Genomic DNA, 230,686 nt, shown 5'->3' on the forward strand with positions numbered 1-230,686 from the left:
TCTGCTGCCCTGGCTATTTCCGGTATTCCTTTCCAGGGGCCTATTGGTGGTGCGCGTGTCGGCTTTAACGAAGAGAAGGGCTACCTGCTGAACCCAAGCTATGCCGAGCTGGAAACGTCCGAGCTGGACATGGTGGTAGCAGGTACCAAAGACGCCGTATTGATGGTTGAGTCTGAAGCGCAAGAGCTGACTGAAGACGAAATGCTGGGCGCGGTGCTGTTTGCACACCAGGAATACCAGTCTGTTATCTCTGCCGTTGAAGCGTTTGCGGCTGAAGTCGGCAAGCCTGTCTGGGACTGGGCTGCTGCTGCTGAAAACGTAGAACTGAAAGAGAAGATGTCTGCGTTCGAAGGCAAGATGCGTGAAGCTTACCAGATCACCATCAAGCAGGATCGTTATGCTGCGGTGGGTGTACTGAAGCAGGAAGTGCTGGAATCTCTGGCCGGTGAAGAAGAAGGTCAGTTCGACGCGTCTGATGTTGAGAAGGCATTCTCCAGTCTGGAAAAATCCGTAGTACGCGGCAATATTATCAATGGTATGCCTCGTATCGACGGTCGTGACACCAAAACCGTTCGTCCGATCAACGTAGAAATCGGTGTTCTGCCAAAGACTCACGGTTCTGCGCTGTTTACCCGTGGTGAAACCCAGGCTCTGGTCACTACGACTCTGGGTACTGCCCGTGACGCACAGATTATCGATAGTCTGGAAGGTGAAACCAAAGATCCGTTCATGCTGCACTACAACTTCCCTGCTTACTCTGTCGGTGAGTGTGGTCGTATGGGTGCGCCGGGTCGTCGTGAAATTGGTCACGGTCGTCTGGCTCGTCGCGGTGTTCAGGCCATGCTGCCGACTCAGGACGAGTTCCCATACACCGTTCGTGTGGTCTCTGAAATCACTGAATCCAACGGTTCAAGCTCCATGGCTTCCGTGTGTGGTTCTTCCCTGGCGCTGATGGATGCGGGTGTGCCTCTGAAAGCACCAGTGGCCGGTATTGCTATGGGTCTGGTGAAAGAAGGTGACCAGTTTGCAGTCCTGACCGACATTCTGGGTGATGAAGACCACCTGGGTGATATGGACTTTAAAGTAGCCGGTACTTCCGAAGGTATTACTGCTTTGCAGATGGATATCAAGATTGCCGGTATCACCGAAGAGATCATGGAAATCGCCCTGGATCAGGCGATGGACGCGCGTCTGCACATTCTGGACGAAATGAATAAGGTGATCAGCGAGAGCCGTTCCGAGCTGAACGAAAACGCGCCGATGACCATGTCCCTGAAGATCGACACCGACAAGATTCGTGATGTTATCGGTAAAGGTGGTGCGACCATCCGTTCTATCTGTGAAGACACTGGTGCTTCTGTTGATATCGACGACAGTGGTATGGTGAAAATCTTTGCTGATGATAAGGAAAAGGCTCAGGCTGCTTACGACCGTGTTTACGGTATTACTGCTGACGCTGAGGTTGGTCAGATCTACACCGGTGAAGTTACCCGTATCGTAGACTTTGGTGCGTTTGTGAGTGTTCTGCCGGGTCGTGACGGCTTGGTGCACATTTCTCAAATCGCTGATGAGCGCGTAGAGAAAGTGTCTGACTACCTGCAAATGGGTCAGCAGGTTGAAGTGGTTGTACTGGACATTGACTCCCGTGGCCGTATCAAGCTGAGCATCAAAGAAGTTGCCCGCGCTAAGGAACAGGCGTCTTAAGGGAGCTTAAATAGATCGCTGTCCGCTGATGGTTTTATGAACAGACAAAAAACCCTGAATTTCTTCAGGGTTTTTTTTGTTTCTATTGATCAACTCAGTCGCTGGTTGATCTCGCCGGCAATAATCTCGGCCTGTGGTCCGAGAATAACTTGCAGGCTACTGCTGCTCAGGCGAACAACACCTTTCGCGCCCAGTGCTTTCAGACCGGCTTCGTCAACATTGTTGGAGTCTTTCAGCGTCAGTCGCAGACGGGTAATGCAGGCACCGACTTCTTTCAGGTTTTCCTGTCCACCCAGCAGGGCGATGTAGCGTTCAGCTCGTCCGGACTGTTCCATTTCAACGGTTTCTACTACTACTTCTTCATCCTCACGACCTGGTGTTTTCAGATTGAAAGCTTTGATGCCAAAGTAGAAGGCGCAGAAGTAGATAGCGGCAAAGGCCAGGCCGATCATGATCAGGGTGACAGGGTTAGTGGCCAGTCCCCAGTTCAGCAGCAAGTCAAACGCACCCGCCGAGAAGCCAAAGCCGTGCAGTACGCCCAGGCTGTTAGTGACGACCAGAGACAGGCCGGTCAGTACGGCGTGTACCGCGTAAAGGGCTGGAGCCAGGAACACGAACATAAATTCGAGTGGCTCGGTGACGCCGGTCAGAAACGCTGTCAGGGCAACAGAGAACAGAACGCCACCGACTTTTGCACGGTTTTCTTTATGTGCGGTCAGGTACATGGCAAATGCAGCGGCTGGCAAGCCAAACATCATGACCGGGTAGAAACCTGCCATGAACACGCCCGCAGTCGGGTCGCCAGCAAAGAAGCGGGGCAGGTCGCCATTGACAATTTCGCCGGCGGCGTTGGTGAATTCACCCAGACCAAACCAGAACACAGAGTTCACAACATGGTGCAGGCCAACAGGGATCAGGCCACGGTTAAGAACACCGTAAAAGAACTGACCAACAGGGCCGGATTCTGATACGGCCAGTGCAAACGAGTTAATTCCGCTCTGAATGGAAGGCCAGATGTAACCCGCAAGAACGGAAACAGCCAGTGCGATCAGACCTGTCATGATCGGCACCAGTCGTTTACCTCCGAAGAATGCCAGGTAGGAAGGCATTTCGGTGGCGTGGAATTTATTGTAGCTGTGTCCGGCAATAATGCCGGCAATAATGCCGCCGAAGAAAGACATGTCGATACTTTCATCGATAGTTTTGGCAGCGGCCGTCAGAACAAAGTAGCCAACAGCACCCGCCAGAACGGCGGAGCCAGCGTCGTCTTTAGCAAGCCCACAGGCGATACCCATGGCAAACAGAAGTGGCAGGTGGCTGAAAATAGCGTTACCGGCTTCTGCCATAAAGGCGATGTTGAGCAGGTCAGGCTGTCCGAGGCGTAGCAGCATGGCAGCAACAGGCAGGGTGGCAATGGGCAGCATGAGCGCCTTGCCTAACCGCTGCATGTAGTTGAGGATATTCATGTGGATGTCTCTGTGTTGGTTTTTTTCAGCGTGAGGATTAAGGTTGATCATAAGGATATATTTTACAATGTAAATTAATCCTTACCTTTTTCTTTTGGGGGTTTTGATTTATATCAACTTGGGGTCGCTTTTCGCTTTTCGCTGTCCGCTGCCCGTATCCCGAATCCCGAATCCTGTGTCTCATATGGTTGCTTTGCGGTAGGTGAAGGTTTGTTTTTTAAATTATTTTTCATTGAAAAATAATTATTCTTGCTGCATCCTTTGTCTGGCTCTTTTTTTAACTAAGGGTGGCAGCAAACAGAAATATACCCTGCTTTTAGCTACGGGCTACGGGCTACGGGCTACGGGCTACGGAGTTCGGAAAGCGGAAAGCGGAAAGCGGTATATTCCAGCCCCCCCTCAACCTTCACGGCAAGAGAAACGCTTATGCGCCTTATTCCTTTGCAGACATCCGAAGAAACGGCCCACTGGACAGCAAGATATATTGTCAACCGTATCAATAAGTTCAACCCAACCAGAGAGAGGCCTTTCGTACTGGGCTTGCCAACGGGTGGGACTCCGGTTGCAACCTATAAGGAGCTTATTCGACTTTACAGTAAGGGTGAGGTCAGCTTTAAACATGTTGTCACTTTCAACATGGATGAGTACGTTGGACTGCCTGCCGGCCATCCGGAAAGCTACCGTCAGTTTATGGAAGAACAGTTGTTCAGCCATATTGACCTGCCCGCTGAAAATGTTCATTTTCTTAACGGCAACGCCGAGAATCTGGAACTTGAGTGTCAGTCTTATGAAGAAGCCATTCTGTCCTATGGTGGCATTGAACTGTTCCTTGGTGGTGTAGGCCGGGATGGACATATTGCATTCAATGAGCCGGGCTCATCACTGTCATCCCGCTCTCGTATCAAAACACTGACGGAAGACACCCGTCGTGCTAATGCCCGCTTCTTTGATGGTGATATCAGTCAGGTGCCAAAGCTGGCTTTGACCATGGGGGTTGCTACCTTGCTGGATGCCAGAGAGGTGATCATTCTGGCCACTGGCGCGGATAAGAGTCGTGCTGTTGAGGCGGCCGTTGAGGGTTCTGTTAACCATCTCTGGACAGTCTCTGCCATGCAGCTTCACCCGAAATCCATAATGGTCTGTGACGACGCTGCCACCATGGAGCTGAAGGTTAAAACGCTTCGTTATTTCCAGGATATTGAAGCGGTAAACATCAAGGAAGTCAGTCGTCATGTTCATACCCGGTAAGTCTTCCCGATACGCCCTGACCCATTTTACTCTGCCAGCCCATATTACTGACTCCGGGTTGGCAAATATCAGGAGTATTGTGGTCAACGAGGGGTTGATAGAGCAGGTCAGCACGGAGTCGTTTGCTGATGAGAATATCGAAACGGTAGACCTTAACGGGTATACGCTGGCTCCCGGTTTTATTGATCTGCAACTAAACGGCTGCGGTGGTGTTCTTTTTAATGCGGATATCTCAGAAACGACTCTGGATGTTATGCATGCCACGAATTTACGGTTTGGCTGCACCAGCTTTCTGCCGACGTTGATCACATGCAGTGACAGCGATATGAACAAGGCCATCGAGGTGGTCAGGTCTTACAGGGAGAAGCACCCGGAACGAGTTCCCGGGCTTCATCTTGAGGGGCCTTATATCAATAGGCTGAAAAAGGGTATTCATGATGAAAATCATATACGCCCGCTTTCATCGGACAGGGTGGATTATCTCTGCGAAAACGCAGATGTTATCGCCATGCTGACTCTGGCTCCTGAAGTCTGCGAGCCTGCGCATATCACCCGGCTAAGTCAGGCGGGTATTGTTGTTTCCATTGGGCATAGCAATGCAACGTTCCATGAGGTTCGTGCAGCCGAACAGGCAGGGGCCAGTTTTGTCACGCACCTGTTTAATGCCATGAGCCAATTGCAAAGTCGGGAGCCTGGTGTTGTCGGAGCCGCATTCTCGGATAGCAAGCTGGGGGCTGGAATCATTGCGGATGGTTATCACCTGGACTGGCATAACCTGCGCATGAGTCAGCAGTTATTAAACGACAGACTGGTTCTGGTAACGGATGCAACGACGCCAGCCGGGACGGATATTGAATCGTTTATGTTTGCCGGGCAGAAGGTTTACCACTCGAACGGCAAGTGTACCAGCAAAAATGGTACGCTGGGCGGTTCAGCCCTGACCATGATTGAAGCGGTAAAGAACTGTGTTACTCAGGGTATTTCTGAACGTGATGCTCTGGTGATGGCGACAGCAAATCCTGCCAGGGTGATTGGTATGGATAAAATGATGGGGACGATCCGATCTGGCAGCTATGCGAACTTTGTTCTGTTAGACGGGGAGTATAACGTAAAAGGCACAGTGAGCGGTGGCGACCTGAAACCCGTCGGGTCGGTCTGACGCTACTCCTAAGTCCCGAGTTCCGGGTATTATGACGAATATGATTGCAAATATGGATTTTGTTAAACAGCGCAATATTACGGCTGTTTACAAAACCATTGTCAATTCCAGCGGAATTTCCAGAGTTCAAATCGCCCGCGAGTGTAATCTTGCGGGTGGTAGTGTTACTCGTATCACCCGGTTTCTTCTTGAAGAAGGGTTGGTTCACGAGGTTGAGCAGCAGGCGTCAGAGCGTGGAAGAAAAGCCACCTCCCTTTCTTCCAGAATGGAAGTGCTGCAAATTCTTGCGGCAAGGGCGGGGCGCAAGCATATTCATATCGGTCTGTGTGACATTGCCGGCAACTTGCTGGCAAAGCACTCGGTACTGACTCTGGGGCAGGATCAGAAAAGTCTTGGCGAACAGATTATTCGTGAATTGCAGAGCTTTCAGAAGCAGCATGCTGGTTTGATTAACCGTATTGCCGGTATTGGCATCACCTTGCCGGGTGTTATTGATTCGGCAGAAGGGGTGGTTCGGTTTATGCCCCACGTTGATGTTGATGAATGGCACTTGGTTAAACAGGTGACGGACTCGATGGGAATCCCCTGTTATCTTGGAAACTCTATTGCTGCCATGGCACTGGCTGAACATCGGTTTGGTGCCGCCAGGGGCTACGACAATGTTTTATACGTCCGTGTCCATAATGGCGCAGGTCTTGGAATGATTCTTGACGGGCGACTCTACGAAGGAAAAAATCAGCCGGTTGGGGAAATAGGTCATATCCAGATTAACCCTCTGGGGAATCGCTGCTATTGCGGAAACTTTGGTTGCCTGGAAACCGAAGTGTCCAATAAGGCGATAGAGTACCAATACTCTGATGCCATCACCAAAGGCCTTGCCGGTCGTCTGGAGGCGGGGGCTGGTATCACGGAGATTTGTCAGGCAGCAGAGAGTGGGGATGAGCTGGCGCAAAACCTGCTTCGTCAGGCGGCCAGTCGGTTGGGCCAGGTACTTTCCGGAAGTGTCAACCTGCTAAGGCCAGAATGTATTGTTCTTGATGGTGAAATTTTTAAGGCGTCGCAAGTCGTATTGCCGGTGATTGAGCGCTGCCTTGATACTCAGACAGTTTCCGTGGGCGGAAGTAGCAAGATTATTTTACGCACTTCGCAACTGGGCAATAATCAGTGGTTTGGTGGTTTTTCTTTAGTTCGCAGGGCTTTGCTGGAGCGTGGCCTGCTTATGCAGGTGGTCTCTGGGTGATCACAGCTTAATGGATGTTATGACCGCATTGCAGTGCTGTCATAACATCCGGTGTGGGTATATCAGTATCAGGTTACAGATCCGGGATACTGATAGATTTTCAAGGTCTCAGTTTATCGTTCGATACGCGGCTCCGGTTTTTTTGTCAGATCAACAGTAAAGGTTTCAATGCCAATGTTTTTTAGTTCGTTGGTTACTGCTTCCAGTGTGGAGTAATGCTTAGGCATACGACGGTCACGCTGAGAGCGAACGGTGTAAGGGGTATGAGTATTTGCTGAATCCAGCAGACGCAGGCAAAAGCCCTTTTGGGTTGGGTAGTATTCTACCTTTGCTCCGCCCCTGATCTCGCCCAGGCTAAATCTGAGCTTGGCTTCTTTCAGTTCAATTAATTTCATACCAACAAACACTCCCTAAGTAACCCGTATCGAAACTAAACGACGCTGACATGGGTTTAATATGCCAGTATTGACGCATCAAAAAGCCGACTTCGATCAATAAAATGAGTAGTAATGATAGTTTTTTGTGAAAAATGTACGAGTTTTTTCGTTATAGGTGTGGGGTAGGTGAATGGCAGGGAAGAAGCCCCGCACCTGAAGGGTGCGGGACAGAGTCACATATAAGCGACGCTATTAGTCGATGATGTGGACGGAAGAGGTGTTGGTGGTGCCGGAAGGAACCAGAGCGCCGGATACCATAACAACGGTATCGCCAGCTTTTGCCAGACCCATTTCAACAGCCATGTCCTTGCCCAGTTTGTAGAACTGGTCGGAACTGTCGAGCCCTTCAACAATAGTGGTGGTTACGCCTTTAGTCAGGCATAACTGTTGAGCGGTCTTCTGGGAGCTGGTAACCGCAAGAATCGGAGCGTCTGGGAAGAACTTGCGAACAGAACGGGCAGATTTGCCTTTCCTGGTCGCAACGATGATCAGCTTGGCTTCCAGAGTTTCGGAAGTTTTCACTGCGCCACGGCAAACAGCCTGAGTGATGCTGCGACGCTCTTCGATTTCCAGGTCGTAACCTTCAACCTTGGATTCGATGGTGCCATCAGTGCTTTCACAGATGGTGGACATCACGCTGACGGATTCAGCCGGGTATTTACCCTTGGCACTTTCACCGGACAGCATGACGGCGTCAGTGCCGTCCAGAATGGCATTAGCCACGTCCCCGGCTTCCGCACGGGTTGGACGAGGATTCTTGATCATAGAATCCAGCATCTGGGTAGCGGTAATAACCGGCTTACGCGCCTTGTTACACTTGGCGATCATCATCTTCTGGGCAAAGATCACCTGGTCAACAGGAATTTCTACACCCAGGTCACCACGGGCTACCATGATGCCATCGGAAACCGACAGGATGTCGTTGAAGTTGTCTACGCCTTCCTGGTTTTCGATCTTGGAGATGATGTGGATGTTTTCGCCGCCGTTAGAATCCAGCAGTTCGCGGATTTCCTGAACGTCGGAAGCCTTGCGGATGAAGGAGGCAGCTACAAAGTCTACGCCCTGCTCACAACCAAACACCAGGTCAGCCTTGTCTTTTTCAGACAGGGCTGGCAGCTGAACGCTGACGCCCGGCAGGTTAACGCCTTTGTTCTCACCCAGTTCGCCGCTGTTCTTCACGTCGCACAGGATTTCGTTTCCTTTTACTTCTTTAACGGTCATTTCGATCAGACCGTCGTCCAGCAGTACGGTGTTGCCTGGCTTCAGGTCTTCGCACAGGCCTTTGTAGGTTACGGCTACTTTCGTGTTGTCGCCGATCACCGTGTCGTCAGTTGTCAGGGTAAATTCCTGACCGGCAGTCAGCATGACGTCGTTGCCGCCCTGCAGTTTAACAGTGCGGATTTCAGGACCTTTGGTGTCCAGCAGGATGGCAACTTTCTTGCCTGTTTCCGCGCTCACCTTGCGAATGGTGCTGATGCGGTCACCGTGCTCGTCAAAGTCGCCGTGAGAGAAGTTAAGTCTCATCACATTCATGCCACAGTTTACCAGCCTGGTCAGCATTTCCCTGGATTCAGACTTTGGTCCGATAGTACAAACTATCTTGGTCTTTCTCACTGCATTTATCTCCGTTTGAGGGAAATTGGGTCGCTACATTGTCTTGTGTCACTTTGAGTAGTGCATGCAAGTAGCTTAAACCCGAAAAAAAAGACTCGAGAATGGTTTTGGAAGTTTCACGTGCTTGTCGAAATCAAAACCTTTGGGCGACCTGCGCATAAATCTTCGGAAACGTACTCAGGTTAATTCTTTGGAGCGCGAATATTACAGCAAATAAGATAAAATTCCTTTGAATTTTAACCTATGCGCTATTGATGTGGGTCAATATTTCGGGTGCTATTTAACCAGGTAGTTATTAATAGTAAGTTATTGTAAAAAAGATGATATTGATTGATTTTTATTAGAAATAGTCGTTATTAAAATTACGCTTTATAAGCTGCTTTTCGGGTAATTTACTTAGCGAGTTAACTTTATATAAGTCTATAGTCGTTTAATTAAAGGGTATTATCTGTCGAAACGAGTGACAGCATGATAGCCAGATAGACGAAAAATGTCGTAATGATCAGCGGGGTGTCACTTATCATGGTGAACCTCTGTCTGTAGTCCGTTACAGAGACTTTTTGTTATTTGTAATTCCTGCGATTGGTGTAATGCCAGAGCTTAGCGGTTAAATGAATGGGGAGGCTGTTTGTTAAGCGCGTATAAAAAAAGCTGCAACACCTTTTCAGGTCTTGCAGCTTTTTTTATACGCTTTTATCTTTCCGGGCTTATTCGTCCAGGAAGCTCCGCAGGTGATCGGAGCGGGTCGGATGGCGCAGTTTGCGCAATGCCTTGGCTTCGATCTGACGGATGCGTTCACGGGTAACGTCGAACTGCTTGCCCACTTCTTCCAGGGTGTGGTCAGTGTTCATGTCGATACCGAAACGCATGCGCAGGACTTTCGCCTCACGGGCAGTCAGTCCGGACAATACCTGACGGGTAGACTCTTTCAGGCCAGAACCGGTAGCTCGGTCAATCGGAGACTGAATGGTCGCGTCTTCAATAAAGTCACCCAGGTGGGAGTCTTCATCGTCGCCAATCGGTGTTTCCATTGAGATAGGCTCTTTGGAAATCTTGAGTACCTTGCGAATCTTGTCTTCTGGCATTTCCATGCGCACTGCCAGTTCTTCCGGTGTTGGTTCACGACCCATTTCCTGAAGCATCTGACGGGAGATGCGGTTCAGTTTGTTAATGGTCTCGATCATGTGTACCGGAATACGGATGGTGCGAGCCTGGTCGGCGATAGAGCGGGTGATCGCCTGACGAATCCACCAGGTGGCGTAAGTCGAGAACTTGTAACCACGACGGTATTCAAACTTGTCCACCGCTTTCATCAGACCAATGTTGCCTTCCTGAATCAGGTCCAGGAACTGCAGACCACGGTTGGTGTATTTCTTGGCAATAGAAATAACCAGACGCAGGTTGGCCTCAACCATTTCCTTCTTGGCGCGACGGGCGCGGGCTTCACCCAGAGACATCTTGCGGTTGATGTCCTTGATCTGGTTCAGGGTGATGCCGTAATCCTTCTCAATCGCAGCCAGTTTTTTCTGGGCGCGAATGATTTCGTCGCGATACGCCTTGATGTTTTCAGAGTAAGCCGCACTGCCAGAGGTAATCTGGTCAACCCACTCCAGGTCGGTTTCGTTGCCGGGGAAGGTCTTCAGGAAGATCTTGCGTGGCATTTTGGAGCGGCGTACACACAGCTGCATGATGGCGCGTTCGTTGCTGCGAATGTTTTCCAGGGTGTTGCGGATGCGGAACACCAGCATATCAAACATGCGCGGAATCAGCTTGAGAGGCATGAACGGTTCTGCCATGTCTGCCAGAGCCTGTTTGGCGGCCTGTGTACCGCGCTCATGCTCAGCCAGAACATTGATCATCTGTTCATGCTTTTCCTGCAAGGCTCCGAAGCGCTCGCGGGCTTCTTCAGGGTCCAGGCCGCCTGGCTCTTCGTCCTCGTCCTCATCCTCGTCGTCTTTGTTGTCGTCGAAGTCGTCCTGCATCTCCTGGACGCTTGGAATAGGCGCCTCTACAGCTGGTGCTTCTTCAGAATCAGGATCAATATAACCGCTGATCAGGTCAGTCAGGCGACCTTCCTCTTCAATAATGCGGTCGTATTCATCGAGGACAATTTGTACAGAACCCGGGAACTGAGACAGAGCTGACATGACTTCACGCAGGCCTTCCTCAATCCGCTTGGCAATCAGGATCTCGCCTTCGCGGGTCAGGAGTTCTACGGTACCCATTTCACGCATGTACATACGTACTGGGTCGGTGGTACGACCGGCTTCCTGTTCCACAGCAGCAAGTGCTGCTGCAGCTTCTTCTACCGCCGCTTCGTCGGTTTCGGCTTCTGCCATCAACAGGGTATCGGCGTCCGGCGCTGTTTCGTAGACCGTAATACCCATGTCGTTAATCATGCGGATAATGTCTTCGACCTGATCCGGATCAGAAATGTCTTCCGGCAGATGGTCGTTTACCTCTGCATAAGTCAGGTAGCCCTGTTCCTTACCGCGAGAGATAAGCTCTTTCAGTCGGGATTGTTGTTGCGAATTAGCTGACATATCAACCCTTTAACAGCGAAATAACAGCGAAAAATGAAGTGCCGGACGAAAAAACGTAAGCAGGCAATTATAGCTCAAAAATCGAGACAAGTTCTACCTGAAGCTTGTAGGTGCTCCATAAACGAGTGCTCAATTTTCGCTGGGCGAGGTACCGGAGTGCTTTCCATTGCAAAGCAAGCCATGCTCAAGCATGGTACGGTTTCCCCATCCCTGGTGTTGTTAGACCGGATTTATCAGATAATGGTCTATAACTCTATAACGTTGTATCCACTGCACACAGTGAACTTCAAGTATACCCAATAATGGTGTGTGTGCAGTTATTTTTTTGATACTTTCGTTTTATCCTGAGTTGCGTCAGTGGTGCTGATACCAAGACGTGCTTTATGTTTTTTCAGGAACTCTTCGTATTCGCTGCGTTGTTGTTCGTCCAATTGGTTTGGTTTTCTATTCGCCAGCGTGCTTGAAATCTTGTTTGAAGCCTGCTGGTGTTCCAGATCCGCCACTTTATCTGAAATGCGTTTGATGGCTTCCCAGAATTCTCTGTCATCAGGTTCGTGCCCAAGTTCCAGAGTGGCGACCTGCTGTAGTCTTTTACCCTTGTCTGTACCGTACCATTGGGCAATTAATGCACTGGTGGCCAGATTAGGTTGTTGTTTCAGTGTTTTTAACAGCTCGACCAGTAATACAGTGTCCGCGTCGTTATCCTGTGCCAGTGTATCGACGCATTTTACGTCAGAGGCGAGCTGTGGATTACACAGTAAATGTCGTATGGCATATAGTGGGCGACCGACTTTTATCTGTGTCTTCTCTAAAACAGGATCAAAGTTTTTTGTCCTTTTGTCAAAAAAACCTTTTGATTGTTGGTAACTATATGCACCCTGTAATGCAGAGTGTGAATAGTTAAAAGGTTCTTCTGCATAGCTATTTGCATAGCTATTTGAATGGCTATTTGAATGGCTTTCCGGATGGTAATCCGCAAAGTCATTCCCCGGCTGGTAATAATGCTCATGATGATCCTGATAGTGGTCATGAGTCGTTTGATCAGCGGGTGCCGCTACTGGCGCTGTTTTCTGCTCAGTGTCAGTGCTTAAGTGCGCTTCGAGCCTTGATGAGTCCAGCCCGGTCAGCTCTGACAGTTTTTGCAGCAATAATTGCCTGAATATGCCATCAGGCAGTTTGCTCAAATAAGGCTGTGCCAGCTTGGTCAGGCGAGCCCTGCCATCCATGGTGTGAAGATCCAGACCGTCTTCCAGTTCTTTGAACAGGAAAGTGTCCAGGCTGAGAGCCTGATCCCGAATGCGCTGGAGAAACTGTTCTGAACCTTCCTGTCGTACCATGCTGTCGGGATCTTCTCCCTGGGGCAGGAACAGAAATCGTGCCTGTCGTCCGTCCTGCATATTGGGCAGGGTAGACTCCAGGGCGCGCCATGCTGCTCGCCGGCCTGCGTCATCGCCATCGAAACAGAACACGACTTCAGGTACTGTTTTGAACAGGCGTTGCATGTGTTCCAGTGTCGTGGCAGTTCCCAGTGTTGCCACCGCATTGCTGATGCCCAGCTGTGACAGTGCCACCACGTCCATGTAACCTTCCACAACCAGAATGCGATCCAGTGAGCGGTTGTTCTTTTTGGCTTCATAAAGGCCATAAAGTTCCCGCCCCTTGTGGAAAATAGGAGATTCCGGGGAGTTCAGGTATTTTGGTTTGGCGTCGCCCAGTACTCGCCCGCCAAAGGCAATGATGCGACCCCGGCTGTCACGAATAGGGAACATAACCCGGTCACGAAAACGATCGTACCGTTTTTTGCTCTCTTCGTTTTCAACCAGCATGCCGGTTTTGATCAGCTGTTCTTCTTTCTCGTCGCTGGTGGCCAGCAGGTTTTGCAGGTTATCCCAGCCTCTGGGGGCAAAACCGATGCCGAACTGTTTGCAGGTCTGTCCGTCGAGCCCGCGCTGTTTCAGATAGTTGATGACTTGGGGCGCATCAGGGGCTGCTTTCAGTTGTTCCTGATAGTAATCTGAGGCGCGGGTCATAAGCTCGTAGAGTTCAGAGTAATCCGGGCGTCGGCTCTGGCGGCTGCCTTGTTCTCTGGGTACTTCCATGCCTTGTGTGCCGGCCAGGTTGTCAACGGCGGCAGGAAAATCCAGATGGTCAAAATCCATCACGAAACCAATGGCGTTACCACTGGCGCCACAGCCAAAGCAGTAGTAGAACTGTTTGTCAGGGCTGACGGAGAAAGAAGGTGTTTTTTCTTTGTGGAACGGGCAGCAGGCCGAATAATTGCGACCGGTTTTCTTCAGTTTGACCCGGCTGTCAACCACGTCGACGATATCGACTCTGGCCAGCAGGTCGTCAATAAATGTCTGTGGAATGCGTCCAGCCATGTAAAGTATTATCGCAGGGTTGCGGGAATCAGCCCAGCAGTTTTTTAACCGACTGGCTGATCAGAGCCATATCGGCACGACCCTGAACCTGAGGTTTTACCAGACCCATTACCTTGCCCATATCTTTCATGCCTTCTGCGCCGCTCTGGGCAATGGCATCGTGGACAATCTGGTCGATGTCTTCAGGGGAGAGTGGTTCAGGCAGAAATTCCTGAATGACGGTCAGTTCAAACTGTTCCTGTTCAGCGAGATCCGTGCGCCCTGCAGACTCGAACTGGGTAATGGCATCGCGGCGTTGCTTGGCCATTTTGTCCAGGGCTGCAAGGGCACGGGTGTCGTCCAGCGACTTTTCGTCTACTTCAATACGTTTCAATTCTGCCAGAGCCAGGCGGATAGTGGACAGGCGAGCCTTTTCGCGGTTGCGCATGGCTTCCTTCATTGCTGAAGTCAGTTGGTCCTTTACTGTGCATTCGCTCATAATGTTCTCCTGTATAAATATCCACAAGCAGGCATAAGCCTGTCAGGTACTGAGGTTTAACCTTCAAATGCTATCACTGACGTGACCCTGAAGGTTAATGCTGAATCGTCTTGTAACTGAAGCAGTATTCAGATCGTTACGATCTTAATACAGACGCTCGCGACGACGCTGTTCGCGCTGCAGTTTTTTCAGATGACGCTTAACGGCAGCAGCAGCTTTGCGCTTGCGAACAGAAGTCGGCTTCTCGTAGTGTTCACGACGACGTACTTCAGCCAGGACACCGGCTTTTTCACAAGAGCGCTTGAAGCGGCGCAGGGCTACGTCAAACGGTTCATTTTCTTTAACTTTAACAGCAGGCATGCAGAGCTCACCTTCCTAAATATTCGTTGATTCAATAGAAGTTTGCAGCCCGGCATGATACAGCAGCAATGGTGCTTCTGAATACAGTTTTTGCTAACTGTATGAAGCGAAATCCGGTCCGCAAAAATTCAGTGTCTGATAATCATACCAGTCACTGGATTAGCCGCGTATTTTAAAAGGGTGCGAATTTTATAGCCAATCGCCGAAAAATGCAAAAAACCGGCTTTTTGAGTATTGACTGCCAGCTCGTGGCTGATGCTGGAAAATGACCATCAGGAGTGCAGAAAGTGTTCTTCCGATTGGTGGAAGTGCCATTCTGGCATTGTTGGAGATTCGAATTAATCGGCTGCTGTGGGTATAAATCCTAAAACAACCATTGTGCTTTCATGCTGAAACCATGGTTAAGAAAGTCTTTCTGGTGGTCAACGTCGTAGTGTACTGTGACTTCAGTTTCGTCATTTGGTTCCGTGATAAACATTAGGCCGTGAACTAACCGCACGGATTGGTGGTAAACTCCCGACAATTTTGTTGAATTCAGATTTTCAGGAGTTGGCTATGGTTGTTCTCGGCATCGAGACCTCCTGCGATGAAACCGGTATTGCCCTTTACGACAGTGAGAAAGGCCTGCTGGCTGATGCACTGTACAGTCAGATTGAGATGCACACCGAATACGGTGGAGTAGTTCCGGAACTGGCCTCCCGCGACCATATTCAGCGTGTACTGCCTTTAATAAAGGAAGTACTGGATCAGGCGGGGTTGCAGCGTGAAGACATTGAAGCCCTGGCTTACACAAAAGGCCCTGGCCTGATTGGAGCTTTGATGGTCGGTGCCTGTATCGGCCGTTCTCTGGCATGGGCGTGGGGTGTTCCCTGTGTCGGTGTGCACCATATGGAAGGGCATCTTCTGGCTCCGATGCTGGAAGAGAATCCACCACAATTTCCGTTTCTGGCCCTGCTGGTGTCCGGCGGTCATACCCAGCTGGTGCATGTGGGGGGCATTGGTCAGTACCGCTTGCTGGGCGAGTCGGTAGACGATGCGGCTGGAGAGGCTTTCGATAAAGTGGCTGCAATGCTGGATCTGGGATACCCCGGTGGTCCTAAAGTATCAAGGCTGGCTGAACAGGGTACGCCGGGACGCTTTCGTTTCCCGCGCCCTATGTGCGACCGCCCCGGACTGGATTTCAGTTTCAGTGGTTTAAAAACCTTTACGTTGAACACGGTCGCAAAATGCCGTGAAGAACGTGGCGATTTTACGGATCAGGACCGGGCCGATGTGGCCAGGGCGTTTGAGGAGGCCGTAGTCGATACTCTGGCTTTTAAATGTCGACGGGCGTTGCGTGAAACCGGTTTGAAACAGCTGGTGATTGCGGGTGGTGTGAGTGCTAACAGGCGTCTTCGTGAAGGACTGGAGTCCATGGTGGCAAAAGAAAAAGCAACCCTGCGTTATGCCCGTCCGGAATTCTGTACGGATAACGGTGCTATGATTGCTTATGCCGGTTGTCAGCGACTGCTGGCAGGTCAGCTTGAGCCGCTTGAAGTGGCTCCCCAGCCACGCTGGCCGATGGAAGAGCTTGACGCCGTGTAATGCGGTATAATCCTGCTTTTTTCTTGAGGGTTCAGGCAATGGATAAAGTTCGTATCGAACGACTGGAAACCGAGGCGATTATTGGTGTTTATGAATTTGAGCATGAAGCACCGCAGCCGCTGGTCATAGACCTCGAACTGGAAACGGATTTTACCAATGCCTTTCGCAGTGATGACCTGAACGATGCCCTTGATTATGAAGCCATCAGTAACAGCGTTCGTGAGTTTACCGAAGCTTCCCGTTTTGCCCTGCTGGAAGCGTTGGCGGGTGGTATTATTCAACGGGTGCTGGATAACTTCCCTGTGGACAAAGTGGGTGTTTTCATTCGCAAACCTCATGCACTGAAAGGCGCTCTGGCAACGGTCTCCTGCGAACGTAGCAGAGAACAGATGGATATGCAGAAACTGATGGATCAGTTATGACCCGATATTTTGTTGGTATTGGTTCTAACGAAAATGCCGTGCATAACTGCACGGCAATGATCAGTGCCATTCGCTCTGCTTTCCGACAGGTCTGTGTCAGCAGTATTGTGCAAACCCCTGCTTATGGTGTGGATGCTCCACACTACCTGAATGCTGTCGTCAGCTTTGAAGCCTTATTGTCGATCCCGGAGTTATACGACTGGTGTAAAAAACTGGAAACTCAGCTGGGCAGAACCCGGACCCGGAACGGAATCTGTCAGGCTGACCTGGATATTCTTCAGCCGGGTCATGTCAGCGAGGTGTATTATCAGCCGCTGGTTTTGCAGTTGCAGGCTTTTCTTAAGGGCGAAGCTATTTGTGTGAGCCATGACAAAGTCTGTTTGCAACTCGATGAACGGATGAGTGTTGGCGATGCTCCCTGTTATCTCTTTCAGACTGAGTCTGTCTGAATTTCCCCGCTGCATTAGGGTTCTATACTTTTTGAGTTATTACTCTGGTCGAGGATCAACTAATGGAAAACTCCGGAGCCACCATAAAGGCAGTCATCATTACTGAACAATGCGACCAAAGAACCATGGCGGCTATAGCTAGTGTTTTTAATATACAAGGGATTCGAGAAATGATTCTTAGCTACCTGAGTCCGCGCGATCTTTGTGCGCTTGCGTCAGTTCTCTCCTCAGCAGCTATCCCCAAGGGGCCTCATCCTTCTATAGATCGCTTCATAATGAACCAGGGCCTCATGACACTTGATCGCCACAGTGATTTAACCAGTGCAAGCGCAGATACTATTGCGGCTATTATTCGAAAATACAGCAAACACACAGCTATTACTTATTCAGCGAACAAGTCTTTGAAGCCTGATATCGAGGATAGAGGAAAGGTGGTTAACTTTCATGTTGCGGAGGTAGTTGTGTCCAATCACGAGACTGCTGGAAGTCGTTGGGAAAGGTTTCTTGCTCGTACGAAACTCAGTTCATTCGATGTTGGCACTGTAGGGGAAGGCCTTACGGCAGTTGGAACGACGGGAAGTAAGGTTTTTTTTATTAGAGCCGGTTGGAATTTTGGTAGAAGCATGGATGATTATTTGCTGATCGTATACGCCCCTTCTTATGAGAAGATTTTAGATCATATAATAGGGGATTATTGTTTCAGTCGCGAGTTTATTACTCCGGTGGTTCATCGCGTACGGTGGGAGCATGATGCGCATAAAGAGCCAGACTTTGAGACATCTGGCGGTTGGTTTCATCTTCGCTAGCCGGCCTGTTCGCTGGCCAATGCCTGCCCCAAAGCTTCAATTCGTAGCAGGCGGAGCTTTTCTCCCACGGCTTTGCCTTTCACCCCCTGTGCAACAATCTCTCTGGCATTAATGGCGTGACACTGCCTTAACAGGTCAAAGAGTTTGTTTTGGCTGGATGTCGGGAAACTCAGTCCTTTCGCGTGTGCAATAAAGCCTGCTGTTGCCATAAAATCTTCAAACCGGTCAGGTCGACGCAGGGCATCCGTTGCTTCAAACAGATTCATGATCCTTTCTGCGGTTGGTTTGTCAAGAACACCTGGCACTTCGTGAGCTTGCTGGTACACCAGCAAGGCCAGTTCACAGTAAGAGGATGGAAAACGCATACGCTGAAAAAATGGCTTAAGGCTGGCGGCTTCGGTTTGCTCATTGGCGGCAAACAGGCAGGCAAAACGCACTGGCTCAGACGCGTTTTGTTCTGCAGCCCGCTGTAAAGCTCCAAGGCAGTGGGGTGATCCCAGTAAAAAGGGTTGCCACTCTTTCAGTACCGCGCTCAGGGCATTGCAACTCATCAGGGTCAGAAAATAGATTTCAGGGCGTTGCTCCATCAGGGCTCTGGCTGTTTCCTGCCATACCCGCTCTGGCACCAGATAGCTGGCTTCACCCATACTCACCATGTGTGCCATCAGAGCCATCGTATCTTCCGCGATAGTGAATCCCAGGCTGGCAAAACGGGCGGCAAAACGCGCTACCCGAAGAATTCTTAAAGGATCTTCCTGAAAGGCGTGAGAGACGTGCCTCAGCAGTCGTTGCTGTAAGTCCCGTTGCCCCTGATAAGGGTCGATAATGTCACCTTCCGCCGACTCTGCCATCGCGTTGATGGTCAGGTCCCTGCGGATCAGGTCCTGTTCCAGAGTCACACCCGGGTCAGCATGGAACGTAAAACCGGCATAGCCATGCCCGGACTTTCGTTCTGTTCTGGCTAAGGCATATTCTTCTTTGGTCTTTGGGTGCAGAAAAACCGGAAAATCCTGCCCAACCGGCACAAAGCCCTGTTGCAGCATTTCTTCAGGCGTGCTGTTTACCACCACCCAGTCATGGTCTTTTACAGGCAGTCCGAGCAGTTTGTCCCTGACAGCACCGCCCACCAGATAAATGTTCATAGAGTTCAAAAGTCCTGCTTTCAGGTGTGTGATTGGAGCAACACACCTCAATACGTTATTGATTAATGGTAACGGATGAAGTGTTGAGGCAATAGATATTCTCTTGATTGGAATGCGACAGAGGGCGACTGGCAGTTTTTTTATTTATATTCGTTTTGTTTCTTAACTGATTCAGCTGCTATTTTGTAGAGTTATTACTTTAGTCATGCGAACCAGTTATAAGAATGAAGAGTCAAACCTTAGGTAGTGCTTTGCTGATTGCTGGCACATGTATTGGTGCCGGTATGCTGGCGCTGCCTATCATCTCTGTTCTTACAGGGCTGTGGGAGGGGCTGGCCCTGATGTTCATAACCTGGTTGCTGGCTGCCTACGGAGGGTTACTGATTGCAGAAGCCTGCCGAGCCTGCCCGGAGACTGAAAACCTGCATGGTATGGTTGGTCTGTTGTTAGGACGAAACGGTCAGACCGTTGCTGTCATTGCCATGTTGTTTCTCTATTACGCGCTCTGCGCAGCCTATATTGCCGGGGGCGCTTCACAGCTTAACAGCATATTAGTGAGTGCAGGCTTAAAAATACCTTACTGGGGTGCGGTTGCTCTGGTGACATGTATTGTCGCTATTGTTGTACTGGTGGGAACTGCTCTGGTGGATGTCTGCAACCGGGTAATGTTTGTTTCCATGCTACTGCTGATGATGGTGATACTGGTCTCTTTGTTTCCTTACACCCGGCTTGAAAACCTGGCCATGGAGACAGGCACTTTTCCTGTGTTGCTGGCTGCTCTGCCTGTGCTGTATACCTCGTTTGGTTATCATGTTGTGGTACCCACGGTGGTTGGCTATGTGCAGGGATGTCCGGAAAAGTTCAGCAAGGCGCTGCTGATTGGCAGTGTTTTGCCTTTTGTTCTCTATGTCTTCTGGAGTGTTTCGACGGTTGGGGCTTTGTCATCCACCACAATACACTCAGTGGCATCAATGCCGGATTCCGTCACCAATCTCATGTCTGCAGTTGGCCAGGTGTCATCTGTCAGTCACTTTAGTCTGATAATCAGTGTCTTTGCGGCGTTTGCGCTGGCAACGTCGTTTCTGGGGGTTGCCTTAGGATTGTTTGATTACTTGTCAGAACTCTCCCATAACAGTCACAGCGGATTAACTGGCAGGGTTCGGACCATTTTGCTGACGCTGCTGGTTCCGATGCTGGTGGCTATTTACTACCCCGATGGTTTTATTCTTGCCCTGGGCTATGCAGCGATAGCATTGATCGTACTGGCTGTCTTCCTGCCTGTACTGATGGTTTGGAAGGTTCGCCGCCTGCACATGGAAGAGCCTTATCAGGCCCCCGGAGGGAATGCTGGCCTGGCTATTGCGCTCATGGTCGGCGTGCTGATTGTTGCTGCCCAGATTGGTGTTTCTCTGGGGGTTTTACCTCTGCTGGGCTGACGACAGTTGTTTTATACCCTGACGACGTCGGGCTGGTCTGTTAAATTGACAGCATCCGCTAATTGTTGGGTACTTATGAACTGGTCTGTTTACATCATTATTGCCAGCGATCATTCGCTTTATACGGGAATCACAACCGATATCTGCAGACGCTGGAAACAACACAGCAGTGGCGCAGGTGGTGCGCGCTATTTTCGAGGGCGCAAGCCTGCGTTGCTGGCTTACTTTGAGCCAGGACATAATCGTTCTACGGCTTCAAAACGGGAAGCAGAAATTAAAAAGTGGCCAAAGACAAAAAAACAGGCGCTGTTGCGCTCTGGCAGCAATCAGGTTTCATTATGGGACAGCATGTTACCAACGGGGTTTTTGGAAGCTGAAGAAAGGTTGGTTGAGAGGGACTGATGCAGAATGGATGATGTTATACGGCTATAAATCGTTATTCGACTGTCGTATGCTTAAACGAGCATTAACAGCTGTTTGCCAGATGATCATTGCAACAGCTCAATAATACCAGTTAAGTGCAGGCTATGTACCTGAGCAGACAGGCTCCTTAGAGTCTGAGCCTTTAACAATAATGATAATAATGAGAGGTGCTTCATGGAGGCCAGTTTCTGGGAAGGTAAACGAGCTCCCGGTATTGAAGACGCAATTGATCTGGGAAAGTATCGCAACCTGGCAGACCTGATTAATGCATCGGTCAGGCGGTTTGCTGACCGGCCTGCCTATACCTGCATGAATCAGACCCTGAGTTATGCAGAAATCAATGAACTCAGCAATGGTTTTGCGGCTTACCTGCAAAAGCATACGTCTTTGGAGCCTGGTGACCGAATTGCTATTCAGTTGCCTAATATCCTTCAGTATCCAATCGTCGTTTACGGTGCCATTAAAGCGGGACTGGTTATTGTTAATACCAACCCTCTTTATACCGCCAGAGAAATGCTCCATCAGTTTAATGATTCGGGCGTAAAGCTTCTGGTTTGTCTGAATACGGTGGCGCATATTGTTGAAGAAATTCTGCCCCAAACCGGTCTTGAGCAGGTTGTTGTCACCGAAATGGGGGATTCTCTTCCCTGGATGAAGCGGTTACTGGTGAACTTTGCTGTCAGGCATGTCAAAAAGATGGTGCCAAAATACAGTCTTCCTGAAGCCGTGGCATTTAACGATGTCATGGCGAAAGGCATGATAGCGGACTATTGCCCTGCCTCAGAGGGTCAGCAGGATGATCTTGCTGTGCTGCAGTATACCGGCGGTACGACAGGGGTCGCGAAAGGGGTCATGCTGACGCAGAAGAACATTATTGCGAATGTCTTGCAGGCATCGGCCCTGCGCCACCAGGTGGACCAGAAAGGCAGGCTGATCTCAGACCTGCGTGGTGATATCGTGGTTGCGCCATTGCCGCTCTACCATGTCTACGCGTTTACAGTGCATCTGTTTTCATTTTTCGAGCTGGGGGCTCACAGTATTCTCATCCCTAATCCCAGGGATCTGGATAGTCTGATCTCTGCTCTGCAACCCTGGCAAATCAATACATTTATTGGGCTGAATACATTGTTTGCCGGACTGTTGAATCACCCCGAATTTCACCGTCTGGACTTTTCCGGGCTGACGGTCACCAATTCAGGGGGAACAGCGCTGCAGGAATCGGTTGCCAGACAGTGGCATGAAGTGACGGGCTGCCGGATTTCCGAAGGTTATGGTCTGACTGAGGCAGCTCCCATTGTGGCTGCCAATCCGGCAGGTAAGCTGACGCAGCTGGGAACCGTTGGTCCTGCATTATCGTCAACCTCTATCAAGATTGTCACTGATGATGGCGAAGAAGCGGACACAGGAGAAGCAGGCGAGCTGTGTGTAAAAGGCCCGCAGATCATGAAGGGCTACTGGAACCGGCCTGAAGCCACGGCGGAAGTTCTGGATACCGAAGGCTGGCTGCATACTGGTGATATTGCGGTGATTCAGGAAGATGGGTACATCCGTATTGTGGATCGCATTAAGGATCTGGTGATTGTGTCAGGCTTTAACGTCTATCCCAATGAGATTGAGAACGTTGTCGGTCTGCACGAAAAGGTCGACCAGTGTGCTGTCATTGGTGTACCTGATGAAAAAGCAGGTGAGGCGGTTAAGCTCTTTGTGGTGACGTCTGATAAGTCCCTGACGGAGCAGAGTATTCGAGACTGGTGCAGCCAGCAGCTCACCAGTTATAAAGTACCTAAATACATAGAGTTCCGTCAGGAACTGCCCATGTCTGCGGTAGGCAAGGTATTGCGCAAACAACTTCGGACAGAAGAGGTTTCCTCAGACTAATGCAATGAAAATCAGGCTGAAATTATTAATTTCGGCTTGATCGAAACACTGGCGCAAACCCGCTTCTTTAGAGGCGGGTCTAGCCAGCGTAAGGCGCTAGCCTTGCTGTGACGATCGTTTAGAAGTCTTAACGAGTTTTCTGAAAGAGGCACTCCATTTGTGGGCAGGTTTCTGAAAAGATCTCACGAAGTTGATCGGTCATTTCCCACGTGAATACGTTCCGGCGATACTTTGCTGAAAATACCAGTGCTGCCTGCATGGTTTTTAGCGCTTAGCTGCACTAGCATAAAAGGCATTCAACATAACAGGCACTGCAATGCTTCAGGGCATCCGATTAAAAGCCAATCCAACAGACCAGCAAAAGCTGATCCTGTCTCAGTGGATGGGTTGCGCCCGGTTTATCTGGAATGCCAAGTGTGACGAACATCGCTACTACAGCACCTATGCAAGAAAATATTGCCCTGTCGGGACATTTGCGCCGGTTGACACTAAGGCCGCTCAATTTAAAAGCAGAGAGCTTTCTCCCTGGCTCTATAGCTGTCCCAGTCAGATAATCAGAAATTCAGCTACTCACTGGTATCAGACCTTCCAGAAGCACATGAAAGGGTTGTGTGGTAAACCAAAAAAGAAGCCAAAAACTGACAAAGGCAGCATTTACCTCACAAAAGAATTATTCCGGTTCGATGTATGTGATGACGGTGTAACCCGTCTTTTTATAGGCACAAAGACCAACAATATCGGTTATCTGTCGTTCAAGTCCCACGGTGCATTCAACGAGCCAAAGTCCCTTTACATCAGGAAAGAGACAGGCCGGTACTTCGTTTCTTTCTGCTATGACGATGGATCGGAAGAACCCGTAACAGAAAAGGAACACCTGGAGTACCTGAAAGGCGCTTCTAAGGAATGGCTGGAAGAATATGTCATTGGCGTGGACCGTGGTGTTGCCATACCAGTGCATACCAGTGTGAAGGCTTACGACTTCACGGAGAATCAGAAAAAGAGCATGGATAAACGCAAGCGGTACGTTGAAAAACTGCAACGTCGTCTGTCTCGCCAAACCAAAGGCTCTAACCGCAGGCAAAAGACAAAAAACCGGATAGCCTGTCAACATAAGAAAGTTGCCAATATCCGGCAGGACTTCTGCCACAAAACCAGTCGGAAGATGGTCGATAGCAAGGCGAAGGTCATCATTTTCGAGAACCTGAAAACCTCAAAGATGACTCGCAAGCCAAAGGCTAAGAAAGACAGAAGCGGCAAATTCATATCCAACAAAGCAAAACAGAAAGCCGGTCTGAACAAAGCCATTCTCAACGTAGGCTGGCACTATCTGGAAACCTACACACGCTACAAAGCGGCAAAAGCAGGCAAGGTGGTATTCAAAGTACCTGCACATCATACGAGTCAAGAGTGTGCGGAATGCGACTACACTCACCCCGACAACCGTAAGACACAGGAATTATTTTCTTGCGGTAGCTGCGGACACGTTGACAACGCTGACCGAAACGCCAGCATCGTAACTAAGAAACGAGCAATTAATTTACTTTTAGACTCCGGAACAGAGTTGGTTGGCAAGGGTATTCCTGTGCTGACTAAAGGACGTGGAGCCATTCGTAAGACGGGAAAGTGCAAGCACTCTCCCGCATCTGGCAGCGAAACGTCAAAAAAGAAAAGAACAGTTGCTACTGCGGTAGCTGCTTAGTATTGGAAGCTCGCTCCTTCAGGGGCGAGTAGTTCACCGGTTATTAAAACGGATAGTTTGTTGTTATCAGTATTAGTACTTAGGTTTGCTGGTAGGGCTGGTGGCTGGGACTGTTGCTGTACTATTACCATTACAGTCATATAGAAGTAGTCGCAGTCATCCGGCAGTCAGTCCCCAGAGTAGCGGCGAGTCACTGCCGGTAATGTCTCAGAATAAAGTGATGATAATGATGAATCGAAAAGTCAGCAGGGGGCTATGGGGGTGAGTGACTGGCGCAGATTAAGGTTAATGCCCTGAGAAAAATGTTGTCCAAAAATATCCGCCGGTTATCTGGAAAATTCAAAAGTGATTTGACCAAATCCTGTATATATAAAAGGAGTCTCAGATATAAAAGCAGGTATATATACGGGCAGGCTTTTAGCCGCACACACTTCAATTCCACATGTCTTAACATGCGTCGCTGTTTGTGCATATTGTTTAGGACGCCCTGTTTTGCTATAGCAACCTTTTGCAGCCTGTTCAATTCCAGCCACTACAACCGGAAGGAGCTTTTTATTAGGTGATTCCCATAATAAGTATCAGCCTTATTACCTGATAACTGGTTCCGTTCCGTTCGTTTATTAAGCAATGCTACGCCCCGGTTGTGCATAGCCAATTCAAGCTCATACTGGGTCTGTATCAAATCAGTCATTTATTTCCCCCACAAAAAAGTACAGCCATAATGATTTCCTACATATTAATAGTTAGTTAATCTGAGTTTGAAGTAAATCCACGGTTAGACATTGGTTATCCAATGCCTAACGATTGACTTACTAGCGCAACTCGGCTTCCAGACCTAAATCGACTCGCATGATGTGCCTGATCAAAACACCCATAGGTACAGCACGGAACGACGGGTCATTTCTTTGCCCTTCCTTTTCCATGTAGTCCATCAGGAATTTTGTTTTAGCAACTATGGTCAGGAAAAATCCTTCATTCTCTCTGGTACTGAAATTCGATATGGCTGCATCAACCTCGGCGTCCGAAAAAGAAACCACAGCGATTATTTGCGTTAGGGCGTCGCTTCGTTCTGCCTCACTTGCTTGATACCAGTCCCCCGCTGTTTGAGGGATGGCAGCCTGCGCGGAGAAAGATACAGTCAAAGCGATAGCGGCGATAAAAGCTCTAATAAATTTCATAATAATTTCCTCAATTGAATTAGTTGATTTGAGTCTGAAAATAAACCCACTGTTAACCACTGTTAACCACTGTTTCCAATGGTTAACGATTGGCTTACTTATAAAGTGTTTAGAATCAGATCAACGATACGGCTAGACCACTTCAAGATACGCTGCGTATTCATATCCAGATGCACATAGCCTAAGTTTTGCGCTTTGGTTTTCTCTGTCGCATAACGGTAATAACAGTCATCTTTTATGACAGTAGTCTGGTATTCGTGATCGTCTAACCAGTGATTAACCCATGATGGATGATATGGCGCTTTAATAGCCTCCCGTATTAGTTTGGCTACTTCAGATACTTGAAGCATGTTTTATAATCAGGGCTTTGTGCCTGGTCTATGCGTCCTTCTAGCTCTGCAAACTTGCCGTGTATATGAGCCTCTAACTTTTCCAGTCCTGACTGAGTTGCAACCAGTGCGTTTAAAACGTCGCTCGCAGTAATGCCAGTCGGAACAGTTTCCATCCCACGACTGTCACGGCATACAATACCAGCTTTACTCCAGCACTGACTTAAAGTTCTGGTATCTGATCAATCACGGCTTTCATTCTCTTAACCTGCTTGTTCCATCCCTCGCCATACACTGCATGAGTAACGTCATCTTGAGCATGTCCCATCAGTGCCTTGATCAAACTATCTGGGGAGCCTTCAACAGCCCGTAGCTTGTCCGCATATCCCTGTCGAAAGCTATTGAGGCAATAAGCCTTGTCCTCTCCTTTAATCACCACTGAACCCAGAGCGGCCTTTATGTCGGCATTGAACTTGTTTGTTTTGTTGTACTCAACTGTGAATGGCTCAATGTCGTAACCGTACAGGTGGCTGATTGAATGGTGCAGCGGTATATGCCTGCGTCCTGCTTCAGTCTTTGTATCGCCTACCTGTAAGCACTTGATACCATCAACAGTTTCCCACGTGGTTTTCTCCAATAGTTCGTTACTCCTTACTCCTGTGAAGTAGTAAAGACGGTACACATCTCTGAAGGTAGAACTGCAAGTATCCAAAAGCTTAACCATAAGTTCCCTGGTCATTGGCGGTGCGCTGGTATTTGTAGCTCCTTTAATCCCGCCTATCTGCTCCAGTGGGTTTATTTCAATGTGGTCAGTATTAGCAATTACCCAGTCAATCACAGCTGAAACCTTCCGATAGATGCTGTCAGCTGTAGACCGCTTATAGTCACTGGATAGCAAACCTTCTTTGAACTGTCGGGCATTCTGCTTGTCCAGCTGAGTAACACAGGTAACACCAGTCAGGTCTTTCAGTAGTCGGAAGGCTCGCTTATGGTAGCTTGTGTTATGGGTTACTCGATGTGGTTTCCAGTCCCCTGTTGCTGCCTTTGAGTTGCAGAAGTCAGTCAGTAGAGTCTCAAGTGGCGGTATGTTGGCTTTAGGCTTTACTGCTTTGGTATCGCTGGTACTGGTTTTGGTATCAATAGTCTCAATCTCAGTATCCAATCGGCAAACCTTCCGGACACCTTCAGCATACTGTCTGACTCTCTCAGCTGCCTGTCTGTCATCTACGGGACTAAACCACTCTTCAGCTTCCGGTAATTCACTCAGGCAACCGTCAATAACTATCTGGGTATAGTGGTCTGCTGTGTCTCTGGCATCTTCCAGTTCTGTCTTCAGGTTGGCGAATATGTCCAGCTTCCTACTTCTCATTTCCAAAATACAATCCATCAATGCAGAAATAACCTTTGCCTGATTAGGGCTGGTAGTCCTTAAACTGATGGAGTGTATCTTGTTCTTGAACCTTCTTTGATACGTAAAGTTGCCATTACGTCGGCGCAAGTGTAGGCACGGACTTTCCTGTAAGTGCTTGAATCTCCTACAGTCCCCGTCGTTTTTGGGAAACTTGTAGGCAAGAAGAGTCTCTTCTAGACTCTTTTCAGATAAACCGCAGGTCTATATTGCATACACCACGCAATATAACTGCCAGTTGCTTATTACTAATAGCTGCACCAGCCAGATTTTTACCAATCGGTTTAGCGGTTTTCAGGCACAGGCAGCCGTGGCAACTATTTGGGAAGTGGACATTCTTTCCCAAAATAAGCTCTGGTCAGAACAGGCTAATGGGAGGTAATTTGTGAAAAAAACAGTTTGGGCGACAGGCCTGTTTGCGGCATTGGTAGCAACGAGTGCCTGGTCTTTGCCGCTAGAGGAACATCGCGTTCGGCCCGAAGCTTCTGAAAACATTCAGACAACCGGGGCAAGTCAGAGGCTGACTGGGCTTAAACCAGACAGGGGACTGGTTGAGCGTGGAATATTTGAATGCATATATCACGACAACGAGTCGACTTCGACAAATAAAGTCCTTGTTCGTGGTACTGGCAGTTGTGGCTTTCTGGATGCCAGTGAGGATTATGAACCAAAAAGAAAACGTGTAGCCAGCTATGTGAACTCCCATTTACCAGGAGTATTTCAGCCTGAGAACACCAATTGTTTTGCAGTTCAGTCAAGAGAAGAAGACAAAGGGCGCAACAACAAGATCTCGGAATATATAGAGCAAATGGATCAGCTGCCTTTTAGTCAGGATGAAAGATTTCAGCTTCAGGATGAACGTCTGCAAAGTGTCATTAAAGTTGAAGAATTCATTCAGAAAGAACTGCTTGGTGACACACACTATCGAAAGGCTCTGCATAACGAACAACTCTGCGACGTGCTTCTGGTCACTGAAAATGAAGCTGGCCAGTCAAATGCAGGTGTCCGAAGCTGTGCCAAATCCTGCCTGGATGGTTTAGGCATGTTTGCCAAATGGGCCGGAGGCTGGGCATGGACAGGAATGAAAAAAACAGGTATTCCTGCGGTGGGTGCCTATGTTACGAGCTGGGTTACAACTTCACCGTTATGGGATGCAATCACTGGCAGTATCACAGGTGTATTGTATGGTGCCTGGAATAAGGAAGTTCACCAGACTCCTATTGGTACATCCTTCACGGTGGGTGATTTCGTTATGGCCACAGGTGTGTTCGTTTATCTGTACAAAAATCGAAGATAATAGAAGCGATTGGCAGTGTAGGGTTACGCATGATGTCGGGCAATAGCTTCCCGGGCTTTCAAAACAGAATGAGGTAAAACAGCTTTATAATTGAATGGATAAGTTGAAAAAAAGTTAGTTGGGAACATAGAATATTTTGTGTTCCCAATTCAGGTTATAGTTCTGACCAGTAAAAAATTAAAAACGTTATTCACTGGATTGATATTTAAGCAATAATAGCTTTTCATTTATCGATATCCTCATAAATACAATCAAACTTGTTTGCATCTATGAGGGGCTGTGATAGATTTCGCCACTAGTAATTTTTTGTCCCTGGTTGTTGGTCACTTCACAATGAATATTTTTGAAGAATCCCTGAGTGTTCTGAAATCCAAAGTACAGCTGCGTAAACTGTTTCAGGATATGCACGTAGAAGACATTCAGCGTGTAATTAGCCGTATTGAGAGCATTTACGAAGAAAAACTGGACGCTCAAAAGGAAGTAGAGCAGGAGCAACAGCGCAAGCGTGAAGCGATTGAGGCTGTTCTGAAAGAAATGCAGGATAAAGGTCTGGATATCGGTGACCTGGCTGTTGTGGGCAAAGGTACTGAGTCTAACCGTAAAGGTAAAACCCGTCAGCGTTACCAGTTTGAATACCAGACTGAAGACGGTACAACTGTGACCTGGGAAGGTGCAACCACTGGTCGCATTCCTGCCGAGTTCACTGCTTACCTGAAGCGTACAGGTAAAGAACGTAAAGACTGCATCGTTACTGAGCTGTAAGTTACTGAGCTTTAATAGCCCCCCAGTTTCTAACGCTGAATGTGTGCATGAAAAGTCATGCACATCACACAGGTTAGAAAATGGGGGCAGTCTTTAGAAAGGAAGGCATTGAGCCTTCCTTTCTTGATTGTGCTGCCTGAAAAAGTGCTGCCTGAAAAATGAATCCTTATATAATTAAACAGCATTGCTGGTTTTAGCGGTTGAGATACAATCGAGCTAATAGCCCTGGTTTTGTTGTAACCCCTGTTAAAACGGACTTTATTTCACCATCCCTGACTATGAAAAACGACGGCGTGACGCTGATTGCCCAGTTTCTGCTGATAATTCCATCATCATCGTTAATGACTGACATCTTTAAATCGTTAGCCTTCAGATAGGCAGCAACGCGTTCGTCAGTACCTGAGGATAAGGCAATGGTCATGACATGAATGTTTTCACTGTCGGACAGGTCACTGACTGTTGGACTGGTCCACTGGCAGACTCTGCACCAGCTGGCCCAGAAGTAGACCAGCACCGGCGCTGATTTTGACAGCTCATGCAGATCGACGACTTTGTTGTTCAGGGTTTGGGCTCTGATCTGCGGTGCCAGCCCTGTCGGCATATCTTTCTGCAGGTACAGGTTGTAACCGGTAATGACAACCCCGGCAAAAAAAACGGTAAGAAAGAGTTCAATGATCCATTTACGCAATCTTGGTCTCATAGTGTTTTCGCCGGGGTAGATGCCTTTTACTGAACAGTTATATCAGTCGCATAGTCTGTCAGTTCAGTCGAGACTTTATTTTTTCAGACAGCTGGTCGGCGTTGGTAAAACCACCCAATACTTCGTCAGCAAAGACCATGGCAGGTGTACCTCTGATGCCCAGTTCAGAGGCGAGCCTGAGGTTGTTGTCGACCTTTGTCCTGATGTTGTTATCTACTTTCTTTTTCAGGGCTTTAGCATCCAGTCCTTCGGCTTTGAAGGCGGCAGCTATGGAGGCGCTGTCATGTCCGCCTGGTTTGGACATCAGGCGGTGATGCAATTTCTGGTACATATCCGGGTGGCTCGCATGGGCGGCCAATATCAGCTCTGCGGCTTCTCTGGACGTTTCCCCTAAAACCGGGAGTTCTTTGTAGATAATCTTCAGGTCAGGATACTGTTTGACCATCTGTTCCAGAATCGTGTCCTGACGCTTGCAGAAACCACAGTTGTAATCTGCAAAGTACACCATGGCTACCTTGCCCTTCGGGTTGCCGGTAAACGGGTCATCCGTGGTGTTAAACAACTGATCTTTTCTTGACTCAAGGCTGGATTTTCGGGCATCTTCCTGTGCCTGAAGCTCTCGTTTACGAAGCTCATTGATGGCTTCGACCAGAATGTCTGGATTTTCGACCAGTGTCGAACGAACCAACTCCCGAACCTGTTGTTGCTGGTCAGCGTCCAGGGGGGCTGCCTGCAGGTAAGATGGGGTGATTGCGGAGGCAGCCGTCACCAGTGTTATTGCACAAAGCAGTTTTTTCATTGAATTATCCAATATAAATCATTCTTCACCCTGACTGTTTGTCAGAGCATCCATTACGGTGTTGTGATCAAGCAAAACGGGTAAGGCAATGCCTTGTGATGTTTCTGGTCCGTAGACCTTGTTAAACGGCACACCAAATTGGTTGTTCTGCTGCAGGTAGCGGTTTACCTTGTCAGAAGGTGTTGTCCAGTCACCGCGCATCAGGACGATCTGCTCACTCTTTAAAGCCGATAAAACCGGGTCGCGATCCAGAACCCGCACCTTGTTTGCTTTGCAGGTGACGCACCAGTCCGCAGTGATATCGACAAATACGGTTTTGCCATCGCGGACGTGTTGCCGGATTGCTGCACTATCCAGTGTTTGCCAGTCCAGGCTTTCTGAAGGAGAAAAGAGTGCCGCAGATAAGGGCGTTGTCACTCTGTCTGCCCAATGCCAGGCAAACGTGATCAGCACAGCTGCCAGCAGACTGGTGCCTGCCCTCAGTCGCTGCTTTGCCTTGAAAAAAGGTTTCAGAAGCAGGTAAGTAAAAGTGATGATCGCAAAAAACATCACCGCAAACTGCCCGACAGAAGGCAGATGAGCGTTTAACAGATGAACCAGCCACAGGGTTGTTGCTATCAGAAAGACGGCCATTGTCCGGCGAAGTTTGATCATCCAGGGACCAGGTCTGGGCAGCCATGACAGCATTGCAGGAAAAACGGCCACCAGAATATACGGTACTGCCAGCCCAATGCCCATGGCAGAGAAAATAGCAAGCAGGTGAATTGCGTCCGTTGTCAATGCAAAGGCTACCGCTGTCCCCAGGAAAGGGGCTGAACAGGGGGTTGCCAGCAGAGTGGCAAACATACCCTGCACAAAATGCCCTTTCAGGTCATTGCTGCCAGTGCTAGCGAGCCTGGTATTCAGGGAGGAGGAAAGCTGGATTTCAAAAGCTCCCAGCAAATTGGCTGCAAACAGTCCGGTGACAACCGCCATAAAGCCAATAAACCATGGATTCTGGAACTGAATCCCCCAGCCCAGGTTGTTGCCCGTCCATTTCAGCGTCAGTAGAAACAGGGCCAGCAACCAGAAAGACACCAGAATGCCTGATGCCGAACTCAGAAACTGCCAGCGAACCACTTTCCTGTCCTGTCCAGTTGCCTGAACAACTGACGACAGTTTTAGTCCAAGCACAGGCAGAACACAGGGCATAAGGTTGAGAATGAAGCCGCCCAGCAGGGCAAACAGAACCATCACCATAAAGGATGACTGTTGCGAGGAAAGCTCTGTAACGGGCTGGTCACTGATGATAACGGCGGTTTCAGTCGCCTGCTCACCATTAATCAGTGTGACATTGACAGACTGCTGGTTAAGGTCAATATCACCAAGCCAGCTGCTGGCTGTCACGATGGCTTGTAATTGTGTCCCTTCTATTCGAAGTTCTGGTTCGGAAAAACTGATGTCCTGCAGGCCGTCAAGAATAATATCCGGTTTCTGCCACCCATCCGGTGAAGAGGCGCTGACGACGACGGTGCTGTCTGGTGTTCTCCAGTTAACAGATTCTATGATCTGGCCTTTTGCAGCCGGGTTTTCTATAGAATGTGTTTCAGGTACTTTCGACAGAGCCTTATCAATTAAAAAAGCGGCTTCGGAGTCAGGTACAAGTTGGTCAGGGATAAAGGATGCCTGCACAGCAAAGTCACTGAGTACACAAATGGTAGTACAGGATGGTAGCCTGAGAATGCCGTCCAGCGTGACAGGCGTGTTCAGGTCATTGACGGTAATCAGTAACGGAAAAACGACACTGCCCTGATACCCAAGTGTCTGTATCCCTAGCAGGTCAAAACGTTCAGGAACGGGCCAGAGCCATTGCGTATCGACAACGTTGTGGTTTGTCTGCCAGTGAAAGGCGGGAGGAATACCGGCTTCGCCCGGTGAGCGCCAGTAGGTTTTCCAGGGCGAGTCGAGCGCTACCTGTAATCCGGCAATAACTTGATTTTCAGCCTTATCAAGCTCCCCTGAAAGCAGCAGCCGGATTTTGGCACTGGGCTGTTCCGAACTGAAAATCCAGTCGGTTGTATTCGCCTTCAGGTTGGCAGAGGTTAACATCAGGCAAACAGACAGCAGCCGGAATATCGTTAAAAATGTATTTCGGTAAAGCATGAAACAGATCGCAGGTTTTATATTGACCTTATCAGAAAGCAGTAATGCTTCGTATCAGTTTTGTGTAAAAAGGTCAGATAGCTGGATCAATAGCTTAAATGTTGATGTCTGTTTTCAATGGTCGTTGTCGTGTTGTTAAATTTCCGGTTTCAGAAGGTTGTTTTTCTTTTGTATTGCGATGATGCTGTCAGTCGTTTCCAGCCATTGACAATAGATTCTGACAATGGCTGGAAACCGTCTATCTTAGCCCCCATTGACCACATCGGCGTGGGATGTCGACACGCCTGTAAGCAGGTCAAAGCCAACCTCGCAACCCGGTTCCAGGTTTCCTCCTACATCTTCGTTCCAATGCTGGAATATGATTTTATTGTAGATGGCTGCCAGATTCTCAATGGGTTTATCTCCCTCAGTCAGATTAAGACAGTAATCGACTAATCGAGCGCCTTGTAACTGAATTTGCAGGTAGACCACGGCACCTTTTCCTTCACGATCTGGTTTGGTCACCAAAATATTAACCAGATCACCTTTATGGCCTGGAACATACATTCGTGAAATGAGGTATTCTGAAGCACGATCCATTTCTCTGGAGAACGTTAGCTTTTTCATTGACGACATACCCTTGTCACGGTTCCTGCCGTCTCCAACATCCATGGTTACTTCGCGGGTAGCTCCCCAGTTAAGGGAGAATATGGGAAACTGACGGGGGTCTACTCCCTGGGTGATCCTGTCACCTCCGGTGATAGAGACGGTTCCCGCTTTGTGCTGAAACTTTCCCCATACTATAAACATATTGGCCATAACGATTGTCCTCAGATATCAGTTTACCGGATTCCCAGTCAGGTGAGTTTGCCGGTGTTACGACTGGAAGCTTTTCTGGTTAGACTTACAATGCAATTGCGACCTTATATTGATTCGACCATTATAAATCATCAGTCTAATCCTACTTGGCTGCTTCAGCGTTATTCTGTTGGCATAAAATTATTTAATAGGGGGCTTGTGGTGAGGTAGGGCTTACACAGGGTTTGCGGTTTTTACGTACGTCACAGTTGTCGGTTAGTGGTTTTTGTCTGTCTGTGTATAAGTCAGTTAATCAGTATTTGTTAACAGAAACACTGACCAATGCTCTGAATTACCTGTGGATAAGTGATTAATCGATTATAAATACTGGGTTAATAACGAGTGGTCAAAAAATAACCAACTAAAGGAAGGGTTAAAGATTTAACTGGATTGAATAGTCGTAGTTGTACGATATAAGCCTCTATTTTTGAACGGCATTTATCGTATAAAAAAGCAATAAAATTCATTAAAGTGATCTCCTGACATTCACCCCATGTATCGAATGCCAGAAGACCTCTCAGGACTGACGAAGCTAAGTATTATTGAATTCGGATGACAGTTTGATGTCATAGATCAACTTTTTGTGACATTTTTCCGATCAACCGCAAACCCTGCCCACGCCTGTTGCGTAGGCATTATTTCCAGGTTGTTGATATTGACATGAGCAGGACGGTTTGCAATCCAGAACACCGTGTCAGCTATATCGTTTGCAGTCAAAGGCTGCATGCCTTCATAAACCGCGTTGGCTTTGGACTGGTCCCCTTTAAAGCGGACGACAGAAAATTCAGTTTCAGCCAGCCCCGGCTCAATATTGGTTACACGTACACCACTGCCCAGCAGGTCACAGCGAAGGCTGAGTGAAAACTGTTTAACAAACGCCTTGGTGCCGCCATAAACATTACCGCCAGGATAGGGCCAGGTTCCTGCCACTGAGCCGATATTAACAATACTGCCACTGTTGTTTTTCTTCAGAGCCGGAAGCAGGGCATGTGTCATCATAACGAGCCCTTTGATGTTCGTGTCGATCATGGTCATCCACTGTTCAGTGTCGCACTGATCAGCCGGTTCGGTACCCAGAGCCAGACCGGCGTTGTTAATGAGCGTGTGGATATCGCTGAAGGGTTCTGGCAGTTCTTTAACTGCTGTCTGAATGGCTTTCTGGTCTCTGACATCCAGGGCAATGGCGTGTACTTTGCAGTGCTGTTGTAATTCTTCGGTTAGCATGTCCAGCCTTTCCTGACGGCGACCGGTAATGATCAGGTTCCAGCCATCTCTGGCAAAACGCCTTGCGCAGGCTTCACCAAAGCCTGAAGTCGCACCGGTAATAAAGACTGTATTTGGCATACGTGTTTTGCTCCTTTTTCCGCTCATGGCTGTTTGGAAGCCTGACTATTAAGCTGCCAGACTTTTGTCTGTCGTATGATAAACGATTAGTCCACCGATTTAATTCACATTAATCTCGATATAGAGAGTGTCGTCTTTGATGAACTGTCTGCTGTCCATACAGTAGCAGGAACACAATGGCAGAAAAGTCGGAATGCCCATAGGGATGTTCATGCTACTTTCAGGTTTTTGAAAAGAGGTGCTGAACGGGTCGGAAAAAAAGGCGTCAGTCGCATTACCGATATTCGCCTGGTCGATGAGTGTCATAGTGATTTTTTTCTGGAAAGGCCACGGCAGAAAATCGTCGTACTCGCCTTTCATAAGAACAAAAAACAGAGATAAATGGGTTTCTTCACCAAGGCCGTTACCATTCAGGTAAAGCTTTGCACGAAACTGGTATCCGAAAGGGGAAGTGTACATGGGAGGGCTATAGATTGACGTTTGTTTGCCTGTTATCGCATCCTGCATTTTCTGTCTATACCCCTCAATTTTCCATAACAGCCTGCCATTATGGTGCTTGTGGATAGAGGCTTTGGCATGGGTCAATAATTTGAGAGAGGTAATCCTTTTCTCCGTTTCTGAAAAGGCAAAACCATTTGAGCTCAGAAGTAAGTTGGCAAAAAAAGCAAAGCAGCAGTTCATCAGTATTTTGAACAGCCTGATTTTCATATCGAATACCATGTGACGAGTTAATGAGGGCGACACTCGTTGTCTCAGCGGCAGAGTCTCAGCAGCAGAAACTGAGCTTCAACCAGAAATAAAGTAGCAAAGATCAGGAGGAGCGGTATTTAAGGCGGAAGGTTTTACAGCAGAAGGCGGGAAGTAGTGAGGGAAGTACGCGCTTCCCTCACTGGCAGTGTTAAAGAAATAAATTAACTGACACTGTCAGCCGGACGGCTGGAAATACCTTCCTCAACTGGTGCGCCTGCACCGCTGGGAATGCGAATATCTTCAACCATATCCTGAACCTCTTTGGGCGGTGCTTCGGTCAGGTGACATACGACCATGGCAATGCTGAAGTTAATCAGCATGCCCAGGGTACCAATGCCCTCCGGAGAAATACCGAACAACCAGTGATCAGCCGTATTGGCAGCCGGATTGATGAACTTGAAGTACACGATATAGGAGAAGGTAAACACCAGACCAGCGATCATACCGCTGACAGCGCCTTCTTTATTCATGCGCTTGTAGAAGATACCCAACAGGATCGCCGGGAAGAACGACGAGGCGGCCAGCCCAAATGCGAAGGCGACCACCTGAGCAACAAAGCCCGGAGGATAGACGCCAAACAGACCAGCCACTACAACCGCCACGGCAGCAGCCAGACGGGCAGCAAGCAGTTCCTGTTTGTCGGAAATATTGGGCATCAGGTTCTTTTTCAACAGGTCGTGGGAAATGGATGTGGATATAACCAGCAGCAGACCTGCGGCTGTGGATAACGCCGCAGCCAGTCCACCGGCGGCAATCAGGGCAATAACCCAGGCCGGGAGCTGGGCGATTTCAGGATTGGCCAGTACCATGATGTCGCGGTCAACATACAGTTCGTTGGCGTTATCCGTGGCGGTGTTATTGATCAGGCGCTGACCATGCTCACCGCGTCCGTCAGTAAAGCTTGGCTTGCCAGCCATGGCAGCACCGGCGGTGTACTGAATCTTGCCATCTTCGTTCTTGTCCACCCAGGCGATCAGACCTGAATTTTCCCAGTTTGAGAACCACTCTGGCAGCGTTTTATACGAGCTGTCGCTGACGGTGTTCAGCAGGTTGATACGCGCAAAGGCAGCAACGGCAGGAGCGGTGGTGTAAAGAATCGCAATAAACAGCAGGGCGTAGCCAGCGGATTTGCGGGCATCGCGAACCGTTGGGGTTGTGAAGAAGCGGACAATAACATGAGGCAGGCCAGCAGTACCGACCATCAGGGCCATTGTGATAAAGAAGACGTCAATGGTCGATTTACTGCCGCTGGTATACTGGTCAAAGCCCAGTTCGGCAGAAAGGCCGTCGAGTTTTTCCAACACCGACATGCCTGTGCCTGAGACTTCACTGCCAAAGCCCAGTTGTGGAATGGGGTTTCCGGTAATCATCATGGAGATGAAAATAGCTGGCACCATAAAGGCGAAGATCATGACGCAATACTGAGCCACCTGCGTATAAGTGATGCCTTTCATGCCGCCAAGAACCGCGTAAAAGAAGACAATTCCCATCCCGATAATAACGCCCAGGGTAATGTCTACTTCAAGATAACGGGAGAAGACAATGCCTACACCGCGCATCTGACCGGCCACATAGGTGAAGGAGATAAAGATAACGCAGATCACGGCCACCATGCGGGCGGTCTGACAGTAGTAGCGCTCACCAATAAAGTCCGGCACTGTGAATTTGCCAAACTTGCGCAGGTAAGGGGCAAGGCACATCGCCAGCAGTACATAACCGCCGGTCCAGCCCATCAGGTAAACCGCACCGTCACGCCCGATAAAAGAGATGATACCGGCCATGGAAATAAACGATGCAGCCGACATCCAGTCGGCTCCGGTCGCCATTCCGTTCGCAACGGGGTTAACGCCTTTTCCGGCCACGTAATATTCTTTAGTGGACCCGGCTTTGGACCAGATGGCAATGCCTATATACAGGGCGAACGTTGCCCCAATGAAGAGGTAGGTCAGCATAGCTGTACTCATGATTCTTTTTCCTCTTCATAAACATTGTATTTGTGATCAAGCACATTCATGCGCCAGATGTAAAAAAAGATAATAGCAACGAATGAGAATATGGAACCCTGCTGGGCGAACCAGAATCCGAGTGGGAAGCCGGAGAAGGTGATTTTGTCGAGTTGATCGACAAACAGGATGCCGCAACCGAATGAGACGACAAACCAGATCACCAGCAGGCTGAGTAACAGCCTTATGTTTTCTTTCCAGTAGGCGTGAGCCGCTTGTTTATCTTGCATAGGGCGCTCTCTTTATTTCTTTCTTTCTTATTATTATGGAGACGGTGTTCACACTAACAGGATGTAAGCATTCCGGCTTTAAGACTTTAGGCTAATTTGTTTTGCTGTCCTACTGTATTGAGAGTGTATTGAGAGCGCCTGTTTTCGGTCAGACTAGGCAACTCTCAGGATTTTGTGCATTATCTGCCACGAGTCTTGGCGTTCAGGGTAATTAGAAAAAGGATTTTCCCCGGCTTATAAGTGAGAGATAACAATATGCTAAAAGCTTGCGATGCGTTTATTCCCGATATTCTTGAATCAGGCTCCGCCCGGTTGCGGCGCCAGATTTCTCCCCACTACTGTATTGATGAGTCGGCCTGGCTGGCGGAGTTGCTGGCAGAGGTCAGGCCAGCCCCGCAGGAACTCAGGGTTGTCTCGCAGCGAGCCACGGGGCTGGTTGAGAAAGTCCGTGAGCGCAATGACGCTATTCACATGATTGATGCTCTGCTGTTGCAGTACAGCCTTGACACCAGAGAAGGCATTTTGCTGATGTGTCTGGCTGAGGCATTAATGCGAATACCTGATGCTGAAACGGCTGATGCGCTGATCAAAGATAAATTAAGCGTTGCTGACTGGAACAGCCACCTTAGCCAGAGTGAATCGTTACTGGTAAATGCCTCCACCTGGGGGCTGATGCTGACCGGCAAGGTGGTCACCCTTGATCGCAACGAAGATGGTTCCTCATCCGGTGTGATCAATCGTCTGGTGAATAAAATGGGTGAGCCCGTGATTCGGCAGGCCGTTCACCAAGCTATGAAGATTATGGGCAAACATTTTGTTCTGGGACGCACCATTACAGAAGCCCTGAAAAATGGTCACAAAGCCATGGAGCAGGGCTATGCCTATTCGTTCGATATGCTCGGTGAAGCGGCGCTCACCGAAGAGGATGCCGCACGATATCATGGGGAATACCTGTCTGCGATCAGGACTGTGGGAAAGCTTTCTCAAAAGGCAACGTCCCCACGCCCCTCCATTTCCATCAAACTGTCTGCATTGCACCCTCGCTACGAAGTGTCCCAGAAAAACAGGGTCATGACCGAGTTGTTTAACAGTGTACTGGTTTTGATTCAGGAGGCCCGACAACTGAATGTAGGCATCACGATTGATGCGGAGGAGCAGGACCGGCTGGAGCTTTCCCTTGAGCTGTTTGAAAAGCTGTATACCCACCCGGACTGTGTCGGCTGGGGAGGCTTTGGGCTGGTGGTTCAGGCTTATGGCAAACGGGCATTGCCGGTGCTGGTCTGGCTGGCGGGGCTGGCCAGAGAGCAGGGAGATAGAATTCCGCTCAGGCTGGTAAAAGGGGCTTACTGGGACAGCGAAATCAAGCTGTCCCAGCAACAGGGGCTGGATGGTTATCCGGTTTATACCCGTAAAGAAGCGACTGATGTTGCTTACCTGGCCTGCGCCCGCTTTCTATTGCAGGATTTCGTACAGCCTCTGTTATTTCCACAGTTTGCGAGTCATAACGCTCACACCGTTGCTGCCATTCTCTGTATGGCAGGAAGCCAGAAGACTTATGAATTTCAACGGCTTCATGGGATGGGGGACGCTCTTTACAACACGGTTATGCAACAGGAGCAGTCAGAGGTCCGAATCTACGCACCCGTTGGCAGTCACAAAGACCTTCTGCCCTATCTGGTCAGACGTTTGCTGGAAAACGGGGCGAACTCATCCTTTGTTCATCGTCTGGTGGATGCGAAAACACCAGTGGCAGACCTTGTTCAACATCCAGCCGAACGGTTGCAGCAGTATTCAGTACTGGCCAATGACCGCATCCCCCTGCCAGAAGCGATTTTTGGCAGTGAGCGGGTAAACTCCAGCGGCATTAATATTGATATTGAAAATGAGTGGACATCTTTCCGTGACGGTGTGCAGAAACATATGACCCGGCAGTGGAAAAAAGGCCCCATCATTGGTGGTCAGCCACAGGAAACAGCGGCAGTCACGAAAGTATTGAGCCCATACCAACGGCAGGAAACCGTTGGCACCATTCACTGGGCAGGTAATGCCGACGTTGAAATGGCTATGGATAAAGCAACCCATGCCTTTAACCGCTGGAACCAGACTGGTGTTAATGAGCGTTCTGCCTGTCTGGAACGACTCGCAGACTTGCTGGAAATACACCGGAACGAGCTGGTGGCGCTTTGTCATCGGGAAGCCGGTAAAACCCTTCATGATGCGATTGATGAAATTCGTGAGGCGGTTGACTTCTGTCGTTATTATGCGGTTCAGGCTCGGGAAAAATTCGGTGCGCCCATGGTGATGACCGGACCAACCGGAGAGTCTAATGAGCTGTACCTGTCGGGTCGCGGCGTTTTCGTCTGTATCAGCCCGTGGAACTTTCCCCTGGCTATTTTTCTGGGTCAGGTAACGGCTGCGCTGGCAGCGGGTAATACGGTGATCGCCAAGCCTGCTGAACAGACCGGGTTGATTGCGGCGAGGGCGACAGAGTTGATACTGGAAGCCGGGGTGCCAGGTGATGTTATTCATCTGCTGCCGGGTGACGGGGCAACGGTGGGTAGCCATTTAGTTGCTGATCCACGAGTCGCCGGGGTTGCCTTTACAGGGTCTACTGAAACAGCCCGGCTGATCAATCAGACTCTGGCAAACCGGCAGGGAGCCATTGTGCCATTGATTGCGGAAACCGGCGGCATGAATACCATGCTAGTGGATTCTACGGCATTGCCTGAGCAGGTGGTGCAGGATGTTATTCATTCTGCCTTTGGCAGTGCCGGGCAGCGCTGTTCTGCTTTACGGGTTTTGTATCTTCAGGATGACGTTGCAGAACGGATTATTCAACTTCTGAAAGGTGCTATGAAGGAGTTGCTGGTGGGTGACCCGGCACTCCATGAAACCGATATTGGCCCTGTTATTGATGCAGAAGCCCTGACAGGCCTTGAACGTCATGTTGCGAAAATGAAACAGGAAGCCAGACTGATTGCTGAAACGCCGCTGCCAGACGATTGTGATGATGGTTACTTTATTGCGCCTGTCGCTTTTGAAATTAATAGTATTTCACAGCTGGAACGGGAGCAGTTTGGCCCGATACTGCATGTGATTCGCTACAAGGCTTCAGAACTGGATCATATTCTGGATGATATTAACGACACTGGTTATGGATTAACCCTCGGTGTACATACCCGCAATGAGGCTTCTGCCTGTTATATTGAGGAGCGTCTGAAGGTGGGGAATGCTTACATTAACCGTAACCAGATAGGTGCCATGGTCGGGGTTCAGCCTTTTGGTGGGCAGGGACTGTCAGGTACAGGGCCTAAAGCCGGTGGGCCGCATTATCTTTACCGGTTTGCAACAGAGCGAACCCGCACTGTTAATACGACGGCTGTCGGTGGTAACGCAACGTTATTGTCGCTGGGTGACAGCCATTAACAGCAGTATCCAGTCAGGCTTCACAGTCGTGTCGAAGCCTGGCTGAATGATGAAAAACAGAGAGAGAAGTGGTGCCGACGAGAGGACTTGAACCCCCAACCTTCGTATTACGAATACGCTGCACTACCAGTTGTGCTACGCCGGCTTTAATCGCAAACTTCAACTTATATCACACGCAGTGATTAATCCAGCGTTACCCGGTTAACTTCTTCCAGGCTGGTGACTCCCTGGAGTGCTTTGAGCAAACCGGACTGCCGGAGATTGTTAAAACCTTCTTTTTTGGCCACTTCTGCAATTTCCAGCGAGTTGCCTTCTTCCATAATAACCTGTTGCATGGATGGCGTAATCTTCACTACTTCATAAATACCCACCCGGCCTTTATAGCCTTTACTGCACTGATCGCAGCCCTTGGGGCCATAAATAACAGCCTCAGCGGCCTGCTCTTCGGTAAAACCTTCTTCCAGCAGTGTCTCTTTGGGAATGTCGACTTCCACTTTGCAGTTGGTGCAGAGGCGCCTTGCCAGGCGCTGTGCGATGATAAGGCTGACCGAGGTTGCGATGTTGAACGACGGCACTCCCATATTCTGCAAGCGGGTCAGGGTTTCCGGCGCACTGTTGGTGTGCAGCGTTGACATCACCATGTGGCCTGTCTGGGCTGCCTTGATAGCGATGTTTGCGGTTTCCAGATCCCGGATCTCACCCACCATGATAATGTCAGGGTCCTGTCGTAGGAATGCCCTTAACGCCTGAGAAAAATCCATGCCCTGCTTGGGGTTTACGTTGACCTGGTTGATGCCTTCCAGGTTGATTTCCACAGGATCTTCAGATGTAGATATATTGCGTTCCGGGGTATTCAAAATATTCAGGCCGGTATAAAGCGATACAGTTTTTCCTGATCCGGTAGGGCCTGTGACCAGAATCATGCCCTGTGGTTGCTCCAGGGCTTCAAGGTACATGGCTTTCTGTTCTTCTTCGTAACCAAGAGCGTCTATCCCCATCTTGGCACTGGATGGATCCAGAATACGCAGTACGATCTTCTCTCCCCAGAGGGTTGGCAGAGTGTTGACCCGGAAATCAATAGACTTGCTTTTCGACAGTTTCATTTTTATCCGACCATCCTGAGGCTTGCGGCGCTCAGAAATGTCCATGGCCGACATGATTTTCAGTCGGGAGGCAATTCTTGGAGACAGAGTGGCTGGCGGCTTGGCGACTTCGTGCAGAACACCGTCTGTCCTGAAACGCACCCGGTAACTTTTTTCGTAAGGCTCGAAGTGCAGGTCGGAAGCGCCTCCCTTAATAGCGCTGAGCAGCATTTTGTTAACAAATTTTACTACCGGCGCATCGTCTTCTGCAGGGCCTCCATAATCTTCGCCTGCTTCTTCTACGGCACTGACTTCCAGATCATCAAGGTTCTCAAACTCTTCATCATCAAAATCACTGAGCGAGTTATCGCCACCTTCTAAAACCCGGTCAATAAAAGCTTCTATTTTGTTTTCTTCAACCAGAACAGGTTCGGTAGCAAGGCCTGTGTTGAAGCGAATTTCGTCAATGGCCTGATGATCAGCAGGATTGACGACGGCAACAAACAGACGGGTTCCGCGTTTGATTAAAGGCATCACCTTGTGCTTGCGAACAAGCTTTTCATTGACGAGTTCTTTCGGGACATTTTCAGGATCGAAAGCGGTAAGGTCCAGAACCGGGATGCCAAACTCTTCAGCGGTCACCAGTGCCAGCTGTTGATAGGTAATCTGCTTATCTTCAATCAGTTGCCAGGACAAGGTTTTGCCGGACTGTTCAGCTTTTGCCTGAGCAGACCGAACGGCATCTTCATCAACCAGCTGATTGACCACCAGACGTACGGCCAGGCCGTTCAGGGGAGTGTCTGCCATTGTGGTTCCATTGTTATTCTGTTTTAAGAGCTGATATCGCAGAACTGTTAATTACTATATCAGCAGAGTTCTGATGGGGTTAAGTAGTTTATTGGGTTTTAAGGGTGGGGGGGCTAAAGATAACAGGGCTACCAGAGAGTAGCCCGTAGCGTTGATTATTGGTTAACGGTCAGAAAAATGAGTTTGGTGATGTCACCTTTTCCGGCGTCATTGTCGTTAACAAGAACAATGGTTTTTTTCCCATCTATTTCAGGGCCTTTAGTAATGCCTTCAATATTCATGTTATCGAATACACCCTTTTCAGTGGCTCGCAATGTACTGAATAGCAGGGTTTTGTTTACTACTCGTTTTGTACCCATCATTTCAGGTGTCAGCCTGGCCTGCCCTGTCACATGATATTGTTTTTCCAGATCCAGATCGACCTTGAAAATTTCCATAACCGAGACAGGCTTTTCAGGTTCAAACCTTTTTCGGGCAGCCTGATCCTGTGGAGAAAAAGTAATCCGGGTTCTTTCAATAACCAGCAATTCTGAAGCACTTAAAGCGAGAAGATCCGAAACCCCTGTTTTTATGGTGGCGGTTGTATTCTGAGTGTATTTCGCTGGCATTCGTTCAACGCCATACAGAAGTTCCTTTTTTACAATCGGATAGAACTGGGAATCATCGCGGAATTCATCCAGTGACAGATGAATGATTCGGCAGGGGGGAGGTGTCGGGGGAGTGTTTTTGCCTGCGGGGAATGCGGCTTTCCAGGGAGCTATGTCCTGACGCAAAGGCATTTCCGTGATAGCGATGACTTCGTTGGTGCCGGGGATAAAATCGATACTTTCTATTCCCCGGTTCCTCTGCAAGCCGATATTCTCGCTTGTTACCCAGTCATAAGCTTTCATGGCAAATTGAGGGAATATATAACTCAGGGTTGATCTGAGTAAGGGGGCGTTGTAGTGAGAAGGAAAATAGTACCGCTGCACCAGTGTTCCGAAGTCCCGGTCAACCCTGAGTAGTGAAGCTGCTACGTCGACGTCTGGAACCCGGAGTGAGTTGTGGACGTCCCAGAACTGTTTCATTCTGAAGGTTTTGACCGGGTATGTAGCGCCCTGTTCAGAAGCGATCAGAAGGTCTGTGCTGTCCTTAAACAAAGCCAGCCCCTCGGTATCAATATGCCCGTCCTGAATCCAGTTTTTACGACTGCTCCATTGAGACTCATCAGGGTCAACCGTTAAATGAATTTCATCTATAAAGCTTGAATCCAGTGCAGGTGCTGCCTGTTCCTGAGTCGATGCTTTAAGGGCATTGAGGACCGCCTGACCTGAGAGTGTATAGAAACGAGGCTTACCAGGTTCTTCATACAGGTTAGGAACAACTCCGGTGTCATCAGACACGATGATGAACTGGTCTGACTTCTGGTCATAACGAATGGAAGATATGCCGAGAACGGGCTGATCTTTCGAATGACCCAGTAAGACGGTTCCTCTGTATGTGTACTTGTTTTGCAGGGGGTTTTGCAGAGGGTTGTTCTGAGAGGCAGCGCTGACGATATGAGTCTGCAACAGAAGGAGTAGAGGCAAAAGCCAGATTATTTTTCTCATAGTTTATCTTTGTACGCTTTTACTATGAAAATGCAGCTTTTCAAACTCTGTACCCATTCTCATACTTCGGGGAGAGCTGCATTTCCTGCTCATGGCTGTTTGGTATGATGATAAGCGTAGTTGAAATTATGCTGGTTAATGATTATTTCCTGATAATATTTGACGTGCTGTTCTCTGGATAAGCCAGACCAGCCCGCTAACTGACAGAATGGTCATAACTATCAAAAAGATAGCACTGAAAGGATTGTCGTCAGGGGATTGCAGCTGGTTTATCAAAAAACCGCGTAATACCCCCGGCTTGGGGAGGGTTTTGCGACACCCTCCTCAGGTGGGGGAGGATGTCAAATTTGAAAACGCACCGAAGCTTCAGGGCTATCTGAGCTGGTAATGGACAGTCAGATGAACAATGACAGGGGCGTCTTTGTGAGTCCGTGATGCAGGAAAAGCATTTCGAATGGCTCTGAGCGTGCTGTTGTGAAACACTTTTCTGCCACGGATAATCTCAGCTTTCATCAGCGAACCATCCGGATTAACTTCCAGCATGACCTCAACGCTTCCTGACAGGTTTCGACGTTGAGCCTGGTAGGGGTAGGTTTTGTTCTGGTTAATAACGGACTGCAGCGTTGCCAGCCACTGTTCAAAGTCACTGGTCTGGCTGGCCTGACTGGATAGCGGTGACGAGTAAGCGTCTGCCCCGGAGATTTCGGGCGACTCTGTGGTGGGGGCAGCCTCTGTAGAAACTGTGCGTCGTTCTGTTTCAGGTTGGTCTGCTGCTTTTTGAACCCGGGGAGTATGAGCAGGCTGTTGAGTTGTTACGGGCTTCAGCGATGGTCGCTCTTCTCGTTGAGGAGGGGTAGAAGGTGTCTCTGGTTGCTCAGGTCGTTTGGAAGCAGGTTGTTTGGAAGCAGGATGCGTTGTTTGAAACGAAACGTCTTTCTGAGCAGAGCGATGGATCAGTCTCAGGCTGATGGTTTGGTGACTTGAAGCCAGACTGGCTGAGGCTGGTTTTTTCCACCATAGGTCATTGTACAGAAGCACAGCATGCACCGTAGTGGCAGCCAGCAAAAATGGTGCAAAAGGTTTTATAATACCGCCCCCGTGGCGAGATGAAACGTCAGAATTGTAGTCTTAATAATCACTGTCTGGAACACTTCCAATACAAAGGTTTTAAATTGATATGCCTGCTTTGTCTGATGCTGATCAGGCTGCAGTTAACGGGCAGGGATCAGATATACTGTGTTGACAGCCTTTCTTACCCGGAGTATTTCCATGAGTGTTGTGTCTCTGAGACGGTCAGGGGTTCTGGCAGCCTGCCTGATAATGACAGGTTGCGCTACGTCAACAGCCGTTAATAATCAACCCGGTCAGCGCCTGCCGGTGATCAGCAAGGAGGGGTCTGCTTTTTATTATCAGTGTGATAAAGGTTTTGGCTTTCCCGCTCATGGAACGGAAAATACGATCACCGTTGATTTAAAAGACGGTTCTCACACATTAAAGCAGAATCTGGTGGCGTCAGGTTTTCATTACAGCCTTGGAAAAATAAGCCTGCAGGGAAAAGGAGATATGGCGTATTTTAACGATGGTTCCCAACGCTACAAATGCCAGATTGACCGCCGCAAAAGCCTTTGGGAAGACGCGCGTTACCGGGGGGCTGATTTCATTGCCATGGGGAACGAGCCAGGCTGGAAACTGGAACTGAGCCGCAAGGGTGACATGTTGTACGTTGGTGACTACGGCACAGTATCGTTCCGAATTGCGACTCCGAAATCGAGCCACGCCGATAAAAGCCCCCTGATATTTGCCGCCAGTGATGCAGAACACAGTCTCTGGCTGTCGATAGAAGACCAGCCTTGTGTTGATACCATGAAAGGTGATCGCTTTGACGTGAGTGTCAGTCTGGTTGTGGACGGAAGACCTTTGACAGGGTGTGGAATGATCCTGAATCCTCTCTATCCATAAGCACTCAGTTGTTTTAAAGCTTGGCTACTTTATGGTTTGGCGGGCTTTTCGGGGTCACCAGGAGAGGCTTTCGCAGTGCCTGTAAGAATTATCCGCCGGGCTTCTGTTGTAGCCTTCGGGAAAACTCTGACTGATATTGGCTGAGGGTAATATCAAAGTTGTATAGAGTGTTCTTCGTGAATTATCTTGCTCGTCAGGAAAGTAAACTGCCGGACTTCCTGTGTATCCATACCACCTATTTGCTCTCAACATTAAATCGGAGCCTGTAAATTGATATAAAACGGTGAGAGGTAGACTGTTTCTATCCGGCCTGAATGCACTGTTAACAAAACTGTGTGGATGATTGCCTGCGTTATCGAGATAAAGCAACTGATAATAGGACGATTGAGGATCCTGACTATCAACAGACTGATAAGGATAGTGGGCAGGCAAATCAAAGGAAAAAATGTGGCTGTGTGAAAAAGTCCTTGTGTAGTATTCACCGGCAATTGACCCAAAAAAATGGTTACCAAAATATTCGGAGTCTTGGGTAAACTGTTCCCCTGCAACCTCTGTTGGCAGTTCGTTTATCCTGCGTAGCAAGACTCTATGGCCATCCTCGCCAGCCAGATAAAACGAATATCCATCCAGTGTATGCCCCATAAGGCCTGTCATATTTACAATAAGATAACCTCTGGTGGTGGAATTATCAGCCAAAATGGAAGCGGCTGAAAAACATAAAACAAATACAAATCTATTGGCCATTATGCATACCCTGTTTAATGAACAGGCAAGCATTATAGAAGCCCACTGGTTTCAGGAGAGTTTCAGTCAGATAGTTTATGATTCAGTAATGGTTTGTTGATACATATCAATAAACTATTAATGTCGTTTTGTTTATATTTTACAGGTAGCTTACCCAGCTGCGCCCGTCGCATTCCCGTTATGTCTGTCACCCAGCATGACCGGAAATACAGACAAATAAGCATAAAAAAACCGCTTTCTTTTTTCTGCGACACCGAAGTCAGTAAGGCATACCTGCCTGAATCGCTTCATTAACCATCACTTTTTCTCGTACTTGCCGTGCCAGATGACAGTCGGCATGGAAGAGTTTTGCAGTTTCGGAGTAATTATGAAACGAGAACAGTGGGCTTCGCGCACCGGGTTTATTCTTGCTGCAGTCGGCTCAGCAATCGGACTGGGAAACATCTGGCGTTTTCCCTACATGGCTTACGAAAACGGCGGGGGTGCGTTTCTTATCCCTTACTTTGTCGCCATGCTGACGGCGGGCATTCCCTTTATGATTATGGAGTTTGGCCTTGGACACAAAATGCGCGGTTCTGCGCCTAAGGTGTTTGCCAGACTGTCGCCACCGACGGAGGTACTTGGCTGGTTTCAGGTGTTTATCGCGGCAGTGATTGCCTGTTATTACGTGGTGATTATTGGCTGGGGCATGTCTTATTTCGGCCTGTCGGTTTCCCAGGGCTGGGGGGCTGATGCCAATGCATTTTTCTTTGGTGAATACCTGCGTTTAGGCGACCATAGCCCAACGTCTTTGGGATCATTGCAATGGCATATTGTGGTTCCCCTGCTGCTGGCATGGTGCGTGACTTTCTTTGCCGTATTTACCGGTGTTCGCGGTGGTATTGAACGGCTGGGTAAGGTAATGATCCCGGTTCTGTTCATTATGGTGGTGCTGTTCACCCTGCGCGTGCTGACTCTGCCGGGTGCGGTGGATGGTTTAAACTGGATGTTCCAGCCTGACTTCAGCAAACTGTCTGATCCCAAAGTATGGAGTGCGGCCTATGGTCAGATCTTCTTCACCCTGAGCGTTGGCTTTGCCATTATGCTGGCGTACTCCAGCTATCTGCCTGAAAAGTCCGACATCAACAACAACGCCTTTATGACCGTATTTATTAATTGCGGTTTCTCTCTGCTCGCGGGTGTAATGATTTTCTCGGTTCTCGGTTATATGGCGGCTCAACAGGGCGTGGGTATTACTGAAGTCGTGAGTGCCGGTGTTGGTCTTGCGTTTGTCACCATTCCTACGGCGATCAATATGTTGCCAATGCCCTGGCTGCTCGGTCCTGTATTCTTTGCTGCCCTGGTAGTGGCTGGCCTGAGTTCACACATTTCTATTGTCGAGGCGGTCACGTCTTCGGTCATGGATAAACTGGGCTGGAGTCGTAAGAAAGCCGCGTCGGTTATGTGTGGCATGGGGGCATTAATTTCTCTGGTCTTTGCGACCAATGGTGGTTTGCTGCTGCTCGATCTGGTTGATTACTTTATGAATAACGTTGCCCTGCTGGGTAGTTGTCTGATCGAACTGGTTCTGGTTTGCTGGGTGTTCCGGAAGCTGCCTGAGCTGCAGGGGCATATAAACGGAATTTCCGAGTTTACGGTGGGTAGCTGGTGGACCTTCTGCCTGCGCTTTATGAGTGTTGGTATTCTGCTGGTGATTGTGGCGACCAACCTGTTCACAGCCGTAACGGAAAATTACGGTGGTTATGCAACGTTCGACATCCTGTTACTGGGTTGGGGCTTGATGGCAGCGATGCTGGCTCTTTCCACACTGCTGACACAAAGTCGTCCAATATCTTCCAATTCTGCGGCGGAGGCCTGATCATGACAGTAGGCGCAATTTTAATGATGATGTTTGGGTTTGGTGTGACCGTCGGTGGTGCCAGCCTGTGTATCCGCAAGGCGATGAGTAATAAGTAGTTTTCAAAGTGAAAGCCAGCGACTAGCATTCGGTTTAAGTCGAATGCTGGTCGTTTTTCTCGCACTCCATGACCTATGGCCGGGTCAGCCAAAAGCAGCACGCAACTCTGAGGTCTTTTGAGTCGGATTAAACATTCCTGAAACCTGTCGATACAAGCTCTAGTACACGAATTCACTGTGTTTGACCAGTAGGTTGGGACGAGCAAAGTCCCCCCAACACGGGATACGAATAAAGGCTTAAGAGAGGAAGGTTGAAGCATGTTGGAATCCGTTGACCCCTTATTGATTTCCTATCTGCCTCAGGATATCAAGTCTACATTGTTTCCTTATGCCAGTATCAGCCTGGCATCATTGGCTCTGAACCTGCTCATTGGTTATGCCCTGGCTAACCTCATAGGTATCCATTTCAGGAAATACTCAAAGGCCTTTGGTAATCGAAAGGACTTTTCCAGACTGTTTCCGACGCTTGTGTTGTCGATCATTCTGATTATTACTGTTGTAAAAGCTTCTCTGGCACTTGCACTTGGTCTTGTTGGTGCCTTATCCATTGTACGATTCAGAACCCCAATTAAAGAACCCGAAGAGCTGGTGTACCTCTTTCTGAATATTGGTATAGCGATTGCGCTTGGTGCGGGGCAGACGTTTGCCGCTGTTGCTGCCTGCTTTATTATCCTTGTGCTATTGATATTTTCCAGAAAGAAGACCGCACAGTCTTTCCATGAAAACGCACTGTTTCTTTCGGTCAGTTACACAATGGAAGCTGGCACATCAAAAGATGCTATTCTTTCCGGCTTGAAGAATGTGCTAATTAATTATGTGACAAGAATGGAACTCAGCCGGCTTGATTTTTCTGAATCAAAAGTTGACGCACTGTTCTTTATTAATGTCGACAGTGCCGGAGAATTAGATTTAATCATGAGTGAGCTGGATAGTAAGTTCGATCATGTTGAAATATCGATACTTGAACAAAACGATATCTCAGGTCTTTAGCCATGAAGCTACGCCTTGATCGTCGAGCCAGTTTTATTTCCAAAAGAGAGAAGTGGTTTTTTTGGGGAGCGCTGTCTCTGAGTCTGATACTTTTGCTGCCTTCTGTGGATCTGGTAAGGGTGCTGTTGATTCATGGAGGGTATCGTGTGTTACACACAAACCCTCAAGATAAAGCGGTTCAGTTTGTCGGTGATGCAACAAAAGCGCCTCACAAGTTTTTTTCAGCAGATCGTGATCAGCCGGTTTTGAGGCTGGATATTAAATACAAAGAAATGCGAAAGCTGGCTGAGGATCGAAAGCTGGCAATGGCTTCGGGAAGAATTCCTGAAGACAGAAGCACCGCGAAAGGTACTTTGTATTATGAGCGCAAGGCTTATAAAGCCGACTTTCGGTTGCAGGGGGACATGCTTGACCATGTAAACGGGTCTGACCGGTGGTCGATACGTGTCAACTTAAAAAAGGGAAAGGCGATATTCTCGACTTCCCGTTTTGCTTTGATCAGTTCCAGCGTTCGCCAGCATCAGGGAGCAGAGCTGTTCAGGCAGACCATGGAACTTGCGGGTTTTGATATTATTTCGCCGAAGCATATACCAGTGAAGGTCATTGTTAACGGGGATGACTGGGGTGTTATGTTGCTGGAGCAGGCTTTTGGTCAGGACTTGCTGGCAGGAAGTCATAGAACGGAAGGGCTGGTTGTTCGTCTGGACCTGCTGTCTGAAACCACCGATGCCAGTGGTCAGGTGCATCGTGAACTCAAGCCCAGGGTTATTCAAAAAAAGACAGTGCTGAAAAAAGAGGCGTTGGCGAATCAGCGCAGAGTGGCTATGAGCCTGGTCAGCGACTTTCTTAATGGCAAGCGACCAGCAAGCGATGTGTTTGATGTTGAAAAGCTGGGGCAATATCTGGCGACGGTGGACATCTGGGGTGCATGGCATGCTCTGACCTGGAATAACTGGAGATGGTATTATAATCCACACACGGCAAAACTTGAGCCGATTCAGAGTGATGTGGATGTTTCTGTAGCGCGGCATATGCGGTTAATGAAGAAGCCCAGTAACGATTCCCTGATCAGTCGGGTAATGCTTTCTGATGAGGTGGTCAATAAAAGTTATCAGACAGCATTAACTCATTTACGAGAGCAGATTGATTCCGGGTCTCTGGTCAGTGAGCTTCAGGAAAAACAGAGAGAGTTTACACGTCAGCTTTATTTAAGTTCCCCGTTACTGGGTGATTATGACCTTGCTTTGATGAAAGAGCAGGCTGATTGTCTGAATACAGATTACAAGAACGAACCCTGTTCACAGTTTCGGGGGTTAGGTCCGGATCTGCATTTGCCAATGCAGTCAATGGAAGTTGTTCTGCCCTGGGAATTCAGGACATCCTTTGACTCTTTGAATGGTGAACCGGTTTTATCGATATTCAACCCTGATGCCCGTCCGTTAAAAGTGCGGGAGGTGAAGTATGTATACCCTGATGGTCGTGAATTAGCCATTGAACCCGACATTATCGGTTTGCCAAGGCAGGTCACTACTGGTGAGCGTCTGAAGATTTCCCTGCCTGAAGAAGCCAGACAATTGAGTGTGCTTGCTTCTTATCCAAAGGAGAAGAAACAAGCCCATTCATTTATTCTTAATAAAGGCGCTTTGTGGTTTATACCTCGTCCTTCCGACTCCCGGGCACTGAAAAACTACCCATTTATCAAGAGACTTCCCAATGGCTGGGAAATCCAGGCTGGAAAATGGCAGATAGATGATTATTTGACCACTCCGGCAAATTGGAAAGTCACGATTCAACCCGGTACTGAGCTTTCATTTTCGGAAGGTTCAGGGTTAATGGTATTTGGTGAACTCTATGTCAACGGGACTGAAAATAACCCTGTCGCATTCAATAAACAATCCCAAAGTGATGCCTGGTCCGGTTTAACGGTTTTTGGTAGTGGTGCGTTAAGAAACAGCAAGGTCAGCCATTTGCTGGTGACAGAAGCCAGAAATCCAAAACTAGGGTTCTGGCGACCAAGAGGCGCTGTTTATTTTATTAATCAGAACGTTGTGATTGATGGTCTGACCATTCAGGACAATCTTTCCGAAGATGCGCTTAATATCATTAACAGTCAGGTTGATATCAATCGGCTGACGATCCGAAATGCCCTCTCAGATGGCTTTGATTGTGATTTTTGTGAAGGGAAGGTCCGCGACAGTCAGTTCGTCAATGTCGGGCTGGTGTCGGGTGGTGATGGTCTTGATACCAGTGGTTCGGTTTTGGCAATCAGTGACAGTTATTTTGAGGGCATCAGCGATAAAGCGATTTCTGCTGGTGAATCGAGTCAGCTGACGGTTGACAACAGCACGATAAAAAACAGCAATGTTGCAATAGCGGTAAAAGACCGGTCCGAAGTTGTAGCCAGTAATATGACCCTTGAGCGAATAAAAGAATACTCGCTTATGAGCTATATCAAAAAACCTATTTTTGGTCCGGCTTCATTAATTGCAAACAATATTACCTGTGTCCGGTTTAACTGCGTCGATAAGGCACTGGTTGAAAAAGGCAGTGTCATGTCTATTGATGGTGATGCTTTGGGTTCTGAAGATGTGAATATAAAAGCATTGTACAAAGGCATCATGAAATCGGAAAAGCCAAAGTAATGGATGAATTCAGGTTTGAAGTCAAAATTCCAATACCGATGACTCAGGCCCAGAGGTTTCAGGTATGGCTCAAGACTCATCCTCTGTTGTTTTCAACGCATTATGCTCCGAGGGCTGTTAATAGCCTGTATCTGGACAGTTGCGATCTGGCTATGTATGAAACGAATCTGAACGGGATTAGTCAGCGGAAAAAAAATCGCATACGCTGGTATGGCAGCCTTGATGAAGCCAGTAGAGCAAAGCTGGAATTCAAGCTTAAAAAATCAGGTAAAGGACGCAAGATTATCTTTGATGCGCCTCTTGATTTACAGCAGGAAAACACCAGCTGGCGTTCGGCGTTAAGAGATTGTTACAACCAGTTACCCGAGGAAGCGCGGATTATTCTCGGAAATGGTGTGATGCCCGTTTTGATCTGCTCCTATAGCAGGGAGTACTATGTTTCAGCCTGTGAGAAAATCAGAGCGACCATAGACAGTAATATTGTCGTTTATGACCAGCGTTACAGTGATAGACCCAACCTGATCAAACCTCAGTCTTTAGGGCAATATTATTTGCTGGAACTAAAGGCGGCCGGGGACTTTGAAGAGGAATTGTCTGAATTGATGGGAACCTGCCCTATGATCGCCTCACGACATTCCAAGTATGTGACAGGCATACGTAAACTGATCTGGAAATAATTCTGAAGCCCACCTCAACAGCTGTTTTGCAGAAACAGAGTATTTGCGGTTAGATATAAACCCTATGTAGAGGTTTGGTAATGCATCGGTATAATCCAGCCAGATAACTTACCTCCTGAATGTGTATTCATGCGTCGTACCATATTTGATACCCCGGTGATCAACACCGCACTGCGCCTGCTGTCCAATGCCATCCTTAAACTGAGAGGCTGGAAGAAAGAAGGTCAGTTGCCCGATGTGGGCAAATGCGTTGTGATTGCCGCTCCCCATACCAGTAACTGGGACTTCGTGTTCATGATGCTGATGGCCTTTTCTTTCCGGCTGAAAGTATTCTGGATGGGGAAAAACTCGCTGTTCAAAGGGCCTCTTGGTCTCATCATGCGCTTTCTGGGAGGTATTCCGGTCGAGCGCAGCAAACATACAGGGCTGGTGCAACAGACTATCGACCAGTTTAACCAGAATGATGATCTGTTTATTGCCCTGTCTCCTGAAGGAACCCGTGGCAAGGTGACGAAGTGGAAAAGTGGTTTCTATCATGTCGCCAACGGTGCCAATGTGCCTGTTGCCATGGCATTTCTTGACTATAAAAGAAAAGTAGCAGGCTTTGGTCCTCTGTTTATGCCAACCGGTGACTATGAAAAAGACCTGACTGACATCCAGGCGTTTTATCGTGGCATTTCAGGTAAAAATCCGTCCCAGTTCTGATAGCGTGAATCTTCTCTTGTTTTTTCGACAGGAGAAGACCTGACCTTCCGGATATTTCGCACCCACAAGCCTCTATACTCATAAACCCCTGCGCACTCACGGCGGAAAACAGTACAAACATTGCGAAAAAGCATGTAAAATGCTCGCCCTTTCGAGGGATGGATATTGACATGAGTCAATGAAATTCCCGATGTGTTTGCCCTGTCTGCATCTGGCTATTTGTGCCAGCTATGCCCGGAGGCAGGCACCAGACGAGACGTCCGGGTACTCCGTAGCCTCTGGCGGCCATTGTTACATAAATCAAGTGTTTCATAAGCCGCGCCGATCAGCACGAACTCCTTTCTCAGGATCTTCAACGAAGTCATGGACACTCACATGACCCGCTTTAGCCGGGAGCCTGACAGGCTCCTAAAGCGGACTACCAGCGTTTATTAGCAGGATTCAAGCGTAAGACCGGAAGTCTGTTCGTTTGTAAGGGCCTGTCCGGCAGTTAGTCCGATACCCTGTTGCGCATGCTGGTTCTTATATAAGCCTTAATTACGGAGCACTCGATGTCCGATACTGAAACCGTTCCTTCCTTTGCGGAAATGCCTCTTGCCCCTGCAGTGATCAAAGCTGTAAAGGATGTCGGTTACGAAACCCCTTCTCCTATCCAGGCGCAAAGTATTCCTCATCTGCTGGAAGGTAAGGATTTGCTGGGCCTGGCGCAGACCGGTACCGGCAAAACCGCTGCGTTTGCTCTGCCGCTGCTGTCTCGTGTAGACACTAAAAAACGTCACCCACAGGTTCTGGTGCTGGCACCTACCCGTGAACTGGCGATCCAGGTTGCAGAAGCCTTCCAGCGTTATGCCCGTCACATGCCCGGTTTCCACGTACTGCCTGTTTACGGTGGTCAGGATATGCGTGGTCAGCTGCGCGGCTTGCAGCGCGGCGCTCAGGTTATTGTAGGTACTCCGGGGCGTGTTATGGATCACCTGCGTCGTGGCTCCATGAAACTGGACGACCTGAAGGCGGTGGTACTGGATGAAGCCGATGAAATGCTGCGCATGGGCTTTGTTGACGATATCGAATGGATCATGGAGCAGACGCCAAGTGAGCGTCAGGTGGCCCTGTTCTCTGCGACCATGCCACGGCAGATTCGTAAAATTGCCGATACTCACCTGACCGACCCGGTGACTGTTGAGATCAAGTCCAAGACCGCTACCGTAGACACCATCACCCAGAAAGTGTGCATGGTAAGCGGCTACCACAAGCTGGACGCCCTGACCCGAATTCTGGAAGTCGAGCCATTCGACGCCATGATCATCTTCGTACGCACCAAGACAGCAACCGTTGAGCTGGCTGAAAAGCTGGAGGCCCGTGGCTTCTCTGCGGCAGCCCTGAACGGCGACATGTCTCAGGCACTGCGTGAGAAAGTGATCGACCGTTTGAAGAAAGGCTCTCTGGATATTCTGATTGCGACTGATGTAGCGGCACGTGGTCTGGACGTTGAGCGTATGTCTCACGTGGTTAACTACGACATTCCTTACGACACTGAAGCTTATGTACACCGTATTGGTCGTACTGGCCGTGCGGGACGTCAGGGTACAGCCATTCTGTTTGCGACTCACCGTGAGCGTCGTATGCTGCGTGCTATCGAGAACGCTACCCGTCAGCGTATCGACGACATGCGTCTGCCATCCATGCGTGACGTTCGCGACATGCGTATCCGTCAGTTTAAGGAAGACGTTTCCAAGTCTCTGGAACTGGGTGACGAGAAACTGGCTGACTTCCGCAATATCGTCAATGAGCTGATGACAGAAGGCGATATGAGCCCGGAAGACCTGGCAGCGGCCCTGTGCTTTATGGCTCAGAAAGAGCGCCCATTCCCGGACGGAAAAGAACCTGAACGTCCACAGCGTCAGCGTCGTGAGCGTGATGACCGTCGTGGTGAGCGCGGAGATCGTGGTGACCGTCCACGTCGTGATCGTCGTGAAGACAACGAAGGCATGGTTCGTTACCGTGTTGAAGTGGGTCGTGAACAGGGTATTAACCCCGGCGACCTGGTCGGTGCAATTGCCAACGAAAGCAAGATTTCCGGTAAGAGCATCGGTCATATCCGCCTGTTCGAGCGTTTCTCTTCCATCTATCTGCCAGAAGGTATGGATAACTCAACACTGGCTTCCCTGAAGCAGGTGAAGGTACGCAACAAGCCGCTGGAAATGAGTGTGTGGGTAGACGACGGTAGTTTCCGTGAAGAGCGTCCTCGCCGTCGCCGTCGTGATGGTGAATTCCGTCGTGACCGTGACCGTCGCAGCAACGCTACCCGTGGTTCTTCACAGAACAACCCTTCCCGCAAGCCACGTCAGCGTGATCGTGAAGATCATTCATAAGCTCAACGTGTAGTGCTTTAAAAGCGGACGCCTGAGAGGTTGGGCGTCCGCTTTTTTATAACGCTTTCTAATTGAGAGGCAAAAGCGCAAAATAGGCAGACACTAATCTCCAATAACCCTCTGATAACCCACTAATAACAACGAGGAGACAATACCTATGATTAGTTTGTACGGCTCTGGTCAGGCACGTTCATTCCGTGCGCTCTGGGCGCTTGAAGAAGCCGGGCTCGATTTTGAATACCAGCATGTCAGAATTGGTCAGTCTGATGAAGGTGGTAGCCGTCACCCCTCATATCTGGCATTGAACTCCCAGGGGAAAATTCCAACGCTTGTTCACGATGACCTGGTATTAACCGAAAGCGCCGCAATCGTTAACTATATCGCCGCTCTGGTACCTGAAAAGCAGCTTATGCCGTTGGACGACAATGCGATGCGGGCAAAATACGACGAGTTTTGTTTCTTTGTTTTGTCAGACCTTGAACAGCCTTTATGGACGACAGGTAAACACCGTTTTGTATTGCCGGAAGACTACCGGGTAGAAGCGGTTTTCGAAACGGCACAGTGGGAATTCAAACGTTCCCTGAAGGCATTGGATCAGTATATGGACGGTCAGGAATATGTTGTTGGTAACCGCTTTACTTGCGCTGATATTCTGTTGGCACAAACCATTAACTGGGCTTTGCGGTTCGGGTTTGAGGTGCCTGAGCCATATCAGGAATACCGGGAGCGGCTTTACCAGAGACCTGCCTGCCAGAGAGCGGCAGAAGCGGCGACAGCAAAATAAAGAGGGAGCGGGCTGCTCCCTTTATCAGGCTTTTACCAGTAAGGCTTCTTCGCTTTCTTCACTACGGCTCAGTCGTTCCTCCTCATCCTCCTGAGTCTCATAATCTTCATCCTCAAGAACTGGTATCACTTCGTTAAGACTGAACAAAACCGTTGCTGGAGCAGAGTAGTTGGGAACATTGTCATAACTGAACACCGAGTAATATTTGGCAATGTTCGGGTTACCAAAGTCGTCCAGTGTGTATTCGTCTTTGCCGCCATAGAGCTTTACACCATCCAGTGGTGAACGGGGTGGATGGAAACGGTTCCGAACCACATAGCAACCAACAAAATCCGGGTCGTCTGGCTGTTTCCAGGTTAACCGGACCCGACCGGAATCCCTGTCCAGGGTGGCGGTCAGCTCTGTGGGTGCTGTCAGAGGTTTTTTGCGGCGCTCAATATACTTGATTACCAGTTTTGCCTGCCAGTTCTCGCCTTTTCCATGCCAGTCGATAATGGCGTTGCGCTCCTGACTGGGAGTCGTTGGTCGTACAATCAGGTAGACCGGCATGTTGCGGCTGTGCAGTTGCTCCAGAATTTGACGACAGTAGCTGTCGAACATAAAGCAGTGGGCGGGGTTTGCTTTCAGGTCGGTATTGCTGACTTCATAGCCTATGTACTCAATCTGCTGGCGGTTCAGAACATCGTCATAAGCCATTTCTTCCAGCTCGGCCATCTCAATGGTAAAGCGGATATCTTTGCGGGTTTGCAGCCGGTTTTTGGCTTTCAGCTCTACATAGGCTTCTGTAACAACGGTTTTTTCCGGGTCCGGCAGTTGATCAAGGTTGAAGCTGAGGTGTCCGTAAACTTTATCGCCATGGCTGTCGAAGCCCGACTTCAGCTCTCCTTCTACGACCTTCTCTCGGGCAATCGTGTGCAGATTTTCCGGCTCAAGGTTTAGCTGCTGACTGGCTCGGGTATAGATGATTTCAAGGCTGGGGCGATAGTGGATGCCTGCGCCAAAACGACCGTAACCTATATCAAACTGCATCATCTGGGAATCATGCCCCCTTGGCAGGGTAGACGGGCCTTCAATCCGCAGAATAATACGACCCGAGGCAATCTGCTGTTGCAGGATGCGCCGTTCAGTACCGGTGAAATCCCATTCAGTCCATATTCCCTGGGTCAGCTGGTCGGAGGGAATCGCATCACCCAGTGTCTGAATAACCGTGGCACTGGCAATTTGTTCGTAACTGGTGAGGTCGCTGATTTCGCTGGCATCAAGAATGGAGACTGACCACTCACCGTACTTTTCGATCTTGGCATTAACCCGGTTCATTGGATAAAGCGAGAAGCGGGCGGTTTTGATATGAGTATCTGCTGGCAGATTTTCCAGATTGTAAGCGATAACCCCCAGACAGTGACCTTTATTCCGGTTCACGCCAACGAATAATGAGTTATAGCCAAAATGTTTGCTGTTCAGTGAAGGCGTTTTTTCACCCACATAACCGACATCAGACCGAGCCGGGAACAGGGTGTGTGAAAATTCATCGTCAGCCAACAGTGTTTTCAGTTTCAGGGCAGGCGTAAAAGGTGACTTGATGCCGCTGGCCCGGTCGACGACTCTGACCGTGTAAAAATAACGCTGGCCGCTGTTAAGCTGAATATCCCGGTGGGAATGGGCGCGGGTGATGGCAACGCGATTAGCATTGGTGCAGGGGTGTTTGGGGGAAGGGGTTCGGTATATTTCAAAAAAACAGTCGGACTGGCTCTCATGTTCCCATTTCAGACAGACCTCGTTCATACCAATCTTCTCTGCGAGAAAACCGGAGACTCTTGCCGGAGCCTTTGGTGAGTAATTGATGGCAGACTCCAGAGCGTACAGAACCGCAGGTATGTTTTCATCCACGCTCTGCTTCATATTGATCAGGTAGTCGGGAATGTTTCGGGTGCCGACTTCTACGACGGTGGCAAGGATGCCCCTGTTGTAATAATACTCACGACCACTGCCGTTTATAAGATTAAGCGGTGGCTTGCCCCGGTGGATGCCATACTGACGGCCGGTCACCTTATTTATTTCACTGGCCATGTTGGCACAGAGCTGATTCAGGTCGGTGCCTTCTACCTCTTCTTCGTGGTTGAACTTGTGCGCCGGAAAAAAAACATTGCCCTGAGAATGGTAATCCAGAGCGACGGTGATGTTGGGGTGTTGGTCGACAAACTCTTTTATCGCCCTGGTTTCCGGTTCTGAGAACGGTTCCGGACCGCCGTAGATGTTGGAGCTGGTATCCTGACTTTTACGGAAACGAACGGAGAAGTTACGGTTGAGGTCTACGCCAAACGTGCCATCACCATTGTCCCTGCGGTTTTTCCGCCAGAAAGAGAAGTGACGGCGGGAATACTCAAACCCGTCAGGGTTCAGGCAGGGAACCATATAAAGCGTGTTGCGGGTCAGTGCGTTAAATAGTTTTGGGTTGGTTTTGTAGTGATCGATAACATACTGGACAAACTGTGTTGCCAGTTCAATGCCTATCCATTCTCTGGCGTGGATAGTACCTGTGTAGAGCAGAGCCGGTTTTTCATTGGCGTAGGCGACATCGTTAGAAATCGTCACCAGCATGATCGGGCGGCCTTCCCAGGTTTCGCCAATACTTTGCAGGCGGATCAGGTCGGGGTAGTCCCCCATGGCCTTATTGAGAAACTCGATGGTTTTCTGGTACGAAATATATTGCTGTTTCATAGGGTCACAGGCTCGTTATTCTTGGGATCAGAGGCATCTGTGATGCCTCTGCTCTATTGTCCTGAACCAAAAACGACAAATGACGTTAATAATTCTGAAGGTGATTTTCCCAAGACTTCATGATGTGAGCAAGTTTTCGTGCCTTGATGTTTTTCACTGCTGTCAGTTGACCTGGTTCCTTTTCCAGCGCATTGATAACGCCCTCTCTTCCCAGACTGGTGACTATTTTCAGTGCCAGCCCTTCGCTGACGCCCCGGGCAGAGCTCAGTACTTCAATCAGTTTTCCTTCGGAAAGATCAAAGGGAGACTTTGTTGCGGTAGTTGCCACGGTAGTTACCACGGTAGTTACCACGGTCGTTTTTAATGCTGGCTTTGGTTCTGAGGCTGGTGCAGTTTCCTGCACTTCAATGCTGATAATGGTTGGAGTGGGTACATCCTCAATGCCTGTATCAGCCTGCTGTTCCTCTGATACGTCTGCCGTGGTCAGTGGAGTGGGCTGGCGGGCAGAGACTTGACGGGAGGAAACATAGTTGTCCTGCCGATTCCACTGCTCGCTGGGCCACTCTTCTTTATAGCGATCATGGGTGTCGATAATTGGATAGTTATCGTCGTCCATTTCACTATAGGTTTCGCAGGTATCCGTCATGGCCTGCTGATCAGCACTGTGACCAAAGGTGATATAACGCATGGTGCGCAAAACCGAAGATGAGATTTTGCCCAGTTCTTCCCAGTTGTACAGGGGAATATGGGGTTGCGGCATTGCTCCGGAAGACAGCTTCCACATCAGGTACTGGCCGATCCAGTCACGAATATAAGGGAAGGCTGCAAAGGCGGTAGCGCATTCCAGAATCCGGTATTCGTCGTCAAAGCTGACAGCAATATCACAGGCCCAGTATTCAGCGTTGGCGGCTTTGGAAGCGCGAACTGCCAGCTCCAGTGCTTCTGCTGGCACATCCATGTAGTCCATGCTGCCGCCCTGGGAGGTGTTGGTCAGCCATTCGCCTTCAGGGGGGCGACGCCAGAAGGCACAGACCGGTTTGTGACCAATCAGCATCACCCGGATGTCCGCCTTCATGGGGATGAAGTCCTGCAGGTAGACCGGGTAATAGCGTTTCTCTGTCAGCAATTCCAGGGCTTCGGCTTCACTGTCTACTTTGTGAACATAGTAGCCACCGTAGTTCGACGGGCCGTAGGAGCGTTTGATAATTTTCGGGAAACAGGTCTGGCTCAGGAACGTTCTGGCTTCATCCTGCTCATAGAATACGCGGGTATCCGGCGCGGCAAGATCATATTTCTCACAGAAGTGTGTAACGTTTTCCTTGGACTTGTTGGAAAACTGGGTGTCCATATCCGGCAGGAACCGCACTTCAGGCAAAGCCCGGGCAATGTCCCTGAAGGTTTCATAGGCTGTTGCAGGAATATTGCCAATCAGTACATCAATTTTCTTGCGCTTTACCTCGTTGATAAAACGCTGTTTATCATTGCCCCAGTGGTAAACAACGGTTTCAATTTTGTCTGGCCAGCCTCTGAAGTTGGATCGGTCGAAGAAACGCAACACATGATCCAGATACAGTAAGCCGATTTTGGGGAGTTTTGCTTTAACTGATTGCATGTTTCGGCTCCTCAACCTCAATACCTGTACTGTCTTGCTGTAACGGGGTGTCCAGCAATTTGTTAACGGTCACTTTTCTTTCAATCATGTCCGTGATTTTTTCAATCTTGAGATCATTGAAATCCAGACCGAATTCTTCCTGATCCGGAGTGGCAAAGGCTGGAATACCGTTGACTTCCAGAACAACATATTCTTCACGTTCCTGGTCGTAAATCAGGTCGACCCCGGCAATTTCCAGACCAGTGACTTTCGCGGCTTTTAAAGCCAGATTGACGACTTCATCGTTGGGTTCACGCTTTATGATGCTGCCACCGCTGGTGATGTTGGTTTTCCAGTCGTCCTGGGGTGCCTTGCGACCATAGCAGCCAACAAACTCACCATCGACAATATCGATGCGGTAATCGGTGTGGTCGTTTTGTATAAATCGCTCGACAAAGAAGTGTTGCACATCAATCTGGTTGATAAACGGCTGGAGCATGTCCAGGGCGTCTATGTTCTCCAGTCGTACAATGCCTGTGCCGCCCCAGCCATCGGTGGGTTTGTACACAGCACGACCACCCCAGTCACTCATACTGGCTCGCAGGGCTTCCAGATTATTGTGACGGGACAGGCAGTAATCCGGCGTAGTAATGCCATGACGACGTAGCAGGTGGGATGTTTTAAATTTGTCTTCAGTCAGGGCGAATGCTTTGTAGTTATTAACGATGGGAATACAGCGATCCAGCATTTCATAGAGATACATCTGGTACTGGGTCTGCTGGCCTGCGTTATAGGTATAAAACAGGTCCAGATCTTCCATCACAACACCATTACAGATGATGGAACCTTCGTGAGCCATAGCTTGAGAAAGGTTCAGGCCGGAAATAACACCGATATCCCGCTCCCTTAACCGGTCTACCAGTTTTCGTTGGATGACGTCCCCTCCGCCATTCTGGTAAAGCCAGAGTCCAACGGTGTGCTTAGACATAATTGTGTCCTGCGGTGCTGAGTAGTTTGTGATTCAATTTCCCAGGTAATAGCTGCTTGCCAGTTGCATGGAATGCAGGGCAAAACCGATAACAAAAGTTATCATCAAGTGGCTGTTTTTTATTTTATGAATCGAGCAGATGCTAATCGGTCTGTAAGGCAGTCAGACTATCTCTTTTCTCATGAGAGTAGCCATACAATGTCGCCAGCCCTCGTCGAATAAAAGCGAAACAACCGTGTAATAGGCTTTTTGTGTCGTTTGACTATACCTGATGGGGCAGGAATATATCGCTTTTCAGGCATAAAGTTAACCTTTGAAGCAACTTTTTATTTAATTTAGTAAATTAACACAAATTTACACTCAAAACCCTATCTCACCGGTCAGATTTGAGAGTAGTATTTCCACCTGTGGCTGTTTGTGTGCAAACGGATTTAAGAAAATCATACGGTTGTAATAAAAGTGGATTTCAAAGAACCTGAATTCAAGTCATAAGTGCATAACCCATGACTTTTCTTGCATCTATTCCAGTTGACTCTTTAAATGCCTCATAAGGAGTCTTGTAGCCCAGGCACTTTCTTGGCCTGTTGTTCAGCTTATCCACTGCAATGATGACATCTTTTTCTGTCACGCCATTAAGCTCCATCGACTTGGGGAAATACTGCCTTAGCAAACCATTAGCATTCTCATTCTGGCCTCTTTCCCAAGAATGGTAGGGGGCAGCAAAGTAGCTGTCACATTTTAAAGCTTTGGCAATTGATTCATGCTGAACAAACTCCTTTCCATTGTCGTATGTTATTGTCTTTACAAACCTTTTCAGAGGCTTGAGTACGTCAATTATTCCCTGTTTAACCGCTTTTGCCTTCTTGCCTGGTAGAGGGACAGCAAGGCGAAGCTTGGTTTTTCGTTCATCTAATGTAGCGATGGCTCCTTTATGATTTTTACCTATTACAGTATCAGCTTCCCAGTCACCAACTCGCTCTCTGTTGTTGACCACTTCGGGGCGTTCTTCAATGCCAACCCGATTTGGTATACCGGTTCGGTTATGAGCTGAACCGTATCGCTTTCGATAAGTTTTTTTCTGGTGCCTCAAGTGCTTATAGAGCGAGCCTCCGCGCCGTTTATCATCCGCTACAAATTGATAAATCGTCTCATGATGCAGCTTGATTACACCGTCCTTTTCAAGCCTTCCAGCCACTTGTTCAGGACTCCAATCTGAACGGATATCGTTTGAAATACGTTGTTTAATGTCGTCTGTCAGCTTAATAGCTTTTGGCTTATCTTTGTGCCGCTGCCGAGCTGTGCGATTAGCCTGTTGGTGCCTGTACCCTCTTTGCCCTTTATTGCGGTTTACTTCTCGCGACACGGTAGGCTGTGAACGGCCAAGCTTTTTAGCAATTTTGTTTTGTGAAGTCCCATTTTTGAGTTCAGTTTCGATATAATATCTCTCTTCAGAGCTCAGGTGTGTATAGGCCATCCTTGGCTTCCTCTGTATGGTTTGGTTGCTTTACAGAATACCCCTGAGTTCTGATTCACTTCAAAGGTTCTGAAACAATCCTCTGGTTACAGAGGTTATGCACTTATGATACGAATTCAGGGAATTAGCTTCAATTGTTGCGTTGAATTCCTATACCCAAAATAAACCCGGAGTTGATGAGAACGGCCGGGTGTTTTCTCAATGGATGGAAGCTCTGGGGTATCGTACTGAACGTTACCAGCGGGCAGACATTGGTGACCATCTGCACTTTATTGCACCAGAGCGTGACGGACGAAAAGTGCTGTTGCTGGGGCATCTGGATACGGTGTTTCCGGCAGGCAGTTTTGAACAGTTTAAAGAAGATGAGCAATGGATTTATGGTCCCGGTGTCTGCGATATGAAAGGTGGAAACTGGGTAGCCCTGAATGCATTGCGGCAGCTGCATCAACAGTATGGTGGCCTGCACAATATTGATATGTTGCTGGTCAGTGATGAGGAGACCGGCAGTGATGACAGCAAGCACCTGACGGCTAAACTGGCTAAAAAGTACGACGCATGTCTTGTTTTTGAAGCGGCCGGTGCAAACAATGAAGTAGTGATAGCCCGGAAAGGTGTTGCAACTATCTATCTGGATTTTACCGGCAAGGCTGCTCATGCCGGTAATCATTACACGGAAGGCTGTGATGCTAACCTGGCCGCTGCCCACATGCTGATTGATTTAACGAATCTGACCAACCTTGAGCTGGGAACCACGGTTAATGTGGGGAAAATGTCCGGAGGCATAGGTGCCAATACGGTTTCTCCTGATGCCAGGCTGGTGATTGAGTTTCGCTTTACCCAAGGGACTGAAAGAGATCGGGTGCTGGCAGCGATTGATCAGTTGTTGAGTGAGTCTGCGGTTGAAGGTGTGTCGGTCAGTATGTCCGGGGGATTGCAGAGGGATGTAATGGAAAGTTCACCCCGGCAACAGCAGTTGCTCGATGAAATCAGTCAGATACTGGGTTATTCGCTACCGGTTGAAAAGCGCGGCGGGGTCAGCGATGCCAATGTTGCCTCTGCAGCCGGAGTACCGACACTGGATGGTTTTGGCCCCTTTGGTGACGGTGATCATACGGTTCATGAGCGTGCCAGCAAGGCCAGCTTTGAACAACGTATACGGGAAGTGACGGCTATTTTGTCGGGGATGGTTATGGATGGCTGTTAGCCAACGGCTAACAGCCAGTATCCCTGATCAGGATTTTTTCATATAGCAGCTAAGCAGAACAACACGGGTACCGTTAACACGACCTTCAATATGCTCAGGGTTGGAGGTCAGTGAAATATTGCGAACAGCGGTACCACGCTTGGCTGTAAAACCTGCGCCTTTAACCACCAGATCTTTAATCAGAGTAACGGTGTCGCCTGCTTCAAGGCGGGTGCCGTTGCAGTCCAGGGTTGGAGGCGTATCGTCGTCTTCTTCAGGCATGCCTTCTTTCGCCCACTCCAGTGTTTCTTCGTCCATATACATCTGATCCAGCAGATCCTGAGCCCAGGTTTCAGACGACAGGTGGTTCAGCATACGCCATGCCATCACCTGAACCGCAGGGTAAGGGCTCCACATGCTGTCATGCAGACAGCGCCAGTGGTTGGTGTCCAGGGCTTCGGGCTGACTGATCTGGGAACGACAGGTTTCACAGATCATCACTGAGCGATCTGCTGATGCTTCACTTTCAGGTGGTACTGCAAAAATATCCAGATGTTGACTGGCTGCGCACAGCTCGCATTTGGAGTCGCAACGTTGCAGCAGTGTACTTTCAATGCTCATGGTAGAGAACCTTGGGGATGTCACAAACTTGGGTATGTCACAAGAAAGTGGCAGGATTAGAAGTGGGCGGATTATAAATACCCTGACATTTGTTTAGCAACAGACAGGTTGGGGCTACTGATGAACATTGGACAGATGCAGTATAACAATAAAAGGAAGGCATCATGTTGTACGTAGCAACCAGGGACACAAAGGGCCGGGGTGTTTATTCAGCGAAGAAAATTCAGCGGGATCAGGTGATTGAACGATGTGAAGTGCTGGTGATACCAGAGGAAGAAACTTCCCTGCTCGATAATACCGTTTTGTTTAATTATTACTTTTGCTGGGGGGAAGACCAGAAAGAGGGGGCAATAGCCCTGGGGTTTGGTTCTATCTATAACCACTCCTATACGCCTAATGCCTTATATCGCATAGATCTGGATGATCAGGTTCTGGAGTTTGTGGCGCTTCGGAATATTCCTGCCAATGAAGAAATTACCATTAATTATAACGGTGCGCCTGAAGACAAATCGCCGTTGTGGAATGCTGATGAAATTAAATGGATAGAATGACAGAATCGATTCCAACGTGTTGTTTTTAAAGATGAAAAAAAACTTGCATCATAAAACGTAATCCTTATACTAAGCGGCGTCTGGTTGAGGCGGTCAACATTAACGGCTTCTTCGAAAGGTGTCTTACATCAGCAGACCACATAGTGGTGGGCATAGCTCAGTTGGTAGAGCTCTGGATTGTGATTCCAGCGGTCGTGGGTTCGAGCCCCATTGTCCACCCCAAATTTAAAAACCCGTTACCGTTCTGGCAACGGGTTTTTTCGTTTATACATTTCCCTGTGTTCAGTTCCCCTTCATTATCTTCCTGTATTTCATCTGGTCTTCGTACATCTCCAGAAAAACACAGTATTTTCTTTCGTAATAATCCGTCAGCTCCGGGTCGGGATTATTGATTTTTTCGTAACGGCTGACCGACTGGATGGCATGAGTCCAGTCATAGAACAGTTCCGCAGCCAGCCCTGCCGTCATTACTCCAGATAGAAGCATCGCATCGGATTGCTCCGCAATGGCAGCAGGCAACCCGGTTGCATTGCAGTGTTCTGCCAGAAACAGCGGATTCTTCGCCAGCCCACCTGCCGGAGTCAGAAGGTCAAACTCATAACCTGCTGAAACCAAGGTTTCAATATTGTGTCGGGCACCCAGTGCCAGAGCCTGAATGGTACAGAGATAGTGTAATGCCAGGTTGTCTTCACTGTTATCCAGCTTTAGCCCGCTGATCATTCCTGTCAGGGTCATGTCCATTCTGGGGGTTCGGTTGCCGGCAAAGTAGGGCAGCATGTGAATGTTTTGGGTCAGGCAGGCGATGGGTTGTTCTCCCGCCATCTTTTCAAGCTGGACATTCAAATAGGCGGTAATGCCCAGTCCCTTTTGTCTTGCCCTATTGCTGGCGAGTTCGTGTGCCGGGTGGTTGGCAAGGATGTAATCCAGCAGAATGCCGGCCGCACTCTGTCCAACGGTATTGTGGTAAAGGTCAGGCAGTACTGATGGAGAGGGGCCCCATATTCCGTAAATGGTTTTGGGCTGGCGACTGGTGGCGACATAAATGGTTGACGTTCCGACAATCATGCTCAGTCGTTTAAGGGCTGTTTCAGGAGAGTTAACGGGTTCGTTCTTACTGCGGGACAGGATCGTAGAGAGCGTGCCACCATATCCGTCGATGATGGCACTGGCCACTGGCATACCAGCAGGCAGCTTTAAAGAGGTTGCAGCCGTTTTGCACAGCCCTTCGCCAACCGCAGCGCCAATGGGTAAATGGATACCGTGAAAGCGCTCTTTAACATCGGCAAAGTCCACTGCTTCCAGTAACTGTTCATCAAAACGACGGGAGAGCGAGCCGTTGGTCCAGGTGAGTTCTTCAGTCAGTTTCCAGACCAGATAGTCACTCAGGTCAATAATGCAGTAGCATTGATTCCAGAGTTCCGGGTGACTTTGCTTCAGCCAGAGTGCCCGGGCGATGTGGGTTTCCGGAATCATTCTCTGATGGTTGTCGGTGCGGTGCATGACGGCTGAAAACTGTTCTGATTGTGGTAGTGCTCTGTGATCCATCCAGCCATACACGTCGCACTCCGAATTATCGGGCAGGGCAATGGGTTTCATGTCAGCCGTAAGAAACAGCAGGGAGGCAGTGGCATCAAGCCCGATGCCTCGTATGCAGTCTGGTTCATAGCTGGACAGTGAGATCAGGTTTTTAATGGTGTCGACCAGAGTGCTCCAGATATCATCCGATGAAAAGCCCATTTTGCCAGCAGGGTTCCAGCAACGAATAGCGTGTTTCTGCTGTGCCAGAATTTGTCCTTCAGTGGTGGTCAGGGCGCAGCGCAGACTGCCGCTTCCTACGTCGATACTGAGCAGTATGTCATCCATCGGGGTTACCTGTTGCCTGATCGGGATGATTTCCAGCATAGACAAAAAAGTGGCTCTGGATGATCTACTCTGTATCAGGCTTGCAATACCGTTCTTCAAATGCAGCAGTGGTGGTAACAAAGTGGCAAAGTCGTCGTATGCACTGGTTCAGGGCGTTCAGGGAGCTTCCCGGCTGGAGGTGATGACCCGCCTCAGCTGGCCTTCAAGCCATAATTTTCTTGTATCACAAGGGGTCATAGAAGGGATGAGTTGTCTCGAGGTGGCCTGCGGTGCAGGGGCCGTTACCCGCCAGTTAAAGAGTCTTCTGGGGGATAGCAGTCTTGTGACAGGCTTTGACATGGATGCAAAATCGATAGAACTGGCGCGAAAAAAATTCTCTGATGCCCGTGGCGTGAATTTTCAGGTGGTTGATCTTGAGGCGGATGAGTTAGCTTTTGATCAACCGTTCGATCTGGTTTATTGCCGCCATATTCTGGAGCATGTTTCTGATCCGGAAGCGTCGATTCATAAATTGACCCGGTATCTGAAACCGGGTGGGTTGTTTGTCGCACAGACCGTTGACTGCGAAGGACGGTATTGCTGGCCTGATAATGCGGCTTATCAGAAAAGTGCTGAACTGCTGGCGCGGATTATTGATGTCAGGGGCGGACATTCGGATTGTGGCCGGTGGTTGCCATCCATACTGCGCAAACAGAAGTTTTTGCATATTAATGTCGAAGTGGAAAATCTGGTCTACCTGGAAGGTGAAGGCAAACAGTTTTTACCTCTGACCATGGAGGCTGTGGAAAAAGGGCTTCTGGAAGAAGGATTGCTGGAAAAGGATGAGTTCCGCCAGTTGTTGAATGACTTAAGGCAGTTCTGCAACGAGCCGGACAGCATTGTATCGTTGCCAAGGTTTGTCCATTGCGCTGGAAGAAAACCCTGTTAATGTGGACGCTTAAGATTTTTTACACAGGGAAATGGCATGGGCCTGTTGATGAGTGAAATGATTGGTCATCGGGGGGTGGCAAGTCTGGCACCTGAAAATACGCTGGCAGGCATTCGCAAAGCGGCAGAACTGGGGCTGGAATGGGTTGAGCTGGATGTCACCTTGCTGGGCGATGGGGCAGCAGTGATGTTCCATGACTCCCGCCTGAATCGAACGACTAATGGTCGTGGTCATCTGAAAAAGCAGACTCTGACAGCCGTTAAATCACTGGATGCTGGCAGCTGGCACTCCGAACACTGGTCTGGAGAGAAGGTTCCTGAGCTGGATGAAACGTTGAGTCTGATTAAAGTGCTGGGTCTGGGGTTGAATCTGGAGTTAAAACCTAATCGCTGTGACCTGCACCGGCTGGTCGGTCAGGTGATTATTGCTTTGGAGCGGGCAGACTTTCCAACAGAGAAGTTACTGGTTTCCAGTTTTAACCATAAGGCACTGGTTTTGTTTAGTGGGCGTTCTGAGCACCGTATTGGTTGCCTGTTTGAAACCTTGCCCCGAAGCTGGAGCCATAAGGCACAAAAGGTGGGCGCTGTGAGTATTCATGTGAATGCTGGAAAGCTGACAGAAGCTGGCGCTAAAGCCGTGAAAGCAGGTGGGTATCAGCTTTACTGTTATACAGTAAACGACACACAGCTCCTTAGCAGGCTAAAGAGCTGGCAGGTAGACGGTGTTTTTTCAGACTGTCCGCAGAACTTGAAGTGACGTTTATAACTCGTCTACTGCGCGCAGGTATTTGAACAGTTTGCGGGCTGCGGCAGGCGCTTTGTTTTGGTCAGCTTCTTTTTTCGCATTGCGCACCAGCTGACGAATGTGCTGGTGGTCGGCTTCCGGATACTGCTCCAGATACTCCGTCAGAACCTTGTTGTCACCACTGACCAGGCGATCGCGCCAGCGTTCCAGCTGGTGAAAGCGGCGGTTAAACTCTTCACTGGTGGCATCAAGGCGGCTGAGCAGTTCCTTGATGGGCTCAAGGTCTTCGTCCTGCATCAGCTTGCCGATAAAGCCGAGATGGCGCTTTCGGGCGTTGTGGCTTTTGATGCGTTTGCTCTCATCAAGGGCGGCTCGCAGGCGCTCGCCCAGAGGCAGTTTATCCAGCAGCGATGGTTTCATTTCCATCAACCGCTCACCCATATCCTTCAGCTCCTGCATATCACGCTTGAGCTCGGCACGGCTGACGTAAATGATCTCCTCAATAGGGTCGCCAAATTCGTCAAATTTCTGTTCAGACATTACACATTCACTTTAACTGTCACTGTAGCGATCACTGTAGCGATGAAAAGACGCTTGCCGTCATCGGTCAGACTGCTGATGATGACAGAAACAATCGTTTTTCGCTGATAGCTGTTCGACGGGAAATCACACATTTTACTCTATTCGCCGATAAGACGACGTGTTTTTTTCACAAAGCCCGCTTTAGCAGGTAGGATTTAGGAGTCATTTTTACAAAACCGGAATGCAGGTGTTTCATGGGCGCAACAACCAAAGCAGATTTGGACCCAAAAGCAGAAGAAGGTCGTTTGAAAACGCTGGTGAGCGATATTCTGGATGAAGCCCGCCGTCAGGGAGCGGACGCCTGTGAGGTTGGGGTAAGCCTGGATGCAGGGTTGTCGGTTGGTGTCAGAATGGGCGATGTGGAAACCGTTGAGTTCAATCGTGACCAGGGATTTGGGATAACGGTCTATCGTGGCAAAAAGAAAGGCTCTGCCAGCACGTCTGACAGTTCGCTCGACGCTGTCCGGGAAACCGTAAAGGCGGCTTATGATATTGCTGGGTATGCCTCAGAAGACCCGGATTCAGGGTTGGCAGACGCTGAACTGATGGCTAAAGACCTGCCTGATCTTGATTTGTATCATCCCTGGGGTATTGAGCCTGATGCTGCGATTGAGCTGGCTCTGAAGAGCGAAGATGCAGGACGACGGTTTGATGGAAAGATTGCCAACTCTGACGGTGCCAATGTGTCAACCCATCAGGGCTGCCGTGTGTACGGCAATAGTCACGGGTTTATCGGCAGTTATATTTCTACCCGTCAGAGTCTGAGCTGTGTACTGATTGGCCAGAAAGGTGATGATATGCAGCGGGATTACTGGTATACCGTTGCGCGCGATGCAATGGATATGGAGTCAGCCGTTCAGGTAGGCGAAAAAGCTGCACAGAGAACAGTGGATCGTTTGGGCAGTCAGAAAGTATCCACTGGGCAGGTGCCGGTATTGTTTGCGGCGGAAGTGGCATCCGGTCTGATTTCACATTTTCTTTCAGCCATCAGTGGTGGCAGTCTTTACCGACAGGCGTCTTTTCTGCTGGATCATTTGAATAAACCGATTTTTCCGGAATGGGTCAGAATTCATGAGCAGCCTCATCTGAAAAAAGCTTTGGGGTCTGCCAGTTTTGATAATGATGGTCTTGCCACCCGAGCCAAGGATTTTATTACTGACGGTGTTCTGATGAACTACCTGCTGGGAACCTATTCTGCCCGCAAGCTGGGTATGGTCAGTACAGGGAATGCAGGTGGTGTGAATAACCTGTTTCTCGACAGCAATGCCGGAGACCAGAAAACCCTGTTGCAGCAAATGGGTACCGGCCTGCTGGTTACAGAACTGATGGGACAGGGCGTTAATACCGTAACCGGCGATTACTCCCGTGGTGCAGCAGGCTTCTGGGTGGAGAATGGTGTGATCCAATATCCGGTTTCTGAAGTAACCATTGCTGGTAACCTGAAGGATATGTTTATGAACATTGTGGCGGCGGGTAATGATTTGGATCGTCGGGGCAATATTCAGGTGGGTTCATTGTTGGTTGAAGGCATGATGGTTGCCGGAGACTAAAACGTTCGGGAGGCATTGTTCGGATACGATGAAAATCACAGTGTATTTTGATGGTGCCTGCCCTTTGTGTGTTCGGGAAATCGGTCGCTGGCGCAACGCCCCTTTCGGCTGTGAGGTGGAGTGGTTTGATATCACGGGGCAGGAGCAGGCATTGCGACAACGGGGCATTGATCCCCGGCAGGCGATGTTGCAGTTGCATACGCAAACCAGCGATGGCAAAACCTTCGTCAGTATTGACAGTTATGCCCTGCTGCTGAAACAACTGCCACGTTGGCGCTGGCTGGGGGTGTTAATGGCATTGCCGATTATCAAGTCGCTTCTGCGCTGGGTCTATGATGGTCTGACCATTCTGCGACTTAAGTCTGAAGGGCGTTATCCTGCTGAGTGCGCAGACTGTTCCGCTTCGAATAAAGACAATTAATAGCCAGATACAAATGCTCTCAGTCAACGAATATCAGGCATAAAACAGTGTTGCCAGCCCAAGAAATGAGAAAAAGCCCAGCACATCAGAAATGGTTGTCAGAATAATGGTTCCCGCCAGGGACGGATCAATATTCATAGACTTTAAAATCACAGGCAGGCTGGCACCTACAATAACGGCGGCACTCAGGTTAATGACCATGGCGCAGCCAATCACGAACGAAATAATCGGGTCGTTAAACCAGAGGTAAGCGATCAGGGCGACCAGGCTGGCCCAGAGCAGGCCGTTCATGAAGCCTACCGCCAGTTCACGACTCAGCAGCCAGCGCAGGTTGGTGCTGCTGATCTGTCCAAGCGCCATCCCGCGTATCACCAAAGTGAGAGCCTGGCCTCCGGCGTTACCACCCATTCCGGCGACAATCGGCATGAGTACCGCCAGTGCGACCACTTTGTCGATGGTGGTCTGGAACATGCCGATGACAGAGGCAGCGATAAAAGCCGTAATTAAGTTAATGCCCAGCCAGACAGCGCGGCGCCTTGCTGTTTTAAAGACGGGAGCAAAGGTGTCCTCGTCATCATCCAGACCCGCCATGCTCATCATGGAGTGTTCGGCTTCTTCCCGAATAACGTCAACCACATCATCAATGGTAATACGACCCAGCAGCTTGCCTTTGTCGCTGACGACCGGGGCGGAAACAAGGTCCTGTCGTTCGAATATCTGAGCGACCTGCGTGTCTTCGGTATCCGCCGGTATAGGAGTGGCATCGGATTGCATCACTTCGTAGACAGTGGCAGAAGGGTCTGTTGTCAGCAATATACCCAGAGGCAAAGAGCCTATGTATTCATCCCGCCGGTTTACGACCAGCAGACTGTCGGTCATTTCAGGGATTTTCTCGTGTCGGCGCAGATAGCGCAGCACCACATCGAGCGTATTGCTGGGGCGAATGGTGATCATGTCGGTGTTCATCAGACCGCCAGCAGTATCTTCCGGGTAGGACAGAACCGCTTCAACCCGCTGTCGATCCTGGCTGTCCATGGAGTCGAGAACCCTGCGGGTGATGGTGCCGGGCAGTTGTTGCAGCAGGTCTGCAATGTCGTCTACATCCTGACCGTCAGTGATGGCCTTAAGCTCAGTAATGTTCATCCGGTCCAGAAAGAACTGCCTGACTTCGTCGCTGAGTTCCTGAAGTACATCACCTTCCTGTTCCGGGTCGATTAAACGCCAGAGCAAACTGCGAAGTTTTGGAGGGGAGGATTCCAGCAGGTGTGCTGCATCAGCCGCCGGAAGGCTGTTGAGCATGCGCCTGAGTTCCGGTGAGACGCCGTGTTCCAGTGCCTCGTTAAGCTTTTTAAGCTCCTTGTCTCCGATACTCAGTTGCAGTTGCTGGACCATATTGCACGCCTGGTGTTGTCTATGACTGAGGGAGCTGTTTACTCACCTTCTTCAAAATAATCGTTGATCAGATTGCACAGTGCATCGGCTGCTTCCTGCTCATCTTCACCATCAAATGTCAGGTCGAGGGTGGTTCCCTGACCAGCAGCCAGCATCATGATCGCCATAATGCTTTTTCCATCCACTTCACGACCGTTCACACCGACTTTAATCTGACTGATAAAGTTGGAAGTGGTCGAGACAAACTTCGAAGCTGCACGAGCATGCAACCCAAGTTTGTTGATGATGGTCGCTTGCGTCTGGATCATTATTTGGATAGCTCCCTGTGCCGCACCTGAACCCGGTCAAATCGTTCGCTGAACCAGGTACCCAGCCGTTCACTAATATAGACCGAACGGTGTTGTCCGCCGGTGCAGCCTATGGCAATGGTCATGTAGCTGCGCTGGCCGGATTCAAACCTTGGTAACCATTTTTCCACGAACTGTTTAAGGTCTTCAAACATCTCCGTCACCATGGGTTCTGCTCCAAGGAACTCCTGAACCGGCTTGTCCCGCCCGGTGTATTGCCGGATGGATTCATCCCAGTATGGGTTAGGCAGGCAGCGAACATCAAATACATAGTCAGCATCCACCGGCATACCATGCTTAAAACCAAAGGACTGAATCAGCAGTGTCATGCTTTTGGTGCCATCACCAATGACCTTGTGACGAACCTGTTCATGTATTTCATGCACGGACAATGGTGATGTGTCGATGCGAACATCAGCCTGTGCCGCCACGGGACCCAGCAGGCTGGTTTCCAGGTCGATGGCTTCGATCAGCGATACCTTGTCATTCGTCAGAGGATGCTTGCGGCGGGTTGAGCTGTAACGCTTCATCAGGCAGCTGCTGTCAGCGTCCAGAAACAGAACCTTGCAATCGATTCCCTGTTGCCTGAGTTTTTTCAGCAGTCTTGGGAAATGCTCCAGGGCTCCGGGAACATTACGAACATCAATGCTGACTGCCATTTTGGGGGGCTCGTTGGCGCCTTCGCTAAGTTGTTCAGGTAGCTGGTTGAGCATAGTGGCTGGCAGGTTGTCGACACAATAGTATCCCTGATCCTCAAGTGCATGGAGTGCTGCACTTTTTCCTGAACCTGAGCGGCCGCTGATGATAACGAGTTTCATGGGGGGTCCCTTTATGCGGAGCTTTTTATAACAGATAACAGGTTTTAATGTTGAAGGATAGATGAACTCAACGAGATTAAAACCTGTTTCTTTATTTCAAGGATAGGTAATACTTTCAGCCTTTTCATTCTGAGGAGAATCGGACAGCCGTTGAACCGGGCAGGCCGTCAGGCCGGTGCTGTCAGTATCTGATACAGGCTTTCCGAAGAGTTAGCTGACCGGATCTGACCGAGAAGGTAATCATCGGTAAAGCGCTGGGCCAGGGCTTTCAGGATATCAAGGTGTTCCTGAGTGCTTTCTTCAGGGACGATCAACGCGAAAATCAGGTCAACAGGCTCCCGGTCCACCGCGTCAAAATCGACGGGTTCTGACAGACGAATGAACAGCCCGGTTGGCTCCGGGCAGGCTTTGGAGCGGCAGTGAGGCAGTGCAATGCCGTTGCCCAGTCCGGTGGTACCCAGTCGTTCTCTGTTGATGAGGTTGTTGAACAGATCCTTGGCGTTGATGGCGGGAACATGTTCACTGATCTGTTCCGCAATTGTTTCCAGGATTTTCTTTTTGCTGACCCCTTGCACACCATGGAGGGTGCGTTCGGGGGTTAAGATGTTTTTAATAATCATACAACGATTGGAAGACTCACAGGGTGCGAGTGCAAAATAAGAAGCCGATGACTGAATGGGAGTCGACTGAAAGCCAGGGGCCTTCAGTCGGTTGTGGATTCAGCCTCGGGCTCCCTGCATGCGATCGAGCGTCTTTTCCTTGTGTTTTACCAGCTGTCGGTCGATTTTATCTGACAAATCGTCAATAGCCGCGTACATGTCATCGGATTCAGCGGTCGCATTGATGTCAGCTCCACGTATGTGCAGAATCGCTTCTGCCTTGTGCAGTAGTTTCTCTACGCTCAAGGTGACTTGTACATTAGTGATGTTATCGAAGTGAGCTGCCAGTCGGTCGAGTTTTTTAGTGACATAGTCTTTCAGAGCTTGAGTCACCTCTACATGATGTCCACTGATGTTGACTTGCATGTAACGCTCTCCTGCTGATCCCGTTTGGAGACAGTAGCCAGTTCCCGGGATTTTCGAACTGGTCTGTTTAGATTTTATCACCGTTAATAACATTGGTGCTGTCCTGAAGCAAAAAAATACAGGATTTTTACCTTAAGGTTCTGTCCGAAAAATTCCTGCTAAAATTCCTGCTAATAAGTTTCATTGTTCGGGTACTTATCGTTAAGCACTCTACATGACTTACACCAGGCGCTTGCGTTCATTGGAAGGGGGTATATGCATCGACTCCCGATACTTGGCGATGGTTCGTCGGGCTACTTTTATACCCTGCTCTCCCAGTAAACCGGCAATTTTGTTGTCACTGAGCGGTTTTTTCGGATTTTCATCCTGAACCAGCTTTTTGATCAGTGCGCGAATAGCTGTGGACGAACACTCTCCACCGCTGTCTGTGCTGACATGGCTGGAAAAGAAATACTTCAGCTCATAGACACCCCTGGGCGTATGCATGTACTTCTGGGTTGTGACCCGGGAAATAGTTGATTCATGCATATCCACAGCTTCAGCGATATCCGCAAGCACCAGCGGTTTCATACCTTCGTCGCCCTGTTCCAGAAAGCCCTGCTGGAAGTTAACGATCTTGGTAGCGACTTTGAGTAATGTTTCATTACGGCTTTGCAGGTTTTTCAAAAACCAGCGGGCTTCCTGCAGCTGGTTTTTCATAAACTGGTTGTCCCGGCTGCTGTTGGCTCGCTGAACCATTGACGCATAGCTGTTGTTGATACGCAGACGAGGCAGTGACTCAGAATTCAGTTCGACCACCCAGCGCTCTTTGATTTTTCGAACGGAAATATCCGGTGTGATGTACTCCGGTTCGCTTTGATCCACTCCAGAGCCTGGCTTGGGGTTCAGGCTCTGTATCAGCCCCAGAGCTTCTTTGAGCTGATGCTCTTTCATCCGGGTGCGGCGCATAATCTGGCTGTAATCGCGGCTGCCCAGGGCTTCCAGATGGTGATCAATCAGCTTTTGGGCTTCGTGAATAAAGGGTGTTTGTGACGACAGCTGAGCCAGTTGTACGGACAGGCACTCTTTCAGGTTTTCACTGCCACAGCCAACCGGGTCAAACTGCTGAATACGGCATTGCATGACTTTCAGCTCATCAAGATCGAGTTCTTCAAACGCCGGATCCAGGGCAAGGCTCTGGTGGATATCGTCCAGTGGCGTTGTCAGATAACCATCAGGGTTAGTGGCTTCGATGATCGCTTCACCCAGCACCCTGTCGGTATCGGTGGTGGGGGTCAGGTTCAGTTGCCATTGCAGGTGTTCCTGCAGGGACTCCGTGGTTCGGGAGCGACTCAGGGGGTCAAACTCATCGTTACTGCCTGATGGCATGCTGGAGTAAATCTCCTCCCATCCGGAATCGACGGGCAGGTCCTTTGGAATGCTTTCTGACCATTCGGGTTCCTGAGACTCTGAGGAAGCCGGTGGCTCCTGGGCATTGAGATCAACCAGTTGCTCACCTTCAGCGGCGTTACTGGCTTCCCGGTCGCGGCTCTCCTGATCCTGAATGGCCTCTTCGCTTTCCAGCATCGGGTTGGATTCCAGCGCCTCCTGGATTTCCTGTTGCAGATCCAGTGTCGAAAGCTGTAACAGGCGAATGGCTTGTTGCAGTTGAGGTGTCATCGTCAACTGCTGACCCATTTTAAGCTGTAGAGAGGGCTTCATAGGGCAACCGTGTACCTTTTGCTGTGAAAATGCAGTATTCCAGGCGACGAAAGCTGCATTTCTGCTTATGGCTGTTTACTTTATACGCTGTGCGTTCCTTCGCACTGAGTGGAATGGCTGATCAGAGGATAAGTTCCACCGGTTCGTCTCTGCACATTTTCGTTTGCACATTTTCGTTTGCACATTTCCGTTTGCACATCGTCGTCTTGAGATGCATTCCGTGTCACCGGATTATAAGCACAGAATATTAATAGTGAAAAGCAAAACTGGCATGAAGCCGGTGCGGGAAGAGGGAAGCTCTTCCCGGAATGTGACTGGCTACAAACTGAACTGATGGCCCAGGTAAACGTCACGAACCTTCTGGTTGCTCAAAACGGTCTGGCTGTCACCTTCGGCAATGATGCCGCCTTCGCTGACAATATAAGCCTTTTCACAGATATCCAGTGTTTCACGAACATTATGATCGGTGATCAGTACGCCAATGCCACGGCTCTGCAGTTGCCTGACAATCGCCTTGATGTCCCCGACCGAGATCGGGTCAACACCGGCAAATGGCTCGTCGAGCAGGACAAAATCAGGGTCAGTGGCCAGCGCCCTGGCTATTTCCACCCGCCGGCGTTCACCGCCTGACAGGCTCATACCGGCGCTGTCGCGGATATGACCTATGTTGAACTCATCCAGCAGCGATTCCATCTTGTCGAGTTGTTGCTGTTTATTGAGGTCTTTGCGAGTTTGCAGGATGGCAAGAATATTGTCTGTTACCGACAGCTTGCGGAATATTGAGGCTTCCTGTGGCAGGTAGCCAACACCGGCTCTTGCCCGCCCATGCATGGGCAAATGGGTCAGGTCTTTGTCGTTAATGCTGACTTTACCACCATCGGCTTTTACCAGACCAACAATCATGTAAAAACAGGTGGTTTTACCTGCCCCGTTAGGTCCCAGCAGACCCACAATCTGGCCGCTGTTGACGACCAGAGAGACGTCTTTTACGACCTTTCTGCCTTTGTAGCTTTTACTGAGGTGTTCTGCCTTTAGCGTAACCATCAGGTTAATTCTTTTCCTGTTGCTCGGTTCTGGGCTGAATGACCATCTGTACTCGTCCTTCGCCTTTTCTGTTTTCCAGACCTTTGGCGTTGACTTTCTGTTGCTTCAGGTCGTAGTCGATGCGCTCACCCTTGAACGAGTCACCTTTCTGTATGAGCTGAGCCTGACGGATCAGATGGATTTTCTCATCCAGCACTTTGTAATCAATCGTATGTCCCCATGCCTGCAATATTCCCTGGGCATCGGGCTGTTCTTCTTCGTAGTAAGCGCGCTTGTTAACGCCTTCGGCAACAACCTTTTGCACTTCCTGGTCTTTGGTGTATACCGTGACCACATCGCCGGTAATTCGGGTGCTGCCCTGGGTCATTACGACATCGCCCCGGTAGACTGAAACACCTTTTTTGTTGTCAATGTCTGCCGAGTCGGACTCGATTTCGATGGGCATTTCCCGATCCGATGGCAGTGCCATGGTCAGGGTGGGCAGTAGCAGTAAGATGCCTAAAATTGAACGTATAGCTATTTTTGCATTACGCGCAGGCTTTTTTTTCCGCTCAAGCTTTTTTTTCGGCTCAAGCTTTTGTTTCGGCTCAAGCTTTTGTTTCGGCTCAAGGCTGTTTAGGTTCATGGAATCCTCGTACCCTTGATTTGAGTTTAATCAGACTGTCCTTGTAGAACGCTTCCATACCGATGGCTCTGGTACGACCAGTGTCGTTAGTAATCAGAACCGGACGATCTGTTACAGCAAGACTTTGCTCAGAGTATATGGTGATAAAATCGGTGTCCATACGTACCTGGCTGCCGTTGCTGGTGTCGGTCTGGATCATGACCACGTCGTCCCAGAGTTCAATATCCTGGTCTCCGGGCAACAGCTTGCCGTTCAGGGCATCGGTTACTATGGGTTTTTGTGGGTCACTGTAGTTGCGCAGATGGGGAGTCTTTAGCAGGGTGGTGTCATTATGCGGATAGTGAGTAATGGCGTTGGAAGTCAGCTCGTATTCCAGTGTTCCCGTTTCATTGAACTGGGTAATGGTGGCGTCTACCAGATAGTAGTCTGCGTTTTCCTGTATTTCTGGCTGACGATTCTGTTTTGTAACATGCAAAGTACCGTCGTATGACCAGTAGCCTATCCCAACCATGGTCATCAGCACACAGGCAACTAACAGATAGCTTTTGTAAGAGCTGGTTATGGGCATCAGGTGTGTGATTCCTGTTGATAAAGAAGCCAGTCACTCAGGGACTGGCCTCGAATTACAATAAATTAATGCTTAAAGGTATTCTGCCAGCATCGGCTCCAGCTTACCCTGGGCATCAAGGATAAAGTCACAGAACTCCCTTGCAGCACCCAGGCCTCCATGGTGATCGGTTACTGCCTGTGCATGCTGACGGACAAATGGATGCGCATTGATCACTGCGCAGCCAAAACCAACACGGCGGATAACGGGCAGGTCTGGCAGGTCATCGCCCAGATACGCGATTTCGTCCATGCTGAAGTGTTGGGCTTCCAACAGTTCGTTCAGGGCATTGATCTTATCCTCACGGCCCTGATACAGAAAATCGACACCCAGGTCACTTGCGCGCTTCTCGACAAACGTCGAACGTCGTCCGGTAATGATCGCTGTTTTGATACCAGCCTGTTGCAGCATTTTCAGGCCATGGCCGTCCAGTGTATGGAAGCATTTCAGTGCTTCACCCTGTTCGCCAAAAAACAGCTTGCCGTCGGTCAGTACGCCATCAACATCAAAGACTGCCAGACGCACTTTGGCAGCAGAAGGCTTCAGGGATGAGTCGATCATACAACACCTGCTTTCAGTAAATCGTGCATATTAATAGCGCCAACAGGCTGGTCGTCGGCATCGACACAGATCAGGGCGTTGATTTTACGGTCGTCCATAATCTTCAGGGCTTCAGCGGCGAGGATATCGGGTGAGATGGTTTTGCAGTGACTGGTCATGACATCATCGATGTCGGTCTGGCGCAGATTCACACCTTTATCCAGGGCACGGCGCAGGTCACCGTCGGTGAAGATGCCCACGACTTTACGGTCTTCGTCCACAATGGAAGTCATGCCCAGCCCTTTGTGAGTCATTTCCAGCAGGGCTTCACTGATCTTGGTACCCTGAGTTACTTCCGGAATGCGTCTGCCACTGTGCATAACGTCTTTGACCTTCAGCAGCAGACGTTTGCCCAGGGAGCCGCCCGGGTGCGAGAAAGCAAAGTCTTCAGCGGTAAAACCACGGGCTTCCAGCAGGGCTATCGCCAGGGCATCGCCCATCACCAGTGCGGTGGTGGTGCTGGAAGTGGGAGCCAGGTCCAGCGGGCAGGCTTCTTTGTCGACACCGGTATTAATGTGTGCGTCAGCGTCCCGGGCCAGAGAGGAATCGGGATTGCCGGTCATGCTGACCAGTGGTGTCCCCATCCGTTTCAGCACCGGCAGAAGCGTAACGACTTCGTTGGTTTCGCCGGAGTTGGACAGAGCCAGAACCACATCTTCAGAAGTAATCATACCCATGTCACCATGGCTGGCTTCACCGGGATGCACGAAGAAAGAAGGGGTTCCTGTGCTGGCCAGGGTGGCGGCGATTTTACGGGCAATGTGACCAGATTTGCCCATGCCTACCACAATGATACGGCCGCTACAGGCCAGCATAACCTCACAGGCCCGGGCAAAACTGCTGTTTACCCGGTTCAGAAGCTTCTGAACGGCCTCCAACTCCATGGATACGGTACGTCTTCCTATGGCAATGAACTGCTCGTCATTGTTGGTCATAATGAATAACTGTCTTAAACGTGGCTGCGAAACGCCCTATTGTAAAACGGTTATGCGTTAAGGGGTAGGTCGTTGTCCGCTCCATGCCTTAGAACCGATTTGGCGACAGTAGTTCCTTCAGTGATGAATAAACAGCCAGACGGTGTAGGCGGCATAACCGCTTAAAAGCAATAATCCAGTCATTCGCCCCAGATGTTTTGGCTGTTTGCCAAACAGACAGCTCATGGCGAGAAACAGGGTCAGGGCCATCAGAACGGGAACGTCCTGCCAGATAACCTGAGGGTTAACGGGGCCTGGCGCAAACAGTCCGGGCATGGGCAGAACCGCAAGAAGGTTGAAAATATTAGAGCCCACCACATTGCCAAGGGCGATGTCATGGTGCCCCTTAATGGCACTGGCAACAGAGGCTGCCAGTTCTGGCAGGCTGGTGCCGATAGCGACAATGGTGAGGCCGATAATCAGTTCGCTGACCCCAAACAGACGAGCCAGCTCGGTGGCTCCCCAGACCAGAATCTGCGAGCTACCCAGCAGAAACAGTAGTCCTGAGATCAGATAAAACCATGCTTTACCAGGTGACAACTCCGGAACTTCCTCTTCTTCGCCTTCGATAAGAGGTTCGTCGGGATGTTGCTTTTGCCAGCGAAACATCAGGTACAGTGCCAGAAACAGAGCGCCCAGCAGCACTATGCTGTCCAACTGAGTCAGGAAACCATTAACGATACAGAGGCCAGCCAGCGTTGAGACGACGACCAGCATTGGAATTTCCCGGCGCGCCAGGGATCTTTTGACTGGCAAGGGTGCAATCAGGGCGGTAACACCCAGTACCAGGCCAATATTGGCAATATTGGAGCCAATGGCGTTACCGATGGCAAGGCTGGCATGGTCCTGGGTAGAGGCCATGAGGGAAACCAGAATTTCCGGGGCAGATGTGCCAATCGAAACCACGGTCAGGCCAATCAGCATTGGGGATATATTAAAGTTTCTGGCGGTTGCAGCAGCCCCATTCACAAACTGGTCTGCACTCCAGGTGAGAATAATAAAGCCGGCAATAATGGCAATAATGGCAACAAACATGTTGGAGTTATCCGGTTTTTTCCTTGAGGGGTTGAATCAGATTTTATTTATTAATGGTAAGTCATCCGGCCATCTGTAAGCGATGCCCTGAGACGGTTTATTTTCAGTTTTTTTCAAGATGCTTTTAACAGGCGGCGCGAAAACCTTGCAGGCAAAAGACAGTTGATGTTCAAAATGTAAGTAAAACCCGCCATAATAATAAGACTGCATAAATAATGTGTGACAGGAATTGTTGCACACCTATGCTCAGGTGCCCTTTTTTTAGCGAGTTTTTAGCAAGTTTTTAGCGAGTTTTTATAGCGGTTTTTACAGAAAGAGTTTACAGAGGGTGTTTCAACCACGTTTTTAAGGCAGGGAAATATCGGCTGATGGCTGTGGCTACTGATAACTTTATTGAAATTCACGGGCTCACTTTCTTTCGCGGTGGCCGGTGTATTTTTAACAACATTGATATCACCATCCCCAGAGGAAAGGTCGTTGGGATCATGGGGCCGTCCGGAACCGGCAAGACAACACTGCTCCGGCTGATTGGTCGCCAGCTTCGCCCTGATTCCGGACGAATTATTGTCGACGGGCAGGACGTTAACCGACTGTCCCGTGATGAACTGTTCCGGCTTCGTCGTAAAATGGGCATGCTGTTCCAGAGTGGTGCCCTGTTTACCGATCTGTCTGTGTTTGAAAATGTGGCATTTCCTCTTCGCATTCATACCGAACTGACGGACTCCATGATCCGGGACATCGTATTTATGAAGTTGCAGGCGGTGGGTTTGCGGGGCGCCTGGTCGCTGATGCCGGCAGAATTGTCCGGTGGTATGAATCGCCGGGTGGCGCTTGCCCGGGCAATCGCCCTTGACCCGGAAATGGTGATGTACGACGAACCTTTTGTCGGGCAGGACCCGATTGCCATGGGGGTTCTGGTTGAATTGATCCGTAAACTCAACCAGGCGCTGAAAATCACCAGTGTGGTGGTCTCCCATGACCTGCATGAAACAGCCAGTATCGCTGACTACCTTTATGTGCTGGCTGATGGGGATGTGATCGGTCAGGGAGCACCGGATGAAATGATGCTTTCTAAAGACCCCCGTGTCTGTCAGTTTATGAATGGTCATGCTGATGGTCCGGTTCCCTTCCATTATCCTGCCATGAATTACAAAGAAGCTCTGCTCAGGGAGTGCAAATGAGTTCAGGTTTGTTCGACCGGCTGCAACAGCTGGGTCGATTTGGTTTGGATCATGTCCAGTCTGTGGGACGGTCTGGTGTTTTTTTGCTGCTGGCTATATTTTCCCGCTCCGGGTTTGGTCACCGCTTTTCATTACTGGTTCAGCAGCTCTACAGCGTTGGCTTTATGTCCCTGATTATTATCACGGTGTCCGGGCTGTTTATTGGCATGGTACTGGCTTTGCAGGGCTACAACATACTGATTACCTATGGTTCTGAGGACGCTGTCGGTCAGTTGGTCGCACTGAGCCTGCTCAGGGAGCTGGGACCTGTGGTGACCGCATTGCTGTTTGCCGGACGGGCTGGCTCAGCCCTTACCGCTGAGATTGGTTTGATGAAAACCACTGAGCAGTTGTCCAGTCTTGAGATGATTGGCGTTGATCCGCTGAAGCGTATTATTGCCCCCAGATTCTGGGCTGGCGTGATATCAATGCCTCTGCTGGCCTCGATTTTCAACCTGGTGGGCATTCTGGGAGCCGCCATGGTCGGGGTCGACTGGCTGGGTATTTATGAGGGTTCCTTCTGGTCCACTATGCAGCAGTCTGTGAGTTTTACCGCAGATATTGGTAACGGGCTGGTGAAAAGTCTGGTGTTTGGTCTGGTGGTGACCTGGATTGCAGTGTTCCAGGGCTATGATGCCATTCCCACATCAGAAGGCGTAAGCCGTGCTACAACAAGAACTGTCGTGTATTCGTCACTGGCTATTTTAGGGCTTGATTTTATTCTGACCGCCGTAATGTTTGGAGAACTGTAATGAGGATGAAAACAGTAGAAATCAGTGTCGGCGGTTTTATGATTGCCGGAGTTCTGGCTCTGATTGTGCTGGCATTAAAAGTCAGTGGTTTGTCATTAGGCACGGATCACCAAACTTACCAGGTTCATGCCATGTTTGATAACACTGGCGCCCTGAAACCCAGGGCTAAAGTGGCTCTGGCTGGTGTGATTATCGGGAAGGTCAAGCAGGTCAGCCTGGATAAGCACACCTATATGGCACGGGTTGATATGGAAATCGATGCCGATATCGACAATATTCCCATCGACAGTACGGCATCCATTGTGACAGCCGGCTTTCTGGGAGAAAAATATATTGGCATCAGTGTTGGTGGAGACGAAGAGTACCTCAAGGATGGCGGACGTTTTGAAGATACCCAGTCAGCCGTTATTCTGGAAGAACTGATTGGCAAGTTCCTGCTCGGGGCAGTGAATAAGGACGATAAATAAAACAGGCGGTCATTATGAGCAAAACAATAGTTGTTTCCATCCGGCAGTTTTTCTTCGGAGTATTCACCTTGCTGTTGGCATCAACAGCTCTGGCAGCACCGCAGATACAGCCTCCCGAAATTGAAGTGGAAAAAATTACCCGGAATTTACTTAACCTGTTTGATAAAAATAAAGAAGAATACAAAAAAGACCGTGATGGTTTTGTTAAAGAGGTGGATCGCCTGTTATCACCAGTGGTGGCTTTTGACCAGATTGCCCGTTATGTCATGGGAAAATACACCCGACGCAGCCCCGAACAGGTCGATAAGTTTGAAGCCACCTTCAAGGACAGTCTGCTGAGATTTTACAGCAATGCCTTACTGTCACTGGATGACACCCGTCTGACCATTGAATCTGTGGAGAAAACCTCTGAAAACCAGCTGAAAAAGTACATTGCCGGAGATATCAGCCGTATCCCGGTGAAGATGAGTGTCAGAACCAGTACCCGGAGTGTTGATATTTTCTACTCCATGGTACATACCGACGGTCGCTGGAAACTGCGTAATATTACCGTCGACGGTATCAATATTGCCAAACAGTTCCAGACACAGTTTGCCGACGCTGTGGATCGCTATGGCAAGGTTGAAACGGTGGTGGATAACTGGGCTGAGATTATGCGGGGCAAAGACATAAAAGCGGGTAAATAACCTATGCCACTGGAACGCCTTGAACCGGGTCACTATGCCCTCAAGGGTATAGTGACTTTTGATAACGCTGCCGTGGTGGAAGAAAACGGTCGCAAACTGCTGCAGAAGGAACTGCAAAGTGGTCAGTCTTCAGTCAGGATAAGTCTTAAAGAACTCCACAAGGGCGACAGCGCTACCCTGTCTGTTTGCCTGTCCTGGCTACGGCTGGCTGGAAATTACAACACGGCTTTCTGTTTTTCTGGTATCCCTGTGGAACTGCAGGCCCTTGCCAAGGTCTGTGGTATTGATGAGCTGCTTGACGCCTCTTCCTGCCCGCCCTGCTCAGCTGTTTAACCGACCGGTGCTTGTGGCTGGTCGGGAGGTCATATATCATTGTCCGATTTGCCCCGAGCCTGTATTTGTTCAAATGACAGGCTTGTTAACTGTTTTATGATCCATGGAATTCTGTCGACATGCTCTCGTGGACATACGTCTAACGCTTTGATGATTCTGTCGGTTTCCATGGCTGTTGCTACGAGGTGAGTGCATGCTAGCCACCCAGGTAAAGGCGCTGCTGGAAGAGAAAATTCAAGGTTCTGAGGTTCTGGTTGAAGGGGAGGGCTGTGACTTCCGCCTGACCATCATCAGTGATGAATTTCAGGGTGCCATGCCAGTAAAACGCCAGCAAATGGTGTATCAGCACCTGAACGGGATGATTGCCAGCGGTGAGATTCATGCGGTGACCATGGTGACTCTGACGCAGTCTGAATGGCAGCAGCGCAACAGTTAATTGAAGGGCTCTGGTGGAACCTGATGGATAAATTGATCATTACAGGCGGAAATCGTCTGGACGGCGAAATTCGGATTTCCGGCGCCAAAAACTCTGCTTTGCCTATTCTGGCTGCGACTTTGCTGGCTGACGATCCGGTAACGGTTTGCAACCTGCCTCACCTGCACGATATCACGACCATGTTTGAGCTGTTTGGCTGCATGGGCGTAGACCTGATGGTGGATGAACGCATGAACGTAGAAGTTCATGCCAGCACCATCAAACAGCTGCGAGCCCCTTACGAACTGGTTAAAACCATGCGAGCCTCCATCCTTGTACTGGGACCGCTACTGGCTCGTTTTGGCCGTGCTGAAGTATCCCTGCCGGGAGGCTGCGCGATTGGCAGCCGTCCGGTAGACCTGCACATCCGGGGCCTGCAGGCGATGGGAGCAGATATCGTTGTGGAAGACGGTTACATCAAGGCGAGCATCAAGGATCGTCTGAAAGGCGCTCGTATCTTTATGGATACCGTCACCGTAACCGGCACTGAAAACATTCTGATGGCGGCCTGTCTGGCTGACGGCGAAACCATTATTGAAAACGCTGCCCGCGAACCGGAAGTGGTGGATCTGGCCGACTGCCTGATGACCATGGGTGCAAAAATTGAAGGTGCCGGTACCGACACTATTCGTGTACAGGGCGTTGAGCGCCTGAACGGCTGCACCTACTCTGTACTGCCTGATCGTATTGAGACCGGTACTTATCTGATTGCTGCGGCAGCCACCGGTGGTCGCGTTCGTCTGAAAGATACCCAGCCCGATATTCTGGACGCTATTTTGCTGAAACTGCGTGAAGCCGGTGCCTGCGTTGAGTGGGGTGAAGACTGGATTGAGCTGGATATGAAAGGTAAGCGACCACAGGCTGTTGACCTGAAAACCGCACCTTACCCGGCGATGCCTACCGATATTCAGGCGCAGTTTACCGCGCTGAATATCATTGCAGAAGGCACCGGGCATATCACGGAAACCGTGTTTGAAAACCGCTTTATGCACGTTCAGGAAATGAAACGCATGGGCGCTGATGTGGTGGTTGAAGGCAATACCGTGATTATCAAAGGGGTGGACAGCCTTAAAGCCGCTCCGGTCATGGCAACAGACCTGCGTGCTTCTGCCAGTCTGGTCATTGCCGGTCTGGTGGCGGAAGGTGATACCCAGGTTGAGCGTATTTACCACATTGACCGTGGTTACGAATGTATTGAAGAGAAGCTGCAACAGCTGGGCGCAAGCATTCGCCGCGTTGCAGGATAAAAAGCTTCAGGATAATCCCTCCGGATCGCTTCCAACTACGCCTTAAAGCCAGCCCTGCGCTGGCTTTTTTTGTTAATAAATACCTAAAAATTTGTGTAAACTACGGACTCTTCAGGGCGGAATAATTAATAAGGAAACCTGATCAAGATGTCCAGTCAGCTAACCATTGCTCTCTCCAAGGGGCGCATCCTCAAAGACACTTTGCCTTTGCTTAAGGCGGCCGGTATCGAACTGACAGAAGACCCTGGTCAGAGTCGTAAGCTGATTATTCCCACCACCCATCCAGACGTGAACCTGCTGATTGTGCGTGCCAGTGATGTACCCACCTATGTGGAATACGGTGCAGCTGATGTAGGGGTTGCGGGTAAGGATGTACTGCTGGAACACGGCTCCACAGAGCTCTATGAACCGCTGGATCTGAACATCGCCCACTGCAAGCTGATGACCGCAGGCAAAGTCGGTGTCTCTGAACCTGAGGGACGAATCCGGGTGGCGACCAAGTTCGTCAATGTCGCCAGGCAATACTATGCTTCCATTGGCCGGCAGGCAGACATCATCAAACTCTACGGTTCAATGGAGCTGGCACCGCTGGTGGGTCTGGCTGATATCATTATCGATGTGGTGGATACCGGCAACACGCTGCGGGCCAATGGCCTTGAACCCAGAGACCTGATAAGAACCATTTCGTCACGGCTGGTGGTGAACAAAGCCTCCATGAAAGTTAAACACGACGCTGTCAGCCAGTTAATTGATCAAATGTCCCGCGCCGTTAAGGAGACATGCTGACCATGACAAAAAAAATACTGAAACCTGCCCGTCTGGATTATCACGATCACAGCTTCAGACAACAGCTTGAGCATCTTCTGACATGGGAAAACGTGTCGGATGATAAGGTTCACAGCACCGTTAAGGACATCATAACCACAGTGCGCAAACGGGGCGACGGGGCGCTATTGGACTACAGTCGTCGTTTTGATCGTGTGTCTGCCAGTTCAATGAAAGAGCTGACCGTCAGTCAGCAACAGCTGCAGGATGCGTTAGATGCCATTCCTGACGAACAGCGCAAAGCACTGGAAATCGCTGCTGCCAGAATTCGCAGTTACCATAAACGACAGGTTCTGGAATCCTGGACCTGCAAAGAGCGCAGTGGCACAAAACTTGGGCAGAAGGTTCAGCCAATGGATCGTGTCGGGCTCTATGTTCCGGGAGGTCAGGCAACGTACCCCTCATCAGTGCTGATGAACGCTATTCCAGCGCATGTGGCGGGTGTGGAAGAAATTATTATGATGGTGCCAACGCCGGATGGTGTGATCAATGATATGGTTCTGGCCGCCGCTGCCCTGGCGGGTGTGCATAAAGTCTTTACCGTTGGTGGGGCTCAGGCGATTGCAGCTCTGGCTTATGGCACAGAGACAGTGCCACGGGTAGACAAGATTGTAGGCCCCGGAAATATTTATGTTGCGACCGCAAAGCGGGAAGTCTTTGGGCAGGTGGGCATCGATATGATTGCGGGACCTTCAGAGATTCTGGTGGTTTGCGACGGTTTAACCGACCCCGACTGGATCGCCATGGATCTGTTCTCTCAGGCTGAACATGATGAAGACGCCCAGGCCATTCTGGTTTCCGATGATCTTGAATTTTTGCATGAAGTAGATGACTGCATGAACCATCTGGTGCATGAGCTGGAACGCAGGGAGATTATTAAAGCCTCGATCAATAAGCGTGGAGCCCTGATTCATGTACCCAATATGAAAGCTGCCTGTGATGTCGTTAATCATATTGCGCCGGAGCATCTGGAGTTATCGGTGGCAAACCCGGAAGCCCTGTTGCCGGATATCCGGCATGCCGGTGCGATTTTTATGGGACGCCATACTGCTGAAGCCCTGGGTGATTACTGTGCAGGCCCTAACCATGTATTGCCTACCTCGGGAACCGCAAGGTTTTCTTCACCTCTGGGCGTTTATGATTTTCAGAAACGCTCATCCCTGATTCATTTTTCAGACAAGGGCGCTTCTGAAATGGGCAAAGTGGCTTCAGTGCTGGCCCGAGGGGAATCGTTAACGGCTCATGCCCGGTCGGCTGAATTCAGGATTAAGAAGTAGCTTAGCATTTCATACTAAACGTCTCATACTAAAACTGCCTCTATGCCTGAAGAACGAATAAACGAAATATCGCCTTCAGGCGCGTCATGGTCGGTGATCAACATTGAAATATCATTCATATCATCGACTATCGACGTAGAATGGATACTTCCAAACTTATTGGAATCGGTCAGTATAATATTTCGACGTTGCTTGCTGATAATATGCTTTGCTATATCGGCTCGCATCATATCCTGGCTGGTAAACCCGGAAGCAATGTCAAACCCATCAATACCAATAAACGCGGTACTGAAATGTGTGTGGTCAATGCAGAGCCTGGTCAGCGGCCCAACGGCGCTTTCTCCCTGATGCTGGTAGATGCCACCCAGCAGAATGATATTGGCTGACGTATGGCGAACCAGGTGCGCAATATAAGACGATGGCGTAATAATGGTGACATCGCCACGTTCGGCCAGCAGTCGTGCCACCAGTGCGTTGGCACTTCCTCCCTCTATCATTACTGCTTCATTAGGGGCAACCCGTTCAGCCGCTGCACGTGCCAGTTTCTGTTTGGTGTCAAAACGCACTTCAAGCCTGGAGTCAAGGTCATCATTGTTCAGCGAGACAGCGGCACCATGAGTTCGCTTAAGACGCCTTTCGCTTTCCAGAAAGTTGAGATCGTGCCTGATCGTAACGGCTGAAACACTGAGTAGCTTTGAAAGCTCTGAAACAGAAATACGTTTATTGTCGTTTACAATCTGCGTAATTTGCTGCTGTCTCGAATTCACAGACACAACTCCCTGAAAAATGGTCGATTATACTGGTTTTCGCTGTTCGCTGTTCGCTGTTCGAAGCCCGAAGCCCGAAGCCCGAAGTCCGAAGCCCGAAGCCTTAAAGCTGATGTTCTGTGCGCGAAATAATGTCATCCTGGGCATCGGGCGAAAGCGCGGTAAAGAACGCTGAATAACCGGCTACACGCACCACCAGATCCCGGTAATCCTGAGGATTTTCCTTAGCCGCCAGCAATGTTTCTCTGGACACGATATTGTACTGAACATGCCAGGCTTTATGGTGGTTAAAGAAAGTGCGAATCAGCATTGAGAGCTTTAACTTGTCGGCTTCTGTGGCGACTGCCGCAGGCGACAGTTTCTGGTTAAGCAGGACACCGCCAAGAATCTGGCCGGTAGGCAATTTGCCAAGGGAGTTGTAAACAGCGGTAGGGCCCAGCTGGTCAGAACCGGAAGCCGGGCTGGCGCCTTCTGCCAGTGGTGTTCTGGCCTTGCGTCCGTCCGGTGTTGCCATGGTAGACGCACCAAAGGGTACGTTCGCGGAAATGCTGGAAGTACCGGCGTAGTAGCCACCACCCACAGGTCCACGACCGTGGCGGGTATTCACAAACCCTTTCAGCTCCTCAATATAGACCTGATAAGCTTCACTCAGCAGGTTGTCCACAGCGTCATCATCATTGCCGTATTTAGGGGCGAAATTAATGAGTCGCTGACGTAGCTGCTCATTTTCAGAACCGCTGAAATCTTCCGCCAGAGCCTTAGCCAGTTCTGGCTGGCTGATCTGGGGCTGGTCAAACACAAGGTGTTTGATGGCTGACAGGCTGTTGCCAAGGTTGGCTATGCCGACTTGCAGACCGGAAACCCAGTCATAGGTTGCCCCGCCTTCTTTAACGGTTTTGCCTCGTTCCAGACAGTCGTCTACCAGTGCAGAACACAGAATGTCCTGAGCCTGTTGCTCAAGGACGCTATCAACCACGGTATCGATTTCAATGGATTTACGAGCGTAATAACGAACCTGGTCAGCCCAGGACGACATGACTTGCCCGAAGTTTTCAAAATTGCCTTTTGCCAGGGACTTGTCGTGTTTCAAAAAGGCTTTGCCAGAGGTCGCGTCGACACCTTCATTAAGCGCAGCCAGTAACATCCGGGCAAAGTTCATAAAACTCATGCCGGTGCAACGATAACCCCACTTACCCGGAACAGCGGTCTCAATGCAGCCAATGGAGGCATAGTTGTAAGCGTCGGCTCGCTCGACCCCCAGTTTGATAAACTCGGGAATAACAATTTCATCATTGTTAAAGGCTGGCATGCCAAAGCCGCACTTGATCACTTCTATGCAGCCCATTAAGAACGACTGGTCCAGGCCGCTGTGATAACGGACACTCAGGTTGGGTTGAGTCGACCTCAGTTGTCCACAGGACTCCAGAATTGCCCATGAGAGTGGATTTACCGCATCAACAGCCTCGCCGTCGTCGTTTAATTTCTGGCCACCGATACAGACATTCTGATACAGCGGCGAACCGGCCGACGCTTTTGAATGCGCTCCTGAACGGATTTTGTTGACTTCCAGTAGTTTCAGCCAGCAGCTTTGCAAAAGCTCCAGGGCAAACTCTTTCTGCAAAGTATGGTTTTCAATATCGCGACAGTAAAAGTCGTTCAGGTACTGGTCCATACGACCCAGTGATACGGAGTGGCCGTTGGATTCAATTTGCAGAAACAGTTGCACGAAGTAGCACAGCTGCAACGCCTGCCAGAAGGTTTCCGGTGGCTGATGAGCAATGCGCTGACAGTTGCGGGCAATGGTTTCCAGCTCTTGCTTGCGAGCTGGCCTCTGCTCTGTTTCAGCCATGGTCTGAGCCAGTTGGGCATAACGCTGTATATGCTCCTGAATGGCTAACAGTACAATGCTTGTGGACTTATAAAACTGTGCTTTCTTCAAGCCTTCAAAGGTAGCGATATCATTATTGGCCTGATGCTGGCGAATTTCTTCGATCAGCCCGTCCAGCCCCAGTTCAAGGAGCTTGTCATTATTGATCGCCAGGTGTGCGTCACCTGACGTCATATTACCTTCCGCCTTGATGATGGTGGTTTCCAGAATCGCCTGCTGCTCATCGGTAAACAACCCAAAGCAACGATCCTGTACGGTCTTGTTGCGCCAGTAGGGCGTTATGCCATGGATAGCTTCCTTGTCTTCTTCTGTAACGGCAAAGCCTGCGCCGGGGCGGTCTGCCAGGTCATCAATTTCTGCTTCAATCCATCGAACGGTGTATTCCGGAAAGATGGGGGCGGCACGAACTTTGCTGGCCTGGTTGCCTACAATCAGTTCGTCGTGTTTGATCCAGATAGAGCGTGTACGCAGATGCTCCTGCAGTGCCAGGGCGCGCCTTACGATAACCGGCTTGTCTTCATGGGCCTGATAGATGCGGGTGTAAGCTTCTGCACGCTCGGTACAAATCGGCGGAGTAACGATGTTCACAAGCGCCTGTTTGTGCGCTTTGATTCGATCGGCAAGATGGTTCAGGTTCATGCTCAACCTCCAAGTGTTACCTTGAGTTTTGTGTGTTTGTGGCCGTAAGCCTGTGCATTCTGCAACAGTTCAGGTTTGTTCAGGGGGGACTCTGAGCATTGATAAGGCAGACCCAGCAAATGGTATTTGCTCATGCCCAGAGTGTGGTAAGCCAGCAAGTGAAGCTCACGACAGTTTTCCAACGATTCGGCAAAGTCGATAATTGATTTTAGTTCATCATCCGTGTCGTTGAAGTCAGGGATAACGGGGACACGGATCACTATGCGCCGGGCAATTCGGGCCAGTTTTCGGAAGTTAGCCTCGATAAGCGACAGTGACCCCTTTGTCCACGCTTTAAACTTATGTTCATCCGTATGCTTCAGGTCAACCAGCCAGCAGTCAATAAAAGGCGCAATACGTTCAATATATTTCCAGGGGGCATGCAGACAGGATTCCATGGCGCAGGAGACGCCTTCAGCCTGTAACCGGCTTGCCAGATTTTCTACCAGATCCGGTTGCATCAGAGGCTCTCCCCCTGAAAACGTTACTCCGCCGTTGCTCTGGTCGTAAAAGGCTTTATCTCTCATCAACAGGTCAAAGAGTTCGTCTGCGTTCGCCTCTTTTCCGCAGACTGTCAGTGCTTTCGTGGGGCAAATGGACTCCAGTGCGATCAACTGATCCTGTTTAATGGCCGGACGGTCTATTTTCAGAGTGCCACCTTCCCGTTGAATAGCCGGACAGCCCTGTTCGCATAGATTGCAATCCGTAAGGCAGCTACGCTCATCAAACATCAGTGATCGTTTTCTGTACAGGCTTTCCGGATTCTGGCACCAGCTACAGTTCAGGCTGCACCCTTTCAGGAAAAGGATGGAACGAATCCCATCACCATCGTGGGTTGAAAATCGCTGGATATTAAAATACATGTCTAATCACCCTGTTGCAGGCAGCTACTACCTTAAGAACAACCGTTGCGAACGGTCACCTTATAAACTGGCTTAAAGACTTCTTTGGTGACTCTACGCTTTCGTCCGTAATTATCCAGCTTTCATACGAAGGCTGTATTGACTCAGGTCATTAGTTTTTTGCCCCACCAAAACTATAATTGCCTCAGGCTTTATTATTTGAGTAATGACGATGATTGAGATTTATCTGGATACTGCGGATGTTGGTCAGGTAGCCCGTTTTAATCAGTGCTTTCCCCTGAAAGGAGTGACCACCAATCCAACGATACTGGCTAAGGCTGGCGCAGGATTGAGGGGAACGCTTGAGGCATTGCAGAACACGATGGGAGGCTCGCCACGGTTCCATGCTCAGGTAGTGAGTACCGAAGTAAAGGGTATGGTAGCAGAAGCGCGCCAGATCGCTGAGCTTCCTTATGACATTGTGGTAAAAATACCAGCGACTGAGGCGGGTCTGGCAGCCATAAAAGAAGTCAAAAAAGAGAATATCCCGGTATTGGCGACGGCGATTTACAGCGCTCAGCAAGGGTTTATGGCGGCACTGTGCGGAGCTGACTATCTTGCTCCCTACGTTAATCGCATTGACGCCATAAACGGCGATGGCGTGAAAGTGGTCGCTGACTTACAGACGCTTATTGAGCGTCATCAGCTGGGGGCAAAGATACTGGCCGCCAGCTTTAAAAATGTACAGCAGGCGATGGACGTTATGAAGCTGGGTATCGGGGCGATTACTTTGCCGGTAGATGTAGCCGCACAGATGCTGGCGCACCCTTCAGTAGAGCCTGCGGTTGAGCAGTTTACGTGTGACTGGAAAAATCAGTTTGGTGAAAAGCTTTCATTTGAAAGTTAAGCTTTTTTGAGAGCCTTAACTTTCGGACAGCCCGGCATGATCAGTAGTGCGGGGCTGTCAGACTGATTTGCCTCAGTTCACCATTCTCGGCCGGGTGCTGACTCGTGCTTTCAGTTCCACAGGTTGGTTATCCCGCAGAATCTGCAATGTGACTTCGGTTCCCGGTGGCACCTGAGCCACCAGGTTCATGACTTTGTTGCCATCGCTGGTGCTGATGTTGTTGATGCCGGTCAGAATGTCGCCACGACGCAAACCTGCCTGATCCGCAGGGCCGTCCTGATAGACACCGGAAATCAGGATGCCGGAATTGGTTTTAACATCATAAGCCTGAGCAAGCTGCGCACTGAGAGGCTGGGATTCAATACCCAGCCAGCCACGAATCACCCGGCCGTACTTGATAATGGATTCCATAACAAACTCTGCCATTCTGGAAGGAATGGCAAAGCCTACCCCCTCGTTACCACCTCCCCGGGTAAACAACAGGGTATTGATGCCAATCAGCTCACCGTAGGCATTGACCAAAGCTCCGCCGGAGTTACCAACGTTAATGGCTGCGTCAGTCTGGATAAAATCCTCGTAGGTATTCAGTCGCAGGTCGTCCCGCCCGGTGGCACTGATGATGCCCATGGTCACGGTCTGTCCAAGACCAAACGGATTACCGATAGCCAGCACAACATCACCGACTTCGGCTTTACTGGAATCGGCCAGATGAATGCTGGGCAGGTCTTTCAGGTCGATTTTCAATACCGCCAGATCGGTATCCGGATCACGGCCAACCACCGAGGCGATTTCTTCCCGGCCGTCCTGCATGGAAACATAAATTCGCTCAGCGCCCTGTATGACATGGTTGTTGGTGAGCAGATAGCCATCAGGACTGACAATAACGCCTGAACCCCGGTTAGCGTCCTGGTCAGGGCTGTTGCGAAACGGCATAGGTGTTGCCGATGCGTCGGAACGATTCAGGGAAGCGGTGGCAATATTAACCACGGCCGGAGCCGCCTTTTTTACCGCATGGCTATAGGAAACCTGACCCGTTCCCAGCAGGTTGCTGCGGTTAAGGAGCGTACTGAAGAAGGCAGTCAGGTTGTCTTCCTTAAAACCGGCCACCTCAGGTTTGATGACAATCACCAGAAGTCCAATAACAAGGCCAAGAAAAACAGGAAGGCCAATTTGTAAAAGAATTTTTTTCATGGTGATCGCTGCAACTACCCGTCAAACAGTATAATGATTGAATACTTAAATATACCGTTATCCATGCTTGGAACGATAGAGTCACAGGAGACGAATCATGGGCATTTCCCTCAAAAGGCTGATGGAAAAACTGGATGATGAACTTCAGCCGGGGTTATTCAGGGATTACTGCCCCAATGGTTTGCAGGTTGAGGGTAAGCAGGACATTAATCGTATTGTCACCGGAGTCACCGCCTGTCAGGCACTGATTGACAAGGCTATCGAGTTGCAGGCGGATGCTGTTTTTGTGCATCACGGCTATTTCTGGAAAGGGGAAGACGCCACGATTACCGGTATGAAGCGTCGTCGGGTTGAAGCATTACTCCGACACAATATCAGCCTGATTGCTTATCACCTGCCACTGGATGGTCACCCGACCATGGGTAATAACGCTCAGCTGGCAACATTGATGCAATGGTCAACGGAAGGCGGTATGGATTCTGCCCCAAGGCCTATAGGTAACTGGGGAACCGTAAGGAAAACCCAGACGGTTAAGGCGTTATCAGAACAGTTACAGCAACAACTGGGACGGGAACCTCTGGTGATTGAAGGCGGTTCTCATGACATCAAAACCGTCGCCTGGTGTACCGGCGGGGCGCAGAAGATGATTGAACAGGCTCACGCCCTGGGGGTTGATGCTTATGTGAGTGGTGAAATCTCGGAATCCACGGTTCACTTTGCCCGGGAGAATGGTATTCATTACTTCAGTGCCGGTCATCATGCCACTGAGCGATACGGCGTTCAGGCGGTGGGCGCATGGCTGGAACAGGAATACGACATCGAACATCTATTTGTTGATATACCTTCTCCGGTCTAGGGTGGTCTATAAAGCCATCGCCAGCTGTTCCGTTTCGACAGGCTTCGGGGGCTCCGAAATGAGTGTGTCGATAACAGTCGATTGCTCATTGATCGCCTCAATGTCGTTCAGCAACCGGATTAATGATCGGCCTATGGCATGAGCCAGGTTCACAGGGACAGCATTACCGATCTGTTTATACTGTGCGGTCAGAGGGCCAGTGAACTCCCAGCTGTCGGGGAAGGTTTGAATTCTTGCGTACTCTCTAACCGTCAATGGTCGGGTTTCTTCGGGATGGCAACGTTCTGTCTGCTTTTGCGCCGGGGCACAAGTCAGTGTCAGGCTAGGTTCATCCCAGGCCAGGCGGCGTGCCATTCCCGTTTTACCACCTCCCAGAAAGTAACTTTTCTTCATGTACTCACGCTGAAGGTCGTCCGGCAGGTCTCTCCAGTAACCACCCTCAGGAACATTGGCGAGGATTTCAGCCTTTCTTGCCGGGTAATTCTGGCCAGCAGACTCGGGAACGTCTTCCGGGTACAAGTCACCTTTCTTGAGAGCGTCACGCATGGTCATAATGCGCTTGTAAGGTGAAGGCCACTTAAACTCAACATAATCAGCCAGGTCTTTACGGATACCGACCAGTATCAGTCGCTCCCGTTTTTGTGGAACCTGATAAAAAATAGCCTTCAAGACACGGGGTTCAACCAGTTCATAACCCAGCTCATCAATAACGTTCTTGATCGCTTCCAGCGTCTGCCCACTTTCATGGTTTAGAAGACCACGAACGTTTTCTGCAATAAAGATTTTGGGATTGGTCTCTTTCACAGCCCGGGCAAATTCAAAGAACATCGTTCCCCGGGTATCTTCAAAACCCAGCTTTTTCCCTGCATAGGAAAATGCCTGGCATGGAAAACCACCAGAGACAATGTCTACCTGCCCGTGGTAAGGGGTGAAATCCACATTCGTTATATCGCCTTCAACCACTTTCCAGTCAGGGCGGTTTTTTCTCAGGGTGTTACAAGCATGTTTATCGATTTCGTTATGGACAATGGACTTGAAGCCCGCTTTATCTAAACCGATGGCCAGCCCCCCTGCGCCTGCAAATAGTTCTACCAGACCATAATCTCTTTTCGGGGTAATATTTTTTTCTTCATCCCAGTTACTGTTGAAAAGTAGTTGAGCCTGCTCAAACCTGTCGAGCTGGGAACGGTGGTATTGACGATAGTTATTGTCTTCACCTCTCTTCTCGGGGACAAGTGTTCCGTTGTTGTCCCAACGCCTGAGCGTCTCCTTGGAGACGCCGAGAATATCAGCCACCTGGGCGATACTGTAGTAATTAGGTGTCATGTGGTTATCCAAACATTGGTCATGGTTACCACACTGTAGACATCAACAGCTACAAGATTAAACGCTGGTCATGGTTACTATGTTTGATGTTGAACAGCCCCGGTTCGGCCAAATTTTTTGTTTGTTGGGTAGTTATTAAATGGATACCCTTTTACCTGCTGTCAGAAGCCATGTGATGGCTGCCATCCACAGCAAAAACACCAAGCCAGAGCTAATCGTCCGCAAGGCTCTCCATGCCCTCGGCTTTCGCTACCGAATTCACTGCAAAAACCTCCCCGGCTCCCCTGACCTGGTATTGTCAAAATACAAGGCTGTAATCCAGGTTAATGGCTGTTTCTGGCATGGTCATGACTGCCATCTCTTCAAAATGCCCAAGACGCGCACAGAGTATTGGCAACAAAAGATCAGCAGCAATCAAGCACGGGACGAGAAAAACAGGGAGGCCTTGCTGGAGTCTGGCTGGCGTTTGATGGTCGTTTGGGAATGTGCTATTCAGGGAAAGCAGAGGCTGAATCGGGAGGTATTGGTTAGCCTGATGGAGAATTGGGTGTTGGTGGGAAATGGGTTTGTGGAGATAAGGGGCGATGCCAGTCTTTAACAACAAGTCTTAAAAACCTGAGTTCGGTAGCACTTTAAATATTTCAACGTATTGTGTTTCGCCTGTTTTGGACGATAAAACAAGCTACAGATAACAGTTAAAAAAATTGCAGCCATGCCAGTTTCCGGACCTAAACCGCCTTCAACAGGAAGTACCGGGTTTACCTCACCTTCTGAACCGCCAGAGGCAGAAGGTTTACCCGCGCCAGCCAGACGTATTCCCAAAAACGACAACCGAACATCTGGCAAGTCTCTCAGTGAACGCCGGGCCGCTGTTGCTGTAAAGGTTCCGCCCCATATGGGAGGGGCTGCTAAGGCAGAAGTCAGAAGTGTCACTCAGAGTCTTGAGCGTTCCAGAGACCGGCAGGCGATGTTAGAAGGCCAGAAGTTTCTTTGTAATCATCTGGAGAGTCTTTCACAGCAGCTTAATCGTTCTGGTGCAGCAGAGCCTGTTAATTACCGACTGGTGTTCATACCCAGGGGAAAACCTCCCGTCAGTGTGATTCCTCCTGAGCAAGGGGGGGCAGATGTTCAGGCAAGGGTTCAGGCATTGCGACAGCAGGCGAAACCGCTTGTCCGGCAGACCATGGCCTATTTCTCGCAAGGTCGGGTTCAGGAGCTGGAGCAACAGCTGGCTGAGGTAAAGCAGGAAATCAGGCAACAGATTAACAGACTGGGGCAACTTCAGGTAGAGGTTGCTATGGCACCTGTAGTGCCAGCCCCTACTGCGCTAAAGAGGCAGGAACCCTTACCGGGAGAGCCTCCGGAAAACGCTGACCCTGCGACAGATGACCCGGAGTTTGTGCTGATACCTCAGCCCGTCGCTAAACCGGCAGCGTCCAAACGACCTGCGCCAGATTCCCGACCGGTCCCTGTTCCCGATGCTGTGCCTGTTGTTGCTCCAGCTCCGGCTTCCCGCAAGACAACAACACAACAGTGGTTAGACTTTTACCGATCCGGGGGTCGAATTAACGGACAACGACTCACGCTGAATCAGATAAGACAGTTTACGGCCAGACAGATGGAAGATGAGCATCAGTACATTCAGCTGTTGTTTCCCAACCAGCATCAAAGTCCACACAACCCGGATGCTCCCGCGCTAACCCCTGAAATGATTCAGGAGATCCAGAGAGACCCGGCACTGCAGGGCGAACTGCAAAAATCCCTGGATCAAATGTTGAAATTCTGGGGGTTAAAACGTATCGGGGATGATATACAGGTTATTCCGGGACAGGCAGAAGGGCATGCAAAGTGGATCGGTGACTTTGACCATAACCACCAGCGCATAACCCGCGTATTGAGTTGTCTGAATGAGTGTGGCTATGTTAAGTGTGCTTCCAGCCTGGAAAAAGCACTGCAAGCTGAAAGACAGCGAAACCGGCAGGCTCCTGTCGCTTTCTGGACGAATGCAGTAGGAACCCTTTCGAACAGCCCTCTGTACTTTTCCAAAACCCCCAATTAAACACTATATATCAGCTCTACCCATCACCCCACCTATATGCTATAAGCAGAGCTGATTATTAAACAAAAATACAGAGGTTTCTAATGGCAAGATTAGATATAGGTACTTATCAAATCTTACGAAGTAATGAAAGTGAAGTACCAGACCATGAAAATGATAGAAAAAAAATTGAGGAAGCTAAGAAAGTTCTAGAGTCTTCCGGTCTTGAACTCATTTATTTGAATGGATCTGATAGCAAAAAAAACAACGATTTTAAATATGACTATTTCGTTTCCAAAGAGGCTGAAATGATATTTTATTTATCAGTTCTTACAGGCGAAGCCCAACAGGACATGTTAAATATTGTACCTTCATTTTATAAGGATAAAAAAAAGGCAAAGGCATGGAGAGATGAAATAATAAAGAAAATACATCCTGATAAATCGAATCATCCTGATGCAAAAAAAGCAACTGAAGTGCTGAACTTGCTTTATGAAAGGATGTTGAAAAATGCCAAACGATAAACAAAGAGGCAAAGGCTTAACGGTATTATTTGAAAACAGCAAACCAAATTATAATCTGGATGAAAATCTAAGTTCTGATTTAGACAGGTCATCTGCCCGGGCAACGCTAAACGCATGGATTAACGGCTCTGTAGTGGATGGTACTGGCAAAGTTTGGATCATGGAGGACTTTCTTTTCACTATATGGAGAACAGACAAGGCTACAGCCAGTTACTTTGTAGACGGTATAAGCGATATTGATAAATCTAATTTCAACGGTTCAAATTGCATTAATTATTCTGCTGTAATCTATCGGTTAAATGAAATAATAGATAGCCCAATCACTGACAAAAGAAGAGGTTACCTAAGGCTTTCTGAAGGTATCGGTCAGTCTGTAAGAGATTCTGATGCTGCTGAAGTGTATAGATTGAAATATAACGAGCATGTAAACGGTATCAAAAAAGAAATGAAAAATAGACGTATTGAACACTTTAGTATTGAAAATGATGAGCTAACGGGAAGTCGTTTAAATAAAGCAACAGCTGAGTTTCACCATATACGACGGCAGTCAACTTGCCCCGATCTGATTAGCATGATTTGGAATGGTGTAATAGTTAATAAAGATACCCACAATGTTATAACATCCAGAAATGCCAATGATGAGTATGATTTGCTTGATTTGTGTGAAGAGCAAGGCTGGAATACTGGCTGGTTTAATGATTATCAAACGTCACTAAAAAGCCTGAGTATGCAATAACATCGCACTCTAAGAGTAATCTCTAGTTCGCAGTGCATATTATTATTCGATAAAAATATAGATATTGAATTTATTATTACATTATCGCTGATAGACTTTGGTTCAAATAAAAACTCTAAATGTCAGGTCTTGCCGATTATGTCTGGTGAACAGTCGCGCTATCAGCTGAATCATCTTAAACAGCTGGAAGCGGAAAGCATTCATATTATTCGTGAAGTGACAGCCGGGTTTGATAACCCGGTGATGCTCTATTCCATTGGCAAGGACTCGGCTGTGATGCTGCATCTTGCCATGAAGGCATTCTATCCGGGAAAGCCCCCCTTTCCTTTAATGCATGTTGACACTCTTTGGAAATTCAAAGAGATGATTGAGTTCCGCGATCAGCATGTAAAACAACTTGGGCTGGAGCTGATTGTTCATACCAACCCGGAAGGTGTTGAGCAGGGTATTGGCCCCTTTACCCATGGCAGCGCTAAACATACCGATGTTATGAAAACCCAGGCTTTAAAACAGGCACTGGATCAGTATGGTTTTGATGCCGCTTTTGGGGGAGCCCGTCGTGATGAAGAAAAGTCCAGGGCGAAAGAGCGTGTCTACTCCTTCCGGGACGCTAACCACCGCTGGGACCCGAAAAATCAGCGGCCGGAGCTTTGGAACATTTACAACAGCCAGGTAGAGAAAGGCGAAAGCATACGGGTTTTTCCGTTGTCTAACTGGACTGAGCTGGATATCTGGCAGTATATCCATCAGGAAAATATCCCGATTGTCCCCCTGTACCTGTCAAAAGAGCGCCCGGTGGTTGAACGGGATGGCAACCTGATTATGGTGGACGATGAACGACTTCCGTTGTATGAAGATGAAGAGCCGCAAATGAAAAAAGTGCGTTTCCGTACTTTAGGCTGCTATCCACTGACCGGTGCCGTGGAGTCCAATGCGGACACCCTGACTGAAGTGATTCAGGAAATGCTTCTGACCAACACCTCGGAACGACAGGGCAGGGTGATTGATCACGACAGCGCAGGCTCCATGGAAAAGAAAAAACAAGAGGGGTACTTTTAATGTCCCGGGGACTAATGCCACACCAGTCTGATTTGATCGCCAGTGATATTGAGGAATACCTGCGTCGGCATGAGCAGAAAGAGATACTTCGGTTCCTCACCTGTGGCAGTGTAGACGACGGAAAAAGTACACTCATTGGCCGGTTGTTGCACGACACCAGCATGATTTATGAAGACCAGCTGGCTTCGGTGCAGACCGACAGCAAGCGGGTCGGCACTCAGGGAGAAAAGGTTGATCTGGCGTTGCTGGTGGATGGTTTGCAGGCAGAGCGTGAGCAGGGAATTACGATTGATGTTGCCTATCGTTATTTCTCAACAGAAAAGCGTAAGTACATCATTGCTGATACGCCGGGGCATGAACAATATACCCGAAATATGGCAACCGGCGCGTCAACCTGCGATCTGGCCATTATTCTGGTTGATGCCCGGCAGGGCGTGCTGACCCAGACCCGTCGGCATACCTATATCGCCAATCTTCTTGGTATTCGGCATCTGGTTGTGGCTGTCAACAAAATGGATCTGGTGGACTTCAGTGAGGAACGCTTTACCGATATTCGTAATGAATATCTGGGGTTTGCTGAATCCCTGAATCTGGGGGATGTGCGTTTTGTACCCATCTCGGCGCTGGAAGGTGACAATGTGGTGGAACGCAGTACTCAAATGCCCTGGTACAGCGACCAGACCCTGATGGAGATACTGGAAACCGTGGAGGTGGCTGACGACCGTAATCTTGATGATTTCCGCCTGCCTGTTCAGTACGTTAACCGTCCCAACCTTAATTTTCGAGGTTATGCCGGTACCATTGCATCGGGTGTTATCAAGACCGGAGACCGTATAAAGGTTCTGCCCTCGGGTCAGGAAAGCAAAGTATCCGACATTGTGACCTATGATGGTCATCTGTCCGAAGCCTTCGCCGGTCAGGCTGTCACACTGACCCTGGACGATGAGATTGATATCAGCCGTGGCGATATGATGGTTCACAGTGGTCATAGTGATAGAAACCCTTCTAAGGTTTCAAGCTACTTTAATGCCAGTGTTGTCTGGATGGGGGAACAGCCCATGCAGCCCGGGCGGCAGTACTGGATCAAGTTTGCCACCCGCCAGATAGTGGGCAGTTTTGCGGGTATTCATCACCGGGTTGATGTTAATACGCTGGAACAGCAGGCTGTTGATGAGTTGCAACTCAATGAAATCGCTTCCTGTTCGTTAAACCTGACACAACCGGTGGCTGTGGACGTCTATGCCGCTAATCGTCAGACAGGCGCATTTATAGTGATTGATCGCCTGACCAATGCGACGGTTGCTTCAGGGATGGTGGAGTCAGCAGGTTCAGCGCAAAGGCAAACGGAGCCGGTTTCGGTGCAGGAGCGAACTCATCGTTTAAATCAAAATCCGGCACTGGTTCAGGTGAGGAATGCTGACCAGTTGCAGTTGCTCGAAAGGCAGCTGTTTGACCGGGGCTTTCTACCAGCTATTGTGGATCAGCAGCCAGACTGGCAAATCAGGGCTGAAGCTTTGCTGGAGGCCGGGCTGGTGGTTCTGGTGAACACTCTGGATGACTGGACTCCTGCCACTCATCCGGTTGTAAAAGTCAGTGCGGAAACCTCGCTGGATCAACTTTGCGGTAGGTTGGGACGAGTGTAACGACTCCCAACACGAGAACTTAATGTTATTCACCGTGTTGGGGGGGCTGAATGTAAATTATTTCAGCAGGACAAACAGCATCAGTACCGGACAAACAAATTTCACATACCAGGGCCAGATCTTCCAGAACAGGCTCTGTTCCATGTCCGGACTGCCTTTTTTCAGCTCATTCAGCAACCGATCCCGCCGCAGAACCCAGGTCAGCATGAGCCCAAACAGCAGAGCTAAAAGAGGCTGTCCGTAAACCGTTGTCAGTGTAACCACCAGACCAAAAAGCGCCTCAAAGTTCAGGATGATAATGGCTGACACAACGGATACTGCTCCACCAATCACGATGGACATTCTTGAACGGCAGCTATTCAGCTGTTCGCAGACGGTGTTAACCGGAGCTTCCAGCATGGAAATAGAGGACGTCAGGGCAGCAATGCTCATCAGCGCGAAGAATGCGATGGCGACAAGAGAGCCGGCAGCTCCCATGCTGTTGAACAGGGCGGGGAGAACGGTGAACACCAGTGTATCGGATTCCAGCAGGGTGCCATCGGGTGCATAAATCGTGACGCCGTTTGCCTGTGCAACCGTCATAGCGGGTATGACCAGCAAACCGGCCAGCAGGGCGACACTGGTATCCAGAGCTGTCACCATGGCGGCGGTTTTCGGAAGACTCTCTTTTTCAGACAGGTAGCTGCCATACACCATGATGGCGCAGACCCCCAGTGACAGGGAGAAGAAAGCCTGCCCCATGGCATTAACCAGAAGAGAGGGCTCAAGGATATGGCTGAAATCGGGTTTCAGGTACATGAGCAGACCCTGTTCGGCTCCTTCCAGGGTCATGATATAGGCGGCCAGGCCAATCAACAGAATGAACATCATGGGCATCAGTTTCTTTGACCAGCGTTCAATACCGTTGCTGACACCTGCCCGTACCACATGGATCGTCACAGCCATAAAAGCGCCCATGGCAATCAGGTTTAGCGAGGTCGAGAAACTGGTCAGCCAGCTGGCAAGCCCGGTCATTCCTGCCAGTTTTGCCAGAGGTTCCAGCATGAACGCCAGAAGCCAGCCGGAAATAATGGCGTAGAAACTGATAATCAGGGATAACGTGACAATGCCGGCAATGCCCACAACCGCACCGGTTTTTTTCCAGAAAGGTTTATCGGACAGCGATCCCATGGCTGCTACAGGGTTTTTCTGTGCCATACGGCCTATTGTCATCTCAGCCACAAGCATTGGGTAGGCCAGCACGACCACCATCAGCAGGTAAACCAGTATAAAGGCAGCACCGCCATGGCCCGCTACCTGGGTTGGAAATCCCCAGATATTGCCAACCCCCACGGCAGAGCCTGCTGCAGCCATTACAAAACCGAGGCGTGATGAGAAGGCAGAACGGGGCTGTAAACCATCATTCGACGAGGCAATATCATTTTGAGCGGGTGCTGAGGGCATATTTTCTCTCTTTGTTCAGGTTTTTCTGAAATATAGACCTGTAAGAGAGCGGGAGTGTGAATAGGGGAAGAATAATATTCATCATTTTGTTTTAAGTCAGCTTCTTCTAATTTTGTATTTAGCTGCTATATTTTCGATGCTTTCAACGAATCTGTAAGAAAACAGCTTGTTGTGAATTTGTTGTGAATTGATTTTTGAGAATTAAAATCTGGACTTTAATTCCGCATTACAAGTTGTAGGGAGGGCAGGTATCAGAGAAACCTGCGTCAAAAAGACCTATGAGAATGCAATGACGTTAAGACGTGTTATTGAAACCTTTACATTATCCATGTTGTTGTGCTTCTTCTGCCGTTTAGCCATTGCTGATGACAACCAGTATGTGAAGCATTTTAAAGCCTCCTACCGGGAGGGAGCCTCTGCAAAACTCTTCGGCTATGAATTCCTCAACCACGGACAACTGGATATTTACAGCCGACATTCACCACCCAGCATGACATTTTCCTAATACCTGCTATCTATTATCAGATAAGCAAATATCAAGAAGCCTTGTTATGCCTCCTATTCAATACCGCTCTCAGGTCATGGATCATCTCGGTCTAGTGGCTGGAATGTGCAAAGAGCTGGGCATTGCCGACCATATCGACAGGCGCGCGCCCAAAGTATCTGACGAATGGAACATCTCCCACGGTGAGGCCGTTGTCGCGATGATTATCAATGGCCTCGGCTTTACGGGGCAGTCTCTCCACATGTTCCCTCAGTTCTTCTCCAATAAACCCCTCGATAAACTGATCAGAGAGGGGATTGAGCCCGAGCACATAAACGACAAAGTTCTTGGAAGAACACTGGATGAACTGTTTGAACTGGGTGTCAGTAAAGTCTATTTTGAGCTGGCTATCAAGGTGGCTACGCATCTCAAATTGCCATGTGATGCACTCAACCTTGATGGCACAGGATTTCACGTCGATGGCCGTTATAACAGCGAGGAGGAAGTCAGTGACGAAGACCTCAATTGCATCAGGCTTTGCAAGGGCTACAGCCGAGATCATCGTCCTGATCTGAACCAGGCCATATTGCTCCTGCTGACCGAAAACCGGGCAGGCATTCCGATGTTTATGAAAGCAGCCAGCGGTAATGTGACGGACAAGACCAGTTTCAAACAAGTGGTTTCTGAGCATATAAAGAGCTTCAAAGCGGCACTTAATGCCCGTTACTTCATCGGTGATGCCGCATTGTATGTGGCTGAAACCGTTCAGGAACTGAGTCAGCAGGATCAGTTGTTTATCTCCAGAGTTCCTCTCAACATTGGTGCAGCCAAAGAACTGGTTCAAAGTGCGCCATTGCGCTCAATGGTTGAGGTTGAAGGGTTTGAGCATTACGAATCTGTAGAAACTCTGTCTGACTATGCAGGTGTCGTACAACGTTGGGTACTGTTTCGAAATAATCAAAGCCAGAAAACAGAACAGAAGACACTGACAAGGCGTATGCAGAAAAAGTCCCTGAAGGAATTCAAGGAACTTGAGAAATTGGGCAAGAAGCCATTCTGTTGCGAATCGGATGCCATGGAAGCTTTCAAGCTATGGCAAAAACAGTCCGTATACTGCCAGGCTGAACCTGAGATCATCGAGAGTCCCTGCTATAAAACCAAAGGCCGTCCTGCTGATGGGACAGTTCCCGACCACTATGAATATTATGTGACAGGCTCCTGCGCGGTTGCTGTACAGACTCGTCGTGATGCAGAAGCATCGTTGGGTTGTTTTGTTCTGGCAACCAACGATACAGATACAGCCCGGCTTGACGCTGGCGAACTACTGAGGACGTATAAATCCCAGCAGCAGGTTGAGAGAGGTTTTCGCTTCCTGAAGAGCCCTGATTTTCTGGTGTCTTCACTGTATCTCAAAAAACCTGAGCGTATTGAGGCCCTGTTAATGGTGATGACACTCTGCCTTATGGTCTATGCTGCAATTCAGCATCGAATCCGCTATGAACTGAAAAGGCAGAGCCGAACGTTCCCGGACATGAAGAAGAAACCAGCCCAGAACCCAACGGGCAGATGGGTTTTCCTGTGCTTTGATGGGATTCATGTGCTGTCGGTTAACGGGACGGAGAAACACATGGTTGGAATATCGGAGAGGCAATCGACGATCATTTTTATTTTGGGCTCAACGTACCAAGAAATTTATTCCTGAATAGGGTGGTGAATGACGGTTACAAGTTGTTTCTGGCTTTATTGGAGCCAGATACAATCAATAAAGGATATTATCAACCTGACATCATGCTAACCACTAAGGCTTATCAGAGCCTGGGTGATGCGGCTTATGCTGATAAGGCAGCCAGAATCCTGCAAAAAAAGATTCCCTCGCTCATTGCAGGCATTGCCATCGATACATTCTCTTCTGAAAAAGCCAAACGAATAAATAAAATTTTTTCCAACAATGACTCACAGCATTACTGGTTAAAAGAAGGCGGTGACCCAAAAAACGCTGCTTTGGTGCTATCAACGGCTCAATTCATTCTGATGCTTGGAGCGGTTACCGATTATGCCGTTGAACCTTTGGAACACCAGAATGGTTTTTTTATCGGAGCTTCTGTCTCTGAATTGGAAAGTAATCATGGTTGTGAAGCCCTGGATCTTGAGTGTAGAAGCCATCAAATAGCATGGATTTACGGGAAAATTGATGACACGTCCAAAAAGTATGCTGAAAATGTTCTGGGCATGCCCTTTTACGACGTTGAGGGCTATGATCAGCGTGTTCGGGGGTTTGCTCAGCGATTGGAGGTTGAGGGGCCTTTCAGTGCTTACTCTCACCACATCCAGAATAAGCAATCAAATAAGAAATACAGAATAAAACCGAACTACTATTACCGGCGGGCTCGTTTATCCCATCCTATGGGCTATTGCACGCCTAAATACAAGTTCATTTCCTGTTATCTTGTACCTCGATTCGGTCTGGCTCCTCACAATGCCGGCATTCTGGTTGATCCTGAGCTGGATTCAACAGTCAGACAATTCGAGCAAGAGCCGGGTAATAGTGATTTTGTCCGGGCTCTTGAAGATTTGCCAAAGGTGATCAGAGAGACCCTTACAGGCAAAGAAAACGAGAAAGAGCAAATCGATACGTTGCTGGCTGGTGCGGATTATTACTTTACCTATTTTCACTATATGAGCGGCAAGTTAGAGTTTATAGCCTCTCTGGCCAAAGCCTATCCCGGCAAAAACCAAACGATTATTATGCCCTGCTCTGAGAAAGATATTGGTTCTACTTGTACTTATAATCTTGCATCAATTGCTTTGGGTCATGCCGGAGTTAGTACTGTTAAATTATGGACAAAAACCAGTAACGAGCCTCAAACCATTACCCTTCAGGAGTCACAAAACGGTATTACGCTCAACCTTGTAGATCCCGGCTTTCTGCCTCATAAGACGATGATGGCTCTGATGTACCTGTCAAATCCGGTGGTCGGTGTATCTGGGGATAATTCTCTGAGCGAAGCCCTGGTGATGGGTAAGCTTCCCTACCCTGAAGCCCTGCCCCATAACCTGTTTACACGAACACAGTTGGGATTGCTGTCGTCTAATAAAGAGCTGAATGCATTTTATAATAACCTTGACCCTGTAAGCGTGGGGGCAGCATGGAAAATACTGGAAGAAAATCCTGACATCATTAAAAGCTTTGCCAGAACGATTGTTGACACGCGTAATGCGTCCCATCTTCTTTCAGCAATTGCTTCATCTGTTCTGGAGCCTTCATTCGAACTGAGCGACTTTTTGTTTCAGGTCGATCAAAGCGTCAATGCAGCAATGGACACTCAGGCTCCCGGTTTCCCTGCTTTTGAGGATGACAACCGTCACCGGGCTGATATTGTCAGAATGAAATGGTTGCTGGCTCAGTTTAAAGTTGGGTACGCCAAACCAACAGAGCCTGACCAGAGACAGGAATACCTTAAGTCAATGAGAGAAGAAATAAACAAGATCAGTAGCCAGTATTTACGAAGGCTTATGGACGAGGCTCTTTACGATTACGTGAAGGAAAAAGGCTGATAGTCAGATAACGGGTTGTTGGACGTGAACCCTCAGGGCAAATAATTGTCGGAACACGTATAAATACCTGTTTAGTGAATGAAACTCCTCAGTCAATATTATGTCGTTCTTCTACAATGGATCACTGGTACTCCTTTTTACTGATATTGCGATCAGGGAATGCTTCTTTCGGATAGCCGATATCAGCACAAACGGGTTCTGTTTTCCTTGATAAATGATATCTGGAGTCGAAATGAAAGCCGATTTTTGCGCAGGGCTGCGTGAACAGTTGGAAGGCCTGAAACAAGAAGGTCTTTATAAGTACGAACGTGTTATTACCACTCAGCAGCAGGCTGATATCAAGGTAACAACAGGTGAAGAGGTCATTAACTTCTGTGCCAACAACTACCTGGGTCTGGCAAACTCGCCCGAGCTGATTCAGGCAGGCAAGGATGCCCTGGACAAGTATGGCTATGGCATGGCATCAGTGCGCTTTATCTGTGGCACTCAGCCGGTTCATCTGGAGCTGGAAAAGCGTATTTCTGAATTTTTGGGCATGGAAGAAACTATTCTGTACTCTTCATGCTTTGATGCAAATGGTGGACTGTTTGAGACACTGCTGGGACCTGAAGACGCTGTTATCAGTGATTCCCTGAATCATGCTTCTATTATTGACGGTATTCGTCTGTGTAAGGCTAAGCGTTTCCGCTATGCCAACAACGATATGGTCGCTCTGGAAGAGCAGCTCAAAGCAGCGACTGAAGCCGGTAGCCGCCAGAAATTGATTGTCACCGATGGCGTATTCTCAATGGATGGCGTGATTGCCAACCTGAAAGGCATTTGCGATTTGGCTGACAAGTACGATGCCATGGTTATGGTAGACGATTGTCATGCAACAGGCTTTATTGGCGAAAACGGTCGTGGCACCCATGAACACTGTGGCGTTATGGGTCGTGTTGACATTATCACCGGTACTCTGGGCAAAGCCCTCGGTGGTGCCTCCGGTGGTTACACATCTTCCCGCCATCCTGAAATCATTGAATGGCTGCGCAACCGCTCCCGTCCCTACCTGTTCTCAAACACCCTGAGCCCAACCATTGCCGGCGCTTCCATCAAGGTGCTGGATATGCTGGAAGATGGTGCAGAGTTGCGTGAACGTCTGCGCTTCAACACCCGTTATTTCCGTACAGAGATGGAAAAGCTGGGCTTTAACCTTGCCGGTAATGGCCATGCAATTATTCCGGTTATGCTGGGTGATGCGACGCTGGCGGCTAAATTTGCAGATCGTATGCTGGAAGAAGGCATTTATGTTGTTGGTTTCTCCTTCCCGGTTGTGCCTAAAGGTGCTGCCCGCATTCGTACCCAGATGTCTGCAGCCCACAGTCAGGAACACATGGATAAGGTTATTGCTGCTTTTGCCAAAGTAGGCCGCGAGCTTGGCGTCATTGCCTGAGGAAACAAATAATCATGAAAACACTGGCCAAACTGAAAGGCGAAAAAGGAATCTGGCAGGCAGAAAAGCCAAAGCCGGAACCCGGTTATAACGATGTACTGATTAAAATCCGCAAAACGGCCATCTGTGGCACTGACATGCACATCTACCACTGGGATGAATGGTCCCAGAACACTATCCCCATGGGGATGCATGTTGGTCACGAGTTTGTCGGCGAAATCGTGGAAATGGGTGAAGGTGTCCGAGGCTTTGAAATTGGCCAGCGTGTGTCCGGTGAAGGCCATATCACCTGTGGTCACTGCCGCAATTGCCGTGCCGGTCGTCGCCATCTGTGTAATTTCACGGTGGGGGTTGGGGTCAACCGTGACGGTGCTTTTGCTGAATACCTTTGTATTCCTGCTTCCAATGCTTTTCCGATTCCTGATGATATCAACGATGACCTGGCGTCTATTTTTGACCCGTTTGGCAACGCGGTTCACACCGCCCTGTCTTTTGATCTGGTCGGTGAAGACGTACTGATTACCGGTGCGGGGCCAATTGGCATCATGGCTGTGGCCATTTGTAAGCATGTCGGGGCTCGCAATGTTGTGATCACCGATGTGAACGACTACCGTCTGGATCTGGCACGCCAAATGGGCGCAACCCGTGCAGTCAATGTTGCTCAGGAAGACCTGAAGGCAGTGATGCAGGATCTGGGCATGGTAGAAGGCTTTGACGTAGGTCTGGAGATGTCAGGCAACGGTCGTGCATTCCAGCAAATGCTTGAATGCATGAACTACGGTGGCAAGGTTTCTCTGCTGGGTATTCCTTCCAGTGATACCACGATTGACTGGAATAAGGTGATCTTTAAGGGGTTGATCATCAAGGGTATCTACGGTCGTGAAATGTACGAGACCTGGTACAAAATGACCAGTATGTTGCAATCAGGTCTGGATATCTCTCCAGTCATCACCCATCGTTTGAGTGTGAATGAGTTTGAGAAAGGTTTTGAAATCATGGGTTCCGGACAGTCCGGCAAAGTGATTCTTGACTGGAACTGACACAGTTCCCTGTCCTGGTTTCTGTTATCGGGCTGTATGGCACAGAGCAACTGGTGAAAGGTGCATTCCTGAAGCTGGTTGCTAAAAAATCGTGGTTGAACCTATGGCGCCGTCATTTTCTGAAATTTCCAGACGCTTTGATCGTTGAGTTACCAGCATGAGCAGTAACTCAGCGTTGAAGACGCAATTATAAAAGGCCATCGGTTGCATAGAGTTGGCTATCTGATACCGATCCTTAAGCTTTTTTTCCATAGCGCTGCCCAGTACTTTTACACTTCTTTCTGTCCACCCCATGACGGTCGCTATTGGCGGTCGAACCTTTTCAAAAACGCTGTCTTCCTGAGTCATCAGAGAAATGGCATTGCCAAGCAGGATCGGGTATTCAGATAACGGGCAGACCAGGTTAAACGCTGCATCAACAGCCCAGGGTTGATCTATCTGGGCGGGCAGACGGTTGTGCAAAAACGTTCCTACCCTCCTGAGGGGGACTTTGATATCTTCGTCTTGCGCTGGCACTTCGCCAACCACGGCAAACTGGTGCAGCACCTTTGTCAGGTGCCGTTTGTAATGATGGTCGACAACCAGTGCGTGACTGACCTGGTCGAGAGTGCTACGACCTTTCCTCAGTGCTAAATATATGACCATAGCCGTACACTCAGCAGGGTTGGCATACAAACCCTTAAAGTTTTTCGTGTAACACTGGTTGAATAAATAGCGCCCTGTCTCATACTCATTATAATTCTGCTCTTTACAGAATTGGCGAAATGCAAACAGATGATCCGCAGCAGCTTTTGAGCCTACGTATGCTTCATGCGCCTTTAAAACCTGTGACGGCTCCTTACTTAAGAAATCAGCATCTGCGTAGACATTAAACGAACTTTGCATATTACCGAAGGCACGTAGCCTCAATTGAATTTCGGTATTAACTGTTTTTGCAATGTACTCATTATTCATGGCACCACCTGTTTCACTTACATCAAAAAGTCTTCTTTTTTGGAGGTTGTCCCCGATTTTTTAACGCAAAGAAGCTGATGATGAACTGTGGAACCTGCCATTCAGAAGGTTTGGATACAGTGTAGTTCAGTTGTGTGGAATGGTGACTCCGCTGTGATTAAAACCTCAGAGCCACATGCTGACCTGAAACAGAGCCCGTTAGCGAATAAACTGCAGGAATTCTTCCCGGCTGGATAGTCTGTCTCGCATCAGACCGAGCATCACAGAAGACGTCATGGAGGAATTCTGTTTTTCCACCCCGCGCATCATCATGCACATGTGCTTAGCTTCTATGACAACGCCAACACCTTTGGCTCCGGTCGCTTCTACAATCGCGTCGGCAATCTGCTTGGTCATATTTTCCTGAATCTGCAGGCGGCGGGCGAACATATCGACAATACGGGCAAACTTGGACAGACCCAGAACCTTGCCATTGGGAATATAACCAATATGGCACTTGCCAATGAAAGGCAACATGTGGTGTTCGCACAGGGAATACAGCTCGATATCCTTGATGACCACCATTTCACTGATGTCGGACTCGAAAATGGCACCATTTACAATCTCTTCCAGACTCTGCTGATAACCTCTGGTCAGATACTGCATAGCCTTTGCAGCCCGAGTAGGGGTGTCTGCAAGACCGTTCCTGTGGATATCTTCCCCCAAGGATTCAATGATCGCACGGTAATGTGCGCTAAGGGCTTCATGTTTGTTCAGATTATCAGTCATCTCTTGAGAGTCGCTCAGTGAATACACAAAGAGGCGAATTTTAACACAAACGATTAAAGCATGAATTCTTTTGGCTCAGGGGTTCTGGTGGTTTTGACTTGACCAGTGTTCGTGCCAGAGCTGAAGTGGTTGAAGACGGCTTCTGAGATCGTGGTCTATTTTCAGGTTTTCAAGCTTACCTCGATGAATTCTCAGCTGTTTTTCCTTTCCCAGTCTCCAGTTTGTAAGCCAGGAGACGGTTTGAAAATAGCCGAGCCATGGGTTGATGTCATGGCGATACATCTGAAAGCTCTTTTTCATGCCCTGGCGCTCCTTCTTATGCATCGCTGTCAGGTCGCCGGTTGCCAGAAGCGCCATAAAGCTGCCTTTCATTGTCTCAATTTCAGGCACGATCTTTTCCCAAAAATAATCACTTTCGTTGTCGGGCGAACCGGTCAGTACTTCATAAGCCCAGAAATAGTAATGAATCAGTGTCGACCTGACCCGATGTACCGCTAAAAGTGCATTTTTTCTGAAATCGTCTTTTGGTTTTAAAAAAAATGGCAGGTTGCAAGTGTATTCATCAAAATAAGTGGCGAGTTGTGGCATCACCGATAAAACGTGCATCACTCTATCGCTGTAGTCAGCCCGGCTTATGTCGACCGCCAGTATGTTCGTCAGCAAACGATCAGCGTCGCTGGAATCAGCATTTTCTGTATCCAGTGCCGCTGGATGTTTCAGCATAAAAGCCCTGATCAGGCGCAAATATTTTTTAATGCTGTCCGATTTTTCGCTGGCGTATATCTGCTGGCGCAACAGGCTGTCATAGTCTTCCAGTCTTTTCTCAATTGATGGTTCCTGCCTCAGTTCATCCAGAGGTTTCAGAAGGATTTCCTCAAAACTGTCGGTATGGCTGTTTCCTGAAAACAGAGCTTCTTCAACTTCAGCGCCTTTGTTACGGAAGGAAAAGTGAATGTTATGGGTTTCAGGGGCAATCAAGAGCCATTTGACAATCTCTGCAGGCCATCCAGCCTGGGGAGTATGCAAAAGGTTAAAGGATTCACTGGTAAAAATTCTGATTAAAATGTCAGCCGCTGAGCGAACATTCAGTAATGCGCTTTCCATCACTGCGGGCAGAATATCCACCAGAATATTGCCCGCCTGGATAAAGATTTGTTCGCCTTCTTTTCTGGTAGAGGCTTGTTCGATAATAAGTTCCGGTATAACTGTTCGACTTTTTTTGAACGATTGTTTGTTGCTGAACTGGTAGCGGTTATTCAGTCTCATTAATATCAGCGCATCCAGATAACCAGAGTAGGGGAAACCCGCCTCACGCGCTTTCACGAAATGGGCATGAGCTTGAGCCAGCAGTGCTTCTGTGCTCATGGTGAATACAACCGAGTGTTCTGATTGTATTTCTGGCTTCAGAAGGTTCAGCCCGGCCAGACAGTTAAGCCAGCCCGACATCAATAATGACTCAGGATCAAACTTGCCTTCGTACAGGCTCAATAAGGCGACTAATTGCTGATAACCAGTTTCTCCTGCATGCTGAATGGCATTAATCAGGTAAACGTCTTGTCCTTTTGCAAAACCTTTCAGGCTATCGATATTGAATGCAGCGGGCATATGGTCATAGGGTGCAGTGGTTCTAAGCCCGGCTTTACCAAGCAGGTCGGGGCGTTTATTCCACATTTTGTTCAAGATTCTTATGTGAAACAAATCCAGTTTGTCTCTGTGTCTTACAAATGTCTTCAAGAACTGCCTAATTTTTTTTGTATTTTCACCAGCTTGCAGCTGCAGATATAGCTGAGTCAGTACGGCCAGGTATTGTTGCGTTACATCATCGTTAATTTGTAACTCTGGTAACAGTTGTCTTGCTTTTTTCATAAGCGGCGGTTTATTGCCAAATAGCCCGGCAATTAAACGGTCCTTTCGAGACAAATCCAATGTATTGTAATAGGCGAGAGTTGGCACAGATGCAGAAACGCCGGTGATATAGAGGACCAGTTCGGTTATATCTGTCATCAGTCCGTGTTCATCTGGCGTAAGATCATTTACATTCTCTGCCCGTTTTCTCAACTCTTCTGCTTGAGCCTCCACTGCTCCGGGCTCTGACATCAAATATTGAAACACCTTTAGCTCTGGCGAAAGTCTCTGGTCCTCGGATCCCAGCACTTCTTTCCGACCTGTAGCAATGCAAAGCATTATTCGCATGGCGCCTTCCGCTCTAATCGCCCGGATAACAGTCTGTTCAGGGGGAGTATCTGTCAGGTGTGGCGAATCGGTAAGTCCTGTGCCAATGCGGTTGATAATAGAGTCAAGTGCGCCATCAGGGCCTTTATCTGGTAGCTGTTCGAAAAACTCCCTGAGCAGAAGAGAACCTGAGGTGTACTTATCCATATTCATATCTATATCCAGATCGGTAAGTTCGCGGTTGTCTGCATTTGAGCCGGGCTCGATATCAATAGAGATTTTCAGTTGAAAACGATCCGGAAGCCGCACCAGCCACTTCAAAGCCAGCCCGGCCAGGGTCGCACTACCTACACTGGGCTTCATTAAGAGCTCGACCCCCTGCGAAACTCCTGCCATCGCTGACTGGAAGCCAGTTAGGATTATTCCTCCGTGATTGCCTGTCATACGATAAGCAAAAAGAAACCTCAGTAGTAACGCATAAGGGAAGTTATGGATTTCGGCACTATTTAAGAGGCTCGCTATTTTCTGATTATTGGAATGAGCGGCCGGGTTGATGGTCAGTTTGATGACTTTGTCGTCATCGGACATTCTGGCGTCCAGCAAGCATAATGCAGCCATGAAATAGTAATAACCGGACTGGAAGATGTTTGTTATTCCTTCCGACTCCTGCTGTAGCTGCGAGTAGAGTTCTGCCAGACCTTCATACTGCTTGTACGACAGATGGGTATCCTGTATGGATTTAATAGCCTGCACAAGGCTGATATCCAGATGATTAATCAGATTTAAAAATTGCTGGTTTTTGTCTGTTGGTGGTGCCAAAGGTTTGATATCTGTTTTTTGTTTGGTTTTTGGGGGCGTTTTTTCTGTGACTTTTGCATTGTCCGGAATGTCTGTTTTATCAAATTTGTTTATTGCTTCTTCCAGTTCTATCGATTGCTCTATCATTTTCCTCGTTGCTTTGTCGAAGTGTTTCTTTAGCTCTGCCAGCTGTTCCACATTTTCTGATAATGCGCCCGAAACCAGAGAACTGGCTCGTGAGAGCAGGAAAGATCGTGCCAGAGTCCAGTCCCGGATCAGGTCGGGCCTGGCTTTTTCGACAGCGTTGGCGCCTATCTCGTTGAAAAGTGCCATGAAACTATCTTTAACAGCATCCTTGTCGTCGTTTTGTGACAATGCGTGATAGCGTTCCCACAATCCCGTGTGTTCAAACTGTATGGCATTACCCTGATGGCCTTTAAGCAGAACTCCGGTAGAAGCCGCTCCTTTCAGCGCTGTCAGGTCGCTCATTGCCAGAACTCCTGGCGCATCAAGCAAAAGATTGGAATAGCTGCTTTTTTTCTTTGAGGTACTTTTCTTTGAGGTACTACCCAGCTTCAGAGAGGTAAGACTGTGACGCCATAGCTCGGTATTGAGCTGTTTTGGTGCAGGTTCCTGATGTTTTCCCAGTAATAGTCTGAGTAAACTGATGGATTGCAACAGCTCCGGGAACGTTGGTCTGACTTCCTTCAGTTTTTTTGCTTTTTGAGTGTCAGGTTCTCTCAGGGCTTTGAGAATGGCGTATACCTCCCTGCCTCTACCGGAAAGGTCTGATTCTTTATCAATCCCCTGTTCAATCAGCATAAGGTTTGCCACGTCGTTGTCTTTTAGCAGCCGTTCCAGAAATCCACCATCCACTAATCCCTCAATGGTTATATGGGTAGAGCTTGATTCTCTTGCAGCCCAGCTGCGCAACAGTCGGTTAACCGATTCTATCTGCGGCCAGCCTGCCGGGTGGTGAAGGTCGAGTTGCAACCCCAGTAGCAGCTGATAGGCGAGAGGAATGCCGGCCAGTGCGGCAGGTAACAGCAGATTGAAGGCATTGTCATAAATCGCCAGCGTGCTTTTCAGGTCTTTCTCAGAATGCTTCTGGTTTAAGGTCAGCAATGCCTGAATCAGTTTCGCATAGGGGAAATGGTTTTCCAGTGCGGCTTCTTTTAATGCTCCGCGTTGTTTTTCATTCAGTTCTGTTGCCAGATTCATCGTGATCTCAGGGCGGCTACCGGTTATATCAACACGGGTTCCTGAACAGATCAGTATTTGAGCGGTTGTTATAAGCCCTGTTTGCAGGCGCATTCTTGATACGTCGGGTTCTGTCGAAAGAGAGGGTTTCTCAGGGAACTCACATGATGGCGTCTGTGCCGTCAGGGTCAGTGCATCCAGAAACTTTTTATCCATATCTTCCAGCCAGAAGGATAGCTCTTCAGACTGCAGTTCAGCGGCTTTTTGATCTATGGCTGGCGGAGTTGGCTGTTGGGCAGCGGTTTTTTTCTTGTTACTCTTTTTAACGCTTTTGTCGTTTTCAGTAGATGGAAGGTGGGCTGTGGCTTCAGCGTGGATAGTTTGAGGTTGGATAGTTTGAGGTTGGATAGTTTGAGGTTGGCTGGTCTGAGGCTGTTGTGGCATATCTTCCGGCGGCTGTTCGACGGTTTCGGCATCTGCGGTTGTCGGAGTTGATTGCCGGGCAGTGGTTTTTTTCTTTTTTTTCTTCTTTTTCTTTTTCGTGCTTTTGTCGGATTCAGTGGAGGGAAGGGCTTCAGCAGTTTCTGCCCGGATCGTTTGAGATTGGACAGCCGGAGACTGGACAGGAGATGGTAAACTTTCTTCACTCGTGGTCTGGACTTCTGCGTCTTTTGTTGATGGTTCGACCCTGACAGGCGTTGTGCTGTCGATGGTAGAGAAACTGGCAGAGTCCTGTTCACTGATGTCTATTTCGGCTCCGGAATCAGAGTCTTCCGGTTTGTTATCAGCCTTGTTCGTTTCGTGAACAGTCATTGCGACCACAGAGTTTTCGCTTTCCTCAGGCAAAACCACATCATTATCAGACAATGGTTTAGTAAATGGATGCAGAAATTCCGGTAACTCACTAAAAGCCAAAGTCTCTCTGGACAGGGTGTTATGAATAATGGTTTCGACCTGTTGGTCTGAGTCGTAGGCAAGCAGTATTTTTAATGCTTTATGGGTACTTTTTTCCCTGCGCTCTTTATCTCTCCCTGTATAGCTTTGGAGACTTTGTAAGTCCTGCAGCAATCTTTCCACAGTTGCTGTAAGGGTCGGTATAATAAGCCAGGAGTCTGGCTGGTAGGGCTCTACCCGGTTGAAATCGAAGTGACCCTCAGTGGCGGAAGAGATATCCATAGAAAAGATACGCCAGTCTTCTTTTGTGCTGAAGTCTCTGCCCTGATAAAGGTAGATAATGATTTTTTCGGTTGTTACCGCTTCTGTATGGTCGTTAATCACTTTAAGACCGAGGTTGGTAGATATGACCAGAGTGCCGGGCAAATCACTCTTTAGCTGTTGCTCCAGAGGGGCTGAGAACTCTTCAGGCAGTTCTGAGTCATCAATAGCCAGATCGATATCGTTTGTAACAGGCGTTTTAGTAAAATCACCGGGGGCTATTCTTGATGAAATATGTTTGTGCAGGGATTTCCCTCCATAAACGAGAGCCTTTTTAGTTTTCAGTATCCTGTTAACCGTTTCATGTGTTTTTTTAACAACAGGTGCAAGCGTGAGCAGTGCAGGGACGACATAGGCGAAAAGTCTTTCTTCTATTAACAAGGCACCCGTTGAGTAGTTGGTTAAATAACGGATTAATTCTTGTATTTGCGCACTGATGTCTGATGCCTGTAACTCAGGATAAAGTACTGGAGCATATCTTTGGGCAGAGTCTTTCCAGAAGAAGATAACAGCCCCAATAGTATTTTTGCTGATAAAGAATTCTGCTCCGTTTGCCCCTTCCGTCTCATCGAATGGATAGCAGACCAGCCCCAGCTCACTGTATAACTCAAACAGATTTCGCCAGTATTCTCCTTTCATTAACTCTTCAGGGGCTGTGAGTGCCTGTTGCAGGACGTCACTGGCTGAAGCTATGGAATGGCATCCAAGGCTTTCACGGCACAGCAAAACGTGTTGCCGCCATTCTGGAAAGAGTTGCCAGAATGCATTCTTTTGCCGGTTTGATGCTGGCCATATTGTTTCTTTCGGATCCAGCTGTGAGCTGTCCAGAAAACCTGATAGCCATGGAAAAACTCTGCTTCCAGAAGTGAAATAAGAGAGCTTCATGGCCTTGTCGTCATGCAGGAAAATAATATTCCGGGCTTCTATCCTGTCCATAGGCTGTGGATTCAGTGTTTTCTGCAGGTCACTCGCATAACACAGATACCTTTCTAAGCTAATCGGAATGATAACCTGTAAGGAGGAACCTAGCGCGGCGGCTGCTTGCTTCATATTCAAGGGGTTTTTCGGATTAAAGCTTTCTGTCGATTGGATACCCGGTACACTTCCAACAAAGTCTGGCAGTGGCTCAAAGGTTTCGGGTTCCAGATGATATTTCCTGTAGAGGTATACCAGGTGATCCAGAAGTGTTGGCGATAGAGGGTTGCTTTCTAATCTTGGCAAGCCGGTTGCTGTTGGTGGTCTCTTATCGTCCTCGTCTTTTTCCTTTTTTTTCCGAAGGTCGCTCTGTCTTTTTATGTTGTCACTGTTTTTTTTGTTCTGAACCGGGGCTACTGACGATTGTTCAGGCAGACTGGCCTGATTATTGGGGTGAGTATCTGATGCTGTGTGGATAGGAACAGGGAATAATGACGACGAAAGATGAGGGTTTGTCGGCTGAAGATTCGGGTTGTGGGACGATGGTTGTTTATTGGTTGTCAGGCTGACAGAAGAGGGCGGAGCCTGATTGGAAAAGAAGGCATTAAGAGGGTGTTCCGGAAGCTCTGTTTCCAGATAATTTTTTATAGTGCTATGGAGTTCAGGCCGCTGTCTGGCGAACTCGTAAAGTGACTGGGGGTTGCGCAGTATTTGTTCACGTACCCTGTCGCCCAGGCTTTTTGATAGTGGTACTGGCCTGAACCCCAGCATGGCTCCGTGCCATTGATAGAGATTAAATGGCGTGTTGGGTACCGTATTCAGAATCAGGTTGGCAAGGTTGAGGTACTGGCTTTCGATCAGAGTACCAATGTCTGGCTTGTCCAGGCCAAAATAACGATCCTGAACATTATAGGGCGTGTCGCTGAACTCCATGATAAGCACCGGGTCGCCTGCTCCCCAGAGGTGGTATTTACGATGCCTGTCGTTGCGGGCAATGAAGAGGGAAGATTTTGACCAGGTGGGATGGGCATCTTTTCCCGGAGAAACCGCTTCCAGTGACCAAAGGTTAAAGTAATGTCCGGTTATCAGTACCGGGCCGGGTTTTACCTGAGGCTCAGGGATGCCTGTTTGATAAAGCCACTCTTGATCCGACAGGCGATAAAGCCAGCGGTTATCTGAACAGGCGTGCGTTTTTTTCTCACCAGACAATGAGAGACATTGAATAGCCTGACTGACCAGTTTCAGATAGGTGCTGTCCAGAGCCGTTTGTCCGTGTGGGCTGACGGCCTCTTTTTTTGCCAGCTCAGGCAGCAACCAGGGCTGTTCGTGGTTCAATGGAAGGTCAATAAAAATGCTCTGGCATTTCATACCCGAATTATCCGAAAACGGGTTATTCTGGCAGAGAATCGCTTGCAGGCGATTGTGCTGCCGATCTCGCCAGGGACGCACATAAAGAGTACTGGTATTTGTGTTATTGAGCAGCTTCCACAATGAAAGCCAGGTAGACAGCGACTCCCCACCGACGGCTTCTGGCTCAGAGGCTGATGTTATTGGAGAGGCGGTAATCTGCCATACGGGTTGATGGTCGATGCAGCCGGTTTGTACAGAGAATCGGCCACTCAGTAAAGGGTGATCCATAATCACCGGGTGCGGACTGCAGTCAGGAGTATTTCCAAAAGCGCGGGACAACGAAGGTAACCCTCGGCTGAAAGAAGGGTAGGGGACGATTGAGGGAGGAAGTAGCCTTGATATCAGAAACCAGTGTAGATTACTCCACCATTGGCTCCTGAAAAAGCGGTATAGTTTTTCAGGTGTGCCAATATCGTGCAATACATGGTAATGGTTGCCCAGTTTTATATGGAAGTTGTTTGCTTTAAATCCGGCGTAGATATTTAAAAAGCGAATTTCTGATTCACTCTGCTCTGATCCATGTGGAGTGGCTGAGGCGTGGCTTATTGATACCACTGCTCCCCAAATGAGTAACAGGGTGATAAGAAAAAGGAGTAATGCCTTTCTACAACGAATTGGCATAAAGTTGTGAAATACCATGTTATTAAGTCAGGTTTAAACAGGCCAAAGCTTAAAGGTTTAAATGATCAATTTTTGTACTTATTAGGCCGGGTGACCTGACTGCTGTTTTTTATAGTCTGAGCAAAAGTAGCAGTGAGACCGGAATGTATCCAGTATGTTTTCTGACCGATTGTATGAGATGTTATTGTTTGCCGTTCTTACAGGTTGAAACTTGCGGATTAAAAGATCGTTTGCCAGTTATGGACTTTATCGATAAGGTGAGACTTTAAATGAGCAATCATAAAATAAGGGATATAGTTTATTATCCCGTTTAATAAAAAAAAGATCACAATAAAAACAACAAAAAAGGAACGTATAGAATGGCCAGCCGCTTCTATAAGGTGTCAATGGCTGTGACCTGCCTGCTGGGTGTACTGGCCGGGAACGCCACCTCTGCAAATGCAGCTTCAACCCTTGAAGCTGTGAAAGAAAAAGGTTTTCTTACCTGCGGTGTGAATACCGGGCTGCCCGGTTTTTCCAGTCCTGACGAAAAAGGCCACTGGACCGGCATGGATGTGGATGTCTGTCGCGCTGTTGCTGCCGCAACACTGGGGAATGCTGAAAAAGTCAGATTTATTCCCCTGACAGCAAAAGAGCGTTTTACCGCGTTGCAGTCCGGTGAGATTGACCTGCTGTCCCGTAATACCACCTGGACATTAACGCGTGATGCCACCCTGGGGCTGAACTTTGCAGGTGTGGCGTATTACGATGGCCAGGGCTTTATGGTGAAAAAATCCCTGGGTGTCAGCAGTGCTAAAGAGTTAAGCGGTGCTGCGGTGTGTATTCAGTCCGGCACGACCACCGAGCTGAACCTTGCTGATTATTTCCGTATGGGCGGCATGAAGTATGACCCTGTTGTTTTTGATACTTCCGACGCTGTGGCAAAAGGTTTCGATGCGGGTCGTTGTGATGTGATGACATCGGACCAGTCCCAGCTTTACGCCCTGCGACTGAGACTGTCCAGACCCGCTGAAGCGATTGTATTGCCTGAAATTATTTCCAAAGAACCCCTTGGTCCTCTTGTCCGCCAGGGTGATGATCAGTGGTTCAATATTGTGAAGTGGTCGTTGTCAGCCATGATCAATGCGGAAGAGCTTGGGTTGAGCAGCGCGAATATCGACAGTAAGAAAATGTCCAAAGACCCTGCCATTAAGCGTTTCCTGGGAATGGATGGCACCAAGGGGAGTGGCATGGACCTGTCAGATGACTGGGCATGGCAGATTGTCAGGCAGGTAGGTAACTATGGAGAAGTGTTTGACCGTAATGTGGGCATGGCGTCACCCCTGAAAATCGAGCGGGGGCTGAACTCGCTCTGGAGTAATGGTGGGATTATGTATGCACCACCGTTCCGGTAATCGGAGCGGCTCTCTTTATGCAGAAAGTGTTGTTCAAACGTTTATTCTCAAAACTATGGCGTGACCCGGTCTGGCGAGGTGTACTGTTTCAGACCGGGTTGATTCTGGCTATTGTTCTGGTTGGGTATCAGATCATCCAGAACACGCTGCATAATCTGGAAACTCGCGGCATAAGCACGGGTTTCGGATTTCTCTCCGAGTCTGCCGGGTTTGGCATTATCCAGTCCCTTATCGAATACGACGAGTCTTTTTCATTTGGGCGAACCTTTGTTGTTGGTTTGTTAAATACCTTGTTGGTGTCGTCTTTTGGAGTAGTGCTGGCAACGCTTCTGGGGTTTCTGATTGGCGTTGCCAGTCTGTCTTCAAACTGGTTGCTTACCCGTCTTGCAGACGCTTATGTGGAATGCTTTAGAAATATTCCGCTGCTGCTGCAGATATTCTTCTGGTACTTTGCGGTGCTGGGCGTATTGCCATCTCCCAGAGAGAGTCTGGCGTGGGGCGACTGGCTGTTTCTTAATGTCCGGGGGGTCTACATTCCAAAGCCTGAACTGGCCGGGGAAACCTCAGTGTTTTACGGATCATTCCTGTTCGCCTTTCTCGTTATTGCTTCACTGGTCTGGGCTGGACGACAATATCGACGACAGACAGGGCGAACCCTGCCCTGGATTAAATCGCTTTTTCTTCTTGGTATTGTGGCTATACCGTTGGTAGCGGGCTGGGTATCGGGTGTCCGGCTGGGATGGGAATTGCCAGTACAGGGGCGCTTTAACCTGTCGGGTGGACTCACCCTGATACCTGAGCTGGTCGCCCTGTTTCTGGCTTTATCCATTTATACCGCTGCGTTTATTGCTGAAGTGGTTCGGGCGGGTATTCAGTCGGTGAGTAAAGGTCAGAGAGAAGCGGCTGCGGCCCTGGGTTTAAGAGAGGGGCGGATTCTTAAGCTGGTCGTGGTGCCTCAGGCGATGCGGGTCATCATTCCGCCGATGACGAACCAATACCTCAACCTGATAAAAAACTCATCGCTGGCCACTGCGATTGGTTATCCCGATCTGGTCAGCGTGTTTGCCGGAACCACATTAAACCAGACCGGGCAGGCGATTGAGGTGATTGCCATGACGATGGCTGTGTATCTGTTGATCAGCCTGACGGTGTCTCTGTTTATGAATGCTTATAACCGCTATATGGCAATGGTGGAGCGTTAGGATGATTGAACCCCGTAAACCACCGGTGATGAATGATGGCGTAGCGGGTTGGCTGAAAAGCCGGTTGTTTTCAACGCCCCTGAACACTCTGACGACACTGGTCATTATCTACGGCTTGTATCTGGCTATTCCCGCTTTCTGGAACTGGGCGGTTGTTGAGGCGACCTGGCAGGCAGCAGGCAGTGAAGAATGTTCACCGACCGGAGCCTGCTGGGCATTTGTTAATGCCCGGCTGAACCAGTTTACCTATGGCTTTTATCCTGTTGAGCAGCAATGGCGCGTGGATCTGTTTTTTCTGCAGCTGGTGGTCGTGATCGGTTGGATAACCTTGCCGGGACTAAAGGGTAAACGCTGGAGCCTTGCCTATGGGTTGCTGGTTATGCCTTTTGCCTCGTGGGGGATTCTTTACGGCGGCTTTGCCGGACTGAAGACCGTGGAAACCCACTTATGGGGCGGTCTGATGCTGACCCTGCTGTTAGCCCTGTGTGGCATGATCGCGTCTTTTCCCTTTGGGATTTTTCTGGCGCTGGGCAGGCGATCAAAGCTGCCGATGGTGCGAGCGCTGTCGACGGCCTATATCGAAATATGGCGTGGTGTTCCGCTGATTACTGTGTTGTTTATGGCATCTGTGATGCTGCCATTGTTTGTGCCGGAAAATGTGGTTTTTGACAAACTGTTAAGAGCGTTGATTGGTATTGTTATGTTCCAGTCGGCGTATATGGCTGAAGTTGTTCGGGGCGGTTTGCAGGCTATTCCCAGGGGGCAGTATGAAGCGTTTGCCAGTCTTGGCCTGAGCTTCTGGCAGGGGATGGTCAAGGTTATTCTGCCTCAGGCGATCCGGCTGGTGATTCCGGGTATTGTTAATACGTTTATCACACTGTTTAAAGACACCAGTCTGGTGTTGGTCATCGGCTTATTTGACTTGCTGGCTATTGTTCAGTCTGGGCTAAGTGATCCGGTCTGGCTGGGCAATGCCGTTGAAGGGTATCTGTTTGCAGGTCTGGTCTTCTGGTTATTTTGTTTTGGCATGTCCCGGTACAGCAAGCGCCTGGAAAAACAAGTATAAAGAAAAGCAGAAAGAAAAATGAATACGATAAAAACAAACGATGCAAAAACAGATGATTCAGAAACAATTGATTCAGAAATAAGAAGCAAGTCGTCGTATATTGTTGAGCTCAATGGCGTTAACAAATGGTATGGAAGCTTCCACGTACTCAGGGATATTAATCTCAAAGTGCAGCGGGGCGAAAAAATTGTTATCTGCGGTCCTTCGGGTTCCGGTAAGTCTACATTAATTCGCTGTATTAACTGTCTTGAAGAGCATCAGGAAGGCGAGATTATTGTTGATAACACGGTTCTGACCCGAGACCTGAAAAATATTGAAAAAGTGCGCCGGGAAGTGGGCATGGTTTTTCAGCAGTTCAATCTGTTTCCCCATCTGACGGTGCTGGAGAACTGCACACTGGCTCCCATCTGGGTGCGTAAACAGCCCCGTAAAAAGGCTGAAAAGCTGGCGATGGAATACCTTGAAAGAGTACGCATTCCTGATCAGGCGAATAAATATCCGGGGCAGCTGTCGGGTGGGCAGCAGCAGCGAGTTGCCATTGCCCGCAGCCTGTGTATGAATCCGGAAGTGATGTTGTTTGATGAGCCGACGTCTGCCCTTGATCCGGAGATGATCAAGGAAGTGCTGGATGTGATGACCGAACTGGCTTACGAAGGCATGACCATGCTCTGTGTCACCCATGAAATGGGGTTTGCCAAAACCGTGGCGGACAGGATGATTTTTATGGATGAGGGTCAGATCATCGAAGAAGCGACACCCGGTGTGTTTTTTGATAATCCGCAGTCAGAGCGAACCCGGCAGTTTCTGGGGCAGATTCTTTGATGGGGTATTAAGGCTTTGAACCGGGCAATTTTGCCCGGTTCAAAGCCTTTGTCATCAGAACTTGTAACGCAGGGTTGCATGCACAGCAAAAGCCTCGGTGTCGTAACGACCGGAAGCTGCTGGTGAGTTGCCTGCCAGGTGGCCGCCACCTTTTACGTTCTTATTTTTTGCCCGGTTATATTCCGCCGCAAAATCAAACAACAGAGTGTCGTTCAGGAAGCTGGTTCCGGCACCAAGGATATAAGTGTGCGCAGCCGCCGGAGTAGAAAAGGTCGGAGCCGCGTATTTTTCAGGAACTACCGCTGTTGTGTATACGTAACCGCCGCGCAGGGTCCAGTCATCCAGACCATAGTATTCGGCAGCAAAACGGTAGTTCATCTGGTTTTTCCAGTTGGTGTTCAGCTGGGGCAGTACTTTTTTACCGATTGGCGTGCCAGAGATGTCGGTATCGAATTCAATCTTATCGACTTTCTTGTAATTGGTGTAAGTGGCCTCACCAAACAATCGCCAGTTGTCGCTTACCAGGTAATCGACACCGGTAGAAATCTGCATGGGCAATACCGTTTTTGCTGTCGCTTTTCCTTTTTCGGAAAGTGGACCTACATTAGCGGAGTAGTCACCCTTGGCCTTCATGTCGACTTTTGAACGGTAGTTTATACCCCAGCCAAAGCGGTTATCGTCGGAACGGTACATAGCGCCCAGACGCATACCGAAACTGTCAATGCCGCTCAGGTCGTTGTAGCCAACCTTGACACCAACGGGGAGTTTCACAAGTCCGGCATCAATTTCAGTTTTGGACATAATGTCGATATCAGCGTAAGCGTAGGTCAGACGATAAGTACCACCCACAGACCAGTTGTTGTTGATCTTGTAAGCCAGTGCCAGTCCGGCTTCAATCAATTTAATTTCAGTGCCGTAGTCTCCGGTTTGCTCCAGACCACCTTTGCCTGTCGTGACACCTTTATACTTCGCCGCCGCTCCACCTGCGGCATAAACACCATAGCCGAGAACGAAGTCGTCACTGAGTCGGTAAGCGCCGGTGAAACCGCCGTTTGGTACAAACAGGCGCTTGCCTTTGGTGTAGTCTGAGCCATTAGCCGGGCCGTTAGCCCGTACAACGGTTGGAGAAGCGTGGACAGCAATATCGTTGGATTCACTAAACGCCAGACCCGCCGGGTTATAGAAAATGGCGCTGGAGTTATTGACTGAAGAGGCCGCAGCGCCACCCAGAGCAGTGTACTTTGCATCCCACATGGTGGCTTTCTCAAAACCACCCGCCACAGCATTACCGGCACCAACAGCCAGTGCCAGAGAAGAGATTAAAAAGGCTTTACGACGCAGGACGGTAGGCATTAGAACTCCGGGACAACAACATCCGTTTACTGTGATTAAATGTCACGAAAAGGTCGTGAAAATCACAAAATTTGTATAATGCGGGCTAGCCTATATATAGCTAAATTAAATGTATGTAAGTTTTTTGTTAACAAAATATTATAAACTGTGACCGATGCAGGTCTTGCAGTTAAACAGAAAAGAACCTTGCTTGATCTGGGCATTTCGAATCTTTAATGTGCATTGCAAGCAAATTTTAAAATTGATGGCAAAAGCGTATGGAAAGACTGATTGAACGAGTGCTGTATTCGGCCCGTTGGCTTCTGGCTCCGATTTATCTGGGGATGACTCTGGTACTGGTGGTTCTGTTGATAGAGTTTTATCAGAGTCTGGGTTATTTGCTGCTTAACGTGATCGATATGAAAGACACCGATGTCACCCTCAAGGTACTCACCCTGATTGATGTGGTGCTGGTGGCGGGTCTGATCGTTATGGTGATGTATTCCGGCTATGAAAACTTTGTTTCCAAGCTGGATATTGGTGAAGATACTGAACGCCTCAGCTGGCTTGGCAAAATGGATACGGGCTCTTTGAAAGCCAAGGTAGCGGCTTCTATTGTTGCTATCTCCTCCATTCATTTGCTCAAGGTGTTTATGGATGCGGAAAATATCGCCAACGACAAGCTGCTCTGGTTTGTGGTGATGCACCTGACGTTTGTTGGTTCTGCATTTTTTATGGGGATGCTGGATTATTACACAGAAAAGAAAAAACGTATTTCCGACCCTATCAGCAGTACTAACCTTTAACAGCTAACAGCTAACAGCTAACAGCTAACAGCTTCCTCTCTTACAGGGTCAGAGGCTTCTGACCCTGCACAGATCCGTCAAACCGCATCCCGAATAAACACCCACTCACCATCAGATGACATGGACTCATTGTAGGCATAGCCTTCATAATCAAAGCTTTTCAGCTGCTCAGCTTTTGTGATCTTCTGGTCAATGGTATAGCGGCACATCAGACCGCGCGCTTTCTTGGCATAAAAGCTGATGATCTTGTACTGCCCGTTTTTCCAGTCTTTGAACACCGGGGTGATCACCGGTACATTCAGTTGCTTTGGTTTGACGGATTTGAAGTATTCATTGGAGGCCAGATTAATCAGCACTTTGTGTTTTTGTGCTGCGATGTCTTCGTTCAGCTTTTCGGTTATCTGGTCGCCCCAGAAGGCGTAAAGGTTTTTACCCCCGCTGTTAGCAAACTTCGTTCCCATTTCCAACCGGTAAGCCTGCATTAAATCCAATGGGCGCAGGATGCCATAAAGACCTGACAGGATTCTCAAATGCTTCTGGGCGAACTGGAATTGTTTCTCCGTCAGGGTTTCTGCGTCCAGACCCGTATAAACATCGCCTTTGAAAGCCAGTACCGCCTGTTTGGCATTATCCGGTGTGAAAGGTCGTTGCCAGGCTTCGAAACGTGCCACATTCAGTTGCGCCAGCTTGTCGCTGATTTTCATCAGGCTACCCAGGTCTGCCGGGGTCAGCGTGCGCAGCTGTCTGATCAGCACTTCCGCCTGTTGCAGAAAATCCGGCTGGCTGGATGCAGTGGTAACAGGGGGGGTATCGTAATCCAGTGTTTTGGCTGGGGAAACAACCATCAGCATAATGACTCCGGCCTCTTATTTATCTTGTACGATGGAACTCAATACTAGACGCTTGTTTAGTGCTTTTCTAGCAGGCCATAAAGCTGGTAACGTTCATAGCCAAAGTTTTTGTCGTGGTTGTTTGAAGCACAATGTTATGGAAGGCTATCTGCTGGCCTGAACAGGCTGAAAGCAGGCAGATAGCCCCTGCTCTTACACGACACCGTATGACAGCATGGCGTCGGCCACTTTTTTGAATCCGGCAATGTTAGCGCCCTGAACGTAATCAATCTGGCCGTTATCATCCCGTCCATAGGTCAGGCATTGCTGGTGGATCTTGCGCATAATCACGTGCAGGCGCCTTTCCAGTTCCTCGGTTGACCAGGACAGTCGCATGCTGTTCTGACTCATTTCCATGCCAGATACAGCAACGCCTCCTGCATTTGCCGCTTTGGCAGGCGCAAACAGAACATTTTTCTCTTGCATAAAATGAACAGCTTCCAGAGTAGTAGGCATATTCGCGCCTTCGGCTACCGCCATACAGCCATTGGCCAGCAGGGTTTTGGCATCGTGCAGATCCAGCTCATTCTGTGTGGCACAGGCAAACGCCAGTTGGCATGGGAACTGCCAGACCTTGGTGTCTTTATGGAATTCACAGCCAAACTGTTCGGCAAATTCGCTGATGCGACCCCGGCGCACTTCTTTCAGGTCGATAAGCCAGATTAACTGATCTTTGGTGATTCCGTCAGGGGCATGGAAACTGCCTGAAGAATCGGACATAGCCACTACTTTACCACCCAGTTCAATGATTTTCTCAGCTGTATACAGGGCGACATTACCAGAGCCAGACACCACGCAGGTCTTGCCTTCCAGTCTATGTCCGTGTTCTTTTAACATTTCCTCGGCAAAGAACACGGTGCCAAACCCAGTGGCTTCCTTGCGAACCAGGCTGCCACCGTATTCCAGCCCTTTGCCGGTTAACACACCCCGGAATTCGTTCTCCATACGCTTGTACTGACCAAACATGTAGCTGATCTCACGGGCTCCTACCCCAATGTCTCCGGCGGGAATATCGGTGTGCGCGCCAATGTGCTTGTGCAGTTCGGTCATAAAGGACTGACAGAAACGCATGACTTCCCGATCACTTTTGCCTTTAGGGTTAAAGTCCGAGCCGCCTTTTGCAGCGCCCAGAGGCAGGGTAGTCAGGCTGTTTTTAAAGGTCTGTTCGAAACCCAGGAACTTGAGCGTATCGAGTGTCAGGTTTGAAGCAAAGCGCAGGCCGCCTTTGTATGGGCCAATGGAATTATTAAACTGAACCCGATAGCCACGGTTCACACGTATATGACCTTCATCGTCTTCCCAGCAGACCCGAAAGCTGATGACTCTGTCAGGTTCCGTCATGCGTTCAAGGATGCGGGCCTTGATATATTGCGGATGGCGATTAATGTAAGGGATAACGCTCTGGGCGACTTCCTGTACAGCTTGGTGAAACTCAGGCTCGTAGGGGTTACGCTTGTGCAGCCCCAGCATGAATTCGTCGAGGTTCAGTTGATTGGAGAACATTCAGAACTCTCCTTTTATTGTGTATTGTGGAATTTTGCTTTCTCGATTCAGGAAGTCTACTACTAAAACAGAGTTTCATTATGTATCCAGGTCAATAGATTCAATATGAGACTTTCACCCTATTATTTTCATACTCAGAACTCGATTAATTACGCATAACGCCTGGTTCAGCCGCCGCCGAAGAACACGGATGGTGAGATTTTGAACCGCTGGGAAAGTGCTTGAATATGATCCTTGGTAAGGTTTCTTGAACCATTAAGAATCATAGATATAAGACTTTTGCTTCCTAACTCATTTTTCAAGTCATCAGCTTTTAGCTGATATTGATCCATTATCGTTCTAAGGATTGCTACACCATCATCAAGTGCTTCAATTCTTTTGTTAAATTCAGAGAATTGTTCAGACCCATCTTCCCACTTTTCGATTGAAGCAGAAAGCACCTCAATTAGTGGGAGGTATTGATCATAATCCTCAATCAGTTCATCCATTAACTCCAAGGCTTGTTCGTACTCAGCCTCATTATGAATATGTCCGACAAAGCTGGCTTCAGAGAAGAAGTCTACAGCTTTTTGCTTTAGATTTGAGAATCTCATGAGTCTGCCTCCTTTGCGTACTTCTTGCATAGTTTGTCGTATTCAGCGTGAGTAACAATATGTTTCACATACATGCGACTATCTCTGAACTCAATGAAAGCGATGAGTCGGAGGTTATTGCCACCGATATCAATTACCCACCATTTATCTTAGGATTTACGCATCGACAGCGGGCTTTAAAATTTGATAATAGCCACAAATGACTATCTTTCAGGGACGAAAGTGAGAAGTACTACTCGCCCAACAACTGCAAAATGCACACTTCCACAATACATGGGATTTTTGATCAGCGAGCCTAAATCATCAACATGCACACGGTTGGAAGAAGTGACTGGCATTTCTCACGATAGCGTTAACCGCTTTCTTCAGCGCGAAAATTACCAACAAAAAGACATGTTCGATGAAGCCGCCCAAAACTTATGCCTTGTTGGTGGCACGCTGATTTTCCAGTATTCTGAGCTTTGTTTATCTCCAGAAAATGCAGATAGCGCAAGAGTTTACGAATATTTATCAGCACCAGCGTAAGCTGTTTAAAGAAGTGGTTGGTGCCTTCATTAAGATTTTTGCAAAGGACAAAGATGACCTGTTACCAAAATTTGCAGGTGCCATCAATGCGTAAGTCCTATTATGGAAAAAAATGGCCGCAAACAGCGGCCACTTCATATCAACGATGTATATTAACGATGGTGATCACTCACGCAGGTGTACAAACCAGTTGCTCAGACCCACCATAACACCGCCACCAATGATATTGCCGATGGTAGCAGGAATCAGGTTCATGAAAACCATGTTGTGCAGGTTGATATTGCTGAAGTACTCAGCCGTGTAACCGGTGTTGGCCCAGAACTCGGGTGTTGCGACAGACTTAATGAGGTAGCCCATTGGCAACAGGAACATATTGGCAACGGAGTGTTCGAAACCAGCGGCCAGGAAGCAGGCTACTGGCAGCATGCAGGCAAACATTTTACCCATGGCATCCCGGGAACTCAGAGTCATCCAGTAAGTCAGACACACAACCAGGTTACACAGTACACCCAGCAGCAGCGCCTCCACGAAATTGTGCCCCATCTTGCCGTTGGCAATGTACATGTAGTTAATGCCTATTTCACCATGCGCACCTTTAAACTGCCCAACAGCCATCATCATGGCCACCATGAAGAAAGAACCAGCCATGTTGCCGAAATAGACCAGTGTCCAGTTTTTGGCAATCTGACCAACACTGATACGACGGGTTGCACGCCCCATCAGCAACAGCGTGTTACTGGTAAACAGCTCTGAACCACACAGCACGACCATCATCAGACCCATACTGAATGACAGACCGCCCACCAGTTTAACCATGCCGTAGGGCAGATCACCGGCACCTGTGGTGACAATGGTATAAAACATGCCAGCCAGAGCGATGAAAAGACCCGACAGAATAGCCAGTACAAAAGTCACTTGTGGGTGTTTTTTGGTTTTACCAACAGCTGCGTCTTCAGCCAGACGAGCCATTTCAGAAGGGGCTACAGCTCCAAACTGCGGCGCTTTACCAGTTTGCATAATATTGATTTTCCATGGGGATTGAAGTGTTGAGTCTGCGTGTGGATTATCGCGTCAGCACATCGACATAAAAGATGAAACTTTTCCATCAGGCGTTATCAGATGAAGTTCCACAGCAAAAACACGAAAGTTTATCAATAGCTGCATTGCAGAGTCAGAAAGTGAATATACGCCTTCTGCTATGACAAGTACGTACATGGTAGTTGATCTTGAGCAGGTTTCAGGAGAGGATTAGCAGAAGGCTTCCATTTTTCGTCAACACTGTCTTCAACCTGCAGAAAGCCTTCAGGAATAGCCGTTAAATTCCTGCCTATAAGGACCTGTTCGTGTCATAAAGCCCGGGGGGGAAGGGTGATGCACCGTAGTCCATTGATTATTTCTGCCATCTGTTTTCTGATCACTTCTGCTCATGCAGCCGATGACGTATTGCCTGCTCAGGATGAACCAGACCAAACGACACCCGCCAAGATCAGCACCTTCGAAGTCCGGGCCTATCCCGATCATTTCTCTGAACTTAAAGTGGTTGAAAAGTATTCCAAAACACACTCTACAGGGCTTGTGGTTGATTACTATCCATTTGAACAGAGTGGTTTCAGGGTATCAGCCGGTGCTTACGGCAGTGGCCAGGGGAATGTCACTGACTCCTATTCCGCAGTGGGCAATAAAACCTATCTGGGCGTTGGCTGGAAAAAGTTACTGGACGACGCCAACCGCCTGGATGTGAGTGTTGAGGTGGGTGCGTTTTTTGGTGAAGAGAATCAGGTTGAATCTTCCCTGTCCGGAGGAAGTGATACCGGCACTATTCCGGATAGCCTTGATGCTCTGGAGTCCTCGGTAAAAACCGTTAAACCAGTGGTGAGTCTGGGTATTCATTACCGCTTTTAGGGAAGCAGAAAACAAGAATTTCCCTGCTCCCCCTATCGCTTTTAACATCAGTGGCTTAAGACTATTTAGCATCGGCCATCTGGGGCTGTTTGCTGGCCTTCTTCGCTGTTTCCTTTTTCTTCCAGGCACCAATATGCATACCTTTGAGAACATTCAGGGCCTGACTTAACTGGTAATCTTCTTCAGCCAGGCTCTTCTCTGGCTTGGTTTCTTTTTTATCAGTGGCTTTGGCTTTTTTGCCGTTGCCATTGCTCAGGTGTCCCTGCAGGTTAGCTTCCTTGTACTGTTCAACGGATTCAACCGGGGTGACTTTAGCACGGGGCAGAACAATATCCGGCTTGATGCCTTCCGCCTGAATAGAGCGACCGCTTGGGGTGTAATACAATGCAGTGGTCAGCTTAAGGCCCCGCTCGGAATCAACACTCAGTGGCAGTACGGTTTGAACTGAACCTTTTCCGAATGTCTGTGTACCCAGCAATACCGCACGATGATGATCCTGTAGCGCGCCCGCCACAATCTCGGAGGCAGAGGCAGAACCGCCGTTAATCAGAACCACCAGTGGAACACCGTTGGATGGATCGGTACTGGACGCATTAAACTTCAGGTCTGAGTTAGGAATACGGCCTTTCGTGTAGACAATCAACCCTTCTTTAATAAAGCTGTCCACTACGCCAACAGCGGCCTGCAGAACCCCGCCAGGGTTGTTACGCAGATCCAGAACCAGGCCTTTCAGCTTTCCATCTTTCTGGGCTTTTTTCAGCTTGCCCAGATGAACCAGCAGTTCTTTGTCTGAGTCGGACTGGAACTGGCTCAGGCGAATATAGCCGTAACCGTCTTCCAGAGTTTTGGAGCGAACACTCTGTACCTTGATGATGTCGCGTTTAACCGTAATTTCCAGCGGTTTAGGCTCGCCTTCACGGACAATGGTCAGCTTGATCGGTTCTCCGGGTTTGCCGCGCATACGGTCGACCGAATCCATCAGGGTCATGCCCTTCACACTGGTGTCGTCCAGCTTGATGATCAGGTCGCCGGGCTGAATGCCTGCCTTCTGGGCGGGCGTGTCATCAATTGGGGAGATGACTTTAATGAAGCCATCTTCCATACCGACTTCAATGCCCAGACCGCCGAACTGACCTGAGGTATTGATTTCCAGCTCTTTGAAGTCGTCGGGCTTCAGGTAGTCGGAGTGAGGGTCAAGACCCGACAGCATGCCCTTGATCGCGTTTTCGAGCAGCGTTTTATCATCTACTTCCTCGACATAGGCGGTCTTGATGCGTTGCATGACTTCGGTGAATGTTCGCAGTTCTTCCAGTGGCAAACGGCCTTTCTCACTGGCTGCTTTGGCATTCTCTGTAGAGGAACTGTCTGTAGACTGGCTGGTTTCTTTAACAGGTTGTTCTTTTTCACCAACAGGTGCTGTCAGGCCAATGGGTGAGAAACCGGTTGATAAAGCCAGAATGCTGGCTAATAACAGCCGGTTAAAGCGAAAAGTCGTTGTCATGGATGCTCCTGCAAACCGTTATGAGAGTTCAAGTATAGGAGGCTGTCGTGAATACATGGCAAGGCTGTCGCTCTGTACTCTTGCATCCCGATCAGCAGGGTGTTCACTCTATAGTCTATCGGTTGTCCGTAGTGCATCTTCAACAGCCTTAACGGGTTTGCAGCCATCGTGAAGGGTTTTGCGGCTTACCCTTGTGGCGTATTTCAAAGTAGAGCCCCGGCTCTTCCAGTCCGCCACTCTGTCCTGCCAGCGCCAGCGGCTCTCCAGCCAGAACGGTTTCACCTTCGGCTTTCAGCAGCCATTGGTTGTGGGCGTACAGGGTCAGGTAGTCATCACCATGATCAAGAATGATCAGTTGACCAAAGCCTCTTAACCAGTTAGAGAAAATAACGGTGCCATCGTGTACCGCGTTAACCCGGGTGCCGGAGTCAACGGAAATTAATACCCCTTCCCAGCTCATACCGGTGTTCGGGCGTTTTTGTTGGTAACCATACAGGACTTCACCCTCTACCGGCCATTGCAGTTCACCCTGGTTGCTGGTGATCGGACGCTGTAAAGCGGCTTTGGCCGCCAGCTGTGACAGAATGGTTTCCAGCTGGTTTCGCTGTCGGTCAAGGTCCTGCAGGCGCCGGTTACTGTTGCCCTGACGCTGACGTATCTGGCTGATCAGGCGCTGACGCTGTTCCTGTACCTTGTTAAGGTCATCGCGTTGCTTTTGCAGGCTGTTTCTTTGCCGGGTAAGACTGGCGTTGACCTGTTGCTGCTCCTGGGTGTTGTCATCAATTTCCCGGAGCGTATTCTCGAAAGCAGTAATCGCATCCAGCTGCGCCTGCTGCAGATGTTTTAAATACGTCAAATGACGTGAAATATCTTCCGGATTTTCCTGATTAAGCAACAGCTTAAGCCGGTTATCCCGGCTGGCAAGGTAGGCTGAGTGTACACTGCTGGCGATGTGTTTTTTTTCTTTATTTTTTCTCGCCGTCAGTTCCTGCTGACGGCGCTGGAGCTTTTTTACCTGTTTACTCCCTTCCTCCAGCTGGCTTTCCAGACTACGAATCGACTGGCGCAACTCATTCATCTCCTGTTCTGATCGTTGCAACTGCCGTTCTGTTGAAGATCGCTCCCGGTTGAGTTTAGAGAGCAGACCCTTCAGGTGTTCAATGTCGCTGTTAATGGTTTCCAGCTGGACTTCGGTGGTCGCTTTGGTTGCTGCATCCTCTGCGGCACTGGCAAAGCTGCCAGGGCTGCTCATGGACAACAGTACAGCCAGCGACAGCGCAAGCACGGGCGGCGTTGCTGTTGGTTTCATCATCAAACGTCACAGGTAGTTTATCTAGTACCTCAGTATGCCTTTAATTAAACCTGTAAAACAATATTCAACGTTCGGGCGCTCAATATAATCGGTTTAAACAGTCAGTGAAGGTCTTAAAATTCAAAAAATTGTAACTGGTCAGGGCTGGCTTTTTTGCTTACCGGCAGATGACGTTTATATCACAGTCTATAATATTCGACCGAGCCAGAGTCAAAGGACTCCAGGTGGCGGAGAGAGGTAAGCAGGTGCCGGGTCTGGGGTTTCTGACTTATTTCATTCAAGCACTTTTGAATAGTTAAGGTTGATGATGAGACGGTCAACTTCCCCCTCGGTTATCACAAAAGAGATCGAAAACACCCTCAAGATATACACTGACAAACGACACCCACACAACACACCAAACCTGTTCCTTAGTTGTCGAGGCTGGTACGAACAGGGAACATATCGTTCCCCGGACGAAATACCATTATTCACTCAGCCTTCATTTGCGTCACTTTTTTTCTATGCTCCGCCCGGTTCAATACTGCATTGTTCAAACCTGAGACTCATGAAAGGAGAGTACATGCCTCTGGAAGTACGTACTCCGGGAGAAAGAGTGATTGATTACCGGCTGGAGCATTTTTCCGAGATAGAGTGGGCTACGGAAAAGGCCTACAAGGATCTGTTTGTAAAATGCCGGGAACAGCAACCTTCGAGACCAGACAGGCACCCATTCCGTTTATACGATATTCTCACCCTTGAGCCCAGCCGTCGTTATTTTCGAATTCTAACGCTGCATGAAGTGATAGATCTGCTGAATAATTCCGGATACCGCTGTTATTCAAAAATACACTGTATATTTGATCGTATTCTTGTGCGGTCGGGGGGAGGGCCAAAACGACCCTTTAAATTGCATCAGCCAGAGGAAAGTGGCTCTGCTTTTGATGACTGGGTAGTAGTTTAGGCTAAAACTCATGCAAACCAGCCGACTAAACACGGTTCAATGTGAATAGTGACGGGTTTACATGAGTCTTCAGGTTATGCCTGCCAGGCTTTCGCCAACGCTTTCTGAATGGGTACCGGCACGCAGTCATAATGCGAGAACTGCATACTGTACTCACCATCACCGCCGGTCATGGATTTCAGCGTATTGCTGTAACCGGAAACATTGGCTAGTGGTGCCTGGGCATGCACGGTGACTTTCATATCCCGACCTGCATCAGTGCCTGTTACCATGCCCCGCTCACTGGCAAGGTGTCCCGTTACATCGCCCATTGCCTGGTTTGGAACTGTAATGTCCATTTCAACAAAGGGTTCCAGTACCACCGGGTCGGCTTTCTGGATCGCATCCAGAAAGGCTTTCTTGCCTGCAGCCACAAAAGCAATCTCTTTGGAGTCGACACTGTGGTGTTTGCCATCATAGACCACAACACGAATATCCTGCATGGGGTAGCCGGCAATGGCTCCTGACAGCATGACTTCACGAACACCTTTTTCTACGGCGGGTATGTATTGGGATGGAATAACGCCGCCCACGACTTCGCTGGCAAACTCAAAACCACTGCCTCTGGGCAAGGGTTCTATGCGCAGAAAGACTTCACCAAACTGACCGGAGCCGCCATTCTGCTTCTTGTGCCGATGATGCCCTTCGGCCTTGTCAAGAATGGTTTCGCGGTACGGAATGCTGGGTGCTGAAGTTGCCACTTCCAGACCATACACCTTAGCCATCTTTTCGATGGACAGTTGCAGGTGGGTTTCTCCCAGCCCTAACAGAACGGTTTCATTTTCCCGTTCCCGATGTTCAATGGTCAGGCTGGGGTCTTCGGCGATCAGACGGTGCAGAACCTCTGAAAGCTTCTGCTCATCACCCCGGTGCGCCGGAGAGATGGCGAGACTGGCCATGGAGGGTGGGAATTGCAGGTCACGCAGATGGTGATGGTCTTCATCGTGGGAATCGTGTAGTACTCCGTTAAAATACAGGCTGTCGATCTTGGCGACTGCACAGATATCTCCGGGGCTGGCTTCACTGACTTCTGTCGTTTTACTGCCCTGAAGCTTTAACAAATGCGCGATGCGAACCGGTTTACGGGTGTCGCCCAGGAAAATCTGGTCACCACTGCGAATTGTCCCCTGATGCACACGGAACACCCCCATCCGTCCAATGTAAGGGTCCATGGACACCTTGAAAATATGGGCAATGGTATGTAGCTCCGGGTCTGGAACTACTGAGACAGGGGTTGCGTTTTCTCCTTCTCCTTTTAAGAAAAGAGGCGGGTTGCCTTCCGAAGGCGTTGGCATAAGCTCACACAGAGTATGCAACAGATGTTCAATACCTGCTCCGGTTTCCGCTGAAGTGAAGCATACGGGAATCAGGTGGTCTTCGCGCAATGCCTGCTCAAAAGGATCATGCAGCTGATCTGGCTGCAGGCTTTCTTCCTGTTCCAGATACAGTTCCATTAACGCTTCGTCTACTTCTACTACCTGATCAATCAGCTGATCGTGGGCTTCGGTGACAGAGCTGAAAGCCGTCGGAGTGTCGTATTCCGGTGCAAAATAACAGTCAAGCATCCGGCTGCCGTCTTCTGATGGCAGATTAATGGGCAGGCACTGGCTGCCCAGCTGATCCTGGATATCCATCAACAGGGATTCCAGCTCAATCTCAGGCAGGTCACACTGGTTGATGATAATCAGGCCACATTTTTTATGTTCATGCATCTGCTCAAATGCCCGGCGGGTCACCGGCTCTATACCGTTTCGGGCATTAATGACCAGTGCCACCGATTCAACTGCGGGCAGAATGCTCATGGCACGGCCAAAGAAGTCAGGATATCCGGGAGTGTCGAGAAGGTTTACGTGGGTGTTAAAGTGATCAAACTGAAGAATGCTGGTTTCGAGAGAGTGTCCGGCGGCTTTTTCCTGGTCAGTAAAGTCCGATACCGTGTTTCCCCTGCTGACATTGCCTTTCTTATTGATGGCGCCGGAGGCATGCAGCAGGGTTTCCGCAAGTGCCGTTTTCCCGCTGCCAGCGTGACCCAACAGAGCTATGTTACGAATATGGTCGTTGAATGCGGCCATCTTGTATCCTCCCGGTCTCGATTAAGAATTGTTGTTCTTGCTTTCGAGTATATGTGTGTGTGATGTCGTTTACTTTGTCCCTGATCAATACTGAGTATTTATACGTGTTATGCTTTGATCTGGTGTGTTGAATTTGTGTGAAGGGAGGGGCTGATCAATGAGACTAACCTTTTTAGGCACTTCTGCTGGCGTCCCCACCCTGGAGCGAAACGTGACGGCACTGGCGCTGGCACTGGATGAGCAGAGAGAATGGTATCTGGTGGACTGCGGCGAAGGGACGCAGCACCGTTTGATGCGCAGTCGTTATACCCTCTCCGGTTTAAAAACGATCTTTATTACCCATGTTCACGGCGATCACATGTTTGGCCTGCCCGGATTGATCACAACAGCGAGCATGCAGGGACGCAAAGATCCGCTGACCATCTGCGCACCAGCCGGGGTTGAGAGTTTTGTGCGGCATGCCCTGCAATGTGCCGCTGTCACAGAGCTGCCCTTTTTGCTGACATTCAGGGCAACCGATGTGGAAGGCTTTGAATACCGTGATAGCGACTTTTCAGTGACTTCCCACGAACTGTCCCACCGGGTACCCAGCTTTGCGTATCGTTTTGCGGAATGCTGTCCTCCGTGCGCATTGGATCAGGATCGGCTCAATACTCTGGGCGTTCCCAGAGGGCCGCTATGGGGTAAGTTACAGGGCGGTCAGCCGGTGACTCTCGAAGATGGCCGGGTTATTGAGCCTGAGCAGGTTCGCCAGCCACCTCCGCCTGCCAGAGTCGCCGTTATTGGTGGCGATAATGACCAACCCGCCTTGCTTCATAAGGCATTGCAGGGGGCTCAGTTAATGGTTCACGAAGCGACCTTTACGGAAGACGTTTTTTATAAAGTCGGGCCGCAGTATATGCACAGTACGGCAAAGAGGGTGGCAGAAGTAGCAGAGGAGGCGCAGGTTAACCATGTCATTCTTACGCATTTCAGCGGTCGCTACAGGCGCTCACCAAAGCCGGGAGAGTATGGAGTCGAACTGTTGCGGGAAGAAGCGAAGCATTACTTTCACGGAACAGTCAGTCTGGCTGAAGACTGGGGGTGCTGGCAGCTTTACCGGGATGGAAAGCTGGAGCAGCTAAAGGATCATTGAGTCTTTCAGGTGAGTGTAGATATGGATGGGTGTCAGAACACCCCGTTTAACTCATTAGGGTTTAGCCGGTCTTTCAATAAGGTGAACCAATGCATCAGCAGTGCGCTGTTTAAGGGTGTCTTCAGGCACTCTCTTGAGCTGGAAGTTGTATATTTTGCCTTCACTGGCCACAAAAGCGTTCAGAGCAGGAACGGACTCATAAATGTCTTCGTGAGAACCAATCACATGAATATCAATGATGTCTGAAGCCTTATCATCACTTTGGAATTCATGCAGCAGTTTTTTCAAAACAGGTAACTGGTGGGTTATAGCCCTGACGAGTTGTTTTGCGCCATCAATGATCAGGATATTATCCACAGCATGTAACCAGCTGGCTCCTTGCTTGTTTTTATACAAATTCAGAGTATTGTCCCCGAGTTCATTATTCCGTTTGAATCCCTGATAGCGACCGATAATTTCTTCATCGGTCATATTCGGGAATGAATCCTTCATATCTTTTCTGAATTCTGCAGCTTCTGCCCGTTCTCGCTCTTTACGACTGCATTCATTACCAAAGCAGGGAGCTGGCGTTTTCGAAACAGCTCTTTTGGAGTAGAAACGATCTCCCACTATAAAGCCAAGTCCAAAAGAGCTGCCTGATGGCAGGTTTTTGTTTTTTCTCTGGTATGAATCATTGGTGAACGGGTATTTATGGACTGACTCCCATTTGCTAACAGGTTCAAAAGAAAAAGGTTTAGTCAGCAAGAGAATATCGTAAGTGGCCTTGAACAGGGTCAGGTGTGGTTTGTGATCAATTTCGCTGGCAAGCTGCAGCACAAAGTCCCGGTCACCGTAGCCATAAATAGACTCTTTAGTAATGGTGAGCCCATTGTCCGCAAAGACGCTGATAATGTTGATTTTCGCTTTTTCTTCACGTTCACGGGTTTTCTGAGGAGGAAACCGGACTGGGTGAGTGCCGTGAATGGTTTCATAGCCTGCTACCGCCATCACCATTGAAAACTCTGAGTCTGGCGCCTTTAATGCCGCTTCTTGTTTTAACCCGGATTGTACGGCCATCATTCTCCCGGTCAGCTTTTCTGCCATTCCGGGAAACTCCAGCTCAGGGTGATCTTTTTTGGTGTCTGCAATGTTACCCGCATAGCCATTGAATGCTTTATCTTTAGAAAACTCAACGGCTACAGAGGCGAGTGTCTCGTGACGGTCATTTTCAATGACTTTTACCAGCACCATAGAAGCACTGGCGTTTTCGCTGTAAAGCAGATAGGCGTATTTCTGGCCAGCCACAGCCAGGGGGCTGACCAGCAGCACAAATATGTACGAAAGTATTATTTTTTTGAACGTCATAGGTTCAACCCAGCTTTAGAGCGACAATGGGAAAAAGTAGCCCATTCGTACATAACTGCCAGAAAAGTTTTGATAACCCGGTCAGTATTCATCACCAGACACTATCTACCAGACACTATCTGTAACAGTCGTGCTACAATCTCCGGCTTTTGTGACAATCTCACCTTGAAGTGGAAATTTAATGTCTGAATACACAAGCGTTGAAGCTCGCGTAAGTTACGGTATTGGTCGCCAGATGGGCGACCAGCTGTCCAGTAACCCAATTGAAGGCCTGTCCATTGATGCCGTTCTGGCTGGACTGGCTGATTCCCTGAATGGTGCGCCAAGCGTTGTTGAGCCTTCTGCCCTGCAGGAAGCGTTCAACGAAATGCACAAGCGCATTCAGGCTAAAGAAGCTGAACAAGCTAAAGAGCTGTCTGCTGAAGGTGAGAAGTTTCTGGCTGAAAACGCCAGGCGTGATGAGGTAACCGTAACCGACTCCGGCCTGCAGTACGAAGTACTGGTTGCTGGCGATGCGAATGCTGAAAAGCCTGGCCAGACGTCTACTGTTAAAACTCACTACCACGGCATGCTGCTGGACGGTACGGTGTTTGATAGCTCTGTTGATCGTGGAGAGCCAATCGAGTTTCCGGTTAATGGTGTGATTGCTGGCTGGACTGAAGCTCTGCAGCTGATGACCGTAGGTTCCAAGTGGAAGCTGTTTATTCCTTACAACCTGGCTTACGGCGCTCAGGGTGCTGGTGGTGTTATTGGCCCATACGCGACTCTGGTCTTTGAAGTAGAGCTGCTGGCTGTTTCCTGATCCGGAAGTGGCTAGAGTAAAAAAAGCCATTGTGTTGTGAAACGCAATGGCTTTTTTTATCACAGGTTTTGGAAAAAGGTCATCTGTCGTCTTAAGCCAGCAGTGACTTGCCCGTCATCTCTTCAGGCTGAGGGATTTCCATCAGCTCCAGCAGTGTGGGTGCCAGGTCAGACAGAATACCGTTGTTCAGCTTGATGTCTTTGGAACCGAAGTAGATCAGAGGCACTTCTTCACAGGTGTGAGCGGTGTGGATGCCGCCGGTTGCCGGGTCAATCATTTGCTCAGCGTTGCCGTGGTCAGCAGTGATCAGGCACTGACCATCGACTTCTTTCAGGGCTTCCATCACTTTACCAACCGACTCATCAACCGCTTCAACGGCTTTAACAGCTGCTTCATAAACGCCGGTATGACCGACCATGTCGCAGTTGGCAAAGTTGCAGATAATCAGGTCGTGCTTGCCGCTCTTGATTTCAGCCACCAGTTTTTCAGTGACTTCCGGCGCTGACATTTCTGGCTGCAGGTCGTAGGTAGCTACCTTTGGAGAGTCAACCAGAACACGGGTTTCGCCTTCGTATGGGTTTTCACGACCGCCAGAGAAGAAGAAGGTCACGTGAGCGTACTTTTCAGTTTCAGCGATACGCAGCTGGGTCTTGCCCAGTTTTTCCATGTACTCGCCCAGAGTGTTAGGCAGAGAAAACGGCGGGTATGCACAGATGGTGTCGATATCGGCAGCGTACTGGGTCAGCATCACGAAACCCGCCACTTCAGGCGCTTTCTCACGCTGGAAACCTTCGAAGCCGCTTTCAACAAACGCACGGGTGATTTCACGGGCGCGGTCTGCACGGAAATTCATGAACATCAAAGCATCGCCATCGTTCACAGTGGCAGCGGTTTCACCGATAACGGTGGCTTTAACAAATTCGTCGTTTTCATCACGTTCGTAAGCCGCTTTCAGTCCTTCAACGGCATCTTTAGCGGTGAATTCAGCTTTGCCCAGGGTCATCAGGTCATAAGCTTCCTGAACACGTTCCCAGCGATTGTCACGGTCCATGGCGTAGTAACGGCCGATCAGGGAGGCGACACGACCAATGCCTTTGTCTTTCAGCAGGGCATCGGTTTTTGCCAGGGAATTTTCAGCACTGCGCGGCGGTGTGTCACGGCCATCCAGGAAAGCGTGAACGTATACTTCTTTAGCACCACGTTTTTCAGCCAGTTCAATCATGGCATTGATGTGGTCTTCGTGGCTGTGTACGCCGCCCGGAGACATCAGGCCCATGATATGAACCGCCTTGCCAGCCGCTACTGCCTTGTCGATGGTGCTGACAAACGCTTCGTTTTCGAAGAAGTCACCGTCCATGATGGACTTGGTGATACGGGTGAAGTCCTGGTAAACCACCCGACCGGCCCCCAGGTTCATGTGACCGACTTCCGAGTTACCCATCTGGCCTTCTGGCAGACCAACATCCATACCGGAACCGGAGATCAGGCTGTTTGGGAATTCAGCCATCAGCTGATCCATAACCGGCGTTTTAGCGGCATGGATTGCATTGAATTCGGTTGTTTCACGATGGCCATAGCCATCGAGAATGATCAGAGCTGTGGTTTTACGCTTGTCTGTCATGGGGAAAACCTTGGCAGTTTTGAAAAATGGTCGAAGTTTACCTGCTTTTGTAGGGGGTTTCAGCATCGTTTATTTATAAACAGTATAGTGATGATATGACGTGAAATAGTCTTGTTATTCATGGGGTTCACTGATAACCCCTGTTTTGTTTTTCTGCGAATGAACTTTCCTGTTGACTCAGTGTCTCTATAAACAGTTAAAGGACATTTCAACAAAAGGAAGAAAAACGTGGAACCAACATCTTCAACGGCTTCAGCAACTGCCGTTCATAGCAATCCATGCGAAAATCTGCCAGAACCAGCTTCTGAAGCGGAAAAGTCACCCGTTGCTTTCGGGTTGAATGTCAGAAAAGAGGCTGCTGACGTGAGTGCTTCTGTGAGAAAGCACTTACCAGACTCACTGATTGACCATGATTACTGCGCTTCCCGGACGTCGGCTGAAACAGGGGAGCAGTCATATATTCTGATACCTGTGACCCTGGTAACACCAGAATCAGCTCAGACTGAGAGTGGGCGAAAACAAGAGTCTGACATGCCATCATCCGCTGCTGTAAAAGACAGGCCATTGTCTTCATCACTGGACAGTTTTCCGGAATCGGATGACAATCCGTTTGATGCTGCTTTCAAGGCTGCTCAGTCTGAAGCAGGCAAAGAGCTGGAAAATCATAATAGAAGCGACGTAGCCCGCCTCGAGAGCCGTTATGGCCCTATTCTTAAGTCCCCTGAGCAAAAGAAATTGGAGCAAACTCTTTTTACTTCAACAACCAGGATGTGATTCATGTTTGCCACTCAATAACTCCCCCTATTACAAAACCATGTGTTCTGACTGTATAATCCCGCCTTTTCCGATTCAGAAAGACTGGTTAATTCATGGCTCAGCTACTCGAATTTATAGGCAATCACCCACTGCTGGTGGGTTCTCTGGTGGCACTGATCACGGCGCTGGTGTTCACTGAAATGCGCAAGGGTGGTCAAAACATCAGCTCTCAGCAACTGACTCAGCTGGTCAACCAGCAGGGTGCAATTGTCGTGGATGTTCGTGAAAAGGCCGACTACAACAAAGGTCACATTGTCGATTCCATCAGCATGCCGTTCGCCAAGGTTAAAGAGCGTGTGGCAGAACTGAATAAGCACAAAGATAAACCGGTTGTTATTATTGATGCACAGGGACAGCACGCTGGCATGGTTGGCAAACAGTTCAAAGAAGCCGGCCTGCAACAGGTTCTGCGCCTGCGTGGTGGTCTGAGTACCTGGACTGCCGATGGTTTGCCGCTAGTCAAAAAATAACAGAGTTATTTGAGGTATAAAGACATGAAACCTGTCACCATTTATATGTCAGCAACCTGCCCGTTTTGCCAAAGAGCAATGAGCCTGCTGGACAGTAAGGGAGTTAACTATCAGGCTGTCAGCGTTGATGGTCGTCCTGACGTTCGTCAGAAAATGACTCAGAAAGCCGGGCAAAGCTCGGTTCCTCAAATCTGGATCGGCGACACCCATGTTGGTGGTTGCGACGATCTGTTTGCACTGGAATCCGCTGATAAATTAAATGATTTGCTTGCCTGAGGCTTGAATTATTTTATGTCGTCCCCACTGATGGTGGGTAAGCAATTTTTAACACCTGTTTGCCAGCACTTATAACCAGGCTGCGCAGGCATTCCAACTTATAGTAGTAAGGAATTTATAATGGCTGAGAACCAGCAAGAGCAGCAGCCTCAGTTTGCACTGCAGCGTATCTATGTTAAGGACCTGTCCTTTGAATCCCCGAAATCTCCTGAGATGTTTCAGGCTCAGTGGCAGCCTGAAGTTAAGCTGGACCTGAACACCAGCAACCGTCAGCTGCAGGAAGATATGTTCGAAGTGGTTCTGGCCCTGACCATCACTGTTGAAAACGGTCCTGAAGACAACCGTGAAACCGCGTTTCTGGCTGAAGTTCAGCAGGCGGGCGTATTCCTGGTGAAAGGTCTGGCTGCTGAAGAACTGCACCGTACTCTGGGTGCGTTCTGCCCGAACATCCTGTTCCCTTACGCTCGTGAAGCCATCGACAACATGGTTTTGCGTGGCAGCTTCCCTCCGCTGATGCTGGCACCTGTAAACTTCGACGCCCTGTACCTGCAGGCGCGTGAGCAGGCTGAACAGAAAGAAACCACTACGGTTAACTGATTCTGTTCAGCCCGGCAGGTTGACACAGACTTGCTGTGCAGATGTTGAATACGAAAAGAACGGCTGGCTTTCGGGGTAGCCGTTTTTTTTGTTTGCCCAGCGAAGCGGGCAAACCCGTCAGGCTGAAAGAAGCCTGAGCCGCCCCGACTGAGGGGAAGGCAATCTGAATGGCAAGGGCGTAACTGGCCAACGGTTGGGTCTGAAGGAAGCCATAGGAAGTCAGAGGTACACAGCGCAAGCGAACCTGATTCGGCAGGTTGGGAGCGGCAAGCGTGCGAAATAGCGCAAAGCCCGATACTCAGTCAGTCCCAACTCTGTGCTTGAGGGTGGCATTTCTGACGGGGAACCGTTTAGTAACTGGGGAAGCCTGGCATCAATCTCTGAATCTCAGGGGCTGTTATCGCAAGAGGAAACTCAAGGGTAACAGTGGTGTGAGGTGGCAGATGATCCTGTAGTAGTGATGAAATTCCGGCCTGTGAAGGCGGGTAACCGTTCGGAGGGCAAAACCGGAATGACTACAGCCAGAGTGACTGTAGGGCATGTGTCGTCAAAAGCGGCAGATGTTGCGAAGGGGTGAAGCATTCTTAAAGAACAGTCAGACCGCAGGAATGATACTGTGAGCGCACAAGCTGCCTGACGAGGCAGGACATCTTTGGCTGGTGAGGTTGGGAACAATCCTGCTAAAAGAAAGAGCCGCGCTCGGGAGTAAAGGACAGGTAGCAGGTAGATTGCCTTGAGCCAGAACGCCTGTGAATGTCCATGAAGAATCCGGCCACAGTAGAAGGATGGCGCAATCTGTCTGTCGTGAGACAGTAACTGATGAGAGTATATTATAGCCTGTATGGGCGCTTGCTGACGATGGAAGCGCTTTACAACGGATTCAAAAAGGTATGGAAAGCGAAAGGTGCGGCCGGAATAGATGGGCAGAGCCTGAGCGACTACGCCTCGAATCTGCGTGGGAATCTTGAACAGTTACTGCTTGAATTGCGGGAAAAGCGCTACAAACCGCTACCGGTAAAGCGTGTAGAAATCGACAAAGAAGACGGTGGAAAGCGTCTGCTGGGAATCCCCGCAGTAAAAGACCGAATCGTCCAACAAGCACTTCTAAATATCCTGACCCCGATCTTTGATCCGGACTTCCACCCGTCCAGCTATGGGTACAGACCGAATCGAAGCTGCCATCAAGCCATTACCAAGGCGACCCTGTTCATACGAAAGTACGACAGACGCTGGGTGGTGGACATGGACTTGTCCAAATGCTTTGACCGACTCGACCACGAGTTAATTCTCAAGGCGTTCAGGCACAAAGTGGCAGATGGAAGCATCCTGAACCTGATCAGAATGTTCCTGAAAAGCGGGGTGATGGTTGGCTATCAACTGGAAGCCACGGAAACAGGCAGTCCACAGGGCGGAGTGATCAGTCCCTTAATCTCAAACGTCTATCTTGATGCGTTTGATCAGGAAATGATGCGACGCAAGCACAGGATTGTCCGCTATGCGGACGATATCCTGATTCTGTGTGGCTCCAAAGCAGCGGCAGAAAACGCTCTGAAAGTGGCGACCAAAGTACTGGAGCAAGACCTGAAACTGACGGTCAACCAGAATAAAACACACATAGCCCATAGCGGCGAGGGTGTGAAATTTCTGGGAGTTGAAATCCTGAGCAGCTATACGCGCATACAGGAAAAGAAGCTCAACGCACTGAAAGCAAAGGTAAAGCGAATCACGAAAAGGAATCGGGGAACGAACCTTGAAGGAGTAATCCGAGAACTGAACCCTGTGATACGAGGATTTGCTAATTACTTCAGGATAGCGAACTGTAGTCGTGAATTAAAACGGCTGACAGGATGGATGAGGCGCAGGCTGAGATGTTTACAACTGAAACAGTGGAAGAAACCAGCGAAGCTGCATCGTCGGCTGAAGCAACTGGGTTACAAGCCACCATTTAAGTACATCAAAATGCGTTCATGGAGAAATGCGTGCAGTCCCCTGTCGCATTTAGCCATGCCGAACAACTGGTTCAATGAGATAAAGTTGTTCAATTTGGAAGGCGTTAAAACGGGCGTTCTTGCCCCTTATTGTTAAGGGATAGAGAGTGCAGGAGCCGTGTACGAGGTCCGTACGCACGGTTCTGTGGGAAGGACGGGGCAATAGCCCCGCCTTACCTAATGTTTGCCCAGCGAAGCGGGCAAACCCGTCAGGCTGAAAGAAGCCTGAGCCGCCCCGACTGAGGGGAAGGCAATCTGAATGGCAAGGGCGTAACTGGCCAACGGTTGGGTCTGAAGGAAGCCATAGGAAGTCAGAGGTACACAGCGCAAGCGAACCTGATTCGGCAGGTTGGGAGCGGCAAGCGTGCGAAATAGCGCAAAGCCCGATACTCAGTCAGTCCCAACTCTGTGCTTGAGGGTGGCATTTCTGACAGGGAACCGTTTAGTAACTGGGGAAGCCTGGCATCAATCTCTGAATCTCAGGGGCTGTTATCGCAAGAGGAAACTCAAGGGTAACAGTGGTGTGAGGTGGCAGATGATCCTGTAGTAGTGATGAAATTCCGGCCTGTGAAGGCGGGTAACCGTTCGGAGGGCAAAACCGGAATGACTACAGCCAGAGTGACTGTAGGGCATGTGTCGTCAAAAGCGGCAGATGTTGCGAAGGGGTGAAGCATTCTTAAAGAACAGTCAGACCGCAGGAATGATACTGTGAGCGCACAAGCTGCCTGACGAGGCAGGACATCTTTGGCTGGTGAGGTTGGGAACAATCCTGCTAAAAGAAAGAGCCGCGCTCGGGAGTAAAGGACAGGTAGCAGGTAGATTGCCTTGAGCCAGAACGCCTGTGAATGTCCATGAAGAATCCGGCCACAGTAGAAGGATGGCGCAATCTGTCTGTCGTGAGACAGTAACTGATGAGAGTATATTATAGCCTGTATGGGCGCTTGCTGACGATGGAAGCGCTTTACAACGGATTCAAAAAGGTATGGAAAGCGAAAGGTGCGGCCGGAATAGATGGGCAGAGCCTGAGCGACTACGCCTCGAATCTGCGTGGGAATCTTGAACAGTTACTGCTTGAATTGCGGGAAAAGCGCTACAAACCGCTACCGGTAAAGCGTGTAGAAATCGACAAAGAAGACGGTGGAAAGCGTCTGCTGGGAATCCCCGCAGTAAAAGACCGAATCGTCCAACAAGCACTTCTAAATATCCTGACCCCGATCTTTGATCCGGACTTCCACCCGTCCAGCTATGGGTACAGACCGAATCGAAGCTGCCATCAAGCCATTACCAAGGCGACCCTGTTCATACGAAAGTACGACAGACGCTGGGTGGTGGACATGGACTTGTCCAAATGCTTTGACCGACTCGACCACGAGTTAATTCTCAAGGCGTTCAGGCACAAAGTGGCAGATGGAAGCATCCTGAACCTGATCAGAATGTTCCTGAAAAGCGGGGTGATGGTTGGCTATCAACTGGAAGCCACGGAAACAGGCAGTCCACAGGGCGGAGTGATCAGTCCCTTAATCTCAAACGTCTATCTTGATGCGTTTGATCAGGAAATGATGCGACGCAAGCACAGGATTGTCCGCTATGCGGACGATATCCTGATTCTGTGTGGCTCCAAAGCAGCGGCAGAAAACGCTCTGAAAGTGGCGACCAAAGTACTGGAGCAAGACCTGAAACTGACGGTCAACCAGAATAAAACACACATAGCCCATAGCGGCGAGGGTGTGAAATTTCTGGGAGTTGAAATCCTGAGCAGCTATACGCGCATACAGGAAAAGAAGCTCAACGCACTGAAAGCAAAGGTAAAGCGAATCACGAAAAGGAATCGGGGAACGAACCTTGAAGGAGTAATCCGAGAACTGAACCCTGTGATACGAGGATTTGCTAATTACTTCAGGATAGCGAACTGTAGTCGTGAATTAAAACGGCTGACAGGATGGATGAGGCGCAGGCTGAGATGTTTACAACTGAAACAGTGGAAGAAACCAGCGAAGCTGCATCGTCGGCTGAAGCAACTGGGTTACAAGCCACCATTTAAGTACATCAAAATGCGTTCATGGAGAAATGCGTGCAGTCCCCTGTCGCATTTAGCCATGCCGAACAACTGGTTCAATGAGATAAAGTTGTTCAATTTGGAAGGCGTTAAAACGGGCGTTCTTGCCCCTTATTGTTAAGGGATAGAGAGTGCAGGAGCCGTGTACGAGGTCCGTACGCACGGTTCTGTGGGAAGGACGGGGCAATAGCCCCGCCTTACCTAATGTAAGTAAAAGAGTCATTGTTAGTATTGCCATGAAGGCAACGGCAGGCTGTTAACCTGCCTGTCTCTGTTATCTCTATCCCAGGTGGCTGGGTTTCCACAGTCTTCGTCCGGTCTGCACATACCAGTGAACCACTGGAAAGCAATCGCCAGCGAATGCGAGATAAGCATAATGGTATTGCCTGATGAATCCAGAGTTGTGGAAATGATTCCCATGGGCGACAGAAACAGAGAGCAGGCACCGGTGTGAGGTGTCGCAGCGAACTGCATAAGGGTGGTATTGTCAGCCTGATGAGTCACCGGGTGTAGTTTTCTCAGGTCGCCCGACGGGCCGTATCTGGAATACACCATATGGTTGAGTGGCTGCTGATCAGGCCTGTAAATGCTAAGGGCTCCAAGATGCTGGCTTGTAGTGATAGACGATGTGAAAAGGGATGATGACTGTAAGCTGGTCAGCAGCCCTCTGCGAAAGCTGGTATCGAGCAGTCCACTCAAAACACCTGTGAAACTGTGTGCACCATCCAACCACAAAGGAGCGTGTGATAGCCGGGTGCTATCAAGGCAGGATGCCAGCTGGATGAGGTCTGACTGGCTATCAAGTGCCATGTGTTGAGAGGGGTAATTTCCTTCATGGGCGAGGTAGCCTGCCCCTCTTTCGTAATCGTAAACCCGAACGGTGCTTTCAGGTTGCAGGCGCCAGCCCAGTCGGCTGACTTGCCTGATGTCGGCACCAACGGCTGTGCTTCCCCCGGGGAAATCAATGGCACGCACCATCAGGGTGTTGCTGCCAGTAGCCAGTACACTGGTTCTGATCAGGGATTCAAGCTGAATGCCTGTTTGCTGAGAGGGGATTCGTGCCAGCCAGATCCAGCCGTTCAGCAGGCGTTGCAAAGAAGCTATTTCTGACTGTGAAAGCACTGGTGAAGGCAGCAATGAGAGCGCAAGGAAAATAATGAGAACATGCTTTTTTAACATTTCTGGAACGTCTCTGTTCTGATTTAATCATTCTTTACAGGTTCTTCAGGCAAGCTTAGTGTTCATCCGGCATTCGTCCACTTTGATTTGCGTGCGTTGAGGTTTAGTGGTTTTCTCTGTCGCTTTGACTTCTACTGAGCAGGTTTTCAGGGTATGTTTTAAGAATGGTTGACTTGACAGTTTGTGACCATAGTCGCATTTGAAGGAATACCCATGCATACGCTCTACCCTGCCATCAAACCTTACACCACCCATTTTCTGAAAGTGGATAAGCTTCATGAACTGTATGTAGAAGAAAGTGGTAGCCCGAATGGCATTCCGGTTCTGTTTATTCATGGTGGTCCCGGGGCAGGGAGTACAGAAAAGTCCCGGCGCTTTTTTGATCCGGAAAAATACCGAATTATTGTTTTCGACCAGCGCGGCTGTGGCCATTCCAGACCGCACCTGGAACTGAAAGACAACACCACTCAGCATCTGGTTGAGGATATTGAAAAGATTCGCACCTTTCTCAAAGTAGACAGCTGGGTGCTGTTTGGGGGTTCCTGGGGATCGACTCTGGCACTGGTCTATGCCCAGGCTCATCCGGCAAAGGTCAGAGGGTTGATTCTGCGCGGTATCTTTCTTGCCCGGCAGCAGGATCAGGACTGGCTTTACAAGCCTGATGGTGCCGCCCGAATTTTTCCTGACCACTGGGCGCATTTCGTAGAGATTATTCCTGAAGAAGAACGCGGCGATATGCTGAAAGCGTATCATCGTCGTTTAATGGGGGACAACGAACTGGCCCGCATGAATGCCGCCAAACACTGGTCTCTCTGGGAAGGCAGAATCAGTTCACTGAGACCCAGCCAGGAGATGGAAGATGAAGCGGCTGACCCACACTTCGCTATGGCTATAGCACGCATTGAAGCCCACTACTTTGTTAATGACGCCTTTCTTAAACCGGAGCAGATCATCAGTAACATGGGGCTGATTGACCAGATTCCCGGCATTATCATTCATGGTCGTTACGATATGGTCTGCCCACTGGATAACGCAGCTGAACTCGCCAGATGCTGGACGCAGGCCGAGTTGCTGGTCATCCGGGATGCCGGTCATGCTGCCGGTGAAGCATCTATTACCGATGCCCTGGTGCGCGCTTCGGACAAGTTTGCCCGCCAGTTTGAGGAGCCAGCCTGAACGTTTAAAAACAGCAAGCGTACGGCCTTCGCTAAAACAGGGATATTGACCAGACTTGGCTAAACTCTTCTCTCGTTGCCACATTTCAGGTTCTCTGGAGTTACCTGATCAGAGTGGCAACATTGAGAACTGCGTTGAACTCGTAATAGACGTTCGACTAAAGAAAAGCTGAGAGTTAGGTTTAAGGTGGCTTGTTCATGAAATTGTCCCGAAAAAGCAAATGGCTGCTGCTTCTGCTTGCTATGCCTTGTACTACGGCATTAGCACAGTCAGATACAGGGTTGCACTACAATATGGTGTTTGAGACACCAGAAGTTACGATTGCAGCAGGTGTTTCGCATGATTTAACAGCGACATTTTTTATTGAGAATTCATACGGAGATAAGAATGCCAAGAAGCTGGGAACTATTTTTCCTGCTTCGGATAATTGCATTTACACAAAATATCAGAAATGGCCAAGCCTCATCACGAAGCGGGAGAGCTGCAGCTCTCTGGGGTCCTGGCTGGATGGAGGAAATAGTTTGCAGACGGGTCTGCAGCAGAATTATACGGAACTTCTTTCTCCGCCTTTACAGGGCTCCCTCAACATTTATTTCGGTGCGTTGGAGGTGAAATTGTCTCCAGTCAGGGCAGGGCATAAACTGTCTCACAAAAAGCACAAAAGTAAATCCGGGGCAGTTGCTACTACTTCTCCGCCTTATATTCCCGAGGGAGAAGTGACCAGTGATACCGGGGCTGGTGGGTATGAAATACTGGAGGTTATTTCATGCGATAAGAGGGAAGAGGTAAACCCCGGTAGTACTCCTTGTAAAACCGGGGCCTGGTTAGATATTGGAACCATTGCGTGGCACGGAAACTTACAAACAAGAAAGCTGAAGATAAATGTTGATAGCCTGGATGATGGAGGGATGATTCTGACTTTTTATGATTTCCGTAAAAAAATACACGGGCTCAATATTTATACTTACGACTTCAGGGAAAAATCCAGGGATCAGCAATACAAGGATTTGAGGATTGTCGTTAAAAATAATATACCGACTGTCAGCACGAGTAAGGGTGTTTCAGGAAATTACACTGGAAATCATACGGGGAATGTCACGGAAATTTACAATGCTACTTCAGCGGAGTATAACAACGCGGGTACCCATGGTAGCGCCAAAAGTCTTCAGGAACTGCTCGCCGGGATTTTTTTGTGGCTGGAGATTCCAGTCGGCTTTTGAATACAGTAATTAATGGAGTAAGTTCGATTATGCGCGGACTCATTCAGAGAGTTCAGTTTGCGAGTGTAAATGTTGATGGTGAAACGGTCGGCGAGATTGGTGAAGGTCTGTTATTGTTCCTGGGCATAGAGAAAGACGACGATCAGGCCAAAGCCGATAAATTGTTAGAAAAGGTGCTGAAGTATCGCGTGTTTTCGGATGAACAGGGCAGGATGAATCTGGGACTGAAAGACTCTGGTGGTGGTTTGCTGGTGGTGTCTCAGTTCACGCTGGTGGCAGACACCCGCAAGGGATTGCGACCGGGTTTCAGCTCAGGGGCCAGCCCGGAACATGGAGAGGCAATGTACGATTATTTTGTCAGCCGTGCAAAAGCTCTGCATGCCGATGTAGCAACGGGGCAATTTGCTGCCGATATGAAAGTTTCCCTTCTGAATGATGGTCCGGTGACGTTTAATCTGAGCGTGTGAACATCTTTGAACGAAAAAAATACCGGTCAGCTAACCGGTATTTTTTTCGATAGACGACTACTACTCGATAGACAACTACTACATTTGCTCGACAGTCTCAATACCCAGCAGGTCGAGACCCTGCTTAATGGTTCTGGCAGTCAGGGAACACAGTTGCAGGCGGGAGTTCTTCAGTTCTTCAGAAACGCCTTCCTTGTTCACCGGGCAGGCTTCGTAGAAGCTCATAAAGGCTCCGGACAACTCGTACAGGTAACCACAGACAATGTGTGGCATGCCTTCACGGGCTGCCTGCTCAACAGTTTCACTAAAGCGTGCCAGCTTCAGGGACAGTTCACGTTCGGTGGCTTCACCAATGACGATATCGCCCTGCAGGTCAGACTCGCTGAGACCCGCCTTACGGAAGATGCTCTGCACACGGGTGTAAGCGTACAGCATGTAAGGAGCAGTGTTGCCCTCGAAGGCCAGCATGTTGTCCCAGTCGAACACATAGTCGCTGGTACGGTTCTTGGACAGGTCAGCGTATTTCACAGAACCCATTGCCACCGCTTTGATCACGTTGACTTTCTGTTCTTCGCTCAGGTCGCTGTCCTTGCTGGCGATCAGGCGGGCGGCACGCTCTTCGGCTTCGTTCAGCAGGTCAACCAGTTTAATGGTGGTGCCTGCACGAGTTTTGAACGGCTTGCCGTCTTTGCCCAGCATCATGCCGAATGCGTGATGCTCCAGCTGTACGTCTTCTGTCGCAAAGCCTGCCTTGCGGGCAATGGTGTAAACCTGTTCGAAGTGCTGACCCTGACGGGCATCGACATAATAAAGCACACGGTCAGCGTTCAGGGTGTGAACTCGGTGACGGATAGCCGCAAGGTCGGTGGTGGAGTACAGGAAGCCACCACCGGACTTCTCGACGATCACGCCCATTGGGTCGCCATCTTTGTTTTTGAACTCATCCAGAAAGACCACTTTGGCACCCTGGTCTTCACTCAGCAGGCCTTTGCTGTCCAGTGCCTTGATGATCACTGGCAGGCTGTCATTGTATGCGCTTTCGCCCATCACATCACCCGGGGTCAGGGACACGTTAAGGCGCTCATAGACTTCCTGGTTGTGAGACAGGGTAACGTCGACCAGTCGTTTCCACAGTTTCTTGAAATGCGCTTCACCCGCCTGCAGGCGAACAACGTAGTCACGGGCTTTTGCAGCAAATGCCCCGTCTTCGTCAAAGCGCTTTTTGGCAGCCTTATAGAAGGTTTCCAGGTCAGACAGTTCCATATCCATGGCTTCTTCCTGGTTGCTCTGTTCGAGCTCTTCCAGGTGAGCAATCAGCATACCAAACTGGGTACCCCAGTCGCCCAGATGGTTCTGGCGAATGACCTTGTGACCCAGAAACTCCAGGGTACGGGCGGTAGAATCACCGATGATAGTAGAACGCAGGTGGCCTACATGCATCTCTTTGGCAACGTTAGGGGCAGAGTAGTCAACAATAACAGTGTGCGGATTTTCTACCTTCTCGACACCAATGCGCTCATCAGACACGGCTGCGCGCAAACCTTTAGCCAGAAACTCTGGTGCCAGGTAAATGTTGATAAAGCCCGGACCGGCAATTTCGGTTTTGTCTGCGATACCGTCCAGATCCAGATGATCAACAACGGTCTGAGCCAGGTCACGGGGTTTCTGACCCATTTTCCTGGCAGCTGCCATTACCGCATTGCACTGGTAGTCGCCAAAGTTAGCGCGGGCGCTTGGACGTACCATGGCAGGCGTGTCTTCTGGAGCACCGGCGGCGTTCAGCGCCTTGATGACTCTGTCTTCAAGCAGCTTGAGAATATTCATGGATGAGTCCTTGATGTGAAACTCGTGTCAATTTTACTTCGATAACCTTCCCGGCCATCGACAGTCGTTATGTGGGAGTTGCTCTCAGTTGGTTCCCTGAAAAGGTTCGCCCGGAAGAAGAAAGCAGGGCGGGATTACAGGGGGGAATGAGGGCGATCTTGGCTGTAAATGCTAGCGAAAATAGCGCGTTTAAACAACATACATTGACCTGTGAGGCTTGACCTGATGCTGGTTCCAGCGGTGATAATAGGGGCTGAGTGACTCCGTAAGATTGAAGATTGGAATGTCAGCCGAATGAGTGCCCAGAGAGCAACCAGCCGACGGGGAGCCAGTAAAGGCAGCCCCCGCAAATCCAGTAGCGGAAAACCCAAGGTGCCGGGATGGTTATTCCTGGTGACCGGTTTTGCACTGGGCTTTTTTGCCGCGTCACTGATCAAGCTGACGCCGTCTGCCATAGAAGTGCCTGTGCCGCAGCACCCAGATGACAACGCTTCAGCCAAAAGCAGTGAACCGAATCCGGTGTTTGATTTTTATACGCTGTTGCCGGAAACCGAGGTGGTTTTGCCTGAACCGGAAGCCACTCCGGTTACCCGGCCAGCAGCAAAACCAGCGGTTCAGAGTAAGCCTGCCAAAGCGCCCCAAAAACCAGCAAAGCATAACCGTTACCTGTTGCAGGCGGGCTCATTTCGCAGTGAAAAGGATGCAGACCGCCTGCGTGCCACGCTGATTCTTTCAGGGCTGACGCCCCGTATTTCGAAAGTGAATGTGGCGGGTGGGGAAACCTGGCACCGGGTGCAGATAGGACCGTTTGACGATCAGGGAAGTCTGGATAATGCCCGCCAGATTCTGGCTGAACAGAAGATCGACAGCCTGCTGTTGAAATTAAAATAATTGGTCTTTGCCCTTGATAATGCATGGATGTACCCAATATAGACTCCTGAACTACATCATTGAATGAAAGGAGTCCACCTTGGAACAGTATCGTGGCACAACTATTCTGTCTGTCCGTCGAGCTGACAGTGTGGTGGTAGGCGGTGATGGCCAGGTCTCCCTGGGCGATGCCGTTATTAAGGGCAATGCCCACAAAGTACGTCGCCTGTACAAAGGCAAGGTAATTGCCGGTTTTGCCGGTGGTACTGCTGACGCCTTTACCCTGTTTGAACGTTTTGAGGCACACCTGGAAAAGCATCAGGGGCGTCTGGAAAAGTCTGCAGTAGAGCTGGCCAAAGAGTGGCGCACTGATCGCACTCTGAACCGTCTGGAAGCCATGCTGATCGTGGCTGACGCGAAAGCCTCCCTGATTATTACCGGTAATGGTGACGTGATGGTCACCGAAGATGGCATTCTGGCTATTGGTTCCGGTGGTTTCTTTGCCCAGTCTGCCGCCAAGGCGCTGTATCAGAATACCGACATGGGCGCTCGGGAGATCGTTGAAAAGAGTCTGGAAATTGCCGCAGATGTGTGTGTTTACACCAACCACAACCGCGTGATCGAAGAAATTTCCACCCAAGAATAAATACAGCCCCGGACAGGAAGAGTCGTTAATGAATACCGGCGTTTCCTGAACGAACACTTCTGGAACAAATACAGCTAAAGAGTTTTAATCATGTCTAATATGACACCTCGTGAAATTGTTCACGAACTGGACAAACACATTATTGGTCAGGACGATGCCAAGCGTGCCGTGGCTATTGCCCTGCGCAACCGCTGGCGTCGTATGCAGCTGGATGAAGAGCTGCGTAATGAAATTTCCCCTAAAAACATTCTGATGATCGGCCCGACCGGTGTCGGCAAAACAGAAATCGCCCGTCGTCTGGCGAAGCTGGCGAATGCGCCGTTTATCAAGGTTGAAGCCACCAAATTCACGGAAGTGGGCTATGTGGGCCGGGATGTAGAGTCTATTGTCCGTGACTTGATGGACGCCGCCGTTAAAATGCTTCGTGAGCAGGAAATGGAGAAAGTGAAGCCTCGCGCCATGGATGCCGCTGAAGAGCGTATTCTGGACGCGCTGCTGCCACCTGCCCGAGATTTCAACGAAGAGTCTCAGCCTAAGGAGTCCGGCACCCGTCAGGTATTCCGCAAGAAACTGCGTGAAGGCGATCTGGATGACAAAGACATTGAGATCGATGTTAACGAAGCGGCCATGGGTGTTGAGATCATGGCACCTCCGGGCATGGAAGAGATGACCAACCAGCTGCAAGGCATGTTCTCTAACCTGAATCAGGGTAAGACAAAGACCCGCAAGCTGAAGGTGAAAGATGCCCTGAAGCTGGTTCAGGATGAAGAAGCCGCCAAACTGGTCAACGAAGACGAGCTGAAAGCCCGTGCGATTGAAGCGGTAGAGCAGAACGGCATTGTCTTTATTGATGAGATCGACAAGGTAGCCAAGCGTTCAGGCGGTGCTTCTGCTGATGTGTCCCGTGAAGGGGTTCAGCGTGACCTGCTGCCTCTGATTGAAGGCTGTACTGTTTCCACCAAGTACGGCATGATCAAAACCGATCATATCCTGTTTGTGGCGTCCGGTGCTTTCCACCTGGCCAAGCCTTCTGACCTGATTCCGGAACTGCAGGGTCGCCTGCCAATCCGTGTCGAACTGAAAGCCCTGAGTGCCCAGGACTTTAACCGTATCCTGACCGAGCCGGACGCATCCCTGACCGAGCAGTATCAGGCGTTGATGAAGACTGAAAACCTGAATATTGATTTTGACAAGACCGGTATCAACCGTATTGCCGAAGTCGCCTGGGCGGTCAACGAAAACACTGAAAACATCGGGGCTCGTCGTCTGCACACCGTTATGGAGCGCCTGCTGGAAGAAGTTTCCTACAGTGCTGCTGACCTGGCTCTGGAGCATTCTGACAAGCCGCTGATGATTGATCAGGCTTATGTGAATGATCATCTGGGTGAGCTGGTTCAGGACGAAGACCTGAGTCGTTATATTCTGTGATCTTTTTACCGGTGTTCGCTGGTTTCTGTTCTATTCGGAAGTCTGCGCACACCGGTTGATCTTGCATTCGAAGCCCTCTGCCAACCAAATTTTATTAATTTGTTAGGTAATCAATCTGACTTATCCACTGTTGAGCACTGGCCAGGTACTCTTTCTGAGTGACTTTTTCCAAAAGCGTTCTTGCTTTTTCCAACTGGTTGTTTTCATAGTAAGCCAGGCTCTGTAACAACAGCCAGTACTGATTTTCAGGCTCTTTTTTGATCTGTTGTTCCAGAAATTGTATGGCTTCAGGCCAGTGACCCAGACTATAAGCCAGCTGGCTTCGCAGGGCTAACGTGTTTTTTTGGCTACTGTCATTTGATTCATTCAGTAATTTCAATGCTTTTCTCTGTTGACGCGACAATAGATAAGCTTGGGCCAACATGGAGCGATAGCCTGTTTTCTCACCCAGGCGATCCAGATTCTGTTCCAGAACAACAGCAGCTCTTGCCGGAGCGTTGGCATTCAGTAATAACCGGGCCAGCAGTGTAACGCTTCTAAGTGGCAGGCGATGGGCTTTAAAGGCGCTGCTGAGTACATTCAGAGCGGCATCTGACTTATCTTGCTGATAAAGGTTGTAACCCAACCGCTCCCAGTAAAGCGGGTTATCCGGATAAAGGTGGACGAGAGTTCTCAGCAGCGATTCCGCTTCTGGCTTCATCTGTCGCTGCTCATACAGTGTCAGTAAAAACAGTTGCCGCTGCTCGGTTTGCTCTAAGGCGATGGCGGCCACCATAAAGTCAATCGCATTGACCAACTGGCCAGTATGGTATGCGCCGTAAGCCGCCAGAGTTGCTACCTGAGCCCGCTCCAGAGTTTCTCTTGTCTGATCTTCTTCGCTATTTGAGGTATTGGGGGTGAAATCGAGCCATTGCTTAGCGTAATCAAGGCTCTGTTGATATTGTTTTTGCTGAAAAAGAAGCTGTGCAGTCAATTTGTAAAGCGTTAGCTTTTGCTGGCTGGTTACAGGTAGCGTCAACAATGCCAACGATTCCTCTGTCGCACAGGCATATTTTTGCAGGGTGATACAGGCCTGAAGCAGAAGGTAATGTCCTGCCTTTTGGGCTTGCGGTGAACCATTGGCATGCTGTTTTTTAAATCGCTCAATCAAAGGCAATGCTGCTACCGGGTCTTTTTGAAGTAGCAGGCCTAGCTGTTGGTATCGCTGCTGCATGTTGGCGCTGACGGCTGATGTCGCACACAATATCAGGGTTAAGAGTAACCACTTATTTTTCCAGTTCATAACGAATCACTATACGCTGCCATTCTGTTGCCTCAGGTGAGACAAAACGCCATCGACGAACTGCTCTTGAGGCGGATCGATAAAAGATTCCTGGAGGTGATTCTTCAACCACCTTAAGACCTTCTACACGCCCATCAGGGTTAATAGCCAAATCAAGAGTGACATGCCCTTCAATGCCTTTTTGTTTCGCGGCCATTGGGTAGGTTGGTGGCATTTGAAATACGACTTGAGCCATGGATATCTTACTACTCATTGAGGAGCCGGGATTGTTGTCAAAGGCATTAAAAGCAAATACCGGGCTGTTAATGCTGGTATTGATATCAAGATCTGGGACAGTAAGATCCGGAATGGATACCGAAGCATCCAATGCTGTGCTCAGACTCAGTGTAAGAGGCGGCGGTGGAGGTGAGGAGGCCGTCGTCGGAGCGCTGCTTAAAAGGGTTTCCGGTAGCTTTTCTTCAGAAGGTTCCGGCCTGTCAGTTGAAAAATACACTTGTGCCAGGGTGGGGCGTTTCATTTGAGTGATATCACTACTCATCGTCAGGGTGTAAATCAGGCTCACCAGAAGCAGATTCACCAGTAAGGCTGCTAATAAGATCAGGCCTGAGAAGCTAGTGCGGGGTTTGTGTAGCAACGGCCACATTTTTTACTCCTGAGATCCTCAGTTGATCAACGACTTCAATTAAACGACCACTGTTGACATTTTGATCGACATCTACGATAGCTGATATCTGGCTGGTACCAGCGGCAATGTATTTAACTTCTCTGGCAAGTTGGGCAGGCTTTATGGCATTGCCTTCAAACCAGACCACATTGTGCTGGTCGATGCTGACCATCAGGGCAGTTTTATCCAGACTGTCTACGGTGCTTGCTGTTGGGCGTTCAATGTTGAGATTCTGTGTCTGCTGAAATGAAGCTGAAAGAATAAAGAAAATCAGCAGAATAAAGACCACGTCAATCAGTGGCGTCAGATCGACACTCGCTTCGGATTCGGTTTCTCTACTATGCTGAAACTGCATGATTGGCTCCATTGTTAAAGGAAGATGAAAGCGCTTGTCTGACCAGAGCCAGTAAACTACGGTTCTTTTGTTTTAACAGATAGGCGAGATAGATCCCGGACAGCGAAGTCACCAGCCCTGCCTGAGTAGTGAGCAGGGCGGCGCTGATACCAGACGACAAATGTTGTTGAATGTCAGCTTCTCCCAACTGAATGAAACTGGTCACCATACCATCAACGGTACCCAGTAACCCCAGCAATGGTAGGATTTTGATCAGGATGTTGATCCAATCCAGATTGCCATTAAGCTGACTGTCGGCACGCCCCAGAAACGCGCCTTTCAGTTTTGTTTTCTGCCAGTTGTTCATTTGATTAAACTGACTGGAGAGATGACTTGCCTGCCTGAGCCAGAGCAGCCGATGGCGACGAACCTTCAGAAATCCTTGCAGGAGTTGATACCACATCACGCACGAAAGCAGTAAGATCAGCCAGATAATCCCAACACCATGTTCGAAAAAAGACGCTATTTGCTGAATCACGCTCCAGCTCCTTTGAGAGCTTTCTGTGTGGAATCGTGGTGTAAAACTGCCCGGAGTGCTGCTTCCTGCTCCAGAAGCTGAGTCAGTTCGTGGCTGCGATTTTTTACAGCACAATGGAGTAAAAGTAATGGAATCGCGGTCATCAGGCCAAATTGAGTGGTCAGCAGCGCCTCAGCAATCCCTCCGGACAAGAGTTCTGTGTTGTTGCTGCCAAACTCGGTGATAACGGTAAAGGTTTTAATCATTCCGCCAACGGTTCCCAGAAGTCCCAGAAGAGGGGGAATTCCGGCGAGAACACCCAGAGTACCTGTTCCTTTTTGCAACATGGGCACTTCAATAAGTACGGCTGCACTTAGCCGGGCCTCAATGCTTTCTTCGCCTCCTTTTTCTATTGAGTGGATGATTCGTCCAAGACAGTTGTCGTCCGAAGGTGGGGAATGTTGCTGTCGTTCAATTCGCTGCTTTTCTTTTTTCAGATAAGCCAGACGATTGACTGCGATAGTGATGGAAACCAGTGCAACCAAAAGAATAAAGATACCAACAATGCCGGTGGCCTTCATTTTTGCCATGGCGCTGTTGTTGCGTTGACCATGTTTAAACAGTTGCCCCAGAGTTGGGTCAATCCAGACAGTGCCATCAGTTAGCGCGAGATCAGGCTGCTCTATCAGTACCTTGAGTTGCTTCTGAGCCGGCAGGAAAGTAAGCCAGCCAAGGTCGCTGCCGATTGAAAATGGGCCTTGCTCGGTTACTTGCTGGTCAGCAAACGATCCGTCAGATTTTACAACTTTAGAGGTTGATTGTTTTTCACTGGCGGTGAGAACAATTTGCTCCATAAGCGCATTCCAGAGACGCTCAATACGCTGAATTCCAATCTCGTTGTTATTTGTCAGAGAAAGTCCGGAGGAGTCGTGTCGCCAAAGGCTGTGAGGAGCCACGGTATTGAGTAAAACCTGCTCATGATTTGACACACCTTCAAACACACTATCAAGGCTGGTTTTTTCGGAATTGAACTGAGCCCGTCGGTCTCTTAGCTGCTGCTGCAGCTTAAGCACACTGTCTTCCAGAATACTATTTTCTTTTTTCAGCTTATCAAGCTGGCCAGATAGTTTGTCGTGATCTTGATTGAGCGCTTTCAGGCTGCTCTCAAGAGAATCAACCCGATGGTCTGCCATTTTCTGCTCTTTAAATGTTCCCTGGCGAACCTGGTCGAGAACCGTTTGCAGCGGGTTGATTGTTTCGGCAATAGCCAAGCATGAAACACAAGAAAGAATTAAGGCAAGTTTGCAATGCCTGAGGGTTTTGATAACTCGCATAGTTATTTCTCCCGGGCAACTGGGACATTCATCATGGCGGGAGCAAGCTGCCCATTGGCAACCTCGATAGCGGTTTTTATCAATGAGAGCTGTTTTTCAGGAAGAGAAACCCATTGGTCATTTATATGGATTGCTCCTTCCTTACCATCCAGGCTGAGATAGTAAAAATAAAGTCTGCCAATGCGTAAAAAGGTCACAAGACGATCATCGTTTAACATTCCCTGCCAGCTTTCAACACTGTATCCATAACTGAGTTCAACCTGATAGGCATCCAGAAGACGGGCAAGTTTGTCACCTTCGTTCAGGTCAGCACTGTTGAATAGTTTGTCAAGGTTGGCCAGGCGGGCTTTACGCTCATCCTGCAAAAACGGCTGATCAGCTTTGACCAACGTTTTCAAAGCGGTATTCATCCGTTCCATCAGAGGGGTCAGTTCCATGCGTGTTCTTCGTAAAATCTCTCTCTGCTGATCCAGCTCTGCAAGGGCGGTATTTAGTTGTTCCAGTTGACGGTTTAACTGATTCTGATAATGGCGGGTCAATTGCAGCTCATGAATTAATTGCCGGTTTTCCTGCGTTTGCATTTTTCTGGTGTCGTCCAGTTGCTCAATTTCAGGCTGCGCTTTTTGACTGGCAGAAATTCCGTATTGATCAACTTCTTCGATCTCTTTCAGGGTCGTGTTACTCGCCTGAACATTAAAGGCAAGAATAAGTAGCGACAGAATCGTTGATTTTTTAATAAACGACATATGTCTATAGATTGAAAGGCAGGTGATAGTCAATGGGTTACCAACATAGCGACAACGAAGATCAGGAAACAACATCATTTCATCGCAAGCAAAGATCAGGCGGTGAACAGATTACCAGCATAGTAATGTACACAAATTAAGTATTAAATGAAACACTAGTGATAATGATTCGTATTATTGATCAGTACTTTGGATACTGATAGAGTGTTCGCCCAGTCGGACTGGCGATAGATAATATTCATAGTTTTGGCAGGAAGGGGTGAGCTGGCAATAACACTTTTCTGGCGGTAATTACCTGTCAAAGCTGGAGCTGAATTGGACCAATCATGAAAAAAGCATTAAGTGGTGCGATTACGTTTGCACTGGTTTCGGGGGCGTATGCCGATTCTGTGGCATCGAATAATTCCAGCCAGGAGGTAATCGTCAGGGAGAAGGCTGACGCCGGCTTGACCAGTCAGCATACATTGACGGCACAGGATATTAAGAAACGGCCAACAGGTGATGGCAACTTGACAGATTTATTAAAGTCGAATCCTGCCGTGAAGTTCTCCAACAGCAGCCACAGTGGTCTGAACCAGGGCGAAATAAAACCCGCCGATATCTCGATTCATGGCAGCACTGCTTATCAGAACGCGTTTTTGCTGGATGGGTTGAGTATTAATAACGATTTGGATCCGGTTGATTCAGATGATGTCACCACTGCCCGTCATGCCAGTGATGAACAGGGTATGTATATTGATAGTCGCCTGATTGACAGCCTGACGGTATACGACTCAAATATCCCTGTTGAATTTGGTGGCTTTACCGGAGGTGTCGTGGATGCCACCAGCAGAAGCTGGCAGGGTGATACGCGGGGAAGCGTTTATATCCGGCAGACAAAATCCAGTTGGAATCAAACCCATGTGGACAGGAACCTTAAGTTTAATTCCGAAAACAATGATTTATCGAATCCCGCCCGATTTCAGCCTGAATATAGCAAGATGAATTATGGACTGAACTATGAAATGGGTATCACCGATGATTTGGGCGTTGTACTTTCTCTGTCACGCAGGGAGTCGAAAATACCTATGGTGAATGTTCCCGGGAAACATCTGAGCATTGATGGTCAGGGAGGCCTTATGATTGCAGATGTTGCTGGAGGTACAAAAAACCAGAAGCGGGTTTCCAATAATGCCTTCACCAAATTCACCTGGTATGCGACACCGCGTACGATCGTAAACTGGTCTCTGGCTTATTCCGGCTATGAGGCCGATATGTTTATGAATGGTGTGGCGAATTCAGATTACAGTGATCTGCACAATGCTTATTCCACTAACCTGGAAGTTGATCATAGTTTTGACCGTTCTACCCTGGTGCTGTCTTTGGGCTATAACCATATGGTCGATAAGCGCGATAGTGAAGTCGATTACTGGGTGCAACTGGATGATTACTCAGACTGGAGAAACCCCACAAGCTACGCTTCTGGTGGTATTGGTGATCTGAAGTCAGTCCAGAAAACCACCTCGGCGAAAGCTAAGTTAGTCTTCGATCCTGTCCAGTGGGGTGGTTTGACGCACAATGTCACTGTTGGCTCTGAATATAATTACACCGACGCAGCATTCATCCGAGATCAGAATTATTATCGAAATACCTATCGGGGTACTCAGGATTTTCAATCCCTTGGTCGTGTGACTGTTTTTCAGGAAGGTACCTATAAGACAACGCACAGCAGTTATGCTGTCTATGCACAGAACGAAATGCAATGGGGTAATGTTACTGTTCGCCCTGGTGTACGTGTTGATCATGACAACTTCGTCAATCGCACTAACGTAGCGCCCCGTTTAAGTAGTAGCTGGAATGTGTTTGGCGATGGCAACACCTTGCTAACAGCCGGTGCTAACCGCTACTACGGCCGTTCCATGCTCACTTATGCTCTCTATGAAGGTCAAAATGGAGGTCTGGGGCATTGTTATTTCGGCTGCAACGCGAACTCCCCTGACAATGACTGGAATTTTATCAAAGACTACGAGGGGATGGATCAGCTGAAAACCCCCTATAACGATGAGTTTACTGCTGGCATCCAGCAACTATGGGGTAACAGTATCTGGCAGCTGAACTATGTACACCGGAAGGGGCGCGATGAGGTTAAGAGCCACTACAAATATCCAGACTCTAAAGATCCGGGTAAAGCTCGTATCAGAAAGTTTGATAATAGCGGACAGAGCGAGAATGACAGCATCACGCTGAGCGTTTCTAATCGCAGCCCACTCAGACTTATGGGAGCTGAGCACTCAGCAAAGTTATCGTTGACATGGCAGGAAAGTAAAAGTAACACGCCAAAAGAACGGGGTTACAGCAGCTTTGAATCCGGGTCAAGTGTCGATGCCAGCAAGGTCTGGTATGACGGTAAGATTATTGCTGCAAAAGATCTTCCTTCTACGGATTTTAACTCACCCCTGGTCTTGAATCTGGAGTTAATCCATGAAATCAGGCCTTACAACCTGACTTGGTACAACTTGTTCCATTGGAATGCAAGTCGTAATCAGGCCACCCGGCATGGAAATGAACTTGCTGTTGATCCTGAAACAGGTAATAAGGTTGCCAAGTACGACAAAGTTCGCTTCGCGTCTACCTTCACCTGGGACACCAAGTGGCAGTGGAAGCCGGCATCAGGCAAAGGCATGCATGCCTCCTTTGAGGTCTATAACGTGTTGAACCGGAAGAATGCCGTAGATGCTTTCATTTACAAGAATACTGTTTATCGCAACTTTGCTCCGGGGCGTCAGTTCTGGGTTCAGCTTGGATATGACTTCTAATCTGCAATAAGCCGGAGGCTGTTCTGGCCTCCTTTTCTTTTCTGGAAATATTAGCTAATGAATCAACTGGCGCTATTCTGGCGACTCATAAAGCCGTACTGGTGGAGTCGTCAGCGATTGCCTTCTCTGGCTTTACTCTTTGTGGTGCTGGCTACCAGTCTTTCTTCAGTCTGGTTCAGTGTGGAGTTAAATCAGTGGAACGGAGATTTTTATAATGCTCTGCAAAAACTGGATGGCTCTCAAATATATCCACTACTGAAGTCGTACATCATTATCATCGGTGCCTTGATACTGGTATTGGTGTATTCGGATTATTTGCAGAAAAAACTGGTGATCCAGTGGCGTGAATGGATGACAAAAGACCTTTGTCGTCGGTGGTTGTCTAAAGACAGTCATCACTACCGCCTCCAGTTAAATCAGGAAGAACCGGATAACCCGGACCAGCGGATTGCTGAAGATGTAAAGCTGTTGGTTGAAACCTCTCTAACACTACTGCTCTCTTTTCTTCGCTCGGTTCTGACTTTGGGCTCTTTTATTGTCATCTTATGGAATTTATCCGGAAATATCACATTGCCTCTTGGGGGGGGTGATCTTGAGATTCCGGGATACATGGTTTGGGTCTGTGTGCTGTATACCCTGTTAGGCACCGGAATTACCCACGTCATTGGTAAACCTTTGCACCAGCTGAATTTTCAACAACAAAAGCGTGAGGCCGATTTTCGTGTTGCACTGGTTCAGCGTCGCCAGCATAGCGAAGCCATTGCCGGACAACAAGGGGAGGGCCGAGACAGGGATGACCTGAATGGTAGTTTTCGGGAGGTCGCTCTTAATTGGTACAGCTTGATGATCAGGGACCGGAACCTGTCATTTTTTACAACGGGTTACGCCCAGATCACGATGATGGCACCCATCTTTTTTGCACTGCCTCAGTTTCTTTCTGGCACGATTCTTCTGGGTGGTCTGATGCAGATCCGGATGGCGTTTTCTAAGGTTTCCGGAGCATTAAGCTGGTTTATTTATGCCTACCGGGATCTGGCAAAATGGAGTGCCACAATCGAGCGACTGAGTCGATTTGAGGACACCCTTGATCAGCAGGTCAGTCATCGTATTAAGCCTGTGAAATCGGCTTCCGGTGCTGGTGAGCTTATTTTGAGGGCACAACTCAATACACACCTGAATCATGGCAAGCCACTGTTAAACAACGTCAGTCTGTTATTGTCTCCGGGAACTCTGACGATACTGCATGGACGCTCAGGGCTTGGAAAAACCAGCCTTTTGCGAACGCTGAGCGGTTTCGATCCGAATTTTGACGGTAAAATTGCCCACAGTGAAAAAGCCTTCTGGATACCACAGCGGCTTTATCTTGGGGGAAGTACTCTGAAATCCATCATCACCTATCCACAATGTGGGTCATCTTTTTCACAGCATGACTGTGAATTTGCGTTGAAGAGAATTGGGCTTACACACCTTATAGACGAGCTTGATGAAAGCGGAAGCTGGCAGCAGCGGCTCTCTTCTGGCGAACAGCAAAGAGTTATGTTCGGGCGACTGCTTTTGAACCGACCCAAATTGATTTTGCTGGATGAGACAACATCGGCACTGGATACCAAAGCCGCTATCGAAATGCTGACTCTGCTTCGTGAAGAGTTATCTGAATCTGCGGTGGTTTTGGTCACCCATCAAACACAGTTGCACGAGTATGCGGATACCGTTGTAAACCTTGAATCTAATTATCCAAATAAAATCCGGGAAGCCCGAGAACTCCAGGAAAATTAATATGAAGTTACTGCAAATATTTATGCTGGCCGGAGGAGTGTTGCTGGCCGGGTGTCAAACCTCGCCTCCGGAACAGCCTGAATCAATGATCGTTTCTGAAGGGAGGCTGCCGCTTCGTAAGGACATGGTCAGCTATCAGCTGGATAACGGTCTGGAGATTAGGCTGCTTCCCCGGTCAGTATCGGAAAAAAACGTTGAGATGCGACTTTTGGTGAAAGCTGGTTCCCTTCAGGAGACAGAAAACGAGCGGGGGCTGGCGCACTTTGTAGAGCATATGGCCTTTAAGGGAACTGAGGATTTTCCGGGGCAGGAGAGCTTTGCCCAACTTGAGAAGGAAGGTATTTCACTGGGCGCCCATGTGAATGCCATTACCAGTTTTAATTCAACCACCTATCAGCTATCTCTTCCTGATGCGACAGACAAGCAGATTGATACAGGTCTGCATATTCTCTCGCAGTGGGCATTTGCCATGACATTTGATGAGCAGGCTGTTGAAAAGGAGCGGGAAGTAATCGTCGAGGAGTGGCGGATTCGTCAGGGTGTTGGTCAGCGTATTAATTCTGAGTTGGATGATTTGCGCTACCGCGGCACCAGAATGGCGGTTCGCAGCCCTATTGGTTTGATTGAAGTCGTGCGGAATGCTCCGCTTTCCCGGGCCAGAGCTTTTTATGAACGTTGGTATCAGCCTCAGAACATGGTTTTGCTGGTTGCCGGTGGCTTTGATGAAGACAAAATTGCAACGCAAATAAACGATTATTTTGGTTCAGCTGTAAAAGGAAAGCAGCTGGCCACAAAGGAATGGGGAAAGCTGCAGGAAAAAGGCGAGAAACTGAAAACTGCTTTGATATTTGATGCTGAGCAACCGGGGCGGTTTGTCCAGATTATGATTCAACGCACCTTGTCGGAACCTATGAATACGGTAAACAGTCAGTGGCGGGATTTTATCGAACAGTTATGGCTTGCGATATTGAACCAGCGCCTGACGTTGATGGTGGATCATCAGCAGTTTTCCCGAGCCAGTATTCGTGAACAGAGCGTTTTATTGTCGCCGTCTTTACAGCAGCACCTTGCCATTCTTTATCCCGTTGATGGTGATTATGAAGACAGTATAAGGCGATTTTCCCGTGAACTTCACAGGCTGGCAAAGGTACCTGTGTCTCAGGCCGAGTTAGACGCTGTTCGAAACGTATTGTTGCAGAAACTGGCGCGGAAGAGTGCTTCTTCCGCGCGTTACTCCAGCCGTTATTTGTTGAACAGAATTATGGATGCTGACTCCTTCCAGTTACCTGTGATGGATAAACATCAAGAACTGGAGATGGTGACAACGTTCCTGCAAGAGGTTACGCCAAGTCACCTCCAAGCGTCTGTGCAGTCAATGCTGCAGGAAGCAAGGGTCAATATTGCACTGATCGGGCCGGACAGTGACAGGAAAAAAATTCAGGAACAAACGGTTGCCAGCGCCTGGGAGCAGGGATTGGGGAGTAAAGTGGGTTCATTCACGCTCAGGCATCAGGCAGTGGATTTTGATTTAATACCATCAGGCTCAACAACGCCAGCCAGTAAACAGTTGCTCAATTTGAAGGGAGAAAGCAGCAGCGGAACCGGAGAAAAGTGGGTACTGCCTAATGGTTTGACCATCCTGCTGTACAGTGACCCGGATCTGAGTGATCAGGTGCAGCTGAATCTGAGAATTGCAGGCGGACGCTCTCTGGAAACTGAAACTGGTAGGAACTGGATATCGACTGCGCTGAACCTGCCGTTTTCCTGCGGGTTTGAGGAGTACTCCCGAAAAGACCTGATGGCGCTTAATAAGCAATATGACATGTCACTTTCACCATATAGTGAACTGCTTCATCATGGTTTTCGTGGAGAATCCTCTGTGGAAAGTCTGGAGCCATTGCTTAAAGTGCTGAACATGCGTTTGAGGCGACCTGTATTTTGTCAGGATCAGCTGAACCGTATTCTGATTTTGCAAAAACAGCAGATGAAGCATCTTCCAGCAGAGCGTCGCTTTATGGATGCGATTACTCTGGCGGCATTTGACCATGGTGATACGCTGGTACTGCAACCAAAATCTCTTGCTGAAGCGCCGTCTGCCAATGACCTGAAACAGGTGGATCAGCGACTACTGAGCGACCCATCCACCATGGTGGTCAGTATTAGTAGTCGGCTACCTGTGAAGAAAATGGGAGAGCTGGCCAGCAGTTGGCTGGGATCACTCCAGAAACTGGAAGCCTTACCCTATGATGGCTGGCGTGATCAGGGTGTTCGCCCTAAGCACAAAGCTATGGAGCAGCGCTTCCCGTGGGGCAGCAGTCCAAAATCAATGGTTCAGATTCAGTACAGCCATAATGCTCAGTGGAGTAAACGTAATCAGCTAGTCATGGCAATGATTGAATCTGCCGTCAATCAGCGTTTACGACAAGTGTTGCGTGTTGAGAACTCTGGTGTGTATGCCATTCACATGTCTCAACTGCTGGCAAGAGACCCACAGCCCTACTATCTCGGTCGACTAAACTTTACTACAGCGCCGACAAAGGCTGATGACCTGGCGACAAGAGCTGATGCCGTAGTTCAGGGGCTTGTCAGTAAAGGCATGACCATGGCTGAGTTTAAACAGGCTCACAGAATGGTTGCGATGAAGCGGAAACAGCAACAGGCCAGTGCCGTGTACTGGACGTCAGCCCTGGCTCAGTCGATGGGGGACGGGGCGAAAATTGAGGAGCTGTCAGATGCCGCAGCCCAGCTAGACTCTATCACACTGGACGAAGTGAATGGTTTGATGGGGCAGGTATTGGGTCGTAACCGGAAACTATTTGTTCTTGAGCCGATGGACAAACGTGCAAGTTGATGGGCTGCGTGGGCCGTGATGTAAGTCTATGGCCCGCAAGCTGAAGGTGAAAGATGCCCTGAAGCTGGTTCAGGCTTATGTGAATGATCATCTGGGTGAGCTGGTTCAGGACGAAGACCTGAGTCGTTATATTCTGTGATGACGGTTTAATTCCAGCGCGCTGGCTTTCGTCTTTTCCCGAAAGTCAGCGTTATCTGTTCAATGCTTACCCCCCTGTCTGCCCAGACCATTATTCCCACCTTCCTCTGATGCGGCACTTTTCTGCCGAATCCCTGTCTAACCCGATTAATTGTAACCATTCAGATGGCAATGTCCTGTCTGAAACCGGTTGATTTAACATAGAGGGAGGTAGACGAGGATGGAACCTGTTTCAGGTAGTACATTAGGTAGTACAATGCAGTTTTCTGTACTCAGGGATTTGAGCAAAGCAGAAGAAGCCAGAGACACAGGGCATATTCCTGACCATAGAGATCAGACACCATCTCTCGCACATCGGTGTGCCGGGATTCCTCAGAAACCTGTCCTGCCGACAGTTTCAGTCCCGTTCACCACCAATCCTGCTAAAGGTATTGAATATCTGGAAAGTATCCCCCGGTCTCAACTGGCCAGACTTCTGGTAGATGGTGAATTGCTGAGCAGAGAAAAGGGGGGTAAGGCTTTATGAAAGACGGGAACCCCATTGTCTCGAAACCCTGGCTGAAGGCTGGGGAGTAATACTGGGCTGGTTAAGAAGACTGAAACCGGGTGAATCGCCTGTTATAACCTCTGAAAACCTTTGTGAGCTTCACAAAGTGGTGGCAGCACACAAACCTGAATTTAACCCCGGTGAACTCTTGAATAGTGGTATACGCTTTTTCAATCTTCCAATCAGTCACTCAAAGCACAGTGATCTCAGCTACTTTGATCTTGAGGGACTTATCGAGGCGGAGGATATTTATGATAAGCAGATAGCGCAGTCCAGCCTCACAGGTGACCAGGTTCAGAAAAAAGCAGCTTTTATGTTTGTTTTTAAAGATAAGAATATAAAGTTAGCTCTTCATCTTGGAAAGCATGTAGCAGCGGAGCTGTATAGAAGTATCCACAACCCTGAAGCAGTAAGAAACATTTTTTTGAATCACAAAGAAAACAGGGATGAAGCCAGTTATGTTTTGACCTGGCAGTTTTATTCCGTAATGGCTGACTATCTGGACAGCCAGAGAAGCGGCTGTTTTGCCTGCTTTGGAAGAGAGGGTAGAGAAGGTCGTGTTCTGGATAAAATATCCGAGCTGGTGACACAAGATTTTTGTCGTTATCGAAACTAGCGGAAAACCCCGTACTTTTAGTGCGGGGATGGATAGCGAGCAGTCTGGAAGACTGCTTATAGAAGATACTTGAAGATTTTACATTTTTTGATATAAACTTGTAAGCATGAATAAACGAGCTTTCAAATACAGATTTTACCCAACGCCTGAGCAGGAAACCTTGCTTGCTCAGACGTTTGGCTGTATTCGGTTCGTTTACAACCATATCCTTCGCTGGCGTACTGATGAGTACTACAACAATGGTTGTAGTATTAATTACAATGCCGCCTCGAAGCAGCTTACAGAGCTGAAAAAGAACCCTGAGTACCAGTGGTTGAAAGATGTTTCTTCTGTACCTGTTCAGCAAGCACTACGACACCAGCAAACCGCCTTCAAAAACTTCTGGGAAGGTCGGGCGAAATACCCCACTTTCAAAAAGAGACACGCAAAGCAGAGTGCTACTTTTGCCGCTTCTGCTTTCAAGTACAAAGAAGGTCAGCTATTCATAGCTAAAAGCAAAGAGCCTTTGAATATCCGCTGGAGCAGAGAGCTATCGTCAGAGCCTTCCAGCATAACCATCAGCAAAGACAGAGCTGGACGCTACTTTGTATCCATGCTGTGCGAGTTTGAAGCTAAACCAATGCCTATTTCTAACAAGACAGTGGGCATTGATTTAGGCTTAAATGATCTGTTCGTCACTTCAGACGGCCAAAAATCCGGTAATCCAAGACACACCAAGCGTTACGAGCAAAAGCTCGCCTACCTTCAGCGTAAGCTGGTGAAAAAGCAGAAAAGCAGTAACAACCGAGCTAAAGCAAAGCTCAAGGTTGCCCGCCTTCATGCGAAAATAGCTGATTGCCGGATGGATGCTACTCATAAAGCATCCCGCAAACTAATTAACGAGAACCAAGTTGTTTGTGTAGAGTCCCTGAATGTGAAAGGCATGATCAAAAATCCAAAACTGGCAAAGCATATAGCTGATGCAAACTGGGGTGAATTTGTACGGCAGTTGCAGTACAAAGCCGAGTGGGCAGAAAGGATTGTTGTTCAGATAGACCGATTCTTTCCCAGCTCCAGGCGTTGCTCCAGTTGCGGATTCATCCATGAAAGTTTGCCGTTGTCTATCCGTGAATGGAAATGCCCGAAGTGCAATACCCTTCACGACAGGGATATTAATGCGGCAATCAATATCAAAACCGCCGGGCTGGCGGGGTTGGCCTGTGGAGCGACTGGAACGGGGGTTGCAGCCTAGCTGCAATCTAGAGAAGGCGTGTCGAAGCAGGAAGCCTGTTTGGTGACGAACAGGAATCCCCGTCCTTCAGGGCGGGGAGGATGTCAATCAGTATCGGATAAAACCATAACAGTCAATGTTCTCGCAATAGGTAAAAGAAACAGGAATGAGGTTTATCAGATTGCCTTATCGAGACTATTGCATTGAGTACACGCATAACAAATGACTCCTGACAATTAACTTCGGCAGTAGCTGAGTCAGGTGATATAGTGCCAGCTTACCGAATCCTCTTTGTTTTGCGGAAGAAAATCACGATGACACCCCCTGTCCCCTCAGCCATTAACCTGCACAAACGCTCCAGAGAACTGGAGCTGACCTACAGCGATGGACAGCGCTTTAAGCTTTCCTGCGAATTGCTCCGGGTTCTCAGTCCTTCGGCAGAAGTTCAGGGGCATGGCAAGCCGGTGCTGCAGACCGGTAAAAAGAATGTGGTGATCACAGGCATTGAAGCGGTGGGCAACTACGCCATCAAGCTGATTTTTGATGATGGCCATAACAGCGGCCTGTTCAGCTGGGACTATCTTTACGACCTGTGTGTGAATCAGGACAGTCACTGGGAAGATTATCTGCGCCAGCTTCATGCGGCCGGTGCCAGCCGTGATCCGGAAGTGTCTGTGGTAAAACTTATGTGATGTGATTGGATTTTCCCCCTACACTCTCGCTGTGATTCATATACAATGAACCCCGCATTTATACGCATGTTTGTCTCGTAAAGCTGCGTATCAGGCACAGGCTATTAATCAAGTGGATTGAATCGTGTCTTTATGAGTCGGGGGAGTAAATGACCAGCAGCCATGACAGCGGGAGACCATCGTCAGAACCCAATAATAATGACGGTGGCCGCCAGACAACTCATCAGGTTCGACAAAACGTTCGGGATCAGGAAAGAACCCACTTCGGTTTCAGAGAAGTGCCTCCTGACGAAAAAGAAAGCCTGGTAGCGGGTGTTTTTCACTCAGTTGCCACTCGTTACGATGTGATGAACGACCTGATGTCCATGGGGGTTCACCGGCTATGGAAGCGGTTTGCCATTGAGCTGTCTGCGGTCCGGCGTGGGCATCAGGTGCTTGATATTGCGGGTGGAACAGGTGATCTGGCGAAACAGTTTGCCCGTCGGGTGGGCGACAATGGCCGGGTGGTTCTGGCGGACATTAATGAGTCCATGCTCAGAGTCGGGCGCGACCGACTGGTGAATGATGGCCTGGCTGGCAATATTGAATACGTTCAGGCCAATGCTGAATGCCTGCCCTTTCCGGATAATACCTTTGATTGTATCACCATTGCCTTCGGTCTACGGAATGTGACCGACAAACCGGCTGCACTGGCGTCCATGTGTCGGGTTCTGAAACCGGGCGGGCGATTACTGGTACTGGAGTTTTCCAAAACCCGCAACCCGCTTCTGACCAAGGTTTACGACACGTATTCTTTTAATCTGCTGCCAGTAATGGGCAAGCTGATTGCCAATGATTCCGAGAGCTATAAATATCTGGCAGAAAGCATTCGCAAGCATCCGGATCAGGACACACTGGAAAGGATGATGAAAGACGCCGGTTTTGTGAATACCACGTATCACAACATGACCGGTGGCATTGTTGCCTTGCATAAGGGAGTCAAGCCCTGATGGCAGAACGGCTTTCTTCAAAACCAGAGTGTTCGCTTGATCCTTCCATTAAAACAGGCTTGCTGGCTTCCATCGAAGCAATGGTCAACAAGACGCTTACGCTTGATCCGGTAACCATAAAACGGTTAGGCAGGCACCAGGGATCAGTGCTTCGGGTGGAATGTCTGGAGCCGGACTTTGCTTGCTGGCTGTGGATTGAATCCTACGGCATACGTCTGGCTGGTTACCACGAAGGTGAGGTGGATGCCACAATTAAAGGCTCCCTGGTGTCGTTTATGGAGCTGGCAGGGCGACGTTTTGCCACCTTTGAAGACGTGGCCGGACTGGAGACAGAAGGGGATGAAACCCTGATTGCTGATCTTGGGGAAATACACAAAGGCATGGAGCTGGACTGGGAAGGTCTGGTGTGTCGCTATCTGGGTGATGTTGCCGGGCACGCGGTATCAGAAGGGGTTCGTCGTGTATCCGATGGGCTTCAGCAGCTGTTTCAACGGTCTGTCCGTCAGGTGCCGGACTATCTTCAGGAAGAGTTACAGGTGTTGCCTTCTCCGGCAGACAGGGAGTTTGCACAGTCTGAAGTGAACGCTTTACAAGACCGCACCGAAGAATTAGCCAAACGAGTCTCTGCTCTGGAAGAGCAGATAAAATCGAAACATAAATAAATCTGGGCGCATGGTCAGCCATGAACACAGTTAATAATAGGAACGGGAGTGAAGGGTGTTGCAGTTAACCCGTTTACTGAAAATCATTGGCGCTATTGCCCGCTATCGTCTGGATGAACTGGTGAATCCGGAGCGGTTGCCTTTTCTGGCAAGGTGGTTTGTTCGTTTATTGCCGTGGCGTCTGTTTATTCATAACCATGACGCCAGAGGCGTTCGCCTGAGAAAATCACTGGAAGCCCTGGGGCCTATCTTTATCAAGTTTGGTCAACTGCTCTCCACTCGTCGTGACCTGCTGCCAGAAGATGTGAGTGACGAACTGGCGCTATTGCAGGACCGGGTACCACCTTTTCCCGGCAGTGAGGCGGTAGACATCATTGAAAGAGACCTTGGCAGGCCGGTCGATGAACTCTTTGCCCGCTTCGATCATGAACCCATGGCATCCGCTTCGGTGGCCCAGGTGCATAGCGCGAAGCTGCATTCTGGCGAGGAAGTGGTGATCAAGGTTATCAGGCCTGATATTGAAAAGGTGATTCGCAAAGACATTGCCCTGATGTATCTGTTCAGCCGCATTCTGCTGACCCTGGTTCGTGAGACCAGACGGTTACGGCCCATGGATGTCGTCAGGGATTATGAACGAACCATTCTGGATGAGCTGGACCTGCTGCGGGAAGCGGCCAATGCTTCGCAGTTGCGTCGTAACTTTCTGGCATCACCCTTATTCTATGTACCGCAGGTTCACTGGGATTACTGTCGCTCAAGGGTGATGGTGATGGATCGTATCTATGGTGTCCCCATATCGGATATTAAAACCCTGAAAGCACGGGGTACGGATATGAAGAAGCTGGCGGAGCGCGGCACTGAAATCTTTTTTACCCAGGTGTTCAGGGATCGCTTTTTCCATGCGGATATGCACCCCGGCAATATTTTTGTGGATATCGACAACCCTGCGGAGCCTAAATACATTGGTATTGACTGCGGCATTATTGGGACACTGGAACCGGAAGATCAGTACTATCTGGCGGCGAACCTTCTGGCTTTCTTCAAGCGGGATTATCGCAAGGTGGCCCAGCTGCATGTGGATTCCGGCTGGATACCCCCAGATACAGCGGTTGGCGAGCTGGAAGCGGCTATTCGTACTGTGTGTGAACCCATCTTTGAGAAACCGTTAAAAGATATCTCCTTCGGGCATTTGCTGGTCAGGCTGTTTCAGGTTGCACGGCGGTTTAACATGGAGGTTCAGCCACAACTGGTATTGCTGGAGAAAACCCTGCTGAATGTGGAAGGGCTGGGGCGGCAGCTCTATCCTGATCTGGACTTATGGGCAACCGCCCAGCCGTTTCTGGAAAAATGGATGAAGGATCAGGTAGGGCCGCTGGGCATTGCCAAATCCATTAAAAAGAATGCGGCAGACTGGATGCTGAGCGTACCGAACATGGCTCAGAATGCCCTGGGCAGCCTGAGACAGTTGTCTGAGCATCAGCAGAACATGATGGACATGTATAAGCAGGCCGAACGTCGCAAGACGTGGCTAAAATGGTTGGGGGCTGGTCTGGTGCTGGCTGGTGGTGCATTGTTGTTTGAACCCGGCTGGGCCAGTGTCATCCCCTGGCAGGGGGTTATGATGGGAGGGGCGGGTGTATGGCTTCTGAGTCGTTGATTGAACAGAGTGATCATCACTGGCTGGACACGGTTCGCTGGAACAAAGATGGCCTGGTGGCCGCCATTGCCCAGGACTGGAAAACCGGCAAGGTGCTGATGCAGGCCTGGATGAATCGGGAAGCACTGGCATTAACGGTAAAAGAACAGCGTGGCATATACTGGTCCCGCTCCAGAGGGAAACTGTGGCGCAAGGGGGAGTCATCCGGTCATGTGCAGCGGCTAAAAGAGTTGCGGCTGGATTGCGACAGAGACTCTATTCTGATGCTGGTGGAGCAGGTGGGGGGAATGGCCTGTCATACGGGGCGTGAGTCCTGCTACTTCAGTCGTCTGGAACAGGGTCAGTGGGTGACAGTGGAACCTGTTTTGAAAGATCCGGAAGCGATTTATGGGAAGAACGGGGAGACAGGCAGTGAGTGATGTGCTGGATCAGCTGGCAAAGGTTCTGGAACAGCGACGTACCACAGAAGCGGATGCTTCCTATGTAGCCAGCCTGCACAAGGCCGGGCTGGATAAAATTCTTAAGAAGGTTGGGGAAGAGTCGGCGGAAACCATAATTGCTGCCAAAGCCTGTGAAGCCGGTGGAGCAAAGTCGGATCTGGTCTGTGAAACGGCTGACCTCTGGTTTCACTCGCTGGTCATGCTGTCTCATCTTGGTCTGTCACATAACGATGTATTGCGGGAGCTGGAACGCCGTTTTGGTTTGTCCGGACTGGAAGAAAAGGCTTCCAGGGGGCAGTAGCTCGATTAACTTGATTAAAAAGGAGGAAGTAATTATGGGCGTAGGTGGAATCAGCCTGTGGCAGTTGTTAATCATTCTGTTGATCGTGGTGATGCTGTTTGGCACCAAAAAGCTCAGAGGACTGGGTGGTGACCTTGGCAGTGCTGTCAAGGGGTTTAAGAAAGCGTTACACACCGATGAAGGCAGTAAGGAGCAGGATGTAAAAAGCGTGGAAGCGGAGCACAGGAAAGATCAGGCAGATGCCTCTTTTGCTGATGAAAAGGACAGGAAAAACACTTGATCTTTTTATCCAATGTGAACCTGACGAGGTAGCTGGTGTTGGATATTAGTTTCTCAGAACTTCTGTTGATTGCTGTAATCGCTCTGGTGGTACTTGGGCCAGAGCGACTTCCTGCTGTGATTCGTACCACCGCTTACTGGGTAGGCAAATTGCGACGCAGCTTTCAAAACGCGAAGGAGGAGCTGGAGCGTGAATTGAATGTCGAAGAGATGAAACGACAGATTCACAATGAAAATGTCATGCGGGAACTGAAGAAAGCCAAGGCCTCCCTGAATGAATCCCTGGGTGAATCTTCCAATGAGCACTCAAGGAATGCAGTGGACAGCGAACGTGCTGGCCCGAAAAAAACGCCAGCCAGCAACCCCCGTGAAGACCATCCAGACGACAAGAAACCTGCTTTATGAGCGAAGCTCCGGAACCCGAAAATGATAAAGAACAGCCTCTGGTGCAGCACCTGCTGGAGTTACGTCGTCGGATACTGCACAGCCTGCTGGTGATCGGGGTAGTCTTTATTGGTCTGTTCTGGTTTGCCAACGATATTTACCTGTACGTGTCCGAACCCCTGCGAACTCATTTGCCGGAAGGCAGCACAATGATTGCGACTGAGGTGGCTTCGCCGTTTCTGGCACCGTTCAAGCTGACGCTGGTGCTGTCTTTTTTTCTGTCTATTCCTTATGTTCTGCACCAGATCTGGGCGTTTATCGCGCCGGGTCTGTATAGCAGCGAAAAGCGTCTGGCGGTTCCCCTGCTGGTGGCCAGCGTGGTGCTGTTTTATCTGGGTATGGCGTTTGCCTATTACGTGGTGTTTCCGCTGATTTTTGCTTTCTTTACCAGTGTGGGGCCTGAGTCGGTCACGGTGATGACCGATATCAATAGCTATCTGGATTTTATTCTTAAACTGTTTTTTGCCTTTGGGCTGGCGTTTGAAATACCAGTAGCGACGGTTCTGATGGTCTGGTCAGGCATAACCACCATTGCAAGCCTGAAAGCCAAGCGACCCTATATCGTTGTGGGCTGTTTCGTTACAGGTATGCTGTTGACACCGCCGGACGTGATCTCCCAGTCGTTACTGGCGATTCCCATGTGGCTGCTGTTTGAAGCGGGCATTATTTTTTCAAAGCTGAAGCCTTCCGGTTCTGACTAACCCGTTCTGTCAGTGCTTTGACTGCTTTTCAAGACTGTTTTTTCATGGCAGGAGTCAGTCATGCAATTGGCAGCCTGCGCGGCTGATATTTGTCTATTGTGTTTATGTGATAGCTACATAAATGAGCTGCAGTACTCAGGGAGGAAGTATGTTATATCCCCAGCCTTCAGGCGGCAACCCATCGGGTCAGAATGCCGAACGAAAGATTACCCGGGAGTTTAATCCCTTTGAAGTGCCTTTCGAGGTGATTCTGCATGAGCTGAATACCATTGCCCGGGAATTCTGCCTGACCCCCCTGCAATCGCTTCTGTCAGAAGGGTTTGAAGACCTTGATGACCTGAAAGCGGCCATCGCCGAAATGGATGACAAACAGCTGGCGCGCAGGCTGCTGGCCGAAATTGATATCATCATTGATGAATACCGCAAAGGTGTAGCCCTTCTCTGAGATCAGAAGGGCGAAACCTTGTTTATGGCTGCTTACGCTTTATTTCTTTTGAGATACGCCTGATAAAGCTTGAAGGCTGCATTCAGTTGTTCTTTGGAATATCCCTTTTTTAACAGAGCCTGATGGATTTTTTCTTTCTCCATGCCTTTATTGATATTGGCTTTAAATGTATTGGCCAGCCGGTTAATGATTTTCTGGTCATCACCTGTCTGTGTATTTAAGTCATAGCCTTTTTCATCTTCCGGAACTTGTTTTTTGAAGAACGTGTAGTTCTCTGTTTTGCCTTCGTAATCAAGATAATGAGTTACCTTTGCCCTCAGGCCTTCCTGAATGCTATCGGGACGGGTGAGCGCTATGTAAAACGTTGTGAAATAGGAGGTTTTAACGATGTCGACAATGGATGTGAACAGCGAATACAGGACAAAGCTGATGAATAACAATATAAATATTGGCAGTGTATTAACAGCGACCTCATTGTTTTCTGTCAGAATCAGCCAGTTTTCCGGAAACAGGGAGTGACCAAAATAGCCAGCTCCTGCCCCCAAAGCCAGGGCAGGGAGAAACAACACCAGAGAAAGAGAGCCAATAAGGCTGCCAATCAGGTCAATACCCAGCACGCCCACCAGGGCTCCCGGAACGTTTTTCTTAACAAGTGACAGTTTCTCCGGTATCTGTCGAATGCTTGACTGATCAATCGCAATAGCGGGTATGGAGAAATTTTTTACCAGATCCCAGACTTCACTGAAAACACCCAATAACAGGCTGGTAAAAAAGTGACTGCCTGTATTTGAGTCTTCGTCAGAGCCTTCAGAGCTTTTTGATCTGACCATATAGTCAATAATTGAATAGAGAAATAAAGAGACTCCCATGCCCTTTATAGCCCTGGCACCACTGGGTATATCGGTGTCTTTTCCCTGTAGAATATCGTAAATCATCCATGACCCAACGGCTTTGTACCTCATTTGAATAAATGAAAATACCGGCCCGGCCATAAGGGTGAGCAGAATTAACAGCATTCCTGTTAAATAGTCCTGCGCAATCATGAAGTAGTAGACACAGGCAAGGCACATTGTCATGGCTATGGTTTTGAACAGGGTCATGCGAAAAGCCAGTTTAAAGATGTCGGCATCTTTGCCCAGTAAACTGACGCTGCCGGTCAGCAGACCTTTAATATCCTTTCCCTTTGCCCCCAGTCCGGATGACAGCGTGTCAGAAAATCCTTTTATCATGTTCGTGCTCCTGTAGAACCTTATTTCCATGCTGACGTTATTATAGTTATAAACATTTTCTGGCCGTTCCATTGCAGTAGCCAGAATCCATTCTTCAACAATCAGAGCAGAGGGGTGTGTGACTTGCTCCCTGACTGTAAATCCGGACAATAAGCGTCCAATTTGATCACTTTACTGATTTTGCGCATTTATGAATTTACTGTTGCTGACACCTGATGACTTTGTATCGGACTCTCTGGTTAAACTGCAGGGGCGGCAGTTGCAACACGTACTGAGTGTTCATCAGGCAAAGGTGGGTGACACGCTGCGGGTTGGTCTGGTCAATAGTCTGATGGGGGAAGGAACCATCACAGCTTTGTCGACGGATGCTATGGAAATGGACGTGATCCTGACAGAACAGCCGCCAGCGGCTTTGCCCCTCACCGTATTGCTGGCGCTGCCCAGGCCCAAGATGTTGAAACGCAGCCTCCAACATCTAACCGCCCTTGGGGTGAAGCGCATTGTCTTAATGAACAGCTACCGGGTTGAAAAAAGCTTCTGGCAGTCGCCCTGGCTGTCGGAAGAAAAGGTTCATGAACAACTGGTGCTGGGGCTGGAGCAGGCTCGTGACACGGTATTGCCGGAAGTGATTCAGGAAAAACGCTTCAAACCGTTTGTGGAAGACCGGCTGCCCGCTATGGTCGCAGGCAAGCGGGGCATGGTGGCGCACCCGGTGGGAGGCATTTCCTGTCCACACCAGATTTCGGATGAAGTGGTACTGGCGATTGGCCCGGAAGGTGGGTTTATACCTTACGAGGTTGAAAAGCTGGAGGAAGCGGGTTTTGAACGCATTCATCTGGGATCAAGAATCCTCAGGGTAGAAACGGCAGTAACGGCTATCACGTCGAAACTTTACGACTAGCCCTGCTTGGCGTTATTGTTGGAAAAGTTGTCACCTTTTTTTTAAACAACTCTAACTATGGCCTGCTTATGTGCGTACACAGAAAAGGATTTGCTGTTGCGCTGATCATACTGTTGCTGTCGTCTGGTCAGACACTCTCCGCCGATAAACAGATTCTTCTGAATGAACTCTATGATAACGCCCGTCTCGAGCGTCAGCTGGACTGGATACGTGCCAGCATGACCCTGGAGACGGGGAAGTACACCTTGCCGGAAGTGGTTGTCAAGACAGTCAATCAAGTGGTCGAGGTTCGCTATAGTGCATCATTTTACCGGTCGTCCATGTTGGCAACGCTGGATGAGGCGTTGAGTGTCGGAGAGTTGTTGAGGCTTCTGGACTGGTATAATTCCAATCTGGGGCAAAAGGTGCTGTCCCTTGAAATGGCTGCTAATGACCCTGCCAACCGTTTGCGTATGCAGGGGTATATTGAAGAAAAGCTGGGGCAGCAGTTACCCCGCACCAGTCGGATTCGCCTGATTGAAGAACTGATGGAAACTATGGATGCCGAAGAACTGGGTACCGAACTGGTGGCCAGTGCGTCTGTGGGGGCTCAGCGTCTGCTGCGTGAAATCATGCCGATGCAGGAAGGGTATGCCGTGCGTCCGCCGGAAATTCTCAAGGCCAGAGAAAAACCGGCCATACGCAAAGGCATCAGTGATGAGATGCGTAACCTCTACCTCTACACTTATCGCAGCCTGCCTGATAACGAGATCAGGGCTTATCTGGATTTTGCCCGGTCATCGGCCATGCAGAACTTCCAGCGGGGACAGATGCAGGCGATGGCTCGGATGTTGTGAAAGATAAGCGTTTCAGGTCATCTCCTGAGGATCAACATCCAGCGTCCAGCGCAGGTGTCTTGGCAGTTTTAAACCGTCCAGATAACCCACCAGATCGTTCAGAACCCGATGTAGAATGGGTCGTTCGCTGGACTGAAGCAGCAGCTGCTGGCGGAAACGCCCCTGACGTTTTTCCATAATCGCAGGCAGAGGCCCCAGGGGAGTAAGCGCCGACATTTCTCCAAAGTGTTGTAAGACACGCTCCCGTAACTGTTTTAATAAAGCCAATCCATCCTGTGTATAGGCGGATTCGGTTCGAAATACGGCCAGATAGCCACAGGGCGGCAGGCGCAAATGCTGTCGTTCGCTGAACAGACTGTTGGCAAAGCGTGTGAAATCGTTCATTGATAACATCTGCAAGGCCGGATGCTGGGGATTATGCGTCTGGATAATCACATGACCGGGCATCTGCCCACGACCTGAACGGCCGGCCACCTGCATGACCAGCTGTCCGGTTTTCTCCAGTCCCCGAAAGTCGGAACTGAACAGCCCGCCGTCCGCATTGATAATGGCAACCAGTGTAACCCCCGGAAAATGATGGCCTTTGGCGAGCATCTGAGTACCCAGAAGAATGCAGGGTTTGCCCTCATTGATCTGATCCAGCAGCGCAGGCAGAGCGTCTTTCCGGCGGGTGGAGTCCCTGTCCACCCTTAACACGGGATAATCAGGAAACAGTTGTGATAACACCTGCTCACTGCGTTCAGTCCCCTGACCGGCTGGTTGCAGTTTTTTGCTGTGACACGCCGGGCAGGCCCGGGGGATAGCGGTCTGGTAATCGCAATGGTGGCAGTGCATGTGCGGTGGCTGGCGGTGCAGGGTCATGTGAGCGTCACAATGCGGACAGTCGAAAATAGTGCCACAGTCATGACAGATCAGGGACGGTGCATACCCCCGGCGATTCAGAAACACCATCACCTGATGCCCCTGCTGCAAAGTACGCTGCATACGGTCAAGGATGGGCTGGGCAAAACCATCGGTCAGCAACTGCTGGCGAATATCCAGCAATTCAATGGTTGGGGCTTTAGCGCCACCGGCGCGACTTTTCATCTGAAGATGGCTGTAACGGCCAGTGCGGGCGTTTTGCAGGCTTTCCAGTGACGGGGTGGCAGAGCCGAGGACGACCGGGCAGTCTGCCATTTTAGCGCGGTAGATAGCCAGATCCCTGGCATTGTAGCGCAGGGTGTCCTGCTGTTTATAAGAACCGTCGTGTTCTTCATCAATGATGATCAGCCCCAGCTTCGGCATGGGGGTAAACACGCCGGAGCGTGTGGCAATCAAAATACCTGCGCTGGTTCGGCTGGCTGCCAGCCAGGATTGCAGGCGTTCCCCGTCGCTCAGGCCAGAGTGGATACACACCACCGGAACCCTGAAGCGCTTTCTGAATCGTTCAATGGTTTGCGGCGTCAGGCCAATCTCAGGCACCAGCACCAGAGCCTGTCTCCCAGCCTTCAGGGTAGCGGCAATGGCCTGTAAATAAACTTCGGTTTTGCCGCTGCCGGTGACGCCTTCTAATAATACCGGGTGGAAGGAGGGGGTCTCCAGAATGCCTTCCAGGGCAAACTGCTGTTCCGGGTTGAGCGTCAGGGGAGCTTGTCTGAGAAGCGGGCTGACGGAATCACTAGCTGAATCACTAGCTGAATAACTAGCTGAATAAAAAGGTTCGTTATGGACTTCCAGCTCGTAACAGCTGGCCAGTTGTTTTTTAGCCAGATTGGTCAGGATGGTTTTGCTGATACCCGCTTCTTTCAGCTCCACCTCATTGATGCCTTGCGGGGCCGTATGGATTAATTCCAGAGCCTGTAACTGGCGTTTTGCACTTTTCAGTTGTTTTTTCAGGACATCGTTCAGTTCGCAGGCACTTTTCCAGAGTGTAATGGTGCCTGCTGAAGCCGGTTTGCCTTGCCTGAGTGCCTGAGGCAGGGCGAGGGATAAGGTTTCGCCCAGGCTGTAATGGTAATAGCTGGCTGCCCAGCGGCACAGGCTCATAATGTTTTCAGGCAGAACCGGGCTGTTCTCAAGAATGCCGCTGGCATGACGCAGTTTGTCAGGTGGGCAGTCGGACTGGTCTTTTATCGCTTCAATAATGCCCAGCATTCTGCGGGGGCCAAACTGAACCTGAACCCTCATGCCCGGTTGCAAAAGGACAGGGTCAATCCCTTTGGGTGGCAGATAATCAAACAGCTGACGCAATGGCGTAGGAACGGCAATGCTGAGAATGATGTCGTTGCTGGAACTCATGAAGCGGACTCTTGACTGGTTCTGGCAGTTTACCCTGAGTCTGATGCGGGTTGTACCCTCAATGTCCGTGAATCCGGTGCCAGCCCTTGAACCGTAAGGGCGGCAGGGGAGGTTTGCTTGACTCCGATACTCTGGTATGATTCGCCCTCAATTTCCAGGGGCTGGTGTTTTCACACTGAAAATACCAGCTTGCTTGTGTGCGGTGCTGTTCCATAACCGACATCATGTTGGGGCTGTGCAGTGGCGGCATGCGTTTTTTGAGGTAGATATCATGAAGCCGGAAATCCATCCGAACTACGAACAGATCGAAGTTACCTGCTCCTGCGGTAACAAAATCCAGACTCGCTCCACTCTGTGCAAGGAACTGCAGATTGAAGTGTGCTCCAAGTGCCACCCATTCTACACCGGCACCCAGAAAGTAATGGATACCGGCGGCCGTATCGAACGCTTCAACAAGCGTTTCGGCAAGCTCAGCACTCGCAAGTAATTGTGAGTATGCCTACCCTGGACAGACTCAACCCCGTATTCGTTCGGGGTATTCTGCCCGGGGGCAGGCAGCTGTTAAAGCAGCTTAAAAAAAAGGCGCTTTACCATTGGGTAGGCGCCTTTTTTTTGGGTTGTACTTTGATACCTTTTTCATGGGCGGAAGTGGATGCGCAAGCTAACTGTTTTATTAAAGGCAGGTCAGAAGCTGTTGTCTGGGACTATATCGTTGATGGCGATACACTCTGGCTTCAGGATGGTAGAAAAGTACGCTTTGCCTCTGTAAACGCTCCCGAAGTTGCACATGATGGACTGGCTCCGGAACCTTTTGGCGATCAGGCGACGGAAGTTCTGCGAGGGTTGTTGAAAAGCTCTTCCAGACTGCAGATGCAGAGAGCCGAGCGCGGGGAGGATCAGCATGGCAGAGTGCTGGCACACCTGTTTATGCCGGACGGCCGCTCTTTAGAAGCCATACTGCTGGAAAACGGGCTGGCCTTCCAGCTGTTCCCCGATGATCACAGTGCCTATAACGACTGCTTTTCCGAACGGGAAAACGATGCCCGAAAGGCGGGGCGTGGCGTGTGGTCAAAGCAGCCTGTTCTTGATATCAGTCAGCAATCTATAACTTCAGGCTTTCATCTGGTCAGCAGTATTGTCATGGCGGTTCGTGCGCCCCGCGACAGCGATTACTATTGGGTTGACCTGGACGGACCTATGGTACTGCGCGTACTCAAGTCCGGAGCCGATGAACGCTGGCTGAGAAATGCGATTGGCCGGAAAATTGAAGCCCGTGGCTGGGTGATGGAAAGCTCCCGACGCAAGCGTGGATCTAAAAAGTACAAACCCTGGGTTATGGGTATCTACCACTCCCTTGCCATTAAACGCATCAATTAATGTGATGCTGAGGGGGGAGTATGCCACAGGGCAATCGTTCTGGTTAATTCCTCATACATCAACTGCCTGAGCCAGATATGGCCTGGATCCCGCATAAATCGCTCATGCCAGATGAGTGAATAAGTTAACCCTTCGTGTTCCGCAGGAAATGGAATAATTTCCAATCCATGATCAGCCGCACAGATTTTTGCCAGGCAGTAGGGAACGGTCAATATCAATTCGGTATCTGCCACCAGAGCAAACGCAGCGACAAAATGTGGCACCCTGAGAGCAATTCTTCGTTGTAAACCGTATTTCTCCAGTGTGTAGTCAACAAGCCCTTTTCGTTCGCCTCCCATGGTTATCAATGCGTGGGAGGCTTCAGCATAGGCTTGAAGCGTGAAGTCCCCCTCTAACAACGGATGGTTCCGGCTCATGACACAGACAAACTGGTCTTTCCCCAGGCCTCGCCCGTGAACCGCAGCAGGTGCATCGCTGACTGCACAGGTCGAGATATCAATGTTTTGCTGGTCAAGCTCGTTAATCAGGTGTTCATGCCAGGGGATGATCTCCAGGTCAACTCCGGGGGCTTCACGATGGATGCGACGGATTACCGGAGGAATAAAGATCTGTGCGCCATAGTCTGTTGTCGACAAGCGGAACAGGCGTTTGGTCGACGCAGGGTCAAACTCAGCTGGTGCAATCAGTCGACCAATGTCCGAGAGCGAAAGTCGTAACTGCGCCGCCAGTGCTTCAGCCCTCGGAGTTGGGTTAAGCCCTTTTGGAGTCCGGGTAAAAAGCGGATCATTAAAGAGTTTTCGGAGTCGACCAAGGCTCCTGCTGATTGCTGACTGAGACAGATTTAGCTTGCCGGCGGCCCTGGTAACATTACGCTCCTCAAGAAGTACATGCAGTACAGGCAAAAGATTAAGGTCGCTCCCTGACAATCTATCAGGCATAGCTCACTCCAATATTGTGCAAATGCATTAAGAATATTCCTTGCAAGTTGATTAAGTGTTTCTGCGCCCTCTGGTATGAGCTGCTCAATTTTAAATTAACGCTCATTCTTACGACTTTAGACGTATATTGAACGAAGCAGGCTTTCGTTTCTATTATGCATTATCCAGAATATTACCTGAACGCATAATATGTATTCTTTAGATGTATTGGAAGCATGGCAAACAGAAGAGTAAATTCGCCTCTAAACACGATCAGAGTCGAGTAATAAAAAACTGAGGTGACTGTTATGTACATTAAAAGTAATCAGGAAATCCATTTACAACGCCGTCCGTCAGGTATGCCTGTTGCAGAAGATTTCAAACTGGTTTCAACGCCTGTTGCGGAAGTGAAAAAAGGTGAAGTGCTGGTCAAAAACCTGTGGATGTCAGTCGACCCCTACATGCGTGGTCGTATGATTGAACGCAAAAGTTATGTAGCGCCATTTGCACTGGGTGCCGTACTGGAGGGGGGAGCGGTTGGTGAAGTGGTCGAGTCTGATAATCCGGCTTTCACCGTCGGGCAGAAGGTTGCTCACATGAGTGGCTGGCGGGAATATTACATCAGCAAGGGCGAAGACCTCCAACCCCTGCCTGAATCACCAGTTCCTGAGCAGGCGTTTCTCGGCGTACTCGGTATGCCTGGTATGACCGCCTATACCGGTTTGTTAAAAATTGGCGAACTGAAAGAAGGCGACAATGTTTTTGTTTCAGCCGCTTCTGGTGCCGTGGGGTCGATTGTCTGCCAGATTGCCAAGCTCAAAGGCTGTTTTGTCGTTGGCAGTGTCGGTTCCGACGTTAAGGCTGAGTACCTGACCAGTGAGCTGGGTGTTGACGCAGTCATTAACTATAAAACCAGCCAAGACCTGTCTGCCGATCTGAAAGCTGCTTGTCCAAACGGGATTGACGTTTATTTTGAAAATGTTGGTGGCGCGCATCTGGAAGCGGCTCTCAATGTAATGAATGACCATGGACGTATTGCAATATGCGGCATGATCGATCAATACAATGCTGAGGCTCCGGTACCGGGCCCGACCAATCTGGCACAGATTATTATTAAGAAACTCAAGGTTCAGGGCTTTATTGTCTTTGAACACTGGGATGAATACCCCGCTTTTGTGCAACAGATGAGTCAGTGGATTCTTGAAGAGAAGATCCATTATCGGGAAACCGTTTTTGAAGGCATTGAGTCTGCACCTGAAGCCTTTATGGGATTATTTAGCGGCAAAAACACTGGCAAGATGCTGGTAAAGCTGGCCTGAGAGACGACAAATGAATAACTTTACTTTCCATAATCCGACCCGCATTCATTTTGGTAAAGGTCAGATCGCCACTATTGCCTCTGAAATACCGGCTGATGCCCGTGTATTAATCACCTATGGTGGCGGTAGCATCAAAAAGAACGGAACTCTTGACCAGGTGCTGAAAGCACTGGAAAGCCACACAGTACAGATGTTTGGCGGTATTGAGCCAAACCCGACTTACGAAAACCTGATGCAGGCTGTGGAACTGGCTCGCAGGGAAAAGATCGATTTTCTGCTGGCTGTTGGTGGTGGCTCAGTGATTGACGGCACCAAGTTTATAGCAGCTGCCATTCACTTTGAGGGCGACCCGTGGACCATTCTCAGCGAAGGCGCTGAACTGGGCCAGGTGGTACCCGCAGGGAACGTACTGACCCTGCCTGCAACCGGCTCTGAAAGTAATAGTGGCTCCGTGATTACCCGCAGGGAGACCAGTGACAAGCTGGCGTTTTTGAACCCACTGGTTTATCCGCGCTTTGCCGTTCTTGATCCTGAAACTACCTACAGTCTGCCGGCAGGTCAGTCAGCAAACGGGGTTGTTGATGCTTTTGTCCATATTATGGAGCAGTACCTGACGGTTCGTGACGGTGCTCATGTACAGGATCGCTATGCAGAAGGTCTGTTAAGCACCCTGATCAGCGAAGGACCGAAGGTATTGAAGCAACCGGAAGACTATCAGGTTCGCTCTACCATTATGTGGGCTGCCAACCAGGCCTTGAATGGACTGATTGGTCAGGGGGTTCCCCATGACTGGGCGACTCATATGATTGGTCATGAAATTACTGCCTTGCACGGTGTTGATCATGCCAGAACACTGGCGATTGTCCTGCCATCGCTGATGGAAGAAATGCGCGAGCAGAAAGCTGAAAAGCTTCTGCAATACGCTGCAAGAGTCTGGGATGTTCAGCAGGGGAGTGAGGGCGAAAGGATCAGTCTGGCTATCAGTAAAACCCGGAGTTTCTTTGAATCAATGGGGATTAAGACTCGCCTGAGCGATTATGGCATGACACAACAGGATATTCCGATACTGGTTGATCAGCTGGAAAGGCACGGGATGACGGCTCTTGGTGAGAAGAAAAATATCACTCTGGAAGTATCCGGAAAAATATTAAGCAATGCTTTGTAATAACAACCCTGGAGTATAATTATGATAAAAATTCATCATCTGAAGCAGTCACGATCCACCCGTATTATCTGGTTACTGGAAGAACTGGGAGTTGAATACACCGTCGTCTCTTATGACCGGGATCCGGCCACCCGCCTGGCTCCGGCTGAGATGCGGAAGATTCACCCACTGGGTAAGGCTCCCATTGTTGAAATAAACGACAATGTAATGGTTGAGTCAGCAGCGATTATTGAGTACCTGCTCGACCAGTATGCTCCTGATTCTCTGCGTCCTGCAAAAACAGATGCTGACTACCCTGGCTATTTGCAGTGGCTGCATTTTGCCGAAGGCTCTGCGATGCTGCCGGTTATACTGAGCCTGTTTCTGGGCAGCATTGAAGATAAAAGCGCACCTGTTTTTGGTTATGCACAGAAAGAAGCCGAACTGGATTTCAGTTACATCAACCAGACACTGGCTGATTCCAGTTATTTCTGCGGTGAAGATTTTACCGCTGCTGATATTATGATGAGTACAGTTTTAATGCTTGCCCAGATGCAGGGAATTATTGCCAGTTATCCACATATTCAGGCTTACCTGAAGCGTATTCAACAACGTCCCGCTTTTATTAAGGCCGCATCGTTTGATTGATCTCAGAAGGGGGGGAGTTCTGACTCTCCCCCCCTTCTTTCCAGTTTGATGTATCTATTATTTCCACACCCTGAAAAAGCATGACTCGTAAAAGTTGGTGAGACTGTATTTAAACCGTTGCAGTGATAAGTAATTTGGTTCCATTTCGTGGAATTTGATCTGTATATATACTTTTCTTAACCAACCTGAGCTTGTTCGCAAAATAGGGTTCCTATATTCTGCCTTTTCGTTATCAATCAAAGTAATTTGACCATTCCGTTGATTGAAGCTCTCCCTGTTCTTGAGTAGGTTGGACCAGAAACATTATGAAGCAAGCGGCTCTTGATTATCACGCTCTTCCTAAACCCGGCAAAATTGAAATTGCGCTGACCAAGCCAGCGGAAACGGCCAGAGACCTTTCCCTGGCCTACAGTCCGGGCGTTGCGGAGCCTGTACGTGAAATCGCTGCTGACCCTGAAAACGCCTATAAATACACCGGCAAAGGCAACCTGGTAGCGGTCATCAGTAATGGCTCCGCTATTCTGGGGCTGGGTAATCTTGGCGCTCTGGCGAGTAAACCGGTGATGGAAGGTAAGGCGTTGCTGTTTAAACGCTTCGCCGGTGTAGATTCCATTGATATTGAAGTGGAATCAGAAAGTGCTCAGGCTTTTATTGATACTGTAAAACGTATTGCCTGTAGTTTCGGCGGAATCAATCTTGAAGATATTAAAGCACCAGAGTGTTTTGAAATTGAACGACGCCTGATAGAAGAATGCGATATTCCGGTATTCCATGATGACCAGCACGGAACCGCCATTGTAACGACTGCCGGTATGTTAAATGCACTGGATATTGCTGGCAAAAAAATAGAAGAAGCCAAACTGGTCTGCCTGGGGGCTGGCTCGGCAGCCATTGCCTGTGTCAAATTGCTGATCAGCTGTGGCATGCGACCAGAAAATATCCTGATGCTGGACAGTAAAGGGGTTATCCATACAGACCGTGATGACCTGAACCAGTACAAAGCCCTGTTTGCAGTAGACACCGACCGTCGTCAACTGGACGATGCTATTGTGGATGCCGATGCGTTTCTTGGGCTTTCCGGCCCTAACCTGCTGTCTGCTGAACAGCTGCAAACCATGGCAGAGAATCCGATTGTCTTTGCCTGTGCTAACCCTGATCCTGAAATTCATCCTGAAGTGGCGAAGGCAGCTCGTTCTGATGTGATTATGGCGACCGGTCGTTCCGACTTTCCTAATCAGGTCAACAATGTTCTGGGCTTCCCGTTTATTTTCCGTGGCGCACTGGATGTACGCGCGACCCGCATTAACGAAGCCATGAAAGTGGCAGCGGTGAATGCGATTCGGGATCTGGCAAAAGAGGAAGTGCCACAGGAAGTCATGGATGCATACGACGGTATCAATCTAAGTTTCGGACCGGACTATATTATTCCAAAGCCAACCGATCCCCGCTTGTTGGGCAAGGTATCTGCGGCAGTCGCTGAGGCAGCCATTGAAAGTGGCGTGGCAAAGCTGGAGTATCCGGCGCATTACCCGCTGACGTCTCTGGATGATGTTTAAGCACTTGTCGCTATAACAGAGTAGTCTTGATTAACACCCTTCCTGTCGTTTATGACACGAAGGGTGTCGTGTTTGATCTATAATCTTTATGTCTTTGCTGACTCGTGTCCTGTACACCTCGTATTTCTGAGATTCTTCAATGCACAGGGTAAAAACTCATCAACTAAGAAATGGCATAACGCTGTATACCTGTGTATCCGGGCTAATAAGGAGGGTAAGGGCTCAGAATGTGATCGTATATTGTCATGGCTTTTTCGAGGCAAAAAGGCCATCTCTGGAAGCAAACAAAAAATTCATTGTACCGCCCGGGGTCAGTTTATATTTCTACTGTCCGCATGGAGTGGTTATGGTCTCCGAAGCTCACGAAGCACTATACGGAAACATTGAGCCTATAGAAGTTTATACAGGAGGCAGTGAGGTTGTTGACTATACTTTAACCCCACTTGATGAGGAAGACCTTTTTTATTCGGACGAATTTTTAACACACAAAATAAGACGACATCGGTCTGATCTACGAAAAAAGAATCCAACGTGGCTGTTTGATGTCCTTATGCCCAGGACAACTACATCACTGGAAGCCCTTCTGTTGCAAATGAGGTTGCAAAACCACTTTTATCCGAGAGTACATTGCTTATTCTGTCGCTCCCCTATCTGGTATGAGAGTGTACCGGAGTCTGAATGGATAATTCATAAGCCTGCTGAGCATTTTCCAGACAATGTTTTCAATGGCAATCTGGGGCGCTGGCGAATTATAGAAGACAGTGATTTAGACTGAGTTTCGACTTTATTCCATCGAAGGCGGGAAGTGTTGCGTGCATGGCTTTTAACGCTCAGCTGAATCAGGAGCCTGTCGGATTTAAGGCTCCTGGTCAGCAGAAAGATCAGAACAAATCTTCAGGCTTAAACGACTGATCAATATCATTCAGGGAAGGGATAGAACCTTCACTCACGGCAGTTGGGGCTTTTTCCTGACGAAAGATTTCAAAAATAGCGTTTTTATCCCCCTGTCGTGCAAGGCGACCGGTTTTTGGATCAATTCGCAGTGACACCATGCCGTCGGGTTGTGGCAGGCGTTGTTCTGGTTTGCCATCAAGAGCGACCTTCATAAAGTCAATCCAGACTGGCAGAGCAGCGTTTCCGCCGTATTCCCAACGACCGAGTGTCGTGTAATCGTCCATGCCAATCCATACGCTGGTCAGCACTTCCGGATTAAAACCGACAAACCATGCGTCTTTACTATCGTTGGTCGTACCGGTTTTACCACCAATATCATGGCGTTTCAGCGCCCGGGCACGGCGGCCTGTACCTTTCCAGATGACGTCATTCATGATGTCGTTGATGATGTAGTTCACCCGAGGGTCCATAACCTGTTCAGCGGGTGTGATGCGCTGTGTATCCGGTTCGCCGGTCAGGTCAACGACATTGTTATCCTGATCACCCCGGGCAAGGATGATGGCTGAACCGGAGTCAGCTTCAGGCATTTCTGTTTGTTCTGCAGTCTGCTCCTGAGGATTGTCCAGCAAGTCTTCACATTCAGGACAGGCTGTTTCAGGCGAAGCCCGGAACAGCACTTCATCTATGGTCTCAACGCGGTCAATCAGATAGGGGCTGACTTTATAACCACCATTGGCAATGGTGGCGTAACCAGTCGTCAGCTGCAACGGTGTCAGGGATACGTTGCCCAGAGCCAGACTGAGATTTCGTTCCATGGTGCCGTCTTCAAAACCCAGACCTTCCAGGAAGTTAATGGTTCGGTTGATGCCGATTTCCCGCAGCAATCGAATGGAGACCAGATTGCGGGAACGGTACAGACCTTCCCGCAGGCGCATTGGACCATTGAACTTCATGTTGTCGTTGTTTGGACGCCAGGTGCCTTCCAATCCCTTGTCAGCAAATACTATGGGAGCGTCGTTAATCATGGTGGCAGCGGTCATACCTTCATGGAGGGCAGCAGCGTAAACAAACGGCTTGAATGACGATCCCGCCTGCCGGACAGCCTGGGTTGAACGGTTATACATGCTGTCGAAGAAGTTAAAACCACCCACCAGGGACAGGATGGCTCCGTTCTTTGGGTTCATGGATATCAGTGATGACTGAGCTTCAGGATCCTGGCTCAAACGATAGCGACCATCCGGCATTTTGCGCACCAGAATCAGGTCTCCGGCTTTTAACACGTCACCTGCAGACTTGGGGTCGTAACCAAAAGCATTCACGTTAATGAAACGTTTTGCCCAGCTCAGGTTGTCCCAATCAATGACGTCAACCTCGTCATTGCGCAGCAGAATATGGGCGGTTTTGTCTTCAACGGCAGTGACCACCGCTGGCATAAGAATTCTATTGGAACGAGCGTTTTTCAGAGCCTCTTTCCAGACATCAACGTTAGACTGAATCTCACTGTTATTGATTTCCAGGTTTTGGTCTGCTTCGTTGAGGTTGGTAACAGGGCCCCGGTAACCGTGTCGTTCGGTGTAGGCAAAGAGGCCATCGACCACTACCTGATTTGCGGTTTCCTGCAGGGAGCTGTCGACTGTCGTGTAAACCTGAAATCCTTCGGTATAAGCTTCAGGGCCATACCTTTCAATCATTTCCTGACGAACCATTTCTGCTACATACGGCGCCTGTAGTTCAATGCGGGAGCCGTGATAGCGGGCAGTTACTGGCTGGCTGACTGCTGTCTGATAGTTGTTATTGTTGATATAGCCAAGGTCCAGCATGCGCCCGAGAATCCAGTTGCGGCGAATCAGGGCTCTGTCAGGGTCGTTGATCGGATTATAGCGGGAGGGTGCTTTTGGCAGACCGGCGATCATAGCCAGCTGAGCCAGGTTCAGTTCATTAATAGACTGGCCATAATACACCTGGGCGGCCGCTTCAACGCCGTAGGCACGGTTGCCCAGATAAATTTTATTCAGGTACAGTTCAAGGATTTCAGACTTGTTGAGTTCTCGCTCGATCTGTAATGCCAGCAGTATTTCATTGAATTTACGGGAGAAAACCCGCTCATGACTCAAAAAGAAGTTTTTCGCCACCTGCATCGTAATGGTGCTGCCGCCTGACTGAATGCTGCCGGTAGATACCAGCTGCACTGCTGCGCGCATCAGACCGACAATGTCAACGCCGGGGTGGGAATAGAACCGGTCATCTTCGGCAGCCATAAACGCCTGAACCAGAAACTCAGGAGTTTCTTCAATGCGAACCGGCGTCCGGCGCTTTTCGCCGAACTCGGCCAGCAGTTTTTCATCACGGGTATAAACCCGCAGAGGCGTTTGCAGGTGAATATCCCGCAGGGTTTCAACGGATGGCAGGGAGGGACTCAGGTACAGATAGGCACTGGCTGCGATCAGCAGCACACCACCACCACCGGCAAGGCCACTCCATAGTAAGAATTTTAAAAATTTAACCATTCGCTTCATTCTGCCGGGACATCCAGTTTATCTGAGCTTCTCAGCTCATTGAGCCGATCCTGTGGGAGCATTATAAAGGTAAAATACCCTGATGCCCTATAAAACGGGGAAGTTTACTTTACCCTGAAATTATTTTGACGATGTTAACCGGTAGTTGTGGAGGTTGGTGTCCGTAGCTGTCACATTCCGGTGAGGTCATGGCGTGTAACAGGCTTTGAATGTTTCGGAAATTGCGGAAAAGCAAATACTGATATTTAATTGAAACTATACCCCTTATAACAAATGAACAGGGATCAGATCCGTGTTAGGACTGTTCAAAAATAAATCCAGCTCTGTCCTGGGCATCGATATCAGTTCGACGTCTGTTAAAGTTCTTGAACTCAGCCGCAGTGGTGATAAGTACCGTGTTGAAGCCTTTGGTGAACAACCTCTGGCACCGGGTGCTGTCATCGAAAATAATATTCAGGAAACAGAAGCGGTGGGTGAAGCCATTGCCAAAGCCGTTGCCCATTCCCGTTCTGGTGTAAAAAATGCGGCTATTGCGGTGTCCGGTTCAGCAGTGATCACAAAAACCATTGAAATGGACGCTTCTCTCAGTGATGACGAGATGGAATCCCAGATTGCGGTAGAGGCCGATCAGTACATTCCCTACGCATTGGATGAAGTGGCTATTGATTTTGAAGTGCTGGGCCTTAAAGAAAAAAATCCTGAGCGTGCTGAAGTGCTGCTGGCAGCCTGTCGCCGGGATAATGTTGAGCTGCGTGAGACAGCGCTGGAAGCGGCTGGTTTGAAAGCCAAGGTGGTGGATGTTGAAGCGTTTGCCATGGAGCGTGTTTTTGAATTGCTGGAAGATTTACTGGAACTGCCGGAGGATGACCCGGTGGTGGCAATCATTGATATTGGTGCCAGCAACACTTCCCTTAATGTCCTCAGTAAAGGCCAGAATATTTATACCCGTGAACAGTTGTTTGGCGGTCGTCAGCTGACGGATGAGATTCAGAGAAGGTACGGGCTGGAGCCTGAGGAAGCGGAACAGGCCAAATGTAAAGGTGGATTGCCCGGAGATTATGAATCTGAAGTGCTGGAACCTTTTAAGGAAGCCGTTATCCAGCAGGTTTCCCGCTCCCTTCAGTTCTTTTACTCGGCCACCCGGTTTAATGATGTTGATGCCGTTATTCTTGCGGGCGGCTCTTCTTCCCTGAATGGTCTTGCGGCCCTGATGCAGGACAAACTGGGTACGCAAACCATTGTTGCCAACCCATTCGCAAAAATGTCAGTAGCCGGAAAAGTGGATGCCAGCAAGCTGGCTTCTAACGCTCCGGCGCTTGCCATTGCATGTGGGTTAGCCATGAGGAGCTTTGACTGATGGCCAGAATCAACCTGCTGCCCTGGCGGGAACAGCTCAGGGAAGAACGGAAGAAACGGTTTGTCACTGCACTGGCTATAAGCGCCATGATTGGCGGCGCTGTTATTTTTACTGGCGACATGATGAGCAGGACTTCTGTTGATGCTCAGGTCAGTCGTAATCAGTACCTGCAAAGTCATATCAAAAAGCTCGACAAAAGCATTGCTGAACTTAAAGACCTTCGGGAGAAACGTGGGCAATTACTGGAGCGTATGAAGGTTATCCAGAGCCTGCAGGGCAACCGGCCCGTTAGTGTACGAGTCTTTGATCAGCTGGTCAGGGTGGTGCCTAAGGGCGTTTATTTCAAAAAAGTATCTATGAATGGCAGCACGTTGAAACTGGTCGGGATTGCCGAATCTAATAACCAGATATCCGCCCTGATGCGCAATTTTAACAGCTCCGACTGGTTTGCCGCTCCTAACCTGACTGCTGTCAGAAAAGTCACCGCTAATGGCGAACGGCAGAACGAATTTGATCTGACCATTCAGCAAATTACTCCGGGCTCTGATGATGGTGACAGATCATGAATATGGGTGAATCACTGAAAAAGCTGAATGAAGTGAATCTGTCGGATCTTGATTTTGAAAATGTGGGTGCCTGGCCCCTGCCGATACGCATCATTTCCTGCCTGCTGGTTTTGTTACTGGTTATTTTTCTGGGGTATCAGTTTCATTTGAGTGGGCTGCAAACCCAGCTTGACAGGGAGATAGCCAAGGAGAAGGAGCTTAAAGAGCAGTTCCGGACCAAGGCGTTTCAGTCAGCAAACCTCGGAGCCTATCGGGAGCAGATGCGGCAGATAGAGGATTCTTTTGGCAAGCTGGTCAGGCAGTTGCCAAGTGATACAGAAGTACCGGGGTTATTGGAAGACATTACTTTTACCGGTCGGGGAGCGGGTCTGCAGTTTGAGGCAATTAAACTGGAGCCGGAGATAGCGACGGAATTTTATATTGAATTGCCTATCAGCATTACTGTGAAGGGGAATTACCACGATCTGGGCAGTTTTGTCAGTGGTGTCGCCAGCCTTCCAAGGATTGTTACCCTGCACGATTTTTCCATTGATCCGTTATCTGGCAGCAATAAACTGAAAATGAATATTCTTGCCAGAACTTATCGTTATAACGATAGGGAGGCTGAATGATGAAGCGTTGGCAATGGGGTTTTCTGGCAGGGGCAATCTTGTCTGTTACGGGATGCGGCGGACAATCGGGCAAGACTGATATTGATCAGTACATGCGGGAAATGCGCGCCAGGCCTTCTGGGAAAATTGAGCCTTTGCCTGAATTCAAGCCTTATGAGGCGTTTGCTTATCAAGCAGCTGGGATGCGCAGCCCCTTTGAGCCACCGGTCATTCTTAGAGCCGGCAATCAACAGATCAACAGTAACGTAAAACCGGATCTGGCCCGGGAGAAAGGTTTTCTGGAGCAGTTCGACATTGAATCCATTTCTCTGGTGGGTTCAATCAGTAATGAAGGTGGATTATGGGGGCTGGTACGAAGCAGTGAAGGTGTTCATCGTGTTAAGGAAGGCGATTATCTTGGGCGCAACCACGGACGCATTGATTACATTGATGAACAGGAGCTTCGGATTATAGAGATTATTCCAGCCGGTAATGATCTCTGGATTGAGCGACCACGGACACTGATTCTTGGTGGCCAGTAACCTGTCAGTTTGAATTTGCCTCATCAAAGGACACAAAGAGGGTAAGATCCACAAGGAAGCTGGATTTTTCCCGGATAGTGCCGAATAGAACAATAACAGTGAATTCAGGGATGGGGCATTTCGATGAATACAAAGCCCGTTGTGCAGACTTCGGCAGCCATACTGCTGTTTGTTTTGCTGGCATGGATGCCAACTTCGATCTGGGCCGTTACCCTTAAAAAAATGGATGCAGGCTCCCTGCCTGGTGGTATGGTTGAGCTGAAGCTGATGTTTGACGGACCTGCCCCACAGGCAAAAGGCTACAGTGTTGACCAGCCACCCAGAATTTCCATCGACTTGCCTTATACCCGCAGTTCTCTGGCCAAATACAATGAAATCGGCTTTGATAACGCCCAGAGCGTCACGGTTCTGGAATCGGGCGACCGTACCCGCCTGGTTGTGAATCTGCGCAACCCTACCAGTTTTTCCACCAAAAGTGATGGCAATACACTTTATGTTTATCTCGGGAGTGACAGCCAGCAAAGGAGTTACTCCAACGATCAGGGGTTATCCCCCATGGTGGCCGAATCGGGTGCGCCGATGGCAGAACCCGGTGGCAGAGGAATTACCCATATTGACTTTCAGCGTGGTGAAGAAGGCGAGGGCAATGTGGTGATTACCCTCGCCAATGCTGATATCCCTATGGACATGAATGAAATGGCCGGGCGCATTCGTCTGGAGTTTCAGGGCAATGTATTGCCCGGACGCTTAAGAAACCGTCTGGATGTTATGGATTTTGCTACGCCGGTGAAATATATCGACGCCAAAACCGAAGACGGCAATGCGGTTGTTATTATTGAGCCAAAGGGCGAGTTCGATTATCTCGCCTATCAGGCTGATAATATTGTGACGGTCAGTGTTAAACCGGCTGCCCAGAAGAATTATAACCGTGGTCGTCGTGGCCTTTCTTATAAAGGTGACAAGCTTTCCCTGAACTTCCAGGACATCAAGGTGCGGGAAGTATTGCAGCTGATTGCAGATTTCACTGACCTGAACCTTGTGGCTTCGGATACTGTAACCGGTAATGTGACGTTGAGGTTGCAGAATGTTCCATGGGACCAGGCTCTGGATATTGTGCTCAAGGCCAAAGGGCTGGACAAGCGTCAGGAGGGCAATGTGCTGACGGTGGCTCCGGCAGAAGAGATTGCTGCCAGAGAGCGTCAGCAGTTGGAGAACGACAAGCAGATTCGTGAGCTGGCACCGGTCTATACCGATCTGATTCAGATTAACTACGCGGATGCGAGCGAAATTTCTGACGTACTGTCCGGAACCGGTGACGATACCGGTTTGTTGACTGACCGGGGTTCGGTTCAGGTGGTAGCCAGAACCAACAGCCTGCTGGTGAAGGACACCCAGGAAAAACTGGATGAAATACGGGCACTGATTACCCGACTCGACATTCCGGTCCGGCAGGTGATGATTGAGGCGCGCATTGTCAATATAAACTCCAATTACTCCCGGGAACTGGGGGTGAAATGGAGTGGTGGTAAAGATTTGACGGCAGGGCAGTCAAACCGGGCAATAGGTATTGGTGGTAATGGAACTAATGCAGGTTTGGGAAGTGGTGATAGTGATCCGTCAAGTGGTGTAGGTGATAAAGCTTTTGTTGATTTTGGGTTGACGGGCACCAATGCCACCAGCCTGGCCATTGGCTTTGCTACCAACAGCACCATACTCAACCTGGAACTGTCAGCGATTCTTTCTGACGGCGGTGGTGAGGCTGTGTCCCAGCCCAAGGTTATTACTGCTGATAAAACCATGGCCGTTATTAAGGCAGGTAAAGAGATACCTTATGAAGAAAAGACCTCAAGTGGTGCCACTTCTGTTGCTTTTAAAGATGCCGTTTTGTCACTGGAGGTAACACCCCAGATTACGCCTGAAGGCAGTATTATTATGGACGTAAAAGTGACCAACGACTCCGAAGGCGACCCTGCTCCTAATGGGGTGCCAACCATTAATAAAAATGAGGTCAATACCCAGGTGCTGGTGAAAGATGGCGCCACCGTTGTTTTGGGTGGAGTGTTTACCCAAAGTAAAACCAACACTACTGCAAAAGTGCCATTGCTGGGTGATATTCCTTATGTTGGGGCTTTGTTCAGAAAAAAGACTAACAAAGATACCAATGCAGAACTGATGATCTTTATTACTCCCCGTATTATTAACGAGAATGTCGCTCTGCGCTGATATCGGGCGAACATTTTCTGAGCGGGAGCACTGTTTGCGAACAGTGCTCCCGTTTTTTATTTGTCAGGCACTCGTACTATGCGCTAGTCTCGCCTACTCATAGGCAGGAGGTCAGGCGACAAGACATGCCGTTAACAAATATTTATCTTGTTGGGCCCATGGGGGCTGGAAAAAGTACTCTTGGCAAGATGCTGGCAAAAGAGCTGGGACTGCCATTTTATGATTCGGATCACGAGGTTGAAGCTCGTACCGGGGCGAACATACCTTGGATATTCGACGTTGAGGGGGAGAAAGGTTTCCGTCAGCGAGAGCGTCAGGTGATTCGGGAATTGTGTGAAGAGCGCGGAATTATTCTTGCGACTGGCGGAGGTGTAGTCACTCAGAAAGAGAATCGTCGACACCTGGGGACCAATGGACTGGTTGTTTACCTGAAAGCGTCAGTAGACGCACAGCTGGAACGCACGATAAAGGACAAGCAGCGTCCACTGTTGCAAAGACCTGATCGCAGGGCGGTTCTGGAAAATCTGCTGGAAGAGCGTGAACCGCTGTATGAGGGTTTAGCGGACCTGACTCTGGATACTGAGCGGTATTCTCTCAAATCCCTGATTCATGAAATCATCAAGACCGTAGAGCAAAGTTGAGGATTATGATGCTTGAATTGACGGTTGATCTTGGCGATCGCAGTTATCCAATATTTATTGGTTCCGGAACACTGTCTGATGCTGCAAAGCTGACGCCCTATGTCAGGGCAAAGCAGGTAGCCATAGTGACCAATGAAACGGTTGCACCCCTTTATCTGGACAAACTGAAAGCACTGCTGAATGACTTTGATGTTATAGATGTTGTGTTACCAGATGGCGAGGCCTTCAAAAACCTGCAAACTCTGGAAGCTGTTTTTGACGGTTTGTTACAGGCGCGCCACAACCGCGCCACGACATTGATTGCCCTGGGCGGAGGGGTTGTTGGTGATATGACTGGCTTTGCCGCAGCCTGTTACCAGCGTGGTGTTGAGTTTATCCAGATTCCAACCACTGTGCTGTCGCAGGTGGACTCATCAGTGGGTGGTAAAACCGGCGTTAACCATCCCCTTGGTAAGAATATGATCGGGGCTTTTCATCAGCCGAACGCTGTCATTATTGATACTGACCTGCTGGCTACCCTGCCTGATCGTGAATTGTCTGCCGGAATAGCGGAAATTATCAAATATGGGTTGATCTGTGATTCGGAATTTTTCACCTGGCTGCAGGCGAATATCGCAAAACTGATGGCGCGGGATACGGACGCACTGGTTTACGCCATTCATCGCTCCTGTGCCGACAAGGCAAACGTTGTGGCAGAAGATGAAAAAGAGTCGGGTATTCGTGCCATTCTGAACCTTGGTCATACTTTTGGTCATGCCATTGAAACGCATCTTGGCTATGGCGAATGGCTGCATGGTGAAGCGGTGGCTGCCGGTATGGTGATGGCTGCCAGACTCTCCTGTCGTCTGGGTGATATTTCCCGGGAGCAGGTTGAACAGATCAAAGCGTTGCTGCAACAGGCGAATCTACCGGTGCTTCCTCCGGAAGGTATGACGCCTGATGATTTTCTCAGCATTATGGCGGTGGATAAAAAGGTTCTGGACAGCCGCCTGAGGCTGGTGCTGCTGGAGCAGGTGGGCAAAGCGGTGGTGACCAGTGAGTTTGACCGAAGTAAGCTGGATGAAGTGCTGGCTGAGATGTGTGTCTGTTAGTGGTCAGAGGCTGGCGAGTTGAAGGTTGAAAGGCTAAAAAGTTAAAAATTAATACTTATTGTTATTTTTTGGGATTTGTGATCAAAGGGCTGTCCATGTAAAATGGACGGCCCTTTGTCTTTAAAATGCCATTTAATAATGATTGTAAGGGGCATTTTTACAGGTCAAAGAGAGGGATAACAAACAAATAGCTGGTTCGAACTGATGGCTGCTGCTTCAGCAGACAGCTTCTCAATCATAATAATTCATCATTGTCTGCTACCAGGAAAGGTTACCAGCCTCTGCTGTAAGGTATCGGTCTCATTAAGCGGTGCCGGGTCAAGAGTGGTTTTCGTCAAAAGCGGAAGTGTTTCTCAATCAGCAGTCATCAATTTCAGGAAGACAGCACTCGAACCCTAGAACAAACGACTGACTGGATAAAGATTGCCTATGAAATCAGGTCTGTATAACCCCGGGGAGTTTCGGGATAACTGCGGTTTTGGCCTTATTGCCCACATGGAGGGTAACAAAAGCCATGACCTCCTGAACACTGCAATTGAAGCGCTCACCTGCATGACGCACCGGGGGGGGATTGCAGCCGATGGTAAGACAGGCGACGGCTGTGGTCTTTTGCTGCAAACCCCAGACTCCTTTTTCCGTACCGTTGCCAGAGAACAGCTTGGCAAGCCTCTGCCAGAACTGTATGCCGTTGGCATGATTTTCCTGAGCCAGCATAAAGACAAAGCACAAACGGCTCGTCGTCGGATTGAACATGACCTGGCTGATCAGGGGTTGTCGGTTGCAGGCTGGCGGACAGTGCCGGTCAACAGTCAGTGCCTGGGGCCCATTGCGCTGGAACAGCTGCCTGTTATCGAACAGGTGTTTATTACCGGTGATGCTGATCTGGATGATGTGGCTTTCTCAGCCAGGCTGTATATGGCGCGTCGGTTTACCAATATGGCGCTGGAAAACGACGATGACTTTTATATCTGTTCCCTCTCGACCCGCGTAATCACCTACAAAGGTTTGATGATGCCGGTGGATCTTGCCAACTTCTATGAAGATCTGGGCGACCCACGTTTTGAAACCGCCATCTGCGTGTTCCATCAGCGTTTTTCTACCAATACCATGCCACGCTGGAAGCTGGCCCAGCCTTTCCGCCTGCTGGCCCACAATGGTGAGATCAACACGATTATGGGGAACCGCAACTGGGCTCAGGCGCGCCGTAAAAAATTCCAGTCTGAACTGTTGCCGGGGCTGGATCAGATCAGCCCACTGGTTAACCGCACCGGGTCGGACTCTTCGACTCTGGATAATATGCTGGAGCTGCTGGTGACAGGAGGCGTGGACCTGTACCGGGCGATCCGCATGTTGATTCCACCTGCCTGGCAGAATGTCGACACCATGGCACCCGGACTAAGGGCTTTCTATGAATACAACTCCATGCACATGGAACCCTGGGACGGCCCGGCTGGTCTGGTGCTGTCTGATGGCCGAAAAGCTGTATGTGCCCTGGACCGTAATGGACTGCGCCCCTCCCGCTGGGTGATTACCCGTAACGGCTATCTGACCGTAGCGTCTGAAATTGGCGTTTACGATTACCAACCGGAAGATGTGGTGGCAAAAGGTCGTGTGGGGCCGGGCGAAGTGCTGGCGATTGATACCCAGACCGGGGAACTGCTGCAGGCGCACGACATTGATGAACAGCTCAAAGACCGTCAGCCTTACAAACAGTGGTTGAAGAAATACTCTTATCGCATCCGCTCGGATTTCCGTGAAGACGCCCATCGTATCGAACATCTGGATACACAAGCCCTGAACGTTCATCAGAAGCTTTTTGGTGTCAGCTTTGAAGAGCGGAATCAGGTGATTCGTCCGCTGGTCGAAAATGGTCAGGAAGCCGTCGGTTCCATGGGTGACGATACGCCCATGGCGGTACTGTCTGGCCGGGCCCGTTCAGTCTACGACTATTTTCGTCAACAGTTTGCCCAGGTGACCAACCCGCCAATCGACCCGTTGCGGGAAGCGATTGTTATGTCCCTGGAGACCTGCCTGGGGCGCGAGAAAAATTTGTTCCGGGAATCACCTGAGCTGGCTAACCGGGTTGTCCTGAAATCTCCGGTTCTGTCCACTACTAAATTCCTGAACCTGATCAACGCCCGCCACCAGATGGACGATCTGGAGGTGGAGCGCATTGACTTGAATTACGATCCAGCGGTGGGTCTGAAAGCCGCTATTGAATTCATCTGTGACCAGGCTGAAGCAGCGGTTAATAACGGCAAGGTGGTTATTCACCTGACCGACCGTGATATTGCGGAAGATAAACTGCCTGTTCATGCGGCAATGGCGACGGGTGCCGTCCATCACCGGCTGATTGATAAAGGATTGCGTTCTGATGCTAACCTGTTGGTAGAAACTGCCACGGCCCGTGATTCTCACCACTTTGCTGTGTTGCTGGGCTTTGGTGCTACCGCTATCTATCCCTACCTTGCCTATGAAATCGTCAACGACCAGATTCGTTCTGGCGAAGTGCTGGCTGACCCCCTGGATGCCTATAAGTCCTACCGTAAAGGCATTGACAAAGGTTTGATGAAAATCCTGTCCAAGATGGGAATCTCCACCGTTGCCTCCTATCGTGCGGCGCAGCTTTTTGAAGCGATAGGTCTGGCGACTGAAGTCGTTGATCTGTGCTTTACAGACGTTCAGAGTCGTATTGAAGGTGCCGGGTTTGCTGAGTTCCAGCATGAACAGTTGCTGTTGGCAAATGACGCATGGAAAAAACGCAAGCCTATCCAGCAGGGTGGGCTGCTTAAATATGTACACGACAGTGAATACCACGCTTTTAATCCGGACGTGGTGCAGCAGGCACAGAAAGCCGTTAAAACAGGGGATTACGAAGAGTATCGCCGCTACTCAAAGCTGGTGAATGAACGTCCGGCAGCGACCCTGCGTGACCTGTTTGCCCTGAAAGAGACAGGACAGTCCATTGACCTTGCCAGGGTTGAGCCTGTGGGGGACATCGTTAAACGCTTTGACTCGGCGGCAATGAGTCTGGGCGCACTGTCTCCGGAAGCCCATGAAGCGCTGGCACAGGCCATGAACACCCTGGGAGGCCGCTCAAATTCAGGGGAGGGTGGTGAAGACCCGAACCGTTTTGGCACCAACCGTGTTTCCAAGATTAAACAGATTGCCTCGGGGCGTTTCGGGGTAACGCCTCATTATCTGGTCAATGCGGAAGTATTGCAGATCAAGGTAGCACAGGGTGCCAAGCCGGGTGAAGGCGGTCAGTTACCGGGTGGTAAGGTGAATCGCCTGATTGCCCGTCTACGTCATTCAGTGCCGGGCGTGACCCTGATTTCCCCGCCACCCCATCACGATATTTATTCTATTGAAGACCTGGCGCAGCTGATCTTTGACCTCAAGCAGGTGAACCCGGATGCATTGATTTCGGTGAAGCTGGTGTCTGAACCGGGCGTCGGTACCATCGCTGCCGGTGTTGCCAAGGCGTATGCTGACCTGATTACCATTTCCGGTTATGACGGTGGTACAGCGGCTAGTCCATTGACGTCTATTCGTTACGCCGGTTCTCCCTGGGAGCTGGGCCTGAGTGAAGTGCATCAGACTCTGCGTGGCAACGACATGCGGGGTAAGGTTCGCCTGCAAACCGATGGTGGTCTGAAAACCGGCCTGGATGTGGTGAAGGCTGCCATCCTCGGTGCCGAAAGTTATGGCTTTGGTACGACCCCGATGATTGCTATGGGTTGTAAGTACTTACGAATCTGTCATCTCAATAACTGTGCGACTGGTGTGGCGACGCAGGATAAGAATCTGCGCGACAATCATTTCAAAGGTACGGTGGAAATGATCATGAACTTCTTCACGTTCGTGGCAACAGAAGTTCGTGAGATTCTGGCAAAGCTGGGTATCAGCAGTTTGCAGGAGGTCATTGGCCGCACTGACCTGCTGGAACAGTTGCCGGGTATCAGTGACAAACAACAGCGTCTGGATTTAAGCGCCATTCTTGGCAGTGACCTGATTCCGGAAGATAAGCCGCATACCTGTCAGGTCGAGCGTAACCCCGCATTCGATAAAGGTGAGCTGGCAGAGCAGATGGTGAAAGACTGTCTGGCAGCCATTGAAAGTGGTCAGGGTGGTGAGTTCACTTATACCGTTGGCAACTGTGACCGCTCTATCGGGGCTCGTTTGTCCGGAGAAATTGCCAGGCGTTATGGCAATCACGGTATGGACGATCATCCGGTCCGGCTGAACCTGGCTGGCTCGGCCGGGCAAAGTTTTGGTGTGTGGAATGCGGGTGGTCTGAACATGCATCTGGAAGGGGATGCCAATGACTATGTAGGTAAGGGCATGACCGGTGGTGAGCTGGTAATTCGTCCTCCACAGGGCAGCACCTTCAAATCCAATGAAACTTCTATTATCGGTAACACCTGTTTATACGGCGCAACCGGCGGGAAATTGTACGCCGCTGGTCGTGCAGGTGAACGACTGGCTGTGCGTAATTCGGGTGCTACCGCTATCGTTGAAGGGGCTGGCGACCACTGTTGTGAGTATATGACAGGCGGCCTGGTAGCAGTTCTGGGAGAGACAGGTTACAACTTTGGCGCAGGCATGACCGGTGGTTTTGCCTATGTGCTCGACCTGCACCGTTACTTCGTCGATCGTTACAACCATGAGCTGGTGGACATTCACCGTATTGACACCGAAAGCATGGAAATGTACCAGTCGCACCTGCTGGGGCTGCTGGAAGACTACGCCAACAAAACCGGCAGTAATTGGGGGCGTGAGCTGTATGAAGAGTTCTATGATTACCGTGGCCGTTTCTGGCTTGTGAAGCCCAAGGCTGCGGATTTGGACTCATTGCTGGCAACTACCCGTGGGCGTCCTGAATAGGCCGCTGTGCAGGGAGTTGCAATGAATGTTAACGATTACAGCGAATGAGGTCAGACAGAATGTCACATTACAGTAGCAACCGATTAAACAATCACTTCCAGTTTGTGGAAGTGAACCGCAAAGACCCTGAGAAAAAAGCGCTCAGAGCCCGCAAACGGGACTTTGTAGAAATTTACAAGCCCTTCAGTGAAACCGAGGTGAAGCGACAGGCACATCGTTGCATTGCCTGCGGTAACCCTTACTGCGAATGGAAATGCCCGGTACACAACTATATCCCGGACTGGCTGAAGCTGGTGTCCGAAGGCAATCTGTTCGAAGCGGCCGAGTTGTCGCACCAGACCAACAGCCTGCCGGAAGTCTGTGGTCGGGTCTGCCCACAGGATCGTCTGTGTGAAGGTGCCTGCACCCTGAATGACGGGTTTGGTGCCGTTACCATTGGCGCTACGGAGAAATACATTACGGATACGGCGCTGGCACTGGGCTGGCGTCCGGATATGTCAAAGGTTGAGTGGACGGATAAAAAGGTAGCCATTATTGGCGCTGGCCCTGCTGGCCTGGGTTGTGCTGATATTCTGGCACGCAATGGCGTAAAGCCTGTGGTGTTTGATAAATACCCGGAGATTGGCGGGCTTCTGACCTTTGGTATTCCGGAATTCAAGCTGGAAAAGCATGTCATGAGCCGTCGTCGTGAAATCTTTACCGAGATGGGGGTTGAGTTCCAGCTGAATACGGAAGTCGGCAAAGATGTACAGATGGCTGAGTTGCTAAAAGAATACGACGCTGTATTTATGGGTATGGGAACCTATTCCTATATGAAAGGCGGTTTTCCGGGCGAGAGCCTGCCGGGGGTTTATGAAGCCCTGCCGTTCCTGGTTTCCAATGTAAACCGTAACCTTGGTTATGAGCAGGACGAAGCAGACTTTATCGACCTGAAAGGTAAAAGGGTGGTGGTACTGGGTGGTGGTGATACGGCGATGGACTGTAACCGGACCTCCATTCGCCAGGGCGCAGCCAGTGTCACCTGTGCCTATCGCCGTGATGAAGAAAATATGCCCGGCTCCCGTCGTGAAGTGGCCAATGCCAAACAGGAAGGTGTCCGGTTCCTGTTCAATCGTCAGCCTGTTGAAATCGTCGGTAATGGCAAGGTAGAAGGCATTAAGCTGGTGTCTACTGAACTGGGGGAATCGGATGAAAACGGCCGTCGTCGTCCGCAGGTGATTCCCGGCAGTGAGGAAATTCTGGCAGCGGATGCCGTACTGGTTGCCTTTGGTTTCCGTCCAAGCCCGGCACCATGGTTTGACGACCATGATATTCAGCTGGACGATGGTGGTCGTGTAGTCGCACCGGAACAGGCACAGTTCAGCTTCCAGACCTCCAACCCGAAAGTCTTTGCCGGGGGCGATATGGTTCGCGGTTCTGATCTGGTTGTCACCGCCATCTGGGAAGGGCGGCAGGCGGCAGAAGGCATTCTGGATTTTCTGGATGTTTGAATAATAAACAGCCAACAGCCAACAGCCCGAAGCTAAGGAGTAAAAATGACAAAATTAAAAAATGATCGTCTCTTAAAAGCTCTGTTGCGGGAGCCGGTGGATGTCACGCCGGTGTGGATGATGCGGCAGGCCGGGCGCTACCTGCCTGAATACCGGGCTTTGAGGAAAGAGGCGGGTGATTTTATGTCGCTGTGCCAGAATCCGCAGTTTGCCTGTGAAGTCACGTTGCAGCCGCTGGAACGATTTCCTCTGGATGCGGCGATTCTGTTCTCTGATATCCTGACCATTCCCGATGCTATGGGGCTTGGGCTTTATTTTGAAACCGGTGAAGGACCAAAGTTTAAAAAGCCGGTAAGAACATCAGCCGATATTGACCAGTTAAGTGTTCCTGATCCGGAAAAAGACCTTGGCTATGTGATGGACGCAGTACGAGTGATTCGTCGGGAGTTAAACGGGCGAGTCCCGCTGATCGGTTTTTCCGGCAGCCCGTGGACATTGGCCACCTATATGGTCGAGGGTAGTAGCAGCAAAGACTTCCGTCGCATAAAAGCCATGATGTACGACCAGCCTCAGGCGTTGCACCAGTTGTTAAGAGTGCTGGCTGATTCCGTCACGGCCTATCTGAACGCCCAGATAAAAGCCGGAGCCCAGGCGGTTCAGGTTTTTGATACCTGGGGTGGTGTTTTGTCTCCGGACTGTTACCGGGAGTTTTCCCTGAACTACATGCAGAAGATTGTTTCCGGACTGGTCAGAGAAAACGAAGGTCGCAGGGTGCCGGTCATTCTTTTCACCAAAAATGGCGGGCAGTGGCTGGAATGGATGGCAGAAACCGGAACGGATGCTCTTGGACTGGATTGGACAACGTCTATTGATGATGCCCGTAGCAGGGTGGGTGACAAGGTAGCCTTGCAGGGCAATATGGACCCTTCTGTGTTGTACGCTTCTGCCCCGCGCATACGACAGGAGGTGGGTAATATTCTGCAACGTTTTGGTTCAGGTTCCGGACATGTCTTTAATCTTGGACATGGTATTCATCAGTTTGTGGAGCCGGAAAAAGCAGCGGTATTTGTTCATGCGGTGCATGAGTTATCTCAGCATTACCACTGACTAAGCTGGTTCTGCGATTTTTTTTGGGCAGGTCGCTTTGTTTTGTTTAACTGAACAGCGCCTGCCCCGGAGATTTAACAGTCCGACAGGCTCCGGAGAATAAGCACTGGAGGGATCTGGCTCCATGGTGACGGTTTATCACGATGGAGCCTTGTTGAATCAAAGAAGCTGTTAGCCGGTTCTCATCCGGTCATTCCGATAAAGTAACAGGGCTGACCTGATACCAATTTATGCTTCTTCCCTGACAATCGCACGGTAGCCTATATCTGTTCGGTTATAAACGTCATTCCACTGTACTTTTGCAACGCCTTCGTAAGCGGCCTTTTGCGCCGTTCCGGCAGACTCGCCAAGCGCCGTCACACAAAGTACCCTGCCACCATTGGTCAGTACGTCTTTGCCTTCCAGCTGGGTACCTGCGTGGAATACCTTACAGTTGTCATTGTTGGCATCGTCAATACCTGTGATCAGGTCGCCTTTACGGTAATTGGCAGGGTATCCGCCAGCTGCCATGACAACGCCCAGGGCAGTGCGGGAGTCCCACTGAGGCTGCACGGAATCCAGTTCGCCTCTGGCTCCGGCAAGGCACAACTGAGCAAGGCTGGATTGTAAACGCATCATAATTGGCTGGGTTTCCGGATCACCAAAACGACAGTTGTATTCTAGTACCTTAGGTGTCCCTTCAGCGTCAATCATCAGGCCAGCGTACAGGAAACCTTTGTATACATAGCCTTCTGCCGCCATGCCTTCCACGGTCGGAATAATGACTTCTTTCATGGCACGGTCATGAATGGCCTGTGTGACCACCGGAGCGGGTGAGTAAGCCCCCATGCCGCCGGTGTTTGGACCCTGGTCGCCGTTGTCACGGGCTTTATGGTCCTGACTGGTAGCCATAGGCAGAATATTTTTGCCGTCGACCATGACGATAAAGCTGGCTTCTTCGCCGGTCAGAAATTCTTCGATCACCACCCGGTGTCCTGCCTCTCCAAAGGCATTGCCAGCCAGCATATCGTCGATAGCAGTAAAGGCTTCTTCTTCTGTTTGTGCCAGAATAACGCCTTTACCGGCTGCAAGACCGTCTGCCTTAACAACAATCGGAGCGCCCTTCTCACGCACATAAGCTTTGGCGGGTTCGATGCTGGTAAAGTTCTGGTAGTCAGCGGTTGGAATCTTATGGCGGGCAAGAAAGTCTTTGGTAAACGCTTTGGAACCTTCAAGCTGGGCAGCCGCCTGTGTCGGGCCAAAGATGTTAAGGCTTTCTGCCTCAAAACGATCAACAATACCTGCCACCAGAGGGGCTTCGGGTCCAACGATGGTCAGGTCAATGGCTTCTTCTTTGGCAAAAGCAACCAGCCTGTCCAGCTCCAGAACGCCGATACTGACATTGGTCATACCGGGCTCAAGATGGGTTCCGGCATTGCCGGGAGCCACAAAAACCTGTTGTACGTTTTGATCCTGGGCCACCTTCCATGCCAGAGCATGTTCGCGGCCGCCGTTTCCGATGATCAGCACTTTCATGATTTGCCTGTCCTTCAGGTGCCTGGGGTATAGAATCCACCACGAAGAGTGGGGTGGATTTGTTATTGTCGCTCTTCAGTGAAGCTCTTCAGTGAAGAAAGTGTCGAACGCCAGTGAAGACCATGGCGATGTCGGCTTCGTTCGCCGCATCAATCACTTCTTGGTCTCGCATGGAGCCACCGGGTTGAATCACTGCAGTAATACCGGCTTTGGCTGCTGCGTCAATGCCATCACGGAACGGGAAGAAGGCATCAGATGCCATGACCGATCCGGGTACTTCCAGATTCTCGTCCGCTGCTTTTATGCCCGCAATTCTGGCACTGTATACACGACTCATCTGACCAGCGCCGACACCAATGGTCTGGCTGTTCTTAGCGTAAACGATGGCATTGGATTTAACGAACTTACCGACTTTCCAGGCAAACAGCAGGTCTTTCAGCTCGGCTTCGGTGGGAGCGCGGTCGGTTACGACTTTCATGTTGGCGTGGGTAGTAACGAACTGGTCGCAATCCTGAACCAGCAGGCCACCGTTAACACGCTTGAAGTCGAGGAACGGGGCTGGCTTTTCTGGGAAAGAGCCGCAGTTCAGCAGGCGTACATTCTTCTTTTGCACAACAATGTTTCTGGCGGTTTCATCAATCGCAGGAGCGATAATCACTTCAACAAACTGACGGTCGATGATGGCTTGAGCGGTGTCAGCATCCAGCGTACGGTTGAAGGCGATGATGCCTCCGAAAGCCGAGGTTGGGTCGGTGGCGTAAGCCTGGTTGTAGGCATCCAGAGTAGTTTCAGCAATGGCTACACCACAAGGGTTAGCGTGTTTGACGATCACGCAGGCTGGTTTTTCAAAGGTTTTAACGCATTCCAGGGCAGCATCAGTGTCAGCAATGTTGTTGTAGGACAGTGCTTTACCCTGAATCTGCTGAGCGGAGGCAATGGTTCCGGCAGGTGCGTTCTTTTCAACATAAAATGCCGCTTTCTGGTGAGGGTTCTCACCATAACGCATGTCTTGGGCTTTATGAAACTGGGTGTTGAACGTGCGAGGGAAATGGGCGTCTGTATCGTTGTCACTCTTGCTGAAAGGGTTGACAAGCTTACCCAGGTGGTTGGCAATGGCACCGTCGTAGTGGGCAGTGTGTTCAAAGGCCTTGACTGCCAGATCGAAACGGGTAGCGGCAGAAACAGCATTGTTGCTGTTATCCATTTCTTCCAGAACCCGGTTATAGTCACTGGTATTAACGACGATGACAGTGTCACGGTGGTTTTTGGCTGCAGAGCGCACCATGGTTGGGCCGCCGATATCGATGTTTTCGATGGCCATTGGCAGATCGCAGTCGTCTCGGGCGATAGTCTGCTCGAACGGATAAAGATTGACGACTACGAGGTCAATCGGGTTGATGCCATGTTCTGCCATCACCGCTTCGTCCTGACCACTGCGTCCCAGGATGCCGCCGTGAACTTTCGGGTGCAGGGTTTTAACACGGCCATCCATCATTTCAGGAAAACCGGTGTAACTGGAGATATCAATAGCAGGGATGTTGTTTTCAACCAGCAGCTTATAGGTGCCGCCGGTGGAGAGAATTTCTACAGAACGCTGATGCAGCGCGCTGGCAAATTCTATAATACCGGATTTATCAGAAACGCTGATAAGGGCTCGACGAATAGGAGATACAGGGGAATCGACTGCCATCTTTCCTTTCTCTGAAATAGCCGCATGATGCGACTAAAGGTTAGTATTGCCTGTTAAGCTGGCAGATTTTAGCTGGAACTTCTTCTTTTTGCAGCAACTATGTAGAATATTCGTTCAAAAAAATTGAAAAAACAAAAAAGGCGACTAAAAAGCCGCCTTTCAAAATAACGTTGCCGTTTATTACAGCAAACCGTACTGTTTCAGTTTCTTGCGCAGAGTGCCACGGTTCAGACCCAGCAGGATTGCTGCTTTTGTCTGGTTACCTTTTACGTAAGCCATTACGGTTTCCAGCAGAGGTGCTTCAACCTCGGACAGAACCATTTCGTATACGTCGGTCACTTCCTGACCGTCCAGGTGTGCGAAGTAATTGTTCATGGCTTTCTCAACGCTGTCACGCAGAGTCTGGCTTTCGCTCTCGACTTTGCCGACCAGATGATGAGCGCCTGCATTTCGGTCTTCTACAAACACTTGTGTGGCTGTCATGCTGCTATATCCTTTCCTTTACCCCTATCCTGAGCCGCGCTCTCCAGCGAGGTCTCTGAATGTCTGGTTGTGTTGGTTTCTAAAAAGCTCTGAAAATACTCCAGTATGCAGTTTTGTTGGGTTTCTGCAGATTCCAGGCTGTTGAATTGTTTCTTCAGCCCGGAACCTGATGGCTTAGCCTGCAAGTACCAGCCAACGTGTTTTCTGGCGATGCGTACGCCCTGGTGTTCTCCGTAGAACTCATAAAGGGCGCTGAGGTGTCCGAGCAGGATTTGCTGTACTTCTTCCGCAGCAGGCTCAGGCAGTTTTTCACCCTGTTTCAGGTAGTGGTTGATTTCCCTGAAAATCCAGGGTCTTCCCTGAGCTGCCCTGCCTACCATCACGGCATCGGCGCCGGTTAACTCAAACACCTGCTTCGCTTTTTCCGGTGTTGTTATGTCGCCATTGGCAATCACCGGTATGTCTATAGCCTCACAAACGGTGCGGATAGTGTCGTACTCGGCCTCGCCTTTATACATACACTGTCGGGTTCTTCCATGTATGGAAAGCGCCTGTATGCCAGAATCCTGTGCCATTCGGGCAATATCCAGAGCATTTTTCTGCTCCGGACTCCAGCCGGTCCTGATTTTCAGGGTAACTGGAATATCGACTGCCGCTACCACCGTCTGCAGTATCTGCCTGACCAGTTCCGGTTCTTTCATCAGAGCGGAGCCAGAGGCTTTATTGCATACTTTTTTGGCCGGGCATCCCATATTGATGTCTATGATCTGCGCCCCCCGCTCCTGGTTAGCCCTGGCTGCTTCCGCCATCTGGACGGGTTCGCTGCCGGCTATCTGCACAGAACGTGGTTCGTGTTCACCGCTGTGGTCCATACGCAGCCTGGACTTTCGGGTATTCCAGAGTTTCGAGTTGCTGGTAACCATTTCGGATACCGCCATGCCAGCCCCCATGTCCAGACACAGCTGGCGGAATGGGCGATCCGTTACTCCTGCCATAGGTGCCAGAATAACGGGGTTCTCGATGGTGTATGGGCCAATCTTCAACAAAGGAATGCCTCTGACTACGAAAAACAACGAACAATCTTTCCATGATACTCTGTACAAAAAATGTACGAAAGTGGGAGGGTACGAAATCCCTCAGTCAGTCAGCCGCTTCAGTTGCCTGACCATGAGAAAATGCATAAAAGGCATATTTCAAAGGTGAATTTAATCACCTGTGGAGACAACTAAAGATAAATACTCTTTCACTTCGGTGTTTATATAGTGACTTATCTGGTAGAAACCTCAAGCCATTGTCATTGAAATCTGACCAATTCTTGATCTAAATCAAGTGCTTAATGGTTTTAATATTAAGTATCTGTCAGTATTTTTCGCGTGATATGTAGGCGTTTTCCAGTTATTTACAGTGTTTTTCTCTTAAAGGTGAGGCGGTAGTTTACTGCGTCCGGACCAGGGTCAAGGAGTTCAAGGCTTAGGCGAATCGCCTGATTGGCAGGCATTTCTCTGGTACCTGCCAGTTCTCCGCCAAGATACTCTTTTGGGCTAAAGGTCCGGCTGGCAACGGGCTGGTCGTGGAGATTGGAAAATGTCAGTGACAGTTTTGGCCAGGGTTGGGGGTGGTTGGCTTTATTGATGATAACGGCGTCAACGATCATCATTTCGCTGATATCAGGATGAATGCGAACCAGCAGTTGGGAACTCTGGATTTCGTCGATATCGACAACGGGTGGCAGAGTGCAGTTCACTGTTTTGCACAGCCATTGGTACCAAGGGCGAAGTGGCGGGTCCAGTGACAGTTCATTTTTGTTGAACCATAGGTACTGAACAACGAGAGCCAGGCAGGCAAAGAAGGCGGTGATGTATTCAAACATTCGTTTTCTGCTGGCTTTTGGCCGGCGTGGTCGTTTCTCCTGACGAATGTCTACCTGCTCTTTATCCAGACCGTTGAGTAATGAGTTTAAGGGCTGGCTGTTACCGCTTTGACTGTTTTTGGCGGACGAAACAAGAGTGGATGCCGTCATCGTTTTTTCAGACAGTTTCTGCTCTGGAGACAGGGGTTCTGAAGGGGCAGTGCCTGCCTGCTGTTGTTCTGAATGGCTTAGGGTTGTTTCTGGTGAGTCGATGCCTGCGTTAAAGACATGAAGACAGGAGCCGCAGCGAACAGAGCCACCGGCGGCGCGAAGCTGGGCCTGTGTGACACGAAACGTTGTCTGGCATTTGGGGCAGCGGGTTGTGTTAACCCTTGAGGGCGTCATTTAGCGTATCAATTCCAGAGTAATAAACAGTTACTCATGGAATTAGAGCAAAGAGCCGGTGGCGAGTCCAGTGCAGCACTAGCGCTGCACTGGCAGTGAACAGGTTAGCGGCGGGTGCCTGTGACCAGAATCCAGTCATCATTGTGAACGACAGGCTCCAGGTCAAACCATTCGGAGTAAGTGGCAACGATACTATCGGTTTGTTCAGACAAAATACCTGACAGGGCGATTTTGCCACCAGGCTCCAGATACTCAGCCAGGGTGTGGGCCAGTTGTACAAGGGGGCCGGCAAGAATGTTAGCGAGGACTATATCTACTTTTTCCTGTGGTGCTTTTTCCGGCAGGAATACCTGCAGTTTTTCCGGGGCAATCCTGTTCCGTTCGGCATTGTCGATGGTGGCAGTCAGAGCCTGAGGATCCAGGTCAACACCGGTGACACGTCTGGCTCCCAGCAACAGGGCGGCAATGGCGAGAATACCGGAGCCGCAACCATAGTCGACAATGCTTTTCTCACACAGGTCACCCTGCTTTTCCAGCCATTCAAGGCACAGCGCTGTTGTTGGGTGAGTACCGGTTCCAAAGGCCAGGCCAGGGTCCAGCATCAGATTGACAGCGTCGGGTTCTGGTACTTCTTTCCAGCTGGGGCAAACCCAGAGACGGGTACCAAACTGCATGGGGACAAAATGAGTCATCCATTCACGCTCCCAGTCCTTGTCTTCCACAATTTCAATTTTGTGGTTTGGGAATGGTTCGCGCAGGTACTGGTTTTTGAGAATGTTGATCACTTCATCCATATCGGTGTGAGCGTCAAACAGGCCAATGACGACAGTATGGTGCCAGAGTGGGGTGCTGCCTGGCTCTGGCTCAAACAGGGGCTGGTCTTTTCCGTCCTGCAGGGTAACGGCGCTGGCTCCGGCTTCAAGCAGCAGATCTTCCAGTTCTGCGGCGTGATCGGAATTGGTATCAAGTCTGATTTGTATCCAGGGCATGAGAAGAGAACTTGTAAAAAAGAGAAGAAAGGCAGAACAGGGATTCTGCAGAAAACGGGGGTAATTCTAGCAGGGTTGGCTTCAGGTCTGCACGAAAGACTTATACCCAGAGCGAACCCATCATTGAATCTCTGTGAATAAGTCTTTCGTACTCAGAACTGGCGAATCAGTCGTCTGCCAGTTTCTTTTCCAGATAGTGAATATTGACACCACCTTTCTGGAAGTTGTTGTCGCGTACCAGCGCCTGATGCAGCGGAATGTTAGTTCGAATGCCTTCAATCACGGCTTCGTCGAGTGCATTCTGCATCCTTTTCAGGGCGGTCTCGCGATCCGGTCCAAAGGTGATCAGTTTGGCAATCAGCGAATCGTAGTAAGGTGGTACGGTATAGCCGTTATACAGGTGAGAGTCCACGCGAACACCATTGCCGCCAGGCGCATGGAACTGGGTTACTTTGCCGGGAGAGGGCATGAAGGTGATCGGGTCTTCTGCATTAATCCGGCATTCAAAGGCATGGCCTTGCAGCACAATGTCGTCCTGGGTAACGCTCAGGGGATGTCCACTGGCGATGCGGAGCTGTTCTTTGACAATATCGACACCAGAGATCAACTCGGTGACGGGATGCTCAACCTGAACACGGGTATTCATTTCAATAAAATAAAAGTGGCCGTCTTCATACAGAAACTCAAACGTGCCTGCGCCTCTGTAGCCGATCTCAATACAGGCGCGGGTGCAGGCGGCTGCAACCGTTGCCCGGGCATCTTCGTCGATGTAGGGAGCGGGCGCTTCTTCGATCACCTTCTGGTGGCGACGCTGCAGGGAGCAGTCACGGTCGCCCAGGTGGATTGCGCCACCCTGACCGTCAGCTAACACCTGAAACTCAACGTGACGAGGGTTCTGCAGGAATTTTTCCAGATAAACCGTATCGTTATTGAAAGCCGCCTTGGCTTCGGATTTGGTGAGGCTGATGCCGTTCAGTAGTTCGGATTCTTCATTAACCACACGCATGCCGCGACCACCACCGCCACCGGATGCTTTGATAATAACGGGATAACCAATGCGACGGGCGATAGCAAGGGTGCGCTCGGTGTCGCTGGTCAGAGGACCATCGGAACCGGGAACGGTGGGTACGCCCGCTTCCTTCATGGCGGCGATAGCGGAAACCTTGTCCCCCATCAGGCGAATAACATCAGCGGATGGACCGATAAATGTGAAACCGCTGCGATCCACCTGTTCGGCAAAATCAGCGTTTTCAGACAGGAAGCCGTAACCGGGGTGAATAGCGGTGGCATCCGTCACTTCGGCAGCGCTGATGATCGCCGGAATATTCAGGTAGCTTTCGACCGGGCTGTTTGGGCCAATGCACACTGACTCGTCAGCCAGGTGGACATGCATCAGGTCTTCATCGGCTTTGGAGTGGACTGCAACGGTTTTAACACCCAGCTCTTTACAGGCTCGCAGTACCCTCAGGGCGATTTCACCCCGGTTGGCAATAACGATTTTATCCAGCATGGCATTACTCTCAGGAAATCGTGAATAATGGCTGGTCGTATTCAACGGCCTGGCCGTTTTCAACCAGAATGGCTTCAATAGTACCGGACTTGTCGGCTTTGATCTGGTTCATCATCTTCATGGCTTCGACGATGCACAGAACATCACCTTCCTTGATGTGCTGACCTACCTCCACAAACGCTGGTGAGCTGGGGGAAGGTGCTGTGTAGAAAGTGCCTACCATGGGCGATGTAATCTGGTGACCGTTTGGCTGAGGCGCTGCCGGGGCAACGGTTTCGGTCGCTGGTGCTGCCGCTGTGGCGGGTGCAGGTGCTACTGTAGCTACCGGAGCCGGCTGGGCAAAATAGCTGGCAGCCGGAGCGTTCTGGGAGTAGCGGCTGATGCGGACGGACTCTTCCCCTTCATTAATTTCCAGCTCATCAATCCCGGATTCTTCCAGCAGCTCAATGAGCTTTTTTACTTTTCTGATGTCCATGGTTCAATCTCAAATTCTGTTTGGCAGCCTGTGCCAAGGGTTGAAAGGGGTACGAGTTGGACGGGATATGCCCGGTCGAAAGCTCGAATTCATTTTTCTTGTTTGTCTTACTGTCGGGTTACGTGATCAAGAGCGTAGCTCAGAGCCAGCTCATAACCTTTGGGCCCCAGTCCGGCAATAACGCCCTCGGCGATATCGCTGAAATAGGAATGATGACGGAAAGGTTCACGGCGGTGGATGTTGGAGAGATGCACTTCAACAAAGGGGATGGATACACCCAGAATGGCATCTCGGATAGCAACACTTGTATGGGTATAGGCAGCCGGATTGATGATGATAAAATCAACACCCTTTTCACCGGCCTGATGAATACGCTCAATCAGCTCGTGCTCGGCGTTACTCTGAAAGGTTTCCAGCTGATGCCCCTGGCTGTCTGCCAGTGTGACCAGGTTCTGGTTAATTTGTTGCAAAGTCGTTGCGCCATAAACCCCCGGCTCACGCTTCCCGAGCAGGTTAAGGTTTGGGCCGTTGAGTACAAGTATGCTTGCCATGTATTCCTCTCACAATCGCATTGCATTGTGCCGTAATGTTATAAAATCGTCCAGTTCGTGCTTGTTACGGTACGTTAATGACAGTTACGAAGCATTTCAGCTAATTTGTTGCATAAGTTTTTCTCAGTCATCTTTTTTGGTTTGTTACTGACCGGATAACAGGGTTTTCAGCTTGCTGGCCAGAGTAGGAGCCTGTATTTCCCCAAGTGTCCTGATTTGACTCATTTCCTGTCCTGAAGGGTCAAAGAACAGCAGTGCAGGAGGGCCAAACAGCTGGTAGTCGTTCAACCAGGCCTGATGGTGCCGGGTGTTATCAGTGATATCCAGCTTGAGCAGTTGCAGTTGTTCAAGCAGAGGCCGGACATCCGGGTCAGGAAAAACGGTACGCTCTATCACTTTGCAGGACAGGCACCAGTCGGCGTACACATCAACCATAACGGGTTGTTTCGCAAGAGCTGCCTGCTGTAATAGATTGTCAAGTTCTGTAACTGAATGGGTTTTGGTAAAGATTAAACGGTTGTTCGCAGAACGGGTCTCAGGACTGATTGTAGAAGCGAGGTCTGTTAAAACGGGTGCAGCCAGTGGTTGTAAAGGGTCTGTGTTGCCTTTGGCTGCTCCCACTATGAGGCTGCCGCCATAAACCAGAAGAATGATTCCCAGGGCCTGGCTGGCTATTGCCCGACCTTTTTTCGGTTGAGTGCTTATGGCTCCGAGTCTGGTCCCGGCCCCAATAAGCAGACTTCCCCACAGTAAAAGAGTGGTGGGGCCTGGGATAACCCGCTCCAGCATCCAGATCGCAACCGCAAGAAGCAGAAAACCGAAGAATGTTTTGACGGAATCCATCCATTGTCCGGCCTTTGGCAGCAGGTGGCGTCCACCGATACCGATTAACAGCAGCGGCAGTCCCATGCCCAGTCCAAGGGCAAACAGGGATAGCCCTCCCAGCAGGGCATCCCCTGTTGTTCCTATGTAGATCAGGGCTCCGGCCAGGGGCGCGGAGACACAGGGTGATACAACGAGGGCTGACAGAACCCCCATTATCATGGCTCCGGACAGTTTGCCCTGCGACTGGCCAGAGTTACCCAGTTTATTGCGTAGTTTTTCAGGCAGTTGTAATTCATAAAGCCCAAACATGCTCAGGGCGAGCAGGACGAACAGCGCTGCGAAGGGGCCAATCAGCCAGGGAGACTGCAGTTTTGCCTGAAGATTGAGGCTGGCGCCAAAGAGCCCCATCAGGGTGCCAGCTATGGCAAACGTCAGTGACATACTAAGGATGTAAGCCAGTGTCAGACTGATGATTTTTGGACGCGAAGCCGTTGAGTTACCCACCAGAATACTGGATAGAATAGGCACCATTGGCAGTACGCAGGGGGTGAATGTCAAGCCAATGCCTGCCAGCAGGAATAGCAGTAGTGAAGCGACAAGGCTTTTTTCTGAAATGGTGGATTCATAGCTACTTGAATAGCTGTCAGAAGCGGCAGCAGATGTTGAATCCGACGAGAGGATGGTGCTGACGGGAACAAATGAATCATCAGAGGCGGCCAGTGCCAGAGTTTTTGTATGGGGGGGATAGCAGAGACCCGCTTCGGCACAGCCCTGAAAGCGAACATCAATTTCCGGTATGTCCTGAGAGCTGCTGACAGGCAACTGTATGGTTATATTCTGGTCAAAGACTTCCAGCAGCTCTCCGAAGTTTTCGTCAAACTTCTCTTTACCTGATGGATAAACGGGTTCGCCCAGTGTTGTTTCAGAATGCCGGGCAGTAAAGCTGAACCGTTTTTTATAAAGGTAATGACCGGGAGTGACTGCAAAATGAATCAGTGCCTGACTGTCGCGGATTTCGCCGGACAGCTGAAAAGCTTCTTCAACAGGGATGAAGGTTTGCTGCCCTGATGGTGACGAACTGATTAACCCCTGTAACCCTTCAGCACGTAACAGTTGGCTAAATAGAAACAGGCTCAGGAACAGAAACATTCCTGTAACAGCACTGCTTTTTATTAAGGCTGTGGATGATTTACCGGACATTATGTATGGCTTTTTTTTGGTTCTGGTATTGGTTCTGGTGTCCCTGATTGTGGAAGTTAATATCCGGCTTGCAAGTTAGCCTGCAAACCGGAATACATCAACCCTGTTATTAATCAGCCTTTGTAATTGGCAGCAGAGTGTTTGATGACCTCAAAGGCTGCGTCCCGGCCTTTCCAGCCATCAATTTTAACCCACTTGCCGGGTTCGAGGTCTTTGTAATTTTCGAAGAAGTGCTCGATTTGCTGTAACAGCAGGGGAGGCAGATCGGTGTATTCCTGAACGCCCTGATAAAGTGGAGTTAGTTTGTCGTGTGGGACGGCAATCAATTTTTCGTCCTGGCCGCTTTCATCCGACATATTCAGCATGCCTACCGCGCGACAGCGAATCACAGAACCCGGAACAACCGGATAAGGTGTTATGACCAGAACATCCAGCGGATCGCCATCGTCAGCCAGGGTTTGTGGAATATAGCCATAGTTGGCCGGATAAAACATCGGGGTAGCCATAAAGCGGTCTATCATGAGGGCATCAATATCTTTGTCAATCTCGTACTTGATGGGTGAGGCGTTGGCCGGAATTTCAATGGCAACGTAGATATCTTCTGGAAGGCTTTTGCCTGCTGGAATGTTTGTGTAACTCATATAGTAAATCTTTTTCAGGCTTTTTATAGGCTAGTTAAAAACCCATATTATAATGCGGATTTGCGCAATAGTCTTTGTTATTCCATCCATTGGAGCAGATAACGGCTGACCAGAGTCAGTAACAGGTTGAGACCATTGGCAAACAGTATCAGTACAACGATCCCCGACATCATTTGTTCGACCAGAGCCAGATGCCCTGCATTCATAAGGTAAAAGCCTACTCCGGATGATGATCCCAGCATTTCAGCAGCCGTTAACAGAATGATGCCAATGGTGGTGGACAGGCGAATGCCCGTCAGAATATTAGGTAAAGCGGCTGGCAACAGTATATGACGAATCGTCTGGTAACGAGGCAGTTGCAATGCTTTACCCAGCTCTATCCATTTGTATTCAACATGATCCAGTGAGTTCCAGGTGTAGATGGCTGTGGGCAGTGCAACCCCCAGTGCGATCATGGCAAAGCGGCTGCTCTCGCCAGTTCCCAGCCACATAACCAATAGAGGCAGCAGGGCAATTTTAGGCACTGCAAACAGGCTGGAAATCCAGGGTGAGAGTACTGAGCGGGTCATTGTAGAGAGATGTATCGCCAGACCAGCCAGCAGTCCACAGATAATACCGAAGGATGCACTGGTCAGAAGGCGAATGATAGATACCTGTATATGTTGAAGAAGCTCACCATGCAGCGTTTCTTCAAGCAATGTTGTTCCAATGACAAGGGGGGAAGGTAGGAAGTTGGTGTTAATTATGCCGGTGTCGCAGCCAGTCTGCCAAAGGAGAATAATGGCTGCTGTCGCTAACAGGCTCAGTAGTGATGAATAACCTCGTGCTTTTGTTGAAGAGTTCATTGCTGCAAGGTGTCCAGAATGCTGAGAATATCGACTTTAATGCTGGCGACCTTTTTTGATTGGTAGAAATTTTGCCAGTCTGTTGGCAGCCCTGGTATTTCCACCGAATACTGAACGGATGTTGGAGTGTTGCCCAGAATGAGAATTCGATCACTCAGAAACAGGGCTTCGTCAATGTTATGGGTAACCAGAACCATTGAGACAGGGTTGGTTTGGCGCAGCTGGTGCAGCTCAACAATGAGTGCCTGCCGGGTGAAATGATCAACCGCTGCGAAGGGTTCATCAAGAAGCAGCAAGTCCGGCTGGTTTATCAGAGCCCGTGCCAGGGCAACACGTTGTCGCATACCTCCTGATAAGGTGTGTGGATATTGATTGCTGACTTCGGGGATTTGAAGCTTTTTAAACAGGCAGGTGATTTGTTCTGTTTGGGCAGAACCGGTTAATGACCGCCGGGCAAGGGCAAGCCGGACATTGTCCATACAGGTTTTCCAGGGCAGCAGGCGGTCGTCCTGAAAGAGGATGGATGATTGACCATTGATATGGATACTGCCGTCATCAGGTGTCAAAAGCTGATGAATCAGGCGCAGTAATGTTGACTTTCCACAGCCTGACTGGCCCAGAATGGCCAGGGACTCAGACTTTTTCAGTGCAAAGTTTACATTGGCAAGAATCAGTTGGGTTGAGTAAGCAAACCCAAGATCAGAGGCTTCAATGCAGTTTTCCATTGCTAACCGGGGTTTCATCAGGGTTGTTCAGCAGACTTAATGCCAGCATATCGTTCAGATTGTAGTTTTTTTTCACCAAGCCCTGTTGCTGGTACCAGTTCAGGTTTTCCTGCATGGATGGAATGTCGGGTTGAGCGTTTCTATCAATATAGACAACCGCTTTTGGAAGTAGCTTTTCTGGAAGTCTGGGAGTCAGGTACTGGTTGATCTGGGTTAACAGAGCCTGTTTTGCGTGATCATCATTGCCAGTAATAAGGGTGTCAAAATAGTCCTGGCTGGCTTTTTTATAAGCACTTAAAAAACGCGATATTTTGTCGGGTTGTTTTTTTAGAGCGCCTGGGGAGGTGAAGACAACGCCCATTTGTCCGGGGTTGTAGTCTGATACTCTGCCGATTATATGCGCTTTGTTTTCACTTGATAGTTTAAAGGCGACATGTGACATCATAATGATGCTGTCCACCTGACAGGAAACCAGGGCGCTGATCATGGCCGGAACAGTTTGCAGCCGTATCAGGCGACTGTTTTCCAGTGTTTTTCCCTGACTTTGTGCCATTGCGCCATACCAGCGATGAAAGGTTGAACCGGTCTGGGTGATGCCCATTCTATGGTCAATGGTCATTTTCGGAGAGGTTAAGCCTTTTTCAAAGGCTGAATTGCAAGCCAGATAAGTGGCTCCGGGCCAACCTTTTTTTTCCTGATACTGACCAGCGATAATTTTCAGCTCACCCTTGCCTGCGAGGTTATAAAAACCGGCAGTGAGTGCGGTTACGCCAATATCGGCTTCTCCGGATGCGACGGCAAGGGCTACGTTCTGTGCGGCTCCAGCGTGTATAAAGTTAACATCGAGATTTTGTTCCGAGAAGTAGCCTCTTTCTTTTGCAATGAAAACAGCGGCAGAGGAAAAAAACGGCAGTAATGAGACATTCAGGGAGTCTCGATGTGTTACAGGTGCAGCCAGTAACTGGAATGAGGCCAGCAGGCCCAACCACAGGACGTGAAACATATTCATGACGCTGTCAGCCTTTTTATTCTGATTATTGAAATTAAATTCCGGCAGCTAAAGGCCCGGCTCATAGTAAGAGCCTGCATCGGCAATTATCAGTTGGGGAGTAAAGCAGCTGAGCAGGCAATTATCAAAAAATATCCGGAAACAAATAAACTAGACTTTATCAAATATACGAAAAGGATCTTTGGAATAAGCTTTTTATGGCATACCCACCAGATGGATCGGGTCGAACAGGTAGCCCGATTGGCGGTTCTTTGGAGCCGGAAATACCACAGCCCAAGGAAGTAGGGAAGCATGGCAGTAGCAGTGTCACGTCTGCGCCTGTCAAAAGGTTTATCGGCAGCGGGAAGGCTCATGAGGAGAGCCGTCCACGTGGGCGGAATATCCGTGAACGCACTGCAGAAAAATACAGTGACAGTTTTGATCCAGAGGGTTTTGAGGAGCCATCTGAAGATGAAGGTTTGGAATCTGGTGGTCTGGATGAACTTCTGGATGATCAATTAAGAAGCAAACACCCTGACAATACAAGCTCTGCCGAACCTCTCGGGCGGCTACTTCAACATGATGAAGATCAGCCTGCTCCTGACCAGCCTCCGGAAGAAACATCTCCGGTCAGCGAAGAGTCTTCAGCGCCTGAAGGCAGAAGAAATATTCAAATAACATCAACAGAGGACGCTAATGGTGATCCTGGCCGGGAGGGGGAGCAGGACATTGAGGCAGGACTTACTAACCGCCTCTCTTTTGTAGATAAAATACCCTATAAAAAATACCTTACAGGATCGGTTATCGGGGCTGTTTTGATTGGTGTCGGGATGGCCACATTCCCTGCCGGCGCACTCCTTTATTCGGTAGGAGCCATGATGTTGTCGACGTCGCTGGCTTTTATGTACAGCGATGACGGTTCCCAGGCTGCCCCGCCTCCTCCATCTCCGGATTCAGGTAAGAAGAAAAAAGAAGAAAATGACAGTAATAAGCCGGATGATACTCCTGAGCCTTCGGTACCAAAGAATGATTTTCTGGCGGTGGAAAATCCTGATTTCCAGGGTGCTGAAGGTTTAACGCCTGAGCAGGAGGAAGCTCAGCGAAGGATGAAGGAGTTATTGAATAACAGAGGCAGGATAGACCCGGAGGATATTACCAGACTTGAAGCAGAGTTGATGAGTGGCGATAGCAGTGAGCCGCTTTCAAGCCGAATGGCTAAAATACTGGCTCCTGTATTGCGTGAAGCAGGGTTTGACTGTTCTGAAGAAGGCTGGAAGGCAGTTTCAGCGGTTTGCAATGCCGCTAAAAGAGTGATTACGAATCCTCAGATGCCAGAAGATGAGCTGGCGGGAGAAATGTATGGCAGCACTCAGAGAATGCTTGACCACCTGCCAAACCTGAATAAAGATATGCTGATGAAATATCGCTCAAGCGCCATTGCCCTGATGCAGACTCCGAGTCTGGCAAATAGAGCAAGAGTAGTTTTTAAAGCTCATATTGATGCCATTGATGATCGTTTGAATCGACTAAGGACAGAAGAAAAAAGGCAGCCACCGCCCGTGGCCAGGAAACCACAACAGCCTCAGAAGAAAAGTAAGATTGCAGAAATTGATCGAGGTGAAAATCTGGGTCTGGGACCAAATGATCATCTTAATTTAGAAAACTTAACGAACAGGCGTCACTACTTCCTTCTTAAAGCAGAGCTTATTAATAAAATAAGTCCTGATTTTTCAGAACAGAAGGCCAACAAGATCCTGTTTGCTGCTTATGGTGTATTGTCTTCTCCAGATGGAATTCCGGGAGCTTTGTTTATAGAACGGCTTAAACAGGATCCTGCTGTAGCCGCTCACCAGCAGATAGTTGATCAAATAGTGAGCGTTCAGAGGCGTTTTAAAAACCAAAATATATAGAAATTAAAAATATATTAATTATAGCTAATTGAGATTTCATACCGAAGTCTCAGTGATTTTTAGTGTCGAATGGCAGGAGTAACCTAGATTAAAGGTAATGTGCAAAATTAATTCTTTGCACAAAATACAGGGAGTTCTTAACAGATGGCAGATGCGTCGGTAGATGGATCAGGCAATGGTGGGGTTGTTAATGGTGGAGTTGCCAATGATGGTGGAACTGGCACTGGTACAGGAACGACGCCCGTCACAATCAATGAAGGTAAAAAAAGCTCTCTCAGGGCTTCAGGTTTCAGTGATTCCCAAATAGAAGCCCTGATGGCTCTGGCTGATCCCGATGACCAGGGTAACTCTCTGACACCAACACACTTTTATGCTGTTGATAAATCGACATTAAATGCCCTTAAATACGCTGGTGAACTGAATGAAGCAGCTAAGCAAATAGTTTATGTTCAGACACCCGTTTCAATGTTGAATCAGGTCAGTAACCCCTCAAACTGGCAAGGTGACAACTATATAGGACCAGGTGCAGCCACGATAAATGCCTACACCCTGGGTGAAAAAATCGATTTTTCCAAGCCCAGCCTGGATGCACTGGTTATGTCAGTGTTAACCGCCAGAGCTGACATCATTCAGGAACAACTGCGTGAACAAATTGAGTCTATACAAGAAAAAAACAAACGGTTAGAAGTGGCGAATGAATGGCTGGTTAAGGCAAAAAATGAAAAAGCTAAAGCAGTTGACAAAGGATCTACCGGGACGACCACATTTACGGCTGAATTTAAATCGTTCTGGAATAGTTATGGAGCAGAGTTTTATGACAAAAGTGATAATCATAACTCTTCGCAATGGGACGTTAATATTCAAGGCCTGAAAAAAGAAATAGAAGCCCTGACCACTCAATCTCAACTAGAAACAACTAAGCTGCAGCAAACCATTAATAAATACAACCAGTCATACGAGATGTTGTCTAACTTTATTAATAAGTACTACCAGTCAATAAGCACAATAATACAGAATCTACGCTGATTTAATTCAAGGAGGAATGACGCGTGAATAATCAAAATATCGACCAGATACCTGGTGAAGAAATGGAAGACATGCTCATGGAGTTCTTTGGCAAGGGTGGGACGTTCAAAGACCTGAAAAATATGAGTGAGGATGCAATGGAGGCTATTTACAGTGTTGCATACAATCTCTACCAGGGCGGTAAATACGAAGAAGCTCAGAAGGTATTCCAGTTTCTTTGCTTTTATGACCACTTTAATCGCAAGTACTTTTTAGGTTTAGGTGCTTGCCAGCAAATGCAAAAGCAATTTGAAAATGCGATTGAAATTTTTACCTTTGCACTGGTATTGGATGAGCATGATCCCCGACCAATGATTTACATAGGGGACTGTCATCTGGCAATGGGAGATAAGGAAAAAGCCAGACAGTCTTATGAATCGGCTATTGAGTGGGCTTCTGAGTCATCAGAGTATGATGATGAAAAACAACGTGCCGCAGAAATGCTTGATAATTTAAGCGATTCTGACGACAGCGAATAATTTACAGGGAGTAGTATCAATGGGTGGAATTAATACAAGTTCTGTAGGGAATACAGACCATACGAAACTGCCTGGTTTGGTTTCAGCAG

General features: G+C 49.3%; 203 protein-coding genes, 2 tRNA genes and 1 pseudogene (1 of these 206 only partly in view). 113 read left to right on the forward strand and 93 right to left on the reverse strand.

Annotation, left to right across the window (positions count from 1 at the left end; all coding sequences use genetic code 11):
• Window positions 1–1,704, forward strand: partial view of a polyribonucleotide nucleotidyltransferase gene (gene pnp, locus NX722_RS26615; protein ID WP_262568731.1) — the 3' portion only. Its footprint begins 399 nt before the window's first position; 1,704 of the gene's 2,103 nt are visible here — the last part of the coding sequence; its start codon lies off the left edge, out of view; its stop codon occupies window positions 1,702–1,704.
• A gap of 89 nt (window positions 1,705–1,793) precedes the next feature.
• Here the strand turns inward: pnp and nagE are convergent, their stop codons facing one another.
• The gene (nagE, locus tag NX722_RS26620; protein WP_262565849.1) at window positions 1,794–3,170 is read right to left on the reverse strand and encodes an N-acetylglucosamine-specific PTS transporter subunit IIBC; all 1,377 of its coding nucleotides are present in this window, start codon (window positions 3,168–3,170) and stop codon (window positions 1,794–1,796) included.
• A gap of 426 nt (window positions 3,171–3,596) precedes the next feature.
• Between nagE and nagB the strand changes: the two genes are divergently transcribed.
• From nagB to NX722_RS26635, 3 genes are read left to right on the forward strand one after another with little or no spacing between them, the layout of a single operon-like run.
• On the forward strand, window positions 3,597–4,418 hold the full coding sequence (nagB, locus tag NX722_RS26625) for a glucosamine-6-phosphate deaminase (protein WP_262565850.1): 822 nt from the start codon (window positions 3,597–3,599) through the stop codon (window positions 4,416–4,418).
• Window positions 4,402–5,577 (forward strand): N-acetylglucosamine-6-phosphate deacetylase, encoded by a 1,176-nt coding sequence (nagA, locus tag NX722_RS26630; protein ID WP_262565851.1) that lies wholly within the window; start codon window positions 4,402–4,404, stop codon window positions 5,575–5,577. The genes nagB and nagA overlap by 17 nt, the downstream gene beginning before the upstream one ends.
• Before the next feature lie 52 nt (window positions 5,578–5,629).
• Entirely contained in the window at window positions 5,630–6,817 is a 1,188-nt protein-coding gene (locus NX722_RS26635; RefSeq protein WP_262565852.1) for an ROK family protein, read from the forward strand.
• A 113-nt stretch (window positions 6,818–6,930) separates the two neighbouring features.
• On the opposite strand, the gene NX722_RS26640 is transcribed toward NX722_RS26635, so the two are convergent.
• The 6 genes from NX722_RS26640 to rpsU form a co-directional block, all read right to left on the reverse strand.
• Window positions 6,931–7,212 (reverse strand): hypothetical protein, encoded by a 282-nt coding sequence (locus tag NX722_RS26640; protein WP_262565853.1) that lies wholly within the window; start codon window positions 7,210–7,212, stop codon window positions 6,931–6,933.
• A gap of 234 nt (window positions 7,213–7,446) precedes the next feature.
• Window positions 7,447–8,868, reverse strand: a complete 1,422-nt coding sequence (gene pykF / locus NX722_RS26645; protein WP_262565854.1) for a pyruvate kinase PykF — start codon at window positions 8,866–8,868, stop codon at window positions 7,447–7,449.
• A gap of 707 nt (window positions 8,869–9,575) precedes the next feature.
• Complete coding sequence (gene rpoD / locus NX722_RS26650; protein ID WP_262565855.1) at window positions 9,576–11,411, reverse strand: RNA polymerase sigma factor RpoD; 1,836 nt, start codon at window positions 11,409–11,411, stop codon at window positions 9,576–9,578.
• A gap of 317 nt (window positions 11,412–11,728) precedes the next feature.
• Entirely contained in the window at window positions 11,729–13,792 is a 2,064-nt protein-coding gene (gene dnaG / locus NX722_RS26655) for a DNA primase (protein WP_262565856.1), read from the reverse strand.
• Between the two features lie 28 nt (window positions 13,793–13,820).
• Window positions 13,821–14,270, reverse strand: a complete 450-nt coding sequence (locus NX722_RS26660; RefSeq protein ID WP_262565857.1) for a GatB/YqeY domain-containing protein — start codon at window positions 14,268–14,270, stop codon at window positions 13,821–13,823.
• A 144-nt stretch (window positions 14,271–14,414) separates the two neighbouring features.
• Window positions 14,415–14,630, reverse strand: coding sequence for a 30S ribosomal protein S21 (rpsU, locus tag NX722_RS26665; protein ID WP_034839300.1), 216 nt, complete (start codon window positions 14,628–14,630; stop codon window positions 14,415–14,417).
• A gap of 555 nt (window positions 14,631–15,185) precedes the next feature.
• Here rpsU and tsaD point away from each other — a divergent pair.
• The 4 genes from tsaD to NX722_RS26685 all read left to right on the forward strand — a co-directional run bounded on the left by tsaD (window position 15,186) and on the right by NX722_RS26685 (window position 17,891).
• Complete coding sequence (gene tsaD, locus NX722_RS26670; RefSeq protein ID WP_262565858.1) at window positions 15,186–16,214, forward strand: tRNA (adenosine(37)-N6)-threonylcarbamoyltransferase complex transferase subunit TsaD; 1,029 nt, start codon at window positions 15,186–15,188, stop codon at window positions 16,212–16,214.
• Between the two features lie 38 nt (window positions 16,215–16,252).
• On the forward strand, window positions 16,253–16,636 hold the full coding sequence (folB, locus tag NX722_RS26675) for a dihydroneopterin aldolase (protein WP_262565859.1): 384 nt from the start codon (window positions 16,253–16,255) through the stop codon (window positions 16,634–16,636).
• On the forward strand, window positions 16,633–17,085 hold the full coding sequence (locus NX722_RS26680) for a 2-amino-4-hydroxy-6-hydroxymethyldihydropteridine diphosphokinase (protein WP_262565860.1): 453 nt from the start codon (window positions 16,633–16,635) through the stop codon (window positions 17,083–17,085). The genes folB and NX722_RS26680 overlap by 4 nt, the downstream gene beginning before the upstream one ends.
• A gap of 62 nt (window positions 17,086–17,147) precedes the next feature.
• On the forward strand, window positions 17,148–17,891 hold the full coding sequence (locus NX722_RS26685; RefSeq protein WP_262565861.1) for an F-box protein: 744 nt from the start codon (window positions 17,148–17,150) through the stop codon (window positions 17,889–17,891).
• On the opposite strand, the gene NX722_RS26690 is transcribed toward NX722_RS26685, so the two are convergent.
• Window positions 17,888–19,033 carry a polynucleotide adenylyltransferase gene (locus tag NX722_RS26690; protein ID WP_262565862.1) on the reverse strand — a complete coding sequence of 382 codons (1,146 nt, stop codon included), beginning with the start codon at window positions 19,031–19,033 and terminating at the stop codon, window positions 17,888–17,890. The genes NX722_RS26685 and NX722_RS26690 overlap by 4 nt on opposite strands.
• A 224-nt stretch (window positions 19,034–19,257) precedes the next feature.
• On the opposite strand from NX722_RS26690, the gene NX722_RS26695 reads away from it, so the two are divergent.
• The 3 genes from NX722_RS26695 to NX722_RS26705 all read left to right on the forward strand — a co-directional run bounded on the left by NX722_RS26695 (window position 19,258) and on the right by NX722_RS26705 (window position 22,770).
• A complete protein-coding gene (locus NX722_RS26695) occupies window positions 19,258–20,469 on the forward strand; it encodes an amino acid permease (RefSeq protein WP_262565863.1) in 1,212 nt (403 codons plus the stop codon).
• Window positions 20,470–20,544: 75 nt separating this feature from the next.
• Complete coding sequence (locus NX722_RS26700) at window positions 20,545–20,871, forward strand: GIY-YIG nuclease family protein (RefSeq protein ID WP_262565864.1); 327 nt, start codon at window positions 20,545–20,547, stop codon at window positions 20,869–20,871.
• Window positions 20,872–21,066: 195 nt separating this feature from the next.
• A complete protein-coding gene (locus tag NX722_RS26705) occupies window positions 21,067–22,770 on the forward strand; it encodes an AMP-binding protein (protein ID WP_262565865.1) in 1,704 nt (567 codons plus the stop codon).
• 127 nt (window positions 22,771–22,897) lie between these two features.
• On the opposite strand, the gene NX722_RS29030 is transcribed toward NX722_RS26705, so the two are convergent.
• Window positions 22,898–23,029 (reverse strand): transposase, encoded by a 132-nt coding sequence (locus tag NX722_RS29030; RefSeq protein WP_407648046.1) that lies wholly within the window; start codon window positions 23,027–23,029, stop codon window positions 22,898–22,900.
• 57 nt (window positions 23,030–23,086) lie between these two features.
• On the opposite strand from NX722_RS29030, the gene NX722_RS26710 reads away from it, so the two are divergent.
• Window positions 23,087–24,469 (forward strand): RNA-guided endonuclease InsQ/TnpB family protein, encoded by a 1,383-nt coding sequence (locus tag NX722_RS26710; RefSeq protein WP_262565866.1) that lies wholly within the window; start codon window positions 23,087–23,089, stop codon window positions 24,467–24,469.
• Between the two features lie 326 nt (window positions 24,470–24,795).
• On the opposite strand, the gene NX722_RS26715 is transcribed toward NX722_RS26710, so the two are convergent.
• From NX722_RS26715 to NX722_RS26725, 3 genes are all read right to left on the reverse strand, one after another.
• Window positions 24,796–25,002: a hypothetical protein gene (locus NX722_RS26715; protein WP_262565867.1), complete on the reverse strand. Its 207-nt coding sequence runs from the start codon at window positions 25,000–25,002 to the stop codon at window positions 24,796–24,798.
• Window positions 25,003–25,281: 279 nt separating this feature from the next.
• On the reverse strand, window positions 25,282–25,647 hold the full coding sequence (locus tag NX722_RS26720) for a hypothetical protein (RefSeq protein ID WP_262565868.1): 366 nt from the start codon (window positions 25,645–25,647) through the stop codon (window positions 25,282–25,284).
• 552 nt (window positions 25,648–26,199) lie between these two features.
• Window positions 26,200–27,345 carry a site-specific integrase gene (locus NX722_RS26725; RefSeq protein ID WP_262565869.1) on the reverse strand — a complete coding sequence of 382 codons (1,146 nt, stop codon included), beginning with the start codon at window positions 27,343–27,345 and terminating at the stop codon, window positions 26,200–26,202.
• Window positions 27,346–27,769: 424 nt separating this feature from the next.
• Here NX722_RS26725 and NX722_RS26730 point away from each other — a divergent pair, with 424 nt between their 5' ends.
• Together NX722_RS26730 and NX722_RS26735 are read left to right on the forward strand one after the other, a co-directional pair.
• Window positions 27,770–28,681 (forward strand): hypothetical protein, encoded by a 912-nt coding sequence (locus tag NX722_RS26730; RefSeq protein WP_262565870.1) that lies wholly within the window; start codon window positions 27,770–27,772, stop codon window positions 28,679–28,681.
• 333 nt (window positions 28,682–29,014) lie between these two features.
• Window positions 29,015–29,443: an H-NS family histone-like protein gene (locus NX722_RS26735; RefSeq protein ID WP_262565871.1), complete on the forward strand. Its 429-nt coding sequence runs from the start codon at window positions 29,015–29,017 to the stop codon at window positions 29,441–29,443.
• Window positions 29,444–29,636: 193 nt separating this feature from the next.
• Here the strand turns inward: NX722_RS26735 and NX722_RS26740 are convergent, their stop codons facing one another.
• The 8 genes from NX722_RS26740 to NX722_RS26775 all read right to left on the reverse strand — a co-directional run bounded on the left by NX722_RS26740 (window position 29,637) and on the right by NX722_RS26775 (window position 38,248).
• Complete coding sequence (locus NX722_RS26740) at window positions 29,637–30,143, reverse strand: protein disulfide oxidoreductase (protein ID WP_262565872.1); 507 nt, start codon at window positions 30,141–30,143, stop codon at window positions 29,637–29,639.
• Window positions 30,144–30,201: 58 nt separating this feature from the next.
• Window positions 30,202–30,942, reverse strand: a complete 741-nt coding sequence (locus NX722_RS26745; protein ID WP_262565873.1) for a DsbA family protein — start codon at window positions 30,940–30,942, stop codon at window positions 30,202–30,204.
• A gap of 18 nt (window positions 30,943–30,960) precedes the next feature.
• Window positions 30,961–33,030, reverse strand: coding sequence for a protein-disulfide reductase DsbD family protein (locus NX722_RS26750; protein WP_262565874.1), 2,070 nt, complete (start codon window positions 33,028–33,030; stop codon window positions 30,961–30,963).
• A 297-nt stretch (window positions 33,031–33,327) separates the two neighbouring features.
• Window positions 33,328–33,882 (reverse strand): type VI secretion system tube protein Hcp, encoded by a 555-nt coding sequence (locus tag NX722_RS26755; protein WP_262565875.1) that lies wholly within the window; start codon window positions 33,880–33,882, stop codon window positions 33,328–33,330.
• Between the two features lie 612 nt (window positions 33,883–34,494).
• Entirely contained in the window at window positions 34,495–35,265 is a 771-nt protein-coding gene (locus tag NX722_RS26760) for an SDR family oxidoreductase (protein WP_262565876.1), read from the reverse strand.
• Between the two features lie 99 nt (window positions 35,266–35,364).
• A complete protein-coding gene (locus tag NX722_RS26765; RefSeq protein WP_262565877.1) occupies window positions 35,365–35,973 on the reverse strand; it encodes an MATH domain-containing protein in 609 nt (202 codons plus the stop codon).
• Between the two features lie 203 nt (window positions 35,974–36,176).
• Window positions 36,177–37,979 carry a sodium:solute symporter family protein gene (locus tag NX722_RS26770; protein ID WP_262565878.1) on the reverse strand — a complete coding sequence of 601 codons (1,803 nt, stop codon included), beginning with the start codon at window positions 37,977–37,979 and terminating at the stop codon, window positions 36,177–36,179.
• On the reverse strand, window positions 37,976–38,248 hold the full coding sequence (locus tag NX722_RS26775) for a DUF4212 domain-containing protein (protein ID WP_262565879.1): 273 nt from the start codon (window positions 38,246–38,248) through the stop codon (window positions 37,976–37,978). Before NX722_RS26775 ends, NX722_RS26770 begins: the two co-directional genes overlap by 4 nt.
• Window positions 38,249–38,503: 255 nt before the next feature.
• Between NX722_RS26775 and putA the strand changes: the two genes are divergently transcribed.
• Window positions 38,504–41,674: a bifunctional proline dehydrogenase/L-glutamate gamma-semialdehyde dehydrogenase PutA gene (gene putA / locus NX722_RS26780; protein WP_262568732.1), complete on the forward strand. Its 3,171-nt coding sequence runs from the start codon at window positions 38,504–38,506 to the stop codon at window positions 41,672–41,674.
• Between the two features lie 69 nt (window positions 41,675–41,743).
• On the opposite strand, the gene NX722_RS26785 is transcribed toward putA, so the two are convergent.
• The 4 genes from NX722_RS26785 to NX722_RS26800 all read right to left on the reverse strand — a co-directional run bounded on the left by NX722_RS26785 (window position 41,744) and on the right by NX722_RS26800 (window position 46,190).
• Window positions 41,744–41,819 (reverse strand) — tRNA-Thr (locus NX722_RS26785).
• Between the two features lie 37 nt (window positions 41,820–41,856).
• Window positions 41,857–43,563 carry a type IV-A pilus assembly ATPase PilB gene (pilB, locus tag NX722_RS26790; RefSeq protein ID WP_262565880.1) on the reverse strand — a complete coding sequence of 569 codons (1,707 nt, stop codon included), beginning with the start codon at window positions 43,561–43,563 and terminating at the stop codon, window positions 41,857–41,859.
• Between the two features lie 155 nt (window positions 43,564–43,718).
• The gene (locus tag NX722_RS26795; RefSeq protein WP_262565881.1) at window positions 43,719–45,152 is read right to left on the reverse strand and encodes an esterase-like activity of phytase family protein; all 1,434 of its coding nucleotides are present in this window, start codon (window positions 45,150–45,152) and stop codon (window positions 43,719–43,721) included.
• A gap of 372 nt (window positions 45,153–45,524) precedes the next feature.
• The gene (locus NX722_RS26800) at window positions 45,525–46,190 is read right to left on the reverse strand and encodes an energy transducer TonB (protein WP_262565882.1); all 666 of its coding nucleotides are present in this window, start codon (window positions 46,188–46,190) and stop codon (window positions 45,525–45,527) included.
• A gap of 231 nt (window positions 46,191–46,421) precedes the next feature.
• Between NX722_RS26800 and NX722_RS26805 the strand changes: the two genes are divergently transcribed.
• Window positions 46,422–47,111 (forward strand): MliC family protein, encoded by a 690-nt coding sequence (locus NX722_RS26805; RefSeq protein WP_262565883.1) that lies wholly within the window; start codon window positions 46,422–46,424, stop codon window positions 47,109–47,111.
• Between the two features lie 54 nt (window positions 47,112–47,165).
• Here the strand turns inward: NX722_RS26805 and NX722_RS26810 are convergent, their stop codons facing one another.
• Window positions 47,166–47,855, reverse strand: a complete 690-nt coding sequence (locus tag NX722_RS26810) for a hypothetical protein (protein ID WP_262565884.1) — start codon at window positions 47,853–47,855, stop codon at window positions 47,166–47,168.
• A 367-nt stretch (window positions 47,856–48,222) separates the two neighbouring features.
• Between NX722_RS26810 and NX722_RS26815 the strand changes: the two genes are divergently transcribed.
• From NX722_RS26815 to NX722_RS26850, 8 genes are all read left to right on the forward strand, one after another.
• Complete coding sequence (locus NX722_RS26815; RefSeq protein WP_262565885.1) at window positions 48,223–49,713, forward strand: sodium-dependent transporter; 1,491 nt, start codon at window positions 48,223–48,225, stop codon at window positions 49,711–49,713.
• A gap of 2 nt (window positions 49,714–49,715) precedes the next feature.
• Window positions 49,716–49,811: a MetS family NSS transporter small subunit gene (locus NX722_RS26820; RefSeq protein ID WP_262565886.1), complete on the forward strand. Its 96-nt coding sequence runs from the start codon at window positions 49,716–49,718 to the stop codon at window positions 49,809–49,811.
• Between the two features lie 258 nt (window positions 49,812–50,069).
• The gene (locus NX722_RS26825) at window positions 50,070–50,801 is read left to right on the forward strand and encodes a DUF4956 domain-containing protein (protein ID WP_262565887.1); all 732 of its coding nucleotides are present in this window, start codon (window positions 50,070–50,072) and stop codon (window positions 50,799–50,801) included.
• A gap of 2 nt (window positions 50,802–50,803) precedes the next feature.
• The gene (locus NX722_RS26830; protein WP_262565888.1) at window positions 50,804–53,443 is read left to right on the forward strand and encodes a CotH kinase family protein; all 2,640 of its coding nucleotides are present in this window, start codon (window positions 50,804–50,806) and stop codon (window positions 53,441–53,443) included.
• Window positions 53,443–54,120 (forward strand): polyphosphate polymerase domain-containing protein, encoded by a 678-nt coding sequence (locus tag NX722_RS26835; protein WP_262565889.1) that lies wholly within the window; start codon window positions 53,443–53,445, stop codon window positions 54,118–54,120. Before NX722_RS26830 ends, NX722_RS26835 begins: the two co-directional genes overlap by 1 nt.
• 129 nt (window positions 54,121–54,249) lie before the next feature.
• On the forward strand, window positions 54,250–54,825 hold the full coding sequence (locus NX722_RS26840) for a lysophospholipid acyltransferase family protein (RefSeq protein WP_262565890.1): 576 nt from the start codon (window positions 54,250–54,252) through the stop codon (window positions 54,823–54,825).
• Window positions 54,826–55,376: 551 nt separating this feature from the next.
• Entirely contained in the window at window positions 55,377–57,197 is a 1,821-nt protein-coding gene (locus NX722_RS26845) for a DEAD/DEAH box helicase (protein WP_262565891.1), read from the forward strand.
• Window positions 57,198–57,354: 157 nt separating this feature from the next.
• Window positions 57,355–57,981, forward strand: coding sequence for a glutathione S-transferase family protein (locus NX722_RS26850; protein WP_262565892.1), 627 nt, complete (start codon window positions 57,355–57,357; stop codon window positions 57,979–57,981).
• A 24-nt stretch (window positions 57,982–58,005) separates the two neighbouring features.
• On the opposite strand, the gene NX722_RS26855 is transcribed toward NX722_RS26850, so the two are convergent.
• From NX722_RS26855 to NX722_RS26870, 4 genes are all read right to left on the reverse strand, one after another.
• Window positions 58,006–60,699 (reverse strand): M14 family zinc carboxypeptidase, encoded by a 2,694-nt coding sequence (locus NX722_RS26855; protein ID WP_262565893.1) that lies wholly within the window; start codon window positions 60,697–60,699, stop codon window positions 58,006–58,008.
• A gap of 85 nt (window positions 60,700–60,784) precedes the next feature.
• Window positions 60,785–62,311 carry an ATP-grasp domain-containing protein gene (locus NX722_RS26860; protein WP_262565894.1) on the reverse strand — a complete coding sequence of 509 codons (1,527 nt, stop codon included), beginning with the start codon at window positions 62,309–62,311 and terminating at the stop codon, window positions 60,785–60,787.
• A complete protein-coding gene (locus tag NX722_RS26865; RefSeq protein WP_262565895.1) occupies window positions 62,298–63,278 on the reverse strand; it encodes an ATP-grasp domain-containing protein in 981 nt (326 codons plus the stop codon). The genes NX722_RS26860 and NX722_RS26865 overlap by 14 nt, the downstream gene beginning before the upstream one ends.
• A 481-nt stretch (window positions 63,279–63,759) precedes the next feature.
• Window positions 63,760–64,752 carry an IS30 family transposase gene (locus tag NX722_RS26870; RefSeq protein ID WP_262563592.1) on the reverse strand — a complete coding sequence of 331 codons (993 nt, stop codon included), beginning with the start codon at window positions 64,750–64,752 and terminating at the stop codon, window positions 63,760–63,762.
• A 142-nt stretch (window positions 64,753–64,894) separates the two neighbouring features.
• On the opposite strand from NX722_RS26870, the gene NX722_RS26875 reads away from it, so the two are divergent.
• Window positions 64,895–65,956: a M20 family metallopeptidase gene (locus tag NX722_RS26875; RefSeq protein ID WP_262565896.1), complete on the forward strand. Its 1,062-nt coding sequence runs from the start codon at window positions 64,895–64,897 to the stop codon at window positions 65,954–65,956.
• Between the two features lie 27 nt (window positions 65,957–65,983).
• Here NX722_RS26875 and NX722_RS26880 read toward each other — a convergent pair whose 3' ends face one another.
• The gene (locus tag NX722_RS26880) at window positions 65,984–66,556 is read right to left on the reverse strand and encodes a PhnA domain-containing protein (RefSeq protein ID WP_262565897.1); all 573 of its coding nucleotides are present in this window, start codon (window positions 66,554–66,556) and stop codon (window positions 65,984–65,986) included.
• Between the two features lie 164 nt (window positions 66,557–66,720).
• Between NX722_RS26880 and NX722_RS26885 the strand changes: the two genes are divergently transcribed.
• Together NX722_RS26885 and NX722_RS26890 are read left to right on the forward strand one after the other, a co-directional pair.
• Complete coding sequence (locus NX722_RS26885) at window positions 66,721–67,107, forward strand: SET domain-containing protein (protein WP_262565898.1); 387 nt, start codon at window positions 66,721–66,723, stop codon at window positions 67,105–67,107.
• Window positions 67,108–67,253: 146 nt separating this feature from the next.
• Window positions 67,254–67,329, forward strand: a tRNA-His gene (locus NX722_RS26890).
• Between the two features lie 60 nt (window positions 67,330–67,389).
• Here NX722_RS26890 and NX722_RS26895 read toward each other — a convergent pair.
• Window positions 67,390–68,970 (reverse strand): FGGY-family carbohydrate kinase, encoded by a 1,581-nt coding sequence (locus tag NX722_RS26895; RefSeq protein ID WP_262565899.1) that lies wholly within the window; start codon window positions 68,968–68,970, stop codon window positions 67,390–67,392.
• 25 nt (window positions 68,971–68,995) lie between these two features.
• Here NX722_RS26895 and NX722_RS26900 point away from each other — a divergent pair, with 25 nt between their 5' ends.
• Window positions 68,996–69,898: a methyltransferase domain-containing protein gene (locus tag NX722_RS26900; RefSeq protein WP_262565900.1), complete on the forward strand. Its 903-nt coding sequence runs from the start codon at window positions 68,996–68,998 to the stop codon at window positions 69,896–69,898.
• 36 nt (window positions 69,899–69,934) lie between these two features.
• A complete protein-coding gene (locus NX722_RS26905) occupies window positions 69,935–70,654 on the forward strand; it encodes a glycerophosphoryl diester phosphodiesterase (RefSeq protein WP_262565901.1) in 720 nt (239 codons plus the stop codon).
• Window positions 70,655–70,657: 3 nt separating this feature from the next.
• Here NX722_RS26905 and yjgA read toward each other — a convergent pair whose 3' ends face one another.
• Window positions 70,658–71,182 carry a ribosome biogenesis factor YjgA gene (gene yjgA, locus NX722_RS26910; protein ID WP_262565902.1) on the reverse strand — a complete coding sequence of 175 codons (525 nt, stop codon included), beginning with the start codon at window positions 71,180–71,182 and terminating at the stop codon, window positions 70,658–70,660.
• Window positions 71,182–71,316 (reverse strand): hypothetical protein, encoded by a 135-nt coding sequence (locus tag NX722_RS26915; protein ID WP_265442395.1) that lies wholly within the window; start codon window positions 71,314–71,316, stop codon window positions 71,182–71,184. The genes yjgA and NX722_RS26915 overlap by 1 nt, the downstream gene beginning before the upstream one ends.
• 102 nt (window positions 71,317–71,418) lie before the next feature.
• On the opposite strand from NX722_RS26915, the gene pmbA reads away from it, so the two are divergent.
• Together pmbA and NX722_RS26925 are read left to right on the forward strand one after the other, a co-directional pair.
• Window positions 71,419–72,774 (forward strand): metalloprotease PmbA, encoded by a 1,356-nt coding sequence (gene pmbA, locus NX722_RS26920; RefSeq protein ID WP_262565903.1) that lies wholly within the window; start codon window positions 71,419–71,421, stop codon window positions 72,772–72,774.
• A gap of 28 nt (window positions 72,775–72,802) precedes the next feature.
• Window positions 72,803–73,195 (forward strand): thiol-disulfide oxidoreductase DCC family protein, encoded by a 393-nt coding sequence (locus NX722_RS26925; protein ID WP_262565904.1) that lies wholly within the window; start codon window positions 72,803–72,805, stop codon window positions 73,193–73,195.
• A gap of 33 nt (window positions 73,196–73,228) precedes the next feature.
• On the opposite strand, the gene mgtE is transcribed toward NX722_RS26925, so the two are convergent.
• The 12 genes from mgtE to NX722_RS26985 form a co-directional block, all read right to left on the reverse strand.
• Window positions 73,229–74,587: a magnesium transporter gene (gene mgtE, locus NX722_RS26930; RefSeq protein WP_262565905.1), complete on the reverse strand. Its 1,359-nt coding sequence runs from the start codon at window positions 74,585–74,587 to the stop codon at window positions 73,229–73,231.
• 38 nt (window positions 74,588–74,625) lie between these two features.
• Entirely contained in the window at window positions 74,626–74,895 is a 270-nt protein-coding gene (locus tag NX722_RS26935; protein ID WP_262565906.1) for an HPr family phosphocarrier protein, read from the reverse strand.
• Window positions 74,895–75,752, reverse strand: a complete 858-nt coding sequence (gene rapZ / locus NX722_RS26940) for an RNase adapter RapZ (RefSeq protein ID WP_262565907.1) — start codon at window positions 75,750–75,752, stop codon at window positions 74,895–74,897. Before rapZ ends, NX722_RS26935 begins: the two co-directional genes overlap by 1 nt.
• A 167-nt stretch (window positions 75,753–75,919) precedes the next feature.
• Entirely contained in the window at window positions 75,920–76,372 is a 453-nt protein-coding gene (ptsN, locus tag NX722_RS26945; RefSeq protein ID WP_262565908.1) for a PTS IIA-like nitrogen regulatory protein PtsN, read from the reverse strand.
• 99 nt (window positions 76,373–76,471) lie between these two features.
• Window positions 76,472–76,777, reverse strand: coding sequence for a ribosome hibernation-promoting factor, HPF/YfiA family (gene hpf / locus NX722_RS26950; RefSeq protein WP_262565909.1), 306 nt, complete (start codon window positions 76,775–76,777; stop codon window positions 76,472–76,474).
• A gap of 219 nt (window positions 76,778–76,996) precedes the next feature.
• Window positions 76,997–78,478: an RNA polymerase factor sigma-54 gene (locus NX722_RS26955; RefSeq protein WP_262565910.1), complete on the reverse strand. Its 1,482-nt coding sequence runs from the start codon at window positions 78,476–78,478 to the stop codon at window positions 76,997–76,999.
• A gap of 318 nt (window positions 78,479–78,796) precedes the next feature.
• A complete protein-coding gene (lptB, locus tag NX722_RS26960; RefSeq protein WP_262565911.1) occupies window positions 78,797–79,522 on the reverse strand; it encodes an LPS export ABC transporter ATP-binding protein in 726 nt (241 codons plus the stop codon).
• A 4-nt stretch (window positions 79,523–79,526) separates the two neighbouring features.
• Complete coding sequence (lptA, locus tag NX722_RS26965) at window positions 79,527–80,147, reverse strand: lipopolysaccharide transport periplasmic protein LptA (protein WP_262565912.1); 621 nt, start codon at window positions 80,145–80,147, stop codon at window positions 79,527–79,529.
• Window positions 80,128–80,715, reverse strand: coding sequence for an LPS export ABC transporter periplasmic protein LptC (lptC, locus tag NX722_RS26970; protein WP_262565913.1), 588 nt, complete (start codon window positions 80,713–80,715; stop codon window positions 80,128–80,130). Before lptC ends, lptA begins: the two co-directional genes overlap by 20 nt.
• Before the next feature lie 72 nt (window positions 80,716–80,787).
• Complete coding sequence (locus tag NX722_RS26975) at window positions 80,788–81,315, reverse strand: KdsC family phosphatase (RefSeq protein WP_262565914.1); 528 nt, start codon at window positions 81,313–81,315, stop codon at window positions 80,788–80,790.
• Window positions 81,312–82,289, reverse strand: a complete 978-nt coding sequence (locus NX722_RS26980; RefSeq protein ID WP_262565915.1) for a KpsF/GutQ family sugar-phosphate isomerase — start codon at window positions 82,287–82,289, stop codon at window positions 81,312–81,314. The genes NX722_RS26975 and NX722_RS26980 overlap by 4 nt, the downstream gene beginning before the upstream one ends.
• Window positions 82,290–82,406: 117 nt before the next feature.
• Window positions 82,407–83,363, reverse strand: coding sequence for a calcium/sodium antiporter (locus NX722_RS26985; RefSeq protein ID WP_262565916.1), 957 nt, complete (start codon window positions 83,361–83,363; stop codon window positions 82,407–82,409).
• 368 nt (window positions 83,364–83,731) lie between these two features.
• On the opposite strand from NX722_RS26985, the gene NX722_RS26990 reads away from it, so the two are divergent.
• The 9 genes from NX722_RS26990 to hisD all read left to right on the forward strand — a co-directional run bounded on the left by NX722_RS26990 (window position 83,732) and on the right by hisD (window position 90,645).
• Window positions 83,732–84,544 (forward strand): ABC transporter ATP-binding protein, encoded by an 813-nt coding sequence (locus NX722_RS26990; RefSeq protein ID WP_262565917.1) that lies wholly within the window; start codon window positions 83,732–83,734, stop codon window positions 84,542–84,544.
• Entirely contained in the window at window positions 84,541–85,335 is a 795-nt protein-coding gene (gene mlaE, locus NX722_RS26995) for a lipid asymmetry maintenance ABC transporter permease subunit MlaE (RefSeq protein ID WP_262565918.1), read from the forward strand. Before NX722_RS26990 ends, mlaE begins: the two co-directional genes overlap by 4 nt.
• Window positions 85,336–85,340: 5 nt before the next feature.
• Window positions 85,341–85,802 (forward strand): outer membrane lipid asymmetry maintenance protein MlaD, encoded by a 462-nt coding sequence (gene mlaD, locus NX722_RS27000; protein WP_456077470.1) that lies wholly within the window; start codon window positions 85,341–85,343, stop codon window positions 85,800–85,802.
• 14 nt (window positions 85,803–85,816) lie between these two features.
• Window positions 85,817–86,488, forward strand: coding sequence for an MlaC/ttg2D family ABC transporter substrate-binding protein (locus NX722_RS27005; protein ID WP_262565920.1), 672 nt, complete (start codon window positions 85,817–85,819; stop codon window positions 86,486–86,488).
• A 3-nt stretch (window positions 86,489–86,491) separates the two neighbouring features.
• Entirely contained in the window at window positions 86,492–86,821 is a 330-nt protein-coding gene (locus NX722_RS27010; protein ID WP_262565921.1) for an STAS domain-containing protein, read from the forward strand.
• 193 nt (window positions 86,822–87,014) lie between these two features.
• Window positions 87,015–87,257 carry a BolA family protein gene (locus NX722_RS27015; RefSeq protein WP_262565922.1) on the forward strand — a complete coding sequence of 81 codons (243 nt, stop codon included), beginning with the start codon at window positions 87,015–87,017 and terminating at the stop codon, window positions 87,255–87,257.
• Window positions 87,258–87,280: 23 nt separating this feature from the next.
• Window positions 87,281–88,543, forward strand: a complete 1,263-nt coding sequence (gene murA / locus NX722_RS27020; RefSeq protein WP_262568733.1) for a UDP-N-acetylglucosamine 1-carboxyvinyltransferase — start codon at window positions 87,281–87,283, stop codon at window positions 88,541–88,543.
• A 147-nt stretch (window positions 88,544–88,690) separates the two neighbouring features.
• Entirely contained in the window at window positions 88,691–89,329 is a 639-nt protein-coding gene (hisG, locus tag NX722_RS27025) for an ATP phosphoribosyltransferase (RefSeq protein WP_262565923.1), read from the forward strand.
• Window positions 89,330–89,331: 2 nt separating this feature from the next.
• Complete coding sequence (gene hisD, locus NX722_RS27030; protein WP_262565924.1) at window positions 89,332–90,645, forward strand: histidinol dehydrogenase; 1,314 nt, start codon at window positions 89,332–89,334, stop codon at window positions 90,643–90,645.
• A gap of 23 nt (window positions 90,646–90,668) precedes the next feature.
• Here the strand turns inward: hisD and NX722_RS27035 are convergent, their stop codons facing one another.
• From NX722_RS27035 to NX722_RS27045, 3 genes are all read right to left on the reverse strand, one after another.
• Entirely contained in the window at window positions 90,669–91,412 is a 744-nt protein-coding gene (locus NX722_RS27035) for a DeoR/GlpR family DNA-binding transcription regulator (protein ID WP_262565925.1), read from the reverse strand.
• A gap of 103 nt (window positions 91,413–91,515) precedes the next feature.
• Window positions 91,516–93,939 (reverse strand): formate C-acetyltransferase/glycerol dehydratase family glycyl radical enzyme, encoded by a 2,424-nt coding sequence (locus NX722_RS27040; RefSeq protein WP_262565926.1) that lies wholly within the window; start codon window positions 93,937–93,939, stop codon window positions 91,516–91,518.
• 2 nt (window positions 93,940–93,941) lie between these two features.
• Window positions 93,942–94,841, reverse strand: a complete 900-nt coding sequence (locus NX722_RS27045; RefSeq protein WP_262565927.1) for a glycyl-radical enzyme activating protein — start codon at window positions 94,839–94,841, stop codon at window positions 93,942–93,944.
• A gap of 211 nt (window positions 94,842–95,052) precedes the next feature.
• Between NX722_RS27045 and NX722_RS27050 the strand changes: the two genes are divergently transcribed.
• Window positions 95,053–95,727: a fructose-6-phosphate aldolase gene (locus NX722_RS27050; RefSeq protein WP_407648048.1), complete on the forward strand. Its 675-nt coding sequence runs from the start codon at window positions 95,053–95,055 to the stop codon at window positions 95,725–95,727.
• A 72-nt stretch (window positions 95,728–95,799) separates the two neighbouring features.
• Here the strand turns inward: NX722_RS27050 and NX722_RS27055 are convergent, their stop codons facing one another.
• The gene (locus NX722_RS27055; RefSeq protein WP_262565928.1) at window positions 95,800–96,918 is read right to left on the reverse strand and encodes a S1C family serine protease; all 1,119 of its coding nucleotides are present in this window, start codon (window positions 96,916–96,918) and stop codon (window positions 95,800–95,802) included.
• A gap of 97 nt (window positions 96,919–97,015) precedes the next feature.
• On the opposite strand from NX722_RS27055, the gene NX722_RS27060 reads away from it, so the two are divergent.
• Complete coding sequence (locus NX722_RS27060; protein ID WP_322740957.1) at window positions 97,016–97,774, forward strand: Nif3-like dinuclear metal center hexameric protein; 759 nt, start codon at window positions 97,016–97,018, stop codon at window positions 97,772–97,774.
• A 6-nt stretch (window positions 97,775–97,780) separates the two neighbouring features.
• Here the strand turns inward: NX722_RS27060 and dcm are convergent, their stop codons facing one another.
• On the reverse strand, window positions 97,781–99,100 hold the full coding sequence (gene dcm, locus NX722_RS27065) for a DNA (cytosine-5-)-methyltransferase (RefSeq protein WP_262565929.1): 1,320 nt from the start codon (window positions 99,098–99,100) through the stop codon (window positions 97,781–97,783).
• Window positions 99,101–99,239: 139 nt separating this feature from the next.
• Here dcm and NX722_RS27070 point away from each other — a divergent pair, with 139 nt between their 5' ends.
• The 6 genes from NX722_RS27070 (at window position 99,240) to cysN (ending at window position 105,100) form a co-directional block, all read left to right on the forward strand.
• Window positions 99,240–99,698, forward strand: coding sequence for a very short patch repair endonuclease (locus NX722_RS27070; protein ID WP_262565930.1), 459 nt, complete (start codon window positions 99,240–99,242; stop codon window positions 99,696–99,698).
• A gap of 114 nt (window positions 99,699–99,812) precedes the next feature.
• The gene (locus NX722_RS27075) at window positions 99,813–101,159 is read left to right on the forward strand and encodes an opioid growth factor receptor-related protein (RefSeq protein WP_262565931.1); all 1,347 of its coding nucleotides are present in this window, start codon (window positions 99,813–99,815) and stop codon (window positions 101,157–101,159) included.
• An 83-nt stretch (window positions 101,160–101,242) separates the two neighbouring features.
• The gene (locus NX722_RS27080) at window positions 101,243–101,662 is read left to right on the forward strand and encodes a hypothetical protein (RefSeq protein WP_262565932.1); all 420 of its coding nucleotides are present in this window, start codon (window positions 101,243–101,245) and stop codon (window positions 101,660–101,662) included.
• Window positions 101,649–102,398, forward strand: a complete 750-nt coding sequence (locus NX722_RS27085) for a hypothetical protein (protein ID WP_262565933.1) — start codon at window positions 101,649–101,651, stop codon at window positions 102,396–102,398. The genes NX722_RS27080 and NX722_RS27085 overlap by 14 nt, the downstream gene beginning before the upstream one ends.
• A 138-nt stretch (window positions 102,399–102,536) precedes the next feature.
• Window positions 102,537–103,457, forward strand: a complete 921-nt coding sequence (gene cysD, locus NX722_RS27090; RefSeq protein WP_262565934.1) for a sulfate adenylyltransferase subunit CysD — start codon at window positions 102,537–102,539, stop codon at window positions 103,455–103,457.
• Window positions 103,457–105,100 (forward strand): sulfate adenylyltransferase subunit CysN, encoded by a 1,644-nt coding sequence (gene cysN, locus NX722_RS27095; RefSeq protein ID WP_407648049.1) that lies wholly within the window; start codon window positions 103,457–103,459, stop codon window positions 105,098–105,100. The genes cysD and cysN overlap by 1 nt, the downstream gene beginning before the upstream one ends.
• A gap of 57 nt (window positions 105,101–105,157) precedes the next feature.
• Here cysN and NX722_RS27100 read toward each other — a convergent pair whose 3' ends face one another.
• The gene (locus NX722_RS27100) at window positions 105,158–106,543 is read right to left on the reverse strand and encodes a sodium-dependent transporter (protein ID WP_262565935.1); all 1,386 of its coding nucleotides are present in this window, start codon (window positions 106,541–106,543) and stop codon (window positions 105,158–105,160) included.
• A 289-nt stretch (window positions 106,544–106,832) separates the two neighbouring features.
• Here NX722_RS27100 and NX722_RS27105 point away from each other — a divergent pair, with 289 nt between their 5' ends.
• The 5 genes from NX722_RS27105 to tdh all read left to right on the forward strand — a co-directional run bounded on the left by NX722_RS27105 (window position 106,833) and on the right by tdh (window position 113,054).
• Window positions 106,833–107,048, forward strand: coding sequence for a hypothetical protein (locus NX722_RS27105; RefSeq protein WP_262565936.1), 216 nt, complete (start codon window positions 106,833–106,835; stop codon window positions 107,046–107,048).
• 46 nt (window positions 107,049–107,094) lie between these two features.
• Window positions 107,095–108,729 (forward strand): IS1634 family transposase, encoded by a 1,635-nt coding sequence (locus tag NX722_RS27110; RefSeq protein ID WP_262563869.1) that lies wholly within the window; start codon window positions 107,095–107,097, stop codon window positions 108,727–108,729.
• Between the two features lie 8 nt (window positions 108,730–108,737).
• Window positions 108,738–110,582, forward strand: coding sequence for a hypothetical protein (locus NX722_RS27115; protein ID WP_262565937.1), 1,845 nt, complete (start codon window positions 108,738–108,740; stop codon window positions 110,580–110,582).
• A 232-nt stretch (window positions 110,583–110,814) separates the two neighbouring features.
• On the forward strand, window positions 110,815–112,014 hold the full coding sequence (locus tag NX722_RS27120) for a glycine C-acetyltransferase (RefSeq protein ID WP_262565938.1): 1,200 nt from the start codon (window positions 110,815–110,817) through the stop codon (window positions 112,012–112,014).
• Window positions 112,015–112,028: 14 nt separating this feature from the next.
• Window positions 112,029–113,054, forward strand: a complete 1,026-nt coding sequence (gene tdh / locus NX722_RS27125; RefSeq protein WP_262565939.1) for an L-threonine 3-dehydrogenase — start codon at window positions 112,029–112,031, stop codon at window positions 113,052–113,054.
• An 81-nt stretch (window positions 113,055–113,135) separates the two neighbouring features.
• Here tdh and NX722_RS27130 read toward each other — a convergent pair whose 3' ends face one another.
• The 3 genes from NX722_RS27130 to NX722_RS27140 all read right to left on the reverse strand — a co-directional run bounded on the left by NX722_RS27130 (window position 113,136) and on the right by NX722_RS27140 (window position 122,714).
• Window positions 113,136–114,008 carry a hypothetical protein gene (locus tag NX722_RS27130; RefSeq protein ID WP_262565940.1) on the reverse strand — a complete coding sequence of 291 codons (873 nt, stop codon included), beginning with the start codon at window positions 114,006–114,008 and terminating at the stop codon, window positions 113,136–113,138.
• A 198-nt stretch (window positions 114,009–114,206) separates the two neighbouring features.
• Window positions 114,207–114,776 (reverse strand): GTP cyclohydrolase I FolE, encoded by a 570-nt coding sequence (gene folE / locus NX722_RS27135; protein WP_262565941.1) that lies wholly within the window; start codon window positions 114,774–114,776, stop codon window positions 114,207–114,209.
• A 75-nt stretch (window positions 114,777–114,851) separates the two neighbouring features.
• On the reverse strand, window positions 114,852–122,714 hold the full coding sequence (locus NX722_RS27140; protein ID WP_262565942.1) for a hypothetical protein: 7,863 nt from the start codon (window positions 122,712–122,714) through the stop codon (window positions 114,852–114,854).
• A gap of 779 nt (window positions 122,715–123,493) precedes the next feature.
• Here NX722_RS27140 and NX722_RS27145 point away from each other — a divergent pair.
• From NX722_RS27145 to NX722_RS27160, 4 genes are all read left to right on the forward strand, one after another.
• Window positions 123,494–124,501, forward strand: a complete 1,008-nt coding sequence (locus NX722_RS27145; RefSeq protein ID WP_262568737.1) for an amino acid ABC transporter substrate-binding protein — start codon at window positions 123,494–123,496, stop codon at window positions 124,499–124,501.
• 17 nt (window positions 124,502–124,518) lie between these two features.
• Window positions 124,519–125,703, forward strand: a complete 1,185-nt coding sequence (locus NX722_RS27150) for an amino acid ABC transporter permease (protein ID WP_262565943.1) — start codon at window positions 124,519–124,521, stop codon at window positions 125,701–125,703.
• Window position 125,704: 1 nt separating this feature from the next.
• The gene (locus NX722_RS27155; RefSeq protein ID WP_262565944.1) at window positions 125,705–126,769 is read left to right on the forward strand and encodes an amino acid ABC transporter permease; all 1,065 of its coding nucleotides are present in this window, start codon (window positions 125,705–125,707) and stop codon (window positions 126,767–126,769) included.
• A 99-nt stretch (window positions 126,770–126,868) separates the two neighbouring features.
• Window positions 126,869–127,591, forward strand: a complete 723-nt coding sequence (locus NX722_RS27160) for an amino acid ABC transporter ATP-binding protein (RefSeq protein WP_262568738.1) — start codon at window positions 126,869–126,871, stop codon at window positions 127,589–127,591.
• A 54-nt stretch (window positions 127,592–127,645) separates the two neighbouring features.
• Here NX722_RS27160 and NX722_RS27165 read toward each other — a convergent pair whose 3' ends face one another.
• Window positions 127,646–128,944, reverse strand: coding sequence for an OmpP1/FadL family transporter (locus NX722_RS27165; protein ID WP_262565945.1), 1,299 nt, complete (start codon window positions 128,942–128,944; stop codon window positions 127,646–127,648).
• Window positions 128,945–129,201: 257 nt separating this feature from the next.
• Between NX722_RS27165 and NX722_RS27170 the strand changes: the two genes are divergently transcribed.
• Entirely contained in the window at window positions 129,202–129,729 is a 528-nt protein-coding gene (locus NX722_RS27170; protein WP_262565946.1) for a TIGR00645 family protein, read from the forward strand.
• A 77-nt stretch (window positions 129,730–129,806) separates the two neighbouring features.
• Here the strand turns inward: NX722_RS27170 and yaaA are convergent, their stop codons facing one another.
• The 4 genes from yaaA to NX722_RS27190 form a co-directional block, all read right to left on the reverse strand.
• Entirely contained in the window at window positions 129,807–130,580 is a 774-nt protein-coding gene (yaaA, locus tag NX722_RS27175) for a peroxide stress protein YaaA (protein WP_262565947.1), read from the reverse strand.
• A gap of 192 nt (window positions 130,581–130,772) precedes the next feature.
• Entirely contained in the window at window positions 130,773–132,122 is a 1,350-nt protein-coding gene (gene gdhA / locus NX722_RS27180) for an NADP-specific glutamate dehydrogenase (protein WP_262565948.1), read from the reverse strand.
• A 167-nt stretch (window positions 132,123–132,289) separates the two neighbouring features.
• Window positions 132,290–132,715, reverse strand: coding sequence for a helix-turn-helix domain-containing protein (locus tag NX722_RS27185; protein ID WP_262565949.1), 426 nt, complete (start codon window positions 132,713–132,715; stop codon window positions 132,290–132,292).
• Window positions 132,712–132,849 (reverse strand): type II toxin-antitoxin system HigB family toxin, encoded by a 138-nt coding sequence (locus NX722_RS27190; protein WP_262568739.1) that lies wholly within the window; start codon window positions 132,847–132,849, stop codon window positions 132,712–132,714. Before NX722_RS27190 ends, NX722_RS27185 begins: the two co-directional genes overlap by 4 nt.
• An 88-nt stretch (window positions 132,850–132,937) precedes the next feature.
• Here NX722_RS27190 and NX722_RS27195 point away from each other — a divergent pair.
• Window positions 132,938–133,156, forward strand: a pseudogene (locus tag NX722_RS27195) (IS701 family transposase); the annotation flags it as partial.
• A 249-nt stretch (window positions 133,157–133,405) separates the two neighbouring features.
• Here the strand turns inward: NX722_RS27195 and focA are convergent.
• The gene (gene focA / locus NX722_RS27200; RefSeq protein ID WP_262565950.1) at window positions 133,406–134,257 is read right to left on the reverse strand and encodes a formate transporter FocA; all 852 of its coding nucleotides are present in this window, start codon (window positions 134,255–134,257) and stop codon (window positions 133,406–133,408) included.
• A gap of 354 nt (window positions 134,258–134,611) precedes the next feature.
• Here focA and NX722_RS27205 point away from each other — a divergent pair, with 354 nt between their 5' ends.
• The gene (locus NX722_RS27205) at window positions 134,612–135,142 is read left to right on the forward strand and encodes a hypothetical protein (RefSeq protein WP_262565951.1); all 531 of its coding nucleotides are present in this window, start codon (window positions 134,612–134,614) and stop codon (window positions 135,140–135,142) included.
• 61 nt (window positions 135,143–135,203) lie between these two features.
• On the opposite strand, the gene NX722_RS27210 is transcribed toward NX722_RS27205, so the two are convergent.
• Window positions 135,204–136,643 carry a S41 family peptidase gene (locus tag NX722_RS27210; RefSeq protein WP_322740958.1) on the reverse strand — a complete coding sequence of 480 codons (1,440 nt, stop codon included), beginning with the start codon at window positions 136,641–136,643 and terminating at the stop codon, window positions 135,204–135,206.
• A 148-nt stretch (window positions 136,644–136,791) separates the two neighbouring features.
• Window positions 136,792–137,955 (reverse strand): murein hydrolase activator EnvC family protein, encoded by a 1,164-nt coding sequence (locus tag NX722_RS27215; protein ID WP_262565952.1) that lies wholly within the window; start codon window positions 137,953–137,955, stop codon window positions 136,792–136,794.
• 307 nt (window positions 137,956–138,262) lie between these two features.
• On the opposite strand from NX722_RS27215, the gene NX722_RS29035 reads away from it, so the two are divergent.
• A complete protein-coding gene (locus tag NX722_RS29035; protein WP_407648085.1) occupies window positions 138,263–138,898 on the forward strand; it encodes a putative adhesin in 636 nt (211 codons plus the stop codon).
• 74 nt (window positions 138,899–138,972) lie between these two features.
• Here the strand turns inward: NX722_RS29035 and fusA are convergent, their stop codons facing one another.
• Window positions 138,973–141,009: an elongation factor G gene (gene fusA, locus NX722_RS27225; protein ID WP_262565954.1), complete on the reverse strand. Its 2,037-nt coding sequence runs from the start codon at window positions 141,007–141,009 to the stop codon at window positions 138,973–138,975.
• Window positions 141,010–141,166: 157 nt separating this feature from the next.
• On the opposite strand from fusA, the gene NX722_RS27230 reads away from it, so the two are divergent.
• Window positions 141,167–142,144 (forward strand): ribonuclease Z, encoded by a 978-nt coding sequence (locus NX722_RS27230; RefSeq protein ID WP_262565955.1) that lies wholly within the window; start codon window positions 141,167–141,169, stop codon window positions 142,142–142,144.
• Between the two features lie 54 nt (window positions 142,145–142,198).
• Here NX722_RS27230 and NX722_RS27235 read toward each other — a convergent pair whose 3' ends face one another.
• On the reverse strand, window positions 142,199–143,488 hold the full coding sequence (locus tag NX722_RS27235; RefSeq protein WP_262565956.1) for a hypothetical protein: 1,290 nt from the start codon (window positions 143,486–143,488) through the stop codon (window positions 142,199–142,201).
• A 181-nt stretch (window positions 143,489–143,669) separates the two neighbouring features.
• On the opposite strand from NX722_RS27235, the gene NX722_RS27240 reads away from it, so the two are divergent.
• Window positions 143,670–144,290, forward strand: a complete 621-nt coding sequence (locus NX722_RS27240; RefSeq protein WP_262565957.1) for an FKBP-type peptidyl-prolyl cis-trans isomerase — start codon at window positions 143,670–143,672, stop codon at window positions 144,288–144,290.
• Window positions 144,291–144,381: 91 nt separating this feature from the next.
• Here NX722_RS27240 and gpmM read toward each other — a convergent pair whose 3' ends face one another.
• Entirely contained in the window at window positions 144,382–145,911 is a 1,530-nt protein-coding gene (gene gpmM / locus NX722_RS27245; protein ID WP_262565958.1) for a 2,3-bisphosphoglycerate-independent phosphoglycerate mutase, read from the reverse strand.
• A gap of 228 nt (window positions 145,912–146,139) precedes the next feature.
• On the opposite strand from gpmM, the gene NX722_RS27250 reads away from it, so the two are divergent.
• The 4 genes from NX722_RS27250 to secB all read left to right on the forward strand — a co-directional run bounded on the left by NX722_RS27250 (window position 146,140) and on the right by secB (window position 148,070).
• Entirely contained in the window at window positions 146,140–146,685 is a 546-nt protein-coding gene (locus tag NX722_RS27250) for a hypothetical protein (RefSeq protein ID WP_262565959.1), read from the forward strand.
• Between the two features lie 95 nt (window positions 146,686–146,780).
• On the forward strand, window positions 146,781–147,197 hold the full coding sequence (locus NX722_RS27255) for a rhodanese-like domain-containing protein (protein ID WP_262565960.1): 417 nt from the start codon (window positions 146,781–146,783) through the stop codon (window positions 147,195–147,197).
• Between the two features lie 24 nt (window positions 147,198–147,221).
• A complete protein-coding gene (grxC, locus tag NX722_RS27260; protein ID WP_262565961.1) occupies window positions 147,222–147,473 on the forward strand; it encodes a glutaredoxin 3 in 252 nt (83 codons plus the stop codon).
• 120 nt (window positions 147,474–147,593) lie between these two features.
• Window positions 147,594–148,070, forward strand: coding sequence for a protein-export chaperone SecB (gene secB / locus NX722_RS27265; RefSeq protein ID WP_262565962.1), 477 nt, complete (start codon window positions 147,594–147,596; stop codon window positions 148,068–148,070).
• Here the strand turns inward: secB and NX722_RS27270 are convergent.
• Window positions 148,063–148,308 (reverse strand): hypothetical protein, encoded by a 246-nt coding sequence (locus tag NX722_RS27270; protein ID WP_265442397.1) that lies wholly within the window; start codon window positions 148,306–148,308, stop codon window positions 148,063–148,065. The two genes, secB and NX722_RS27270, sit on opposite strands and share 8 nt — an antisense overlap.
• Window positions 148,309–148,889: 581 nt before the next feature.
• Between NX722_RS27270 and ltrA (NX722_RS27275) the strand changes: the two genes are divergently transcribed.
• Window positions 148,890–150,155, forward strand: a complete 1,266-nt coding sequence (gene ltrA, locus NX722_RS27275; protein ID WP_262563619.1) for a group II intron reverse transcriptase/maturase — start codon at window positions 148,890–148,892, stop codon at window positions 150,153–150,155.
• Window positions 150,156–150,235: 80 nt separating this feature from the next.
• On the opposite strand, the gene NX722_RS27280 is transcribed toward ltrA (NX722_RS27275), so the two are convergent.
• Window positions 150,236–150,388: a hypothetical protein gene (locus tag NX722_RS27280; RefSeq protein ID WP_262564358.1), complete on the reverse strand. Its 153-nt coding sequence runs from the start codon at window positions 150,386–150,388 to the stop codon at window positions 150,236–150,238.
• A gap of 581 nt (window positions 150,389–150,969) precedes the next feature.
• Between NX722_RS27280 and ltrA (NX722_RS27285) the strand changes: the two genes are divergently transcribed.
• Window positions 150,970–152,235, forward strand: a complete 1,266-nt coding sequence (gene ltrA, locus NX722_RS27285; RefSeq protein WP_262563619.1) for a group II intron reverse transcriptase/maturase — start codon at window positions 150,970–150,972, stop codon at window positions 152,233–152,235.
• 104 nt (window positions 152,236–152,339) lie between these two features.
• Here ltrA (NX722_RS27285) and NX722_RS27290 read toward each other — a convergent pair whose 3' ends face one another.
• A complete protein-coding gene (locus NX722_RS27290; protein WP_262565963.1) occupies window positions 152,340–153,293 on the reverse strand; it encodes a hypothetical protein in 954 nt (317 codons plus the stop codon).
• 213 nt (window positions 153,294–153,506) lie between these two features.
• Between NX722_RS27290 and pip the strand changes: the two genes are divergently transcribed.
• The 3 genes from pip to dtd all read left to right on the forward strand — a co-directional run bounded on the left by pip (window position 153,507) and on the right by dtd (window position 156,156).
• Entirely contained in the window at window positions 153,507–154,469 is a 963-nt protein-coding gene (gene pip, locus NX722_RS27295; protein ID WP_262565964.1) for a prolyl aminopeptidase, read from the forward strand.
• A gap of 197 nt (window positions 154,470–154,666) precedes the next feature.
• Entirely contained in the window at window positions 154,667–155,689 is a 1,023-nt protein-coding gene (locus NX722_RS27300; RefSeq protein WP_262565965.1) for a hypothetical protein, read from the forward strand.
• A gap of 29 nt (window positions 155,690–155,718) precedes the next feature.
• Window positions 155,719–156,156 carry a D-aminoacyl-tRNA deacylase gene (dtd, locus tag NX722_RS27305; RefSeq protein ID WP_262565966.1) on the forward strand — a complete coding sequence of 146 codons (438 nt, stop codon included), beginning with the start codon at window positions 155,719–155,721 and terminating at the stop codon, window positions 156,154–156,156.
• A 78-nt stretch (window positions 156,157–156,234) separates the two neighbouring features.
• Here the strand turns inward: dtd and argS are convergent, their stop codons facing one another.
• Window positions 156,235–157,980 (reverse strand): arginine--tRNA ligase, encoded by a 1,746-nt coding sequence (gene argS, locus NX722_RS27310; RefSeq protein ID WP_262565967.1) that lies wholly within the window; start codon window positions 157,978–157,980, stop codon window positions 156,235–156,237.
• A 294-nt stretch (window positions 157,981–158,274) separates the two neighbouring features.
• Between argS and NX722_RS27315 the strand changes: the two genes are divergently transcribed.
• The 3 genes from NX722_RS27315 (at window position 158,275) to hslU (ending at window position 160,924) form a co-directional block, all read left to right on the forward strand.
• Entirely contained in the window at window positions 158,275–158,871 is a 597-nt protein-coding gene (locus NX722_RS27315; protein ID WP_262565968.1) for an SPOR domain-containing protein, read from the forward strand.
• Between the two features lie 79 nt (window positions 158,872–158,950).
• On the forward strand, window positions 158,951–159,496 hold the full coding sequence (hslV, locus tag NX722_RS27320; RefSeq protein WP_262565969.1) for an ATP-dependent protease subunit HslV: 546 nt from the start codon (window positions 158,951–158,953) through the stop codon (window positions 159,494–159,496).
• A 90-nt stretch (window positions 159,497–159,586) separates the two neighbouring features.
• Window positions 159,587–160,924 carry an HslU--HslV peptidase ATPase subunit gene (hslU, locus tag NX722_RS27325; protein WP_322740959.1) on the forward strand — a complete coding sequence of 446 codons (1,338 nt, stop codon included), beginning with the start codon at window positions 159,587–159,589 and terminating at the stop codon, window positions 160,922–160,924.
• A 94-nt stretch (window positions 160,925–161,018) separates the two neighbouring features.
• Here the strand turns inward: hslU and NX722_RS27330 are convergent, their stop codons facing one another.
• From NX722_RS27330 to NX722_RS27355, 6 genes are read right to left on the reverse strand one after another with little or no spacing between them, the layout of a single operon-like run.
• Window positions 161,019–162,206: a tetratricopeptide repeat protein gene (locus tag NX722_RS27330; protein WP_262565970.1), complete on the reverse strand. Its 1,188-nt coding sequence runs from the start codon at window positions 162,204–162,206 to the stop codon at window positions 161,019–161,021.
• Window positions 162,190–162,849, reverse strand: coding sequence for an energy transducer TonB (locus tag NX722_RS27335; protein ID WP_262565971.1), 660 nt, complete (start codon window positions 162,847–162,849; stop codon window positions 162,190–162,192). The genes NX722_RS27330 and NX722_RS27335 overlap by 17 nt, the downstream gene beginning before the upstream one ends.
• Window positions 162,818–163,225: an ExbD/TolR family protein gene (locus tag NX722_RS27340; protein WP_262565972.1), complete on the reverse strand. Its 408-nt coding sequence runs from the start codon at window positions 163,223–163,225 to the stop codon at window positions 162,818–162,820. The genes NX722_RS27335 and NX722_RS27340 overlap by 32 nt, the downstream gene beginning before the upstream one ends.
• A complete protein-coding gene (locus tag NX722_RS27345) occupies window positions 163,209–163,742 on the reverse strand; it encodes a MotA/TolQ/ExbB proton channel family protein (protein ID WP_262565973.1) in 534 nt (177 codons plus the stop codon). Before NX722_RS27345 ends, NX722_RS27340 begins: the two co-directional genes overlap by 17 nt.
• Window positions 163,739–165,055, reverse strand: a complete 1,317-nt coding sequence (locus tag NX722_RS27350) for a MotA/TolQ/ExbB proton channel family protein (protein WP_262565974.1) — start codon at window positions 165,053–165,055, stop codon at window positions 163,739–163,741. Before NX722_RS27350 ends, NX722_RS27345 begins: the two co-directional genes overlap by 4 nt.
• 2 nt (window positions 165,056–165,057) lie before the next feature.
• On the reverse strand, window positions 165,058–165,801 hold the full coding sequence (locus NX722_RS27355; protein ID WP_262565975.1) for a DUF3450 domain-containing protein: 744 nt from the start codon (window positions 165,799–165,801) through the stop codon (window positions 165,058–165,060).
• Between the two features lie 326 nt (window positions 165,802–166,127).
• Between NX722_RS27355 and NX722_RS27360 the strand changes: the two genes are divergently transcribed.
• From NX722_RS27360 to NX722_RS27435, 16 genes are all read left to right on the forward strand, one after another.
• The gene (locus NX722_RS27360; protein WP_262565976.1) at window positions 166,128–168,596 is read left to right on the forward strand and encodes a TonB-dependent receptor plug domain-containing protein; all 2,469 of its coding nucleotides are present in this window, start codon (window positions 166,128–166,130) and stop codon (window positions 168,594–168,596) included.
• 57 nt (window positions 168,597–168,653) lie between these two features.
• Window positions 168,654–170,372 (forward strand): ABC transporter ATP-binding protein/permease, encoded by a 1,719-nt coding sequence (locus NX722_RS27365; protein ID WP_262565977.1) that lies wholly within the window; start codon window positions 168,654–168,656, stop codon window positions 170,370–170,372.
• A 1-nt stretch (window position 170,373) separates the two neighbouring features.
• A complete protein-coding gene (locus NX722_RS27370; RefSeq protein WP_262565978.1) occupies window positions 170,374–173,223 on the forward strand; it encodes a M16 family metallopeptidase in 2,850 nt (949 codons plus the stop codon).
• A gap of 358 nt (window positions 173,224–173,581) precedes the next feature.
• Window positions 173,582–173,887, forward strand: a complete 306-nt coding sequence (locus NX722_RS27375) for a hypothetical protein (protein WP_262565979.1) — start codon at window positions 173,582–173,584, stop codon at window positions 173,885–173,887.
• Window positions 173,888–174,056: 169 nt separating this feature from the next.
• Window positions 174,057–174,524: a hypothetical protein gene (locus tag NX722_RS27380; RefSeq protein WP_265442398.1), complete on the forward strand. Its 468-nt coding sequence runs from the start codon at window positions 174,057–174,059 to the stop codon at window positions 174,522–174,524.
• A 106-nt stretch (window positions 174,525–174,630) separates the two neighbouring features.
• On the forward strand, window positions 174,631–175,755 hold the full coding sequence (locus NX722_RS27385) for an RNA-guided endonuclease InsQ/TnpB family protein (protein WP_262564319.1): 1,125 nt from the start codon (window positions 174,631–174,633) through the stop codon (window positions 175,753–175,755).
• 293 nt (window positions 175,756–176,048) lie between these two features.
• Entirely contained in the window at window positions 176,049–176,426 is a 378-nt protein-coding gene (locus tag NX722_RS27390; protein WP_262565981.1) for a DUF971 domain-containing protein, read from the forward strand.
• Between the two features lie 149 nt (window positions 176,427–176,575).
• Window positions 176,576–177,415 (forward strand): bifunctional demethylmenaquinone methyltransferase/2-methoxy-6-polyprenyl-1,4-benzoquinol methylase UbiE, encoded by an 840-nt coding sequence (ubiE, locus tag NX722_RS27395; RefSeq protein ID WP_262565982.1) that lies wholly within the window; start codon window positions 176,576–176,578, stop codon window positions 177,413–177,415.
• Window positions 177,415–178,077, forward strand: coding sequence for a ubiquinone biosynthesis accessory factor UbiJ (locus NX722_RS27400; protein WP_262565983.1), 663 nt, complete (start codon window positions 177,415–177,417; stop codon window positions 178,075–178,077). Before ubiE ends, NX722_RS27400 begins: the two co-directional genes overlap by 1 nt.
• A 55-nt stretch (window positions 178,078–178,132) precedes the next feature.
• Window positions 178,133–179,734 carry a ubiquinone biosynthesis regulatory protein kinase UbiB gene (gene ubiB / locus NX722_RS27405; RefSeq protein ID WP_262565984.1) on the forward strand — a complete coding sequence of 534 codons (1,602 nt, stop codon included), beginning with the start codon at window positions 178,133–178,135 and terminating at the stop codon, window positions 179,732–179,734.
• Complete coding sequence (hisI, locus tag NX722_RS27410) at window positions 179,716–180,153, forward strand: phosphoribosyl-AMP cyclohydrolase (RefSeq protein ID WP_262565985.1); 438 nt, start codon at window positions 179,716–179,718, stop codon at window positions 180,151–180,153. Before ubiB ends, hisI begins: the two co-directional genes overlap by 19 nt.
• On the forward strand, window positions 180,122–180,475 hold the full coding sequence (locus NX722_RS27415) for a phosphoribosyl-ATP diphosphatase (RefSeq protein ID WP_265442399.1): 354 nt from the start codon (window positions 180,122–180,124) through the stop codon (window positions 180,473–180,475). The genes hisI and NX722_RS27415 overlap by 32 nt, the downstream gene beginning before the upstream one ends.
• A gap of 34 nt (window positions 180,476–180,509) precedes the next feature.
• Window positions 180,510–180,755 carry a twin-arginine translocase TatA/TatE family subunit gene (gene tatA / locus NX722_RS27420; protein WP_262565987.1) on the forward strand — a complete coding sequence of 82 codons (246 nt, stop codon included), beginning with the start codon at window positions 180,510–180,512 and terminating at the stop codon, window positions 180,753–180,755.
• A gap of 38 nt (window positions 180,756–180,793) precedes the next feature.
• On the forward strand, window positions 180,794–181,159 hold the full coding sequence (gene tatB, locus NX722_RS27425; protein ID WP_262565988.1) for a Sec-independent protein translocase protein TatB: 366 nt from the start codon (window positions 180,794–180,796) through the stop codon (window positions 181,157–181,159).
• A complete protein-coding gene (gene tatC / locus NX722_RS27430) occupies window positions 181,156–181,899 on the forward strand; it encodes a twin-arginine translocase subunit TatC (RefSeq protein WP_262565989.1) in 744 nt (247 codons plus the stop codon). The genes tatB and tatC overlap by 4 nt, the downstream gene beginning before the upstream one ends.
• Before the next feature lie 148 nt (window positions 181,900–182,047).
• Complete coding sequence (locus NX722_RS27435; protein ID WP_262565990.1) at window positions 182,048–182,344, forward strand: hypothetical protein; 297 nt, start codon at window positions 182,048–182,050, stop codon at window positions 182,342–182,344.
• 32 nt (window positions 182,345–182,376) lie between these two features.
• Here NX722_RS27435 and NX722_RS27440 read toward each other — a convergent pair whose 3' ends face one another.
• A complete protein-coding gene (locus tag NX722_RS27440; RefSeq protein WP_262565991.1) occupies window positions 182,377–183,573 on the reverse strand; it encodes a hypothetical protein in 1,197 nt (398 codons plus the stop codon).
• Between the two features lie 190 nt (window positions 183,574–183,763).
• On the opposite strand from NX722_RS27440, the gene NX722_RS27445 reads away from it, so the two are divergent.
• Together NX722_RS27445 and NX722_RS27450 are read left to right on the forward strand one after the other, a co-directional pair.
• The gene (locus NX722_RS27445; protein ID WP_262565992.1) at window positions 183,764–184,474 is read left to right on the forward strand and encodes a 16S rRNA (uracil(1498)-N(3))-methyltransferase; all 711 of its coding nucleotides are present in this window, start codon (window positions 183,764–183,766) and stop codon (window positions 184,472–184,474) included.
• Window positions 184,475–184,542: 68 nt separating this feature from the next.
• Window positions 184,543–185,310, forward strand: coding sequence for a DUF2059 domain-containing protein (locus NX722_RS27450; protein ID WP_262565993.1), 768 nt, complete (start codon window positions 184,543–184,545; stop codon window positions 185,308–185,310).
• Window positions 185,311–185,322: 12 nt separating this feature from the next.
• On the opposite strand, the gene NX722_RS27455 is transcribed toward NX722_RS27450, so the two are convergent.
• On the reverse strand, window positions 185,323–187,587 hold the full coding sequence (locus tag NX722_RS27455; RefSeq protein WP_262565994.1) for a primosomal protein N': 2,265 nt from the start codon (window positions 187,585–187,587) through the stop codon (window positions 185,323–185,325).
• 271 nt (window positions 187,588–187,858) lie between these two features.
• Between NX722_RS27455 and rpmE the strand changes: the two genes are divergently transcribed.
• Both rpmE and NX722_RS27465 read left to right on the forward strand, forming a co-directional pair.
• Window positions 187,859–188,074 carry a 50S ribosomal protein L31 gene (gene rpmE, locus NX722_RS27460; RefSeq protein WP_262568742.1) on the forward strand — a complete coding sequence of 72 codons (216 nt, stop codon included), beginning with the start codon at window positions 187,859–187,861 and terminating at the stop codon, window positions 188,072–188,074.
• Window positions 188,075–188,082: 8 nt separating this feature from the next.
• The gene (locus NX722_RS27465; protein ID WP_262565995.1) at window positions 188,083–188,964 is read left to right on the forward strand and encodes a thermonuclease family protein; all 882 of its coding nucleotides are present in this window, start codon (window positions 188,083–188,085) and stop codon (window positions 188,962–188,964) included.
• On the opposite strand, the gene NX722_RS27470 is transcribed toward NX722_RS27465, so the two are convergent.
• The gene (locus NX722_RS27470; protein ID WP_262565996.1) at window positions 188,961–189,902 is read right to left on the reverse strand and encodes a LysR family transcriptional regulator; all 942 of its coding nucleotides are present in this window, start codon (window positions 189,900–189,902) and stop codon (window positions 188,961–188,963) included. The two genes, NX722_RS27465 and NX722_RS27470, sit on opposite strands and share 4 nt — an antisense overlap.
• Before the next feature lie 287 nt (window positions 189,903–190,189).
• On the opposite strand from NX722_RS27470, the gene NX722_RS27475 reads away from it, so the two are divergent.
• The 5 genes from NX722_RS27475 (at window position 190,190) to NX722_RS29040 (ending at window position 195,323) form a co-directional block, all read left to right on the forward strand.
• Entirely contained in the window at window positions 190,190–191,200 is a 1,011-nt protein-coding gene (locus NX722_RS27475) for an NADP-dependent oxidoreductase (protein WP_262565997.1), read from the forward strand.
• 10 nt (window positions 191,201–191,210) lie between these two features.
• A complete protein-coding gene (locus tag NX722_RS27480) occupies window positions 191,211–192,365 on the forward strand; it encodes an iron-containing alcohol dehydrogenase (protein WP_262565998.1) in 1,155 nt (384 codons plus the stop codon).
• A 21-nt stretch (window positions 192,366–192,386) separates the two neighbouring features.
• Window positions 192,387–192,992: a glutathione S-transferase family protein gene (locus NX722_RS27485; protein ID WP_262565999.1), complete on the forward strand. Its 606-nt coding sequence runs from the start codon at window positions 192,387–192,389 to the stop codon at window positions 192,990–192,992.
• A gap of 305 nt (window positions 192,993–193,297) precedes the next feature.
• Window positions 193,298–194,548, forward strand: a complete 1,251-nt coding sequence (locus tag NX722_RS27490; RefSeq protein ID WP_262566000.1) for a malic enzyme-like NAD(P)-binding protein — start codon at window positions 193,298–193,300, stop codon at window positions 194,546–194,548.
• Between the two features lie 139 nt (window positions 194,549–194,687).
• On the forward strand, window positions 194,688–195,323 hold the full coding sequence (locus NX722_RS29040; protein ID WP_407648050.1) for a putative adhesin: 636 nt from the start codon (window positions 194,688–194,690) through the stop codon (window positions 195,321–195,323).
• A 106-nt stretch (window positions 195,324–195,429) separates the two neighbouring features.
• Here NX722_RS29040 and NX722_RS27500 read toward each other — a convergent pair whose 3' ends face one another.
• Window positions 195,430–197,949: a penicillin-binding protein 1A gene (locus NX722_RS27500; RefSeq protein WP_262566002.1), complete on the reverse strand. Its 2,520-nt coding sequence runs from the start codon at window positions 197,947–197,949 to the stop codon at window positions 195,430–195,432.
• 301 nt (window positions 197,950–198,250) lie between these two features.
• On the opposite strand from NX722_RS27500, the gene NX722_RS27505 reads away from it, so the two are divergent.
• From NX722_RS27505 to hemE, 10 genes are all read left to right on the forward strand, one after another.
• Complete coding sequence (locus NX722_RS27505; RefSeq protein WP_262566003.1) at window positions 198,251–199,315, forward strand: pilus assembly protein PilM; 1,065 nt, start codon at window positions 198,251–198,253, stop codon at window positions 199,313–199,315.
• Window positions 199,315–199,881 carry a PilN domain-containing protein gene (locus NX722_RS27510; RefSeq protein ID WP_262566004.1) on the forward strand — a complete coding sequence of 189 codons (567 nt, stop codon included), beginning with the start codon at window positions 199,315–199,317 and terminating at the stop codon, window positions 199,879–199,881. The genes NX722_RS27505 and NX722_RS27510 overlap by 1 nt, the downstream gene beginning before the upstream one ends.
• Window positions 199,878–200,492, forward strand: coding sequence for a type IV pilus inner membrane component PilO (locus NX722_RS27515; protein ID WP_262566005.1), 615 nt, complete (start codon window positions 199,878–199,880; stop codon window positions 200,490–200,492). The genes NX722_RS27510 and NX722_RS27515 overlap by 4 nt, the downstream gene beginning before the upstream one ends.
• Window positions 200,489–201,013: a pilus assembly protein PilP gene (locus NX722_RS27520; protein ID WP_262566006.1), complete on the forward strand. Its 525-nt coding sequence runs from the start codon at window positions 200,489–200,491 to the stop codon at window positions 201,011–201,013. The genes NX722_RS27515 and NX722_RS27520 overlap by 4 nt, the downstream gene beginning before the upstream one ends.
• Window positions 201,014–201,136: 123 nt before the next feature.
• The gene (locus tag NX722_RS27525) at window positions 201,137–203,236 is read left to right on the forward strand and encodes a type IV pilus secretin PilQ (protein ID WP_262566007.1); all 2,100 of its coding nucleotides are present in this window, start codon (window positions 201,137–201,139) and stop codon (window positions 203,234–203,236) included.
• 125 nt (window positions 203,237–203,361) lie between these two features.
• Window positions 203,362–203,877 (forward strand): shikimate kinase AroK, encoded by a 516-nt coding sequence (gene aroK / locus NX722_RS27530; protein ID WP_262566008.1) that lies wholly within the window; start codon window positions 203,362–203,364, stop codon window positions 203,875–203,877.
• Window positions 203,878–203,885: 8 nt separating this feature from the next.
• The gene (aroB, locus tag NX722_RS27535) at window positions 203,886–204,968 is read left to right on the forward strand and encodes a 3-dehydroquinate synthase (RefSeq protein WP_262568744.1); all 1,083 of its coding nucleotides are present in this window, start codon (window positions 203,886–203,888) and stop codon (window positions 204,966–204,968) included.
• Between the two features lie 429 nt (window positions 204,969–205,397).
• Window positions 205,398–209,855 (forward strand): glutamate synthase large subunit, encoded by a 4,458-nt coding sequence (gltB, locus tag NX722_RS27540; RefSeq protein ID WP_262566009.1) that lies wholly within the window; start codon window positions 205,398–205,400, stop codon window positions 209,853–209,855.
• A gap of 59 nt (window positions 209,856–209,914) precedes the next feature.
• A complete protein-coding gene (locus NX722_RS27545) occupies window positions 209,915–211,345 on the forward strand; it encodes an FAD-dependent oxidoreductase (protein WP_262566010.1) in 1,431 nt (476 codons plus the stop codon).
• 45 nt (window positions 211,346–211,390) lie between these two features.
• Entirely contained in the window at window positions 211,391–212,452 is a 1,062-nt protein-coding gene (gene hemE / locus NX722_RS27550) for a uroporphyrinogen decarboxylase (RefSeq protein ID WP_262566011.1), read from the forward strand.
• A gap of 228 nt (window positions 212,453–212,680) precedes the next feature.
• On the opposite strand, the gene purD is transcribed toward hemE, so the two are convergent.
• The 14 genes from purD to NX722_RS27620 form a co-directional block, all read right to left on the reverse strand.
• Entirely contained in the window at window positions 212,681–213,967 is a 1,287-nt protein-coding gene (gene purD, locus NX722_RS27555) for a phosphoribosylamine--glycine ligase (RefSeq protein WP_262566012.1), read from the reverse strand.
• 88 nt (window positions 213,968–214,055) lie between these two features.
• Window positions 214,056–215,657: a bifunctional phosphoribosylaminoimidazolecarboxamide formyltransferase/IMP cyclohydrolase gene (gene purH, locus NX722_RS27560; protein WP_262566013.1), complete on the reverse strand. Its 1,602-nt coding sequence runs from the start codon at window positions 215,655–215,657 to the stop codon at window positions 214,056–214,058.
• Between the two features lie 180 nt (window positions 215,658–215,837).
• On the reverse strand, window positions 215,838–216,140 hold the full coding sequence (gene fis, locus NX722_RS27565; RefSeq protein ID WP_082212067.1) for a DNA-binding transcriptional regulator Fis: 303 nt from the start codon (window positions 216,138–216,140) through the stop codon (window positions 215,838–215,840).
• A complete protein-coding gene (gene dusB / locus NX722_RS27570) occupies window positions 216,137–217,186 on the reverse strand; it encodes a tRNA dihydrouridine synthase DusB (RefSeq protein WP_262568745.1) in 1,050 nt (349 codons plus the stop codon). Before dusB ends, fis begins: the two co-directional genes overlap by 4 nt.
• Before the next feature lie 353 nt (window positions 217,187–217,539).
• Complete coding sequence (locus NX722_RS27575; protein WP_262566014.1) at window positions 217,540–218,394, reverse strand: DUF3426 domain-containing protein; 855 nt, start codon at window positions 218,392–218,394, stop codon at window positions 217,540–217,542.
• 104 nt (window positions 218,395–218,498) lie between these two features.
• Window positions 218,499–219,383, reverse strand: coding sequence for a 50S ribosomal protein L11 methyltransferase (gene prmA, locus NX722_RS27580; RefSeq protein ID WP_262566015.1), 885 nt, complete (start codon window positions 219,381–219,383; stop codon window positions 218,499–218,501).
• 166 nt (window positions 219,384–219,549) lie between these two features.
• Window positions 219,550–220,893 (reverse strand): acetyl-CoA carboxylase biotin carboxylase subunit, encoded by a 1,344-nt coding sequence (accC, locus tag NX722_RS27585; RefSeq protein ID WP_262568746.1) that lies wholly within the window; start codon window positions 220,891–220,893, stop codon window positions 219,550–219,552.
• 10 nt (window positions 220,894–220,903) lie between these two features.
• A complete protein-coding gene (gene accB, locus NX722_RS27590) occupies window positions 220,904–221,368 on the reverse strand; it encodes an acetyl-CoA carboxylase biotin carboxyl carrier protein (protein WP_262566016.1) in 465 nt (154 codons plus the stop codon).
• A gap of 107 nt (window positions 221,369–221,475) precedes the next feature.
• Window positions 221,476–221,919, reverse strand: coding sequence for a type II 3-dehydroquinate dehydratase (gene aroQ, locus NX722_RS27595; RefSeq protein WP_262566017.1), 444 nt, complete (start codon window positions 221,917–221,919; stop codon window positions 221,476–221,478).
• A gap of 144 nt (window positions 221,920–222,063) precedes the next feature.
• Window positions 222,064–223,944 carry a protein-disulfide reductase DsbD gene (gene dsbD, locus NX722_RS27600; protein ID WP_262566018.1) on the reverse strand — a complete coding sequence of 627 codons (1,881 nt, stop codon included), beginning with the start codon at window positions 223,942–223,944 and terminating at the stop codon, window positions 222,064–222,066.
• A 113-nt stretch (window positions 223,945–224,057) separates the two neighbouring features.
• Complete coding sequence (gene ppa, locus NX722_RS27605) at window positions 224,058–224,585, reverse strand: inorganic diphosphatase (RefSeq protein WP_262566019.1); 528 nt, start codon at window positions 224,583–224,585, stop codon at window positions 224,058–224,060.
• 77 nt (window positions 224,586–224,662) lie between these two features.
• Window positions 224,663–225,430 (reverse strand): ABC transporter permease, encoded by a 768-nt coding sequence (locus NX722_RS27610; RefSeq protein ID WP_262566020.1) that lies wholly within the window; start codon window positions 225,428–225,430, stop codon window positions 224,663–224,665.
• Window positions 225,427–226,155, reverse strand: a complete 729-nt coding sequence (locus NX722_RS27615; RefSeq protein WP_262566021.1) for an ABC transporter ATP-binding protein — start codon at window positions 226,153–226,155, stop codon at window positions 225,427–225,429. The genes NX722_RS27610 and NX722_RS27615 overlap by 4 nt, the downstream gene beginning before the upstream one ends.
• A complete protein-coding gene (locus NX722_RS27620) occupies window positions 226,139–227,164 on the reverse strand; it encodes an ABC transporter substrate-binding protein (protein WP_262566022.1) in 1,026 nt (341 codons plus the stop codon). The genes NX722_RS27615 and NX722_RS27620 overlap by 17 nt, the downstream gene beginning before the upstream one ends.
• A gap of 197 nt (window positions 227,165–227,361) precedes the next feature.
• On the opposite strand from NX722_RS27620, the gene NX722_RS27625 reads away from it, so the two are divergent.
• The 3 genes from NX722_RS27625 to NX722_RS27635 all read left to right on the forward strand — a co-directional run bounded on the left by NX722_RS27625 (window position 227,362) and on the right by NX722_RS27635 (window position 230,597).
• The gene (locus tag NX722_RS27625) at window positions 227,362–229,053 is read left to right on the forward strand and encodes a hypothetical protein (RefSeq protein ID WP_262566023.1); all 1,692 of its coding nucleotides are present in this window, start codon (window positions 227,362–227,364) and stop codon (window positions 229,051–229,053) included.
• A 144-nt stretch (window positions 229,054–229,197) separates the two neighbouring features.
• The gene (locus tag NX722_RS27630; RefSeq protein WP_262566024.1) at window positions 229,198–230,079 is read left to right on the forward strand and encodes a hypothetical protein; all 882 of its coding nucleotides are present in this window, start codon (window positions 229,198–229,200) and stop codon (window positions 230,077–230,079) included.
• A gap of 23 nt (window positions 230,080–230,102) precedes the next feature.
• A complete protein-coding gene (locus NX722_RS27635) occupies window positions 230,103–230,597 on the forward strand; it encodes a SycD/LcrH family type III secretion system chaperone (RefSeq protein WP_262566025.1) in 495 nt (164 codons plus the stop codon).
• Window positions 230,598–230,686: the final 89 nt, after the last annotated feature.

This window comes from Endozoicomonas gorgoniicola, assembly GCF_025562715.2.
In the GTDB taxonomy this organism is placed as follows: domain Bacteria; phylum Pseudomonadota; class Gammaproteobacteria; order Pseudomonadales; family Endozoicomonadaceae; genus Endozoicomonas_A; species Endozoicomonas_A gorgoniicola.

Coding starts and splice junctions, on each gene's coding strand:
- nagE (WP_262565849.1), bottom strand. CDS start 3,170: ATGAATATCCTCAACTACATGCAGCGGTTAGGCAAGGCGCTCATGCTG.
- nagB (WP_262565850.1), top strand. CDS start 3,597: ATGCGCCTTATTCCTTTGCAGACATCCGAAGAAACGGCCCACTGGACA.
- nagA (WP_262565851.1), top strand. CDS start 4,402: ATGTTCATACCCGGTAAGTCTTCCCGATACGCCCTGACCCATTTTACT.
- NX722_RS26635 (WP_262565852.1), top strand. CDS start 5,630: ATGGATTTTGTTAAACAGCGCAATATTACGGCTGTTTACAAAACCATT.
- NX722_RS26640 (WP_262565853.1), bottom strand. CDS start 7,212: ATGAAATTAATTGAACTGAAAGAAGCCAAGCTCAGATTTAGCCTGGGC.
- rpoD (WP_262565855.1), bottom strand. CDS start 11,411: ATGTCAGCTAATTCGCAACAACAATCCCGACTGAAAGAGCTTATCTCT.
- dnaG (WP_262565856.1), bottom strand. CDS start 13,792: ATGGCTGGACGCATTCCACAGACATTTATTGACGACCTGCTGGCCAGA.
- NX722_RS26660 (WP_262565857.1), bottom strand. CDS start 14,270: ATGAGCGAATGCACAGTAAAGGACCAACTGACTTCAGCAATGAAGGAA.
- rpsU (WP_034839300.1), bottom strand. CDS start 14,630: ATGCCTGCTGTTAAAGTTAAAGAAAATGAACCGTTTGACGTAGCCCTG.
- tsaD (WP_262565858.1), top strand. CDS start 15,186: ATGGTTGTTCTCGGCATCGAGACCTCCTGCGATGAAACCGGTATTGCC.
- folB (WP_262565859.1), top strand. CDS start 16,253: ATGGATAAAGTTCGTATCGAACGACTGGAAACCGAGGCGATTATTGGT.
- NX722_RS26680 (WP_262565860.1), top strand. CDS start 16,633: ATGACCCGATATTTTGTTGGTATTGGTTCTAACGAAAATGCCGTGCAT.
- NX722_RS26685 (WP_262565861.1), top strand. CDS start 17,148: ATGGAAAACTCCGGAGCCACCATAAAGGCAGTCATCATTACTGAACAA.
- NX722_RS26690 (WP_262565862.1), bottom strand. CDS start 19,033: ATGAACATTTATCTGGTGGGCGGTGCTGTCAGGGACAAACTGCTCGGA.
- NX722_RS26695 (WP_262565863.1), top strand. CDS start 19,258: ATGAAGAGTCAAACCTTAGGTAGTGCTTTGCTGATTGCTGGCACATGT.
- NX722_RS26700 (WP_262565864.1), top strand. CDS start 20,545: ATGAACTGGTCTGTTTACATCATTATTGCCAGCGATCATTCGCTTTAT.
- NX722_RS26705 (WP_262565865.1), top strand. CDS start 21,067: ATGGAGGCCAGTTTCTGGGAAGGTAAACGAGCTCCCGGTATTGAAGAC.
- NX722_RS29030 (WP_407648046.1), bottom strand. CDS start 23,029: ATGCAGGCAGCACTGGTATTTTCAGCAAAGTATCGCCGGAACGTATTC.
- NX722_RS26710 (WP_262565866.1), top strand. CDS start 23,087: ATGCTTCAGGGCATCCGATTAAAAGCCAATCCAACAGACCAGCAAAAG.
- NX722_RS26720 (WP_262565868.1), bottom strand. CDS start 25,647: ATGAAATTTATTAGAGCTTTTATCGCCGCTATCGCTTTGACTGTATCT.
- NX722_RS26725 (WP_262565869.1), bottom strand. CDS start 27,345: ATGAGAAGTAGGAAGCTGGACATATTCGCCAACCTGAAGACAGAACTG.
- NX722_RS26735 (WP_262565871.1), top strand. CDS start 29,015: ATGAATATTTTTGAAGAATCCCTGAGTGTTCTGAAATCCAAAGTACAG.
- NX722_RS26740 (WP_262565872.1), bottom strand. CDS start 30,143: ATGAGACCAAGATTGCGTAAATGGATCATTGAACTCTTTCTTACCGTT.
- NX722_RS26745 (WP_262565873.1), bottom strand. CDS start 30,942: ATGAAAAAACTGCTTTGTGCAATAACACTGGTGACGGCTGCCTCCGCA.
- NX722_RS26750 (WP_262565874.1), bottom strand. CDS start 33,030: ATGTTAACCTCTGCCAACCTGAAGGCGAATACAACCGACTGGATTTTC.
- NX722_RS26755 (WP_262565875.1), bottom strand. CDS start 33,882: ATGGCCAATATGTTTATAGTATGGGGAAAGTTTCAGCACAAAGCGGGA.
- NX722_RS26760 (WP_262565876.1), bottom strand. CDS start 35,265: ATGCCAAATACAGTCTTTATTACCGGTGCGACTTCAGGCTTTGGTGAA.
- NX722_RS26765 (WP_262565877.1), bottom strand. CDS start 35,973: ATGAAAATCAGGCTGTTCAAAATACTGATGAACTGCTGCTTTGCTTTT.
- NX722_RS26770 (WP_262565878.1), bottom strand. CDS start 37,979: ATGAGTACAGCTATGCTGACCTACCTCTTCATTGGGGCAACGTTCGCC.
- NX722_RS26775 (WP_262565879.1), bottom strand. CDS start 38,248: ATGCAAGATAAACAAGCGGCTCACGCCTACTGGAAAGAAAACATAAGG.
- putA (WP_262568732.1), top strand. CDS start 38,504: ATGCTAAAAGCTTGCGATGCGTTTATTCCCGATATTCTTGAATCAGGC.
- pilB (WP_262565880.1), bottom strand. CDS start 43,563: ATGGCAGACACTCCCCTGAACGGCCTGGCCGTACGTCTGGTGGTCAAT.
- NX722_RS26795 (WP_262565881.1), bottom strand. CDS start 45,152: ATGAGAAAAATAATCTGGCTTTTGCCTCTACTCCTTCTGTTGCAGACT.
- NX722_RS26805 (WP_262565883.1), top strand. CDS start 46,422: ATGAGTGTTGTGTCTCTGAGACGGTCAGGGGTTCTGGCAGCCTGCCTG.
- NX722_RS26810 (WP_262565884.1), bottom strand. CDS start 47,855: ATGGCCAATAGATTTGTATTTGTTTTATGTTTTTCAGCCGCTTCCATT.
- NX722_RS26815 (WP_262565885.1), top strand. CDS start 48,223: ATGAAACGAGAACAGTGGGCTTCGCGCACCGGGTTTATTCTTGCTGCA.
- NX722_RS26820 (WP_262565886.1), top strand. CDS start 49,716: ATGACAGTAGGCGCAATTTTAATGATGATGTTTGGGTTTGGTGTGACC.
- NX722_RS26825 (WP_262565887.1), top strand. CDS start 50,070: ATGTTGGAATCCGTTGACCCCTTATTGATTTCCTATCTGCCTCAGGAT.
- NX722_RS26830 (WP_262565888.1), top strand. CDS start 50,804: ATGAAGCTACGCCTTGATCGTCGAGCCAGTTTTATTTCCAAAAGAGAG.
- NX722_RS26835 (WP_262565889.1), top strand. CDS start 53,443: ATGGATGAATTCAGGTTTGAAGTCAAAATTCCAATACCGATGACTCAG.
- NX722_RS26840 (WP_262565890.1), top strand. CDS start 54,250: ATGCGTCGTACCATATTTGATACCCCGGTGATCAACACCGCACTGCGC.
- NX722_RS26845 (WP_262565891.1), top strand. CDS start 55,377: ATGTCCGATACTGAAACCGTTCCTTCCTTTGCGGAAATGCCTCTTGCC.
- NX722_RS26850 (WP_262565892.1), top strand. CDS start 57,355: ATGATTAGTTTGTACGGCTCTGGTCAGGCACGTTCATTCCGTGCGCTC.
- NX722_RS26855 (WP_262565893.1), bottom strand. CDS start 60,699: ATGAAACAGCAATATATTTCGTACCAGAAAACCATCGAGTTTCTCAAT.
- NX722_RS26860 (WP_262565894.1), bottom strand. CDS start 62,311: ATGCAATCAGTTAAAGCAAAACTCCCCAAAATCGGCTTACTGTATCTG.
- NX722_RS26865 (WP_262565895.1), bottom strand. CDS start 63,278: ATGTCTAAGCACACCGTTGGACTCTGGCTTTACCAGAATGGCGGAGGG.
- NX722_RS26870 (WP_262563592.1), bottom strand. CDS start 64,752: ATGGCCTATACACACCTGAGCTCTGAAGAGAGATATTATATCGAAACT.
- NX722_RS26880 (WP_262565897.1), bottom strand. CDS start 66,556: ATGAGCATTGAAAGTACACTGCTGCAACGTTGCGACTCCAAATGCGAG.
- NX722_RS26885 (WP_262565898.1), top strand. CDS start 66,721: ATGTTGTACGTAGCAACCAGGGACACAAAGGGCCGGGGTGTTTATTCA.
- NX722_RS26895 (WP_262565899.1), bottom strand. CDS start 68,970: ATGGATGACATACTGCTCAGTATCGACGTAGGAAGCGGCAGTCTGCGC.
- NX722_RS26900 (WP_262565900.1), top strand. CDS start 68,996: ATGATTTCCAGCATAGACAAAAAAGTGGCTCTGGATGATCTACTCTGT.
- NX722_RS26905 (WP_262565901.1), top strand. CDS start 69,935: ATGGGCCTGTTGATGAGTGAAATGATTGGTCATCGGGGGGTGGCAAGT.
- yjgA (WP_262565902.1), bottom strand. CDS start 71,182: ATGTCTGAACAGAAATTTGACGAATTTGGCGACCCTATTGAGGAGATC.
- NX722_RS26915 (WP_265442395.1), bottom strand. CDS start 71,316: ATGTGTGATTTCCCGTCGAACAGCTATCAGCGAAAAACGATTGTTTCT.
- pmbA (WP_262565903.1), top strand. CDS start 71,419: ATGGGCGCAACAACCAAAGCAGATTTGGACCCAAAAGCAGAAGAAGGT.
- NX722_RS26925 (WP_262565904.1), top strand. CDS start 72,803: ATGAAAATCACAGTGTATTTTGATGGTGCCTGCCCTTTGTGTGTTCGG.
- mgtE (WP_262565905.1), bottom strand. CDS start 74,587: ATGGTCCAGCAACTGCAACTGAGTATCGGAGACAAGGAGCTTAAAAAG.
- NX722_RS26935 (WP_262565906.1), bottom strand. CDS start 74,895: ATGATCCAGACGCAAGCGACCATCATCAACAAACTTGGGTTGCATGCT.
- rapZ (WP_262565907.1), bottom strand. CDS start 75,752: ATGAAACTCGTTATCATCAGCGGCCGCTCAGGTTCAGGAAAAAGTGCA.
- ptsN (WP_262565908.1), bottom strand. CDS start 76,372: ATGATTATTAAAAACATCTTAACCCCCGAACGCACCCTCCATGGTGTG.
- hpf (WP_262565909.1), bottom strand. CDS start 76,777: ATGCAAGTCAACATCAGTGGACATCATGTAGAGGTGACTCAAGCTCTG.
- NX722_RS26955 (WP_262565910.1), bottom strand. CDS start 78,478: ATGAAGCCCTCTCTACAGCTTAAAATGGGTCAGCAGTTGACGATGACA.
- lptB (WP_262565911.1), bottom strand. CDS start 79,522: ATGGTTACGCTAAAGGCAGAACACCTCAGTAAAAGCTACAAAGGCAGA.
- lptA (WP_262565912.1), bottom strand. CDS start 80,147: ATGAACCTAAACAGCCTTGAGCCGAAACAAAAGCTTGAGCCGAAACAA.
- lptC (WP_262565913.1), bottom strand. CDS start 80,715: ATGCCCATAACCAGCTCTTACAAAAGCTATCTGTTAGTTGCCTGTGTG.
- NX722_RS26975 (WP_262565914.1), bottom strand. CDS start 81,315: ATGATCGACTCATCCCTGAAGCCTTCTGCTGCCAAAGTGCGTCTGGCA.
- NX722_RS26980 (WP_262565915.1), bottom strand. CDS start 82,289: ATGACCAACAATGACGAGCAGTTCATTGCCATAGGAAGACGTACCGTA.
- NX722_RS26985 (WP_262565916.1), bottom strand. CDS start 83,363: ATGTTTGTTGCCATTATTGCCATTATTGCCGGCTTTATTATTCTCACC.
- NX722_RS26990 (WP_262565917.1), top strand. CDS start 83,732: ATGGCTGTGGCTACTGATAACTTTATTGAAATTCACGGGCTCACTTTC.
- mlaE (WP_262565918.1), top strand. CDS start 84,541: ATGAGTTCAGGTTTGTTCGACCGGCTGCAACAGCTGGGTCGATTTGGT.
- mlaD (WP_456077470.1), top strand. CDS start 85,341: ATGAAAACAGTAGAAATCAGTGTCGGCGGTTTTATGATTGCCGGAGTT.
- NX722_RS27005 (WP_262565920.1), top strand. CDS start 85,817: ATGAGCAAAACAATAGTTGTTTCCATCCGGCAGTTTTTCTTCGGAGTA.
- NX722_RS27010 (WP_262565921.1), top strand. CDS start 86,492: ATGCCACTGGAACGCCTTGAACCGGGTCACTATGCCCTCAAGGGTATA.
- NX722_RS27015 (WP_262565922.1), top strand. CDS start 87,015: ATGCTAGCCACCCAGGTAAAGGCGCTGCTGGAAGAGAAAATTCAAGGT.
- murA (WP_262568733.1), top strand. CDS start 87,281: ATGGATAAATTGATCATTACAGGCGGAAATCGTCTGGACGGCGAAATT.
- hisG (WP_262565923.1), top strand. CDS start 88,691: ATGTCCAGTCAGCTAACCATTGCTCTCTCCAAGGGGCGCATCCTCAAA.
- hisD (WP_262565924.1), top strand. CDS start 89,332: ATGACAAAAAAAATACTGAAACCTGCCCGTCTGGATTATCACGATCAC.
- NX722_RS27040 (WP_262565926.1), bottom strand. CDS start 93,939: ATGAACCTGAACCATCTTGCCGATCGAATCAAAGCGCACAAACAGGCG.
- NX722_RS27045 (WP_262565927.1), bottom strand. CDS start 94,841: ATGTATTTTAATATCCAGCGATTTTCAACCCACGATGGTGATGGGATT.
- NX722_RS27050 (WP_407648048.1), top strand. CDS start 95,053: ATGATTGAGATTTATCTGGATACTGCGGATGTTGGTCAGGTAGCCCGT.
- NX722_RS27055 (WP_262565928.1), bottom strand. CDS start 96,918: ATGAAAAAAATTCTTTTACAAATTGGCCTTCCTGTTTTTCTTGGCCTT.
- NX722_RS27060 (WP_322740957.1), top strand. CDS start 97,016: ATGGGCATTTCCCTCAAAAGGCTGATGGAAAAACTGGATGATGAACTT.
- dcm (WP_262565929.1), bottom strand. CDS start 99,100: ATGACACCTAATTACTACAGTATCGCCCAGGTGGCTGATATTCTCGGC.
- NX722_RS27070 (WP_262565930.1), top strand. CDS start 99,240: ATGGATACCCTTTTACCTGCTGTCAGAAGCCATGTGATGGCTGCCATC.
- NX722_RS27075 (WP_262565931.1), top strand. CDS start 99,813: ATGCCAGTTTCCGGACCTAAACCGCCTTCAACAGGAAGTACCGGGTTT.
- NX722_RS27080 (WP_262565932.1), top strand. CDS start 101,243: ATGGCAAGATTAGATATAGGTACTTATCAAATCTTACGAAGTAATGAA.
- NX722_RS27085 (WP_262565933.1), top strand. CDS start 101,649: ATGCCAAACGATAAACAAAGAGGCAAAGGCTTAACGGTATTATTTGAA.
- cysD (WP_262565934.1), top strand. CDS start 102,537: ATGTCTGGTGAACAGTCGCGCTATCAGCTGAATCATCTTAAACAGCTG.
- cysN (WP_407648049.1), top strand. CDS start 103,457: ATGTCCCGGGGACTAATGCCACACCAGTCTGATTTGATCGCCAGTGAT.
- NX722_RS27100 (WP_262565935.1), bottom strand. CDS start 106,543: ATGCCCTCAGCACCCGCTCAAAATGATATTGCCTCGTCGAATGATGGT.
- NX722_RS27105 (WP_262565936.1), top strand. CDS start 106,833: ATGACGTTAAGACGTGTTATTGAAACCTTTACATTATCCATGTTGTTG.
- NX722_RS27110 (WP_262563869.1), top strand. CDS start 107,095: ATGCCTCCTATTCAATACCGCTCTCAGGTCATGGATCATCTCGGTCTA.
- NX722_RS27120 (WP_262565938.1), top strand. CDS start 110,815: ATGAAAGCCGATTTTTGCGCAGGGCTGCGTGAACAGTTGGAAGGCCTG.
- tdh (WP_262565939.1), top strand. CDS start 112,029: ATGAAAACACTGGCCAAACTGAAAGGCGAAAAAGGAATCTGGCAGGCA.
- NX722_RS27130 (WP_262565940.1), bottom strand. CDS start 114,008: ATGAATAATGAGTACATTGCAAAAACAGTTAATACCGAAATTCAATTG.
- folE (WP_262565941.1), bottom strand. CDS start 114,776: ATGACTGATAATCTGAACAAACATGAAGCCCTTAGCGCACATTACCGT.
- NX722_RS27140 (WP_262565942.1), bottom strand. CDS start 122,714: ATGGATCACCCTTTACTGAGTGGCCGATTCTCTGTACAAACCGGCTGC.
- NX722_RS27145 (WP_262568737.1), top strand. CDS start 123,494: ATGGCTGTGACCTGCCTGCTGGGTGTACTGGCCGGGAACGCCACCTCT.
- NX722_RS27150 (WP_262565943.1), top strand. CDS start 124,519: ATGCAGAAAGTGTTGTTCAAACGTTTATTCTCAAAACTATGGCGTGAC.
- NX722_RS27155 (WP_262565944.1), top strand. CDS start 125,705: ATGATTGAACCCCGTAAACCACCGGTGATGAATGATGGCGTAGCGGGT.
- NX722_RS27165 (WP_262565945.1), bottom strand. CDS start 128,944: ATGCCTACCGTCCTGCGTCGTAAAGCCTTTTTAATCTCTTCTCTGGCA.
- NX722_RS27170 (WP_262565946.1), top strand. CDS start 129,202: ATGGAAAGACTGATTGAACGAGTGCTGTATTCGGCCCGTTGGCTTCTG.
- yaaA (WP_262565947.1), bottom strand. CDS start 130,580: ATGCTGATGGTTGTTTCCCCAGCCAAAACACTGGATTACGATACCCCC.
- gdhA (WP_262565948.1), bottom strand. CDS start 132,122: ATGTTCTCCAATCAACTGAACCTCGACGAATTCATGCTGGGGCTGCAC.
- NX722_RS27185 (WP_262565949.1), bottom strand. CDS start 132,715: ATGAGATTCTCAAATCTAAAGCAAAAAGCTGTAGACTTCTTCTCTGAA.
- focA (WP_262565950.1), bottom strand. CDS start 134,257: ATGCAAACTGGTAAAGCGCCGCAGTTTGGAGCTGTAGCCCCTTCTGAA.
- NX722_RS27205 (WP_262565951.1), top strand. CDS start 134,612: ATGCACCGTAGTCCATTGATTATTTCTGCCATCTGTTTTCTGATCACT.
- NX722_RS27210 (WP_322740958.1), bottom strand. CDS start 136,643: ATGACAACGACTTTTCGCTTTAACCGGCTGTTATTAGCCAGCATTCTG.
- NX722_RS27215 (WP_262565952.1), bottom strand. CDS start 137,955: ATGATGAAACCAACAGCAACGCCGCCCGTGCTTGCGCTGTCGCTGGCT.
- NX722_RS29035 (WP_407648085.1), top strand. CDS start 138,263: ATGAGACGGTCAACTTCCCCCTCGGTTATCACAAAAGAGATCGAAAAC.
- fusA (WP_262565954.1), bottom strand. CDS start 141,009: ATGGCCGCATTCAACGACCATATTCGTAACATAGCTCTGTTGGGTCAC.
- NX722_RS27230 (WP_262565955.1), top strand. CDS start 141,167: ATGAGACTAACCTTTTTAGGCACTTCTGCTGGCGTCCCCACCCTGGAG.
- NX722_RS27235 (WP_262565956.1), bottom strand. CDS start 143,488: ATGACGTTCAAAAAAATAATACTTTCGTACATATTTGTGCTGCTGGTC.
- NX722_RS27240 (WP_262565957.1), top strand. CDS start 143,670: ATGTCTGAATACACAAGCGTTGAAGCTCGCGTAAGTTACGGTATTGGT.
- gpmM (WP_262565958.1), bottom strand. CDS start 145,911: ATGACAGACAAGCGTAAAACCACAGCTCTGATCATTCTCGATGGCTAT.
- NX722_RS27255 (WP_262565960.1), top strand. CDS start 146,781: ATGGCTCAGCTACTCGAATTTATAGGCAATCACCCACTGCTGGTGGGT.
- grxC (WP_262565961.1), top strand. CDS start 147,222: ATGAAACCTGTCACCATTTATATGTCAGCAACCTGCCCGTTTTGCCAA.
- secB (WP_262565962.1), top strand. CDS start 147,594: ATGGCTGAGAACCAGCAAGAGCAGCAGCCTCAGTTTGCACTGCAGCGT.
- ltrA (WP_262563619.1), top strand. CDS start 148,890: ATGAGAGTATATTATAGCCTGTATGGGCGCTTGCTGACGATGGAAGCG.
- ltrA (WP_262563619.1), top strand. CDS start 150,970: ATGAGAGTATATTATAGCCTGTATGGGCGCTTGCTGACGATGGAAGCG.
- NX722_RS27290 (WP_262565963.1), bottom strand. CDS start 153,293: ATGTTAAAAAAGCATGTTCTCATTATTTTCCTTGCGCTCTCATTGCTG.
- pip (WP_262565964.1), top strand. CDS start 153,507: ATGCATACGCTCTACCCTGCCATCAAACCTTACACCACCCATTTTCTG.
- NX722_RS27300 (WP_262565965.1), top strand. CDS start 154,667: ATGAAATTGTCCCGAAAAAGCAAATGGCTGCTGCTTCTGCTTGCTATG.
- dtd (WP_262565966.1), top strand. CDS start 155,719: ATGCGCGGACTCATTCAGAGAGTTCAGTTTGCGAGTGTAAATGTTGAT.
- argS (WP_262565967.1), bottom strand. CDS start 157,980: ATGAATATTCTCAAGCTGCTTGAAGACAGAGTCATCAAGGCGCTGAAC.
- NX722_RS27315 (WP_262565968.1), top strand. CDS start 158,275: ATGAGTGCCCAGAGAGCAACCAGCCGACGGGGAGCCAGTAAAGGCAGC.
- hslU (WP_322740959.1), top strand. CDS start 159,587: ATGTCTAATATGACACCTCGTGAAATTGTTCACGAACTGGACAAACAC.
- NX722_RS27330 (WP_262565970.1), bottom strand. CDS start 162,206: ATGAACTGGAAAAATAAGTGGTTACTCTTAACCCTGATATTGTGTGCG.
- NX722_RS27335 (WP_262565971.1), bottom strand. CDS start 162,849: ATGTGGCCGTTGCTACACAAACCCCGCACTAGCTTCTCAGGCCTGATC.
- NX722_RS27340 (WP_262565972.1), bottom strand. CDS start 163,225: ATGCAGTTTCAGCATAGTAGAGAAACCGAATCCGAAGCGAGTGTCGAT.
- NX722_RS27350 (WP_262565974.1), bottom strand. CDS start 165,055: ATGCGAGTTATCAAAACCCTCAGGCATTGCAAACTTGCCTTAATTCTT.
- NX722_RS27355 (WP_262565975.1), bottom strand. CDS start 165,801: ATGTCGTTTATTAAAAAATCAACGATTCTGTCGCTACTTATTCTTGCC.
- NX722_RS27360 (WP_262565976.1), top strand. CDS start 166,128: ATGAAAAAAGCATTAAGTGGTGCGATTACGTTTGCACTGGTTTCGGGG.
- NX722_RS27365 (WP_262565977.1), top strand. CDS start 168,654: ATGAATCAACTGGCGCTATTCTGGCGACTCATAAAGCCGTACTGGTGG.
- NX722_RS27370 (WP_262565978.1), top strand. CDS start 170,374: ATGAAGTTACTGCAAATATTTATGCTGGCCGGAGGAGTGTTGCTGGCC.
- NX722_RS27375 (WP_262565979.1), top strand. CDS start 173,582: ATGGAACCTGTTTCAGGTAGTACATTAGGTAGTACAATGCAGTTTTCT.
- NX722_RS27385 (WP_262564319.1), top strand. CDS start 174,631: ATGAATAAACGAGCTTTCAAATACAGATTTTACCCAACGCCTGAGCAG.
- NX722_RS27390 (WP_262565981.1), top strand. CDS start 176,049: ATGACACCCCCTGTCCCCTCAGCCATTAACCTGCACAAACGCTCCAGA.
- ubiE (WP_262565982.1), top strand. CDS start 176,576: ATGACCAGCAGCCATGACAGCGGGAGACCATCGTCAGAACCCAATAAT.
- NX722_RS27400 (WP_262565983.1), top strand. CDS start 177,415: ATGGCAGAACGGCTTTCTTCAAAACCAGAGTGTTCGCTTGATCCTTCC.
- hisI (WP_262565985.1), top strand. CDS start 179,716: ATGGCTTCTGAGTCGTTGATTGAACAGAGTGATCATCACTGGCTGGAC.
- NX722_RS27415 (WP_265442399.1), top strand. CDS start 180,122: ATGGGAAGAACGGGGAGACAGGCAGTGAGTGATGTGCTGGATCAGCTG.
- tatA (WP_262565987.1), top strand. CDS start 180,510: ATGGGCGTAGGTGGAATCAGCCTGTGGCAGTTGTTAATCATTCTGTTG.
- tatC (WP_262565989.1), top strand. CDS start 181,156: ATGAGCGAAGCTCCGGAACCCGAAAATGATAAAGAACAGCCTCTGGTG.
- NX722_RS27435 (WP_262565990.1), top strand. CDS start 182,048: ATGTTATATCCCCAGCCTTCAGGCGGCAACCCATCGGGTCAGAATGCC.
- NX722_RS27440 (WP_262565991.1), bottom strand. CDS start 183,573: ATGATAAAAGGATTTTCTGACACGCTGTCATCCGGACTGGGGGCAAAG.
- NX722_RS27445 (WP_262565992.1), top strand. CDS start 183,764: ATGAATTTACTGTTGCTGACACCTGATGACTTTGTATCGGACTCTCTG.
- NX722_RS27450 (WP_262565993.1), top strand. CDS start 184,543: ATGTGCGTACACAGAAAAGGATTTGCTGTTGCGCTGATCATACTGTTG.
- NX722_RS27455 (WP_262565994.1), bottom strand. CDS start 187,587: ATGAGTTCCAGCAACGACATCATTCTCAGCATTGCCGTTCCTACGCCA.
- rpmE (WP_262568742.1), top strand. CDS start 187,859: ATGAAGCCGGAAATCCATCCGAACTACGAACAGATCGAAGTTACCTGC.
- NX722_RS27465 (WP_262565995.1), top strand. CDS start 188,083: ATGCCTACCCTGGACAGACTCAACCCCGTATTCGTTCGGGGTATTCTG.
- NX722_RS27470 (WP_262565996.1), bottom strand. CDS start 189,902: ATGCCTGATAGATTGTCAGGGAGCGACCTTAATCTTTTGCCTGTACTG.
- NX722_RS27475 (WP_262565997.1), top strand. CDS start 190,190: ATGTACATTAAAAGTAATCAGGAAATCCATTTACAACGCCGTCCGTCA.
- NX722_RS27480 (WP_262565998.1), top strand. CDS start 191,211: ATGAATAACTTTACTTTCCATAATCCGACCCGCATTCATTTTGGTAAA.
- NX722_RS27485 (WP_262565999.1), top strand. CDS start 192,387: ATGATAAAAATTCATCATCTGAAGCAGTCACGATCCACCCGTATTATC.
- NX722_RS27490 (WP_262566000.1), top strand. CDS start 193,298: ATGAAGCAAGCGGCTCTTGATTATCACGCTCTTCCTAAACCCGGCAAA.
- NX722_RS29040 (WP_407648050.1), top strand. CDS start 194,688: ATGCACAGGGTAAAAACTCATCAACTAAGAAATGGCATAACGCTGTAT.
- NX722_RS27500 (WP_262566002.1), bottom strand. CDS start 197,949: ATGGTTAAATTTTTAAAATTCTTACTATGGAGTGGCCTTGCCGGTGGT.
- NX722_RS27510 (WP_262566004.1), top strand. CDS start 199,315: ATGGCCAGAATCAACCTGCTGCCCTGGCGGGAACAGCTCAGGGAAGAA.
- NX722_RS27515 (WP_262566005.1), top strand. CDS start 199,878: ATGAATATGGGTGAATCACTGAAAAAGCTGAATGAAGTGAATCTGTCG.
- NX722_RS27520 (WP_262566006.1), top strand. CDS start 200,489: ATGATGAAGCGTTGGCAATGGGGTTTTCTGGCAGGGGCAATCTTGTCT.
- NX722_RS27525 (WP_262566007.1), top strand. CDS start 201,137: ATGAATACAAAGCCCGTTGTGCAGACTTCGGCAGCCATACTGCTGTTT.
- aroK (WP_262566008.1), top strand. CDS start 203,362: ATGCCGTTAACAAATATTTATCTTGTTGGGCCCATGGGGGCTGGAAAA.
- aroB (WP_262568744.1), top strand. CDS start 203,886: ATGCTTGAATTGACGGTTGATCTTGGCGATCGCAGTTATCCAATATTT.
- gltB (WP_262566009.1), top strand. CDS start 205,398: ATGAAATCAGGTCTGTATAACCCCGGGGAGTTTCGGGATAACTGCGGT.
- NX722_RS27545 (WP_262566010.1), top strand. CDS start 209,915: ATGTCACATTACAGTAGCAACCGATTAAACAATCACTTCCAGTTTGTG.
- hemE (WP_262566011.1), top strand. CDS start 211,391: ATGACAAAATTAAAAAATGATCGTCTCTTAAAAGCTCTGTTGCGGGAG.
- purD (WP_262566012.1), bottom strand. CDS start 213,967: ATGAAAGTGCTGATCATCGGAAACGGCGGCCGCGAACATGCTCTGGCA.
- purH (WP_262566013.1), bottom strand. CDS start 215,657: ATGGCAGTCGATTCCCCTGTATCTCCTATTCGTCGAGCCCTTATCAGC.
- fis (WP_082212067.1), bottom strand. CDS start 216,140: ATGACAGCCACACAAGTGTTTGTAGAAGACCGAAATGCAGGCGCTCAT.
- NX722_RS27575 (WP_262566014.1), bottom strand. CDS start 218,394: ATGACGCCCTCAAGGGTTAACACAACCCGCTGCCCCAAATGCCAGACA.
- prmA (WP_262566015.1), bottom strand. CDS start 219,383: ATGCCCTGGATACAAATCAGACTTGATACCAATTCCGATCACGCCGCA.
- accC (WP_262568746.1), bottom strand. CDS start 220,893: ATGCTGGATAAAATCGTTATTGCCAACCGGGGTGAAATCGCCCTGAGG.
- accB (WP_262566016.1), bottom strand. CDS start 221,368: ATGGACATCAGAAAAGTAAAAAAGCTCATTGAGCTGCTGGAAGAATCC.
- aroQ (WP_262566017.1), bottom strand. CDS start 221,919: ATGGCAAGCATACTTGTACTCAACGGCCCAAACCTTAACCTGCTCGGG.
- dsbD (WP_262566018.1), bottom strand. CDS start 223,944: ATGTCCGGTAAATCATCCACAGCCTTAATAAAAAGCAGTGCTGTTACA.
- ppa (WP_262566019.1), bottom strand. CDS start 224,585: ATGAGTTACACAAACATTCCAGCAGGCAAAAGCCTTCCAGAAGATATC.
- NX722_RS27610 (WP_262566020.1), bottom strand. CDS start 225,430: ATGAACTCTTCAACAAAAGCACGAGGTTATTCATCACTACTGAGCCTG.
- NX722_RS27615 (WP_262566021.1), bottom strand. CDS start 226,155: ATGGAAAACTGCATTGAAGCCTCTGATCTTGGGTTTGCTTACTCAACC.
- NX722_RS27620 (WP_262566022.1), bottom strand. CDS start 227,164: ATGAATATGTTTCACGTCCTGTGGTTGGGCCTGCTGGCCTCATTCCAG.
- NX722_RS27625 (WP_262566023.1), top strand. CDS start 227,362: ATGGCATACCCACCAGATGGATCGGGTCGAACAGGTAGCCCGATTGGC.
- NX722_RS27630 (WP_262566024.1), top strand. CDS start 229,198: ATGGCAGATGCGTCGGTAGATGGATCAGGCAATGGTGGGGTTGTTAAT.